Annotated in this window: 195 protein-coding genes, 3 tRNA genes, 3 rRNA genes, 5 other RNA genes and 3 pseudogenes (1 of these 209 running past the window's edge); 115 read left to right on the top strand and 94 right to left on the bottom strand. The window is 65.6% G+C overall.

Annotation, left to right across the window (positions count from 1 at the left end; all coding sequences use genetic code 11):
- The first annotated feature begins 105 nt into the window (after positions 1–105).
- Positions 106–480, top strand: a complete 375-nt coding sequence (locus XCC_RS20050; protein ID WP_029217016.1) for a P-II family nitrogen regulator — start codon at positions 106–108, stop codon at positions 478–480.
- 274 nt (positions 481–754) lie between these two features.
- On the opposite strand, the gene XCC_RS20045 is transcribed toward XCC_RS20050, so the two are convergent.
- Complete coding sequence (locus XCC_RS20045) at positions 755–1,414, bottom strand: RIO1 family regulatory kinase/ATPase (RefSeq protein ID WP_019238054.1); 660 nt, start codon at positions 1,412–1,414, stop codon at positions 755–757.
- Positions 1,415–1,942: 528 nt separating this feature from the next.
- Here XCC_RS20045 and XCC_RS20040 point away from each other — a divergent pair.
- Positions 1,943–2,725 (top strand): hypothetical protein, encoded by a 783-nt coding sequence (locus XCC_RS20040; RefSeq protein WP_011038945.1) that lies wholly within the window; start codon positions 1,943–1,945, stop codon positions 2,723–2,725.
- A 114-nt stretch (positions 2,726–2,839) separates the two neighbouring features.
- On the opposite strand, the gene speE is transcribed toward XCC_RS20040, so the two are convergent.
- Positions 2,840–3,697: a polyamine aminopropyltransferase gene (speE, locus tag XCC_RS20035; RefSeq protein ID WP_011038944.1), complete on the bottom strand. Its 858-nt coding sequence runs from the start codon at positions 3,695–3,697 to the stop codon at positions 2,840–2,842.
- A 241-nt stretch (positions 3,698–3,938) separates the two neighbouring features.
- Here speE and speA point away from each other — a divergent pair, with 241 nt between their 5' ends.
- From speA to XCC_RS20020, 3 genes are all read left to right on the top strand, one after another.
- Positions 3,939–5,825 (top strand): arginine decarboxylase, encoded by a 1,887-nt coding sequence (gene speA, locus XCC_RS20030; RefSeq protein ID WP_011038943.1) that lies wholly within the window; start codon positions 3,939–3,941, stop codon positions 5,823–5,825.
- A 944-nt stretch (positions 5,826–6,769) separates the two neighbouring features.
- Positions 6,770–10,693, top strand: a complete 3,924-nt coding sequence (locus tag XCC_RS20025; protein WP_230309654.1) for a non-ribosomal peptide synthetase — start codon at positions 6,770–6,772, stop codon at positions 10,691–10,693.
- Positions 10,686–12,020 (top strand): glycosyltransferase, encoded by a 1,335-nt coding sequence (locus XCC_RS20020; protein WP_011038941.1) that lies wholly within the window; start codon positions 10,686–10,688, stop codon positions 12,018–12,020. Before XCC_RS20025 ends, XCC_RS20020 begins: the two co-directional genes overlap by 8 nt.
- Before the next feature lie 269 nt (positions 12,021–12,289).
- Here the strand turns inward: XCC_RS20020 and XCC_RS22510 are convergent, their stop codons facing one another.
- Positions 12,290–12,508: a hypothetical protein gene (locus XCC_RS22510; RefSeq protein WP_016944942.1), complete on the bottom strand. Its 219-nt coding sequence runs from the start codon at positions 12,506–12,508 to the stop codon at positions 12,290–12,292.
- 189 nt (positions 12,509–12,697) lie between these two features.
- Here XCC_RS22510 and XCC_RS20010 point away from each other — a divergent pair, with 189 nt between their 5' ends.
- A complete protein-coding gene (locus XCC_RS20010) occupies positions 12,698–13,822 on the top strand; it encodes an acyltransferase family protein (protein ID WP_011038940.1) in 1,125 nt (374 codons plus the stop codon).
- Positions 13,823–14,182: 360 nt separating this feature from the next.
- On the opposite strand, the gene XCC_RS20005 is transcribed toward XCC_RS20010, so the two are convergent.
- From XCC_RS20005 to radC, 5 genes are all read right to left on the bottom strand, one after another.
- Positions 14,183–14,938: an SDR family NAD(P)-dependent oxidoreductase gene (locus XCC_RS20005; RefSeq protein ID WP_011038939.1), complete on the bottom strand. Its 756-nt coding sequence runs from the start codon at positions 14,936–14,938 to the stop codon at positions 14,183–14,185.
- Between the two features lie 24 nt (positions 14,939–14,962).
- On the bottom strand, positions 14,963–15,520 hold the full coding sequence (locus XCC_RS20000) for a hypothetical protein (RefSeq protein ID WP_011038938.1): 558 nt from the start codon (positions 15,518–15,520) through the stop codon (positions 14,963–14,965).
- A 6-nt stretch (positions 15,521–15,526) separates the two neighbouring features.
- On the bottom strand, positions 15,527–16,387 hold the full coding sequence (locus XCC_RS19995; RefSeq protein WP_011038937.1) for an SPOR domain-containing protein: 861 nt from the start codon (positions 16,385–16,387) through the stop codon (positions 15,527–15,529).
- Between the two features lie 46 nt (positions 16,388–16,433).
- Positions 16,434–18,122, bottom strand: coding sequence for an arginine--tRNA ligase (gene argS / locus XCC_RS19990; RefSeq protein ID WP_011038936.1), 1,689 nt, complete (start codon positions 18,120–18,122; stop codon positions 16,434–16,436).
- Between the two features lie 87 nt (positions 18,123–18,209).
- Positions 18,210–18,887: a RadC family protein gene (gene radC / locus XCC_RS19985; RefSeq protein WP_011038935.1), complete on the bottom strand. Its 678-nt coding sequence runs from the start codon at positions 18,885–18,887 to the stop codon at positions 18,210–18,212.
- A 96-nt stretch (positions 18,888–18,983) separates the two neighbouring features.
- Between radC and coaBC the strand changes: the two genes are divergently transcribed.
- Genes coaBC through XCC_RS19970 form a run of 3 tightly spaced genes read left to right on the top strand, consistent with a single transcriptional unit; the run spans position 18,984 to position 23,056 of the window.
- Positions 18,984–20,243 carry a bifunctional phosphopantothenoylcysteine decarboxylase/phosphopantothenate--cysteine ligase CoaBC gene (gene coaBC, locus XCC_RS19980; protein WP_011038934.1) on the top strand — a complete coding sequence of 420 codons (1,260 nt, stop codon included), beginning with the start codon at positions 18,984–18,986 and terminating at the stop codon, positions 20,241–20,243.
- On the top strand, positions 20,231–20,698 hold the full coding sequence (dut, locus tag XCC_RS19975) for a dUTP diphosphatase (RefSeq protein WP_029217103.1): 468 nt from the start codon (positions 20,231–20,233) through the stop codon (positions 20,696–20,698). Before coaBC ends, dut begins: the two co-directional genes overlap by 13 nt.
- 15 nt (positions 20,699–20,713) lie before the next feature.
- Positions 20,714–23,056, top strand: a complete 2,343-nt coding sequence (locus tag XCC_RS19970) for a phosphomannomutase/phosphoglucomutase (RefSeq protein ID WP_029629066.1) — start codon at positions 20,714–20,716, stop codon at positions 23,054–23,056.
- Positions 23,057–23,369: 313 nt separating this feature from the next.
- Here the strand turns inward: XCC_RS19970 and XCC_RS19965 are convergent, their stop codons facing one another.
- The 10 genes and pseudogenes from XCC_RS19965 to pyrE all read right to left on the bottom strand — a co-directional run bounded on the left by XCC_RS19965 (position 23,370) and on the right by pyrE (position 30,512).
- Entirely contained in the window at positions 23,370–23,885 is a 516-nt protein-coding gene (locus XCC_RS19965) for a hypothetical protein (RefSeq protein WP_225443842.1), read from the bottom strand.
- Between the two features lie 149 nt (positions 23,886–24,034).
- The gene (locus XCC_RS19960) at positions 24,035–24,376 is read right to left on the bottom strand and encodes a lipid-A-disaccharide synthase N-terminal domain-containing protein (protein WP_011038930.1); all 342 of its coding nucleotides are present in this window, start codon (positions 24,374–24,376) and stop codon (positions 24,035–24,037) included.
- Positions 24,376–25,098 (bottom strand): glycosyltransferase family 2 protein, encoded by a 723-nt coding sequence (locus XCC_RS19955; RefSeq protein WP_011038929.1) that lies wholly within the window; start codon positions 25,096–25,098, stop codon positions 24,376–24,378. Before XCC_RS19955 ends, XCC_RS19960 begins: the two co-directional genes overlap by 1 nt.
- A 79-nt stretch (positions 25,099–25,177) precedes the next feature.
- On the bottom strand, positions 25,178–26,143 hold the full coding sequence (locus XCC_RS19950) for an SDR family NAD(P)-dependent oxidoreductase (protein WP_011038928.1): 966 nt from the start codon (positions 26,141–26,143) through the stop codon (positions 25,178–25,180).
- Between the two features lie 43 nt (positions 26,144–26,186).
- Positions 26,187–26,915 (bottom strand): suppressor of fused domain protein, encoded by a 729-nt coding sequence (locus tag XCC_RS19945; RefSeq protein ID WP_011038927.1) that lies wholly within the window; start codon positions 26,913–26,915, stop codon positions 26,187–26,189.
- A gap of 95 nt (positions 26,916–27,010) precedes the next feature.
- Positions 27,011–27,298 (bottom strand): annotated as a pseudogene (locus XCC_RS19940) (helix-hairpin-helix domain-containing protein); the annotation flags it as partial.
- Positions 27,299–27,323: 25 nt separating this feature from the next.
- Positions 27,324–28,253 carry a ParB/RepB/Spo0J family partition protein gene (locus tag XCC_RS19935; protein ID WP_011038925.1) on the bottom strand — a complete coding sequence of 310 codons (930 nt, stop codon included), beginning with the start codon at positions 28,251–28,253 and terminating at the stop codon, positions 27,324–27,326.
- Positions 28,253–29,050 carry a ParA family protein gene (locus XCC_RS19930; RefSeq protein WP_011038924.1) on the bottom strand — a complete coding sequence of 266 codons (798 nt, stop codon included), beginning with the start codon at positions 29,048–29,050 and terminating at the stop codon, positions 28,253–28,255. Before XCC_RS19930 ends, XCC_RS19935 begins: the two co-directional genes overlap by 1 nt.
- Before the next feature lie 114 nt (positions 29,051–29,164).
- A complete protein-coding gene (locus XCC_RS19925; protein WP_043877837.1) occupies positions 29,165–29,827 on the bottom strand; it encodes a hypothetical protein in 663 nt (220 codons plus the stop codon).
- 25 nt (positions 29,828–29,852) lie between these two features.
- Complete coding sequence (pyrE, locus tag XCC_RS19920; protein WP_011038922.1) at positions 29,853–30,512, bottom strand: orotate phosphoribosyltransferase; 660 nt, start codon at positions 30,510–30,512, stop codon at positions 29,853–29,855.
- A gap of 120 nt (positions 30,513–30,632) precedes the next feature.
- Here pyrE and XCC_RS19915 point away from each other — a divergent pair, with 120 nt between their 5' ends.
- The 3 genes from XCC_RS19915 (at position 30,633) to XCC_RS19905 (ending at position 33,282) form a co-directional block, all read left to right on the top strand.
- Positions 30,633–31,433, top strand: a complete 801-nt coding sequence (locus XCC_RS19915) for an exodeoxyribonuclease III (protein WP_011038921.1) — start codon at positions 30,633–30,635, stop codon at positions 31,431–31,433.
- A gap of 267 nt (positions 31,434–31,700) precedes the next feature.
- Positions 31,701–32,996, top strand: a complete 1,296-nt coding sequence (locus XCC_RS19910) for an AmpG family muropeptide MFS transporter (protein ID WP_019238047.1) — start codon at positions 31,701–31,703, stop codon at positions 32,994–32,996.
- A gap of 58 nt (positions 32,997–33,054) precedes the next feature.
- Positions 33,055–33,282 (top strand): hypothetical protein, encoded by a 228-nt coding sequence (locus tag XCC_RS19905; protein ID WP_011038919.1) that lies wholly within the window; start codon positions 33,055–33,057, stop codon positions 33,280–33,282.
- 232 nt (positions 33,283–33,514) lie between these two features.
- Here the strand turns inward: XCC_RS19905 and XCC_RS19900 are convergent, their stop codons facing one another.
- Together XCC_RS19900 and XCC_RS19895 are read right to left on the bottom strand one after the other, a co-directional pair.
- Positions 33,515–34,648, bottom strand: a complete 1,134-nt coding sequence (locus tag XCC_RS19900) for an anhydro-N-acetylmuramic acid kinase (protein WP_011038918.1) — start codon at positions 34,646–34,648, stop codon at positions 33,515–33,517.
- 203 nt (positions 34,649–34,851) lie between these two features.
- Positions 34,852–36,270: a M23 family metallopeptidase gene (locus XCC_RS19895; RefSeq protein WP_011038917.1), complete on the bottom strand. Its 1,419-nt coding sequence runs from the start codon at positions 36,268–36,270 to the stop codon at positions 34,852–34,854.
- Between the two features lie 172 nt (positions 36,271–36,442).
- Here XCC_RS19895 and tyrS point away from each other — a divergent pair, with 172 nt between their 5' ends.
- From tyrS to rrf, 6 genes are all read left to right on the top strand, one after another.
- Complete coding sequence (tyrS, locus tag XCC_RS19890) at positions 36,443–37,654, top strand: tyrosine--tRNA ligase (RefSeq protein ID WP_011038916.1); 1,212 nt, start codon at positions 36,443–36,445, stop codon at positions 37,652–37,654.
- A gap of 779 nt (positions 37,655–38,433) precedes the next feature.
- Positions 38,434–39,980, top strand: a 16S ribosomal RNA gene (locus XCC_RS19885).
- 94 nt (positions 39,981–40,074) lie between these two features.
- Positions 40,075–40,150 (top strand) — tRNA-Ala (locus XCC_RS19880).
- 19 nt (positions 40,151–40,169) lie between these two features.
- Positions 40,170–40,246: transfer RNA gene (locus XCC_RS19875), tRNA-Ile, on the top strand.
- A 227-nt stretch (positions 40,247–40,473) separates the two neighbouring features.
- Positions 40,474–43,356 (top strand): 23S ribosomal RNA (locus XCC_RS19870).
- Positions 43,357–43,483: 127 nt separating this feature from the next.
- Positions 43,484–43,598, top strand: a 5S ribosomal RNA gene (rrf, locus tag XCC_RS19865).
- Together the 16S, 23S and 5S rRNA genes with 2 tRNA genes alongside form the textbook arrangement of a ribosomal RNA operon.
- Positions 43,599–44,842: 1,244 nt before the next feature.
- On the opposite strand, the gene putA is transcribed toward rrf, so the two are convergent.
- Positions 44,843–48,043 (bottom strand): bifunctional proline dehydrogenase/L-glutamate gamma-semialdehyde dehydrogenase PutA, encoded by a 3,201-nt coding sequence (putA, locus tag XCC_RS19860; protein ID WP_011038915.1) that lies wholly within the window; start codon positions 48,041–48,043, stop codon positions 44,843–44,845.
- A 278-nt stretch (positions 48,044–48,321) separates the two neighbouring features.
- Between putA and XCC_RS19855 the strand changes: the two genes are divergently transcribed.
- The 6 genes from XCC_RS19855 to XCC_RS19835 are packed head-to-tail and all read left to right on the top strand — an operon-like array spanning position 48,322 to position 53,101.
- Positions 48,322–48,798, top strand: coding sequence for a DUF2244 domain-containing protein (locus XCC_RS19855; RefSeq protein WP_016944221.1), 477 nt, complete (start codon positions 48,322–48,324; stop codon positions 48,796–48,798).
- Between the two features lie 16 nt (positions 48,799–48,814).
- Entirely contained in the window at positions 48,815–49,798 is a 984-nt protein-coding gene (coxB, locus tag XCC_RS19850) for a cytochrome c oxidase subunit II (RefSeq protein ID WP_011038913.1), read from the top strand.
- A 39-nt stretch (positions 49,799–49,837) separates the two neighbouring features.
- A complete protein-coding gene (gene ctaD, locus XCC_RS19845) occupies positions 49,838–51,442 on the top strand; it encodes a cytochrome c oxidase subunit I (RefSeq protein ID WP_011038912.1) in 1,605 nt (534 codons plus the stop codon).
- Positions 51,423–51,596, top strand: a complete 174-nt coding sequence (locus tag XCC_RS22160; protein ID WP_011038911.1) for a hypothetical protein — start codon at positions 51,423–51,425, stop codon at positions 51,594–51,596. Before ctaD ends, XCC_RS22160 begins: the two co-directional genes overlap by 20 nt.
- Complete coding sequence (locus XCC_RS19840) at positions 51,593–52,189, top strand: cytochrome c oxidase assembly protein (RefSeq protein WP_011038910.1); 597 nt, start codon at positions 51,593–51,595, stop codon at positions 52,187–52,189. Before XCC_RS22160 ends, XCC_RS19840 begins: the two co-directional genes overlap by 4 nt.
- Positions 52,190–52,225: 36 nt before the next feature.
- On the top strand, positions 52,226–53,101 hold the full coding sequence (locus XCC_RS19835; protein WP_011038909.1) for a cytochrome c oxidase subunit 3: 876 nt from the start codon (positions 52,226–52,228) through the stop codon (positions 53,099–53,101).
- Between the two features lie 96 nt (positions 53,102–53,197).
- Here XCC_RS19835 and XCC_RS19830 read toward each other — a convergent pair whose 3' ends face one another.
- A complete protein-coding gene (locus tag XCC_RS19830; RefSeq protein ID WP_011038908.1) occupies positions 53,198–53,416 on the bottom strand; it encodes a twin transmembrane helix small protein in 219 nt (72 codons plus the stop codon).
- Positions 53,417–53,476: 60 nt separating this feature from the next.
- Between XCC_RS19830 and XCC_RS19825 the strand changes: the two genes are divergently transcribed.
- Genes XCC_RS19825 through cyoE form a run of 4 tightly spaced genes read left to right on the top strand, consistent with a single transcriptional unit; the run spans position 53,477 to position 56,878 of the window.
- The gene (locus XCC_RS19825) at positions 53,477–54,202 is read left to right on the top strand and encodes an SURF1 family protein (protein WP_011038907.1); all 726 of its coding nucleotides are present in this window, start codon (positions 53,477–53,479) and stop codon (positions 54,200–54,202) included.
- A 27-nt stretch (positions 54,203–54,229) separates the two neighbouring features.
- Positions 54,230–54,805, top strand: a complete 576-nt coding sequence (locus tag XCC_RS19820; protein WP_011038906.1) for a hypothetical protein — start codon at positions 54,230–54,232, stop codon at positions 54,803–54,805.
- A 10-nt stretch (positions 54,806–54,815) separates the two neighbouring features.
- Positions 54,816–55,979 (top strand): COX15/CtaA family protein, encoded by a 1,164-nt coding sequence (locus XCC_RS19815; protein ID WP_011038905.1) that lies wholly within the window; start codon positions 54,816–54,818, stop codon positions 55,977–55,979.
- A gap of 2 nt (positions 55,980–55,981) precedes the next feature.
- Complete coding sequence (gene cyoE, locus XCC_RS19810; RefSeq protein ID WP_014506322.1) at positions 55,982–56,878, top strand: heme o synthase; 897 nt, start codon at positions 55,982–55,984, stop codon at positions 56,876–56,878.
- A 19-nt stretch (positions 56,879–56,897) separates the two neighbouring features.
- On the opposite strand, the gene XCC_RS19805 is transcribed toward cyoE, so the two are convergent.
- From XCC_RS19805 to rpsU, 7 genes are all read right to left on the bottom strand, one after another.
- Positions 56,898–58,475, bottom strand: a complete 1,578-nt coding sequence (locus XCC_RS19805; RefSeq protein WP_011038903.1) for a thioredoxin family protein — start codon at positions 58,473–58,475, stop codon at positions 56,898–56,900.
- A gap of 229 nt (positions 58,476–58,704) precedes the next feature.
- Positions 58,705–59,739 carry a bile acid:sodium symporter family protein gene (locus XCC_RS19800; RefSeq protein WP_070698071.1) on the bottom strand — a complete coding sequence of 345 codons (1,035 nt, stop codon included), beginning with the start codon at positions 59,737–59,739 and terminating at the stop codon, positions 58,705–58,707.
- Positions 59,740–59,785: 46 nt separating this feature from the next.
- Positions 59,786–60,283 carry a fused DSP-PTPase phosphatase/NAD kinase-like protein gene (locus XCC_RS19795; RefSeq protein ID WP_029216874.1) on the bottom strand — a complete coding sequence of 166 codons (498 nt, stop codon included), beginning with the start codon at positions 60,281–60,283 and terminating at the stop codon, positions 59,786–59,788.
- Entirely contained in the window at positions 60,283–62,031 is a 1,749-nt protein-coding gene (gene dnaG, locus XCC_RS19790) for a DNA primase (protein ID WP_011038900.1), read from the bottom strand. The genes XCC_RS19795 and dnaG overlap by 1 nt, the downstream gene beginning before the upstream one ends.
- An 80-nt stretch (positions 62,032–62,111) precedes the next feature.
- Positions 62,112–63,059, bottom strand: a complete 948-nt coding sequence (locus tag XCC_RS19785; RefSeq protein ID WP_019238042.1) for a YihY/virulence factor BrkB family protein — start codon at positions 63,057–63,059, stop codon at positions 62,112–62,114.
- Positions 63,060–63,897: 838 nt separating this feature from the next.
- Entirely contained in the window at positions 63,898–64,344 is a 447-nt protein-coding gene (locus XCC_RS19780; RefSeq protein ID WP_011038898.1) for a GatB/YqeY domain-containing protein, read from the bottom strand.
- 226 nt (positions 64,345–64,570) lie between these two features.
- Positions 64,571–64,786, bottom strand: coding sequence for a 30S ribosomal protein S21 (gene rpsU, locus XCC_RS19775; RefSeq protein ID WP_002808376.1), 216 nt, complete (start codon positions 64,784–64,786; stop codon positions 64,571–64,573).
- Positions 64,787–65,066: 280 nt separating this feature from the next.
- On the opposite strand from rpsU, the gene tsaD reads away from it, so the two are divergent.
- The 3 genes from tsaD to XCC_RS19760 all read left to right on the top strand — a co-directional run bounded on the left by tsaD (position 65,067) and on the right by XCC_RS19760 (position 69,006).
- Positions 65,067–66,131, top strand: coding sequence for a tRNA (adenosine(37)-N6)-threonylcarbamoyltransferase complex transferase subunit TsaD (tsaD, locus tag XCC_RS19770; RefSeq protein WP_011038897.1), 1,065 nt, complete (start codon positions 65,067–65,069; stop codon positions 66,129–66,131).
- A 94-nt stretch (positions 66,132–66,225) separates the two neighbouring features.
- Positions 66,226–66,579 carry a dihydroneopterin aldolase gene (folB, locus tag XCC_RS19765; protein ID WP_011038896.1) on the top strand — a complete coding sequence of 118 codons (354 nt, stop codon included), beginning with the start codon at positions 66,226–66,228 and terminating at the stop codon, positions 66,577–66,579.
- Between the two features lie 255 nt (positions 66,580–66,834).
- Positions 66,835–69,006: a glycoside hydrolase family 3 N-terminal domain-containing protein gene (locus tag XCC_RS19760; RefSeq protein ID WP_011038895.1), complete on the top strand. Its 2,172-nt coding sequence runs from the start codon at positions 66,835–66,837 to the stop codon at positions 69,004–69,006.
- Between the two features lie 324 nt (positions 69,007–69,330).
- On the opposite strand, the gene XCC_RS19755 is transcribed toward XCC_RS19760, so the two are convergent.
- Positions 69,331–70,509, bottom strand: coding sequence for a PQQ-dependent sugar dehydrogenase (locus tag XCC_RS19755; protein WP_011038894.1), 1,179 nt, complete (start codon positions 70,507–70,509; stop codon positions 69,331–69,333).
- Positions 70,510–70,679: 170 nt separating this feature from the next.
- On the opposite strand from XCC_RS19755, the gene yiaA reads away from it, so the two are divergent.
- Entirely contained in the window at positions 70,680–71,114 is a 435-nt protein-coding gene (gene yiaA, locus XCC_RS19750; protein ID WP_011038893.1) for an inner membrane protein YiaA, read from the top strand.
- A gap of 39 nt (positions 71,115–71,153) precedes the next feature.
- On the opposite strand, the gene XCC_RS19745 is transcribed toward yiaA, so the two are convergent.
- From XCC_RS19745 to XCC_RS19720, 6 genes are all read right to left on the bottom strand, one after another.
- Entirely contained in the window at positions 71,154–71,501 is a 348-nt protein-coding gene (locus tag XCC_RS19745; RefSeq protein WP_019238041.1) for a hypothetical protein, read from the bottom strand.
- A 170-nt stretch (positions 71,502–71,671) separates the two neighbouring features.
- The gene (locus XCC_RS19740; protein ID WP_011038891.1) at positions 71,672–72,169 is read right to left on the bottom strand and encodes a hypothetical protein; all 498 of its coding nucleotides are present in this window, start codon (positions 72,167–72,169) and stop codon (positions 71,672–71,674) included.
- An 87-nt stretch (positions 72,170–72,256) separates the two neighbouring features.
- A complete protein-coding gene (locus XCC_RS19735; protein WP_011038890.1) occupies positions 72,257–73,558 on the bottom strand; it encodes an APC family permease in 1,302 nt (433 codons plus the stop codon).
- Positions 73,555–74,331, bottom strand: coding sequence for a L,D-transpeptidase family protein (locus XCC_RS19730; protein WP_011038889.1), 777 nt, complete (start codon positions 74,329–74,331; stop codon positions 73,555–73,557). The genes XCC_RS19735 and XCC_RS19730 overlap by 4 nt, the downstream gene beginning before the upstream one ends.
- A 163-nt stretch (positions 74,332–74,494) precedes the next feature.
- The gene (locus tag XCC_RS19725) at positions 74,495–75,589 is read right to left on the bottom strand and encodes a dipeptide epimerase (protein WP_011038888.1); all 1,095 of its coding nucleotides are present in this window, start codon (positions 75,587–75,589) and stop codon (positions 74,495–74,497) included.
- Positions 75,586–76,995, bottom strand: a complete 1,410-nt coding sequence (locus tag XCC_RS19720; RefSeq protein WP_019238040.1) for an SH3 domain-containing protein — start codon at positions 76,993–76,995, stop codon at positions 75,586–75,588. The genes XCC_RS19725 and XCC_RS19720 overlap by 4 nt, the downstream gene beginning before the upstream one ends.
- A 153-nt stretch (positions 76,996–77,148) precedes the next feature.
- Here XCC_RS19720 and XCC_RS19715 point away from each other — a divergent pair, with 153 nt between their 5' ends.
- From XCC_RS19715 to hglS, 13 genes are all read left to right on the top strand, one after another.
- On the top strand, positions 77,149–77,949 hold the full coding sequence (locus XCC_RS19715; protein WP_011038886.1) for an N-acetylmuramoyl-L-alanine amidase: 801 nt from the start codon (positions 77,149–77,151) through the stop codon (positions 77,947–77,949).
- 222 nt (positions 77,950–78,171) lie between these two features.
- Positions 78,172–79,089, top strand: coding sequence for a hypothetical protein (locus XCC_RS19710; RefSeq protein WP_043877836.1), 918 nt, complete (start codon positions 78,172–78,174; stop codon positions 79,087–79,089).
- 387 nt (positions 79,090–79,476) lie between these two features.
- Complete coding sequence (locus XCC_RS22155) at positions 79,477–79,782, top strand: lysozyme inhibitor LprI family protein (protein WP_029216875.1); 306 nt, start codon at positions 79,477–79,479, stop codon at positions 79,780–79,782.
- Positions 79,783–79,836: 54 nt separating this feature from the next.
- Complete coding sequence (locus tag XCC_RS19700; protein ID WP_011038883.1) at positions 79,837–81,198, top strand: peptidoglycan-binding domain-containing protein; 1,362 nt, start codon at positions 79,837–79,839, stop codon at positions 81,196–81,198.
- Positions 81,199–81,513: 315 nt separating this feature from the next.
- On the top strand, positions 81,514–82,218 hold the full coding sequence (locus XCC_RS19695; RefSeq protein WP_011038882.1) for a M15 family metallopeptidase: 705 nt from the start codon (positions 81,514–81,516) through the stop codon (positions 82,216–82,218).
- A gap of 10 nt (positions 82,219–82,228) precedes the next feature.
- Positions 82,229–82,426 carry a CPXCG motif-containing cysteine-rich protein gene (locus XCC_RS19690; RefSeq protein WP_011038881.1) on the top strand — a complete coding sequence of 66 codons (198 nt, stop codon included), beginning with the start codon at positions 82,229–82,231 and terminating at the stop codon, positions 82,424–82,426.
- A 237-nt stretch (positions 82,427–82,663) separates the two neighbouring features.
- Positions 82,664–83,041, top strand: coding sequence for a hypothetical protein (locus XCC_RS19685; RefSeq protein WP_011038880.1), 378 nt, complete (start codon positions 82,664–82,666; stop codon positions 83,039–83,041).
- A 223-nt stretch (positions 83,042–83,264) separates the two neighbouring features.
- Positions 83,265–83,612, top strand: coding sequence for a hypothetical protein (locus XCC_RS19680; RefSeq protein ID WP_011038879.1), 348 nt, complete (start codon positions 83,265–83,267; stop codon positions 83,610–83,612).
- Positions 83,613–83,852: 240 nt separating this feature from the next.
- Positions 83,853–84,287 carry an EF-hand domain-containing protein gene (locus XCC_RS19675; RefSeq protein ID WP_011038878.1) on the top strand — a complete coding sequence of 145 codons (435 nt, stop codon included), beginning with the start codon at positions 83,853–83,855 and terminating at the stop codon, positions 84,285–84,287.
- A gap of 166 nt (positions 84,288–84,453) precedes the next feature.
- Positions 84,454–85,206 carry an HAD family hydrolase gene (locus XCC_RS19670; RefSeq protein WP_011038877.1) on the top strand — a complete coding sequence of 251 codons (753 nt, stop codon included), beginning with the start codon at positions 84,454–84,456 and terminating at the stop codon, positions 85,204–85,206.
- Positions 85,207–85,315: 109 nt separating this feature from the next.
- Complete coding sequence (locus tag XCC_RS19665; RefSeq protein WP_011038876.1) at positions 85,316–85,882, top strand: hypothetical protein; 567 nt, start codon at positions 85,316–85,318, stop codon at positions 85,880–85,882.
- Complete coding sequence (locus tag XCC_RS19660; protein ID WP_011038875.1) at positions 85,882–86,553, top strand: hypothetical protein; 672 nt, start codon at positions 85,882–85,884, stop codon at positions 86,551–86,553. The genes XCC_RS19665 and XCC_RS19660 overlap by 1 nt, the downstream gene beginning before the upstream one ends.
- Positions 86,554–86,809: 256 nt before the next feature.
- On the top strand, positions 86,810–88,177 hold the full coding sequence (gene hglS / locus XCC_RS19655) for a 2-oxoadipate dioxygenase/decarboxylase HglS (RefSeq protein ID WP_011038874.1): 1,368 nt from the start codon (positions 86,810–86,812) through the stop codon (positions 88,175–88,177).
- Positions 88,178–88,287: 110 nt separating this feature from the next.
- On the opposite strand, the gene XCC_RS19650 is transcribed toward hglS, so the two are convergent.
- From XCC_RS19650 to XCC_RS19635, 3 genes are all read right to left on the bottom strand, one after another.
- Positions 88,288–89,559 (bottom strand): RNA polymerase sigma factor, encoded by a 1,272-nt coding sequence (locus XCC_RS19650; RefSeq protein WP_011038873.1) that lies wholly within the window; start codon positions 89,557–89,559, stop codon positions 88,288–88,290.
- Positions 89,560–89,622: 63 nt separating this feature from the next.
- Positions 89,623–90,447, bottom strand: coding sequence for a VOC family protein (locus tag XCC_RS22505; protein ID WP_011038872.1), 825 nt, complete (start codon positions 90,445–90,447; stop codon positions 89,623–89,625).
- A 23-nt stretch (positions 90,448–90,470) separates the two neighbouring features.
- The gene (locus XCC_RS19635; RefSeq protein WP_040942399.1) at positions 90,471–90,890 is read right to left on the bottom strand and encodes a YciI family protein; all 420 of its coding nucleotides are present in this window, start codon (positions 90,888–90,890) and stop codon (positions 90,471–90,473) included.
- 252 nt (positions 90,891–91,142) lie between these two features.
- On the opposite strand from XCC_RS19635, the gene XCC_RS19630 reads away from it, so the two are divergent.
- Positions 91,143–91,217: non-coding RNA, sX9 sRNA (locus XCC_RS19630), on the top strand.
- 4 nt (positions 91,218–91,221) lie between these two features.
- On the opposite strand, the gene XCC_RS19625 is transcribed toward XCC_RS19630, so the two are convergent.
- From XCC_RS19625 to XCC_RS19615, 3 genes are all read right to left on the bottom strand, one after another.
- Entirely contained in the window at positions 91,222–94,362 is a 3,141-nt protein-coding gene (locus tag XCC_RS19625; RefSeq protein WP_011038870.1) for an efflux RND transporter permease subunit, read from the bottom strand.
- A gap of 127 nt (positions 94,363–94,489) precedes the next feature.
- The gene (locus tag XCC_RS19620; RefSeq protein ID WP_019238036.1) at positions 94,490–97,738 is read right to left on the bottom strand and encodes an efflux RND transporter permease subunit; all 3,249 of its coding nucleotides are present in this window, start codon (positions 97,736–97,738) and stop codon (positions 94,490–94,492) included.
- A gap of 93 nt (positions 97,739–97,831) precedes the next feature.
- Complete coding sequence (locus XCC_RS19615; protein ID WP_011038868.1) at positions 97,832–99,070, bottom strand: efflux RND transporter periplasmic adaptor subunit; 1,239 nt, start codon at positions 99,068–99,070, stop codon at positions 97,832–97,834.
- A 259-nt stretch (positions 99,071–99,329) separates the two neighbouring features.
- On the opposite strand from XCC_RS19615, the gene XCC_RS19610 reads away from it, so the two are divergent.
- The 5 genes from XCC_RS19610 (at position 99,330) to XCC_RS19590 (ending at position 105,265) form a co-directional block, all read left to right on the top strand.
- Positions 99,330–100,634: a M20 family metallopeptidase gene (locus XCC_RS19610; RefSeq protein ID WP_011038867.1), complete on the top strand. Its 1,305-nt coding sequence runs from the start codon at positions 99,330–99,332 to the stop codon at positions 100,632–100,634.
- A 174-nt stretch (positions 100,635–100,808) separates the two neighbouring features.
- Complete coding sequence (queF, locus tag XCC_RS19605) at positions 100,809–101,624, top strand: NADPH-dependent 7-cyano-7-deazaguanine reductase QueF (RefSeq protein ID WP_011038866.1); 816 nt, start codon at positions 100,809–100,811, stop codon at positions 101,622–101,624.
- A 104-nt stretch (positions 101,625–101,728) separates the two neighbouring features.
- Entirely contained in the window at positions 101,729–102,025 is a 297-nt protein-coding gene (locus XCC_RS19600; RefSeq protein ID WP_011038865.1) for a LysM peptidoglycan-binding domain-containing protein, read from the top strand.
- Positions 102,026–102,096: 71 nt separating this feature from the next.
- Positions 102,097–102,657 carry a hypothetical protein gene (locus XCC_RS19595; RefSeq protein WP_011038864.1) on the top strand — a complete coding sequence of 187 codons (561 nt, stop codon included), beginning with the start codon at positions 102,097–102,099 and terminating at the stop codon, positions 102,655–102,657.
- Positions 102,658–103,033: 376 nt separating this feature from the next.
- Positions 103,034–105,265, top strand: coding sequence for an NADP-dependent isocitrate dehydrogenase (locus tag XCC_RS19590; protein ID WP_011038863.1), 2,232 nt, complete (start codon positions 103,034–103,036; stop codon positions 105,263–105,265).
- A gap of 77 nt (positions 105,266–105,342) precedes the next feature.
- Here the strand turns inward: XCC_RS19590 and XCC_RS19585 are convergent, their stop codons facing one another.
- Positions 105,343–105,567, bottom strand: coding sequence for a hypothetical protein (locus tag XCC_RS19585; RefSeq protein ID WP_016944235.1), 225 nt, complete (start codon positions 105,565–105,567; stop codon positions 105,343–105,345).
- 102 nt (positions 105,568–105,669) lie between these two features.
- Here XCC_RS19585 and XCC_RS19580 point away from each other — a divergent pair, with 102 nt between their 5' ends.
- The 3 genes from XCC_RS19580 to XCC_RS19570 are packed head-to-tail and all read left to right on the top strand — an operon-like array spanning position 105,670 to position 109,280.
- On the top strand, positions 105,670–106,599 hold the full coding sequence (locus tag XCC_RS19580) for a LysR substrate-binding domain-containing protein (protein WP_011038862.1): 930 nt from the start codon (positions 105,670–105,672) through the stop codon (positions 106,597–106,599).
- Positions 106,600–106,607: 8 nt separating this feature from the next.
- Complete coding sequence (aceK, locus tag XCC_RS19575) at positions 106,608–108,347, top strand: bifunctional isocitrate dehydrogenase kinase/phosphatase (RefSeq protein WP_011038861.1); 1,740 nt, start codon at positions 106,608–106,610, stop codon at positions 108,345–108,347.
- Between the two features lie 60 nt (positions 108,348–108,407).
- Entirely contained in the window at positions 108,408–109,280 is an 873-nt protein-coding gene (locus XCC_RS19570) for a hypothetical protein (protein WP_019238035.1), read from the top strand.
- A gap of 225 nt (positions 109,281–109,505) precedes the next feature.
- On the opposite strand, the gene rho is transcribed toward XCC_RS19570, so the two are convergent.
- Together rho and trxA are read right to left on the bottom strand one after the other, a co-directional pair.
- The gene (gene rho, locus XCC_RS19565) at positions 109,506–111,371 is read right to left on the bottom strand and encodes a transcription termination factor Rho (RefSeq protein ID WP_162274438.1); all 1,866 of its coding nucleotides are present in this window, start codon (positions 111,369–111,371) and stop codon (positions 109,506–109,508) included.
- Positions 111,372–111,587: 216 nt separating this feature from the next.
- Positions 111,588–111,929 (bottom strand): thioredoxin TrxA, encoded by a 342-nt coding sequence (gene trxA / locus XCC_RS19560; RefSeq protein ID WP_011038858.1) that lies wholly within the window; start codon positions 111,927–111,929, stop codon positions 111,588–111,590.
- 198 nt (positions 111,930–112,127) lie between these two features.
- Here trxA and rhlB point away from each other — a divergent pair, with 198 nt between their 5' ends.
- From rhlB to rpoH, 6 genes are all read left to right on the top strand, one after another.
- Positions 112,128–113,849: an ATP-dependent RNA helicase RhlB gene (rhlB, locus tag XCC_RS19555; protein ID WP_011038857.1), complete on the top strand. Its 1,722-nt coding sequence runs from the start codon at positions 112,128–112,130 to the stop codon at positions 113,847–113,849.
- A 75-nt stretch (positions 113,850–113,924) separates the two neighbouring features.
- Complete coding sequence (gene ftsE / locus XCC_RS19550; protein ID WP_003484499.1) at positions 113,925–114,611, top strand: cell division ATP-binding protein FtsE; 687 nt, start codon at positions 113,925–113,927, stop codon at positions 114,609–114,611.
- On the top strand, positions 114,608–115,558 hold the full coding sequence (ftsX, locus tag XCC_RS19545) for a permease-like cell division protein FtsX (RefSeq protein ID WP_011038856.1): 951 nt from the start codon (positions 114,608–114,610) through the stop codon (positions 115,556–115,558). The genes ftsE and ftsX overlap by 4 nt, the downstream gene beginning before the upstream one ends.
- An 8-nt stretch (positions 115,559–115,566) precedes the next feature.
- Entirely contained in the window at positions 115,567–116,409 is an 843-nt protein-coding gene (locus XCC_RS19540) for a response regulator (RefSeq protein ID WP_014506371.1), read from the top strand.
- The gene (ung, locus tag XCC_RS19535; RefSeq protein ID WP_011038854.1) at positions 116,406–117,131 is read left to right on the top strand and encodes a uracil-DNA glycosylase; all 726 of its coding nucleotides are present in this window, start codon (positions 116,406–116,408) and stop codon (positions 117,129–117,131) included. Before XCC_RS19540 ends, ung begins: the two co-directional genes overlap by 4 nt.
- 200 nt (positions 117,132–117,331) lie before the next feature.
- Complete coding sequence (gene rpoH / locus XCC_RS19530; protein WP_011038853.1) at positions 117,332–118,207, top strand: RNA polymerase sigma factor RpoH; 876 nt, start codon at positions 117,332–117,334, stop codon at positions 118,205–118,207.
- A gap of 196 nt (positions 118,208–118,403) precedes the next feature.
- Here the strand turns inward: rpoH and XCC_RS19525 are convergent, their stop codons facing one another.
- Positions 118,404–119,018: a trimeric intracellular cation channel family protein gene (locus XCC_RS19525; protein ID WP_011038852.1), complete on the bottom strand. Its 615-nt coding sequence runs from the start codon at positions 119,016–119,018 to the stop codon at positions 118,404–118,406.
- Between the two features lie 52 nt (positions 119,019–119,070).
- Positions 119,071–120,357: an NAD(P)/FAD-dependent oxidoreductase gene (locus XCC_RS19520; protein ID WP_011038851.1), complete on the bottom strand. Its 1,287-nt coding sequence runs from the start codon at positions 120,355–120,357 to the stop codon at positions 119,071–119,073.
- Positions 120,358–120,476: 119 nt separating this feature from the next.
- Here XCC_RS19520 and XCC_RS19515 point away from each other — a divergent pair, with 119 nt between their 5' ends.
- From XCC_RS19515 to XCC_RS19505, 3 genes are read left to right on the top strand one after another with little or no spacing between them, the layout of a single operon-like run.
- Entirely contained in the window at positions 120,477–121,016 is a 540-nt protein-coding gene (locus XCC_RS19515) for a hypothetical protein (protein WP_011038850.1), read from the top strand.
- The gene (locus XCC_RS19510; protein ID WP_011038849.1) at positions 120,980–121,813 is read left to right on the top strand and encodes an NYN domain-containing protein; all 834 of its coding nucleotides are present in this window, start codon (positions 120,980–120,982) and stop codon (positions 121,811–121,813) included. The genes XCC_RS19515 and XCC_RS19510 overlap by 37 nt, the downstream gene beginning before the upstream one ends.
- Complete coding sequence (locus tag XCC_RS19505) at positions 121,810–122,472, top strand: glutathione S-transferase family protein (protein WP_012439411.1); 663 nt, start codon at positions 121,810–121,812, stop codon at positions 122,470–122,472. Before XCC_RS19510 ends, XCC_RS19505 begins: the two co-directional genes overlap by 4 nt.
- A 615-nt stretch (positions 122,473–123,087) precedes the next feature.
- Here the strand turns inward: XCC_RS19505 and XCC_RS19500 are convergent.
- Positions 123,088–125,310: a primosomal protein N' gene (locus XCC_RS19500; protein ID WP_011038847.1), complete on the bottom strand. Its 2,223-nt coding sequence runs from the start codon at positions 125,308–125,310 to the stop codon at positions 123,088–123,090.
- Between the two features lie 459 nt (positions 125,311–125,769).
- Between XCC_RS19500 and XCC_RS19495 the strand changes: the two genes are divergently transcribed.
- The 4 genes from XCC_RS19495 (at position 125,770) to sppA (ending at position 131,155) form a co-directional block, all read left to right on the top strand.
- Positions 125,770–126,828: a hypothetical protein gene (locus XCC_RS19495; RefSeq protein ID WP_011038846.1), complete on the top strand. Its 1,059-nt coding sequence runs from the start codon at positions 125,770–125,772 to the stop codon at positions 126,826–126,828.
- Positions 126,815–127,417: a DUF3106 domain-containing protein gene (locus tag XCC_RS19490; protein ID WP_016944240.1), complete on the top strand. Its 603-nt coding sequence runs from the start codon at positions 126,815–126,817 to the stop codon at positions 127,415–127,417. The genes XCC_RS19495 and XCC_RS19490 overlap by 14 nt, the downstream gene beginning before the upstream one ends.
- A 375-nt stretch (positions 127,418–127,792) precedes the next feature.
- Positions 127,793–129,169 (top strand): MATE family efflux transporter, encoded by a 1,377-nt coding sequence (locus XCC_RS19485; RefSeq protein WP_011038844.1) that lies wholly within the window; start codon positions 127,793–127,795, stop codon positions 129,167–129,169.
- Positions 129,170–129,253: 84 nt separating this feature from the next.
- Positions 129,254–131,155 (top strand): signal peptide peptidase SppA, encoded by a 1,902-nt coding sequence (gene sppA, locus XCC_RS19480; protein ID WP_011038843.1) that lies wholly within the window; start codon positions 129,254–129,256, stop codon positions 131,153–131,155.
- 69 nt (positions 131,156–131,224) lie between these two features.
- Here sppA and XCC_RS19475 read toward each other — a convergent pair whose 3' ends face one another.
- On the bottom strand, positions 131,225–131,440 hold the full coding sequence (locus XCC_RS19475) for a hypothetical protein (RefSeq protein ID WP_011270037.1): 216 nt from the start codon (positions 131,438–131,440) through the stop codon (positions 131,225–131,227).
- A gap of 104 nt (positions 131,441–131,544) precedes the next feature.
- Here XCC_RS19475 and XCC_RS19470 point away from each other — a divergent pair, with 104 nt between their 5' ends.
- Complete coding sequence (locus XCC_RS19470; RefSeq protein ID WP_011038842.1) at positions 131,545–132,321, top strand: SDR family oxidoreductase; 777 nt, start codon at positions 131,545–131,547, stop codon at positions 132,319–132,321.
- A 50-nt stretch (positions 132,322–132,371) separates the two neighbouring features.
- Complete coding sequence (locus XCC_RS19465; RefSeq protein WP_228442231.1) at positions 132,372–133,730, top strand: sensor domain-containing diguanylate cyclase; 1,359 nt, start codon at positions 132,372–132,374, stop codon at positions 133,728–133,730.
- 29 nt (positions 133,731–133,759) lie between these two features.
- Here XCC_RS19465 and XCC_RS19460 read toward each other — a convergent pair whose 3' ends face one another.
- From XCC_RS19460 to XCC_RS19420, 9 genes are all read right to left on the bottom strand, one after another.
- Positions 133,760–134,404 carry a DUF4124 domain-containing protein gene (locus XCC_RS19460; RefSeq protein WP_011038840.1) on the bottom strand — a complete coding sequence of 215 codons (645 nt, stop codon included), beginning with the start codon at positions 134,402–134,404 and terminating at the stop codon, positions 133,760–133,762.
- Entirely contained in the window at positions 134,401–135,141 is a 741-nt protein-coding gene (locus XCC_RS19455) for a hypothetical protein (RefSeq protein WP_011038839.1), read from the bottom strand. The genes XCC_RS19460 and XCC_RS19455 overlap by 4 nt, the downstream gene beginning before the upstream one ends.
- Positions 135,142–135,263: 122 nt before the next feature.
- The gene (locus tag XCC_RS19450; RefSeq protein ID WP_011038838.1) at positions 135,264–135,827 is read right to left on the bottom strand and encodes a Sua5/YciO/YrdC/YwlC family protein; all 564 of its coding nucleotides are present in this window, start codon (positions 135,825–135,827) and stop codon (positions 135,264–135,266) included.
- Between the two features lie 8 nt (positions 135,828–135,835).
- Complete coding sequence (locus XCC_RS19445; protein ID WP_011038837.1) at positions 135,836–138,331, bottom strand: DNA topoisomerase I; 2,496 nt, start codon at positions 138,329–138,331, stop codon at positions 135,836–135,838.
- Between the two features lie 180 nt (positions 138,332–138,511).
- Positions 138,512–139,657, bottom strand: a complete 1,146-nt coding sequence (locus XCC_RS19440) for an RDD family protein (protein ID WP_011038836.1) — start codon at positions 139,655–139,657, stop codon at positions 138,512–138,514.
- 26 nt (positions 139,658–139,683) lie between these two features.
- A complete protein-coding gene (locus XCC_RS19435; protein ID WP_012439408.1) occupies positions 139,684–140,424 on the bottom strand; it encodes a pilin in 741 nt (246 codons plus the stop codon).
- A 40-nt stretch (positions 140,425–140,464) separates the two neighbouring features.
- Positions 140,465–140,938: a DUF494 family protein gene (locus XCC_RS19430; RefSeq protein ID WP_011038834.1), complete on the bottom strand. Its 474-nt coding sequence runs from the start codon at positions 140,936–140,938 to the stop codon at positions 140,465–140,467.
- A gap of 43 nt (positions 140,939–140,981) precedes the next feature.
- Positions 140,982–142,118 (bottom strand): DNA-processing protein DprA, encoded by a 1,137-nt coding sequence (gene dprA / locus XCC_RS19425; RefSeq protein ID WP_011038833.1) that lies wholly within the window; start codon positions 142,116–142,118, stop codon positions 140,982–140,984.
- A gap of 72 nt (positions 142,119–142,190) precedes the next feature.
- On the bottom strand, positions 142,191–143,327 hold the full coding sequence (locus XCC_RS19420) for a LysM peptidoglycan-binding domain-containing protein (protein ID WP_011038832.1): 1,137 nt from the start codon (positions 143,325–143,327) through the stop codon (positions 142,191–142,193).
- Between the two features lie 131 nt (positions 143,328–143,458).
- Between XCC_RS19420 and def the strand changes: the two genes are divergently transcribed.
- From def to XCC_RS19395, 5 genes are all read left to right on the top strand, one after another.
- The gene (def, locus tag XCC_RS19415; protein ID WP_011038831.1) at positions 143,459–143,971 is read left to right on the top strand and encodes a peptide deformylase; all 513 of its coding nucleotides are present in this window, start codon (positions 143,459–143,461) and stop codon (positions 143,969–143,971) included.
- A gap of 395 nt (positions 143,972–144,366) precedes the next feature.
- Entirely contained in the window at positions 144,367–145,290 is a 924-nt protein-coding gene (gene fmt, locus XCC_RS19410; protein WP_011038830.1) for a methionyl-tRNA formyltransferase, read from the top strand.
- Positions 145,290–146,600: a 16S rRNA (cytosine(967)-C(5))-methyltransferase RsmB gene (gene rsmB / locus XCC_RS19405; protein WP_164923350.1), complete on the top strand. Its 1,311-nt coding sequence runs from the start codon at positions 145,290–145,292 to the stop codon at positions 146,598–146,600. The genes fmt and rsmB overlap by 1 nt, the downstream gene beginning before the upstream one ends.
- 21 nt (positions 146,601–146,621) lie before the next feature.
- The gene (locus XCC_RS19400) at positions 146,622–148,343 is read left to right on the top strand and encodes an ArnT family glycosyltransferase (RefSeq protein WP_011038828.1); all 1,722 of its coding nucleotides are present in this window, start codon (positions 146,622–146,624) and stop codon (positions 148,341–148,343) included.
- Between the two features lie 139 nt (positions 148,344–148,482).
- Positions 148,483–149,772: an O-antigen ligase family protein gene (locus XCC_RS19395; RefSeq protein WP_011038827.1), complete on the top strand. Its 1,290-nt coding sequence runs from the start codon at positions 148,483–148,485 to the stop codon at positions 149,770–149,772.
- Here XCC_RS19395 and XCC_RS19390 read toward each other — a convergent pair.
- Positions 149,757–150,581, bottom strand: coding sequence for a glycosyltransferase family 2 protein (locus tag XCC_RS19390; protein WP_011038826.1), 825 nt, complete (start codon positions 150,579–150,581; stop codon positions 149,757–149,759). The two genes, XCC_RS19395 and XCC_RS19390, sit on opposite strands and share 16 nt — an antisense overlap.
- Here XCC_RS19390 and XCC_RS19385 point away from each other — a divergent pair, their 5' ends adjacent.
- Positions 150,582–151,640, top strand: a complete 1,059-nt coding sequence (locus XCC_RS19385) for a CDP-glycerol glycerophosphotransferase family protein (protein ID WP_011038825.1) — start codon at positions 150,582–150,584, stop codon at positions 151,638–151,640. It begins immediately after the preceding gene.
- Between the two features lie 28 nt (positions 151,641–151,668).
- Here XCC_RS19385 and XCC_RS19380 read toward each other — a convergent pair whose 3' ends face one another.
- Genes XCC_RS19380 through ribA form a run of 3 tightly spaced genes read right to left on the bottom strand, consistent with a single transcriptional unit; the run spans position 151,669 to position 154,917 of the window.
- Positions 151,669–153,171 (bottom strand): PH domain-containing protein, encoded by a 1,503-nt coding sequence (locus XCC_RS19380; RefSeq protein ID WP_011038824.1) that lies wholly within the window; start codon positions 153,169–153,171, stop codon positions 151,669–151,671.
- Positions 153,168–153,746, bottom strand: a complete 579-nt coding sequence (locus XCC_RS19375; RefSeq protein ID WP_012439403.1) for a PH domain-containing protein — start codon at positions 153,744–153,746, stop codon at positions 153,168–153,170. Before XCC_RS19375 ends, XCC_RS19380 begins: the two co-directional genes overlap by 4 nt.
- 37 nt (positions 153,747–153,783) lie before the next feature.
- On the bottom strand, positions 153,784–154,917 hold the full coding sequence (ribA, locus tag XCC_RS19370) for a GTP cyclohydrolase II RibA (RefSeq protein WP_011038822.1): 1,134 nt from the start codon (positions 154,915–154,917) through the stop codon (positions 153,784–153,786).
- Between the two features lie 245 nt (positions 154,918–155,162).
- On the opposite strand from ribA, the gene XCC_RS19365 reads away from it, so the two are divergent.
- Positions 155,163–155,684, top strand: a complete 522-nt coding sequence (locus tag XCC_RS19365) for a GNAT family N-acetyltransferase (protein ID WP_011038821.1) — start codon at positions 155,163–155,165, stop codon at positions 155,682–155,684.
- Between the two features lie 139 nt (positions 155,685–155,823).
- Here XCC_RS19365 and XCC_RS19360 read toward each other — a convergent pair whose 3' ends face one another.
- Complete coding sequence (locus XCC_RS19360) at positions 155,824–156,738, bottom strand: lauroyl acyltransferase (protein WP_011038820.1); 915 nt, start codon at positions 156,736–156,738, stop codon at positions 155,824–155,826.
- Between the two features lie 99 nt (positions 156,739–156,837).
- Here XCC_RS19360 and dtd point away from each other — a divergent pair, with 99 nt between their 5' ends.
- The 4 genes from dtd to XCC_RS19340 all read left to right on the top strand — a co-directional run bounded on the left by dtd (position 156,838) and on the right by XCC_RS19340 (position 160,120).
- Positions 156,838–157,278 (top strand): D-aminoacyl-tRNA deacylase, encoded by a 441-nt coding sequence (gene dtd, locus XCC_RS19355; RefSeq protein WP_011038819.1) that lies wholly within the window; start codon positions 156,838–156,840, stop codon positions 157,276–157,278.
- A gap of 107 nt (positions 157,279–157,385) precedes the next feature.
- Entirely contained in the window at positions 157,386–159,260 is a 1,875-nt protein-coding gene (rpoD, locus tag XCC_RS19350; RefSeq protein ID WP_011038818.1) for an RNA polymerase sigma factor RpoD, read from the top strand.
- Between the two features lie 254 nt (positions 159,261–159,514).
- Positions 159,515–159,760 (top strand): hypothetical protein, encoded by a 246-nt coding sequence (locus tag XCC_RS19345; protein WP_012439399.1) that lies wholly within the window; start codon positions 159,515–159,517, stop codon positions 159,758–159,760.
- Between the two features lie 284 nt (positions 159,761–160,044).
- Positions 160,045–160,120, top strand: a tRNA-Ile gene (locus XCC_RS19340).
- Between the two features lie 119 nt (positions 160,121–160,239).
- On the opposite strand, the gene XCC_RS19335 is transcribed toward XCC_RS19340, so the two are convergent.
- Positions 160,240–161,384 (bottom strand): IS3 family transposase gene (locus XCC_RS19335; RefSeq protein WP_087942926.1). Its coding sequence is split into 2 segments (ribosomal slippage): positions 160,240–161,147 and positions 161,147–161,384, totalling 1,146 coding nucleotides; the frame shifts between segments, so codons are not numbered across the junction.
- Positions 161,385–161,874: 490 nt separating this feature from the next.
- Between XCC_RS19335 and XCC_RS19330 the strand changes: the two genes are divergently transcribed.
- From XCC_RS19330 to XCC_RS19315, 4 genes and pseudogenes are all read left to right on the top strand, one after another.
- Positions 161,875–162,672, top strand: coding sequence for a YopJ family acetyltransferase (locus XCC_RS19330; protein WP_019238030.1), 798 nt, complete (start codon positions 161,875–161,877; stop codon positions 162,670–162,672).
- A gap of 716 nt (positions 162,673–163,388) precedes the next feature.
- A complete protein-coding gene (locus XCC_RS19325) occupies positions 163,389–164,249 on the top strand; it encodes a GAF domain-containing protein (RefSeq protein WP_011038813.1) in 861 nt (286 codons plus the stop codon).
- Positions 164,250–164,348: 99 nt separating this feature from the next.
- Positions 164,349–165,854, top strand: a complete 1,506-nt coding sequence (locus XCC_RS19320) for a sensor domain-containing diguanylate cyclase (protein ID WP_011038812.1) — start codon at positions 164,349–164,351, stop codon at positions 165,852–165,854.
- A 3-nt stretch (positions 165,855–165,857) separates the two neighbouring features.
- Positions 165,858–166,019, top strand: a pseudogene (locus XCC_RS19315) (LysR family transcriptional regulator); the annotation flags it as partial.
- A gap of 40 nt (positions 166,020–166,059) precedes the next feature.
- On the opposite strand, the gene XCC_RS19310 reads toward XCC_RS19315, so the two are convergent.
- Positions 166,060–166,536 carry a hotdog fold domain-containing protein gene (locus tag XCC_RS19310; RefSeq protein ID WP_011038810.1) on the bottom strand — a complete coding sequence of 159 codons (477 nt, stop codon included), beginning with the start codon at positions 166,534–166,536 and terminating at the stop codon, positions 166,060–166,062.
- 224 nt (positions 166,537–166,760) lie between these two features.
- Between XCC_RS19310 and XCC_RS19305 the strand changes: the two genes are divergently transcribed.
- Positions 166,761–167,279 carry a hypothetical protein gene (locus tag XCC_RS19305; RefSeq protein WP_019238027.1) on the top strand — a complete coding sequence of 173 codons (519 nt, stop codon included), beginning with the start codon at positions 166,761–166,763 and terminating at the stop codon, positions 167,277–167,279.
- A gap of 5 nt (positions 167,280–167,284) precedes the next feature.
- Here XCC_RS19305 and XCC_RS19300 read toward each other — a convergent pair whose 3' ends face one another.
- Entirely contained in the window at positions 167,285–168,211 is a 927-nt protein-coding gene (locus XCC_RS19300; protein ID WP_011038808.1) for a LysR family transcriptional regulator, read from the bottom strand.
- Between the two features lie 423 nt (positions 168,212–168,634).
- Between XCC_RS19300 and XCC_RS19295 the strand changes: the two genes are divergently transcribed.
- The 4 genes from XCC_RS19295 (at position 168,635) to XCC_RS19280 (ending at position 171,725) form a co-directional block, all read left to right on the top strand.
- Positions 168,635–169,705 (top strand): aldo/keto reductase, encoded by a 1,071-nt coding sequence (locus tag XCC_RS19295; protein ID WP_011038807.1) that lies wholly within the window; start codon positions 168,635–168,637, stop codon positions 169,703–169,705.
- A 17-nt stretch (positions 169,706–169,722) separates the two neighbouring features.
- Positions 169,723–170,268: a nuclear transport factor 2 family protein gene (locus XCC_RS19290; protein ID WP_228442259.1), complete on the top strand. Its 546-nt coding sequence runs from the start codon at positions 169,723–169,725 to the stop codon at positions 170,266–170,268.
- Positions 170,265–170,654 (top strand): Atu4866 domain-containing protein, encoded by a 390-nt coding sequence (locus tag XCC_RS19285; RefSeq protein WP_011038805.1) that lies wholly within the window; start codon positions 170,265–170,267, stop codon positions 170,652–170,654. The genes XCC_RS19290 and XCC_RS19285 overlap by 4 nt, the downstream gene beginning before the upstream one ends.
- A gap of 204 nt (positions 170,655–170,858) precedes the next feature.
- Entirely contained in the window at positions 170,859–171,725 is an 867-nt protein-coding gene (locus XCC_RS19280; RefSeq protein WP_019238024.1) for an SDR family oxidoreductase, read from the top strand.
- Positions 171,726–171,773: 48 nt separating this feature from the next.
- Here the strand turns inward: XCC_RS19280 and XCC_RS19275 are convergent, their stop codons facing one another.
- On the bottom strand, positions 171,774–172,178 hold the full coding sequence (locus XCC_RS19275; protein ID WP_011038803.1) for a Rid family hydrolase: 405 nt from the start codon (positions 172,176–172,178) through the stop codon (positions 171,774–171,776).
- Positions 172,179–172,307: 129 nt separating this feature from the next.
- Here XCC_RS19275 and XCC_RS19270 point away from each other — a divergent pair, with 129 nt between their 5' ends.
- Positions 172,308–173,240 carry a LysR family transcriptional regulator gene (locus XCC_RS19270; RefSeq protein WP_011038802.1) on the top strand — a complete coding sequence of 311 codons (933 nt, stop codon included), beginning with the start codon at positions 172,308–172,310 and terminating at the stop codon, positions 173,238–173,240.
- 193 nt (positions 173,241–173,433) lie between these two features.
- Here the strand turns inward: XCC_RS19270 and XCC_RS19265 are convergent, their stop codons facing one another.
- Positions 173,434–175,428: a M14 family metallopeptidase gene (locus XCC_RS19265; protein ID WP_019238023.1), complete on the bottom strand. Its 1,995-nt coding sequence runs from the start codon at positions 175,426–175,428 to the stop codon at positions 173,434–173,436.
- Between the two features lie 162 nt (positions 175,429–175,590).
- On the opposite strand from XCC_RS19265, the gene XCC_RS19260 reads away from it, so the two are divergent.
- The 4 genes from XCC_RS19260 (at position 175,591) to XCC_RS19245 (ending at position 181,264) form a co-directional block, all read left to right on the top strand.
- On the top strand, positions 175,591–176,331 hold the full coding sequence (locus tag XCC_RS19260) for an ABC transporter ATP-binding protein (protein ID WP_011038800.1): 741 nt from the start codon (positions 175,591–175,593) through the stop codon (positions 176,329–176,331).
- The gene (locus XCC_RS19255; protein WP_011038799.1) at positions 176,328–177,764 is read left to right on the top strand and encodes an ABC transporter permease; all 1,437 of its coding nucleotides are present in this window, start codon (positions 176,328–176,330) and stop codon (positions 177,762–177,764) included. The genes XCC_RS19260 and XCC_RS19255 overlap by 4 nt, the downstream gene beginning before the upstream one ends.
- Positions 177,764–179,032, top strand: a complete 1,269-nt coding sequence (locus XCC_RS19250) for a DUF3526 domain-containing protein (protein WP_011038798.1) — start codon at positions 177,764–177,766, stop codon at positions 179,030–179,032. Before XCC_RS19255 ends, XCC_RS19250 begins: the two co-directional genes overlap by 1 nt.
- A gap of 93 nt (positions 179,033–179,125) precedes the next feature.
- Positions 179,126–181,264, top strand: a complete 2,139-nt coding sequence (locus XCC_RS19245) for a TonB-dependent siderophore receptor (RefSeq protein WP_011038797.1) — start codon at positions 179,126–179,128, stop codon at positions 181,262–181,264.
- Between the two features lie 168 nt (positions 181,265–181,432).
- On the opposite strand, the gene XCC_RS19240 is transcribed toward XCC_RS19245, so the two are convergent.
- The 5 genes from XCC_RS19240 to XCC_RS19220 all read right to left on the bottom strand — a co-directional run bounded on the left by XCC_RS19240 (position 181,433) and on the right by XCC_RS19220 (position 186,324).
- A non-coding RNA gene (locus XCC_RS19240) (sX9 sRNA) lies at positions 181,433–181,507 on the bottom strand.
- Between the two features lie 60 nt (positions 181,508–181,567).
- Positions 181,568–182,281, bottom strand: coding sequence for a DUF2894 domain-containing protein (locus XCC_RS19235; RefSeq protein ID WP_011038796.1), 714 nt, complete (start codon positions 182,279–182,281; stop codon positions 181,568–181,570).
- On the bottom strand, positions 182,278–182,925 hold the full coding sequence (locus XCC_RS19230; protein WP_011038795.1) for an OmpA family protein: 648 nt from the start codon (positions 182,923–182,925) through the stop codon (positions 182,278–182,280). The genes XCC_RS19235 and XCC_RS19230 overlap by 4 nt, the downstream gene beginning before the upstream one ends.
- Positions 182,922–185,579, bottom strand: a complete 2,658-nt coding sequence (locus XCC_RS19225) for a DUF802 domain-containing protein (RefSeq protein WP_011270033.1) — start codon at positions 185,577–185,579, stop codon at positions 182,922–182,924. The genes XCC_RS19230 and XCC_RS19225 overlap by 4 nt, the downstream gene beginning before the upstream one ends.
- 10 nt (positions 185,580–185,589) lie before the next feature.
- A complete protein-coding gene (locus XCC_RS19220) occupies positions 185,590–186,324 on the bottom strand; it encodes a DUF3348 domain-containing protein (RefSeq protein WP_011270032.1) in 735 nt (244 codons plus the stop codon).
- A 512-nt stretch (positions 186,325–186,836) separates the two neighbouring features.
- Between XCC_RS19220 and paoC the strand changes: the two genes are divergently transcribed.
- The 4 genes from paoC to XCC_RS19200 all read left to right on the top strand — a co-directional run bounded on the left by paoC (position 186,837) and on the right by XCC_RS19200 (position 190,536).
- Complete coding sequence (gene paoC / locus XCC_RS19215; RefSeq protein ID WP_011038792.1) at positions 186,837–189,050, top strand: aldehyde oxidoreductase molybdenum-binding subunit PaoC; 2,214 nt, start codon at positions 186,837–186,839, stop codon at positions 189,048–189,050.
- Between the two features lie 597 nt (positions 189,051–189,647).
- Positions 189,648–189,860, top strand: a complete 213-nt coding sequence (locus tag XCC_RS19210; RefSeq protein ID WP_011038791.1) for a hypothetical protein — start codon at positions 189,648–189,650, stop codon at positions 189,858–189,860.
- A gap of 276 nt (positions 189,861–190,136) precedes the next feature.
- Complete coding sequence (locus XCC_RS22500) at positions 190,137–190,400, top strand: hypothetical protein (RefSeq protein ID WP_014506433.1); 264 nt, start codon at positions 190,137–190,139, stop codon at positions 190,398–190,400.
- Positions 190,401–190,461: 61 nt separating this feature from the next.
- Positions 190,462–190,536: non-coding RNA, sX9 sRNA (locus XCC_RS19200), on the top strand.
- Between the two features lie 372 nt (positions 190,537–190,908).
- On the opposite strand, the gene XCC_RS19195 is transcribed toward XCC_RS19200, so the two are convergent.
- Together XCC_RS19195 and XCC_RS19190 are read right to left on the bottom strand one after the other, a co-directional pair.
- The gene (locus tag XCC_RS19195) at positions 190,909–191,136 is read right to left on the bottom strand and encodes a hypothetical protein (protein WP_011038789.1); all 228 of its coding nucleotides are present in this window, start codon (positions 191,134–191,136) and stop codon (positions 190,909–190,911) included.
- Positions 191,137–191,145: 9 nt separating this feature from the next.
- The gene (locus tag XCC_RS19190; RefSeq protein WP_029217180.1) at positions 191,146–191,397 is read right to left on the bottom strand and encodes a YkgJ family cysteine cluster protein; all 252 of its coding nucleotides are present in this window, start codon (positions 191,395–191,397) and stop codon (positions 191,146–191,148) included.
- 502 nt (positions 191,398–191,899) lie between these two features.
- On the opposite strand from XCC_RS19190, the gene XCC_RS22150 reads away from it, so the two are divergent.
- On the top strand, positions 191,900–192,067 hold the full coding sequence (locus tag XCC_RS22150; RefSeq protein WP_011270031.1) for a hypothetical protein: 168 nt from the start codon (positions 191,900–191,902) through the stop codon (positions 192,065–192,067).
- A gap of 61 nt (positions 192,068–192,128) precedes the next feature.
- Positions 192,129–192,202, top strand: a non-coding RNA gene (locus tag XCC_RS19185) — sX9 sRNA.
- Between the two features lie 115 nt (positions 192,203–192,317).
- Here the strand turns inward: XCC_RS19185 and XCC_RS19180 are convergent.
- Complete coding sequence (locus XCC_RS19180) at positions 192,318–193,481, bottom strand: zinc-dependent alcohol dehydrogenase (RefSeq protein ID WP_011038786.1); 1,164 nt, start codon at positions 193,479–193,481, stop codon at positions 192,318–192,320.
- Between the two features lie 241 nt (positions 193,482–193,722).
- Between XCC_RS19180 and XCC_RS19175 the strand changes: the two are divergent.
- Positions 193,723–194,344 (top strand): annotated as a pseudogene (locus tag XCC_RS19175) (DUF4142 domain-containing protein).
- A gap of 47 nt (positions 194,345–194,391) precedes the next feature.
- Positions 194,392–194,571, top strand: coding sequence for a DUF3606 domain-containing protein (locus tag XCC_RS19170; RefSeq protein WP_012439379.1), 180 nt, complete (start codon positions 194,392–194,394; stop codon positions 194,569–194,571).
- Positions 194,572–195,336: 765 nt separating this feature from the next.
- Here XCC_RS19170 and XCC_RS19165 read toward each other — a convergent pair.
- From XCC_RS19165 to XCC_RS19140, 6 genes are all read right to left on the bottom strand, one after another.
- Positions 195,337–197,121 carry an ABC transporter ATP-binding protein gene (locus tag XCC_RS19165; protein WP_011038783.1) on the bottom strand — a complete coding sequence of 595 codons (1,785 nt, stop codon included), beginning with the start codon at positions 197,119–197,121 and terminating at the stop codon, positions 195,337–195,339.
- Positions 197,118–198,269 (bottom strand): beta-glucosidase, encoded by a 1,152-nt coding sequence (locus XCC_RS19160; protein WP_011038782.1) that lies wholly within the window; start codon positions 198,267–198,269, stop codon positions 197,118–197,120. Before XCC_RS19160 ends, XCC_RS19165 begins: the two co-directional genes overlap by 4 nt.
- A 93-nt stretch (positions 198,270–198,362) precedes the next feature.
- Positions 198,363–199,559: a UDP-galactopyranose mutase gene (gene glf, locus XCC_RS19155; protein ID WP_011038781.1), complete on the bottom strand. Its 1,197-nt coding sequence runs from the start codon at positions 199,557–199,559 to the stop codon at positions 198,363–198,365.
- Positions 199,547–200,731, bottom strand: coding sequence for a glycosyltransferase family 1 protein (locus tag XCC_RS19150; RefSeq protein WP_011038780.1), 1,185 nt, complete (start codon positions 200,729–200,731; stop codon positions 199,547–199,549). The genes glf and XCC_RS19150 overlap by 13 nt, the downstream gene beginning before the upstream one ends.
- A 35-nt stretch (positions 200,732–200,766) precedes the next feature.
- On the bottom strand, positions 200,767–201,918 hold the full coding sequence (galE, locus tag XCC_RS19145; RefSeq protein ID WP_011038779.1) for a UDP-glucose 4-epimerase GalE: 1,152 nt from the start codon (positions 201,916–201,918) through the stop codon (positions 200,767–200,769).
- A 378-nt stretch (positions 201,919–202,296) separates the two neighbouring features.
- Positions 202,297–203,163: a glucose 1-dehydrogenase gene (locus XCC_RS19140; RefSeq protein ID WP_011038778.1), complete on the bottom strand. Its 867-nt coding sequence runs from the start codon at positions 203,161–203,163 to the stop codon at positions 202,297–202,299.
- Between the two features lie 210 nt (positions 203,164–203,373).
- On the opposite strand from XCC_RS19140, the gene XCC_RS19135 reads away from it, so the two are divergent.
- Together XCC_RS19135 and XCC_RS19130 are read left to right on the top strand one after the other, a co-directional pair.
- A complete protein-coding gene (locus tag XCC_RS19135; protein ID WP_019238021.1) occupies positions 203,374–204,015 on the top strand; it encodes a DUF6766 family protein in 642 nt (213 codons plus the stop codon).
- Between the two features lie 101 nt (positions 204,016–204,116).
- Positions 204,117–204,302 (top strand): hypothetical protein, encoded by a 186-nt coding sequence (locus XCC_RS19130; RefSeq protein WP_012439371.1) that lies wholly within the window; start codon positions 204,117–204,119, stop codon positions 204,300–204,302.
- A gap of 82 nt (positions 204,303–204,384) precedes the next feature.
- Here the strand turns inward: XCC_RS19130 and cydB are convergent, their stop codons facing one another.
- From cydB to XCC_RS19115, 3 genes are all read right to left on the bottom strand, one after another.
- Positions 204,385–205,404 carry a cytochrome d ubiquinol oxidase subunit II gene (cydB, locus tag XCC_RS19125; protein ID WP_011038775.1) on the bottom strand — a complete coding sequence of 340 codons (1,020 nt, stop codon included), beginning with the start codon at positions 205,402–205,404 and terminating at the stop codon, positions 204,385–204,387.
- On the bottom strand, positions 205,395–206,804 hold the full coding sequence (locus XCC_RS19120) for a cytochrome ubiquinol oxidase subunit I (protein ID WP_011038774.1): 1,410 nt from the start codon (positions 206,802–206,804) through the stop codon (positions 205,395–205,397). The genes cydB and XCC_RS19120 overlap by 10 nt, the downstream gene beginning before the upstream one ends.
- A gap of 272 nt (positions 206,805–207,076) precedes the next feature.
- Entirely contained in the window at positions 207,077–207,373 is a 297-nt protein-coding gene (locus tag XCC_RS19115; RefSeq protein ID WP_019238019.1) for a hypothetical protein, read from the bottom strand.
- A gap of 527 nt (positions 207,374–207,900) precedes the next feature.
- Between XCC_RS19115 and XCC_RS19110 the strand changes: the two genes are divergently transcribed.
- Complete coding sequence (locus XCC_RS19110; protein WP_019238018.1) at positions 207,901–209,184, top strand: sigma-54-dependent transcriptional regulator; 1,284 nt, start codon at positions 207,901–207,903, stop codon at positions 209,182–209,184.
- A gap of 32 nt (positions 209,185–209,216) precedes the next feature.
- Positions 209,217–209,411: a hypothetical protein gene (locus XCC_RS19105; protein WP_011038771.1), complete on the top strand. Its 195-nt coding sequence runs from the start codon at positions 209,217–209,219 to the stop codon at positions 209,409–209,411.
- On the opposite strand, the gene XCC_RS19100 is transcribed toward XCC_RS19105, so the two are convergent.
- A complete protein-coding gene (locus tag XCC_RS19100; protein ID WP_011038770.1) occupies positions 209,405–209,788 on the bottom strand; it encodes a response regulator in 384 nt (127 codons plus the stop codon). The two genes, XCC_RS19105 and XCC_RS19100, sit on opposite strands and share 7 nt — an antisense overlap.
- A 201-nt stretch (positions 209,789–209,989) precedes the next feature.
- On the opposite strand from XCC_RS19100, the gene XCC_RS19095 reads away from it, so the two are divergent.
- Positions 209,990–213,523 carry a CheR family methyltransferase gene (locus tag XCC_RS19095; protein ID WP_011038769.1) on the top strand — a complete coding sequence of 1,178 codons (3,534 nt, stop codon included), beginning with the start codon at positions 209,990–209,992 and terminating at the stop codon, positions 213,521–213,523.
- Between the two features lie 793 nt (positions 213,524–214,316).
- The gene (locus XCC_RS19090) at positions 214,317–214,889 is read left to right on the top strand and encodes a hypothetical protein (protein ID WP_011038768.1); all 573 of its coding nucleotides are present in this window, start codon (positions 214,317–214,319) and stop codon (positions 214,887–214,889) included.
- 124 nt (positions 214,890–215,013) lie between these two features.
- Here the strand turns inward: XCC_RS19090 and XCC_RS19085 are convergent, their stop codons facing one another.
- The 5 genes from XCC_RS19085 to XCC_RS19065 all read right to left on the bottom strand — a co-directional run bounded on the left by XCC_RS19085 (position 215,014) and on the right by XCC_RS19065 (position 218,228).
- A complete protein-coding gene (locus tag XCC_RS19085) occupies positions 215,014–215,358 on the bottom strand; it encodes a hypothetical protein (RefSeq protein WP_011038767.1) in 345 nt (114 codons plus the stop codon).
- Between the two features lie 81 nt (positions 215,359–215,439).
- Entirely contained in the window at positions 215,440–216,339 is a 900-nt protein-coding gene (locus XCC_RS19080) for a manganese catalase family protein (protein WP_011038766.1), read from the bottom strand.
- Positions 216,340–216,476: 137 nt separating this feature from the next.
- Positions 216,477–216,983, bottom strand: a complete 507-nt coding sequence (locus XCC_RS19075; protein WP_011038765.1) for a ferritin-like domain-containing protein — start codon at positions 216,981–216,983, stop codon at positions 216,477–216,479.
- Between the two features lie 40 nt (positions 216,984–217,023).
- Positions 217,024–217,539, bottom strand: a complete 516-nt coding sequence (locus tag XCC_RS19070; RefSeq protein WP_011038764.1) for a ferritin-like domain-containing protein — start codon at positions 217,537–217,539, stop codon at positions 217,024–217,026.
- Positions 217,540–217,676: 137 nt separating this feature from the next.
- Positions 217,677–218,228 (bottom strand): isochorismatase family cysteine hydrolase, encoded by a 552-nt coding sequence (locus tag XCC_RS19065; RefSeq protein ID WP_011038763.1) that lies wholly within the window; start codon positions 218,226–218,228, stop codon positions 217,677–217,679.
- 280 nt (positions 218,229–218,508) lie between these two features.
- Between XCC_RS19065 and XCC_RS19060 the strand changes: the two genes are divergently transcribed.
- Together XCC_RS19060 and XCC_RS19055 are read left to right on the top strand one after the other, a co-directional pair.
- A complete protein-coding gene (locus XCC_RS19060; protein ID WP_014506459.1) occupies positions 218,509–218,700 on the top strand; it encodes a hypothetical protein in 192 nt (63 codons plus the stop codon).
- Positions 218,701–218,761: 61 nt separating this feature from the next.
- Positions 218,762–218,836: non-coding RNA, sX9 sRNA (locus XCC_RS19055), on the top strand.
- A gap of 4 nt (positions 218,837–218,840) precedes the next feature.
- On the opposite strand, the gene XCC_RS19050 is transcribed toward XCC_RS19055, so the two are convergent.
- Complete coding sequence (locus XCC_RS19050; RefSeq protein WP_011038761.1) at positions 218,841–220,058, bottom strand: FAD-dependent oxidoreductase; 1,218 nt, start codon at positions 220,056–220,058, stop codon at positions 218,841–218,843.
- A gap of 191 nt (positions 220,059–220,249) precedes the next feature.
- Between XCC_RS19050 and XCC_RS19045 the strand changes: the two genes are divergently transcribed.
- The 4 genes from XCC_RS19045 (at position 220,250) to XCC_RS19030 (ending at position 224,538) form a co-directional block, all read left to right on the top strand.
- Positions 220,250–221,560, top strand: a complete 1,311-nt coding sequence (locus tag XCC_RS19045) for a sensor histidine kinase (protein ID WP_012439357.1) — start codon at positions 220,250–220,252, stop codon at positions 221,558–221,560.
- A complete protein-coding gene (locus XCC_RS19040) occupies positions 221,557–222,333 on the top strand; it encodes a LytR/AlgR family response regulator transcription factor (protein WP_011038759.1) in 777 nt (258 codons plus the stop codon). Before XCC_RS19045 ends, XCC_RS19040 begins: the two co-directional genes overlap by 4 nt.
- A 51-nt stretch (positions 222,334–222,384) precedes the next feature.
- Complete coding sequence (locus XCC_RS19035) at positions 222,385–222,753, top strand: hypothetical protein (RefSeq protein ID WP_016945149.1); 369 nt, start codon at positions 222,385–222,387, stop codon at positions 222,751–222,753.
- Between the two features lie 189 nt (positions 222,754–222,942).
- Positions 222,943–224,538 (top strand): APC family permease, encoded by a 1,596-nt coding sequence (locus tag XCC_RS19030; protein ID WP_011038757.1) that lies wholly within the window; start codon positions 222,943–222,945, stop codon positions 224,536–224,538.
- A 178-nt stretch (positions 224,539–224,716) separates the two neighbouring features.
- Here XCC_RS19030 and XCC_RS19025 read toward each other — a convergent pair whose 3' ends face one another.
- A complete protein-coding gene (locus XCC_RS19025; protein ID WP_011038756.1) occupies positions 224,717–225,388 on the bottom strand; it encodes a hypothetical protein in 672 nt (223 codons plus the stop codon).
- A gap of 245 nt (positions 225,389–225,633) precedes the next feature.
- Here XCC_RS19025 and XCC_RS19020 point away from each other — a divergent pair, with 245 nt between their 5' ends.
- Positions 225,634–226,572: an oxygenase MpaB family protein gene (locus tag XCC_RS19020; RefSeq protein ID WP_011038755.1), complete on the top strand. Its 939-nt coding sequence runs from the start codon at positions 225,634–225,636 to the stop codon at positions 226,570–226,572.
- A 753-nt stretch (positions 226,573–227,325) separates the two neighbouring features.
- Here the strand turns inward: XCC_RS19020 and XCC_RS19015 are convergent.
- A protein-coding gene (locus XCC_RS19015; RefSeq protein ID WP_019238014.1) for a M13 family metallopeptidase crosses the window boundary here: on the bottom strand, positions 227,326–228,679 show its 3' portion. 752 nt of this gene lie beyond the right edge of the window; only the last 1,354 of its 2,106 coding nucleotides appear in the window; its start codon lies off the right edge, out of view; the stop codon is at positions 227,326–227,328.

Raw genomic sequence — 228,679 nt, 5'->3', positions numbered from 1 at the left:
GGACATCGGCGGGGCAGTCGGCAGGTGGTAAGGATAGTCCCATTCGGCTGTCGGCCGTGGCGGCCCCTGCCATCGGATGGGATGAGTGTTGCGGCGGTCCACGGTATGCTGCGCGCCCGTCATTCCTGGGACTTGCCCCCGATGAAAATGATCATGGCCATCGTCAAACCGTTCAAGCTGGACGATGTGCGCGAAGCACTCGCCGGCTGCGGCGTCGCGGGCATCACGGTGACCGAGGTCAAGGGATTCGGGCGCCAGAAGGGCCACACCGAGCTGTATCGCGGCGCCGAATACGTGGTCGACTTCCTGCCCAAGGTGAAACTCGAAGTGGCGGTGACCGACGACCAGGCCGAGCAGGTGGTGGAAGCCATCGTCAAGGCGGCCGGCACCGGCAAGATCGGCGACGGCAAGGTGTTCGTCTACGACCTGGGCAGCGTGGTGCGCATCCGCACCGGCGAACTGGACGGCGACGCGCTGTAAGGCACGTTCGTCCGTGGGATGCATGACACGCTCCCAGGTAGTGCTTGGTGCTGGGCAGTGGGTGGAGACGCTGGTGGACCTCGCCACGACGTGATCGACGGCGCTGCCATGCGCGCATGCACGTGCATCTGGATGTGATCGTCTGCGGACGACCGCAGTAGCCCGACTTACTACGGGCACAGACTTATCGCAGTCCGCAGTCCGCAGTCCGCAGTCCAGTTGATCCCACCAGCCTGCGATCAACAACGCACCGCAAGCCCACCCCTGCCGGGTCTCAGGCAGCGCCACCCTTCAGCCACCGATACAGCCGCTTCCAGCCGTTACGCACGCCGCGCACCCAGCCTGGTTCGGCGGTGAGCGCGGCTTCGGCGTCGCTGGGCGCGATGCCGACCAGGCGCCGACGCATCTTCTGGAAGTTCGCCACATCGCTGCGCTGCAGCTGCCGCGACAGCGTGCTGCGGCGTAACCAGCGCGGGAACCGCCACGCCGAGGTGAAATCGATCAGCACCGGCACTCCGGCGCTGACCACCACGTTGGTGCCATGCAGGTCGTTATGGGTGATGCCCACCGCATGCAGGCGGCGCAAGGCGTGCTGCAGCTGCTGGAAGACTTCCTGCCCCACCACCGCGCTGGCGCTGAGCGTGTCGCCGGGAATGAACTCCATGCCCAGCGCCAGGCCGCCCAAGGTGCCGAGCAAGGCCGGTGCATGCTTCCAGCCCTGCAGGCGCCGCAGCATGTTGGCCTCGTGGCGCACCATCAGCCGCGCGATCGGCGCCAGCAGGGTGCGCCGGTAGCGGCTGTAGTCCTTGACCACCGCCAGCTGCCCATCCAGATGGATGCGGTAGACGGTGGGCTCGAGCAGGCGGGTGCCTTGCTTGAGCAGCACGGGGGTGGCGAGGGTCAGGCTGGCGGTATCCAGCGCTTGGTAGTGCATGACGGCTCTCCGGACTCTGGGGGCGCGGGAGTGGTCACGCGTCTGCAGGTCCACGGTGATCGCAAGGATCGGGACCGACTAATTTTAGAACTTTCAAATTCTGAAATTAGATTTGTTAAAAAAATGAAATGTTCCGGAGGTGGAACGTTTTGCCAGATCAGTCACTTGGGCGATCGTGCCGGGGCAGGCGGTTGCTGGAGGTAAATGCCGAGGTGGCGCAGCACAACGGCTATGTTGAGACGAGGCACGGCTGACAGCCCGGAAGGACCAGGCATCGCGCCTCAACCGTCCATCGGAAACCGGTCACTTAACGTCTTGACCGCGCATGAGACTCCAGGCACTGTGCCGCTGCGGTCAGGGGGCTGCATCACTCGCGCGCGTGCCAAGGCGTGCGCGCCGCGTGCCATACGGTGATGTGGGGAACGCCTCCAGCTACTGACGGCAACTGCGCCACTTCCGGACGCCGTTGGGCCATGCCTGCGCGCGCAAGGATGCGGAAGACGATGGAGTTCCACACATGGGGATGCGATGAAAAGGACCGCAACACTGCTGTTGGCCTGCACGGCGCTTGGCGTCACGGCACAGGCCTCGGCGCAATCGTTATCGCGCGGCTGGGACAGCTACCGCCAGCAGCAAAAGCAGCAGGCCGGTACGCAGGGGGCGGAGGCGCCTGCCTCAAGTACGCAGCAAACACGCGTCACGTCGCCGCAGTCTACAGATGCGAGCGGGACCGCCAGCGATGGAATGACTACCGCCACTGCGCCGTACCCGGTCGTGGACACGACACCAGCACCAGCGTATGCACCACCGCCACCACGCCAGGAAGAACAACGCCTGAAGAGTGGCGCGTTTATCGGTGTGCAGGGCGGCCAGGGCAAGGTGTACGAAAGCATCGACCAGGACATGCTTGGCCTCAACGCCGGTTATCGGTGGCGGGCAGGTCCGGTGACGTTGATCGGCCTCGAGGCCGCAGTTGGAAAGCTGGCCCGTATCAGTGATCACGACGGCTACTACGTTCCTAGCGTGGAATTCGGCAGTCTGGGCGGCATGGCGCGCTTCAACTTCGGCGACAGCCCACTGTTTGCCGTCGTGCGGCTGGGATACTGGTCGGCTAATTCACAAGGCGACTCGAACGAGCGCGTTTCCGGCGGCTATGCCGGTGCGGGCGTTGGCGTCGACCTCGGCCGGCACGCGAGCTTGAGCGTGCTCTATACGAACTATGTGTACGCCAACGATTACTACTACTCGGATGAAGACATCACCATCAATCGCGCAGAAGTGCTGAACGTTGGTGCCGAAGTGCGCTTCTGATCAGACGCGCGTCGGAACTGCAGATGTGGCAACGGGGCGGATGACAACATCCGCCCCGTTCTCGTTTCACACGACGCCGGCAAGCGCGTACTCCACTGCCGGCGTTTCTCACGCTTACTCGCCCAGCGCCTTGGCCACAAACGGCGGTGCCACCAGCACGCCGGTGTGCAGGTGCGCGGTGTAGTACAGCGTGTCGAAGCCCTTGGCCTGCGCGTCGGCCTGGCGGAAGGCGAAATCCGCGTTGGCCTGCTTGCTGGCCATGGTCACGCTCCACCAGCCGGTGGGGTAGCACGGCTGCGGGAACGGCAGGGTCTTGAACGACTGGAAGCCGGCCTTGCCCATTTCCGTGCGCATTTCCTTGATCAGGTCCAGCAGCGCCAGCGGCGATTCGGATTGCTGCACCAGGATGCCGTCGTCCTTGAGTGCCTTGAAGCAGCTCTCGTAGAAGGACTTGTTGAACAGGCCTTCGGCCGGGCCCACCGGGTCGGTGGAATCCACGATCACGATATCCACGCTGCCGGCCGGGCAATTGGCCATGTAGGCCACGCCGTCGTCGAACAGCAGCTCGGCGCGCGCATCGTCATTGGAATCGCACAGTTCGGGGAAGTACTTCTCCGACATGCGGGTGACCTGCTCGTCGATGTCGCACTGGGTGGCGCTTTCCACGCCGGGGTGCTTGAGCACCTCGCGCAGCGTGCCGCAGTCGCCGCCACCGATGATCACCACGCGCTTGGGTGCGGCATGGGTGAACAGCGCCGGGTGGCTGATCATCTCGTGATAGAAGAAGTTGTCGCGGCTGGTGAGCATCACCGCGCCGTCGATGATCATCAGCTTGCCCCAATCGGTGGTCTGGTAGATCTCGATCTTCTGGAACGGAGACTGCACCTCGTCCAGCTTGCCGCTGATGCGGTAGCCGATGGCCGAGCCGGTGGGCTGGAAGTGTTCGATGTACCAGTTGTCGTTGGTGCTCATGCGGACGTCCTAATCGAAAAGAAACGGGCTGTTCCTGCTCCCGGCGGGAGAAGGTGGCGCACGGCGCCAGGTGAGGGTCGGGGCGCAGCCTGGTGCAGCCATGCGGCTGACGGCCAGGTCCGAGCCCTCGTCAGCCCCGTTTCCATCGGGAACAGGGCGTCAGATCGGCGCGGATTGTAACGGACCCTCGGCATGCCAGGCGTTACAATTCACGCCCTTTTGCCCCAGCCGAGACAACGAAATGAGCGATTGGTCCCTCGACCAAGCCCGCAAGACCTACTCGATCCCGCATTGGGCCGATGGGTATTTCGATGTGAACGACGCCGGCCATGTGGTGGTCAGACCGACCGCCGACGGCCCTGCGGTGTCGCTGCCCGAAGTGGTGGATGCCGCGCGTGCGGCCGGCGCCAAGCTGCCGCTGCTGGTGCGCTTCCCGGACATCCTGGGCCAGCGCCTGGGCAAGCTGCAGGCGGCGTTCGCCCAGGCCCAGGCCGATTGGGACTACGCCGGTGGTTACACCGCGGTGTACCCGATCAAGGTCAACCAGCACCGTGGCGTGGCCGGCACGCTGGCCAGCCACCACGGCGAGGGCTTCGGCCTGGAAGCGGGCAGCAAGCCCGAGCTGATGGCGGTGCTGGCACTGTCGCGTCCGGGTGGGCTGATCGTCTGCAACGGCTACAAGGATCGCGAGTACATCCGCCTGGCGCTGATCGGGCGCAAGCTCGGCCTGCAGACCTTCATCGTCATCGAAAAGCCCTCCGAGCTGAACCTGGTGCTGGAAGAGGCGCGCGCGCTGGACGTCAAGCCGGGCCTGGGCGTGCGCATGCGGCTGGCGTCGCTGGGCGCGGGCAAGTGGCAGAACAGCGGTGGCGACAAGGCCAAGTTCGGGCTGTCGCCGCGCCAGGTGCTGGACCTGTGGAAGTCGCTGCGCGACACCGAATACGCCGATAGCCTGAACCTGCTGCATTTCCATATGGGCTCGCAGATTTCCAACGTGCGCGACATCGCCAACGGCATGCGCGAGGCCACCCGGTATTTCGTGGAACTCTCGCGCCTGGGCGCGAAGATCAGCCATGTGGATGTCGGCGGCGGCTTGGGCATCGACTACGAAGGCACGCGTTCGCGCAGCTATTGCTCGATCAATTACGGCCTGCATTCGTACGCCAGCAACATCGTGCAGCCGCTGGCCAGTGCCTGCGAAGAGCACGGCCTGCCACCGCCGCGCATCGTCACCGAATGCGGCCGCGCGATGACCGCGCACCACGCAGTGTTGATCGCCAACGTCTCGGAAGTGGAGCAGGCGCCGGAAGGCCGCGTGCCGGATGCGCACGACGACGAGCCGGCGGCGATCCGTCACCTGCGCGAGATCCACGACGAGCTCGATGTGCGCCCGGCGGTGGAACTGTTCCAGGAAGCGCAGCACTTCCATGCCGAAGGGCTGAGTGCCTACGCGCTGGGCCAGATCGACCTGACCCACCGTGCGCGCATCGATGACCTGTTCTACGCCATCGCCCACGGCGTGCGTGCGCGCCTGAGTTTCGACGAAAAGAGCCATCGCCCGGTGCTGGACGAGCTCAACGAGCGGCTGGTGGACAAGTACTTCGTCAACTTCAGCGTGTTCGAATCGATTCCGGATGTGTGGGCAATCGATCAGGTGTTCCCGATCGTGCCGATCGAGCGCCTGAACGAGGCGCCGCAGCGGCGCGGCATCATCGCCGACATGACCTGCGATTCCGACGGCATGGTCAAGACCTACGTCGAGAACGAAAGCCTGGACAGCTCGCTGCCATTGCATGGCTTGAACCCCGGCGAGAGCTATCGCATTGGCTTCTTCCTGGTGGGTGCCTACCAGGAAATCCTGGGCGACATCCATAACCTGTTCGGCGATACCGATGCGGTGGAAGTGGCGGTGGACGGCACCGGCTACCGCATCGCGCAGCAGCGTCGCGGCGACACCACCGATGTGATGCTCGACTACGTGGGCTATCAGCTGGACACCCTGCGTGCTACCTATGCCGAACGTATCGCCGCGGCGCAGTTGCCGCCCGAGCGCGCGCAGGAATTGCACGACGCCCTGGAAGCCGGCCTGACCGGCTACACCTATCTGTCCGACGAGCCGTTGGGCTGATGGGCAGCTGCGCTGCGGCAAGTGCCGCAGCGCAGTGGGGGTGGTGTGTGCGCATGCCTGCCACGGAGCAGGGTGCACTTGTCAGCCTTCTCCAAGCCGGGTAATGCATTCACACGCCCGCGCCACGCGCGATGCGCATCGACCGATTAGAGTGACCAACGCCGCACTTTCTTGTGCGTAAGGCCTGCCATTGGCCGCATGCGTGTGCCGAGAAGGCGTAGGCAATCGCTGCGCGTTGTTCCCGAAGGTTGCTACCCGCCGATGACAGTTCGGCGACTGTCAGATGATCGTGCGAGGACACGCCATGCTTGCTAAAACGTTCGCCGCTCTCTGGAGCCCGTCCGATTTCGGTAAGTGATTCGCTCTGCGGCGCAGTTATACCAATAGCGTTACGCAAAGTGGTCTTACTCGAGCCTCCATCCGATGCGTTGCGATGGATGAAGACTCCGAGTATGCGTGGAGGCTTGAGTGCACGAATGCAGCCTTTATCAGGCGCTTCTGCGGCAGCTGCGATCGCGAAGTGCGCGCGCGCGACCTATGCATCAATAACACTAGTTCAAATCACGCTTCGGTAAAAATATTTGCGCACGACGCGAAAACCGTGATTTTTGCACGGTTTATTGCGTGCACAGATTGTTAGTGTTTATTAACTTGTATCGACGCAAGGGGCTTTTAACAGTCAACTGCAATTCAGTCGACTGTGCGTCGCGTTCGTGTGCGTCTCCATTGTGCGTTTCCATCGCGTATTGCCGGAAGATGTCGGTGATCGATGGTGTTGCTCACCCCCATGATCTTACAAGGCAGCAAGGTCTCGCCTGCATCCTGATGCTGCAATGCGGTGGGAACGCGCTGGATCACTGCACGCCAACAACAAGGAACGCACATCAATGCACGCTGACTCTTCCCCGACACATCCCCTGACCAGAGCGCAGCGCGGGCTGTGGGTGGCCAGTAAGTTGCATACCGACAACACCTTGATGTTGTCCGAAGCATTGGAGTTGTTCGGCCCGCTCGATCCTGAAGTGTTGCTCCGTGCCAGCCTGCAGCTCACGCGCGAGTTCGACACGCTGCGGCTATGCATCGTCGAGCACGACGGCGTGCCCAGCCAGGTGGTGATGCCCGAATACACCGCGCCGATCCATTATTTCAACTTCAGCGACGATCCTGCGCCACGGAATGCGGCCGAGCATTGGGTGGAAGAGGAGATCCGCAAGCCGGAGGATCTGCAGAACGGGCCGTTGTGGCGATGTGCAGTCTTCCGTCTGGGTGAAGACCATCACATGTGGGTGCAATGTGTGAGCCATCTGGTGATGGACGGCTATTGCGCTTCGATCATGATGCAGCGCATGGCGGTGTTGTATACCGCCTACGCCACCGGGTGCGAGCCGGCACCTGCCGAGTACGGCAGCGCGCTGTCGTTGATCGAGCTGGAGCAGCAGTACCGCGACTCTGATCGCTTTCAGCGTGATCGCAATTACTGGATGGAGCAGCTGGCCGACCTGCCACCGCCGACGACCCTGGCGCGCCCGGGCAACCAGCTGTCCACCGGGTTGTTGCGTGGCACCGGGGAATTCTCCCCGCAGCAGGTGGTGCAGCTGCGGGCGCTGGGCAAGCACTACGGTGCCAGCCTGCCGCAGATGTTGATTGCGCTGATTGCCACGTATTACTACCGCTGCACCGGCGCAGAAGACCTGGTGCTGGCCATGCCGGTGACTGGCCGGATCAATGCACGCTACCGGCAGGCCGCCGGGTTGGTGGCCAATGTCATTTCGCTGCGTCTGAAGATGGACCCGCAGCAGCCGGTGCATGCACTGTTCGCGCAGGTGGCCTCCGTGGTCAGGAGTGCACTGCGGCACCAGCAATATCGCTTCGAGGATGTGCGCCGCGATCTGGGCCTGTTCGGCATCGAGCAGAAGTTCGCACGCCTGGCCGTGAATATCGAAGCCTTCGACTATGTACTGCGGTTTGGCGAGGCCTACGCGGTGCCGCATAACCTGTGCAATGGCCCGGCCGATGATCTGACCATCTTCTGCTACGAGCGTGGCGACGGTGCAGCGTTACGCTTTGATCTGGATGCCAACCCGGCGTTGTATGACAGCGAGGAGCTGGCCGAGCATTGCCGCCGTCTGACCCATCTGGCCGATGCCGTGCTCGCCGATCCGGAGTGCGCGCTTGGTCAGGTCGATGTGCTGGGCGATGCCGAGCGCCAGCGTCTGCTGCACACCTGGAACGCCACCGCCGCGCCATTGCCGGAGCCGAGCACCTTGCTGCACGGCATGCTGCAGCGTGCCGAGCTGATGCCCGCTGCGGTGGTGGTGCAGTACGACAACCGCACGCTGGATTACGCCACGCTGTGCGAGCTGGCCGCGCGCATCGCCGCGCAATGGGTGGACGATGGTGTGCGCCCGGGCGATGTGGTCGCCATCGCGTTGCCGCGCAGCGAGCAGTTGCTGGTGGCATTGCTGGCGGTGATGTGGAGCGGGGCGGCGTATCTGCCACTGGACCCGGAAAGCCCGGCCGCGCGTAACCGCCAGATGCTCAACGATTCCGGTGCCATCGCGCTGGTCTGCGAGCCTGCGCTGTGCGAGCGCTATCTGCTCGGCGGCATGGTCTGGCTTGACCCGCGCCCGGCCGTCTTGCCCGCCGCGATCGCCCCGCTGGCGCAGCCGGATGGCACCGCCTACGTGCTGTACACCTCCGGCTCGACCGGTGTGCCCAAGGGTGTAGAAGTCAGCCATCGCAACCTGGCCAATTTCCTGCATGCGATGGAGCAGGAACTGGCATTGCGCCCGCGCGATCGCGTGCTGGCGGTCACCACCATCACCTTCGATATCGCCGGGCTGGAACTGTATTTGCCGCTGCTGACCGGCGCGCGCGTGGTCATTGCACCTGCGGGGATTACGCACGATCCACGTAGCCTCTCGCGCCTGATCGCCAACGAACAGATCAGCGTGGTGCAGGCCACGCCGTCGTTGTGGCGCATCCTGCTGGCCAACCAGGAGCTGGCGCTGGACCGCGTGCATGCGCTGGTCGGCGGCGAGGCCCTAGTGCCCGAACTGGCCGCGCAACTGCTGAGCCGCGTGGGCCGTTTGACCCAGTTGTACGGGCCCACCGAAACCACCATCTGGTCGACCATCATGCCGCTGCAGCTGAGCGACGCGGCGGCGCCGCCGATCGGCCGGCCGTTGCTCAATACACGCGTGTACGTGCTCGATGCGCAGCGGCAGCCGTTGCCGACCGGCGCGGTCGGCGAGCTGTACATCGGGGGCGCGGGCGTGGCCAAGGGCTATCGCGGCAAGCGGCAGCTCACCAGCGAACGGTTTGTGCACGACCCGTTTGCCGATGACGGCAGCACCATGTACCGCACCGGCGATCGCGTGCGTCAGCGCCGCGACGGCCTGCTGGAATTCATCGGCCGTGCGGACGGGCAATTGAAGATCCGTGGCCACCGCGTGGAGCCGGCGGAAATCGAAAACGCACTGCTGCTGCATACGCAGGTGGCACAGGCGGTGGTGGTGGGGCATCACGATGGTGCCAACGCGTTGCAGCTGCTCGCCTACGTGGTTGGCAAGCACGGCACCGCGCCGTCCACCGAGCTGCTGCGCGCGCATCTGCAGCAGCGCCTGCCGGCATCGATGATTCCCACGCTGTGGATGCCGTTGCAGGCGCTGCCACTCACGGCCAATGGCAAACTCGATCGCCGCGCGTTACCGGCGCCGGGCGCTGTGCCGCAGCGTGCGCATCTGGCTCCGCGCGATGCACTCGAACAGCAGCTGGCAGCGATGCTGCAGGACGTGCTGGGCATTGCCGTGGTGGGCGTGGACGACAACTTCTTCGAGCTTGGCGGCGACTCGCTGCGCGCTGCGGAAATGGCGGCACGCTTTCCGCAGCTGTTTGGGGTGGAACTGCCGCTGGGGACGCTGTTCCATGCGCCGACCATTGCCGGGCTGGCCGAGGTGGTCCGGCGCAGTACCCATACGCCGAACGATCCACTGGGCGTGCTGCTGCCGCTGCGTGCCGGCACCGCAGGCGTTACGCCGTTGTTCTGCATCCACCCGGTGGTGGGGCTTGGCTGGTCGTATCTCACCTTGCTGGGGCAGCTCGACCCGCAGTGGCCGGTGTATGCGCTGCAGTCGCCTGGCCTGAGCGACCCGCTGCACCGCCCGGACAGCATCGAGGCGATTGCGCGCGATTACCTGGCGCGGCTACGCGCAGTGCAGCCGCACGGGCCCTATCGCCTGATGGGCTGGTCGCTGGGCGGGCTGATCGCCCATGCGATCACCGCCGAGCTGCATGCGCTTGGCGAGGAAGTCGAGGTGCTGGCCATGCTCGACAGTTACCCGCATCGCCAGCAGGCCGCGGCGTTGCCGGAATCCGAAGGCGTGCGTGCCTCGGTGCATGCGCTCAATCTGAACCTGGCGCACGGACAACCCATGCCGACCACGGTGGCCGAACTCGCCAGCCTGTTGTGCGATCACTACGGGCTGATGTCGTTGCCGGCGGTGCGTCAGCTGCTCGATCAACGCCCCACGCTGCTGGATGATCTGGGCGCGGTGACCCAGCATCACCTGCACCTGGCACGGCGCTACCAGCCGCGTGCATTGGCGCAGGATGTGCTGTTCGTCGAAGCCAGCGTGCGCATGACCTCCGGTGGCGACGATGCGCTGTGGGTGGACTACCGGCCGCAGGCATGGCGCCCGTATGTCCGCACCCTGCAGCTGCACACCCTGGATAGCGACCACCACTCGATGCTGTCGCCTGCGCACTCGGCCACGCTCAGCACGCTGCTGCATGCGGCGACCTCGAAAACCGCGCGCACCGACGGCTGCATCACCACCGCCAGCGACGGGGTGGCCGAATATGCCTGAGTCCTCCACAGCGTCATCCCAGCGCCCGGTGGTGATCGCCACGCTGGGCACGCATGGCGATGTTCGCCCGATCATCGCGCTGGGCCGTGGCCTGCAGCAGCGTGGTTATCGGGTACGTGTGCTGACCAGCGCCAACTTTGCCGCGTTGATTCTTGCCAACGGGCTGGAGTTCTACCCGCTGAGCGGCGATCACCAGAAGCTGTTGCAGGGGCATCCGGACATCGCCGAGATGCGTGGCGGCTGGCGTGGCATCTGGGGCAAATTGCGTGCTCAGCTGATGGAGTGGGCGCGCGATTGGGCCGACCAGGGCCGCGCCGCCTGCGCCGATGCCGGCCTGATTCTTGGCGTGGGCAGCGCCAGTTTCCTGGCTCATAGCCTGGGCCAGCGGTATGGCCTGCCGGTGGTGTTCGCGCAGTTGCAGCCGCTGACCGCCTCGCGCCATCTGCCGTTGATGGTGATGCCCACCGTGCGCCTGCCCGGGCTGGTGAGCGTGGCGCTGCATCATGTGATGCGCTTTGCCGGCTGGCAGTTGATGCGCCCGGCGCTCAACGAGGTGGTGCGCCCGGCATTGGGGTTGCCGGCGTACCCGTGGAGCGGGCCCGATCGCAGTGCATTGCGGGTGCTATATGGCTACAGCGCGCATCTGTGTCCGCGTCCGCCCGACTGGCCGGAGAGTGCGCAGGTCTGCGGCTTCTGGCAGTTGCCGCAGCCGCAGTGGCAACCGCCGGCGGCGCTGCAGGCGTTTCTGCAAGCCGGGCCGCCGCCGCTGTACATCGGCTTCGGCAGCATGACCAGTAACGATGCCGCGCAACTCACTGCCACCGTCAAGGCGGCGGTGCGCCTGACCGGCCAGCGTGCGCTGCTGGCCAGCGGCTGGGGCGGGCTGGCGGCCGGGGAAGACGCCGACGACGATGCCACGCGCTTTTTCCATCTGGAGCAGGCGCCACACGACTGGTTGTTCCCACGCGTGGCGGTGGCCGTGCATCACGGTGGCGCCGGCACCACCGGTGCGGCGCTGACCGCAGGGATCCCGTCGGTGGTGCTGCCGTTCGGCTACGACCAACCGTTCTGGGCGCATTGCCTGGCCCAGCGCGGTGTGGCGCCGCCGGCGTTGTCACGTAACGGGTTGCTGCCGCAGGCCCTGGCCGATGCCATCGACCAGGCCAGCACGCCGACCATGCGTGCGGCCGCAGCTGCGCTGGGCCAACGCATTCGCGACGAAGACGGCATCCGCCGGGCCGTGGACCAGCTGGAGGCCTGGGCGTTACTGGAGGCCGGCGCGCCCGTCAGCGTGGATGCGCGGAGCACGCAGCCGGCGATGGCCTGAGGCGCGATGGCGTTTGGCATGTGGCGGCGCTGAGGTGAGCAGCGCCGCGATGCATTGCCGCAGCAGGCACGTTTGTCTGGTCGCTGAAGCGCCGGTGCTGGGCGCAAGGCTATAGCGCACGCATCAACTGGCCACCGTGTGACGCGGTCTGTTCCTTGTTGCATGTGGGAGGTATGCCTGCGCTGCGTGCTGGATCTACGCGCAGGCAAGGCCATCTAACGTGAGAGCACTGCGAGCCACCAGGGTTCATCGGGCCACTGGCTGCGTCTTCATGATTGGCCGCGTGATGCGGCGGTGGAGTACGTTTCTGTATCCGCCGTCTGCTCCATGCATGCGCTCGCGACAGTGTTCAAGCAAACGTGCGCCGCTGACATCGGCACTGCGTTGCTTTGCATCATTCGCCCGTCATGCGGGGCGGCCAGTTGGCGCGCGATCGCCAGAATCGCATGCACGCTGGCAGCGTGGTTGCGCAGTGGCATGTCTTTCATGCGTGCACAGGCTTCCTCTGATCCAGGCATGCGTGCACTTGCGGCGCATTGCCACATGCACGTGCGCTGCTGACGCCGGCATTGTTTACTCGCAGCGCCTGCGACACCTGCACGTAATGCACGCGCACCCATCCGTAACGCCGCGATGGTTAGGGCACAATCGGAGTTCTCCCGACTGCCTCTACCCGCATGCGCTATCCGGCTCTCGATCTGTTGCGTGGTATCGCCATCGTGTGGGTGATGCTGTTCCACGCGTTCGTGGTCGGTGGTCTGGGACCGGAATGGGCATGGCTGTCGCGCTACGGCTGGATGGGCGTGGATCTGTTCTTCGTGCTGAGCGGGTTTCTGATCGGCACGCAGGTGCTGATGCCGCTGGCCAGTGGGCAGCGTCTGGATTTCACCGACTTCTACCTGCGCCGCGCTTTCCGCATCTTGCCGGCCTTCCTGGTGGTGCTGGCGGTGTACCTGGCCTGGCCGGGATTCCGCGAGTCGCCGGGCCTGGCGCCGTGGTGGATGTTTGTGACCTTTACGCTGAATCTGCTGGTCGATTACGGCCGTGACGCCGCGTTTTCGCATGCGTGGTCGTTGTGCGTGGAAGAGCATTTCTATCTGTTGTTTCCGCTGCTGGCCACGGTACTGCTGCGGCGTCCGTCGGCGTTGCGCTTTGGCGTGCTGTGCGTCGCGGTGGTCGTGGCAGGCATCGCGCTGCGTGCGGGGGTGTGGCTGCATGACAGCGCGCTGGATGCGGCCGGCGCCGGGCTGCAACGCAACTGGTTTATCGAAGACATCTATTACCCCACCTGGAACCGTCTGGACTGCCTGCTGGCCGGCGTGGTGCTGGCGGTGGTGAAGGTGTTCCGCCCGCACACCTGGCAGCGCCTGCAGCAGCGCGGCAACGCCTTCGCGCTGGCCGGCGTGGCGGTCATGGCGCTGGCGCTGTGGCTGTTCCGCGACCGAACCGGCCTGCTCGGCAATGCAGTGGGCTGGCCGGTGTTGTCGCTGGGCCTGGCATGCCTGGTGCTGGCCGGTACCGCCACCAACAGCGCGCTCGGCAGGCTGCGTGTACCGGGCGCGGCCTGGCTGGCATGCATTTCGTACAGCCTGTACCTGACCCACAAGGCGGTGTTCCACGTTACCCAGACCTGGCTGGGAGCGGCGCTGGACGGGCGCGGCATCCTCGCGTTCGCCGTCTACGGCGTCTGCGCACTGCTGGCCGGGGCGTTGTTGCACTACGCAGTGGAGCGGCCGTTCCTGCGCCTGCGCGGCAGGGTGCTTCGCCGGCGCAGTTCGGCCGTGGTGGCCGAGCCGGCGTAGCGCGCTCGGCGTTGGCTCCTGCGTTGGGTATGCGCTACACCCTTGTTGGCCGAACAGGCGCGCAGCCGTGCGCTGTGTCTGTCCACATCGCGCCAACAAGCAGCGGCTACCGATCGACCAACCCACCGATCTCTCGACGTATCGACGCGAATGAAGAAAGCCGCGCAATGCGCGGCCTTCTGACTTCAGCAGTCGCGTTCATGGACGAGAGCATGTGCAGCCACGGCCATGCACCGGCACGGCTTCAACACGCCCGCAAACGCGGCGTTCGTTCTGCCCACGCAGCGCAGTGCGGCAGCGTGATCACCGGCAATGCGCTTGGCATGCAACCACGCTCGCCTGCCCGCACGCATCACCGCCTCACTGCGCGTCGCGTGCCACCTGGAAGCCTGCAAACGACTGCGTCACCGGCATGATCTCCAGCCGGTTGATGTTCAAGTGCGGCGGCAGGCTGGCCACGTAGAAGATCTGCTCGGCGATATCCTCGGCCGTCATCGGTGTGGCACCGCGGTACAGCGTGTCCGAGGCGGCCTGGTTGCCGCCGGTGCGCACCAGGGTGAATTCGGTTTCGGCCATGCCCGGTTCGATCGAAGTCACACGCACGCCGGTACCGTGCAGATCCGAGCGCAGGCCCAGCGAAAATTGCTGCACGAACGCCTTGGTGCCGCCGTACACATTGCCGCCGGTGTAGGGGTAGGTCGCCGCGACCGAGGCGATGTTGATGATGGCGCCGCGGCGCGCGATCAGCGCCGGCAGCAGGCGATGGGTGAGCGTCACCAGCGCGGTGACATTGGTGTCGATCATCTGCTGCCACTGGCTCAGGTCGGCCTGCTGCGCCGGTGCGGTGCCCAGCGCCAGGCCGGCGTTGTTGACCAGCACGTCGATGTCGGCGAAGTCCGCCGGCAGCGCGTCGATGGCAGCGCCCAGGGCCTGTGCATCGCGCATGTCGAAGGCGGCGGTGTGCACCTGGCCGGCGGGGAGTTCAGCGGCCAGCGCTTGCAGGCGGTCGGCACGCCGGCCGGTGGCGATGACGTTCCAGCCGGCTGCGGCAAAACGGCGGACGGCGGCACTGCCGAATCCGGAGGTGGCGCCGGTGATCAGGACGGTCTTGGACATGGGGGAACTCCTGGGGGACGTGGATCAGGGATGGGGAGCGGCACGTTGCGCATCGGCGGCGGCGCGCCGCGCCTCCAACATCGCCGCGCTGAGCGGTTCGCGTGCGGTGACCTGGCCGTGCTGGACGTGCAACAGCAGATACGGCAACGACTTCGCACTGGCCTGTGCAGGAGCCGCCGCTGCGTCGTGTGCGTGCTCATCAGGCAGGGCGATCAGCAGTTCGCCGTCGCCCCAGTCTGGCAACAGCGGCGCCTGGCGCTGCGGAAACAGCACCTGCAGCGGCAAGTTCGGCGGCGTGTCGGCACAGGCGCCGATCACCATGCGATCCAGCAGCAGGCGCACGCCATCCAGTCGCCAATAGGCCTGGTAACCACGCCAGTTGGCGCTGCAACCGCCCAGCGCCTGGCGCACATGGGCGACGAATCGCTGCCAGGTGGCCTGGTCGTCGAGCACCGCAGATAACGGTTCGGCCAGCAGCGCTGCATCGCGGCCATCGATCTGGATGCGGTCGGGAATCTGCTCGGTGGCCTGCGCCGTGCCGATCAGCCCCCACAGCAGCAGCGCAGCGACCCGGCGCATCACCGGTGTTTACTGCGCCTTGATGGCGATGGCCGGCAGCCCACTGCCGGTGAGCTTCTGCTTGGCCTCGGCCAATTCGCCGGCACTGCCATACGGCCCCATGCGCACACGGTAGACCGTCTTGCCAGCGATGTCGGCCGACTCCACGCGTGCGGCCAGGCCCATCATCGCCAGCTTGGCCTTGGTCGACTCCGCATCGCCCGAGGCGCCGAACGAGCCGGCCTGCAGGATGTAACGGGTGGTGTCGGCCACGGCCGGTGCAGCGGCCGCGCTGGCCGCCGGTTTGGCGGCGCTTGCGGCTGCCGGCGTGGTGACCGCAGCGGTGCTGGCCGGTGCCGGCGTTGCGGCCGGCCGCGCGGGCGCGGTTTCCGGCAACGGTTTTGGCGCGCTTGCGGCGGTTTCGTTCAAGGGCATCGGCACGCTGGTCGTGGGTGTGGCGGCCGCGACGCTGGCCGCTGGCGCCACCGGCTTGCCTTCCAGCGCGGCGCGCGCACGCGCGGCCTCTTCGGCACGCGCGCTGGCAGCCAGTTCGGCATCGGACATCTGCACTTCCTTGCCCGGTAGCAGGGTGTAGAAGTCATACTGCGTCTGCGCATCGCCGGGCTTGACCGCCGGCTTGGCCGGCGGCGCGCTGGGCTTGGGCAACTCGGCCGGTGTGTCGACATCGGTGTCGGCCACCGGAGCGGGCTGCGCATCCGGATTGGGTCGCGGGCCCACGCGCAGGAACCCGTCGCCGTCCTTCTTGAACAGGTTGGGGGCCGCCAGGAAGATCACGGCCGCAATCGCTGCGCCGGCGACCAACCAGACCCATCCCGGTGTGCCATTGCTGGTATTGCGTCGCGCCTGACTCTTACCGCGTCGTGCTGCCATTCACCACTTCTCCGAATCACGTCATTGCGGGCCATGCGGCCGCTGATTACATCTTTTCTGGGGCGCTGACGCCGAGCAGTTCCAGGCCGTTGGCGAGAACTTGCTGGGTGGCCACCGCGAGGGTGAGCTTGGCGTCGCGCTCGGCGGCATCGTCCACCAGCACCTTGCTGTTGTGATACCACGTGTGGAAGGCGTGCGCCAATTCACGCAGGTACTGCGCAATCTGGTACGGCTCCAGCGTCTGGCCCGCCAATTCCACCACTTCGGCGTAGCGCGACAACTCCAGCATCAGCGCCAGCGAATGTTCGTCGTCCAGGCGTGCAAGCTCGGCCATGCCGTGGGTCTGGTCGTACTTCAGGCCCTTTTCCTGCGCCTGGCGCAGCACGCTGCAGACGCGGGCATGCGCGTACTGCACATAGAACACCGGGTTGTCGTTGCTCTGCGCACGCGCCAGGTCGATATCGAAGGTGAGCTGCGAATCGGGCTTGCGCGCAATCAGGAACCAACGCACCGCATCGGCGCTGGTTTCTTCGATCAGGTCGCGCAAGGTGACGTAGCTGCCGGCGCGCTTGGAAAGCTTCACTTCCTCGCCGCCGCGCATCACCGTGACCATCTGGTGCAGCACGTATTCCGGCCAGCCCTGCGGAATGCCCAGCTCCATCGCCTGCAGGCCGGCGCGCACGCGCGTCAGCGAGCCGTGGTGGTCGGCGCCCAGCTCGGTAATGGCGCGCTCATAGCCGCGCTGCCACTTGGTGAGGTGATAGGCCACGTCCGGCACGAAGTAGGTGTAGGTGCCGTCGGACTTGCGCATCACGCGGTCCTTGTCGTCGCCGAAGTCGGTGGACTTCAACCACAGCGCACCGCCTTCCTCGTAGGTGTGGCCGGAGGCGATCAGCTTCTGCACGGCTTCGTCGACCTTGCCGTCCTTGTACAGCGAGCTTTCCAGGAAATAGATATCGAAATCGACGCGGAACGCGGCCAGGTCGTGGTTCTGCTCGTTGCGCAGGTAGGCCACGGCGAAGCGACGGATCGATTCGAGATCGGCCGGATCCTTGGTGCCGGTGACCAGGTGGCCTTCCAGGTCGACGGTGTCGCCCGCCAGGTAGGCCTTTGCGACATCGGCGATGTAATCGCCGCGGTAGCCGTTTTCCGGCCAGCCGGCGCTGTCCGGGGTGAGGCCCTGCGCGCGCGCCTGCACCGACAACGCCAGGTTCTCGATCTGCACGCCGGCATCGTTGTAATAGAACTCGCGCTTGACGTTCCAACCATTGGCATCGAGCACGCGCGCCAGGCTGTCGCCGATCGCCGCCGCGCGGCCGTGGCCGACATGCAGCGGGCCGGTCGGGTTGGCCGAGACGTATTCCACGCCCACCGAGCGGCCGTTGCCGGCCAGCCCGCGGCCGTAGTCGTGCCCCTGCTTGATCACATGAATCACTTCGCGCTGGTAGGCGGCCGGGGTGAGATGGAAATTGATGAAGCCCGGGCCGGCAATCTCCACGCGCGCTACATCGTCACTGGCCGGCAATGCGGCCAGCAGCGCCTGGGCCAGCGCACGCGGGTTGCTGCGCGCAGCCTTGGCCAGCAGCATCGCCGCATTGGTGGCGAAATCGCCGTGCTCGCGGGTCTTGGGCCGCTCGACCACAAAATCCGGCGGCAGGGTGTCGGCGGGCAGGGTGCCATTGGCGCGCAAGGCTTCGATGCCTTGGCCGATCAGTGCGCGGAGTTGGGCTTTCACGTGGGATCTGCTTGGAACGAAACCAGCGATTTTACCCGACCGCGCGGCCGCAGGTCCGAGTGACGATTCAGGTCCCGGCGCGCAGGCTCACGGCACCCAGCCGCGCTCGGCCAGCGAGACCGGCCGGCCATCCCCGATCACGAAGTGGTCGAGCAGCCGGATATCCACCAGCCCCAGGGCCTGCAGCAGGCGCTGGGTGACCGCGCGGTCGGCCTCAGACGGCTCCGGATTGCCGGAGGGATGGTTGTGGCCCACGACCACCGCCGCCGCGTTGTGCAGTAGCGCTCGCCGCACCACTTCGCGCGGATGGATCTCGGCCGCATCGATGGTGCCGGTGAACAACTCCTCGAAGGCGATCGCGCGATGGCGGCTGTCCAGGAACAGTGCCGCGAACACTTCGTAGTTGCGCGCCCGCAGCCGCTGCGAGAAGTAGCGCCCCACGCTGCTGGGATCGCTCAAGGCCTCGCCGCGCTCCAGGTCGCTGAGCAGGTGCCGGTTGGCCAGCTCCAGCGCAGCGCTCAGCTTGCAGGCCGACGCCGGCCCCAGCCCGGGCAGGCGGGCCAGCGCCTTGGCCGGGCGATCCAGCAGGCAGCGCAGCGGGCCGTGCCGGTGCAGCAGGTCGCGCGCGGTGCGCACCGCGTCCTGGCCGCGCAACCCCGAGCCGACAAAGATCGCCAGCAGCTCGGCGTCGGAGAGAACAGCGGCGCCGCGGGCCAGAAGTTTCTCGCGCGGGCGTTCGTCGGTGGGCCAGTCGTTGATGTGCATATGGCCAGATTGCCGGTGCTCATCGCCGACGCCTATCAGGCCGAACGGGGGCATCGGCTAATCTAGTTGTCCTTGTAACGGTAGGACGACCCCGACGTGACCGGCTCCACTCAGGCCCGCCCCCTGGACGGACAGCGCTTGCTGCTGTGCGTCGGCGGAGGCATTGCCGCCTACAAATCGCTCGAACTGGTCCGTCGCCTGCGCGACGCCGGTGCGCAGGTGCAGGTCGCCATGACCAGCGGCGCGCAGCAATTCGTCACCCCGCTCAGCTTCCAGGCGCTGTCTGGCCAGCCCACCCGCACCACCTTGTGGGACAGCGCTGCCGAGCAGGCCATGGGCCATATCGAACTGGCACGTTGGGCCGACCGCGTGATCGTCGCGCCGGCCACCGCCGATCTGCTGGCGCGCCTGGCGCACGGCTTGGCCGATGACCTGGTCACCACCCTGTGCCTGGCCACCACTGCGCCACTGACCGTGGCGCCGGCGATGAATCACCGCATGTGGCTGCACCCGGCCACCCAGGCCAATATCGCCACCTTGCGCGCGCGCGGCGTGGCGGTGGTCGGCCCGGATGACGGCCCGTTGGCCGAGGGCGAATCCGGTCCCGGCCGCTTGGCCGAGCCGGCCGCGATCATCGCGGCGCTGGCCGGTGACGGTCTGCGTCAAGACGCCGCCGCCGCGTCGCCCCCGGTGTTCGTTCCCAGCAGTGCTCAACTCGAAGGCCTGCGCATCGTGATCAGCGCCGGCCCTACCTTCGAGGACCTGGACCCGGTGCGCTACGTCGGCAACCGCAGCAGCGGCAAGATGGGCTACGCGCTGGCAGCGGCGGCCGCACGCCAGGGCGCCGATGTGGTGCTGATCAGCGGGCCGGTGCACCAGACCACGCCCGAGGGCGTGCAGCGCCTGGATGTGCGCTCGGCCGCGCAGATGCGCGATGCGGTGCTGGGCGCGTTTCCGGCCGACATCTACATTGGCGCAGCCGCGGTGGCCGACTACACGCCCAAGCGGGTGGTGTCGCAGAAGATCAAGAAGACCGGCGAGACGCTCACGCTGGAACTGGTGCGCACGCCGGACATCTTGTCCGAGGTCGCCGCGCAGACCGGCGCGCTGAAACTGGTGGTCGGTTTTGCTGCCGAAACGCACGACGTGGAGCATTACGCCCGTGGCAAGCTGGCGGCCAAGCGGCTGGACCTGATCATCGCCAATCAGGTGGGGATCGCCGGCGGTGGCTTTGAAAGCGACAACAATGCCGCCACCGCCTATTGGCAGGGCGGCGAGCGTGCGTTTCCCAGCAGCAGCAAGACGGACCTGGCCGAGCAATTGCTGGCCCTGATCGCGGAGAGATTGCAGGCATGACCCAGTCCTTGCAGGTGAAGTTGCTCGACCCGCGTTTCGGCGATCTGTGGCCGCTGCCGGCCTATGCCACCGAGGCCAGTGCGGGCATGGACCTGCGTGCGGCACTGGAGGCGCCGATGACGCTGGAGCCCGGCGATGCGGCGCTGATTCCCAGCGGCATCGCCATCCATCTGGACGACCCGCAGGTCTGCGCGGTGATCCTGCCGCGCTCCGGCCTGGGCCACCGGCACGGCATCGTGCTGGGCAATGGCACCGGTCTGATCGATGCCGACTACCAGGGCCCGCTGTTGATCAGCACCTGGAACCGCGGCCGCGAGGCCTTCACCATCGAGCCGGGCGATCGCATCGCGCAGTTGGTGATCCTGCCGATCGTGCGCGTGAGCTTGCAAGTGGTGGATACTTTCGTGGACAGCGCGCGGGGAGCGGGTGGATTCGGCCACACCGGCGTGCGCTGACAGGGGAGCTTGACGATGAGCAAGGCGAACGAGCGCAGGCAGGGGATGTCGGGCGTGCGGACGAGTGGACCGGTGTTGGGCGGCATGCTGCTGCTGTTGGCCGCCTGGTTCGGCTGGAACAGCTACGCGCAATGGCGCGAGGACGCGATCGCGCAGACGCTTGAGCAGGCGCGCGACCGCGCCGTGCAGGACGTGCGTCAGGCCATGACCTCGCAGGCCGGCCAGCTGGACGCCGTGCTCAAGCAACCTCAGGTGGTGGCCGCGTTGGCCGGCGGCGATGCACTCGCCGCCGCCTCGGCGATCCGCGAGCGCTTCAAGGGCGCCGAGGATGTGCAGGTGCTGCGCGGCGACCTCAGCGCGGCGTACGACAACCCCAAAGACTTCGGCTATGCGCGGCTGAGCTTGCTTGAGTCGGCGCTGCTCGGCGAACGGGCCCAGGTGCGCGTGGTGCGCGACGCCAAGCAGGTGCGGCTGGGCGTGGCCGCCGCGGTCGCCCTGGGCGGCCAGCCGGCGGTGGCCTACGCACGGCTGCCGTTGCTTCGCCTGACCGGCCCGCTCGATGCCATTGCCGTGCCCGGGCAGGCCTATCTGGCATTGCGCCAGGGCAGCTTCAACGTGGTGGAGCAGGGCGATACCGCGCTGGCGGACGCCGCCGAAACCCTGGCCCGCCCGTTGGGCGACAGCGGCCTGCGCATCGCTGCGGCAGTGCCGCAAAGCGACAGCGGCCCGCTGGGGCTGGGCGCGCTCGGCTGCGCGATCGTGGCGGCATTGCTGCTGGTGATCGCGGTGCTGTTGGTGCTGGCCAGCCGGGGCCAGGTGGCCTTGCCGCGCCGCCGGGTGGCCGGTGATGCGGCCGCAGACGAGCCGACCTTCCGTCAGAGCCTGCAGCAGGACGCCAGCGTGGCCGGCGAGCCCCGCGCGCTGGACGCTGCCACGCCGGCGCCTGCGGCGCTGGTCCCGGCTGTGCAGGTCGCCGCAGAAATGTTCCGCGCGTACGACATCCGTGGCGTGGTGGGCAAGGATCTCAACCCCGGCATCGCCGCGCTGATCGGCCAGGCCATCGGCAGCGTGATGCAGGCGCAAGGCCTGCGCGACATCGTGGTTGGCCGCGATGGCCGTTTGTCTGGCCCGGAATTGACCAACGGCCTGATCGAAGGCCTGCGCCGCGCCGGTTGCAACGTCACCGACATCGGCCTGGCGCCGACGCCGGTGGTGTACTTCGGCGCCTACGAATTGCGCGCCGGCAGCTGCGTGGCGGTGACCGGCAGCCACAATCCGCCCGACTACAACGGCTTCAAGATCGTGATCGGCGGCGAGACGCTCTCCGGTGCAGCGATCACCGAGCTGCACCAGCGCATCACCGAAGGCCGCCTGCATACCGCAGCCAGCCCCGGCGAACTGGAGCAGCGCGACATCAGCGATGCCTACATCCAGCGCATTGCCGACGACGTGCAGCTGGACCGCCCGATCAAGGTGGTGGTGGACGCCGGTAATGGCGCGGCCGGCGAGATCGCGCCGCGCTTGTTGGAGGCCATCGGTGCGGAAGTGGTGCCGCTGTATTGCGAAATCGACGGCACTTTTCCCAATCACCATCCAGACCCGAGCGAGCCGCACAATCTCGGCGATCTGGTGCAGATGGTGCAGCGCTTCGATGCGGATATCGGCGTGGCCTTCGATGGCGATGCCGACCGCCTGGGCGTGGTCACCAAGGAAGGCGCCATCGTCTTCCCCGACCGCCTGCTGATGCTGTTTGCCGCCGATGTGCTGCAACGCAATCCCGGCGCGCTGGTGATCTACGACGTGAAGTGCACCGGCAAGCTGTCCGACTACGTGTTGCGCAATGGCGGCAGCCCGTTGATGTGGAAGACCGGGCATTCGCTGATCAAGGCGAAGATGCGCGAAACCGATGCCGAGCTGGCCGGTGAAATGAGCGGGCACTTCTTCTTCAAGGAGCGCTGGTACGGCTTCGACGATGGCATCTATGCCGCCGCGCGCCTGCTGGAAATCCTCGCCCAGCGCGAAGAGACCCCGTCCGACGTGCTCGGCGAGCTGCCCGAAAGCGTGTCCACGCCGGAGATCAAGGTACCGTTGGACGGCGATGCGCATGCGCTGGTGGCCCGGTTCGTGGAGCGTGCCCAGGCCGGCGAGGAGTCGCCGTTCGAGGCCGCGCGGTTGTCCACCATCGATGGGCTGCGCGCGGATTTCGGCGACGGCTGGGGCCTGGTACGTGCGTCCAACACCACCCCGATCCTGGTGCTGCGCTTCGAAGCCGACACCGCTGTGGCGCTGGAACGCATCCGCGCGCTGTTCCGCAGCGAACTGCAGGCGCTGCTGCCGGATCACCCGCTCGCATTCTGAGCACGGCAGCCGCCGAGCCACTGCGCTGGCCGCATCGGCCGCGGCCAGCGCGCTGGCGTCCTGGCCAAGCCGCGTTCTGCTCCGCAGTCTCCGCGCGCGAGGCTGCGCGTGCGTTGCTCGGCGGTAAGGAGTAGCCACCCCGCCGCGACGCAGCACTGACGTGTTTGCGCGCGGCTTTCCCAGCGCACTCGCGCTGATTCCGCAGCTCAAGACGCATGGGGAAGAGCACCCGCCCGGTCTGCCGGGCACCCTGGCCGCGAGCGCAGGCCTCTTGCATTCGCTGATCCACGTCGCGCTGATCTGCACCGCACAGTCACCCGGCCCGCCGCGTCATCGCCGTGATGCCTGGCACCGCTGTGCCACCTGCCTCGTGCGGCAGCCAGACCGCATCCCAGTACGGATAGGCGCCCACGTGCGCGGCCAGCCCGGCGCGCACCGGCGCGGCCACCAGCGCACGCGCGAAGTGCCGATGGTCGTTAGGCGCAGCCAACGGCGTCAGGGTGGGGTGCGGTTGCCAGACCGTACCGCCGCGCCCGCGTGCGCGATTGACCGCCTCTGCCGCGGCCTGGCACGCGCTGCCGGCGCGGTGCAGCAGCAGCGCCGGCTGATCCGCCTGCAACAGCGCGCTCCAGTGATCGGGCAGCAACACCCAGCACAGCAGTCGCGTGCCATGCCAATGGCCACTACGCGACAGGCACGCCGCTGCGGCGCGTGCGCAGCGCCAGTCAGCGAACAACGCTACCTGCTGATGGGTGTGCACCTGTAGATGCCAATGCCGCGCAGCGTTGGACGGCGGAGGTAGAGCGGGCAGGGGCTGGGCGCTGGACATGTCCACAGCCTGCGTGGCAGCAACGTCGCCGCGCATCAGTGCGGCACCCACGCGCGATTAGGCAAACCCGGCAGTGCAGTGTCCGAAGAGGCGCCGTTTCAGGTGCGCGCTGGCGGTGCGCCAGCAGGCGCAGCAAGCCTGTGCAGTACTCAGTGCGAGGCGCGCTCGCGCTTCCAGCCGCGATGCTTGATGTCCAGGTACAGGCTGTAGAACGCGGTAAAGGCCGGGAACATGTTCTGCAGCACGCCCACCGAGTCCTGCTTGGCCGAAAACACGAAGTAGCTCAGCGTCATCAGGCTGCCGACCACGCTCATGTACCAGAACATGCGCGGGATCACCGGCTTGCCGGCGCGCTTGGAGGCCACGAACTGCACTAGCCAGCGGCCGCCAAACATCAGCGCGCCCACATAGCCGATCAGCTTCCAGCCGGTGACGTGCAGCCCGGTCCAGTACAGCCAGGTAAGCGGTTGATCCAGCCAGTGCAGCTCCATCAGCGCTCCTCCACCGCGGTGCGCTTGCTACGGGTGATCAGCCACGCCACGCCGCGCAGGTCGCGGATGCCCACCAGCGCCCGGTTGAGATTGTTGTACTTGGACACGCCGGCGGTGCGATGGCGGTGATGCACCGGCACGCTCACCGTGCGCCAACCGGCGCGCTGCATCAGCGCCGGCAGGTAGCGGTGCATGTGGTCGAAGTAGGGCAGGTCCAGGAACGCCTCGCGCTCGAACAGCTTGATCCCGCAGCCGGTATCGGGGGTGTTGTCCTGCAGCATGCGCGAGCGGATCGCATTGGCCCACTTGCTGGCCCAGCGCTTGGAGCCCGAATCCTGGCGGTTGACCCGCCAGCCGGCGAACAGCTTGACCTGCGGCTCGGCCTCGGCACGCGCGATGAGCAGCTTGGGGATGTCGGCCGGGTCGTTCTGGCCATCGCCATCGAGCGTGGCGATCCAGCTGGCGCGCGCGGCCTTGACCCCACTGCGCACCGCCGTGCTCTGCCCGCTCTGGGTGACGTGGTGCAGCACGCGCAGTTCGGGAGTGCGGGTTTTCAGCTCCTGCAGCACCGCCAGCGTGTCATCGCGCGAATGGTCGTCGACATAGACGATCTCGAAGGCGACCACGCCGCGCAACGCCGCCACGATCTCGCCGACCAGGGGCGCCACGTTGTCGCGCTCATTGAACACGGGGACGATGACGGAAAGCTGAGGTTGGCTCATGGGATCGTGATGGCCCGGATGCAGGCGGAGCAAAAAAGATCGCGCATTGTGCCCTGACCATCTGAGCCGGGCATGAAGCTCAGGCGCGCGAGGCGAAATAACGTTGGCACCACTCCACCACCTGTGGCAGACCGAGCTCGACCGGCGTGGCCGGATCGAAGCCGAATGCCGCCTGCGCCCGCGAGGTGTCGGCCATGGTGCGGATCATGTCGCCCGGCTGCATCGGCCGGTAGACCTTTTCGGCCGGCCTGCCGGCTGCCTGTGCGATCACGTCGATGAAGTATTCCAGTTCCACCGGGGTGTGGTTGCCCAGGTTGAACACGCGGTGCGGCACCGGCTCGGTGCTGGGGGTGTCCAGCGCGCCGAGCACGCCGGCCACGATGTCGGCCACGAAGGTGAAGTCGCGCTGCATCTTGCCGTGGTTGAACACCTCGATCGGGCGCCCGGCCAACACCGCGCGGCTGAAGATCAGTGGCGCCATGTCCGGCCGGCCCCATGGCCCGTACACGGTGAAAAAGCGCAGCCCGGTGGCGCGCAGGCCGTACAGCTGCGCATAGGTGTAGCCCATCAACTCGTTGGCCGCCTTGGTCGCGGCATACAGCGAGCGTGGCTGGTCCACGCGCTGGTCTTCGGAGAACGGCGGGGTGGCCGAATCGCCGTACACCGAGCTGCTCGAGGCATACACCAGGTGCTGCACGCCGCGGTGGCGGCACAGCTCGAGCACGTTGACGAAGCCGACCAGGTTGCTGTCGACATAGGCATGCGGGTTTTCCAGCGAATAGCGCACGCCGGCCTGGGCGGCCAGGTGCACCACGCGGGTGGGCTGGATCTCGTCGAACAGCGCGGCCAGGCCCTCGCGGTCGGTGAGATCCAGCGTGCGGATGTCGATTTGCGGGCACAGCGCGGCCACGCGGTCGTGCTTGAGCTGCGGGTCGTAGTAGCTGTTGTAGTTGTCCAGGCCCACCACGTTCTCGCCGCGCGCAGCCAGTGCGCGGCAGGTGTAGGCACCGATGAAACCGGCGGCGCCGGTGACGAGAATGGTCATGGCAATGGTCCTGAAAACGTCAAAGGGAAGGAGACAACAGCGCTCAGAACAGCCCGAAAAAGCGCTTCTTCGCCACGTTGCGGCGGCGCAGGTCGATGTCGTCCCGAATGTTGCCGGCATCGAGGCGATCCAGCAGTGCATCGCTGCCGTGGCTCAGCTTCAGCGCCATTTCTTCCGGATACAACGGCACCACCGTCATGAAGGCGATGGTCTTGTCGGCATCGATGCGCAGCTGGGCAAATGCTTGCGGCGTGCTCACCGGCGGCAGCACGATCGCGCCGTCGAAGGCGACACCCGGCGCATACGGCTCGGCCGGGTTGCCATTGGGAACGGTATGGCCGAAACCGAGCCAGGTGTCGAACTTGTGCGGCAGCCGCGCCAGGTTCTTGAGCAGGCGGATGGGCCAGTAGTGGCGCTCGTCGTCGAAGTCGCGCTGGTCGACCGGCCAATCGCCCTGCAGGCTCAGCATCAGCTCCATGTAACGCGGCGCCTCCATCCCGTCGGGCAGCGTCATCGGCAGATCGCTCATGCCCGAGGTCACCAGACGCAGATGCGGCGAGTGCGCATTGGGCGGCACGATATGCACATCCAGATGCACGGTATCGGAGAGGATTTCGTGGAACACACTCGCAATCGGACCCAGGTGCTGCTCGATATGCGCGCTGATCTGCGCGAGGCATTCTTCGCCGCGTGCCGGCTCGAAGCCCTTGGCCTGCGCGTGATGCAGGATCGGGCTGCCGGACGGGCTGATCGTCTCGTCGGCGTGGCTCATGGGCGGTGTTTGCCGTCGCTGCTGGCGCCGGTGCTGGTGCTGGTGTTGGCGACACGGCGCCCCGGCGGCGGCGCGGTTGCCCGCGTACCCGTGCGCTCAGCCGCCAGGGTTGCCTTGCGCTCAGCGCTGAAATCCCACCAATTGCGTGCCGGCTCGCCCTGCATGAAGCGCACCAGTGACAGGAACACATCGATCACGCACGGGTCATGGGTGACGCCGGTGCGCAGGCAGAGCTGGGCGTACATATCGTAGGCATCGCGGCCGTGCAGCTGCGCCGGCATGCGGCAGCCGATCTGCTGCAGGTCCTTTTCGCAGGCCGGCCCCACATTCGGCAGGTCGGTCAGGCGCAGCAGATGCGCGCGGTCCACTTTGGCGGGATGCATCGCTGATCCTCCTGCGCTGGCCGCATCACCCCGTGCGGGCGCGCAAGCGTTCCAGCACGCCGTCCAGGGTGTCCAGGTCGGTGTAGTGAATCACCAGCTTGCCCTTGCCGCCGCGGCCGTGGTTGAACACCACCTTGGTGCCCAGCGACTCGGACAGTTCGGTTTCCAGCGAGGCGATATCGGCCTGCGGCGCAACCGCGGCCGGTTTGCCCTTGCGCAGCGATCCGGGCACCTTGCCAGCGGCGAACTGCTGCGCGCGGTGTTCCACCTCGCGCACCGACCAGCCCTGGTCGGCCGCTTCCTGCGCCAGCTTGCTGGCCAGTTCCGGCGCCAGGGTGAGCAACGCACGCGCGTGGCCCATTTCCAGGCGACGGGTTTCCAGCAGCACGCGGATGGCCACCGGCAATTCCAGCAGGCGCAGCAGGTTGGATACCGACGCACGCGAACGGCCCACCGCTTCGGCGGCTTCGGCGTGGGTCAACGAGAACTCGTCGATCAAGCGCTGCAGCGCCTGGGCTTCTTCCAGCGGGTTCAGGTCTTCGCGCTGGATGTTCTCGATCAGCGCCATCGCGATGACGGTGCGGTCGTCGAGCTCGCGCACCACCACCGGCACTTCGCTCAGCCCGGCCAGCTGCGAGGCGCGCCAACGGCGTTCGCCGGCGACGATCTCGAACTGCCCCGGCGCCAGTTCGCGCGCCACGATCGGCTGGATCACGCCCTGTGCCTTGATCGACTCCGCCAGCTCGGCCAGCTTGACCTCGTCCATCTCCCGGCGCGGCTGGTACTTGCCCGGCTGCAGCTGGGTGACCGGCAACTGGCGCAAGGTATCGCCGGGCTGCAGAGTGCTTTCATCGGCGCCGGTCGGTGCCGCTGCGGCTGCCGCGCCCTTGGGTCCCAGCAGCGCTTCCAGGCCGCGGCCCAGTCCACGCTTCTTGGCAGGGGTCGGCTTGCTCATCAGACGCTCTCCATGGGCCGGACGGCCTTGTTGCGGTCGTTCTGGCGGCGCACGATCTCGCCGGCCAGGCCCAGGTAGGCCACCCCGCCGCGCGAGGTGCGGTCATAGCCCACGATGCTCTGCCCGTGACTGGGCGCCTCGGCCAGGCGCACGTTGCGCGGCACGATGGTGCGGAACACCTTGTCGCCAAAATGCTCGGTCAGCTCCGCCGACACCGCATTGGCCAGGTTGTTGCGGATGTCGAACATCGTGCGCAGCACGCCTTCGATCTCCAGTGCCGGATTGAGGTTGGCGCGCAGCGCTTCGATGGTTTCCAGCAGCGCGGTCAGCCCTTCCAGCGCGTAGTACTCGCACTGCATCGGCACGATGATCGAATCGGCCGCGGTCAGCGCGTTGAGCGTCAGCAGCGACAACGCCGGGGGGCAGTCGATCAGGATGAAGTCGTATTCGTCGCGGATCGGCGCCAACGCGCGCTTGAGCCGCTGTTCGCGCTCGCCCTGGTCCATCAGCTGGATCTCGGCGGCAGTCAGGTCGATGTTGCCCGGCAGCAGGTCGAAGCCTTCCGGCGCGGTGACCCGGATCTCGGCGGCGGTGTTTTCGCCCAGCAGCAGGTCGCAGGTAGAGGCGGCGACCTCGCGCTTGTCGATGCCGCTGCCCATCGTGGCGTTGCCCTGCGAGTCCAGATCCACCAGCAACACACGCTTGGGCGCGCGCGCCAGGCCGGCCGCCAGATTGACCGCGGTCGTGGTCTTGCCGACGCCGCCTTTCTGGTTGGCAATGGCGATGATCCGGGCCATGCGGGAGAGCCTCGTGGGCAAGGAGTAAGACCGGCCATTATGCGGGCTGGGCGCCGGATCGGGAAATGCGCCCCGACGGCGCTGCGCCACCCCTGCGGGCGGCGTCCGGCTGGCTCAGCCTGCCGGCGTGGCGGTGCCCTGCGCGCCCTTCATGGCCCGGTAGCGCTGCAGGATGTCGGTAATTTCGCCGTCCAGCGCGGTGCGCTGCTGCTCGAAACTGCCCTGCAGGCGCAACTGCGCCATCAGCTCGCGATGGCGCTGCTGGATATCGCCGGCCAGCTTGTCGGCCACCGCCTGGCCGGCCAGCTCGCGGTCACCGGCGGCACGCAGCATGCTGGCCAGGCCCTCGCGCAGGCTGGTCACGTTGAAGCGCGCGGTGTGGATGTTGTTGTCGACAATGGCGATGCGCTCATTGAACACCCGGCGCAGGTCGTCCTCGCTCTGGTACGACATCAGCATTGCCTGGTCGGTGCGCTTGCGCATCTGTTCGGCGGCCAGGTCGGCCTGGCGTTGCTGCTCGCTGGCCGCAGCGGCGGCGCGCTCGTCGCTGCTCATCGCGCGCTGCACCTCGGCGCTGCGCATGCCGCTCTTGACGTTGAATTCGTCGCGCGCCTGGTTCACCGCCTCCGGCGGCAGCGTATCGCTGCAGACCCGGGCGCCGTTCTGGTTCCAGCAATAGAGTTTCTTCGCGGCCGGCTTGTCCTGCGCAACGCCGGGTGCGGCCACCACGGCGACCGCAACGGCGGCCAGTAACGCCAAACGTGTGTGTATCGGCATCAGCGCAGCCCCCTGTCGCCTGCTATCAGCCTGTGGTGTCGGTTCCGTAGCGGCCACGATAGGCCAGCAGCGGTTCCCGGAAGCCCACAAGGTCGGCGTTTCCTGCCGCGAATGCAAGCAGGTCGGCGAGGTTGGCCACCGCGATCACCGGAATGCCGGCCTCGGCCGCCACCGCCTGCGCAGCCGAACGGCGGTCCTGCTCGGAGGCGATTTCCTGCCGGTCCAACGCCACCACGATGCCCGACGGCGTGCCGCCAGCGGCGCGGATGATGCCCAACGCCTCGCGGATCGCGGTGCCGGCGGTGATCACGTCATCGACGATCAACACCTTGCGGCCCTGCAGCGGCGCCCCGATCAGCGTGCCGCCTTCGCCATGGTCCTTGGCTTCCTTGCGGTTGAACGCCAGCGGCAGGTCGCGGCCCCGCCCGGCATAGGCGCAGGCCAACGCCGTCGCCAGCGGAATACCCTTGTAGGCCGGCCCGAACAGCAGGTCGAACTCCACCCCCGCCGCATCGATCGCATCGGCGTAGCACTGCGCCAGCTGCGCGGTCTTTGCGCCCGAATCGAAGCGCCCCGCATTGAAGAAATACGGGCTGAGCCGGCCGGACTTGAGCGTGAATTCGCCAAAGCGCAAGGCATCGGCATCCAGGGCCAGCTGCAGGAAACGGGTGCGGTGGTCGGTCATTGGGCGGGAATGGGGAATAGGGAATCGGGAATGGTAAACGCATCGCAGCGCGGCAGCCTTCCTGGCGGCGCTGGAGTAGGCTTTACGATTCCCCATTCCCGACTCCCCATTCCAGCTCTTATGCGCATCATCAGTTTCAACGCCAATGGCCTGCGGTCGGCCGCCAGTAAGGGGTTCTTCGAGTGGTTCGCCACCCAGGACGCGGATGTGCTGTGCATCCAGGAGACCAAGGCGCAGGAACATCAGCTGGCCGGGCCGGAATTCCTGCCCGCCGGCTACAAGGCCTGGTTTCGCGATGCCAGCACCAAGAAGGGCTACAGCGGCGTGGCGATCTACGCCAAGCGTGAACCCGACGAGGTGCGCACCGCGCTCGGTTGGCCGGAGTTCGACGAAGAAGGCCGCTACATCGAGGCCCGCTTCGGCAACCTCAGCGTGGTCTCTTTCTATATCCCGTCCGGCTCCTCGGGCGAGTTGCGCCAGGGCTACAAATTCCAGGTCATGGAATGGCTGCGCCCGATCCTGAGCGAATGGCTGGCCAGCGGCCGGCAGTACGTGCTGTGCGGCGACTGGAACATCGTGCGCTCGGCGCTGGACATCAAGAACTGGAAGTCCAACCAGAAGAACTCCGGCTGCCTGCCGCCCGAGCGCGACTGGCTCAACGGCCTGTGCGCCGACCTGCTGGACGAGGCCGATGCCAGCAACGGGCGCGGCTGGGTGGACAGCTACCGCGTGCTGCATCCGCAGGGCGAGGACTACACCTGGTGGAGCAACCGCGGCGCTGCCCGCGCCAATAACGTGGGTTGGCGCATCGACTACCAACTGGTCACCCCCGGGCTGCGCGATAAGGTGCAGGCTTGTTCGATCTACCGCGAGCAGCGTTTCTCCGACCACGCCCCTTACATCGTGGATTACGCGGAGTGAGCCAGTGGCAGCCATGGCGTGGTGCCGCCTCGCGCGGCGGTTATCGCAGCGGCGGCGGCATCGCCGGGCTGCGGTGGATCGCCCGGACGACGACTGCTAGAAGCTGGGTCGGATAAGCCGCATGCCGTCCCAGTTGCAGCAGCGCGGTGAAGGTGGCCGCTGCGCGTTCCATTTGAGGCGAAGGTTCGTCTTCGGCAGTTCGGTCCGAGCGGTGAGCGGCGACAATGGCGGCCGTCGCGCTTCCCATCACTTTCACCGGACGCCGTTATGACCCCGCCCGCATCCACGTACAAAGGCCTGAGCGGCATCCAGCGCGCCTTCGCAACCCCATCGGCCGCCACCATGGCGCTGCTTGGCTTCGGCAGCGGGCTGCCGTTTCTGCTGATCGCCTCGCAGACGCTATCCACGCGCCTGCGTGATGTGGGCCTGGATCTGGGCAGCATTGGCCTGATCAGCCTGGCCAGCTTCTTCTACCTGTTGAAGTTTCTGTGGGCGCCGCTGCTCGACCGCTACGCGTTTCCGATCACGGCGTTCCTGGGCCGCCGCCGCTCGTGGCTGCTGGTCTCGCAAGTGGGCGTCAGCATCGGCTTGTTCGCGCTGGCGTTCTCGCGCCCGGACATGAGCGTCACCGGCCTGGTCGCGTGGGTCCTGTTTGCCTCGTTCTGGGGCGCCACCCAGGACTCGGTGGTGGATGCCTACCGCATTGAAATCGCACCCGATACCGCGCAGGCCGCGCTGGCGGCAACCTACACGCTGGGCTACCGCATCGGGCTGATCCTTGGCGGCGCCGGCGCGCTGTACATGGCCGAATACCTCAACTGGACCTGGGCGTATCTGGCCATGGCGGGGCTGATGCTGTTGCCGATCATCACCACCTTGGTGTGCCGCGAACCGGAGCGGCCAGAGCTCACGGTGGTGCGCCGCATCGATGTGGTGGGCACATTCTGGCAGCCCATCTCCAGCTTTTTCTCGGGCAATGGGCTGGCGCTGGGCCTGATGTTGCTGGCGTTTGTGGGCCTGTTCAAATTTCCCGACCAGGTGATCGGCGTGATGGCAGGGCCGTTCTATCTGGATTCGGGCTATACCAAGGCCGACATCGCCACCGTGTCCAAGTTGTTCGGTGTCTGGATGGGCATTGTTGGCGCGTTTGCCGGCGGTGCGGCGGTGGCGGCATTCGGCTTCCGGCGCATGCTGCTGGTTGCCGCGCTGGGTGTGGCGCTGTCCAACCTGGCCTTTCTGCTGATGGCGCAGAACCCCGGCAAGCTGTGGGCGTTCTACGCCGCGCTCAGTGCCGATAACCTGTTCCAGGGATTTGCCGGCACCGTGCTGGTGGCCTTCATGTCGTCGCTGACCAATCGCAATTTCACGGCCACCCAATACGCATTGCTGGTCTCGCTGGCCAACCTGCCGGGCAAGTTCGCCGGCGGTGTCTCCGGCTTTCTGGTGGAGGCCACCTCCTACAGCACCTTCTTCATCCTGAGCGCGCTGACCGTCGTGCCCACCCTGGCGCTGCTCGCCTGGCTATGGCCGCGCTTGCAGACCCATGACCGGCGGCCGGATTGAAACCGCTGCCAAGGTTGCCGATGATGCCAGCGGGGCAGGGCATTGCACGAGGAAGGGCATGACCGATCTGGTGTTGCGTGATATCGATCCGGTGCTGGTGGACCGGATCCGCCGCATTTCCGTCGCACGGGGCTGGACCCAGCACCAGACGGTCATGCATCTGCTCGAACAAGGCCTGTTCGCCAGCGAGTACGAAGTCACCGGCGGCCTGCAACACCCGGAAGTCGATGCGCTGGCCGAAGCCATTGCCGCGCTCAAGGCACTGCCGGCGGGCAACACCCCCTGATAGCAGTTTAACTACGCTTTTTTCTGCGAGCGCTGAGTGCGGGGACACCGTCCAGGCGCGCCGGCCAGATGCTGTTTGCTCGGATCTGCATCAGCAGCAAGCGGTGCGACTGCATATCTTCCATCTGTGGCTAGTGCTGTCGCGCCATAGCTATCCAGCTAGAGGTTCGACGAGTAGACCGGTATCGCGCCCAGCTGCTTCCGCTCACGACGCCAATTCCGGCTGCACGGCCTCAGGCCGGATAAATCGCCCCCAGCAGCCGCGGCCCCGCCGCACCAGTCACCGATGGCAGATTGGCCGGCCGTCCGGCCAGGAGCTCGGCGGCCAGCCAGGCAAAGCCCATCGCCTCCAGGTAATCCGGATCCAGCCCATGGCGCGCGCTGGACTCCACCACCACGCCAGGCAGGCGCGCGGCCAACCGCGCCAGCAGCACCGGGTTGCGCACGCCGCCGCCGCAGACCAGTACGCGGCGCGTTGTCGGCTGGTGGCGCAGCAACGCATCGGCCACCGTGGCCGCCGTCAATTCCAGCAAGGTGGCCTGCACATCGGCCGGGCGCAGCGTCGCGGTGCCCATGGCCTGCAGTGCCCACGCCAGGTGAAATTGCTCACGGCCGGTGCTCTTGGGCGGCGGCAGTGCGAACCACGGGTCGGCCAACAGCGCGTGTAGCAACGCTGCATCTACCTTGCCGCTGGCTGCAAACGCGCCGTCGGCGTCGAACGGCGTGCCTCGGTGCTGCTGGCACCAGCTATCGAGCAAGGCATTGGCCGGGCCGGTGTCAAAGCCCAGCACCGCGCCGTCGCGCGGGATCAGCGTCAGGTTGCCGATGCCGCCCAGGTTGAGCACCGCACGGTCTTCGTCGCTGGCACCCAGCATCGCCAGGTGGAAGGCCGGCATCAGCGGCGCGCCCTGGCCGCCGGCCGCCACATCGCGCCGGCGGAAATCGGCCGCCGTGGTAATGCCGGTGTGTTCGGCGATCCGGCTGGCGTCGCCGATCTGCCAGGTAAAGGCCGGGTCGGCCTGTGGCCGGTGGCGGATGGTCTGCCCGTGCGAGCCAATCGCACGGATCTGCTCGCGCGCCACGCCGGCCTCGGCAATCAGCTGATTGGCCGCGTCTGCAAAGGCCAGCCCGACCTGCGCGTCCAGACGGCCCAAGCGGTCGATCGCCATCTGCTCGGCGCCCTGGCCGAGCGCGACCAACGCTTCGCGCAACTGTGGTTCCCAGCCCACCGTGATCCCAGCGACCAGTTCGCAGCGGCGGTGGCTGGCGTCGTCGAAGCGCACCAACGCCGCATCGATGCCGTCGGCACTGGTGCCTGACATCAAGCCGAGATAGAGCGGGGAGTGCGTGTGTGTCGGAGCAGACATGCCGGAGCCAGATACGGAGCGGTCAGGCAGCTTGTGCAGCGAGGGCAGGGCCGTCAACCGGGTGTTGGTCGAAGCGCGGTGGTTCGGGTCTGGAGGCCAGGTGTCGGCCGCAGTGCACCACCGTCTGCGCCTGGGCAGCCGCGCTCGCGGGAGCTAAAGCGCGCCGCAAGCGCTGATCAATCGGTCACCAGGGCAGGCCGCCCTCAGCTGCGCGGCTTGCCCTTGGCAGGCTTGCCGGCGTCGGCGTAGATCAGTTTTTCCATGCCTTCGATACGTGCCATCGCCGGCGCGGTCTGCGCGCGGAAGGCTGCGAGCTCCGCGCCCTGCAGCGGCTCCGGTGGCGGCATCGTCACCGACATCGGGTTGCGCTGCTGCCCGCCAACGCGGAATTCATAATGCAGATGCGGCCCGGTCGCCAAGCCGGTCATGCCGACATACCCGATCACCGTACCCTGGTTGATGCGCTGGCCGGCCTTGACCTTGCCAAACCGCGACATATGGCCGTACAGCGTGCTGTAGTTCTTGCCGTGGTCCAGGATCACCACGTTGCCGTAGCCGCGCTGGGTGCCCACGAACACCACCCGTGCATCGCCCGCCGCCATGATCGGCGTACCGGAAGCGGCCGCGTAGTCCACGCCCTTGTGCATGCGCATCGTGCCCAGTACCGGGTGCTTGCGTGCGCCAAAGGTCGAGCTGATCCGGCTATAGGCCACCGGCATGCGGATGAAGCTCTTCTTCAGCGGGCGCCCGGTGATGTCGAAATATTCCGCCGGCTTGCCCGCGCGCTCGAAGCGGAAGCCGGTATAGGTCTTGCCGCCGGTGGTGAAGGTGGCCGCCAGGATGTCGCCGGTGCTGATCCGCTCGCCTTCGCGCCAGGTCTCGTCCATCACCACGCTGAAGCGGTCGCCAGGCTGCAGATCCTTATCGAAGTCGATGTCGTACTTGAAGATATCGTCGGTCATCACCGCGACCGCCGCCGGGGAGAGCCCGGATTTGCTGGCCGAGGCATACAGCGAGCTGGTGATCTCGCCGCTGGCCACCACCGTGCGGGTGCTGGTCGCCCGCTCGGTGACGTTCTCGCGCACGCTGTCGCCCAGCAGGCGCAGCTCCACCCGGTGACTGTCGTCGCGATCGAAGCGCAGCGCCCGCAACTCACCGGGGGTGGGCATGTCGAAGGCGATTTCCGTGCCGGGGCGCAGCTTGGTCAGCGCCTCCTTGGTCCCCGGATGCGCCAGCACCTGGTACATCACCGTTGTCGGAATGCCCAACTCCCCGAACAGGGTGCTCAGCGTCTGCCCGGACTTAACCTTGAGGATCTCCCAATCGGTGCCCGGCCCCAGTGCCTTGCGGCTGGGTACCAGCGGCGGCAGCGGCAGTGCCAAGGTGGCATGGCTGGAAAGCGGCGCATCGATGGCATTGGAAAAGCCCGGCACGATCGTCGCCACCATCGCGCCGATCGTCGCGAACAGGCTGGCATGGATCCAGTGGCGGCGCGTCCAGCGGTCATTGAACGCCGCCGGCAGGTGTTCCTTGAGCTTGCGATGCAGTGCAGTGTCGTGGAGGACGTGGAGGCGTTCTTGGAAGCGCCGCTTGCGTGCACGGCCCTGCTCTGAGTTCTGCATCGTTGGAAGTCTCCGGGACGGCTCGAAGTGCGAGCCCAAACGCCGGTACCATAGACAGCGATCAACAGCGCGTCAAACCATTGAGCCTGTTCATTATTTTCACTTGGCGCGGTATTAACCTGCGTTTAACTTAATTCATGTTGTTGACGGCGAACGCCGCTGGAGTCTGTGGTTGGCCACTATCGATGAATCCCTTGCGCTCATTGGCCGCGGTGCCGAGGAGATCCTCAAGCTTGAGCAGCTCGAAGCGCGCCTGACCTCCGGTGTGCCGTTGCGGGTGAAGGCTGGCTTTGATCCCACCGCGCCGGATCTGCACCTCGGCCACACCGTGTTGCTCAACAAGATGCGCCAGTTCCAGGAGCTGGGGCACCAGGTGATTTTCCTGATCGGCGACTTCACCGGAATGATCGGCGACCCGAGCGGCAAGAACGTCACCCGCAAGCCGCTCAGCCGTGAGGACGTGCTCGCCAATGCACGGACCTATGAAGAGCAGGTCTTCAAGATCCTGGATCGCACGCGGACCGAGGTGCGCTTCAATTCCGAATGGTTCGGCCAGATGAGTGCGGCGGACATGATCAAGCTGTCCGCCCAGCACACCGTGGCGCGCATGCTCGAACGTGACGACTTCGCCAAGCGCTTTGCCGGCCAGCAGCCGATCGCCATCCACGAATTTCTGTATCCGCTGGTGCAGGGCTATGACTCGGTGGCCCTCAAGGCGGACGTCGAGCTCGGCGGCACCGACCAGACATTCAACCTGCTGATGGGGCGCGGTCTGCAGGAGCACTACGGTCAGGCGCCGCAGGTCGTGCTGACCATGCCACTGCTGGAAGGCCTGGACGGCGTCGCCAAGATGTCCAAATCCCTGGGCAACTACATCGGCATCAACGAACCGGCCATCGACATCGTCACCAAGACCATGAAGATCGGCGATACGCTGACCTGGCGCTGGATCGACTTGCTCTCCTTCGACATCAGCGTTGCCGAGGCTGCCCGTTTTAAAGAAGATGTCGCCGCCGGCAACCTGCATCCGCGCGACGTCAAACTGCGCCTGGCGCGCGAGCTGGCGACCCGGTTCCACGATGCAGCCACTGCCGAGCAGGCCATCGCCGGCTGGCATGCCGTAGTGACCGGGCAGGGCGACACCAGCGTGTTGCCGCTCCAGCAGGTCAGCGTTCCCGCAGAAGGCCTGCGGATCGCTAGTTTGCTCACTGCGGCCGGGCTGACACCCAGCAACTCCGAAGCCACCCGCAAGCTCAAGGAGCGGGCAGTCAAGATCGACGGCGAAGTGGTCGACGACCTCGCTCGCCAGTTCGGCCCCGGCTTTGAGGGCGTCATCCAGGTGGGCAAGCGCAACTTTGCCCGCGTTGCGTTGGTAACCAGCTGAGTTGCCTGGGTCGAACAGGGATGATGCAGGCAACTGATCTGTGCCGCTCGCGGCTATCTATATAGAGCGTCGTCAGCGCCTCAGCGTTTGATGAGCTAATTGATCAAATCGGCAGTCTCTATAGATAGGAAACGTGCGTCAGGCGGCTAGCAACGTGCGCCCGCGCACGCTTCCGAACTCGCGGCAAGGATCAGTGAAATTTTTTTTTACAAACCCCTTCCCAAATGCGTTTGACCGGCCCATAATTCGCCTCCCCCGACGCAACGGCCCCGCAGACGCGGAACCAGCGCAAAGGGCTCGAAAACAGCCTGAAATTAGGGTGTTGACGAAACGGAAAAGCCGGCTATGATGTGCGGCTCGCTACACGGAAAGCCGCTACGGCGGATTGAGGTGTAGCGGCGGCAACGTCCTCTTCACGAGGGGTTGACGAGGATGAAAAGCCTGCTAATATGGCCGGCTCGCTTCGCAGAAAACCCTCGGGTCGAAACGAAGCAGCGTCAACCACCTCGGAAACAAGGTGTTGACGGCAAGAAAAAGCCCGCTATAATGGGCGGCTCGCTTCGACGGAAACGACGAAGCTGACGGGAACGGCGCTGAGGCCACTTCCCAATGTTCTTTGACAGTGTGCGCAGGTAATTTGTGCGGACGCCTGCAGGAAGGATGATTGTCCATCTTGCAGACGTTTAATCAAAAAGCAACATATTAATTGCTTTGCAAGCGATAAGTTGTCAGTGGTTGAACTTCTGCAGCTAAAGTATTTGTCTTCGGACATGTAATTTTAAGTGAAGAGTTTGATCCTGGCTCAGAGTGAACGCTGGCGGCAGGCCTAACACATGCAAGTCGAACGGCAGCACAGTAAGAGCTTGCTCTTATGGGTGGCGAGTGGCGGACGGGTGAGGAATACATCGGAATCTACTCTTTCGTGGGGGATAACGTAGGGAAACTTACGCTAATACCGCATACGACCTACGGGTGAAAGCGGAGGACCTTCGGGCTTCGCGCGATTGAATGAGCCGATGTCGGATTAGCTAGTTGGCGGGGTAAAGGCCCACCAAGGCGACGATCCGTAGCTGGTCTGAGAGGATGATCAGCCACACTGGAACTGAGACACGGTCCAGACTCCTACGGGAGGCAGCAGTGGGGAATATTGGACAATGGGCGCAAGCCTGATCCAGCCATGCCGCGTGGGTGAAGAAGGCCTTCGGGTTGTAAAGCCCTTTTGTTGGGAAAGAAAAGCAGTCGGTTAATACCCGATTGTTCTGACGGTACCCAAAGAATAAGCACCGGCTAACTTCGTGCCAGCAGCCGCGGTAATACGAAGGGTGCAAGCGTTACTCGGAATTACTGGGCGTAAAGCGTGCGTAGGTGGTGGTTTAAGTCTGTTGTGAAAGCCCTGGGCTCAACCTGGGAATTGCAGTGGATACTGGGTCACTAGAGTGTGGTAGAGGGTAGCGGAATTCCCGGTGTAGCAGTGAAATGCGTAGAGATCGGGAGGAACATCCGTGGCGAAGGCGGCTACCTGGACCAACACTGACACTGAGGCACGAAAGCGTGGGGAGCAAACAGGATTAGATACCCTGGTAGTCCACGCCCTAAACGATGCGAACTGGATGTTGGGTGCAATTTGGCACGCAGTATCGAAGCTAACGCGTTAAGTTCGCCGCCTGGGGAGTACGGTCGCAAGACTGAAACTCAAAGGAATTGACGGGGGCCCGCACAAGCGGTGGAGTATGTGGTTTAATTCGATGCAACGCGAAGAACCTTACCTGGTCTTGACATCCACGGAACTTTCCAGAGATGGATTGGTGCCTTCGGGAACCGTGAGACAGGTGCTGCATGGCTGTCGTCAGCTCGTGTCGTGAGATGTTGGGTTAAGTCCCGCAACGAGCGCAACCCTTGTCCTTAGTTGCCAGCACGTAATGGTGGGAACTCTAAGGAGACCGCCGGTGACAAACCGGAGGAAGGTGGGGATGACGTCAAGTCATCATGGCCCTTACGACCAGGGCTACACACGTACTACAATGGTAGGGACAGAGGGCTGCAAACCCGCGAGGGTAAGCCAATCCCAGAAACCCTATCTCAGTCCGGATTGGAGTCTGCAACTCGACTCCATGAAGTCGGAATCGCTAGTAATCGCAGATCAGCATTGCTGCGGTGAATACGTTCCCGGGCCTTGTACACACCGCCCGTCACACCATGGGAGTTTGTTGCACCAGAAGCAGGTAGCTTAACCTTCGGGAGGGCGCTTGCCACGGTGTGGCCGATGACTGGGGTGAAGTCGTAACAAGGTAGCCGTATCGGAAGGTGCGGCTGGATCACCTCCTTTTGAGCATGACGTTATTCGTCCTGTCGGGCGTCCTCACAAATTACCTGCATTCAGAGATTCATACCGGCACAGGTCGGTATGCGAAGTCCCTTTTGGGGCCTTAGCTCAGCTGGGAGAGCACCTGCTTTGCAAGCAGGGGGTCGTCGGTTCGATCCCGACAGGCTCCACCATATTGAGTGAAAAGACTTCGGGTCTGTAGCTCAGGTGGTTAGAGCGCACCCCTGATAAGGGTGAGGTCGGTAGTTCGAGTCTACCCAGACCCACCACTCTGAATGTAGTGCACACTTAAGAATTTATATGGATCAGCGTTGAGGCTGAGACATGTTCTTTTATAACTTGTGACGTAGCGAGCGTTTGAGATATCTATCTAAACGTGTCGTTGAGGCTAAGGCGGGGACTTCGAGTCCCTAAATAATTGAGTCGTATGTTCGCGTTGGTGGCTTTGTACCCCACACAACACGGCATGTAACTCCGAGGCAACTTGGGGTTATATGGTCAAGCGAATAAGCGCACACGGTGGATGCCTAGGCGGTCAGAGGCGATGAAGGACGTGGTAGCCTGCGAAAAGTGTCGGGGAGCTGGCAACAAGCTTTGATCCGGCAATATCCGAATGGGGAAACCCACTGCTTCGGCAGTATCTTGCAGTGAATTCATAGCTGCTTGAAGCGAACCCGGTGAACTGAAATATCTAAGTAACCGGAGGAAAAGAAATCAACCGAGATTCCCTGAGTAGTGACGAGCGAACGGGGAACAGCCCTTAAGCTGGAATGGCTTTAGAAAAACAATCTGGAAAGATTGGCCATAGAAGGTGATAGCCCTGTATTTAAAAGGGCCACTCCAGTGAAGACGAGTAGGGCGGGGCACGTGAAACCCTGTCTGAATATGGGGGGACCATCCTCCAAGGCTAAATACTCCTGACCGACCGATAGTGAACCAGTACCGTGAGGGAAAGGCGAAAAGAACCCCGGAGAGGGGAGTGAAATAGATCCTGAAACCGTGTGCGTACAAGCAGTAGGAGCTCGCAAGAGTGACTGCGTACCTTTTGTATAATGGGTCAGCGACTTACTGTTCGTGGCAAGCTTAACCGTATAGGGGAGGCGAAGGGAAACCGAGTCTGATAAGGGCGCATAGTCGCGGGCAGTAGACCCGAAACCGGGTGATCTAGTCATGGCCAGGGTGAAGGTGCCGTAACAGGTACTGGAGGCCCGAACCCACGTCTGTTGCAAAAGACGGGGATGAGCTGTGATTAGGAGTGAAAAGCTAATCGAACCCGGAGATAGCTGGTTCTCCTCGAAAGCTATTTAGGTAGCGCCTCGGACGAATACTACTGGGGGTAGAGCACTGTTATGGCTAGGGGGTCATCGCGACTTACCAAACCATTGCAAACTCCGAATACCAGTACGTACTATCCGGGAGACACACGGCGGGTGCTAACGTCCGTCGTGAAAAGGGAAACAACCCAGACCCACAGCTAAGGTCCCAAATTCACTGCTAAGTGGAAAACGATGTGGAAAGGCATAGACAGCCAGGAGGTTGGCTTAGAAGCAGCCACCCTTTAAAGAAAGCGTAATAGCTCACTGGTCGAGTCGGTCTGCGCGGAAGATTTAACGGGGCTAAGCAGTGAACCGAAGCTTGGGGTGCGTAAAACTTCGGTTTTATGCGCGGTAGAGGAGCGTTCCGTAAGCCTGCGAAGGTGGATTGAGAAGTCTGCTGGAGGTATCGGAAGTGCGAATGCTGACATGAGTAACGATAATGCGGGTGAAAAGCCCGCACGCCGAAAGCCCAAGGTTTCCTTGCGCAACGTTAATCGACGCAGGGTTAGTCGGTCCCTAAGGCGAGGGCGAAAGCCGTAGTCGATGGGAAGCAGGTTAATATTCCTGCACCTCGCGTGAGTGCGATGGAGGGACGGAGAAGGTTAGGTGTACCGGGCGTTGGTTGTCCCGGGGAAAGGCGGTAGGTTTGGATCTTTGGCAAATCCGGGATCCTTTAAGACCGAGCACCGAGACGAGCCTTTATGGCGAAGTCACTGATACCACGCTTCCAGGAAAAGCTCCTAAGCTTCAGCTCACGAAGACCGTACCGTAAACCGACACAGGTGGGTAGGATGAGAATTCTCAGGCGCTTGAGAGAACTCGGGTGAAGGAACTAGGCAACATGGCACCGTAACTTCGGGAGAAGGTGCACCCTTTTTGGTGGCTCATGCGAGCTATAGCTGAAGAGGGTCGCAGAAACCAGGCCGCTGCGACTGTTTATCAAAAACACAGCACTCTGCAAACACGAAAGTGGACGTATAGGGTGTGACGCCTGCCCGGTGCTGGAAGGTTAATTGATGGGGTCAGCCGCAAGGCGAAGCTCTTGATCGAAGCCCCAGTAAACGGCGGCCGTAACTATAACGGTCCTAAGGTAGCGAAATTCCTTGTCGGGTAAGTTCCGACCTGCACGAATGGCGTAACGACAGCGGCGCTGTCTCCACCCGAGACTCAGTGAAATTGAAATCGCTGTGAAGATGCAGCGTTCCCGTGGCAAGACGGAAAGACCCCGTGAACCTTTACTATAGCTTTACACTGAACGTTGAGTTCGTCTGTGTAGGATAGGTGGGAGGCTATGAAACTGTGGCGCTAGCTGCAGTGGAGCCAACCTTGAAATACCACCCTGTCGTGCTTGACGTTCTAACCTAGATCCGTTATCCGGATCAGGGACCGTGTATGGTGGGTAGTTTGACTGGGGCGGTCTCCTCCTAAAGAGTAACGGAGGAGCACGAAGGTACGCTCAGCGCGGTCGGACATCGCGCACTGTGTGCAAAGGCATAAGCGTGCTTGACTGCAAGATCGACGGATCAAGCAGGTACGAAAGTAGGTCTTAGTGATCCGGTGGTTCTGTATGGAAGGGCCATCGCTCAACGGATAAAAGGTACTCCGGGGATAACAGGCTGATACCGCCCAAGAGTTCATATCGACGGCGGTGTTTGGCACCTCGATGTCGGCTCATCACATCCTGGGGCTGTAGTCGGTCCCAAGGGTATGGCTGTTCGCCATTTAAAGTGGTACGCGAGCTGGGTTCAGAACGTCGTGAGACAGTTCGGTCCCTATCTGCCATGGGCGTTGGAAGTTTGAGAGGGGCTGCTCCTAGTACGAGAGGACCGGAGTGGACGAACCTCTGGTGTTCCGGTTGTCACGCCAGTGGCATTGCCGGGTAGCTATGTTCGGAAGCGATAACCGCTGAAAGCATCTAAGCGGGAAGCGCGCCTCAAGATGAGACTTCCCGGGGCACAAGCCCCCTAAAGGAACCATATAGACTATGTGGTTGATAGGTCAGGTGTGTAAGTACAGCAATGTATTGAGCTAACTGATACTAATGATCCGTGCGGCTTGACCATATAACCTCAAGTTGCCTTGGTCCCAACGAACGTTGGTAGATCCCCAAACGCAAGCTACGTCACAAGTTAACTATGCGAGACTGGGCGCCTTAATCCGTTTCTTGGATGGCGACGCTCCAACCGTCTCCCTGGTGAAATTAGCGCTGTGGAACCACCCGATCCCATCCCGAACTCGGAAGTGAAACGCAGCTGCGCCGATGGTAGTGTGGCTCAAGCCATGCGAGAGTAGGTCATCGCCAGGGGCTTTACCCGAAACCCTCAGTCCAACAGGACTGAGGGTTTCTTTTTGCCTGCAATTTGACCAAAGACATATCCATGGGCGAGAAGATGACCGCAGCTGGACGCGCTCGGTCCTAGCGCTTTAATGCTGACTCGGCTTGGACACGTTTGCTTTAGGTGTTGGTCTTGGTATTGGTGCGCAGCGTCCAGCGACAGAATGCATGTGGTGAGGCCGCGTGGATCGACCGTTTCTTAGTCCGCTTAGCTGATCAGCCCGGCGTTATGCGTAGGCACTATGCGTAAAACATTGGCCTCTTCGGCACGGGGTAATAGGCATTTACTGACATGCCGCTAGTCACATGCGATGTCTGAGCACATTCCTGATATGACTCTCTTCTGTTGCGTTGCCTCAAGGAAGAGCCGTGGAACGTATAGCTATGAGGTAGCCTCTAGCCTTTCTTAAAGAGCGATGTCGTAAGCGGTGGAGCAAAGGCTCAGGCCAGCGCGAGGCGATACACCCGTAGTAGGTTGGGGCTCATGTAAGTGTTCAAAGACGACACCGTTTGTAAGTTTAGTCGGCGCGTCCACTTGCTGGTCAGTCGTCCAGCACCACTGCCGACAAGCCTACAAGCCTACAAGCCTACAAGCCCTATTGAAGTGTTGTCGTATTACTAGCCACCAATGAAGTCGTTATCCAGCATCAGTACTGGCGATCAGCGAGGCGCTGGCCTAGGTGGATGTAGTCACCCGAATGCGCGCTCGGCCTATGCGATAGCCAGTGGTCTAGATGGTTGAGTTAGCAAAAAGTGACGCTACTTGGCTACTTGGTACGGCGCAGATTCGCTAGATGCAGTGCTGTCCCGGAAGCTGCTTAGATCCCGCGGGTAGGTAGCCAATTGCGTTGCATCGCGGTGTCTGGTGCACTGCTGAGCCACATTAAATTTTGAATCATGTGCTCAGGCATCGGTTGCGCATAGGTCCACGGCCGTTTCGCGCTCGGCGGAGCCTATCCGTTGCGCCAAAAGAAAACCCCGCTTCTGCGGGGTTTTCTTGTTTCAAGCGCTCAATTCAACGAGCGTAAATCTGCAGTCGAACTTTCTGCGCTCTAGTGATGCGATAACAATTGGGGCTTTCCCAGTAGTTACGGATGTCATGGAACTCGTACTTCTTTACATCTAGGTTCCTGCAAGGATCGTTCGGGAGCGTTGCCTTGCCACGCCCACGGACTAATCGCAGAGCTAGCTACCAAGATGCGGCACTACCGGCCTCAGTCACCCAAGGTCAGCAGCGAAGCATTGCCGCCGGCTGCGGTGGTGTTCACGGTGACGACCTTTTCGGTGGCAAAGCGCAGCAGGTAGTGAGGACCGCCGGCCTTCGGGCCGGTGCCTGACAATCCCTGGCCACCGAACGGCTGCACGCCGACCACAGCGCCGATCTGGTTGCGATTGACGTAGACATTGCCTACGGCCACGCGCGAGGTGATGCGATCGATGGTCTCATCGATCCGCGAATGCACGCCCAGGGTGAGGCCATAGCCGGTGGCGTTGATCTGATCGATGACCGAATCCAGCTGGTCGGCTTTCCAGCGAATGATGTGCAGCACGGGGCCGAAAATCTCACGCTGCAGCTGCGCCAGGGACTTCAATTCGTAGGCACGTGGAGCAAAGAAGCTGCCATGTGCCGTGGCGCTGTCCAGCGTGGTCGTGCCGATCAGGCGTGCTTCGCTGTCCATGCGGCTCGCGTGTTCTTCCAGGATCTTCAGGGCATCGGCGTCGATTACGGGACCAACGTCGGTGGAGAGCAGGGCCGGGTCGCCGATTTTCAGCTCGCCCATCGCGCCGGCGAGCATGGTCATGACCTTGTCGGCGATGTCGTCCTGTACGAACAGCACGCGGGCGGCCGAGCAGCGCTGACCAGCAGAGATGAAGGCGCTGGAGATGGCGTCCTTGACTACGGCTTCCGGGAGCGAGGACGAATCGGCGATGAAGGCATTCTGGCCGCCGGTCTCGGCGATCAGTACGCCAATCGCGGCGTCACGCGCGGCGAGCGTGCGATTGATGATGCGGGCGGTATCGGTGGAGCCGGTGAAGGCGACGCCGGCAACGCGGGGGTCGTTGGTCAACGCGGCGCCGACCGTGGCGCCATCGCCGGGCAGGAACTGCACAGCGGCTTCCGGCACGCCGGCTTCATGCAACAGTTTGACCGCCGCAAAGCCCACCAGGTTGGTCTGCTCGGCCGGCTTGGCGATGACGGTATTGCCTGCCGCCAGCGCCGCAGCCACTTGGCCCAGGAAGATCGCCAGCGGGAAGTTCCAGGGGCTGATGCAGACGAACACGCCGCGGCCATGCAGTTGCAGCTCGTTGGATTCGCCGGTGGGGCCCGGCAGGCGCTCAGGCGCACCAAACTGCGCACGCGCCTGGGCAGCGTAATAGCGCAGGAAGTCCACGGCTTCGCGTACCTCGGCCACGGCGTCCGGCAGGGTCTTGCCTGCTTCCTTGACGCAGATCGCCATGAACTCCGGCATGCGGGCCTCGAGCAGGTCTGCGGCGTGTTCGAGGATGGTGGCGCGGCTGGCGGCGGGCGTGCGATTCCAGGCTGGCTGAGCGGCGGCGGCAGACGCCAATGCCTTCTGCACGGTGGCTGGGTCCGCGGGCTGCCAGTGACCGACTGTCTCGCGGCGGTCGGCCGGGTTGAACACGGCCTCGCTTGGCGTGGTGATCACGGCACCCGGCACCAGCGGCGCGGCCTTCCACGGCTTGATTGCGGCGGTGAGTTGGTCGGCCAGCTGCCGCAGATCGTTATCGTTGGCGAGGTTGGCGCCCATGGAATTCTTCCTGTTCTGGTTCTGGCTGCGCAGCAGGTCGGCCGGCAGCGGGATCTTGGGGTGCGGGATGGACGCAAACGAGGACACCGCCTCGACCGGATCGCGGATCAGGTCTTCGATGGCGACGTCTTCGTCGGTGATGCGATTGACGAAGCTGGAGTTGGCGCCGTTTTCCAGTAAGCGACGGACCAGGTACGGCAACAGGTCTTCGTGCGAGCCGACCGGCGCATACACCCGGCACGGCAATCCCAGCCGATCGGCCGGAATCACCTCGGCATACAGGTCATCGCCCATGCCGTGCAGTTTCTGGTGCTCGTAGGTCTTTCCTGCCGAGATCGCGCGCACCGCAGCGATGGTCTGTGCGTTGTGGGTGGCGAACATCGGGTACAGCGCGTCGCTGTGCGCGAACATGCGGCGTGCGCAGGCCAGATAGGACACGTCGGTGTTCTGCTTGCGGGTAAACACCGGATACCCGGGGTGGCCGTCGATCTGCGCACGCTTGATCTCAGCGTCCCAATACGCGCCCTTGACCAGACGCACCGGAATGCGGCGGCCAACGCGACGCGCCAGATCGGCAAGGAAATCGATCGTGTAGGGCGTGCGCTTCTGATACGCCTGCACTGCGAGCCCGTAGCCCTCCCAACCATCCAGCGATGGATCGGAGAACGTGGCTTCGATGATGTCCAGCGACAGCTCCAGGCGGTCGGCCTCTTCGGCATCGACGGTGTAGCCGATGCCGTAGGACTTGGCCAGTTGTGCCAGCTCCAGCACGCCGGGAACCAGCTCGGCCATCACGCGTGCGCGCTTGGCGTGTTCGTAGCGCGGATACAGCGCGGACAACTTGATCGAAATGCTGGGCGCGGCGAACACGTCTGTGCCCACGAAACTACCACTGCGGCCAATCGCGTGGATGGCATCGCGATACGCCTGCAGATAGCGCTGCGCATCCTTCATGGTGAGCGCGCCTTCGCCGAGCATGTCGAACGAATAGCGGTAATTGGCGTTGTCACCCTTGCGCGAACGCGCCAGCGCCTCGCCGATGGTGCGGCCCATGACGAACTGGTGGCCCATGATCTTCATCGCCTGGCGCACGGCCAAACGGATCACCGGCTCGCCGACGCGGCCGATCAGCCGTTTGAAGGCGCCCGGCACATCGGCGCGGGTAAGGTCGTTGAGCTGCACCAGCTTGCCGGTGAGCATCAAGCCCCAGGTGGATGCGTTGACCAGCACCGAATCACTGCCACCCACGTGCTTTTTCCAGTCCGCCTCGCCCAGCTTGTCGCGGATCAGCTTGTCGGCGGTGTCCTGGTCGGGAATGCGCAGCAAGGCTTCGGCCACGCACATCAGCAGCACGCCTTCTTCGCTGCCCAGATCGTATTGGCGCATGAAGGCTTCGATCGCGCCCTGATCCTGGGCACGTGCGCGCACCCGGGTGACCAGGTCGGCGGCCAGCGCCTGCACCTTGGCCTGCTCTGCGGCCGGCAGGCGCGCCTGCTCCAGCAATTCACGGACGTGCTCGGTTTCGTCCTTGAGCCAGGCAGCGGTGATGGCGGCACGCAAGGCGCCGGGCGCGGCGGGCAGTTCGGGCGCCAACAGCGGGCGCGCGAGGTGGGAAGAAGCAAACGTGTCTGGCTGGGCGTTCATACGTAGGGTGCCTGGGAATCCGCGCTCATTCTAGAGAGCCCGCCCGGCTGTGCACTTGTGTGGAAGCGGCAGCTTTTCTGCCGTTTTGTGCATGCCGTCGCGCAACGCCGTGATGACCCACGCGCGCGCCGCGATAAAACCCCAGCCGGCGGGAAGTGATTGATTTTTCGCACAGTTTTTAGCTGCAGTGCAGCATTGCTGATTCGCGCGAAACGCTTGCCGCATGCGTTCGCCCGGGACTACCATCGGGACATTCCCGCAGTCCGCTGCGTGTTGCCATGATCGAAGTACTGCCGTTGATGTCCGAAGGGGTTGGGACGCAGGTGCGGTTACGGCCTCCGCGGGCAATGAGTGCCAGGCAATTCATGCAGTTGTTTGCGGTGTTGGCGGGAACGATGTGGTTGTTTGCAGGCCTGGGGTGGTGGACCGGCAATGCGTTCGCGCCGGTGTTCGCCCTGTTGCACAGTGGTGTGGTGGCGCTGGCGCTGCGGCAGTTGTGGCGAAGCGGCGAGCGTGTAGAAGCGATCCGGGTGGGGGAAGCAGTAGTTGAAGTGTTTCCTTCCGGGCATGCGCCACCAGCGTTTCAGGCACATCCGCACTGGGTGCGGTTGCGCACGGAACGCGACGACAGGGTGTTGCTGGTGAGCAGCGGCAGGCAGATCGAGATCGGGAGCTTTCTCGGGCCGGCCGAACGTGTGGAACTGGCAGATACGCTGAAACGCTTGCTCGCGGCCGCCAATGGCCGTCACCGATGACGTAAGGGTCTAGGCAATGACGCAACGCAGCAGCTGGAACGCGACTTACATGAAATGTGGCTCGGCCGTGTTGGCGCTTGCAGGTGCGCCGTCTGCCTGGGCGCAATCAGCCGATCCCAAGGAATGGCAGCTCAACATGGGCCGTGGGGTCACCCAGACCGCGCGCATGGCCTATGAAGCCCACATGGTGGCGTTGTGGGTGTGCGTGGTCATCGGCGCGTTGGTGTTCGGCGCGATGGGCTATGCGATCTTCAAGTTCCGCAAATCCAAGGGCGCGGTGGCCGCGCAATTCAGTCACAACACCAAGGCAGAGGTGCTGTGGACGGTGATTCCGGTGCTGGTGCTGATCGCCATGGCATGGCCGGCGACCGCCAAACTGATTGCGATGTACGACACCCGCGAGTCGGAAATGACCGTCAAGGTCACCGGTTATCAGTGGATGTGGAAGTACGAATACCTGGGGCAGGGCGTCGAGTTCACCAGCCGTCTTGCGCGTGAATCCGATCGGATCCGCCAAAGTGGCGAGCGCCCTACCGCCGCGTCGCAGCCGCACTATCTGCTGGATGTAGACAACAGGCTGGTGTTGCCGGTCGATACCAAGATCCGCTTCGTGATCACCGCCGATGACGTGATTCACGCCTGGTGGGTGCCGGCGCTGGGCTGGAAGCAGGACGCCATTCCGGGAATCGTCAACGAAGCCTGGACCAATATCGAAAAGCCCGGCGTCTATCGCGGGCAATGCGCCGAGTTGTGCGGCAAGGACCATGGCTTCATGCCGATCGTGGTCGAAGCGCTGCCCAAGGCGGAATTCCAACGTTGGCTCGCATCGCGTCGTAGCGCGGCAGGCGTGCCGGCCGCAGCACCCGCTGCAACGCCGACAGCGCCTGCAGCACCTACAGCACCGGCGATGCCAGCGGACGCACCGGGGGCCGCCGCACCGTCAGCAGAGGCCACACAGGCGGCCGGCACAGCATCTGCCGCACCGTCCGCCGCTCTCTAATCGCACGCAACCGCATCGCTTCGCAGAGGTCGTTCCGTCATGGCGCACACCGCAGTCGATCACCACGGACACCACCAGCCCGGTTTCGTCGAGCGCTGGTTCTTCTCGACCAATCACAAGGATATCGGCACGCTGTATCTGCTGTTTTCCTTCGTCATGTTCATCATCGGTGCGGCGATGAGCGTGGTGATTCGCGCTGAATTGATGCAGCCCGGGTTGCAGTTCGTCAAACCCGAATTTTTTAACCAAATGACCACCGTGCACGCGCTGGTGATGATCTTCGGCGGGGTGATGCCGGCGTTCGTCGGTCTGGCCAACTGGATGATTCCGCTGCAGATCGGCGCGCCGGACATGGCGCTGCCGCGCATGAATAACTGGTCGTTCTGGTTGCTGCCGGCGGCGTTCACTTTGCTGCTGCTGACGCTGTTCCTGCCCGGCGGCGCGCCGGCCGCTGGTTGGACGCTGTATCCGCCGCTTTCGCTGCAAGGTGGTTACAACGTGGCTTTCAGCGTGTTTGCGATCCACGTGGCCGGGGTCAGTTCGATCATGGGCGCAATCAACATCATCGCTACCGTGCTCAATATGCGCGCACCCGGCATCGATCTGCTGAAGATGCCGATCTTCTGCTGGGCCTGGCTGATCACCGCCTTCTTGCTGATCGCGGTGATGCCGGTATTGGCCGGTGCGGTGACCATGCTGCTCACCGACAAGTTTTTCGGCACCAGTTTCTTCAATGCGGCCGGCGGCGGCGACCCGGTGATGTACCAGCACATCTTCTGGTTCTTCGGGCATCCCGAGGTCTACATCATGATCCTGCCGGCGTTCGGCGTGGTCAGCGAAATCATCCCCACCTTCAGCCGCAAGCCGTTGTTCGGTTACCAGGCGATGGTCTACGCAATCGCGGCGATCGCCTTCCTGAGTTTCATCGTGTGGGCGCACCACATGTTCACCGTGGGCATGCCGCTCGGTGGCGAAATCTACTTCATGTTCGCCACGATGCTGATCTCCATTCCGACCGGGGTGAAGGTGTTCAATTGGGTCAGCACGATGTGGAAGGGGTCGCTCACCTTCGAATCGCCGATGCTGTGGGCGGTGGCGTTCGTGATCCTCTTCAGCATCGGTGGTTTCTCGGGCCTGATGCTGGCGATCGTGCCGGCCGACTTCCAGTACCACGACACTTACTTTGTGGTGGCGCATTTCCATTACGTGCTGGTGACTGGCGCGGTGTTCGCACTGATTGCGGCGGTGTATTACTGGTGGCCCAAGTGGACCGGGCGCATGTACAACGAGGCCTGGGCCAAGTTCCATTTCTGGTGGACGATGATCTTCGTCAACCTGCTGTTCTTCCCGCAGCACTTCCTGGGCCTGGCCGGCATGCCGCGGCGTATTCCTGACTACAACGTGGTGTTTGCGGACTGGAATCTGATCAGTTCGATTGGCGCATTCGGCATGTTCGCCACCCCGTTCCTGATGGCCGGCATCTTGTTCGCCTCGTTGCGTAGTGGTGCCAAGGCTGACGCGCGTGCGTGGGAAGGGGCCAAGGGACTGGAGTGGACGGTCCCGTCGCCCGCTCCGGCGCATACCTTCACCGTGCCGCCTGTCATCAAGCCTGGAGATCTTGCGCATGAAGACATCGGTCACTGAGTCGACGCCGGCACCCGCGGTGGCACGCATGCTCTCCGCTGCCGAACGGCAAGCGCAACAGCGGCGCGCGGTGCGCCGTACCGCCATCACGGTGGGCATCATTGCGCTGCTGATCTATGCCGGCTTCATCGCCTCGGGAGTCATTGGCCGGTGAGTACGCGTCTGCCTACGCACACGCCTACTGCCGGCTTGTTCAAGTTGCTGGGCGTGGTGCTGGGTGTGTTTGTGCTGACGTTCTCGCTGGTGCCGCTGTATCGCATCGCCTGCGAAAAAGTATTCGGCATCCGCATGGAGCGTGCACCGGGTAGTGCCCGTGAAGGCGCGTCCAGCGCGGTGGCGGCCGGCAAGCGCACGGTGCGGGTGGAGTTCGATGCCGGCGTCAATTCGAAACTGCCGTGGACCTTCCATCCCGAGCAGATGACCATGGACGTGGTGCCCGGTGAACTCAACGAAGCGCAGTATTTCGCGCGCAATGACAGCGCACGGGCAGTAGTAGGCAGTGCAGTGCCTTCGGTGGCACCGTCGCGGGCGTCGGGCTACTTCAACAAGACCGAATGTTTTTGTTTTACCGCGCAGACGCTGCAGGCCGGCGAAACACGCGACATGCCGCTGCGCTTCATCGTGGACCCGGCGCTGCCGCCGGAAGTGACCACCATTACCTTGTCCTACACGTTCTATCGCAATGACACGCTGACCTCGGAACTGCAAAGCGGCGGCGCAGCCAGCGCCCCGCGTGCAGCGCCGTAATCGATCGCCCACTCATACCGACACGGAAGCAACGCCATGGCCGACCACAGTCCCAACGCCGACGCGTATTTCGTCCCGACCCAAAGCAAGTGGCCCTTTGTCGGCTCCATTGCGATGTTCGTGATGATGATCGGCGTGGCCAGCTGGCTCAACGACGCCGGATGGGGGCGCTGGACGTTCTTCGCCGGTGTGGCCATGTTGCTGGCGACGTTGTTCATGTGGTTTGGCGACGTGATTCGCGAGTCGAACGCCGGCCACTACAACCGCCAGGTGGACGGCTCGTTCCGCATGGGCATGGTGTGGTTTATTTTTTCCGAGGTGATGTTCTTCGGCGCCTTCTTCGGTGCGCTGTTCTACACGCGCGTGCTGACACTGCCCTGGCTGGGCGGCGAGGGCGATGGCGTGATGACCAACGAACTGCTGTGGAATGGGTATTCCGCAGCCTGGCCGACCAATGGCCCGGGCACCATCGGCGGGCAGTTCCAGACCATTCCGGCCTGGGGCTTGCCGCTGATCAACACGCTGATCCTGCTCAGCTCCGGCGTGACCTTGACCATTGCCCATCACGCATTGAAAGGCGGCCGACGCCGCGCGCTGTTGCTGTGGTTGGGGCTGACCGTGCTGTTGGGCTGCGTGTTCCTGTTCCTGCAGGCGGAGGAATACATCCACGCCTACACAGAACTCAATCTCACATTGGGCTCGGGCATCTACGGCTCGACCTTCTTCATGCTCACCGGCTTCCACGGCATGCATGTGCTGCTGGGCACGATCATGCTGGCGGTGATGTGGCTGCGCGCCGCAAAGGGCCACTTCAGCCGCGACAATCATTTCGCCTTCGAAGCCGCCGCCTGGTACTGGCACTTCGTCGACGTGGTGTGGCTGGCGCTGTTCCTGTTTGTGTATGTGCTTTGAGGGCGGGGAATAGAGAGTGGGGAATGGGGAATCGCACGAGCGGTCGCGCACTTGCTTTGCACGATTCCCAACTCCCGATTCTCGATTCCCGGCTCTTCAGCGCCCCACGCCATGCGGTTTGATCCAGCCGGTGTAAATGCCCAGGATCACCAGCGCGATCAATGCCACCGACAAGCCGATGCGCCAGGTCAATGCGTTGACCGTGCGCTTGGTCTGGCCGCGGTCGGTGAGCAGGTAGTAGAGCCCGGCGCCCAGGTTCCATAGGATGACGATCAGGAAGGCGACAATCAGCAGCGTCTTGAGCGAATCGTTCACAACAGCCCCGGTGGTCGTCGACGTGGTGCCGGCATTGCACGCCTTTTTGCGCCGATTGTCATGATGCGCAAGCACACGGGCGTGCTCGGCTGGTGTCTGGCATTGGCGGTGAGTGCCGGATTTGCCGCATTGGGGCAGTGGCAGCTGCAGCGCATGCATGCCAAGGAGCAGCTGCTGGAGCGTGCCGCCCATGTGCGGCAGACGCCAACAACCCTGGCACAGGCGCTGGCTGCGCCGCGGGAGCTGGCATGGGTCAGCGGGCGCGTGCGCTTTCTACCGCAGCAGGTGTTGTTGGACAACCAGTTGCAGGAAGGGCGCGCCGGTGTGCGCGTCTACCAGCTGGCCGCGCCGGAAGGCAGCGCTGCAACGGTGCTGGTGGATCTGGGCTGGTTACCCGTGCCTGCCACGCGGCAATTGCCGACCGTGACCGCCTTGCACGGCAGCCAGGCAGTGCAGGGGTTGTTGACTGCGCCACCGTCGGCCGGGCTTGCGGTTGGCGCGGCACTGGCCAGCACTGCCCAGCCACAGACCTGGCTGGCGGTTCGCCTGGAGCCGCAGGCGTTGCAGCAGGCCTTGCACAGGCGCGACATTTCGTCGCAGGTATTGCGCCTGGATCCTGCCGTTCCGGTTGGTTATGTGCGCGATCTGCAGTTACTGGTCAACACGCTTCCACCCGCGCGGCACTTGGGTTACGCGGTGCAATGGTTCGGCCTGGCGCTGGCCGTGCTGATCACCGCGGCGCTGTTGTCGTGGCGTGCGCGTCGCCGTCATCGACGCGGGCACTGACGCCCCCGGCATGAGAAAATCGCGGGCATGACCCCATCCACATCGGCCACGCCGCAGTCGGTCAATCGCGGCCGCAGGATGCTGATCGCCCTGGCGGTGCTGTTCTTCGGCTCGATGTTGCTGGCCGGCGTGCTGCGCTTCTCTGGCTGGCAACCGGCGGCGATGCGTAACCATGGCGAACTGCTTGCTCCGCCCGCGGACCTGCGCGCGTTGACGCCGCTGCGCGCGGACGGCAGCGCGTACGCATGGGCACCGGGCGAGCGCATGTGGCGGATCGCCCTGGCGCCGCCTGCCGGCTGCACGCAGCCGTGCGTGGCGCTGGCGGCCGAACTGGACAAGGTGTGGCAATTGCTCGGGCACCGCGCGGACAAGGTGGAAGTGCTGTGGATCGGCACGCCACCGGTCGGGCTACCGGCGATGCCGGCGTTACGCGTGCTGCGCGACGATGCGCGCCTGCGCCAGGCGTTGCCCCGTGCCAACGATGCCGCCGGCGTGCCGGTGTATGTGATCGACCCCAACGGCTTCGTGATCCTGCGCTACGCCCCGGGTTTCGACCCGGCCGGTCTGCGTGCGGATCTGGTCAAGCTGCTGAAACTGATGTGAGCCCGTTTCGATGAATCTGTTTGCGCCACCGGCGTTGTTCCGGCACTTCCACCGCATGGCCTGGCTGGCTGCCCTGTTCACGGCCAGCACGATCCTGTTCGGGTCGTTCGTGCGGCTGTCCGATGCCGGCATGAGCTGCCCGGACTGGCCCACCTGTTATGGCCGCGTCACCTGGCCGCAGACCAGCGACGAAGCCAATACGCACGTAGCCAGCAAGATCCGCCCGCTCGAGTCGAACAAGGCCTGGCGTGAGCAGGTGCACCGCTTCCTGGCTGGCGCGCTGGGCGTTGAAGTGCTGGTGCTGACGCTACTGGCGGCGCGTCGCCGGCGTGCCGGCATTGCGCAGGTGGTGTCCGCCGCGGCGCTGGTCGCGCTGTCGATCCCGCTGTACATGTCCGGCTGGCACGGGCTGGCGATGGGCGTGGCGGCCGCTGGCGAAGCCATCCTGCTGCTGGCGGCGCTGCGCTGGAGCAATATCGATCTGGCCCGCGCTGCCGTGCTGACGCTGGCGGTGGTGATCTTCCAGGCGCTGCTGGGCATGTGGACGGTGACCTTGCTGCTCAAACCCATCGTGGTGATGGGGCATCTGCTCGGCGGCATGCTGATGTTCTCGCTGCTGGTGTGGATGGCCTGGCGCGCGACACATCTACCGATCACGCTGGCCGACGCTTCGCGCCTGAAATGGCTGCTGCGTCTGGGCGTGGCGGTGCTGGGCCTGCAGATCGCGCTCGGCGGCTGGGTCAGTGCCAACTACGCGGCGCTGGCGTGTGGCGGTGGCAGCTGGTCTGCCGACAATTTTCCCAAGTGCGTGAGCCAGTGGTGGCCACCGCATGACTTCCGCGCAGGCTTCACGCTCTGGCGCGGGATCGGCGTGGACTACGAGGGCGGCGTGCTGGACGGCGCGGCGCGCATCGCCATCCAGATGGCACACCGCTTGTGGGCGATCGCCACCGCGCTGTATCTGTGGTGGCTGGCATGGCGTCTGTCGCGTTCGCCCGGCATGCGTGTGTGGGCCGGCGCGCTGGCGTTGCTGGTGGTGGTGCAGGTGACGCTGGGCATGCTCAACGTGAAGCTGGCGCTGCCGCTGGAAGTGTCGGTGCTGCACAACGGTGGCGCGGTCGCGTTGCTGTTCGTGCTGGTCTCGCTGTTGGCGCGGCTGCGCGCGCCGGAGTGATGATGGCTGTCAGCGCACGCGACTATTGGGACCTGACCAAGCCGAAGGTGGTGGCACTGATCGTGTTCACCGCGCTGGTCGGCATGTTCCTGGCCATTCCCGGCATGCCGACCTGGCTACAGGTACGCACCGGCGCGCTCGGCTTTTTGGGTATCTGGCTGGCGGCATCGGCGGCGGCGGCCATCAATCAGTTACTCGACGCCAAGATCGACGCGCAGATGGCCCGCACCTCCTGGCGCCCGTTGGTGGTGGGCAAGGTACGGCCCGCGCAGGTGCTGGCCTTCGCCAGCGTGTTGATCGTGATCTCGATGACCATCCTGGTGGTCTGGGTGAACGTCATCACCGCCGTGCTCACCTTTGCCTCGCTGATCGGCTATGCGGTGATCTACACCGTGTATCTCAAGCGCGCGACCTCGCAGAACATCGTGATCGGTGGGCTGGCCGGTGCCACGCCGCCGATGCTGGGCTGGGCGGCAGTGACCGGTTTGCCCACCAGCGCCGACTGGATCAATGCCTCGCTGCTGGTGTTGATCATCTTCATCTGGACCCCGCCGCATTTCTGGGCCCTGGCCATCTTTCGGCGTGCCGATTACGCCAAGGCGGCGATCCCGATGTTGCCGGTGACCCATGGCGTGCCGCATACGCGCAAGCAGATCCTGGTGTACACCGTGCTGCTGGCCATCGTGACGCTGCTGCCGGTGGCCGTGGGCATGAGCGGGGTGTTCTACCTCGGCGGTGCGGTGGTGCTCAACGCGGTGTTTCTCTGGTACGCGTGGCGCATGCTCGACCCGCCGGACGAACTGTTTTCGATGAAGATGTTCGGCTACTCCGTGGTCTATCTGATGGCGTTGTTCGCGTTCTTGATGGTGGATCATCTGCTGCTGCCGTGGGTGCGCTAGCCGCGACCGTTGCGACGGCTCAACTCAGCCAGCTGGTGCACTCGCTGGTGTTCTTGCCGCCGCAGCTGGCCTGCATTTTCTGCCGCAATCGCGCCAGCACTGCAGTGCCTTCCTGCTGATGCTGCTTGCTCCAGGTCTTCAGCGCGCTCCCAAGCCGGGCAAAGCGCTTACGGCTGCGCTGGCGGTCGGCATCCGATTGTGCTGCCAGCGCGCCGATCGCCTGGGTGGCTACCGCTTCGATGGCGGCACTGTCCTCGGGGCTGAGCCGGATCAGCCCATCTGCATACCGCGCGCCCGACTGCGCGCGCGCGACGGGGCTGCTGGCAGTGGTGTAGTTCTTCTTGAGCCAGGACAACGCGGTCTTGCGATCGCCGCGTTCTTCGGCGAGCTGGGAGAGGCGTGGCATGTAGTAATACGGGGTCTTGCTGCGTCCGACTTCGGCCAGCAGCAATTGCTCGGCGCCGCTGCTGTCGCCCACCTCGCTCAGCAACGCGGCTGCGCTGTCGGTGATGGATTGATGCTCCTCGGCGGTCCTGGCTGCAGCCACTATCGTCTGCACACGCTGATGCACCGTCTCCACGACCGCCGCCGGTAGCGGTGGTTGCGGTTCCTTCGGCGCGGTCTCGGTCGGCTGTCCCTGGGCGAGGCGCGCGAGCTCGATTTTCGCAAAGGCGGTTTCCAGCCGGTCGTTGATCGGCACGCCGGGATCTGCATAGACCGCGTCCAATGCTTGATCCAGCTTGGCCGACAAGCTGGCACGTTGGCCGGCATCGGTGCTGCCCGCCTTGACCAGCCATGCGGGCACGTAATTCAGCGTGCTCAGATTGGCTCGCACTTCGGCCGGATCGGCCAGAATCGCTTCCAGCACGGCGCGATTGGCAGGACTGGGAGTGGGCGGGTCCTCCGGTGCGACGATCGCCGCCAGCGCAAAACGGCGCCGCAAGCTCGGTTGCGGCGCTCTTTCGGACAAGCGTGCCAACAGGGCAGGCAGCTCGCCGGACTTGACCAGACTGTCGTCCATGCCCCAGCCATAGTTGCCGAGGACGGCCCAGTCGTCCGCACTCAGTTCCTGCGGGGCATGCTGCGCCTTGTCCAGCAGTTGTTTGACGGTGGTGGTACTGGTGGCGACCACCCGCAGGACATCGGCCAGGCGCGCGGTGTCGCTGTTGCCAGCCAGGCGGGTGACTTCGCTGCGGTCCGAACGCAGCACGATGATGGTCGGGTAGCCCTTGATGCCGAAGCGTTCACCCCAGTCCAGCGTGCCTTCCGCATCGCCATCCAGATGCACTGCCACGAAGTGCCGCGTCTGCGCGATGAACGCCGGATCCTGGAACAAGGTGGCCTTCAGGCGGTTGCACGGCGCGCACCATGCCGCGCCCCAGTACAGCAGGATCGGCTTGCCGCTGTCCCTGGCTTCGGCAAACGCCGCTTCGAGCCCGCCTTCGCGCCAGGCAATGCCGGCGTGCGCTGCGGGCGCGGCGGTGGGACTGGCCTGCGCGTGCGCCGACGGCGTGGGCTTGTCGCAGGCGGTCAGGGTTGCCAGTACCGCCAGCAGTGCGATCGACAGCGGGCGCGGGCGTCGGCAGGACAGTTTCATGGGAACTCACCAGTGGGCAAAAGGATCGACCACTCCGGCGAACGGCCAGGCGTCCGCGCCGAGAGGCGTCCTGAGCGTTGTAGCGCTGCCGAGGACACGGCAAGGGTGCCCATGCGAACTTGTGTTACCCGCAGCGCAGTGGCCCGGATGGGTCGGACTGACGGCGCACGGCCGAACATGCGTGCGCACGCGATCGGTCAGTGCCGCCTCGTCGCCATGGGAGACGGGCTCAGTGGTGGCCGGCATCCTGTTGTTGGTCGCGCACCGCATAACGCGCAGCCACGAACGCGCAGACGATCAGCTGCAGCTGGTGATACAGCATGATCGGCAACACGATCGCGCCCAGGCCGCCGCCGGCGAACATGACCTTGGCCATCGGTACGCCGGTGGCCAGGCTTTTCTTGGAGCCGCAAAAGACGATGGCGATCTCGTCGGCGCGGCTGAAATGCAGGCGCCGCGCGACGAAGGTGATCGAGAGCATCGCAACGGTCAGCAGCAATGCGGCCGCACCGAGTACGGCGAGCAGTGCGGGCAGCGGCGTCTTCTGCCACAGCCCTTCGTTCACCGATGCGCTGAAGGCGGTGTAGACCACCAACAGGATGGTGCCCTGGTCGGTGTAGCGCAGCACCGCGCGATGGCGTTCGACCCAGCCGCCGATCCACGGACGCAGGAAATGCCCGGCCAGAAACGGCACCAGCAACTGCAGCATGATCTTGCCGATCGCCTCGGCCGGGTGCGCCATCGCGCCCTGGCTACCGACCAACAGGCCCATCAGCAATGGCGTGAGGAACACGCCCAACAGGCTGGAAAGCGAGGCTGCGCATACTGCAGCCGGCACGTTGCCGCGCGCCATCGAGGTGAACGCGATCGAGGACTGCACGGTGGAGGGCAGGGCGCACAGGAACAGCACGCCGATGTACAACTCCGGCGTCAGTGCCAGATGCGCGAGCGGCTTGAACAACAGGCCCAGCAGCGGGAACAGCACGAAGGTGCAGGCCAGAATCACCAAGTGCAGCCGCCAATGCAGCGCGCCGGCCTTGACCGCTTCGCGCGAGAGCCGCGCGCCGTGCAGGAAGAACAGCGCGGCGATCGCCACGTCGGTGACGTCGTCCATGATCGCGGCCGCGGTGCCGGTGACCGGCAGCAGCGATGCCAGCGTAACCGTGCACAGCAGCGCCAGGGTGAATGGATCAATGCGCAACCGCGCCAGCAGCTTCTTCATCGAGGTCCCAGGGGCGGCGCGCAGGCGCCTGTCGCGGACCATTCTACGATGCACTGCTGCACCGGCCGATGCCGGCGCAACAGATGCGTCACTGCGGCGGCGGTGGCGGCAGGCGTTCGCGCACCGCCGGTTCCAGTGACGGTTGCAGGCCGGCATCGCGCCCGATTTGCAGGGCCTGTTCGGCACTGGCGCCCTCGCGTGCGGCGAGCAGCGCCAGCAACGCGCCGGCGCGATTGCCGCTTGCACAATGCAGCAACACCTTGCCCTGGGCTTGTTGGTCGAGCACGCGCTGCAACGCGCGCACGTTGTCGGGCGTGAGCCCGGCTGCAGTGCGGATCGGCAGGCGCACATAGCGCAGGCCCAGGGCGTGCGCGCTTGCGGTTTCGTCGTAGCCGCGCGCTTCGTCCGGGCCACGCAAGTCGATCACGGTCGTGACGCCGTTGGCGGCTGCCTCGCGCAATTGCGCCTGCGATGGCTGGCCGGCGCTCAGCACCGCGCGCGGGCGGTAGGGCGGTGCTGATTGCGCCAGCGCGCCGCCAGCGAGCAGCAGGAGCATCCAGACCGCGTGGCGCAGGCGTAGCGGCATCACAACGCTGCGAGCGCCTTGAGCAGTTCGCGCATTTCGTACTTGTCGGTGTTGTCCAGGCCCTGCGCGCGCTGTTTGGCCTGCAGTTCTTCCACGCGCTGACGCAGCAATTGCTTGTCGAGCTGGGCGACGACGTCGTGCAACTCGATCGCCCAGCTGTGCTCGTCGCCGGGAAGCTCCTGCGCGGCCAGCTTCTGCAGCGCGACCAGTTCCTCGCGCTCGGCGAAGTGTTCCAGCAGCGCGCCGGTGCTGATTTCCGGCCGTTGCCGTACCAGCGCGAGCAGCTCCATCAACAACTCGATGCCGGGCAGGCGCAGACCGGAGAAATCGTGGTCGCCTTCCAGGCTCATCGCCAATGACGGCTGTTGCAACAGGATGGCGATCGACGCACGCACCAGGCTGCGTTTCTGCGTGGGCGCACCCATGCGCGCGGGCGGCCGCGCTTTTGGCGGGGACTGTTGCGCGGACATGCTCGCCCCAACGCCGGTCATGCGCGCCAGTTCCTGCTTCATCAGATCGCCGAACGCGCCTTCGGGAATCTGCGCCAGCATCGGCTTGGCACGCTCGGCCAGGCGTGCCTTGCCATCCAGCGTGTGCAGGTTGATGTCGCGCGCCATTTCGTCGAAGAAGAACTGCGACAGCGGCGTGGCCTGTTTCAGGCGCGCATCGAAGGCCTGCGCGCCTTCCTTGCGCACGATGGTGTCCGGGTCTTCGCCGTCGGGCAGGAACAGGAAGAACGCCTGTCGGCCGTCCTTCATGCGCGGCAGCACCGACTCGAGCGCGCGCCAGCCGGCCTTGCGCCCGGCGTTGTCGCCATCGAAACAGAAGTACACGTCTGGCGCATTGCGGAACAACAGCTCGGCGTGTTCCGGCGTGGTCGCCGTGCCCAGCGTGGCCACCGCCTGGGTCACGCCGAACTGGAACAGAGAGACCACGTCCATGTAGCCCTCCACCACGATCAGCCGTTCGATCTTCTGGTTGGCCTGGCGCACCTGCCAAAGGCCATACAACTCCCGGCCCTTGTGGAACAACGCGGTTTCCGGCGAATTGAGGTACTTGGGGCCCGGGTCGCGGCCATCGGCCGGCGCGCCCATGATGCGCCCGCCGAAGGCAATGACGCGGCCGCGGCGGTCGAAGATGGGGAACATCACCCGGTCGCGGAACTTGTCGTAGACATGCCCGCGGTCGTTCTTGGAAAACAGCCCGGCACGTTCGAGCACGCTCATGCGGCGCGCATCGGTGCCGAGCGTGTCCTTCAGGGCGCTGTAGCCATCCGGTGCGTAGCCGATCTGGAAACGCGCGCGGTTTTCCGCATCCACGCCGCGCCCATCCAGATAGTCGCGGGCACGGTCGCTGCCTTCGAGCTGACGCTGGAAGAACTTGGTCGCCGCCTCCAGTGCCGAGTACAACTCGCGGCTGTCATCCTGCTGTTGCGGGGTGCGCTGCTGGGTCTCGCGCGGAATCTCCATGCCCGCGCGCTTGGCCAGCTCATCCACCGCGTCGAGAAATTCAAGGCGGTCGTAATTCATCAGGAAGCTGATCGCGGTGCCGTGCGCGCCGCAGCCGAAGCAGTGATAGAACTGCTTGGTCGGCGACACGGTGAACGAGGCCGAGCGCTCGTCATGGAACGGGCAACGCGCCGAATACTCCTTGCCCTGGCGCTTGAGCGGCACGCGACCGCCCACCACCTCGACGATGTCGGTGCGTGCGAGCAGTTCGTCGATGAACGCGTCTGGGATGCGGGCCATCCCGCTAGGATAATCCCTCGCGCCCGGCTCGGGCCTGTCTCAGTGCGTCTTCATCCGCAGCCGAGCGCCCACGGTTGGGCTCAGCTGCGCAACGGCGTCTCGGTGGAAGCCGGTGTGGCCGGCACAGCAACGATCTCGGGCGGATGCTCCGGGTCCACGCCGGCGTCGCGCAGTTTGCGGTGCGAGCGTACGCGCTCATCGATCACTGCGGTGAGCAGCGCGCCGATGAAGAACACCACCGAGGCGTAGTACATCCACACCAGCAGGATCACCAGCGTGCCCATCGAGCCGTACGCACTGCCGGGCGCAGCCTTGGCGATGTACACGCCGATCGCGTAGCGGCCCAGGGCAAACAACAGCGAAGTGATCACGCCGCCCACGAAGGCCTGGCGCCAATTGACGGTGCGATCGGGCAGGTAGCGATACAGGAACGCAAACGCCAGCGAATACAACGCCAGCGTGGTCACATAGCCCACAGCAGGTAGTACAGAGGGCAGCCTGGCAAAGACCACCTGCAAGGCGGTGGTGGCGATCATCGAGACGATCAGCAGGAAGCCCAGCGCCAGGATCACGCCGAAGGAAAACACCCGCTTCTTCAGCCACGCCATGATGCCGTCCAGGCGCTGCTTGTCGGTACGGAAGATCAGGTTGAGTGCGTTCTGCAGCTGCGCAAAGACCGCAGTGGCACCGATGAACAGCAGCAGCGTGCTCCACAGCCCGGCCAGCGAGCCCACACCGGGCTGGTCGGTGGCATTGCGGATCACCGTATCGGCCACCTCCGCCGCGCTGCCACCGGCCAGTTGCGCGATCTGCTGCACCAGCGCTTCCTGCGCGGGTGGATACAGCGAGGCCGTCAGCCACAGCAGCAAGACCAGCAAGGGCGCCAGCGACAGCAGCGCATAGAACGACAACGACGCGGCCTGGGTCATCACGTCGATTTCGAGAAAGCGGTTGAACAGCGCCATGGGCAGGCTGCGCTGCACGCGGGTCAGGTGCTTTTGCAGGTGTTCGGTGGAGAATGTCGTCACCGGCGGAGAATCCTTGGCGCATACCGTGGCGTGTGCAGGATTCAAGGGCCAGGCCGGTATGCGGGGTGCCTGGCCTGCGCCTGCGCTGGCATCACCGTTCTAGCAGGGCGGGATCGAAGGCATGGTGAAAAAATCGATGCTGGAGGATGTCGTGCAGCGATGGCTGCGAGATCAGGTGCGGACATGTGCCGGTGGCGCGCTGCCGGCTGGGCCAATATCTGCGCATCGTTGAGTGCTGCACATCACTTGCGGCGCCTGCCGCGCGATGCCTGGTTGACCTCAGCGCGCAGCGTTGATTCCTGTCTGCGATAGCGCGCAGGCGTATGACAGAAAAAGAATCGATGCGAGCCTTGCCACACTGCAGCGCAGTGTCGGACTTACGGCGAACCAACGGTATGAGGCGCGCAGATGCAGTGTGCATTGGCCATTTGCTTGAGCCGGAGCCACATCGTCGCTTGCGCGCCGTTGTTCTCGGAACGGAAAAGGCAGTGGCAACAGCAGTACGGATCAGTGATCAACGATGTGCCAGCAGCACTGCGGCGTCGATGATGCCGTGCGGCTTAGAAGACGTGCGGCGCCGTACCGATGTGCGCGGACTCGGCAGCGCGCAGCTTGCGTTCGCAGCAACGAGGCAATGGTTTCGCCGCTGCGACCGACGTACCTGTGCGACACATCGGGCCACACATACCGCCAAGCTGCGATCCACCTCGGAAGGCGAAGGCCCATCACCGGCGCGCGTCGTCATCGCACCACGCGGGCTCGACGCGCGCGGCAGCAGCAGCGCACCCGCCGCCTGCATGCCCCGGCCATCGGCGCAGGGCAGGTCGGCTGATCGGCCTCAGCCGGCCAGTTGCTTCTTCACCAGCGTGGACACCAGGCCCATGTCGGCCTGACCGGCCAGCTTGGGCTTGAGTGCGCCCATCAGCTTGCCGATATCGGCAGGGCTGCTGGCGCCCGTCTCGGCGACGGCCGCCTGGATCGCGGCCACGATCTCGGCTTCGCCCATCTTTGCCGGCAGGTAGCGCTCGATCACTACGATTTCCTCGCGCTCGATCTGTGCCAGATCCTCGCGGGCGGCGCCTTCGTACTGGGTCACCGAGTCCTTGCGCTGCTTGACCATCTTGTCGAGCACGGCAATGACGGCGGCATCGTCCATTTCGACGCGCTCGTCCACTTCCTTCTGCTTGATCGCGGCATTGATCAGCCGGATCACGCCCAGGCTGTGCTTGTCGCCGGACTTCATCGCAGCCTTCATGTCTTCGGTGAGCTGTTGCTTGAGGGACATGCTGTACTCCTGGGTAACGTAAGGGGGATCGCCGACAGGCGCCGCCAAGATGGCGGGTGACCGGCGTGCGTACAGCGACGCGGTACGCCGGGCCAACTGCCTCGGCACGCACGGCCGCGTCAGGCCAATACAAAAAGCCGGCGACGCTTGCGCGTGCCGGCTCTTAGGTTCGACTCCGAGGGGCCGCGCCTACAGCGCCTGCCCACCGGCGAAGAACCGCGATCGATCAGTACAAGCGCTGGCGCTTGGTGACGTCGCGCGAGGAGCGACGCAGCTGACGCTTCACAGCAGCGGCAGCCTTACGCTTACGCTCCTGGGTCGGCTTTTCATAGAACTCGCGCTTGCGGGTCTCGGCCAGCACGCCGGCCTTTTCGCAGGTGCGCTTGAAGCGGCGGAGCGCAAATTCGAAGGGCTCGTTCTCGCGGACTTTAACGCTGGGCATGGGTTCTCCAGATAATGGGATTTCCGTCCGGGAGCCCCGGGCGGGTGCGAGCGGACTCGCGTGACGGAATTTCCGGGTTGCCCCGGCGAGCCGCGCATTATAACGACTTGGGAACGGCCTGCAAGCCCCTGGCGCAATCGAATGGATCGAGGGCGCCGGAACGTGCGTGCTGCCGCAGTTGGCGGGCCATTCTGCGGTTGCGCAGCATACCTGCGGAGACCGGTTTGCGCGCGGCAAAAGCTGCGAAAATACAGCCCATGAACCTGCCTGCCGAACTGTCATGAAAGTGCTTGGGATCGAATCATCCTGCGATGAGACCGGGGTGGCGGTGTACGACACCGCGCTGTCCGGCGTGCCGGCGCTGCGCGCCCATGCGGTCTATAGCCAGATCGCGCTGCATGCCGAATACGGCGGCGTGGTGCCGGAGCTGGCCAGCCGCGACCATGTGCGCAAGCTGCTGCCGCTGATCCGTCAGACCCTGGACGAGGCCGGGTTGCGCATCGATGAGCTGGACGGGGTGGCCTATACCGCCGGTCCGGGCCTGGTCGGTGCCTTGCTAGTAGGTGCGGGGGTAGCGCGCGCGCTGGCCTGGGCACTGGAGGTGCCGGCGATCGGCGTGCACCACATGGAAGGCCACCTGCTGGCCCCGTTGATGGAAGACGACCCGCCGCAGCCGCCGTTCGTGGCACTGCTGGTGTCTGGCGGCCACACCCAGCTGGTCTCGGTGAAGGCGCTGGGCGCGTATGAAGTGTTGGGCGAAACGCTGGACGACGCCGCCGGCGAAGCCTTCGACAAGACTGCCAAGATGATGGGGCTGCCGTATCCGGGCGGCCCGCAGCTGGCGGCGTTGGCCGAAACCGGCACGCCGGGGCGCTACAAGTTCGCGCGGCCGATGACCGACCGCCCCGGGCTGGACTTCAGTTTCAGCGGGCTCAAGACCCAGGTGCTGCTGGCCTGGCGCGGCAGCGACCAATCCGACACCACCCGCGCCGACATCGCGCGCGGGTTCGAGGACGCAGTGGTGGAGACGCTGGCGATCAAGTGCTTGCGCGCGCTGGACACCGCCGACTGCAACACCCTGGTGGTGGCCGGCGGCGTGGGCGCCAACAAGCGCCTGCGGGCCCGCCTGCAGGAGGCCGCGCAACGCCGCGGCGGCCGGGTCTGCTTCCCGCGCCCGGCCCTGTGCACCGACAACGGCGCCATGATTGCCTTCGCCGGCGCGCTGCGCCTGGAAGCCGGCGAGCACGCCGATGCCGCGGTGCAGGTGACGCCGCGTTGGGATATGGCGAGCTTGCCGCCGCTGGCGGCGGCGCGGGAGTCGGGAATCGGGAATCGGGAATCGTAAACGCCGTTCTCCGGTCCATTCTGTGCCGCGCTGTTGCTGGTCTTGCTTTTCACCATTCCCTATTCCCTATTCCCAACTCCCGATTCCCTATTCAATGGACAAAGTCTTTATCGAAGGTCTCGACATCGATGCGCTGATCGGCATCTATGACTGGGAGCGGCGGATCCGGCAGACGTTGCGGTTCGACCTGGAGATGGGGTTCGACAACCGCATTCCGGCCGCCAGCGACGACATCGCCGACACGCTCAACTACAAGGCGGTGAGCAAGCGGCTGATCGAGTTCGTACAGCAGTCGGAATTCGGGTTGGTGGAGACCCTGGCCGAGCGGTGTGCGGCGATCGTGCTGGACGAATTTCAGGTGCAGTGGCTGCGGCTGAAGTTGAGCAAGCCGGGCGCGGTGCGCGGCGCGCAGGCGGTGGGCGTCATCATCGAGCGCAGCCGTAGCTGATCTGGCGCTCCCACTGGCGCAATAGACGTTGGTGTATCGAGTTGGAGCGGTGGCCGATCCGCCGGCAACCGGGCTCATCCAACTGCCGGGATCGCTGGCGCTGCTGGGGACGCCGTCCGCCGCCGGCTGCGCGAACTGCGTCGCACTGCCGCCCCGAACAGCTGAATCCGAGGCTGAACCGGGGTGGGGACTTTCACCATCATGGTCGCATCAGGCTAGAATTGCCGGCCATGTAAACGTTTTCTCAAGGATCTCATGGCTGCTGATCGCATCGACTCCCTGATTGCCCGCATGACCGTCGAAGAGAAGGTCGGCCAGCTCGGGGTATTCGCCGACATGGTGCGGCCGTTCGCGCCGGACGTGAATCCCGAGGCCAATGTCCTCAACGCCGACGAAGTGCTGCAACAGGTGCGCCAGGGCCGGGTGGGCTCGCTGTTCAATGGTGTGGGCGCTGCGTTGGGCGTGCAGATCCAGAAAGTGGCGGTCGAAGAAAGCCGCCTGGGCATTCCGGTGATCCTGGCCGCCGATGTCATCCACGGCATGCGCACGGTGTTCCCGATCCCGTTGGGCGAAGCGGCAAGCTTCGAGCCGGAGCTGGCCGAGCGCACCGCGCGGGCCACGGCGATCGAGGCCACCGCTGCCGGCCTGCACTGGACCTATGCACCTGCGGTGGACATTGCGCGCGACCAGCGCTGGGGCCGTGGCGCGGAAGGCGCCGGCGAAGACGTGGTGCTGGGTATGGCGTTTGCCGCCGCGCGCGTGCGCGGCTTCCAGGGCAGCGATCTCAAAGCCGACGATTGCCTGCTGGCTACGCCCAAGCATTTCGCCGCCTACGGCGCGGTGGCGGCCGGCATGGAATACAACACGGTGGATATCGCCCCGCAGACGCTGCGCGATGTGCATCTGCCGCCGTTCAAGGCGGCGTTCGATGCGGGCGCGCTGACGGTGATGTCGTCCTTCAACGACATCAACGGCGTGCCGGCCAGCGCCAACCACGAACTGCTCACCGAGATCCTGCGCGGTGAGTGGCAGTTCCCGGGCGTGGTGATTTCCGATTACACCGCCGACATGGAATTGATTGCGCACGGCTACGCGGCCGATGAGCGCGACGCCACCAAGAAGGCGTTCCTGGCCGGTCTGGATCTGAGCATGCAGAGCGGGTTCTATGCCGCGCATCTGCCGTCGCTGGTGGAAAGCGGCGAGGTGCCGATGGCCACGCTGGACGCCAGCGTGCGCCGCATCCTGCAGCTGAAAGAGGCGATCGGCCTGTTCGACAATCCGTATCGCTCGCTGGATCCCGCACGCGAAGCCGATACCGCGCATCTGCCTGCGCACGATGCGTTGTCGCGCGATGCGGCGCGGCGTTCGATCGTGCTGCTCAAGAACGAAGGCGACCTGCTGCCGCTGAAGAAGAGCGGGCAGAACATCGCGCTGATCGGCCCGTTCGTGCAGGACCGCGAAAACATCGAAGGCTGCTGGACCCTGTTCGGCGACAAGGAACGGTACGTCACGCTCGAGCAGGGCGTGCGCGCGGTGGTGGCGGCCGACAACCTGAGCGTGGTGGCCGGCTGCGGGCTGGAAGAGCCGTTGCCGGGCGGCATTTCCGCAGCAATCGATGCCGCACAAGCTGCCGATGTGGTGGTGCTGGCGCTGGGCGAGCCGCAGCGTTTCAGCGGCGAGGCGCAGTCGCGGACCGAGATCACGCTGCCGCCGGCACAGCAGGCGCTGGCCGAAGCGGTGGCCGCCACCGGCACGCCGATGGTGATCCTGTTGCGCAACGGCCGCGCGCTGGCGCTGAGCGGTGCGGTGCGCGATGCCGATGCGATTGCGGTGACCTGGTACCTGGGCACCCAGACCGGCACCGGCGTGGCCGACGTCCTGTTTGGCGACTACAACCCATCGGCACGCCTGCCGATCAGCTTCCCGCAGGTGACCGGCCAGCAGCCGTATTTCTACAACCATCTGCGCACCGGCCGCCCGGAATTGCCCACACTGTCCGAGTACAAGGCGCGCTGGCGCGAGATGCCCAACGAGCCGCTGTACCCGTTCGGCCACGGCTTGAGCTACACCACTTTTGCGTATGCGGCGCCGCAACTGAGCACCACGCAGCTGGGATGGGAGCAGACGCTGACCATCACCACGCGTGTGACCAATACCGGCACGGTAGCCGGCGAAGAAGTGGTGCAGCTGTATGTGCACGACCGGGTTGCCAGCCGCGTGCGCCCGGTGCGCGAGCTCAAGGGATTCCGCAAGGTGCTGCTGCAGCCGGGCGAGAGTGCGGAGGTGGTGTTCACCCTGCAGCGCGATGCGCTGGCGTTTACCAACCACAAGGGCGTGTTCGGCGCCGAGCCGGGGCTGTTCGATGTGTGGGTGTGCGCGTCGGCCAAGAGTGGCGAGCCGGTGTCGTTCGAGTTGCTGGATCGCTGAGGTACCGCCGTGGGCGTGGCCTGCCGCAGTGCAGGTCACTCGGTTGTGTGGATGAAACGCGGGTCTGAGGATGGGCGACCTGTGACTCAGGTCAGGTGACGATCACACGCGTCGTTTGCATGCGAACCCGTGGCGGCCCATCAGCGCTAGCGTCAATGTGCTTGCCGCTGCGCCCAACTTTTTGTTGAAAGACATGCATGCTGCTGAAGTGCGGGTCGCAGAAAAAAGCGCCGATCGCTCGGCGCTTCGCCTCGCATCATGACCATCGCCAGCACGCGATGCGTGCGTGGCGATGGCATGACTCCCCTACTCAAACTCGCTGGTTCACGCATCTTCCTCGACAGCGCCGGTGCGCTTGGGTGTCAGCTTGAGCAGACGGCCGGTGCTGCCGCTGGCCTCGTCTTCCAGCAGCCACAGCGCGCCATCTGGACCTTGCTCCACCTCGCGGATGCGCGCGCCCATGTCGTAACGGGCCAGTTCGCGCGGCTGTTCGTCCAGCGACACCTGCACCAACGCCATCGACGACAGCCCGCCGATGAAGCCATTGCCGCGCCATGCCGGGAACTGCTTGCCGCTGTAGATCACAAACCCCGCCGGCGAAATCACTGGCGTCCAGCTGATCTTGGGCGCAGCGAACTCCGGGCGCGTGTTGTGATCCGGGATGGGCGTGCCGTCGTAGTTGTCGCCGTTGGACACCACCGGGTAGCCGTAGTTGGCGCCACGCTGGATCAGGTTGAGCTCATCACCACCGAGCGGGCCCATTTCGTGTTCCCACAGTTTGCCCTTGCTGTCGAACGCGATGCCCAGGATGTTGCGGTGGCCCAGCGACCACACCTGCGCGGCAACTCCACCTTGCGCAGCGAAGGGGTTGTCGGCAGGCACACTGCCGTCGTCGTTGAGACGAATCAATTTGCCCAGGTTGGCCTGCATGTCCTGCGCGGGCGTGAACTTCTGGCGTTCGCTGGAGCTGATCCACAGCTTGCCGTCCGGGCCGAAGGCAAGGCGATGACCGAAGTGGCCGTTGCCGGTCACCTTCGGGTCCTGCCGCCAGATCACCTTCAGGTCCGACAGGCTGCCGCCGCCGTTTGCGTCCAATGTCAGCTTGGCACGCGCCACGGCCGCGCCGCGCACGTCGCCCTCGCCAGGTTCGGCGTAGCTCACGTACACCAGCCCATTGCGGGCGAACCGCGGATGCGCCAGCACATCGCCGAAACCGCCCTGGCCGCCGTAAGCGACGGTGGGGATGCCGGTAATGGCGCGTTTGCGCTTTGTTTTCAGGTCCAGGCGCATCAACGCGCCACGCTTTTCGCTGACCAGCAGGCTGCCGTCGGGCAGGAACGTCATGGCCCATGGCTCATCGAAATCGGCCACGGTGGTGGCCTGGAACGGCCATTGCGCCTTGGGAATGGACGCTGCCGGCGCGGTGGCAGGTGCGCCAAGTGCGGCGCCGGTGGCAAACAAGCTGGCCGTGCAGGCCAGGGCAAGCAGACGTCGAACTGACATGAGGTCCTCCAGGGGATGAGGCACGGTCACGTCGCAGCCCTCCCACAACGTGTCCCGCGTCGGGTTTTCAAGTACCTTACACGACGCCGTCCAGGCCGCCCTTGTCGTAGATCACCATCTGCGAGACCGCCGGGTCCCCTCTCGATGCTTCACCATGAAAAGGAGTTTCCATGGCTGTCACGCAGAAAACCTCGTTTGCCTTTGTCGCCGCATCGTGGGCCGCCTTGCTGCTCGGTGGCGGCGCCTATCTGGTCGGCCTGTGGAATGCCGAAATGCTGCTCAACGAAAAGGGCTATTACTTCACCCTGCTGTTGTTCGGCCTGTTTGCATCGGTGTCGCTGCAAAAAAGTGTGCGCGACCGTGTCGATGGTATTCCGGTCACCGGGTTGTATTACGCCATCTGCTGGTTCTCGCTGATTGCCGCGCTGTTGTTGCTGACCATCGGCTTGTTCAACGCAACACTGTTGCTCAGCGAAAAGGGCTTCTATGCGATGGCGTACGCACTGAGCCTGTTTGGCGCGGTCGCGGTGCAGAAGAACACGCGTGATGCGATGGATGGCCCGGCGGGGTCAACGAGCCGCGCCGTCCCGCCTGCGCTGGACTGACACTGCACCAGCTGGTAAGCGTTAAAGCGAAACGCCACCTCAACGGTGGCGTTCTGCGTTCTTGGCGTGGTCATCGCCGCTGACAAACTCTGCAGCGCTTTCCCATGCGCGCCGCACTGCATGGCGGGCCTTGCTCCAGCTCAACGATGAAGACCCACGATTGGCATCCCAGTCACGATGCAGCTCGGCTTCCACCTGATCGTAGGCGCGCGCCATATCGCGCACGCGTGCATCGTGGCCGGCAAGATATGCGGCTTCATAATCTTCGTAGCGATCACCTTCGGCGTAATACGGCTCCTCGGTGAAACGCTCGCGCCAGTATTGCGAAACGTTCTGGTTGCGGCCTTCGTCCGGGGCACGGCCGGGAATCTGGTAGGGCACGTTCATGCGCGTCTCCGTCATTCGAATGTGCGAAATACCCTAGGGTGGCGGTTGTTAACTGCATGGCACGCCGGGTGATGGGTAGATCAAACTGTGGTGCTCGTGGGTCGTTGTCTAAGCTGAAATGGTTTGCTCGGAAAGATGCGATTGCGGCCACATCGCATTCGCGCCGTGCTTCAGGTCGCCGCTGACGCGGCTTCATACGGTAGTGGCGTTGCCCCTGCGCTCACCAGCGCAGATTCCGCATTGCGGAGTTCCTGTTCTTCGGCATCGATCACCACCAGCACACGGCCGGCTTCGATCTCGTCTTCGAACTGGCGCCGCACCGGATCCGGCACGGTGGCGCCCACCAGCGCGGACGACCACGTACCGACCAAGGCGCCCGCGAGGGCCATGACCCCGGCGCCGGCGACAGTCAGCCCAATCGGCGGCACCGCGATGGCGACCAATCCTGCGACCAGGCCCGCGGCACCGCCGGTGGCAGCGCCGCGGGCGGCGGCGGGCAGGAAGTCGGTCTTGGCGTCCTTGCGTTCGTCGGGAACGCCTTCCACTTCGATATCCGAACGTGCAATCAGTGAAAGCGCATCGTTGTCGAGCCCCGCGCCGCGCGCGGCCTGCAGGACGCGTTGGGCACTGTCGACATTCGGTGTGCTGTAGACACGGCGCAGCTTCATCGCAACCTCCCGCAGGACTGTGCGTGGCAGCGTCATGCGCACGCAGTTAGTCGTGCGTGAGCGCTACGCGAGCGCGGCGCGAAGTGCTCAGGCCGGCTTACGCGGGAACAGGTAGAACACGCAGCCCACCAGCAAGGCCAGCCCGGCGGCGGCGAGGTTCTGCCAGCTGGCGCTCGCCAACAGGCCAAGCGACAACAGCAGGGCGGCGATGGGAATGAGCGGGCCACCGGGCAGGCGCAAGGCATCGGTGCGCGCGCGATAACGGCGTGCCAGCACGATCACCGCCGCCGCCGTGCCGATATAGGCAAATAGCCGCGTGACCATCGACAGCAGTGCCAGCTGCGTAAACGAGCCCGACAAAGCCAGCGCCAGCGACAGCACGCCTTGCGTGAGCACGGCTGCCGCCGGGGTGTGGAAGCGCGGGTGGACGCGTGCAAGGAGGGCCGGGCCGTAGCCGTCCTGGGCCAGTGCAAACAAAAACCGCGGGCCCAACATCACCGTGTTGCTGGTGGTGCCCAGGATGGAGATGGTGGCGCCCACGGTGAGGATCAGCGCCAGGGCTTCGCCACCGAAGCGGCTGGCGGCATCGGCCAGCGGCGTGGGCGATGCCGCGAGATTGGGCAGGGTGCCCTGCGCCACCACCTGCACGGCGGCATAGATCAGGGTCACGGTGACGATCATGGTGATCAAGGCGAACGGCACGTCGCGGCGCGGGTTGCGGTACTCGCCTGCAGCGGCAGGGATGTTCTCGAAGCCGGCATACGCAAACAGCAACAGCAACGCGGCTTCGCCAAGGTTACCCAGGTCGCGCAGGTCCGGCGTGCTGCCGGCAAAGGCCCACGACCAATCCACGTAAAACAGGCCGATGGCCACGAACAACAGCAACGGCACCAGCTTGCCGATCACCAGCGCCACGCCAGTGCGTGCGGCTGACTTCACCCCGATCACGTTGATGGCGGTGAGCAAGCCCAGCGAGCCCACCACCACCAGCAGACGTTCCCAGCCGTCGCTGCCGGCGGCCGGCCAGAAGCGCGCCACCGCATCGGCCAGCCCGTTGCTCAGTGCCGCAGCCGAACTGATGCGTGTCAGCCAGATCATCCAGCCGATCTGGAAGCCGGTGAACGGGCCGAAGGCTTCGCGCGTATACAGATAGCTCCCGCCGGGCGTATCGAAATAACTGGCCGCCTGGGCGTAGCACAGCACCAGCAACGCCACTGCCAGGCCGGCCAGCATCACCGCCCACAGGCTCATCGGCCCCAGCAGCGCGGCCGTGGCCGCGGGCAGCAGGTAAATGCCGCTGCCGATCACATCGTTGATCGACAAGCCCACGATCTGCCAGCGGCTGACCGCGCGCACCAGCGCGGGAGATTCATTGCCCTGGCTGCTCATGGCGTGGCCTGCGCCAGTGCCGGCAACTGCCAGCTGCGTTGCAGGCGCGCGTACTCGGCACGCGGCAATAGCACGAACAGCGGAGCGTCCTCGGGCTTCAACCAGGCGAGCAAGCGTTGCATGTCGGCGGGGGCCATCGCGGTGCAGCCGGCGGTGGCATGGCCTGGGCTGCGCCACAGATGCGCGAAGATGCAGCTGCCGCGGCCGGGAATCGCCTGTGGGTTGTGCGCAATCACAAACCCTTCCTGGTAGCGCGCATCACCAGGGTGGCGCAGATCCAGGCGCATCGGTTCGGTCGAGCCGGCCACCGCGGCCTTGCCCACCTGGTCGGCATCGACGATGCGGTTGTACAGCGGCGAGCTGGGCACATCCATGCAGTAGTGGCTGGCCTGCATCGGCTGGTACGGCAGGGCGCTGTCGATCTGCGGCGCATAGCCGAACGCAGGGCCAATGGCGAAGATGCCGGCCGGGCTGCGGCCGTCGCCTTCCCGTTTTTGCGGGCCTTGGGTCTGGGCCGGGTGCAGGCCCTCGCCCCAGGCGCTGCCATGCTGGCCCAGCGCAACGGCAAACGCCGGTGCGGCCGGTTGCCAGTGGCCATCCACGCGGTGGAAGGCCTGCAGGCGTGCCTGGGTGCTGTCCCAGTCCGCAGTGGTCACCACGATCAGGGCGCGTGCCGCCTCCAGTGCCGGCACCGGGGCGGCGCTGCTTGGCGAACTGCTGCTCAGCAGGACCGCCAGCACCACGAAGGATCGAAACAACACAGCGATGCGCATGCAGACTCCAGTGATCACTGACCAGCGGCAGACACCGCTGCAAAGGGGGCGGCGCGCAACGTATTGCCGTTCGGCACTGCACGCCTGATCGCTACTGTACCCAGCAACGCGCGCGCCTGCGCATCGGTGGATGCAACGCAGCGCTGCACGGCATGTGCGCCGATCAGGGCAACAGCTCCAGCCCGCGGATGCGCCGGATGCCCAGGCCGGGCGCGTCGTCGATATGAATCTGCGCCTCATTGAAATGCACGCCGCCCTCGGTGGGGTCGAACTGCCCCAGCGCCGGCGCGTCCAGGTCGGCCAGGGTGATGCTGTCGGCCTTGGCCACCGCCAGATGCACTGCGGCGGCCACGCTGATGCTGGATTCGATCATGCAGCCGATCATGCACGGCATGCCGTACAGCGCAGCGATATCGGCAATGCGGATGGCCTGCGACAGCCCACCGGTCTTCATCAACTTGATGTTGACGATGTCGGCTGCGCGGTGCTGGATGAGGTCGATCACCTGCGCCGGCGCGAACACGCTTTCGTCGGCCATTACCGGGGTGTCGATATGGGCGGTGACGAACGCCAGGCCATCGAGGTCGGCAGCCTTGACCGGCTGCTCCAGCAACTCTGGAGCGATGCCTGCATGCTCCAGCGTGCGCATGGTGCGCACCGCCTGTTTGGGCGTCCACCCCTGGTTGGCATCCAGCCGCAGCGACGCGCGGCCCTGCACGGCAGCGTGAATCGCCTGCACGCGGGCCAGGTCCGAGTCGATGTCCTTGCCGACCTTGATCTTCAACGCGCGGTAGCCACGCGCAAGCGCGTCGTGCACATCGGCCACCATCACCTCGATGGGATTGGCGCTGATGGTGATATCGGTGGTGATGCGCGGAGTGCCGCCGCCCAGCAGCTGATACAGTGGCGCATCGAACGCTTGCGCCCACAGATCGTACAGTGCGATTTCCACCGCGGCCTTGGCACTGCTGTTGCGCTCCAGCGCCTGCTGCACCAGCCCGCATAAGCGGTTGAGATCGGCCACGTCCTGGCCGACCAGGCGCGGGCCGATGCAGTGCGTGATGGCGGCGATGATGCTGGCATGCGTCTCGCCGGTGATCAGCGCGGTGGCGGGCGCGGCGCCATAGCCGATGTGGCCGCCGTCGGTCTGGAGCAGTACCACCACGTCCTCGATGGCCTGCACCGTGCGCACCGCGGTCTTGAACGGGGTTTTCAACGGCACGCGCAGCATGCCCAGGCGGAAACCGGTGATTTTCATGGCAAGGCCGTGGCTGCGACGCGTTGGATGCGGGTGATGTGGTCGATGAAGGGGGTGCCGTCGCCGGCGAGCAGCGGCAGCAGCGGCGTGACCGAGACACCGTTCAAGCGCGCGCGCTGCAGGGCGCCGGCGGCATCGCGGTAGCCCGCACCGGCCACGTCGTGGATCACCCACGGCGCGCCCTGCACATGCCCGATCACCAGCATTACGTGGCCGGGGATGTAGATCAGGTCGCCCACCTGTAGCCGCGCCAGCTGTTGCTGCCGTTGTGGCAAGGGAGCGCGTTGATCGAAGGGCACGCTGTGCAGCACCGGGCTGCGCGCCTGGTCGCCGGTATTGCGTGGCAGCGCGATGCCGAGGCTGCGATAGACATCCAGCACGAAGCCGCTGCAATCGCGTGCTGCATAATCGTTGCCCCAGCCGTAGCGCTCACCCAGGAACTTGAACGCCTGGCGCAGCAGTGCTGCCTCGCTGAGCGGCAACGCACCGATGTGCACATCGGCACCACGCGGCACCAGCGCCGGCACCAGCTGCAGAGCACCGCGCGCATCGCGCTGTGGCAGTTCCACCACGTACGCGGCGAGCGGCAATTGCCCGTTGACCGGCGTCTGTGGCGGCCAGCGCGGCAGCAGCGGCAGGTTGGTGCCCATGTCCAGGGTCAGTGCGGAGACCGACGGCAATTCCGGCGTGTAGGCGCTCTGCACGCGTGCGCCAGTCACCACCAGGCGCGGGCCGCGTTGTGCGTAGTCGAGCACCTGCGCGCGCGGGCCCACCGCCAGCTGATCATTGGCGACCCAGGCGGCGTAGTTTTCGGCCAGCACAAAGCGCCACACACCATCGGCACTGGTGTGCAGCACGGCGACCGGCGTGCCGGGGTAGAGCGCCGACTCCTGAAACCGGTCGATATCGCGGTCGTCTGGAGTGGTGAATACCCGCTGCGTGGTCGGGAAGGTGCGCAAGGCGGCGCGCTGCACCACCAGGGCATAGGCCGGCGTGATTCGTGCGGGTAACGCACCCAGCGCCAGCGATTGCCGCAATGCATCCAGCTGCGCTGCAGTCAGCGTCTGGCCATCGGTACTGTAGAGCGTGCGCCTTGGCGTTGACGACAGCGTCTGGATCCATGCGCGCACCTGCGCGGCCGTCAGCGTGGCGGGCAGGCGCGCCAGGCCGTGCATGGAGGCATCGTCACGCAACAGGCGTGCATTGAACGCGGCGATCTGCGTGCCCGGCATGCGCGGCGCGTTGGCCGTGTCGCTGCGTGCGATCCAGTAATCGGCCTGCAGCTGCGCGTCGTCCACGGCGAACGGTGCCTGCAGGGAAGGCGAGCTGTCCGCGCACGCCACACCGCTGGCGAGCATCACGACCAGACAGAGCAACCACAAGCACAGAGGGCGCGACACGGGCATGGCAGGAGTTCTCGACGATGGCCGCGGCCGGCATGCTGCGAAGCGTTTAGTCTAGTCGCGTTGCGCTGTGCCCGCGCGGCGCTCACCCGCACGTGTGCCCAGGCCGGCGCGCGTCGCACCTGCCTGCGTTTGCTGTCATTGAAGGAGAACCGGATGCCCCCTCGTCCTCGTGCGTTGCACCTGTGGTCACGTGCCGCGCTGTGCGCGGCGGTGCTGCTGCTGGGCGCGTGCGCGCATGCGCCGCAGCGCAACCCGCTGGCCCAGTGGGTGCCGTCGCCAAACCAGGATGCGCGGCGCCCGATCCTGATCGTGCTGCATTTCACCGACCAGCACTCCGTGCAGCAGAGCCTGACCACCTTGCGCGGCCGCAACAGCGGCGGCCGGGTCAGTGCGCACTACCTGATTGGCGAGGATGGCCGGCGCTATCAACTGGTCGCCGACAGCGCACGCGCCTGGCATGGCGGGGCCGGGCGCTGGGGCACCATTACCGATATCAACTCGGCCTCGATCGGCATCGAGTTGGACAATGACGGCCACGAGTCCTTTGCCCCGGCGCAGATCGACAGCCTGCTGGTGTTGCTGGAGGACCTGTGCACGCGCCTGCGCATCCCGCGCACCCAGATCGTCGGGCATGAAGATGTCGCGCCCACACGCAAGAACGACCCCGGTCCCCTGTTCCCGTGGAAGCGCCTGGCCGATGCCGGCTTCGGCCGCTGGCCGGCCGCCGACAGCCCCGCCGCGCCCGCCGGCTTCGACCCCTGGCAGGCACTGGCCCTGCTCGGCTACAGCCTGGACGACCCCGCCGCTACCCTGCAGGCCTTCCATCACCACTTCCGCGGCAATGACGCCAAGGTGCTGGATGCGGAAGATCTGCACATCCTGTTTGCGTTGACGCGGCCGTTGACGGTACCGGCGACGGCGCTCGTTCCGGCAGCTGCGCCCGAGGCGAACTAGCGCCCACGGGTTCGCTCCGAGTCGCTGGATCGGCCGGCGATCGAAGGCAGAATGCCCGCGCGGGCCACATGGCAAAGGATGGCCCGCGGACTTCCTGCAGGCCCGGGTTGAAGCCAAGCACTTAATCCGCCCACATCCGGTGGGCTGGCTTCCGAAATCTACTGGGTCTACCGCGCATTCTTGCTAGGATCGGCCCGCCAAAACCTGGAAGGATGTCGCGTGATGAGGCTCAGGAAGACACTGCTGTGGGCGGCGGCCATGCTGATGCTGGGCGGTTGCTCGGAGAAGGCCAGCGACGCGGCGCCTGCGGGCACGCCGGCAGCGACAGCCACCGCCGCGCAGGCCGCACCGGCGATGTCACCCGCAGCGCAGCCGCAACACGTTGCCGTGGAGGTGCCCACGCCCGGCAAGGTGCTGAACGATGTTTACGGGATGAAGGGCGATGGCTCGGAGTCCTACACCATCGATAACGGCGCGACCGCCACCTTTTGGTACGGCTACCGCTTCGACCTCGGCGGCAAGCACTACTACACCGGGTTTGCCAATGCAGGGCCGGGCAAATACGGCAAATCCGAAGAGGAAGACATCCCTGATCCCAACGTCGGGGTGAGTATCAGCCAGACCACTTATGTGCTGGACGAGACAGGCGGCAAGCCGACCTGGACGCTCTTCCACGCGCAGCAATGGGCGGGCGATTTTGGCGCAAACGAAAGAGCCGACCCGCTCGATGAGAAGCGCAAACCCCAGAGCACGCAGACAAAGGACGGCCATCTGCTGCTCGCAGTGCCGACCACCCGGTTCGCCACCGGCGTCACCCTCTCAGGCTTTGCCATCTTTACGTTCGACCCGAATAAAAACGACCTGGGCGATTACAAGGGCTGGGTCTATCTGGGCACCGTGGTGACCGGCGACGACAATAGCGCAGCCTGTGACGACGAAGGCACGATGAAATGCGTCACCAGCACCGGCACGCTGAGCTTCGAGCCGGCCAAATCCGGCCGGATGCCGTCGCTGCGGGTGGTCATGCAGGGCACCACCGTTTCCGGCCCAGGCAAGATCCGCACCCTCGGCGCAAATGACGCGGTCACCTACACCTATGACGCGGCGAAGCAGGCATATACGCCGCTGCTGGATCGCTAAAAATGTTGTTTAAGGTCTCCTTCTTATTGAACGTGTCCTTGAAGGACTACCACCGCAGCTGGAAATATAATGGGCACTGATTCACTGATCGTCTAGAACTCCCACCCCGATCCGTGCAAGCCAAAAGGATGAATTCCATCAATGGTCACCGTCAAAGTCCTTCGTCTTTCATGTCTGCTTGCGCTATGCGTGCTGGCTGCATGTAGTGGCGAATCTTCCACGCCAGCTCAATCAACCGCGTCTGCTTCACCGAACGGATCCAGTGCGCCAGCGTCCGCCTCACCTACCGACGATGTGGCATTTGCCGCTGATGCACAGCCTTCCAGTCCGCAAGCTACCCAGGCGCAGGCTGCGCCTGGGTCATCAAAACCAAAAGGAGATTCACCCTTGCTGCGACCTTCCTATGACGAATGCATTACTAACGCCGCAGGTGCAACCCCGGCAATGCTGGATTGCATCTCTGCTGAGCACGAGTACCAGGATTCCCGCCTGAATAACGTCTACAAGGCGCTGATTGCGAAGCTGGATGGCACAGAGCAGAGCAAGCTGCGCGATCAGCAGCGGCAATGGATCGCTGATCGCGATGAAAAGTGTTACTACGATCCCGATAGCGGGCAGGCGGGGCGCGTAGATGCTGCCGAATGCCGTCTCGACATGACGGCGAGTCGAGCAGCCGAGCTTGAATCGCTTTGAATTCCGCGTTTCTCGTGACAACTGTAATTTGGTTCTTAGATAAGGAGATGTGCGATGAGCAACAAGGACTGGGAGTTGGGTCAAACCTCTAAGCATTACGAAACCGGCGGGCGAGGCGCAAGTACAGTGTCGTCCGGTATCGATGATCCGGGCGGTGTTTCTTACGGCTCTTATCAGATGACGTCCCAGGTCAAGACAAAGGAAGGCAATGTCATCGTTGGAGGTACCGTTGCGGCCTTCGTGAAGAAGAGTAAATACACCGACGATTTTGCGGGTTTGACGCCTGGCTCTGCCGATTTCAGTGCCAAGTGGAAGGAGTTGGCTAGGACCGATGCTTCTTTTCCGCAGGAGCAGCACGACTACATCAAGCGGACGCATTACGACAAACTGGTGGACCGACTGAGCGACAAAGGCGTGGATCTGTCCGACCGTGGTCCGGCTGTGCAGGATGCGCTGTGGAGCACTGCTGTGCAGTACGGTCCGGGAAGCGATAAAAAGCCCGGCGGATCTGGCGTTTTTTTGAAGGGGCTGGAAGAGAAGTTTGGTAAAGATTACGAGCTCTCCAAGCTTTCCGACAAGGACATCGTTAGTGCAGTGCAGGATTACAAAGCCGAGCACGTCAAGGGGCTTTTTCCTCGTGTTGAGAAGCAAAAAACGCTGGATTCCCTGAAGGATCGCGCTGAGAACGAGAAAGCGGATCTGATCAAACTGGCAGACCCGGATAAGACGGTTGCCAAGGCGAGCCAAGAGCCTGCAGCACATGACCGTTCTCAGCTGGAAAAGCACGGCGCCCATAGTGTAGATAAGGGCGATGGGGTCCTGAAGCGCAATGAGCAGGGCGCTCCAGTGAAGGAGTTGCAGGAAAAGCTCTCCAAGCTGGGATATCTGGATGCGAAGGATGCCATCGGCACATATGGTCCCAAAACCGAGGCTGCGGTAGAGAAGTTCCAGCAGGAAAATCGGTTGAAAGGCGTGGATGGCAAGGCTGGCCCGGAAACACTTGCATCTATCGACAAGAATGTGCAACGGCAAGAGGGAGTTGAGCAGCTGCGCCGCGATAACCCGCTATTCGATCAGGCCGTCAAGCAGCTGGAAAAACAAGGGCCGAACGGCGGTTTCCAGAATCGCGATGAGATGCAACGCGCCGCCGGCCAAGTGGCATTTGAAGCCAAGGTGAGTGGTATGTCGCGTATCGATGAGTTGGTGCCGAGTACCAATGGCAAGGGCTTGATTGCAGTGGAGCGAAACCCCAATAACTCGCTCGATGTGAATCGTGCCTACGTGGACAAGCAACAGGCCGCAGCGGTGCCGCTGGAGCAGAGCCAGCAACAGCTCACAGCGGAGACGCAGCGGCAAAGTCAGGACGCGCAGCAGCGCACGCAGACCGCGCAGACACAGACGGGCCCGGCGCGCTGAGCAAGCTTATGCGGATGATGTTGTGACCTGTTGAGACAGCAGTCGCCACCCGGTGATCCACCGGGCTGGTGCTGCCCAAGTGTCGGCGTTGCTTGGATATGTATCGTTCCGTGATCTCTGTTTTCTGATTCGTAAGTCCAAAGTCAGCAACAACTGATCCAACTTGGTCGGATCCGCATGGCAGCATGCGATCCGGCAAGCGTGTCTTTCTGACCATCTCCGCGTATCCCGCCCAACGGGCCGATGTCCTATGCTTGGCGCATGCCATACCCATGCTTCAGCGCAGATAACACCTCGCAGACCGTCTGCACCTCGATGCGTGTTTGGCGGTGGTCGCTCGCACTAGCTGTTCTATGCGCAGAATTCAATGTAGCGGCCACTCCCACGATCTCGCCAGCCACCACGGCTGCAGAAGCGGGGTTGATCGATGTGCGCACCCTTGCGCCCAACATCGATGTCGACATGCGGTACGCCGGGCGCGACAACTTCACTGGCCGCGTGGTGCCGGGCTATGCGGCACCGACCTGCTACCTGCTGCGGCCGGCCGCCGAGGCGTTGGCAAGGGTGGCACGGGCGGTGGAGGCTGATGGCGAGCGCCTGCAGGTCTTCGATTGCTATCGCCCGGTGCGTGCGGTGCAGGCGTTCGTCGCATGGGCGCGTGATCTGCAGGCGCAGTCGACCAAGGCGCAGTACTACCCGCGCGTGGACAAGCGCGCGTTGCTGGGCGATTACATCGCCGAGACCTCCGGGCACAGCCGCGGGGCCACGCTCGATCTGGGGTTACTGACCTGCAAGCGCGGAACCTGCGCGCCGGTGGACATGGGCACGCCGTTCGATTTCTTCGACGCCCGGGCACATACCGACGCGCCGGACATCAGCGCAACCCAACGCGCACACCGCCAGCGCCTGCTGCGCGCAATGGCGGCGCAGGGCTTCGTCAACTACCCGATGGAATGGTGGCACTTCACCTTTCGTCCGGAACCCACGCCCGACACCGCCTACGACGTGCCGGTCAACTGAGGAACCTGCCATGTCCGATCCGGAACGCTTCGTCGATATCGCCTGCCCGTATTGCGGGGAATGGATCACCCTGGTGCTGGATCTGTCCGGCGGCGACCAGCATTACATCGAAGACTGCCAGGTCTGTTGCAAGCCCATTTCGGTGAGCGTGCAGTGGGATGAGGAAGGCGAAGCGCAGGTCAGCGCACGTGGGCAGGACGACGCCTGAGCGCTAGGCGGCTTTGCGCAGGTCTGGCGAGCGAACAGTCCACCGCGTAACGATGTTGCGCCGCCGAACGAATGAGTGGAATGAGGCGTTAGCCCACTTCGCTTCGCTTGCCGCACCGGTGCTGCGGCAGCGGCCGCTGGCTGCACGATCCAGTGGCGCGCCAACCACAGTGCCGCGCGTGGTTGCCCCGCGCACTGCGGCTAGACTGGGGCGTCTCTCGCGCTGGAACGCCTTTTAATGAATTTGCCTCTGCACTTTGGCCTGCTCGGATCGCTGGAAGCCGGCCTGATCGCCCTGGTGATCGGGGTATTGCTGTTTGCCGGGGTCGAGCACCTGGGCCGGCGTCTGCAGTTCACCCATGGGCACACCCTGGGCATCGCCTGCCTGTTGGCGGTGGCCATCGGCGCCGGCTACGACATGTGGCATCTGGTTTACACCAGCGTGGTGCGGCTCGAATCACCGCTGTATGCGCGCGTGGCATTGGCCAAGATCCACGACCCGAATGAACTGGGCTCGCGCGTGGTGCTCGAAGTAGCCGGTGCGATCGCCGGTGTAGTGCTGGGTTGGCGATTGTTCAGTTCCGCGACGTGGGACGATGACGCGCCTGCTGCGTAAAAGCGGCCATCAAAACGAGCCTCAAGTCTCAAATTCGCGGTGATTGAATGGGGCGCTTCTGTTTGGCTCACGCATGCCTAACAGCCGCCTAAACGCAAAGAATTGTTGGGTGGTTAAGAGGACGTTTTGCGGCAAATCAGGGCGGGTTGAACGTTCATTTGCGATAGGTAGGGTGGTGTCATGTGCGGCGACACCGTGCATTCCCAAGACAAGGAGACCACCCATGAAGACCCGTAACCGCACCTCGCTGATCGCTGCCACCGCCGCCCTTGCTGCCGCTCTGGCGCTGCCGGCCATGGCGCAGAGCGCCTCCCAGGATGCTGCGCAGCCGGCGCAGACCGGTAGCTCGGCCACCAGCGCACAGCCGCAGTCTGGCGGTGGTCAGACCTGGGCCAGTGTAGACACCGATAGTGATGGCGCCATCAGCAAGCAGGAAGCGCAGGTCAATGCGGGTCTTGCGCAGATTTTCGATAGCGCGGACGGCAACACCGACGGCAAGCTGACCCCGGATGAGTACAAGGCCTTCGTCGCCAAGCAGAGCGGCGGCGCGACCGGTTCGCAGGGGCAGTAAGCTGCAACCCTCATAGCTGTAGCGTTCTTTCCAACCGGCAGAAACATGTAGAACTCAACGCGATGTTTACCCACTGACATGACGATGGAGGTGCGAAATCAGCCAACCACTGCATGAGCGCCGCGCGCGCTGAGAACATTGTTAGGATCAACACACGGGAGCGGCCTGCCAGGGTCGCTCCCGTTCTGTTTACGTCTACCGGGTTAACGTGCACTGCTTTCCTGTGCTTGGCGGTCATCTATGTCTGTGCGTCTCACGCTACTGATCGGCTTGTCGGCAACGGGCATGGTGTGGGCCGCCCCACCGGAACTGCCGCCTGTCACGCCTGCGCCGGCCCCGGCCGCGCCTGGATCGAGCACGCAGACCATGGCGCCGCTGCCGATTGACCCGCCGGCACCGGCCAGCACGCCGTTGTTGCCCAAGGCGCCCGCGGCGACATCCGGTGCAAAAGGCGGTGCAGAAGCGGCGCTGCCCAGTCAGGCCGGGACCCTGGGCCCGCGCAGTTTCCGCAGCCTGGATAGCGATGCCGATGGCTCGCTGACCGCTGCGGAAGCCGGCGCGGACCCGGTGCTGCGCGAGAATTTCGCCCGGTTCGACAGCAATGGCGACGGCCGCCTGTCGCGGGACGAATTCGCCAGTTACCAACCCGGGCCGGGCGACGCGGCGGGGGACTGAAGGCGCGGATGATAGGCCGGTGCCGCCGCCAACAGGCGCGCTGCCGTGGCCAGCAATCAGCATCTTCCAACCGCGCGCGACGGTTGATGCAGCCTGCGTTGGCGACGGCCCGCCACACGCCGCTAGCCACGCTGAACACGGCAATGCGCGCTGCTAGACTTGCCCGATGACTCCCATTGCACAGCGCGACGGCCAGGCGATCCAACTGGTCGGCTTCGACGGCGACGACACCCTCTGGAAGAGCGAGGATTACTACCGCACGGCCGAAGCGGACTTCGAGGCCATCCTGTCCGGCTATCTGGACCTGGGCGACAGCCGCATGCAGCAGCATCTGCTGGCAGTAGAGCGGCGCAATCTCAAGATCTTCGGCTACGGTGCCAAGGGCATGACCTTGTCGATGATCGAAACCGCGATCGAGCTAACCGAGGCGCGCATCGAGGCACGCGACATCCAGCGCATCGTCGAGATTGGCCGCGCCACGCTGCAACACCCGGTGGAGGTCATTGCCGGCGTGCGCGAGGCGGTGGCTGCAATCGCCGCCGACTACGCGGTGGTGTTGATCACCAAGGGCGACCTGTTCCATCAGGAGCAGAAGATCGAACAGTCGGGCTTGAGCGATCTGTTTCCGCGCATCGAGGTGGTGTCCGAGAAGGATCCGCAGACCTATGCGCGCGTGCTTAGCGAATTCGATCTGCCTGCGGAGCGCTTTGTGATGATCGGCAATTCGCTGCGTTCGGATGTCGAGCCGGTGCTGGCGATCGGTGGCTGGGGCATCTACACACCGTATGCGGTGACCTGGGCACACGAGCAGGACCATGGCGTGGCAGCGGATGAGCCGCGCCTGCGCGAAGTGCCGGACCCATCCGGTTGGCCGGCCGCCGTGCGCGCGCTGGATGCGCAGGCGGGGCGCCAGCAGTAAGCTGAGCCTGCACTGCCGGGTAGGACGGCACGGCGCGTTCCACCGCACTGCAGTGGACAGGACGTTTTTTGGAGCGGCGCGGCGCGCCACCGAGCGAGGAGGGAATCTGATGAAGGTGTTTTGGTTGCTGCAAGCGTCCACTGCGCGTGCCTTGGTGTTGGCGGTGCTGTGCTGTTCCTCGCCGTTGCTGGCAGCGGAGCTCGAGGAAGAGCGCGTCAACCCCAGTGAGGTGGTGTTCCGGCAAGGCCAGCCTTACTACGACGATGGCGGCACCTTTGTGCAGCTGCAGACGCGCCGCATCGATGGCGAACTGGTGTATGTGCGCAAGGTGCGGTTCGATCCTGAAAACGGCTATGTGGACGCGCAAGGCGACAGCGTGGCGCGTTTACAGCCACTGTCAGGTGCGCGCCACGCTGCTGGCGATGACGGCGCGAGCACCTGGACACGTGGCGGCTACGGCGATGGCTACGGCTACGGCGCGATCCGGCTCGGTGCCAGCCGCAACCGCCCCTACGGGCAGATGTACTACGGCAACGGGCTGTACGGCCCGGACCCGTACAGCAGCCCGCACAACCGCGATGCGCGCCAGCGGTATGTCGGCCCGGGTTACATCGGGTCCTGCGATCTCAGCGGCTGCCGTGAAGTGCACTACTACGGCGTGTACGACCTGCGCTGATGCGCCACCGGCCTGACAGCCGCACATGCTTGCGGCATCATCTGCGCATGCCTGTGTTGCGCGCCCTGTCGCTTCGAACCGTGCCGCTGCTGCTGGCGCTGCTGCTGTTGCTGTTGCCTGCATGGGCCGCGGCGCAGAGTGCGGCAGCGCCAGCAGCGCCTGCGTCGGCCGCTGCCGCGACGGGACAGGAAACCGCGCCGGCAGTGATGCCGGGCACCGGCGACGCCTGGGTGGACCAGCATCTGGCCGATATGGGCAGCTACGCGCAGCGCTATCCGGACAGTTTCATGGACGAGGTGGCGCGCTACGCCGGTGTACGCCGCGGCTATGTGCAGGCGCTGCTGCAGGTGCACGGCTGGCATGCGGGGGACATCTATTTCGCGTGTTTCTGGGCGCAGACGCTGCAGCTGTCCTGCCGCGACACCGTGCGCGCTTTCAGCCGCGACCATCACGACGGCTGGCAGGGTGTGATCACGCGGCTATCGGTGGCGCCAGACACGGCGCACCTGCGTGCGTTGCGCCACGCGATCGTGGCCAGCTACGACCGCTGGGAGCGGCCGATCACGCTGGACGCGCTGCTGCGCCGCCAACTGGGTGACCATACCCAGCGCCTGGAAGCGGCGCGCGAGGCCAGCGAGGCAGCCGAAGCAGCGGTGCAAGCCGGGTTGTAGCGCGGTAGCTGTCGCGCGGCAGCGCGATGGTGCAGGCGCAACGGGCGCTGCGATGGAGTTGCCGATGACGGCGGCACGGCGCAATGACGCGACACTGCGCAGCATGGCGCGCGAGTACCGCCGAACGGCGCCTGGCAGCACTGCTGTCTGCCAGCCAACACGCGATGCCGATGCTGCCGTGCAGCTGGCCGCCAGCCGGCAGGGTCGGCGAGAATGGGGCAACGTCGGCAGTGGCCGGCACTGCCAAGACTGTCCCATGCGCGAGACCGTGTTTGTTTCCCCTGACCAGATCCGCAGCCTGTTTGCGCAGGCCATGTCAGACATGTATCGCGCCGAGGTGCCGCTGTATGGCGACCTGATGACCCTGGTGGCCGACGTCAACGCGCAGACCCTGCAGGCCGATCCGGCACTGGCGGCGCGGCTGCAACGCAACGACGAGCGCGCGCGGCTGGATCTGGAGCGGCATGGTGCGATCCGGGTCGGCACGGCACAGGAGCTGGCCACGTTGCGGCGGCTGTTTGCGGTAATGGGCATGCATCCGGTGGGCTATTACGACCTCTCTGTTGCGGGCGTGCCGGTGCACTCCACCGCCTTCCGCCCGATCGACGATGCAGCGTTGTCGGCCAATCCGTTCCGCGTGTTCACCTCGCTGCTGCGCCTGGAATTGATCGAAGATCCGGCGCTGCGCGCGCAGGCGGCGGAGATCCTGGCGCAACGCCAGATCTTCACTGCCGAGGCGCTATCACTGATCGAGCAGCACGAGCGTGCCGGCGGCCTGGATGCGACACAGGCGCAGCAGTTCGTGGCGCAGGCGTTGGAAACCTTTCGTTGGCATGGCGATGCAACAGTGGCGTTGCCCACCTACCGCGCGTTGAGCCAGGCGCACAAACTGATTGCCGACGTGGTGAGTTTCCACGGCCCGCATATCAATCACCTCACGCCGCGCACGCTGGATATCGATGCGGCGCAGGCACAGATGCAGCGCGCCGGCATCGAGGCCAAGGCAGTCATCGAAGGCCCGCCACGCCGGCGCGTGCCGATCCTGTTGCGGCAGACCAGCTTCAAGGCGCTGGAAGAGCCGGTGCGCTTCCTGGGCGAAACGGGCCAGGCCGAGCAGGGCACGCATACCGCGCGCTTCGGCGAGATCGAGCAGCGCGGGCTTGCACTCACGCCCAAGGGCCGCGCGCTGTACGACGCGTTGCTGGCGCAGGCGCGCGAGACCGAGGGCGCCGGCAGTACCGGCAGCGATTACGCCACCGTGCTGCAGACCGCGTTCGTTGCGTTCCCCGATGATGAAGCGGTGCTGCGCCAGGAAGGCCTGGGGTATTTCCGTTACGCGCTCACCGAGGCCGGCCGCGCCGACCCGGCGCAGGTTGCCGCGATGCCGGCCGAAACCGCGATCGCGCTGGGATTGGTGCGCGCCGATCCGATCATCTACGAAGACTTCCTGCCGGTGAGCGCGGCGGGCATCTTTCAATCCAATCTGGGCGGCGCCGAGCAGCGCGCCTATGCCGCGCACGCCAGCAAGAGCACCTTCGAACGCGAACTGGGCGCGCCGGTGCATGACGAGTTTGCGCTGTATGCGCAGCTGGAGCGCGACTCGTTGCGGGCGTTGCTGGTGTAGCCAGGCGGTGGCGTTGGTATCGCGTGCCGCGCCACATTGGGGCTGCGGTACGCGCACCGAGCCCATCTAATCGTTTGGCGCAGCCAGCACGTAAAACGACAACGCGCGCGTTACGCAGGCAACCCGGAGCAGGCATCGGCGCGGGTTAGCAGGAATGTCTTGTCGCGTGCGTTGCCGGCCAGCGTGGCGGCATGCAGGAAGTCAGCGCGTGCTTCGTCAAACCGGCCGAGCTTGTAGAGCAGGTCGCCGCGAACGCTGGGCAGCAGATGGTAGTGACGCAGTGCGCTGTCCTGCTGCAAGGCCTCTACCAGCACCAACCCTGCGGCTGGGCCTTCGGCCATTGCGATGGCCACGGCGCGATTGAGTGCAATCACCGGTGAGGGAACGCGCTGCGCCAGCCGTGTGTACAGCGCGGCGATGCGCGGCCAGTCGGTGTCCTGCGCCTGCGCGGCGGTGACGTGGCAGGCGGCGATGGCAGCCTGCAAGGCGTAACTGCTCTCGCCACCTCCCAACTGCTGCGCGCGGGCCAGCGCGGCCAGGCCGAGCTGGATCAGCGGTTGATGCCAGCGGCTGCGGTCCTGCTCCAGCAATAACACCGGTGCGCCGCTGGCATCGCTGCGCGCCGCGCTACGTGAGGCCTGCAACGCCATCAGGGCGCGCAATGCATGCACCTCGGCGGCAGTGGGCATCTGCTCGGCAAGCACGCCGATCAAGCTCAGCGCTTCGTGGCAGAGCGCAGGCCGCTGTGCATCGTCGCCGTCGCTGGCCGCGTAGCCTTCGTTGAAGATCAGGTACAGCACCTCCAGCACCGAGGCCAGCCGTGCATGCCGCTCGCTCCCGCGCGGCACTTCGAACGGCACCTGCTTGTCGCTGAGCGTGCGTTTGGCCCGCACGATGCGCTGGGCGATGGTGGCTTCCGGCACCAAAAACGCGCGTGCGATCGCATCGGTGCTCAAGCCGCCGAGCAGGCGCAGGGTCAGTGCGACACGCGCATCGGTTCCCAGCGCCGGGTGGCAGGCCACGAACATCAAACGCAGTTGGTCATCGCCCAGGTCATCATCGGGATCGACGAGCTGCGCGGCACTGGCGGCTTGTTGTTCGCGCTCGATCTCGAAGCTCAGCGCATCTTGCTTGCGCCGCTGCAATTGATAGTGGCGCAGGCGGTCGATGGCGCGGTGCTTGGCGGTGGTCATCAGCCACGCGGCCGGGTTGTCGGGAATGCCGTTGCGCGGCCAATGCTCCAGTGCGGCGACCAGCGCATCCTGCGCCAGTTCTTCGGCCAGACCGACGTCGCGGAGCTGGCGTGCCAACGCACCGATGATGCGTGAGGCCTCGCGGCGCCACAGGGTGTCCAGCAGTGCGGAAATGTCGGTCGCAGCCATGGGCACCGATCAGAGCATTCCCGCGTGTTGCCAGCAAGACGCGCCGCAGCGCGCCTGCATGGCTCAGCCCGGTTCGCAGAGGTTGTGCAAGACATCTGCATCGCCGCAGCGTGCGAGCGTGCGCTGTGTCTGCCAGCGATGCTGCAGCAGCGTTTCTGCAGGCGGCGTGGTGTGCGCGGCGACACGCGACGGTGTGCGCTGCGCGCTCCAGCTCGCCCTGCTGCACGCGGTGCACGGCTGCTGCGTCATCCGTGCCATCGGCGCAAGACACTGCACCGTGGCGACTGCGCACATACCCCGCAACATCAAACAGTCCTCGCACACGTTACAGGGCAGCAGGCGCAGCCCCATCGCGCGGAAGAACGCGATGGCGAGCGGCAGTGACACGATATGTGCATCCATCGCGCGCTGTGGGTGCATGGGCAGCTCCTGTGAGCGAGCGCAACGGCTGGGGTCAACTCTGCTGGTAGCGTCCGTTGACCAGCCACTGGATCCCGAACCGGTCAACGCACATGCCAAAGCGCTCGGCCCAGAAGGTTTCCTCCATAGGCATACCGATCTGGCCGCCTCGGCCAGCGCCGCGAACACGCGCTCTGCCTCGGCGTTGTCATCGAAGTTCAGAGCGACCGCGATGTTGGAGCCGCCCGGCGCGTGCTGGCCGGGCGGCATGTCCGAGCCCATCAGCAGTGGCGCTTCGCCTGCGGCGAGCGTGACGTGCATGACCTGGTCCGGTGCCGCGGCGCTCACGTCGGCGCAGCCGTCATCGCGGGTGTCTGGCGGCATCTGTGCGTAGGTCATCAGCATCAACTCGCCACCGAGGACGCGTTGGTAATGGGCGAAGGCTTCACGGCAATGGCCGTTGAAATAGAGATAGGGCGTGACGTGCATGGGCGGTCTCCAGGGTGCGGGGATCAGTGGGCGAGTTGTTGGCGTAGCGCGTCTTCCAGAGCGCGTGCCTCGGCAGTAAATGCAGTGCCGAAGTCCTCGGCCTCGAAGACCGGGCGCAATTCGATCTCGATCGGTGCGTTGTCGGGATTGGGCATGCGTTTCAACCACGCCACGGCGTCGTCCAGTGTGTTGACCTGCAGCAGCCAGAAGCCGGCGATCAATTCACCGGTGGCTGCAAACGGGCCGGAGGTGACACGGCTGCCGTGCGCATCCAGCTGCAGGCGCAGCCCGCGCGCGCTGGGATGCAGCCCCTCACCGCCGAGCAGGACGCCGGCGTTGAGCAGTTCCTGGTTGAACGCACCCATCGCAGTGAGCTGGCGCTCGCTGGGCAGAATGCCGGCTTCGGATTCGGGGCTTGCCTTGATGATGGCCATGCAGCGCATGCGGATCTCCTTCGTGATGTCGGGCGGATGACCGCTCACTGCGGCCATTGCAGACACGACGAACCAGCACGCGGCAGATCGACACGCGTGCGGAGATTTTTCAGTTGCATCCGATCAAGCGGACGCGAGCGGTCCGCACGCCCCACCACGCCGGCCCGCGTGGGCCAACGTGGTCACAGCGCCGCAGCTTAGAGCAGCTATCAAAACTACTGCGCAGCCGCCGGGCGGGCGCGGCCGGTGCTCGGAATCCTCATGTACCCACGTACATTCCGGTTCCTCCGCGCCGTCCGCACCCACCTGACGGCTGCTCGCTACGTTTTGTTAGCCGCTCTTAGTGTGCGGAGGCTGCCGGGCGGCGTGCGGCGGCGCGCTCGGCCCGCTGTGCACGCTTGCGCGCGCGGCGCGCCTTCCAGCGCTCGCTCAGGCAGGAAAAGATCACGTACAGCGCCGGGGTGCTGAGCAGGGTCAGGCCCTGCGAGAACACCAACCCGCCAATCATCGCGATACCCAGCGGCCGGCGCAGTTCCGAGCCTTCGCCCAGCCCCACCGCCAGCGGCACCGCGGCCAGGATCGCCACCATCGTGGTCATCATGATCGGGCGGAAGCGCACGATCGATGCCTCGCGTGCAGCCGCACGTGCATCCTTGCCATGCTCGCGCTGCGCCACCAGTGCGAAGTCGATCATCATGATGGCGTTCTTTTTGACAATGCCGATCAGCAGCACCAGCGCGATCATCGAAATCACCGACAGCTCGGTGTTGGTGATGAACAACGCCAGCAGCGCGCCCACGCCGGCGGCCGGCAGCGTGGACAGGATGGTCACCGGGTGGATCAGGCTCTCGTAGAGCATGCCCAGCACGATGTACACGGTGAGCACTGCGGCCAGCAGCAACACGCCCATCGAATTGGGATTGAGTTGCACGTTGAAACCGCCACCATCGCTGATGCGGATGTCGCCGGGCATGCGCAGCCCTTCCACGGTGTTCTTGATGATCAGATCCGCCTCGCCGGTGCTCACGCCCGGTGCGAGGTTGTAGCTCAGATCCATCGTCGAATACTGGTTGTCGTGGGTGATCTGCGGCGGCGCCAGGCCCGGCACCTGCGTGGCCACCGCGGTGATCGGCACCATCTGGCCGGCGCGATTGGGCACGAACACTTCATCCAGTGCCTTGGGCGTGGCGGTCTGCGATGGCAGTGCATTGACCACCACGCTGTACTGGTTGAGATCCGAATAGATGGTGGAGATGGAGCGCTGGCCGAACGCGCCATACAGTGCGCCGTCGATGGCACCCACTGAAATTCCCAGGCGCGCGGCCTTGGCGCGGTCGATCACGATGTTCTGGCGCAGGCCCGAGGTATCCACGTCGGTACCGACATCGCGCAGGCGCGGGTTCTTTTTCAGTGCGGCCTGCACCTTGGGCAGCCATTCCTGCAGTTGCGCGAGATCGTTGCCCTGCAGCGACACGCGGTATTGCGCTCCTTGACTGGTACCGCCACCGCCATCGCTGGGCAGGTCCTGGATTGCGCGCAGGCGCAAATCTAGATCCGGGTAACGGTCGGCCTTGGCGCTCAGGCGCGCAACCACCTGCGCGGTGGTCTCGCGCCGGCCTTCGTCGCGTTTTTTCAGTTCGATGTTGAATGAGGCGCTGGACCCCTGGCGGCCGGAGCCCAGCCGCGCGCCCACGGTTTTCACCGCCGGGTCGGCCATCAACATGTCGGTGATGCGGCGCTGGCGGCTGACCATGTCGGCAAACGACACCATGGCGCTGGAATTGGCGCGGCCCCAGATCAGGCCGGTGTCCTGTGGCGGGAACGAGCCTTTCTTGACCGCACCACCCAGGAAGATGGTGGCGGCGATCAGCACCAGCGGCGTCAGCGACAACAGCAAGGCATGCCGCAACGAAAAATCCAGTGCCACCGTGTACACCGCGAGCATGCGGTCGTGCATGCGATCCAGCCAGGCGCCGAAACGGCTGGGTTTTTCCGGCGCGGTATGGGCGGAGAGGAAGCGGCTGCACAACGCCGGCGTCAGCGTCAGCGACACCAGCATCGAAACCACGATGGCGGCCACCAAGGTCACGGTGAACTCGCGGAAGAACGCGCCGACCATGCCGCTGGCAAACAACATCGGAATGAACACCGCCACCAGTGAGGCAGTGATCGACACGATGGTGAAGCCGATCTCGCGCGCGCCGGTGAGTGCGGCCTGCAGGCGCGGCATGCCCTCGTCGAGGTGGCGCATGATGTTTTCGATCACCACGATCGCATCGTCGACCACGAAGCCAATCGCGATCACCAGCGCCAGCAGGCTGAGGTTGTTCAAGGTGAAGCCGAGCACGTACATCACCAACGCCGAGCCGGCCAGCGACAGCGGCACGGTGACCGCGGCGATGAGCGTGGGCGCCAGGCGGCGCAGGAACAGCGCCATGGTCAGCACCACCATCGCCAGGCTGATCATCAGCGTGGCCTGCACTTCATGCAGCGAGGCGCGGATGGTGGGCGTGCGGTCGAAATACGGTGTAAGGGTCGTGCCGGGTTGCAGGTAGGCGCGCAGCTCGGGAATCTGCGCCTTCACCTGGTCCACGGTTTCGACAATGTTGGCACCGGCGCGGGTGAAGGCATACATCACCACCGCGGGTTTGCCGTTGAACCAGGCGGCCTGGTAGGCATCCTGCTGACCGTCGTAGACGGTGGCCACATCGCCCAGGCGCACGATGCGCCCGTTGGATTGGGTGGAGATCGCCAGCTGCGCGAAGTCGGCGGCCTTGGCCACCGAATCGTTGGCGATGATCGCCATGGTGGTGTTGCCGTCGGACAAAAAGCCGGTCGGCGAGGTGACGTTGGCCGCGCGCACAGCGTTGCGCAGGTCGTCCGGGGTCAAGCCCAATGCGTTGAGCGCGCGCAGGTCCACATCCACGCGCACGGCTGGCGTGGAGGCACCGGCGATATCCACCGAACTGATGCCGGTGATCTGCCGCAGCCGTTGCGCCAGCAGCGAATCGGCCACGTTGTAGAGCTCATCGGCCGATTGGGTGTCGGAGGTCAGCGCAATGGCGATGACCGGGTCGTCGTTCGGGTTGGCCTTCTGGTACATCGGCGTGCCGAGCCCGGAGGGCAGATCGGACTGTGCCGAGTTGATCGCGGTCTGCACATCCTGCGCGGCCGAATCAATGTCGCGATTACTCTGGAAAATCATGAACACCATGCTGCTGCTCTCCGAACTGGAGGAGCGCATGCGGTCGATGCCGGGTAGCTGGCCCAGGTGGCGTTCCAGTGGCGCGGTGACCGTGGAGGCCATGGTGCTGGCGTCGGCGCCGGACTGCGTGGCGTGCACGAAGATCACCGGGATTTGGATATTCGGCAACGCCGCCACGCCCAGCCGCAGGTAGCACATCAATCCGATCACGAACAAACCGATCGCCAGCAACGAGGTGCCGATCGGGCGCTTGATGAAGGGCGCGGAGATGTTCATGGCTGTGGCGCCGGGAATTGGGAATCGGGAATCGGGAGTGGGCAAACGCCCACGCGGCTGCCATGCCTGCGTGCGCGCAGGCGTGGCAGCAAGCCGGAAGACCGAACAGCGATGACGCCAACGGCCGTCATGCCGGGCGCTCCGTCGTGGATGCCGGAGGCACGCCATCGCGGCGTGCGGCACGCCGTGCACGCCAATCGCGCACGCGCTCGCCGGCGCGTTCCATGTACAGATAGATCACCGGGGTGGTGTACAGCGTGACCAGCTGCGAGAGCAGCAGGCCGCCAACGATGGCGATGCCCAGCGGGCGGCGCAATTCCGAACCGATGCCGGTGCCCAGCGCCAGCGGCAGCGCGCCCAGCATCGCGGCGGCGGTGGTCATCATGATTGGGCGGAACCGCAGCAGGCAGGCGCGCCGAATCGCTTCGTGCGCGTTGACGCCGGTACGGCGGGCTTCGATCGCGAAGTCGATCATCATGATCGCGTTTTTCTTGACGATGCCGATCAGCAGCACGATGCCGACGATGCCGTCCACCGACAGGCTCAGCCCGCACACCATCAACGCCAGCAACGCACCGACACCGGCCGGCGGCAGCGTGGAGATGATCGTCAGCGGGTGGATGTAGCTCTCGTAGAGCACGCCCAGCACGATGTAGATCACCACGATGGAGGCCAGCAGCAACCACACGATGTCGGTCTGGCTGCCGGTGAATTCGGCGGCCTTGCCGACGAATTCGGCATGCACCTGGGTGGGAATCTTGAGGTCTGCGCGCGCCTGTTCGATCGCCGCCACGGCCTGCGAGAGCGAATGCCCGGGCGCCAGGTTGAAGGAGATGGTCACCGCCGGCAGCTGCTGCTGATGGCTGACCACCAACGGCGTGTTGGTGACCTTGGCCTCGGCCAGCGCGGCCAGCGGAATGATGCTGCCGGCGCCGACCACGATGCCGGTGTTCTGGTTGCCCACGCCGGTGGCGGTGGACGAGTTGGACGAGGTCACCTGGCCGAAGCTGGTGGCATTGGTGCCGGTCAGCGCGCCGCTGCCGTTGCTGGCCACGGCCAGCTGGTTCATCAACGCAGTGCTGCTGCGGAATTCCGGCGCCACTTCCAGCACCACGCGGTACTGATTGAGCTCGGTGAAGATGGTGGAGATCTGGCGCTGGCCGAAGGCGTCGTAGAGCGTGTCGTCGATGGTCTGCATCGGCACGCCCAGCATGCTGGCCTTGTCGCGGTCGATGCTGAGCTCCAGCGCGCGGCCCTGGTTGGCCAGGTTGTTGTCCACGTCGGCCAGCTCTGGCAGCTTGCGCATCGCCTCGGTCATGCGCGTGGCCCAGGATGCCAGCTCGGTGCTGTCCACGTCCGCCATCGAATACTGGTATTCGGTGGCGGCCACGCGCGTGTCCAGGGTGACGTCCTGCACCGGCTTGAGGAACAGCGCCACGCCGGGAATACCGGACACCGCTTTTTGCAGGCGCGCCACCACGGTTTCCAGATCGTCGCGGTCGCCGCGCGTCTTCAGCACGATCGACAGCTGGCCCTGGTTGAGCGTGGGGTTCATCGAACCTGCGCCGATAAAGGCGGCCACGCCGGTCACCGCCGGGTCCTTGCGCAGCGCGGCGGCAACCGCCTGGGTGCGCTGCTCCATCTGCGGGAAGGCCACGTTCTGATCGACCTGCACCACGCCGGTGATCAGGCCGGTGTCCTGTTCGGGCAGCAGGCCCTTGGGGATGGCCACGTACAGCACCACGGTCAAGGCCACCGCGCCAATCGCCACGGCCAGGGTCAGCGGCTGGTGGTCGAGCACCCAGTCCAGCGAGCGCTCGTACACACCCACGGTGCGCGTCCATAGGTTGGTCTTGCCTTCAGCGGCCGCGCGCTCGTGCGCGTCTTCGCCTTCGGGCAACGCGTCGGGCTTGAGCAGGTAGGCGCACATCATCGGCGTCAGCGTCAGCGACACCAGCATCGAGATCACCACCGCGATCGACAGCACCCACGCAAACTCGTGGAACAGCCGCCCGGTGACCCCGGGCATCAGCAGCAGCGGCAGGAACACCGCCACCAGCGAGACGGTCAGCGACAACACGGTGAAGCCGATCTGGCGCGCACCGATCTCTGCTGCCTCCGGCCCGCTCTTGCCCTGTTCGATGTAGCGCACGATGTTTTCGATCATCACGATCGCATCGTCGACCACGAATCCGGTCGCCACCACCAGCGCCATCAGCGACAGGTTGTCCAGCGACATGCCCGCAAACGCCATCACCCCGAAGGTGCCGGCCAGCGACAGCGGCACCGCCACCGAGGGAATGATGGTGGCCCACAGCCGGCGCAGGAACACGAAGATCACCGCCACCACCAGGAAGATGGTCAGCACCAGGGTGAACTTCACTTCATGCACCGAGGCGCGGATGGTTTCGGTGCGGTCGGAGAACACGTCCAGGTGCACGTCGGCCGGCAGCACGCCCTGCAGCTGCGGCAGGATGCTGCGGATCTGCTCCACCGTCTGCACGATGTTGGCACCGGGCTGGCGGCGGATTTCCAGCAGCACCGCCGGCTTGCCGTCGGCCCAGGCGGCAAGTTGGTCGTTCTCTACGCCATCGACCACCTTGGCCACATCGGCCAGCCGCACCGGCGCGCCGTTGTTGTAGCTGATGATGGTTTCGCGGTACTGCGCCGCGTCGGTGAGCTGGTCGTTGGTGCCGATGCTGTAGGACTGGGTCTTGCCGTTGAGCGAGCCCTTCGGCGCGCTGACATTGGTCTGGGTCAGTGCGCTGCGCAGCGACTCCATGGTCAGGCCCATGTTCGACAACTGCGCCGGATTGACCTGGATGCGCACCGCAGGCCGCACGTTGCCGGCGATCGACACCAGGCCCACGCCCGGCACCTGCGACAGGCGCTGGGCCAGGATCGCATCGGCGTAGCGGTTGACCTCGCGCAGCGGCAGCGTGTCGGAGGTGAGCTTGAGCGTGAGGATCGCCGCGTCTGCGGGATTCACCCGGTTGTAGACCGGCTGGTAGGGCAACGACGAGGGCAGGGTGGCCTGGCGGATCGCCGCCTGCACGTCCTGCGCGGCAATGTCGATGTCGCGGTCCATCGAGAATTGCAGAATGATCGTGGACAGGCCTGCCGACGAATCGGAGGTCATCATCTGTAGCCCGGAGATTTGCCCGAGCTGGCGTTCCAACGGCGTAGTCACCAGCGAGGCCATGGTGGTCGCGTTGGCGCCGGGATACTGGGTGGAGACGACCAGACTGGGCGCGTCGATTTCCGGCAGTGCCGAGACCGGCAGTTGCCGGTAGCCCAGGATGCCCAGCAGCAGGATGCCCGCCATCAACAGCGAGGTGGCGATCGGACGGCGGATGAAGATGGTCGAAAAGCCCACGGGGGGTGTCCTTGCTGAAGACGTCAATCGATGCCGGCGCGGATGGCGCCGACGCACACAGGCAACGGGAATACCGTTGCCTGTGGTCGCGAGTTAGCGCGGGCCGCCGCCACGCCGGCCGCCGGCACTGCCGCGGCTCTTGTCCTGCGCCGCCTTGAGCTCGGCTTCGGTGGGCTCGGGCGGGGTTTCGCCCGGCTTGAGCGCGCTGACCTTGCTGCCCGGCTTGAGCCGGAACTGGCCTTCGGTCACCACGCGTTCGCCGGGCTTGAGGCCCTTGGTGATCTGCACGTGGCTGTCGTCCACCTCCACGCCCTGTACCACGGTGCGCATCTGCGCGGTGCTGTCGCTGCCCACCACGTACACGTAATCGCCATCCGGGCCGCGCTGCACGGCCTGGGTCGGCACCACGGTGCCGCCGGAGATGGTGCGCAGCTGCAGCCGCACGTTGACGAACTGGCCCGGCCACAGCGCGTTGTCGGCATTGCCGAAGATCGCGCGCGCACCAAAGGTACCGCTATCGGCGGCGATGCGATTGTCGATCACATCGAGCTTGCCGTCGGCACTGATCACATGCGCATCGCCACGGTCCAGCGCGGCCACCGGCAACGGGGTGGCGGCCTGGCCGCTGCGCACTGCCGGCAGCTCGCGCTCGGGCAGGCTGAAGGACACGTAGATCGGGCGGATCTGGGTCAGGGTGACGATGGTGGAGGTGGTGCTGACGATATTGCCCACGTCCACGCCGCGGATACCGGCAATGCCGTCGATCGGCGCGGTGACCCGGGTGAACTGCAACTGCACCTGCGCCGAGCGCATCTGTGCATCGTTGGCGGCCACGGCGGCCTCGTACTGCGCCACCTGGTTGCGCTGGGTGTCCAGGTCGGTGCGCGACACGTACTGCTTGTAGGCCGGGTCATTGGAGCGCTGGTAGTTCACCCGCGCGGTGGCCAGCAGCGCCTGGTTCTGGCGCTTGGCGGCCAGCGCCTGGTCGTAGCTGGCTTGCAGCGTGCGCGGGTCGATCTGCGCCAGCAAAGCGCCCTTCTTCACTTCCTGGCCTTCCTGGAAATTCAGGCTCATCAGCTGGCCGGACACCTGCGGGTTCACCGTCACCGTGTTGAGCGCGGTCACCGTGCCCAGCGCGGTGGCGTACACCGGCACGTCCTGGGTGGCGGCGGGCACCACAGTCACCGGCACCGGGCCGCTGTTTTCGGTGCCATTGCCATCCGGCGCCCCTGGCCGCTTGCCCTGCTGGCCCCCGCCCATCATGCGCATTGCAACGAACACAACGACGAGCACCGCCACGACCAGCAGTGAGATCTTCCAGAAACGCGACATTCGACAACTCCTGATGGCGGGCCGGGCGCGTAGGTGCGTCCGTGGGGGCGGCTGAGCAAAGCATATCGTCGCGCTCGCAGGTTGGAACGTTACTGAAGTAACGGGCCACCCCCCTGCGCGACAGGCCGATTCACTGGCGTGGTGCTGCGGCAACGCGCCACGGTCGTTGCGGTTGACCGCGGGGCTGAATCGCACCCCACTGTGGCCCGGGCGCGGCGCCGGTGCACTACAGTGAGGCATCCCGATTGGAGAATGTTCAATGCGCCATCGCCTGCTCAGCAGCGCCCTGCTGCTTGCCCTGCCCACGCTTGCCGCCGCCCAGGCCGCGCCCCGGCCCGAAGTCCAGGCGGCTGCGGCGCCCTTGCAGGCCAAGGTGGTGCAGTGGCGCCGCGACTTCCACCAGCACCCGGAGTTGTCCAACCGCGAGGAGCGCACCGCCGCCACCGTGGCCGCGCAGTTGCGCAAGCTGGGCCTGAAGCCGCGCACCGGCATCGCCCATCACGGCGTGGTGGCCATCATCAAGGGCGGCAAGCCCGGCCCGAAGATCGCCCTGCGCGCGGACATGGACGCGCTGCCGGTGACCGAACAGACCGGTCTGCCGTTCGCCTCCAAGGCCACCTCTCAATACCGCGGCGAGACCGTGGGGGTGATGCACGCCTGCGGCCACGACGCCCACACCGCCATCCTGCTCGGCGTGGCCGAGGCCCTGGTCGGCATGCGCGAACAGTTGCCGGGCGAGGTGATGCTGATCTTCCAACCCTCCGAGGAAGGCGCGCCGGGCAATGAAGAAGGCGGCGCCTCGTTGATGCTCAAAGAAGGCCTGTTTGCCGACTTCAAGCCGCAGGCGGTGTTTGGCCTGCACGTGTTCTCCAGCGTGCAGGCCGGCAAGATCGCGGTGCGCGGCGGCCCGCTGATGGCGGCCTCGGACCGGTTTGCGATCAAGATGATCGGCCGCCAGACCCACGGCTCGGCACCGTGGAACGGCATCGACCCGATCGTGGCCAGCGCCGACATGATCGGCACCGCGCAGACCGTGGTCAGCCGCCGCGCCAATCTGTCCAAGCAGCCGGCGGTGGTCAGCTTCGGCGCGATCAAGGGCGGTATCCGCTACAACATCATCCCCGACGACGTGGAGATGGTGGGCACCATCCGCACCTTCGACGAAGGCATGCGCCAGCAGATCTTTGCCGACCTCAAGACCGTGGCCGAACACACCGCCGCCGCGCATGGCGCCAAGGTCGAGGCGCAGGTGCCCGACCAGGACGGCAACCCGGCCACCGTCAACGACCCGGCCCTGACGGCCAAGATGCTACCCAGCCTGCAGGCCGTGGTGGGCGCAGACAACGTCTACGAGCCGCCGTTGCAGATGGGCGCGGAAGATTTCTCGTTCTACGCCCAGCAGGTACCGTCGATGTTCTTCTTCGTCGGCTCCACCGCCAAGGGCATCGACCCGGCCACCGCGCCCAGCAACCACTCGCCGCAGTTCCTGCTGGACGAATCGGCGCTGGATGTCGGCCTGCGTGCGCTGTTGCAGGTGTCGCTGGATTATCTGCAGCAGGGCTGAGGCTGGAGAAGCGGGAAGCGGGAATCGGCTGCGGTTGGGCGATTCCCGGTTTTCAGGGGACGTGCCGCTAGGCGACGGGCCGCGTGACGCGGCCCGATCGCCGCGGCGATCCAGGTGATTGCGCCCGCGTCGCCATACACCTCACGGCCAGCCCGGCCGCCCTAAAATGGCGGCATGAATACCCCAGAAGACTCTTCCCTCGGTCGCGAAGTCGCCTACCCGAGCGGCTACGACCCGTCACTGCTGTTTCCGATCCCGCGTGCAGCCGGGCGCGCGGCCATCGGCCTGCGCGGAGCGCTGCCATTTGTCGGCCGCGATCGCTGGCATGCCTACGAACTGAGCTGGCTGGATGCGCACGGCAAACCATGCGTGGCCACCGCCACCTTGCACGTGCCGTGCGAGTCGCCGGCGTTGATCGAATCCAAGTCGCTCAAGCTGTATCTGAACTCGCTCAACGCCACCCGCTTCAACAGCGCCGAAGCCGTACGTGCACGCATCGCCACCGATCTGTCCACACGTGCCGGTGCCGATGTGTCGGTGGAATTCGGATTGCCGCCGATCGATGCGGTGGGCGAGGGCGAATCGATCGACGCACTGGACATCGCCATCGACGATTACGGCCCGCCCAAGGCCGACTATCTGGCCACCCATGCAGGCACGGTGGTGGAGGAAGTGCTGGCCTCTGCATTGCTCAAGTCCAACTGCCCGGTCACCGGGCAACCGGATTGGGCCAGCGTCACGCTGCGCTACCGCGGCGCGCCGATCGATCGCGAAGGATTGCTGCGTTATCTGGTCAGCTTCCGCGACCACGCCGATTTCCACGAACAATGCGTGGAGCGCATTTTTCAGGACCTGCTGGTGCGTTGCGCGCCGCAATGGTTGGTGGTGGAAGCACGCTATACCCGCCGTGGCGGACTCGACATCAATCCGGTGCGCACCTCGCCGCAGATGCCCACGCCGCTATCGATCTTCCGCGATCTGCGCCAGTAAGGCGCACATTGTGGGTACTCGCGCCGGCTTCACGGCGGCGCGATCAGCACTTAACGGCGCTCCGCGCACCCTGCGCATCATCGTGATGGACAGGGAGCGCGGCAATGAATGTCGACAAGAAAGCAGATTTTTCCAATGTCACGTCCACGGTCGACAGCACCGCGGAGGTCGTGCCATCGCCGGATTTTTCCAATGTACGTTCCAGCGTGGAAAGCACCGCGCAAATCATCGGCGACGAGTCGGTGACCGTGCAGGCAGGCGACAGCCTGTCGGTGATCGCCAAGCGCCATTACGGCGACGGCAACTCGTGGCCACGCATCTTCGAAGCCAACCGCGACACGCTGAAAGATCCCGACACGATTTTTCCGGGCCAGGTGTTGCGTTTACCGCCGAAAGCGTAGCCACCACGCTACCTGCGCATTGCCGCGGCCTGTTGCACACACCCTTACCGTGACTCTTGGAGATCGATCCCATGCGTAGCAAATCTGCATCCAGCACCTTGGTCCTCGCACTTGCCGGCGTTCTGGCACTGTCCGGCTGTCGCAAGGAAGCCCATGACGATTCCAGCGTGTCGCAGGATCCAACCTCCGGCGCCGCAACCTCCGACATTCCAGGCCCCGCGAGCACACCGCCGGCCGGTGACCAGGCCGCGCAGGGCACTGCCACCGGCGCCGCCAGCACTGATACGGCCGCAGCCAGTGGCGCGGCGGTCACGGTGTCCAGCGTGGCAGTGGGGAACAAGGCGGGCGCCGACAAGAGCGTGACGCCGGCCACCACACTGGGCAACAAGGACACCATCATCGTTTCGGTGAAGACCGATGGCAGCGCCAGCAATGTGCCGGTCTCGGCCAAGCTGACCTTCGAGGACGGGCAGGTGGCGGGCGAGCAGAACGCGACACTGACCACCACCGGCGCCGAAACCACCAACCTGAGCTTCAGCAAGCCCGATGGCTGGCCGGCCGGTAGCTACACCGCGCAGGTCATGGTCGACGGCAAGCCGGCCGGCAGCCCGCAGACCTTCACCGTGAAATAAGCCGCAGCGTGCTGCGCGGCCAGTACGCGCGCAGGTGTCAATCAAGCTCACCCATGCTGCGACTCTCTCCCGCAGCGTGGGACCTGAGGCGCGATCGCAAGGTCGCGCCTTTTTTTGTGGCTGTGTGCGTCTGCGCGGCAGCGTTTGCATTTCGTTACACCTGCATCGATAGCGATTGGACGCGTGGCGGGATGAAGCATCCGCCTGTGGTCGCTTTACCCGGGCAAGGCCCAGACGCGACAATGCCGTGCTGATCCATCGCCGCGTCCACGCGCGTCGGCCGCTCGGCGTGCCACCAGCGACCACCGTCGCGCACGCCCACGGCCACCGCCGTGCGGACCGGTGCTCCTCCCGACCACAAGAGCTATCGCACCTCATGTCGAAGACACCGAAGATCATCTACACGCTCACCGACGAAGCACCCTTCCTGGCCACGCAGTCGCTGCTGCCGATCATCGATGCCTACACCGATACCGCCGGGATCGTGGTCGAGACCCGCGACATTTCGCTGGCCGGACGCATCCTGGCCCTGTTCCCGGAGCAACTGACCGACGCGCAGAAAATTGCCGACGATCTGGCCGAACTGGGCGCGCTGGCCACCACGCCCGAAGCCAACATCATCAAGTTGCCCAACATCAGCGCCTCGGTGCCGCAGCTCAAGGCCGCGATCAAGGAACTGCAGAGCCAGGGCTACGCGTTGCCGGCGTATCCGGATGAACCCAAGGATGCCGCCGAGCAGGACATCAAGACGCGCTACGACAAGGTCAAGGGCAGTGCGGTGAATCCGGTGCTGCGCGAAGGCAATTCCGATCGCCGCGCACCGCTGTCGGTGAAGAACTATGCACGCAAGCATCCGCACCGCATGGGCAAGTGGAGCAGCGAGTCCAAGTCGCATGTGGCGCACATGGACAACGGCGACTTCTTCGGCAGCGAACAGTCCACCACGCTGGCGCAGGCCGGCACGCTGAAGATTGAATTCGTCGGTGCCGACGGCAGCAGCAAGGTGCTCAAGGACGCCGTTGCAGTGAAGGCCGGCGAGATCGTCGATGCCGCCGTGCTGAGCAAGCGCGCACTGGCCAGTTTCATTGATGCGCAGATCGCCGACGCGAAGGCCAAAGACGTGCTGTTCTCGGTGCATCTGAAAGCCACCATGATGAAAGTTTCCGACCCGGTGCTGTTCGGCGTGGTCGTGGGTGAGTTTTACAAGAGTGCGTTGAGCAAGCACGCCGATGTGCTGAAGTCGGTTGGCTTCGACCCCAACAACGGTATCGGTGATCTGTACGCACGCATCGGCACGCTGCCGGATGACGTGCAGGCGCAGATCAAGGCCGACGTGCAGGCCGAGTACGCCCAGCGCCCGGGGTTGGCAATGGTCAACTCGGACAAGGGCATCACCAATCTGCACGTGCCCAGCGACGTGATCGTCGACGCATCGATGCCGGCGATGATTCGCGATTCCGGCCAGATGTGGAATGCGCAAGGCAAGCTGCAGGACACCAAGGCCGTGATCCCGGACCGCTGCTATGCCGGCGTGTACCAGGCGGTGATCGACGACTGCAAGGCGCATGGCGCGTTCGATCCCTCCACGATGGGCTCGGTGCCCAACGTCGGCCTGATGGCGCAGAAGGCCGAAGAATACGGCTCGCACGACAAGACCTTCCAGATGGCCGCCGCTGGCACCGTCAAGGTCACCGATGGCAACGGCAGCACCGTGTTCGAGCACGCTGTGGAAGCCGGTGATTTGTGGCGCATGTGCCAGGTCAAGGACGCGCCGATCCAGGATTGGGTGAAGCTGGCGGTCGAGCGCGCCCGTCTGAGCGACACCCCGGCCGTGTTCTGGCTGGACAAGGCACGCGCGCACGACGCGCAGGTCATCGCCAAGGTCGAAACTTACTTGAAGGATCACGACACCAACGGCCTGGACATCCGCATCCTGCCGCCGGTGGAGGCCACCACCTTCTCGCTGGAGCGCATCCGCAAGGGCCAGGACACCATCTCGGTCACCGGCAACGTGCTGCGCGACTACCTCACCGACCTGTTCCCGATCATGGAGCTGGGCACCAGCGCCAAGATGCTCTCGATCGTGCCGCTGATGGCCGGTGGCGGGCTGTTCGAGACCGGCGCCGGTGGTTCGGCGCCCAAGCACGTACAGCAGTTCGTCGAAGAGAACTGCCTGCGCTGGGATTCGCTGGGTGAGTTCCTGGCCCTGGCTGCCTCGCTCGAGCACCTGGGCAACCGTTACGACAACCCGTCCGCCACCGTGCTGGCGAAAGCGCTGGACGTGGCCAACGGGCAGTTCCTGGACAACAACAAGTCGCCGGCGCGCAAGGTTGGCGAGCTCGACAACCGCGGCAGCCATTTCTATCTGGCGATGTACTGGGCACAGGCCCTGGCCGCACAGACCGAAGACACCGCGTTGCAGGCCAAGTTCGCGCCGCTCGCCAAGGCCTTGACCGAGAACGAAGCCACCATCGTGGCCGAGCTCAACGGCGCACAGGGCAAGCCGGTGGAGATCGGTGGCTACTACCATCCGGATCTGGCCAAGGTCAGCGAGGCGATGCGTCCGAGCAAGACCTTCAACGACGTGTTGGCCACGCTCAAGGCCTGATCCCGCGCACCGCCTGTCGGTACGTTGGTCAGTGCTACCTCCAAGGCCCGCCTCGCCAAGAGGCGGGCCTTGTCGTTTCAGCGAAATGGCGACAACGCCGTCATCGCCCGCACCAAGCGGCGCGCACGTCGCGCCATGCGGTGTTCGGCACGCTGCTGGCGCGCAGCGTCCGGCGCGACCAAAGCAGGTTGCGTTGTCTGCGCAGCTGCATCCAGCGCCGTGTCCGGCTCTGCCAATTGCTGTGCAAGCGTCAGGTCGGCAATGTGCCCGTGCTGGAACAGCAAGTCGGTAAAGATGCGCATGATCCTGCTCCCACTTGAGTGAAAGCCACAGTAGGTGCAGGCTGGCCGAGGCAAAAGCGAGGCTTTTGCAAGTCGGCGTTGAATTTCATTCAAGGGTGAGCCATGTCGCGTCCGCCGCTTCACGCATTGCAGGGATTCGTCAGTGCCGTGCGTCTGGGCAATCTGTCGCGCGCGGCGGCGGCGATGCACCTCACCGTCAGCGCGCTCAGTCACCAGGTGCGTTCGCTCGAACAACGCTTGGGGTATCCATTGCTGCAACGGCACGCACGCGGCGTCAGTGCCACGCTGCAGGGGCAGCAGTTGCTCGATCGCATTGCACCGCATCTGGATGCCATCGCCGAAGCGTTCCAGCCATTCGCTGCGCGCCGCGAAGACACGTTGACCCTGAGCATCACGCCGTCGATGGCCTCGGCCTGGCTGGTGCCGCGTCTGGGTGGATTTCTGGCGCTGCATCCCACCATCGAGATCAACCTGTTCTCGAGCGAGCGACTGGTGGACTTCGAACGCCAGCAGCAGGTGGATGCCGGCATGCGCATCGGTGCCGGGCACTGGCCGGGCTTGATCGCCGAGCCCTTGTTCGACGAGTGGCTGGTGCCCATGGCGAGCCCCGCGCTGATCGCGCGCATGGGCGGGGTCGATGCGCAGCCACTGCATCATTGGCCGCTGCTGGGCGACCCGGATGGCGACTGGCTGCGTTGGTTTGCAACCTTCGGTGGCGAAGCGCCGCGCCGCTATGCGGCGGTGCTGGACGAATCCGAAGCGCACCATCGTGCCGCGCTGGACGGTGTGGGTGTTGCACTGGGGCGGGTAACGCGCGCGCGGTTGTTGCTGGCGTCCGGCCAGCTGGTGGCGTTGTCTGCGCAACGGCTCAAAACCAGCTGGTCGCATTACCTGGTGTATCCAACGCGTTCGGCCTCGCATCGCGGTTTTCTCGCCTTCCGCGCGTGGCTGCAGGAGCAGGCGCGCGAGCATGCGGCGCACGCGCAGCAGGCAGCATCCGCCGTTTCCACGACACGCCGCCGCAAGCGCTGAGGACAGCCATGAACCAACAACCGTTACCACCGCAATCCGAGCGCCGCGCGCTGGCGATCGGTCGTGCTGTCTATGAGGCGTTTCAGGACTACCACGCGCAGTTTTCGCAGATCACCGCGCGTGCCAGGCAGCGCTTCGAAACGCGCGACTGGAGTGGCGCACGCGAAGATGCGGTGGCGCGGATTGCGCTCTACGATCACTACATCAGCGAATGCATGTTGCGCCTGCGCGCCGTGTTGCTGGGCCAGGCGCACGATCGCGCGCTCTGGATGCGCGCCCGCACCCATTACGCGGAGCTGCTTACCGGCCTGATCGACCAGGAGTTGTACAAGACCTTCTACAACACGCTGACGCGGCGTTACTTCCGCACCCAGGGCGTGGATGCGCAGATCGAATTCATTGCGTTGGATATCGAGCCCACCGATGCCATCACCGTGCCGGTGGCGCGGCATACCTACGCGGTCTCGCCTGGCCGGTTGACCGAGATGCTGGTGCGTGTGCTCGGCGATTATCCATTTGAGGTGCCGTATGCGCACCGGACCCGCTGCGCGGCGGCAATCGCAGTACGGCTGCTGGACGACCTTGCCCATTGGGGCGAGCACCCGGTGCGCAGCGTCGAATTGCTGGAAACGGTGTTCTATCGCGAACGTCGTGCGTATCTGGTCGGGCGCTTGTTCGGCGAACATCGGTTTTCGCCGTGTGTGATTGCGCTGGTCAACGACGATGCCGGTCTACGCGCCGAAGCGGTGCTGACGCGCCGCAGCGATGTCGCGCAATTGTTCAGTAATTCCCGCAGCTATTTCCAGGCGGATCTGACCACCGTCGGCGATGCGGTCGTGTTTCTGCGCAGCCTGCTCACGCATAAGCCTATCGACGAGCTGTACACGATGCTGGGGCGTGCCAAGCAGGGCAAGACCGAGCGGTATCGCACGTTTTTCCGCCACTTCCAGGCCCACCCGGCCGAACAGCTGGTGCATGCCGACGGCACACCGGGGATGGTCATGGTGGTGTTCACGCTGCCCAGCTATCCGTTGGTGTTCAAGTTGATCCGCGACCGCTTTGCATACCCCAAGACCATGAGCCGCGCGCAGGTTGAAGGCAAATACGAGCTGGTGTTTCAGCTCGACCGCATTGGTCGCCTGCTGGATGCGCAGCCATACCGGTTTCTGCGGTTTCCCAAGGCGCGGTTCTCGCCTGCACTGCTGCAGGATCTGCAGAGCAGCTGTGCGATGAGCCTGAGCGAAGACGGCGACGATGTGCTGATCGCACTGTGCTACGTGCAGCGCCGCCTGCGCCCGCTCAATCTGTATCTGCGCGAGCAACTGCCCGCCGCCGCGCATGCCGCCGCGCTGGACTACGGGCAGGCGATCAAGGATATGGCGCGCAACAACATCTTCCCCGGCGACATGCTGCTGAAGAACTTCGGCATCACCCGGCACCAGCGCGCGGTGTTCTACGACTACGACGAGCTGTGCCTGATCACCGAATGCACCTTCCGCGATTGGCCCACGCCCACCAGTTATGAAGAGCAGATGGCAGCCGAGCCCTGGTTTCACGTCGGTCCGCGCGACGTGTTTCCCGAGCGTTTTGCGTTGTTCATGGGCCTGCCGTCCTCGCAGCTGGAAGCGGTCAAGCACATGCACCCCGAGCTGTTCGACCCGCAGTGGTGGCGCGACCTGCAGGCACGCCTGCGCGAAGACGATTACCCGGACACGCCGCCGTATGCGGACGCCCAGAAGCTGGCGTGACGATTCCGTTTGCCGCCTGCTGCTGGTAAAAGGACGTTCCAAGACGAATGGAGTGTGGTCATGCAGTGGATGCAACGGTTGGGGCTGGTAGCGATGTTGGGGATGCTGTCGATTGGCCAGGTAGCGGCGCGCACGAGCGAGGCGACAGAACAGGTCGAGGCCAGCATGAATGTTGCGGGCGAATTGACGCTGACGCCGGATGGCACGGTCACTGCGGTGACGTTGACCAATGAAGACAGCTTGCCGCCGGCCGTGCGCAGCCGGATCAGGCAGTCGATTGCGGGGTGGCGCTTCGATCCGATCACCGACAGTGGCACCGCCTTGCCAACCACGCTGCCGATGCGTCTGCTGCTGGTCGCCAAGCCTGGCGAGAAGAATCAGTATCTGGTTTCGATCCGCAGCGCTCACTTCGGTGGAGAGGCCAGCGACGGCAGCAGCGTGCGTGCCAAGGACATGACACCACCCAGCTATCCCAAGGCGGCGTTTCAGGATGGCGCGACCGGGATCGTGTATCTGCTGCTGAAGATCGGCCGCGACGGCAAGGTGGCGGATCTTGTCGCAGAGCAGGTCAACCTCACCGTGTCGATTCCCGCGGCCAAGCGCGAGCGCGTGCGCAAGACGCTTGCCGACGCGTCAATCGCCAAGGCACGCACGTGGACTTTCGATCCGCCTAGCGATGGGCCCGAGCACACGGCGCCCTACTGGACCATGCGCGTGCCGGTGAGCTTCGATATCACCGACTCGATACGCGATCTGAGAAAACGGCAGGCCAGCTGGCGGTCCTATCTGCCGGGCCCACGCCAAAGCGCGCCATGGAGCGATCAAGGCGTGCTGGCGTCGGCCACTGACAGTCCGGATGCATTGCCCGACAGCGGGCTGTTCTCGGTACGTGGTGAAGGCGTGCGGCTGCTGACGCCGCTGCAAGGCGGCTGAGCAATCCAAGGCCGTGTCGCTGCGGCGTGGCGGCATGCGGGTCGACTGGTCGATAGGCACGCCAGGCGCCCAGGGCTCAAGAGATGGTGCCACGCAGTGCTGCCGGTCAAGCCCCGCTGAGGGCGAGTTGAAAGTCGCGGTGGCCTCACGCCTGATCCAATTAATTCGGCCCATAAAAAAAGCCCCGCAATGCGGGGCTTTTTCGTAACACACCACCAACTGAACTCAGCGCTTCATTGAGCTGAAGAACTCGTCGTTGGACTTGGTGGTCTTCATCTTGTCCAGCAGGAACTCCATCGCGGCGATTTCGTCCATCGGATGCAGCAGCTTGCGCAGAATCCAAATCTTCTGCAGCAGCTCCGGCTCGATCAACAGATCTTCGCGACGCGTGCCCGAGCGGTTGATGTCGATCGCCGGGTACACGCGCTTTTCGGTGATGCGACGGTTCAAATGCACTTCGCTGTTGCCGGTGCCCTTGAACTCTTCGTAGATCACCTCGTCCATCTTGCTGCCGGTTTCCACCAGCGCCGTGGCAATGATGGTCAGCGAACCGCCTTCTTCCACGTTACGTGCCGCACCGAAGAAGCGCTTCGGGCGATGCAGCGCGTTGGCATCCACACCACCGGTGAGCACCTTGCCGGAGCTCGGCACCACGTTGTTGTAGGCGCGTGCCAGACGGGTGATGGAGTCCAGCAGGATCACCACGTCCTTCTTGTGCTCGACCAGGCGCTTGGCCCGTTCGATCACCATCTCGGCAACCTGCACGTGGCGCGCGGCCGGCTCGTCGAACGTGGAGGAGATGACCTCGCCGCGCACGGTGCGCTGCATTTCGGTCACTTCTTCCGGGCGCTCGTCGATGAGCAGCACGATCATGTGCACTTCGGGATGATTGGTGGTGATGGCCGTGGCCACCTGCTGCATCATCATCGTCTTACCGGCCTTGGGCGGGGAGACGATCAGCGCACGCTGACCTTTACCCTGCGGTGCCATCAGATCGAGGATGCGGCCGGTGATGTCCTCGGTGGACCCATCGCCGCGTTCCAGACGGAAACGCCGACGCGGGAACAGCGGGGTCAGGTTCTCGAACAGCACCTTGTTCTTGCTCGCTTCCAGCGGCTCACCATTAATGGTGTCCACGATCGACAGCGCGAAATAGCGTTCGCCGTCCTTGGGGAAGCGGATGCGGCCGGACAGATGGTCGCCGGTGCGCAGGTTGAAGCGGCGGATCTGGCTCGGCGAGATATACGTATCGTCCGGGCCGGCCAGATAGCTGGCCTCGGCGGCACGCAGGAAGCCGAAACCGTCGGGCAGGATCTCCAGCACGCCGTCGGCGGCAACGCCTTCGCCATGGCGGGTGAGCACCTTGAGCAGCGCAAAGATCACATCCTGCTTGCGTGCGCGGGCCACGCCTTCCTGGATGTTGAGCTGATCGGCGATATCCAGCAGCTTCTGCGCCGGCATCCGCTTGAGGTCGCTCAGCGAGTACGCCGGGAAGCCTTCCGGCACGGCCGGATGCGGACGCGCAATGAACGGCTCGTTGCTGCCATCGGACGAGGGCATGCCGCCTTCGCTCTCATTGCCGAAGCGGTCGCGGCCACGGTCGCGACGGTTGCGGAACCGGTCACGGCGGTTGCCCTGCTGGTTCTGGCCCTGGCCCTGATTCTGGCCTTGACCCTGCTGGCCTTGGCCTTGGCCCTGGTTCTGACCCTGGCCTTGCTGCTGGCGCTGCTGACCCTGACCCTGACCCTGGCTTTGCGCCTGGTTCTGGTTTTGCTGCTGCTGCGCCTGGTTGAAGCGCTGCTGCTGCGACTGGCCGCCCTCGCGGGACTCGCCGTGCTGCTCGCCAGCATGCCCAGCCTGGGCTGCGCCGCCATCGCCAGACGACTGCGCCGGCGCCGATTCGGCTGCCGGCGACGGGGTCTGCGCGGGGCGCGGAGCCTCGGGAGCGGGGCTGCTGGGCAAGGGAAGATTGGGTTGTTGCGACCCGGCGTCGTCATGGGCGACGGCGGTCTTGCTGACACGTGGCTTGCGCACACGCTTCTCGACGGGGGCGTCAACGCTCCCGGTATCGGAGGAAGGATTCTCGGACAAGTGCTTGATTCCTCGCTAAGAGTGCGAGCGCCCGGCTGGGGGGCGAACTGTGGTGATGGGAGTCTAGAAGAGGTTTCTAGAGGGGTACGGCGGCGCACGAACGTGTGCCGGATCAACTGACACTACCACCGCCGCGCAGAGCGGCGCAAGCGTCTGCCAAAGCAGGAGTTAACTGCCGGCAAAACGCAGGGCGCCCATGGCTGGACGCCCTGTCACTCAGGCGGCCGCGCCGCCCAGGGTCTTGTCGATCATCTGGGTCAGCTGGCCCTTGCCAACTGCCCCGATCTGGCTTGCCTGGACCTCACCGTCCTTGAACAGCAACAGCATCGGGATCGAGCGCACGTGGTACTTGATGGCCAAAGCGCGGTTCTGGTCCACGTTGACCTTGGCAACCTTGAGCTTGCCCTGGTATGTATCGGCCAGATCGTCCAGCACCGGGGCGATCATCTTGCACGGGCCGCACCATTCGGCCCAAAAATCCACCAGGACCGGTTCGCCGGATTGCAGTACAGCTGTATCGAAGTCGGCATCGCCGACATGTTGAACCTTGTCGCTCACGTTGGGTCTCCTGGAAACCAAAACGGCCTACCCGACCGGGCAGGCCGCCACATTGCGGTAAACTGGGGCATTGCGCGACTGAATCAAGTGTCAGTCCTGAAGCCGCGCTGTCCGCCACAAGAGCCGCAGTTTGCGACGCTGTCGGCATCGATGCAAGCCGCGCCCGGGCTGCCCAGGGCGCCTCACGAAGACGGAATAATGAGCGACAAACCGCTGACCGATTTGACTTTTTCCTCGTTCGACCTGCATCCGGCGCTGGTCGCCGGGCTGGAGAGCGCCGGGTTTACGCGCTGCACGCCGATCCAGGCGCTGACCCTGCCGGTCGCCCTGCCGGGCGGCGACGTCGCCGGCCAGGCCCAGACCGGCACCGGCAAAACGCTGGCGTTCCTGGTCGCGGTGATGAACCGCCTGCTGATCCGCCCGGCGCTGGCCGACCGCAAGCCGGAAGATCCGCGCGCCCTGATCCTGGCGCCCACCCGCGAGCTGGCCATCCAGATCCACAAGGACGCGGTCAAGTTCGGCGCCGACCTGGGGCTGCGCTTTGCGCTGGTCTACGGTGGCGTGGACTACGACAAGCAGCGCGAGCTGCTGCAGCAGGGCGTGGACGTGATCATCGCCACCCCGGGCCGGCTGATCGACTACGTCAAACAGCACAAGGTGGTCTCGCTGCACGCCTGCGAAATCTGCGTACTGGACGAAGCCGACCGCATGTTCGACCTGGGCTTCATCAAGGACATCCGCTTCCTGCTGCGGCGCATGCCCGAGCGCGGCACCCGCCAGACGCTGCTGTTCTCGGCCACGCTCAGCCACCGCGTGCTGGAGCTGGCCTACGAGCACATGAACGAGCCGGAAAAGCTCGTCGTGGAAACCGAGACCATCACCGCCGCGCGGGTGCGTCAGCGCATCTATTTCCCCTCCGACGAAGAGAAGCAGACGCTGCTGCTGGGCCTGCTGTCGCGCAGCGAAGGCGCGCGCACCATGGTGTTCGTCAACACCAAGGCGTTCGTGGAGCGGGTGGCGCGCACCCTGGAGCGGCACGGCTACCGCGTGGGCGTGTTGTCCGGCGACGTGCCGCAGAAGAAGCGCGAGTCGTTGCTGAACCGCTTCCAGAAGGGCCAGCTGGAAATCCTGGTGGCCACCGACGTGGCCGCGCGCGGCCTGCACATCGATGGCGTCAAGTACGTCTACAACTACGACCTGCCGTTCGACGCCGAAGACTACGTGCATCGCATCGGGCGCACCGCGCGCCTGGGCGAGGAGGGCGATGCGATCAGCTTCGCCTGCGAGCGTTATGCGATGAGCCTGCCGGACATCGAGGCCTACATCGAGCAGAAGATCCCGGTCGAGCCGGTGACTACCGAGCTGCTGACCCCGTTGCCGCGCACACCGCGCGCAACAGTGGAAGGTGAAGAGGTCGACGACGACGCTGGCGACAGCGTGGGCACGATCTTCCGCGAAGCACGCGAGCAGCGTGCGGCCGACGAAGCGCGTCGTGGCGGTGGCCGTAGCGGTCCCGGCGGCGCATCGCGTAGCGGCAGTGGCGGCGGTCGTCGCGACGGCGCCGGTGCCGATGGCAAGCCGCGCCCGCCGCGTCGCAAGCCGCGCGTGGAAGGCGAGGCCGATCCGGCCGCAGCGCCCAGCGAGACGCCAGTGGTTGTCGCTGCTGCCGCAGAAACTCCTGCCGTCACGGCGGCCGAAGGCGAGCGCGCACCGCGCAAGCGCCGTCGGCGTCGCAACGGCCGCCCGGTCGAAGGTGCCGAGCCGGTGGTGGCATCCACGCCCGTGCCGGCCCCCGCCGCGCCGCGCAAACCCACCCAGGTCGTGGCCAAGCCGGTACGTGCCGCAGCCAAGCCGTCGGGCAGCCCGTCGTTGCTGAGCCGCATCGGACGCAGGCTGCGTTCGTTGGTCTCCGGCAGCTGAGGTATTGCCGCATGGATCGCATCGCCGCACACCGGCGATGCGACGCAAGCGCTGGCGCTCCGGCATAATCGCTGGATGACCGTTCTGCGTTTCGACAACGTCAGCAAGCATTACGCCGGTGGCCACCAGGCGCTGACCGATGTCAGCTTCGAAGTGGCCGATGGCGAGATGCTGTTCGTGACCGGCCACTCTGGCGCCGGCAAAAGCACCTTGCTCAAATTGATCCACCTCAGCGAGCGGCCCAGCCAGGGCGCGGTGCTGCTGGGCGAACGCAACCTGCTCAAGGTGCGTGGCCGGCAGATTCCACTGCATCGCCGCCAGGTGGGCGCGGTGTATCAGGATCACCGCTTGCTCAACGATCGCAGCATTGCCGAAAACGTCGCCTTGCCGTTGATCCTGCGCGGCACCCGCCGTGCGGAAATCGGCAAGCGCGTGCGCTCGGCGCTGGAACGGATCGGCCTGGCCCATCGCGAGAAGGCGCTGCCTTCGCAGTTGTCGGCCGGCGAACAGCAGCGCGTGGGCATTGCCCGTGCCATCGTCGGCGAACCGCGCCTGCTGGTGGCCGACGAACCCACCGGCAACCTGGACCCGGCACTGGCCGCGGAAATCATGCAGCTGTTTGCCGAGCTGCCGGCGCGCGGCACCAGCGTGCTGGTGGTCAGCCACGACCTGGCGCTGCTCAAGCAGATGCGCAAGCGCGTGCTGATCCTGGACCACGGCCGCCTGGTCGATGACATCTCGCCGCAGGACCTGGCCGAATGAGCAAGCTCGCCAATACCGAATCGGTGGCCCCCTCGCGGTTCGGCGTGTGGATCGACCACCATCTGCACAGCATCGCCTTCAGCCTGGGCCGCGCCATGCGCAAGCCCTGGGCCACCTTGCTCACCATCGTGGTGATGGCGCTGGCGCTGGCATTGCCGCTGGGGCTGTCGATCGCGCTGGACAACGTCAAGCTGCTGGCTGGTAGCGTGCAGCAGTCGCGCGAAATCAATCTGTTCCTCAAGGTGGACGTGGCCGCCGATGCGGCCGAGCGCCTGGCCGGCGAGCTGCGCGCGCGTGCGGACATTGCCCAGGTGGCCGTGCGCACGCCGGCGCAGGGCCTGGCCGACCTGCGCGAAAACGCCAAGCTGGACGAAGCGATCGATGCACTCGGCGACAACCCGCTGCCTACGCTGCTGATCGTCACCCCGGCCGATGCCACCGACGATGCGCAGCTGGCCGCCGCCTTGCAGGCTTTGCCGCAGACCGACCAGGTGCAACACGACGCGCTGTGGCGCAAGCGGCTAGATGGCTGGCTGCATTTCGGCGAACGGCTGGTGCAGGTGCTCTCGGCCTTGCTCGGCATTGGCGCGGTGCTGGTGGTCGGCAATACCGTGCGGCTGGATATCCAGTCGCGGCGCGAAGAGATCGGCGTGCTGCAGCTGCTGGGTGCCAGCGATGGCTTCATCCGCCGCCCGTTCCTGTATCTGGGCGCGTGGTACGGGCTGGGTGCCGGCGCGGTCGCGCTTGCTCTGATCGCCGCTTCCGGGTTTGCATTGCGTACGCCGCTGGCCACGCTGGCCGACAGCTACGGCAGTTCCTTTACCCTGCACGGACTGGATCTGCTGCATTCTGCGATGGTGTTGGTGGGTACCCTGGTGCTGGGTTGGCTGGGTGCCTGGCTGGTCACCGGCCACTTCCTCCGTCAGACCCGCCCCACCGAGACCTGAGACCTGCCATGCATCCACCAGATCTCAAACACCTGATCAGCGACGCACCGCGTGTGATGGTGGTCGATGGGTCCAAGCTGGTACGCAAGCTGATTGCCGACGTGCTCAAGCGCGACTTGCCCAATGTGCAGGTGATCGGCTGCGCCAGCATCGCCGAAGCACGCGATGCGCTGGAGGCCGGTGCGGTGGATCTGGTCACCACCTCGTTGTCGTTACCCGATGGCGACGGCCTGACGCTGGCGCGCAGCGTGCGCGAAGCGGCCGGCCAGGCCTATGTGCCGGTGATCGTGGTCTCCGGCGATGCGCAGCAGCATCTGGTGGAGCGCCGCTTCACCGAATACGTCACCGATTATTTCGACAAGGCGCTGGGCCACGAGGCGCTGGCGACCTTCATCCGCGGCTACGTGCAGCCCGAGCCGGTGGTGGGCGCCACCGTGCTGTACATCGAGGACAGCCGCGTGGTGGCCGAAGCGACCAAGCGCATGCTCGAGCGCCAGAGCCTCAAGGTGGTGCATGTGCTCACTGCCGAAGACGCGTTCGCGCTGCTCACCGCCGAATCGTTGGGCCGCACCGAGCGGCGCATCGACGTGGTGCTGACCGACGTCACCCTCAAGGGCGAGCTCAACGGGCGCGATGTGGTCGAGCGCATCCGCATCGATTTCGCCTACGGCAAGCGCCGCCTGCCGGTGCTGGTGATGACCGGCGACACCAACCCGCGCAACCAGTCCGAGCTGCTGCGGGCCGGCGCCAACGACCTGGTGCAAAAGCCCATCGAAGAACGCCTGCTGGTGACCAAGGTGCTGTTCCAGCTGCGGCTGGCGCGCCTGGAGGATCAGGCCGTCACGCTATGACCGAAGGCGAGGGGCGTATCCAGTTGGAACCGTCATGGAAGGCGCGGGTGGGGGAGTGGTTGTTGCAGCCGCAGATGCAGGAGCTGTCCGCGTTCCTGCGCCAGCGCAAGGCCGCCAATGCGCGGGTGTTCCCGCCCGGCCCGCAGATCTTTGCCGCCTTCGATGCCACCCCGTTCGAGCAGGTCAAGGTGGTGGTGCTTGGCCAGGACCCGTACCACGGCGAAGGCCAGGCGCATGGGCTGTGCTTTTCGGTACTGCCCGGGGTGCCGGTGCCGCCGTCGCTGCTGAACATCTACAAGGAAATCCAGGACGACCTGGGCATTCCGCGCCCCGACCATGGCTACCTGATGCCATGGGCGCGCCAGGGCGTGCTGCTGCTCAATGCGGTGCTGACGGTGGAGCAGGGCCGCGCCGGTGCGCACCAGAACAAGGGCTGGGAAGGCTTCACCGACCATGTGGTGGAAACCCTCAACCGCGAGCGCGAGGGCCTGGTGTTCCTGCTCTGGGGCAGCTACGCGCAGTCCAAGGGCAAAGTGATCGATCAGGCGCGCCACCGCGTGTTCAAGGCCCCGCATCCGTCGCCGTTGTCGGCCCACCGCGGCTTTCTGGGCTGCAAGCATTTCTCCAAGACCAACGAACATTTGCAGCGGCGCGGACTGAGCCCGATCGACTGGTCGTTGCCGTCGCGCGCGGCGCTGGATCTCAGCCTCGCCGGCGGCTGAACGGGCTGGGCCATCGCGCCTGGCAAGTAGGCGATTTGTCACGATCCGCGAGCGGTGACGGTGGTAGCGTAGGCACCTGAATCGAGGCGGCACGGATTGGAACAGCACCGGTGCCGGAAACCCGAACGTCCTATAAATGGAACGCTGGAACTTTTTCTGTACCCAGCAGTCCAATAGTTCGACTGCTAAGATGGTGCCCTATGAACCAGATCACCTCGACTGCCCTTGTGGCAAACAATCTCCCGATTCCCAGTGCGCTCGGTTCGCTGGACGCCTACATCGGTGCCGTGCACCAGATCCCGGTGCTGTCGGTCGATGAGGAACAGAATCTGGCCCGCCGCTTCCGCGACGAGCTGGATCTGGACGCAGCGCGCGAATTGGTCCACTCCCACCTGCGCTTCGTGGTGCACGTGGCCCGCGGTTACAACGGCTACGGCCTGCCGCTGGGCGACCTGATCCAGGAAGGCAATATCGGCTTGATGAAGGCGGTCAAGCGCTTCGACCCGGAAATGGGCGTGCGCCTGGTCAGCTTCGCCGTGCATTGGATCCGTGCCGAGATGCACGAGTTCATCCTGAAGAACTGGCGCATCGTCAAGGTCGCCACGACCAAGGCGCAGCGCAAGCTGTTCTTCAACCTGCGCAAGTCCAAGACGCGCCTGGGCTGGCTCAATGCCTCCGAAGTGACTGCGGTTGCCAAGGACTTGAACGTCTCCGAGCGTGAAGTGATGGAGATGGAGTCGCGCTTGTCCGGTCGCGATATCGGCTTCGACGCTTCGTCGGACGAAGACGATGACCACGGCCCGCCGTCGCCGGTGAGCTACCTCGTGGCCAACGAGGAAGACCCGTCGCAGGCTTATGAGCGGCACGACAGCGAAGACAATCAGCTGCAGTTGCTGCGCGAAGGCATGGCCGGTCTGGATACGCGCTCGCGCGACATCGTCAAGCGTCGCTGGCTGGATTCCGAATCCAAGGTGACATTGCAGGAGCTGGCCGACGAGTACGGCGTATCCGCCGAGCGTATTCGCCAGATCGAAGCGAACGCGCTGAAGAAGATGAAGGCGCTGTTCGTCGCCTGATCCGGTGTGACATTGCCAGTGATACAAAACGGCCCGGTCTTCCGGGCCGTTTTGCGTTGCGGGCGTGGCACGGCAGGCGATACGGTTGGGTGTTGACGTCTCGTTGGCCCAGCAACGCCATGCACGCAGCACGGCCGCAACGACAGCCGTTACGAATCGTCAGGTCACGTTGGAACAACGCCGGTTGCGCGCAGCGCTACTCTGGCAGCCGTGCCACCGGCAGATGCCAGCCGTAGCGGATCGCCATGAAACGCAGGCCAAAGCACACGCCGGCACCGGCGGTCAGCGACCAGGATTGCGGCAGGCCGAGAACATGGCCGATCGCCACCAGGCCGCCGCCGGCCAGCGCCGCCACCGCATACAGTTCGGCCTGCAGTACCACCGGGGTGCGCGCGACCAGCAGGTCGCGGGCGATGCCGCCGCCGATGCCGCTGAGCATGCCGAGCAGCGTCGCACTGAGTGGGCTGAGCTGGTAATCCAGCGCCTTGCTGGTGCCGTAGACCGCAAACAGCGCCAGCCCTGCCGCGTCGAACAGCTGCACCGGATTGCGCAGGCGCTCCACGGCGGTGTGCCAGTAGAAGCCGGCGATACCGGCCAGGCAGGCGGTGATCAGATAGTGCGGGTGCACCAGCGCTGCCGGCGGCGTGGCACCGATCAGCACATCGCGCACGATGCCGCCGGAAACCGCCGCTGCGCAGGACAGCACCAGCACGCCAAACAGGTCCAGGCGGTTGCGCACCGCCACGGTGGCGCCACTGAGCGCAAACACGAAGGTGCCGAGCAGATCCAGCAGGAACAAGACAGTGGCCACGGCACAACGGTCGACAGCGGGCGGCACAGCATCGCGCACCGCCCGCCGGCTGTCATCCGTCCTTGCTGGGCGGTGGCTGGTCAGTGCCGCCAAAGATGATGCGTGCGGCGCGCTGGTAGCTCCAGTACGCCATGGCCCAGTTCACCAGCACCACGAAACGGTTGCGGAAGCCGATCAGGAAGTAGACGTGGGCGGCCAGCCAGAACCACCAGGCCACGATGCCGGAGAGCTTGAGCTTGCCGACATGCACGATGGCGGCCATGCGCCCGATCGTGGCCAGGTTGCCGAAGTCCTGGTAATGGAAGGCCGGCGCGGCCTGGCCGCGCTGGCGTGCGCGGATCGCCTTGGCGATGTGCTTGCCCATCTGTTTGGCCGCCGGGGCCACGCCGGGTACGGGCCGCCCGTCCTGTTGTACCGAGGCCAGATCACCACCGACGAAGATCTCCGGGTGGCCGGGCACGCTGAGGTCCGGTTCCACCAGCACGCGGCCGGCGCGGTCCAGCGGCACGCCCAGGGTGCGCGCCAACGGCGAGGCGGCCACGCCAGCGGCCCAGACCACGGTGCGCGCCGGCACGAAAGTGTCGCCCAACTGATAGCCGAACGCATCGATGTTGGTCACCGGCGTGCCGGTGTGCACCTCCACGCCCAGGCGTTCGAGCTGCTTGCGCGCCTTATCGGTGAGGTCGTCCGGGAAGGAAGGCAGCACGCGCGGCCCGGCCTCGACCAGGCGCACGCGGGCCTGCTGCGGGTCGATATGGCGGAACTCGTTCTTCAGCGTGTGGCGGGCGATTTCGGCCAACGTGCCGGCCAACTCGACCCCGGTCGGGCCGCCGCCAACCACCGCAAAACTCAACCAGGCCGCGCGCGCGGCCGGGTCGGATTCGGCTTCTGCGCGCTCGAAGGCGAGCAGCAATTTGCGGCGTAGCACCAGCGCGTCATACAGGGTCTTCAAACCGGGGGCGTGCTCGGCCCAGTGATCGTTGCCGAAATACGCGTGGGTGGCGCCGGTGGCCAACAGCAGCATGTCGTAGTTGACGGTGTTGCCGTCGGCGAGCACCACGGCGCGGCGGTCGGTGGCAATTTCGGCCACATCGCCAAGCAGCACTTCGACATTGCGCTGCTCGCGCAGGATGTGGCGCAGCGGCGCGGCGATGTCAGGCGCCGAGAGGCCGGCGGTGGCCACCTGGTACAGCAGCGGCTGGAACAGGTGGTGATTCTGGCGGTCGATCAGGGTGATGCGGATGTCCGGATCGGCGAGCGCGCGGGTTGCCCATAAACCGGCAAAACCGCCACCGACCACGACCAGATGCAGCGGCGCTCGGGAGGGGGATGAGGTCATCGTCAGGTCCGATGGATCGCAACGTGGGCACGCAAGGATGCAACAGCGGCAATGAATGTGGCGCGTCGGGCAGGGCCCGCCTGCGGCATCATGTCGCATCTCGCTCACCTGGTCACCGTATGTCCACCTTGCCGCCGCCGTTGCCGCCGCTCGCATCACCACCTGCCGCCGTTGCGCCTGCGCGCGTTTCTCAGCGCAGCCCCGCGACCGTTGCGTTGCTGATCGTGCTGGGCGGTGTGATGACGTTCGGTGTGGTGGTGCTGGGCGTGATCGCCTGGATCGCGGTCGCCGGGTGGTCGATCTTTTCCGAGCAGGCCCAGGCCGCGCTGCAGGCCGACGCGGTGGTGCAGCAGCACATCGGGAAAATCGACACGATGAAGGTCGATGTGCTTGCTACTGGTGCGGCACCGGGTGGCGACGAATTCGTGTTCTCCGTCACCGGCGACCGCGGGCGTGGCAAGGTCAGTGCTACCTGGGTCAGTGACGGTGCCGAGCGCGAGATCCTGACCGAGGGCGTGCTGACCATGCACGATGGTCGCGAGTACACGCTGCCGGCGGAGCAGGCGTCCGACAGCGACAGCGAGACCGAAATCGAATCCGCCGAGTCTTTCGAGGAGCAGACATGGTCGACAACCCCGATAAACGCATCGCACTGCTGATCGATGCCGACAACGCGCCGGCCGGCAAGATCGATGTGGTGCTGGCGGAAGTGGCGCGCTACGGCGTGGCCAATGTGCGCCGCGCATATGGCAACTGGAAAAGCCCGCACTTGAAAAGCTGGGAGGCGGCATTGCACGAATACGCGATCCGCCCGATCCAGCAATTTGCCTACAGCTCCGGCAAGAATGCCTCGGACATGGCGATGGTGATCGATGCCATGGACCTGCTGTACGCGCGCAACCTGGACGGGTTTGCGATTGTTTCCAGCGATGCGGATTTCACCCCGCTGGTGATGCGCCTGCTCACCGACGGCATGAAAGTGTATGGCTTTGGCGAGAAGAAAACGCCGGCGCCGTTCGTCAATGCGTGTTCCAAATTCACCTATGTCGAAGCACTCGGCGAGCAGGCTGCCGCGGCCAGCGACACCGCCGCAGGCCGCAAGGATGCCACCGCGCTGCGCGGCGATACACGGCTGGTGCAGATGCTGCGCAACGCGATCGACAGTGCCTGCGAAGACGACGGTTGGGCGCATCTGGGGGCCGTCGGCAAGCAGGTGGCCAATCAGGCCTCTTTCGATCCGCGCAACTACGGCTACCGCAAGCTCAGCGATCTGGTGTGCGCCATCGGTCTGTTCGAGATCAAGCAGGACGAACAGGCGTTGTGGGTGCGCGATGTGCCCAAGGGCAATCGCCCCAAACAACCCCCTGCTGCTGCGGCCCCGGCCCCGGCGCCGGCCGCGGCCACACGCGGGACGCGTGGTGCACGCAGCGCGCCGAAGCCGGCGGTGGAAAAATGACCGACGAGCGCATGGCGATTGCACACACGCCAGCGGGCGATGGCATCACGTTGTGGGGGCGGCGCAACTCCAGCAACGTCCGCAAGGTGCTGTGGTGCCTTGAAGAGGCGGGTGTGGCGTATACCTCGATCGAGGTGGGCGGCGCGTTCGGCGGAAACGACACACCTGCGTACCGCGCATTGAATCCGAACGGGCTGGTGCCGGCGCTGCAGGATGGTGCGCTGGTGCTGTGGGAATCCAACGCGATCGTGCGCTATCTGGCGGCGCGTCATGCACCGGCGTTGTACCCGCACTCACCGGCCACCCGCGCGCTGGGCGACCGCTGGATGGACTGGACCACGTCGACCTTTGCCGGCGTGTTTCGTGACCTGTTCTGGGGCGTGGTGCGTACCCCGCAGGCCGAACGGGATGCCACACGGATTGCCACAGCGCTTCAACGCTCCGGCGAGCTGCTCGCAGTTGCCGACGCTGCGCTGGCACAGCAGCCGTATCTCTCCGGCGACGACTTCGCGATGGGTGACATTCCGTTGGGCAGCTTTATCTACGCGTGGTTCGAGATGCCAATCGAACGCCCCGAGTTGCCGCATCTGCACGCCTGGTACCAGCGATTGCGTGCGCGGCCGGCTTACCAGCGTGGCGTGATGACGCCGCTGACTTGAGAGCTAGCAAGCGTGCCGATCCCGGGCCGTTGAAGGTGCGGGGTGCCGACATCGGTAGATGCGTCGTTACGAGCCGAATGTTGCGGCACATTGGGATACGTCTAGCGCCCGCGTTGGTAGGAGCGTGCTGGCGCGCGATGGGGCATGACTGGGAACGCTTCATCGCGCGCCAGCTCGCTCCTACCGAGCATGTGTCTGTCTCGGGTTAGCCGCATCGACCCTTGCCTCAGTACGAATCGATCGGGTCCACATCCAGCGACCACCGCACCTGTAACGCGCGGATGCTGCGACACACGGGAAACGGCGTGGCAGAAGCTTTGGTAGGAGCGCGCTTGCGCGCGATGTGGCATGACCGGGAACGCTCCATCGCGCGCGAGCGCGCTCCTACCGGGCGTGTTTCTTTTTGAGGGCAGGCGTCTCGACAACGGACGTAATAAACGACCAATGCCCTTGCAACGCACTGGATGCTGCGACACATGGGGTACACGGTGTAGCAGCAGCTTTGGTAGGAGCGTGCTGGCGCGCGATCGGGCATTACTAGGAACGCTTCATCGCGCGCCAGCGCGCTCCTACCAAGCGCGCGTTCGTTTGCAGTCAGGCGCCTCGACACCTGCCTCAATACAGATCGATCGGGTCCACATCCAGCGACCAGCGCACCCGGCGCGCTTGCGGCAAGGTATGGATGGCCGGCATCTGCGCGTCCAGCACTCGATGCAGCGCAGAGCGTTGCGCTGCCGACAGCAGGAGTTGGGTGCGCTGGAAACCGGCGCGGCGTGGCATCGGCGCCGGCATCGGCCCGTAGCATTCCACCGGCGTGATGGCCGGCGAGGGGGCTGGTGTCTGCGCGCCGACCAGCGCGCGCACGGCGATCAGGAACTGATTGGCCGCGGCCACATCCTTGGCCTCGGCACGGAACAAGGCCAGATGCGCGAAGGGCGGGAAGCCGGCCGCTTCGCGCTGCTGCAGTTCGGCATCGGCAAACGCGTGATAACCGCCGTTGACCAGGGTCTGCAGCAACGGATGCTCGGGGTGATGGGTCTGTAACCACACCTCGCCGGGGCGGTCGGCGCGGCCGGCGCGGCCGGCGACCTGGATCAGTTGCTGGGCCAGCTTCTCGGCGGCGCGGAAGTCGGCGGAGAACAGGCCTTCGTCGATGCCGACCACCACCACCATGGTCAGGCGGGGCAAGTCGTGGCCCTTGGCCAGGATCTGGGTGCCGACCAGGATGCCGGCGTCGGTGCCGAGGCGGGCGAGCTGGGTTTCCAGCGCGTCGCGGCGCTGGGTGGTGCTGCGGTCGATGCGCACCACCGGCGCTTCCGGGAAGGCCTCGACCAGGCGCTCCTCCAGCCGCTCGGTGCCGATGCCCTGCGGCTGCAACGCCAGGCTGGCGCAGGCCGGGCAGGCCAGCGGCGCCGGTTGGCGCGCACCGCAGTGATGGCATTGCAGGCGGCGGCCGCCGGCGTGCACGGTCATCGGGGTCTGGTGCAGCGGCGTGCTGCAGCGTTGGCAGGCGGCGGTCCAGCCACAGTCATGGCACAGCAGCACCGGCGCATAGCCGCGCCGGTTCTTGAACACCAGCACCTGTTCCCCGCGCGCCAGGGTGGCGCCGATGCCGGCCAGCACCTCCGGCGACAGGCCGTCCTTGAGCGGGCGCTTGCGCACGTCGAGCACGCGCACACGTGGCGGCCGCGCATCGCCGGCGCGGCGCGACAGCCGTAGATGCCGATAGCGGCCGCTGTAGGCGTTGTGCAGGCTTTCCAGCGACGGCGTTGCGCTGCCCAGGATCACCGGCACATCCAGCGCCTTGCCACGCACCAGGGCGAAGTCGCGTGCGTGGTAGCGGATGCCGTCCTGTTGCTTGTAGCTGCCGTCGTGTTCCTCGTCGATCACGATCAGGCCGGCGTTGGGCAGCGGCGTGAACACCGCCGAGCGCGTGCCGACGATCAGCTTGGCTTCGCCACGCCAGGCCGCGGCCCACACCCGCGCGCGCTCGCCATCGGAGAGCCCGGAATGCAGCGCATGCACCGGCACGCCCAGGCGCTCGCGGAAGCGGCCCAGCGTCTGCGGGGTCAGGCCGATTTCCGGCACCAGCACCAGCGCCTGCTTGCCGGCGGCCAGGCAATCGGCGATCGCCTGCAGGTAGACCTCGGTCTTGCCGCTGCCGGTGACGCCGTCGAGCAGATAGGTGGCAAAGCCGCTGCCGGCGCGGATGGCGTCGGTGGCCGCCTGCTGTTCGTCGTTGAGCTGCGGCCCGGTGCCCGGGCGCGCCGGCAGCGTGTCGGCGGCCACCGCCACGCGCTCGGCGTAGCCACGCTTGGCCAGGTTGCGGGCAGCCTCGCGCCACTGCGGCAGCTGCTGCTCCAGCGGCTCTTCGGCGAGCGGGCCGGCCAGCAGCAGCGCGGCCAGCAGGGCCGGGCGGCTACCGGCGCGCAGGCTGCCGGCACCGGTGTGGCCGGCCTCGGTGAGTTGCCAGGCCCAGGCATGGGTGTCGGCCAATGGTTCGCCCCGGCGCAGCGGGCCGGGCAGCGCGCTGGCCTGGGCCTCGCCCAGCGGGGCATGGGTGTACCGGGCAAGCCACTGCAGCGAACGGGCCAGCTCATCGATCAGCAGCGGTGTGTCGTCGCACCAGTCCAGCGCCGCGCGCAGCCCTTCGGCCGACGGCTGCTGGCCGCGCTCGACGACCACCCCGATCAGCTCGCGCGGCCCAAACGGCACGCGCACCCGGCAGCCGACCCGGTCCGGACCGTCCACGTCGGTGTCTTGGAGGGGCAGGTAATCGAACAATTGCGGCAGCGGCACTGGCAGGGCGACGCGCAAGGTGGTGACTGGAGCGGACATCCAACCAGTCTAACGACCCTGTCCAGTGCCGGCAGCGGAGCACACCGCGCAGCCCGGAGCGGCCTGTTCAGTTGCGGCAGCTTTCTGTGACCGAAGTGATAAATCCGACGTAAACCCATGTGAGGGTTGGAGAAACCGGTTTATCCACACTGCCTGTGGATAAGCCTGTGAATTAGTCTCGTGCTCCACGCCGTGAAGGCGGATTCACTAGCCTTGGCAACCCGTTGGACATTTTTTCGCCATCTACCATAATTCGATAATTATCAAAGACTTAGGCGTGAAACAAGAATGCAGCACGGAAAAACCAACAGTTGACAGACGGCGGCGTATCGGCATGTCTGCCGCTGTGCACAACGTGCGTGGGCGGCGGCCACGGCAGGAGTAACGGTGTGTGGATCTGTCAAGCCATCGGCGGGGATCATTTGCGTCGGTATCATGCCGGCCGATGCTGGAGTTCTCATGACCGTAGTCCCCGACGCCCCCGTCACCCCCGCCGCGCTGTCAGCCTTTTTGCGCGGTGTCGAACGCCGGGGTCTGGTGCTGGCGCAGTTGCAATGCGGCGATGACGCCGCCGCCGAGCGGGCCCTGGCCGCCGCGCTGCGTGCCTTCAGTGGGCAAGCCGCCGGGCGGCCAATGGCAGGTTGGCCAATGCGCTTCTGGAGCCTGCTGGCGGCCGCGCCGCCGCTGCGGCGCGAGCCGATGCCCGGCACCTGGTTGCCACCCTTCAACGCCCTGGGCCGGATGCAGTCGGCTGACCGCCTGGCGCTGCTGCTGCGCATCGTCGGCGGGCTGCAGGAAGCCGACGCCAGCGAAGTGCAGGGCATGGAGACCCCCGCGTACCAGGCTGCGCTGGCGCGTGCCTGCCCCCGCGATGCGGCCGGTAACCCGGATGCGCAGGCCTGGCGGGCATTGGCCGAGGCCGCCCAGGCGGAATTGCGTGAGTTGAGCCCCGGCCAATTGAGCCGGCTCACCCAGCTGCGGGAGTCGGCCCTGGCCGGCATGCCGTTGCAGCCGGCCCAGGACGGCGCCTCCAGCCCGGCGGCATCGGCTCCCGCGCGCAGCGAACGGCCCGCTGATCGCCGCCCGCGCGCCCGTGCCGCACGCCGGCAATGGACGTGGCCACGCATCAACCGCCGCCATGCCGGCATCGCGCTGGCGCTTGTGGCGCTGGTGCTGTTGGTGGGAGCGCTCGGGTGGTGGTGGACGCATCGCCGCCCCGCCTTGCCGCCGGAGCCGGTGTCGCAGGCGCCCGCGGGCGTCCTGCACGTCACCGACGCAGCCCCGGTGCTGGTGGAGGAATTACCGGCCGCCAACCTTCCCGATGCCGTCGCTGCGCCCGGCCTGGATGCGCGCGACCAGGCAATGCTCGCCGACCCGGATCTGGAGCTGGCGCGCTCGGCCGACCTGTACGCCTGGTACGCCGCCGGGCACCCGGTGCCACCGGACGAATCCGGCGCCCACGCCACTGCGGCCGAACGTCCGTCGAGCGAACTGGAGACGGTCGATGACCAAAACTAAGTGGTGCGGCCTGTGGCTGGCTGTCATGGCCGGTGCCGCAGGGGCGCAGGTGCTGCCCGCGGCGCTGGACGAAACGCCGGCCAGCCCGGTGGCGACCCCGGCAGCGCCCGCCGCGCCGGCCCGGAGCATTCCCAGCGCTGCGCAGCAGCGTGCGCGATGGGATGCGCTGACGCCCGCCCAGCGCACCGAGCTGCGCGCCCGCTACGCGGCCTGGAAGGCACTGACCGCCACCGACAAGGTGGTCTTGCGGCAAGCGCGTGAGCGCCTGCAGGCGCTGCCGGACGATCAGCAGCGCGCGCTGCGCACGCAGTTCGGCGCCATGGACCGGCTGCATCGCGATGGCTGGCGCCTGGGCTCGCAGTTGGGCAACTTCTATCCGCAACTGCAGCCGCTGATCGGTTACGTGCCGGTCGCCCAGCGCGATGCGCTGCTCGGCGTCCTGCGCAGCCTGGATGCCGGTCAGCTGGAGCAACTGGCGGTGCTGGCGCAGCGCACCCCGCCGCAGGAACGCGATGCCTTGCGCGATGCCCTGCTTGCCGAGTCGGCGGCAACCCGGTCGACATGGCTGAAGCGCCAGCTGGCGCGCTGATTAGAGCGGGCCGCTCGTGGCGGCCGTAATCGCACTCGCGCGGTGAGCGCGTGGGCGTCAGGCAGCCCGCGTGCGGGGTCATCGGGCGTCGACCGACGCCGCCGGTACGGCTCCGCTGCCAGTGGCCTCCGAGGCGCGCGGTCCAGGCGCCTTCCCCGATTGATCAAACGCGCGTCTCACGCACTCCGCAGAAGTTGCAGCACCGCACCGTCACCCGCAGCGCCAAGCACTGACGACAGACGTCACCGCTTCGGTCAGCGACACGCTGACCACGCATGGCCCGCACCGCAACTGCAGGTAAGATAGGCGCCCCCACGCGACCCGGTGCCAGCGCCGCCAGGCACGGCCGTAGTCCGCGTGGCGATCGGTTCTGCAATGTCTGTCCCTCACTCCTCCCCGTCGGCAACGCCACGCTTTGCAGCGGAAGTGCGTACCACCGGCCTGCTCGCGCTGCCGCTGGTGCTCGGTCATGTCTCCACCGGCCTGATCGGCTTTGTCGACAACGTGATCGCCGGCCACCACGGCACCGCCACGCTGGCCGCGGTCACCATCGGCACCTCGTTGTTGTGGCTGCCGATGCTGGTGCCGATCGGCACATTGATCTCGCTCACCGCCTCGGTGTCGCAGTTGGTCGGTGCCGGGCGCGAACGCGAGATCGGCCCCTTGTTCCGCCAGGCGCTGTGGCTGTCGCTGGGCCTGGGCGCACTGATGTTCGGCTTTCTCACCGCGGTGCCGCCGTTGCTGCCTACCTTCGGGATCGCGCCGGACATCGTGCCCGGCGCCACCGACTTCCTGCACGCGGTGCGCTGGGGCGGGCCGGCGCTGACGTTCTACTTCTGCATGCGCTACCTCAGCGAAGGCATGCACTGGACGCTGCCGACCATGCTGCTGGGCTTTGGCGGGCTGCTGGTGCTGGCGCCGCTGGGCTACGTGCTGACCTACGGCAAGTTCGGCTTCGCCGAGCATGGTGCACAGGGGCTGGGAATGGCCTCGGCCATCACCATGTGGGTGCAGGCGATTGCCTTCGCGCTGTATCTGTGGCGCTCGCGGCGCTTTGCGCACCTGGAGTTGTTCACCCATCTTGAAGGCCCGCGCTGGCGGGCGATTGGCGAGCTGTTGCGCACCGGGTTGCCGATCGGCATCACCGTGTTGATGGAAGGTGGGCTGTTCATCGTCACCGCGTTGCTGATCGGGCGGCTGGGCTCCACCGAAGCGGCCGCGCACCAGATCGCGATCAACGTCTCGCAGCTGTGTTTCATGATCCCCATGGGCGTGGCCGAAGCCACCACCGTGCGCGTCGGCCATGCGGTGGGCCGTGGCGATCCGCTGGGCATGCGCCGCGCGGCCTGGGCCGGCTACGCCATCGTGCTGGGCACGCAGGCGGTGTCTGCCAGCATCCTGTTGCTCGGTCACGACGCCATCGTGGGCGTGTATACCAACGATGCCGCAGTAGCTGCGCTGGCATCGGTGCTGTTGTTGTTCGCGGCCACGTTCCAGTTTCCCGACGGCATCCAGGTGTTGTCGGCCGGCGCCTTGCGCGGGCTCAAGGACACGCGCGTGCCGATGTTCCTGGCGATGTTTTCGTACTGGGGCTTAGGCATGCCGCTCGGTGCCGGGCTCGGCCTGGGGCTGGGCTGGGGGCCGCAAGGGATGTGGATCGGGCTGATTCTGGGCCTGACCGCCGCCGCGATCCTGATGGGCTTGCGCTTCCGCCAGACCAGCCGGCGGCTGACTGCCGGTGCGGCACCCTGACTTCCTGCGCATGCCCTGCACCGTGCGCAGCCGGTATGCTGGGCGCAACGATCGATCCATCGCGTCTTTCCGACGGAGTTTTCCATGAACCACCCCGTGCGTCGCAATCCCATCGCCACGTTTTTTGTCGGCCTGTGGGATGTGATGAATTTCACCCGACGCCTGATTTTCAACCTGGTGTTCTTCGGCTTCCTGTTCCTGTTGCTGCTGCTGTTCGTGGTGGCGATCGCCCGTGGCGATGGCACCAAACCGCTGGCTGCGCGCACCACCTTGGTGATCGCACCGGAAGGCACCCTGGTGGAGCAGTTCAGTGCGGATCCGGTGAGCCGTTCGCTGGCCAAGGCGGTCGGTGACAAGAGCGCCGAAGAAGTGCAGCTGCGTGACCTGGTGCGGGTGATCGAGGCCGCCGGGAAGGACAGCAAGATCGAGCGGGTGCTGTTGAACCTGGACAAGCTGCAGCCGTCCGGTTTCGCCTCCCAGCGCGAGGTGGCCAAGGCGTTGCAGGGGCTGCGCGCGTCCGGCAAGCAGATCGTCGCCTTCAGCGAAAGCATGAGCCAGGGCCAGTACCTGCTGGCCGCGCAGGCCAACGAGGTCTATCTCGACCCGATGGGCAGCGTGTTGCTCGAAGGCCTGGGGCGCTACCGGCAGTATTTCCGCGAGGGCCTGCAGGACAAGCTGGGCGTGGACGTGCATCTGTTCCGCGTGGGTGAATACAAGTCCGCCGCCGAGCCATACATCCTGGATGCGGCCTCCGCCGACGCCAAGGAAGCGGACCTGTTCTGGATGAACGATGTGTGGCAGCGCTACCTGGCCGACGTGGCCACCGCACGCAAGCTGTCGCCGGCGCAGCTGGCGGCCGGCATCGACACGCTGCCGGAAGGCGTCACCGCCGCCGGTGGCGATCTGGCCAAGTTCGCCCTGCAGCAGAAGCTGGTGGACGGGCTGAAGACGCGCGAGCAGGTCGACTCGCTGCTGACCGAACGCGGCGTGGCCGACAACGATGCCGATGGCGGCTTCCGCAGCATCGATTTCGGCAGCTATCTCACCCAGTTGCAGGCCCAGCATTCGCCGATGGACAGCCGCCCGCAGGTGGCCGTGGTGGTGGCTGCGGGCGAGATCAGTGGCGGCGAGCAGCCGGCCGGGCGCATCGGTGGCGAATCCACTGCCGCGTTGCTGCGCCAGGCGCGGGACGACGAGGAAATCAAGGCGGTGGTGCTGCGCGTGGATTCGCCCGGTGGCGAGGTGTTTGCCTCCGAGCAGATCCGCCGCGAAGTGGTCGCGCTGAAGCAGGCCGGCAAGCCGGTGGTGGTGTCGATGGGCGACCTGGCTGCGTCGGGCGGGTACTGGATCAGCATGAATGCCGATCGCATCTATGCAGATCCGTCGACCATCAGCGGCTCGATCGGCATCTTCGGCATGGTGCCCAACCTCACCCGCGCGCTGGACAAGATCGGCGTGCATACCGATGGCGTGGGCACCACGCGTTTTGCCGGCGCCTTCGACATCACCCGCCCGCTGGACCCGGCCGCCGGCCAGGTCATCCAGGCGGTGATCAACAAGGGCTATGCCGACTTCACCGGCAAGGTGGCGCAGGCGCGGCACCAGTCGGTGGAGGCCATCGACAAGGTTGCCCGTGGCCGCGTCTGGAGCGGTGCGCAGGCCAAGGACCATGGTCTGGTGGACGCGTTCGGCGGCATGCAGGAAGCGGTGGCCGATGCGGCATCGCGCGCCAAGCTGAGCAAGGGCAAGTTCCGCGTGCGCTACGTGGAAAAGGCCGCCACGCCGTTCTCGCAGTTCATGAGCGGGTTTGCGGGCAGCCGCCTGGGCGCGTGGATGCTGAGCGACTCGGGCATGGCGCGTGCGCTGCTGGCACGCTCGCTGCCGGAAGTGGACACCCAGCTGCGCTTCGTCGAAGACGCCGTGCACGACAGCAAGGCGGGCGGCACGCCGGTCAAGGCGCTGGCGTATTGCTTCTGCGGGTTCTGATGCCGCCTCCCCTCGAGGGAGGCAGTCATGACAACGCCGGCTTCGCGCCGGCGTTGTCGTTTTCAGCGGTTACTGCGTCGCCGCGTCGATCGTTGCACGCTGCTGTGCGGCGGCCTGATCGGTGGCGGCCCGCACGCCGCGCGCCTTGTCCAGCGGCTGCTGGATGTGGTCACGCAGGGCGGTGGCTTGCGGTTCGGGTTTCTGCTCGGTCGGCGCGGGTTGCGGCCGCTGGCAGGCGGCCAACGCCAACGTGGCACAGGCCAGTACGGCCCAGTGGATCTTCATCGTCGTGACCTCGCTCGGGGTGGCGGTATCCTACGCCCCGGCCGTACGCGTGCGCCAACCGCACCGCACAGCCCGTTTCCCGCGTATTCAAAGGACACCCCCACGTGACAGCGCACCGCTGGCGGCTGGATGGACAGACCGCCCTGATCACCGGCGCCAGTGCCGGCATTGGCCTGGCCATCGCACGCGAATTGCTCGGCTTCGGCGCCGACCTGTTGATGGTGGCGCGCGATGCCGATGCGCTGGCGCAGGCCCGCGACGAGCTGGCCGAAGAGTTTCCCGAGCGCGAACTGCACGGCCTGGCCGCGGATGTTTCCGACGACGAGGAGCGCCGCGCGATTCTGGATTGGGTCGAAGATCACGCCGATGGCTTGCATCTGCTGATCAACAATGCCGGTGGCAACATCACCCGCGCGGCCATCGACTACACCGAAGACGAATGGCGCGGCATCTTCGAAACCAACGTGTTTTCCGCGTTCGAACTCTCGCGCTATGCGCACCCATTGCTGACCCGGCACGCCGCCTCGGCGATCGTCAACGTGGGCAGCGTGTCGGGGATCACGCATGTGCGCAGCGGCGCGCCGTATGGCATGACCAAGGCGGCGCTGCAGCAGATGACGCGCAACCTGGCGGTGGAATGGGCCGAGGACGGCATCCGCGTCAACGCGGTGGCGCCGTGGTACATCCGCACCCGGCGCACCTCCGGCCCGTTGTCCGATCCCGATTACTACGAGCAGGTGATCGAACGCACGCCGATGCGCCGCATCGGCGAGCCGGAAGAAGTCGCCGCCGCGGTCGGTTTCCTGTGCCTGCCGGCGGGCAGCTACATCACCGGTGAATGCATCGCGGTGGATGGCGGCTTCCTGCGTCATGGGTTCTAGCGCAACGCCGCTGGCTCGCCGCTCCTGTTCGGTGCACGCCGGAGCCGGCCGTGGCTGACGCGCCCATGCCGCAGCATCCGCTCGCGCACCTGCACGACATCGTGCACGACAACAGCGACTGGATCTGGGAAGTGGATGCGCAGGCGCGCTACACCTTCTGCTCGCGCGCCTGCGAGCGGTTGCTGGGCTATACGCCTGAACAGATTCTGGGGCGCACGCCGTTCGATCTGATGGAGCCGGCCGAAGCGGCGCGCGTGGGCGTGGCGTTTGCCGAAATCGTGGCAGCGCGTCGCCCGTTCCAGGGCCTGCTCAACCGCAACGTGCGTGCCGATGGCCGCACCGTCATGCTGGAAACCAGCGGAATTCCGCTGTTCGATGCCCAGGGCGCGCTGCGCGGTTATCGCGGCATCGACCGCGACGTCACGCCGATTGCCGGCGGCCCCGACGACAGCGCCACCAATCAGCGTCTGTTCCAGCTGGAAGCGTTGTATGCCGCCGCGCCGGTGGCGTTGTGCCTGATCAACCATGCCGCGCGCTATCTGGCGGTGAACGAGGCGATGGCGGGCATCGCCGGGCGCAGCGTGCAGGAGATGATCGGCATGCGCGTGGCCGAGGTGTTTCCACAAGCCGCGGCCGATCAGGCTGACGCATTCGCCACGCTCGCTGCCGGGCACGACGTGCCCGACCAGGTGTTCGACTGGCAGGACCGCAGCTACCACGTGCGGGTGCGCGGCGTGCGCGATCTGGAGGGCCGGCTGATTGCGCTGACCACCGCGTTGACCGACATCAGCGAGCACCTGCGCGTGCAGTGGCGGCTGACCAAAACCACCGAGGCGCTGGCCGAGGCCAACCGTCAGCTGGAGCAGGCCAATGCGCAATTGCTCGGTGCTGCGCGCAACGATCACCTGACCGGGCTGGCCAACCGGCGCGGCTTTGATCGCGCCTTCGAGCGTCTGCTGCCGGCGGTGCGCGACGGCACGCGCGGCGCGTCGGTGCTGATGCTGGATGTCGATTACTTCAAGCAATACAACGACCGCTACGGCCACCCGCAGGGCGACCAGTGCCTGCGGGACATCGCCGCCGCGCTACGCAGCGTGGTCACGCGCGGCGAGGACGTGGTGGCCCGCTATGGCGGTGAGGAATTCGCACTGCTGCTGCCCGATACCGATTTGCCCGGCGCGGCGGAGGTTGCGCGGCGGCTGCAGGAGCGACTTGCTGCCATGCCGATCAGCCATGCGGGTAGCCCGTGCGCGCGCATCACCGTGAGCATCGGGGTCACGGCGCTGCAGCCGCAGGAGTGCCAGGTGCAGGATGCTCGGGTGCGTGAGGCGGTGATGGCGCGCGCCGATCGCGCGCTGTACCAGGCCAAGAACCAGGGCCGGAATCGGGTGGCGCTGGCACCGGTTTAAAGCCTGCCGATACGCCGTGTCCGCGTGGCTCAGGGCGTCGCGGGCGTGCCGGCGCAGCGGCTCTCGTCCATCACCCGCCGCGCCTGGTCGTAACGTTGCTTGCGCGCGGCCGATTGGGCTTCGTCGGAGAAGCGCCACGCGGCCTCGGCTTGCTCGGCGCGTTGCCGCCACGCCGCGCACAGGCTCTGGTCCGGCACCGGCGCGCAGCGGTCGGTGACCACCTCGCAAGCGCTGCCGCCGCCCTGCGCGGGGCCGCCGGCCAGGTTGGTGACCTGCATCGGCAAGCAGCGCGTGGCCGGCTCGCTCTCTTCGGTGAAGTAGCGGCCATTGTCGTGCGCGGTGCATTCGAACAGCGGCGGCGGTGGTAGTGACGAGGTGGCGGTGGTGGCCGTCGGCACAGCGGCCGGTGCTTGCGGTGCGGGCGCCGCTACAGGCGGCGCTTGCGTGGCCGCGCGGGCAGGCGCAGGACGGGCCGACACCGGCGCCGCTGCACTCGACGGCAACGGCATGGCGGCGGGGGCGGTCATCAGTTTCTTCTGCTGCTGCACGCCCTTCGGGCAGGGCATGTTCTGCACCGTCAGCGCGCCTTGGGCATCGGTGCAGCGGTAGATCGCCACTTCCTGCGCGCTGGCGGTGGACGCGAGCACCAGCATCACCCAGCCCCAGCGGCTCATACGCCGCCGCAGTCGCGCTGCAGGCGCGCATCGATGCCGCGCTGCTCACGGGTCAGGTCCACGCGTTCGCTCTGCAGGGCGCTGTTGTAGCGACGGATCAGCTCCCATCTGCGGTCGGCCAACCGTGCACAGACTTCCTGCTCGGGCAGGGCGTGGCATTCGTCGCGGATCTGCACATTGCCGTAGGGCACGATCACCGTGCCGCCGTAGCCATTGCCGTAGCCGCCGCCACCATAGCCGCCGCGCCCACCCCGGTACCCGCCATCACCGCCGGCCTGGATCGCACCGCCGGCACCGGCTGGCCGCGGCCCCGGCGGGCGGATGCCCGGCGGCCGGCGGTACGGATCACCCGACACGTAGGCCGGGCCCCAGGTCGGCACCCAGCGCGGATTGCCCTCCGGGCTGTCGCTGGTATAGCGGGTGCCTTCCTCGGTCACGCATTCGTACATCGGCTGCGGCGGCTGCACGGTGACAATGCGCACTTCACGCGGCGGCGGCGTGACCGTTGCGGCAACCGGCGCCGCCCGTGGCGGCTGCGGTGGCGGGTCTTGCGGGCGTTGCAGATCCAGCACCTGCTGGCGGCCGCTGCTGCACGGCGCATCCTGCAGCGCCACGGTGCCGGCGCTACTGACGCAACGGTAGATCCGCACGTTCGGATCGGGCTTGGTGGCGGTGGCAGGCGCGGCCTGCGCGGTGAGCGTGGCGGCCAGCAGCAGGAAGGTCGGGATCAGGCGCATGCACGCAGTGTGCGCGCGTTATGGGCTCTGGCAAAGAGGCGGCAATGCCCGCGCTGAACGCGTAACCACGCGCCCAGGCGGCGGTTGCGTGCAGCAACCGCCGCAGTGTTTCGACGCCAGCGTCAGTCGCGCAGGATCTGTCCGGTGCGGGCGTCGCGGATCGGGGTGGGCTGCGCCAGACCGCCGACCTCGCCGTCGAGCACGCCGTCGATGCGGGCCAGCAGGGCCGGGTCCAGCGCTGCGCGACTGCGCGCGGGCGGCTCACCGGCCAGGTTGGCGCTGGTGGACACCAGCGGCGCGCCCCAGGCCTTGCACAGGGCCGCAACCACCGGATGGGCACTGATGCGCACGGCCAGTCCGTCGTGATCGCCAGTGACCCAGCGCGGCGCCTGCGCGGTCACCGGCAAGATCCAGGTATGCGGGCCGGGCCATTGCGCCAGCACCGCGGTCAGCTGTTCGCTGCCGAGTGCAGCAATATCGATCCAGTCCTGCAACACGTCCAGCCCGGACGCAACCACGATCACGCCCTTGTCCACCGGGCGGCGCTTGATCTCCAGCAGGCGCAGCACGGCGTCCTCCTGTCGCGGGTCGCAGCCCAGCCCCCACACCGCTTCGGTGGGGTAGGCGATCACTCCCCCGCGGGCGAGAGTGGCAACGGCAGCGTCCAGATCAGGGGTGTGCGGCATGCGCTGACTCAGCCAGCCGCCTTGCTGACGGCTTTCTTGACCACGCGCTTGGTCGCCTTCTTGGCGGCCTTCTTCGCAGGCGCCTTCTTGGCTGCGGTCTTGGTGGCGACTTTCTTGACCGCCGCCGTCTTCTTGGCCGCGTCCTTGGCTTCCTTGGCGGAATCCTTCACCGCATTCTTCTTGAGCGTGGCCTTCTTGGCGCCAAAGCCCTTGCGCACCGGCTTGCCGGTGTCGGCTAGCAGCTGCTGCACTTCCTCGAAGGTCAACGAGGCAGGCTCGCGGTCCTTGGGAATCTTGCCGTTGAGCTTGCCGTCGCTGATGTACGGGCCAAAGCGCCCGTTCAACACCTGGATGTCGCTGCCGTCGAATTCCTTGATCACCCGGTTACGCGCGATCTCTTCCTTCTCTTCGATCAGGAACACCGCCCGCGCCAGATCGATGGTGTACGGGTCGTCCTCTTTCTTCAGCGACGCATACACGCTGCCACGGCGGGCAAACGGCCCGAAGCGGCCGATACCGACGCTGACGTCCTGGTCCTTGTCCTGGCCCAGGGCGCGCGGCATCTTGAACAGTTCCAGCGCATCTTCAATGGAGATCGAATAGATGCTCTGGCCCGGCCGCAACGAGGCAAAGGTGGGCTTGTCTTCGTCTTCGACCGTGCCGATCTGCACCATCGGCCCGAAGCGGCCGATACGCGCACTGACTTCCTTGCCGCTGACCGGGTCGGCGCCAAGCACGCGCACGCTGCCGGCGTCGGTCTTGTCCAGCGAATCCTTCTTGTCCTCGACCAGTTCCTTGAACGGGCCCCAGAACTTCTCCATCAACGGGATCCACTCGGCTTCGCCGCGCGAGACCGCATCCAGATCGTCTTCCAGATTGGCGGTGAAGTCGTAGTCCACGTAGCGGGTGAAGTGCCCGGACAGGAACTTGGACACCGCACGGCCCACGTCGGTCGGGCGGAAGCTGCGGCCTTCCATTTCCACGTACTTGCGGAACTGCAGGGTCTGGATGATCGAAGCGTAGGTGGACGGCCGACCGATGCCGTATTCCTCCAGCGCTTTGACCAGCGCCGCTTCGGTGAAGCGCGGCGGCGGCTGGGTGAAATGCTGATCGGTGACGATGCGGTCCAGCGGGATGTTGTCGCCGGCCTTCATCAGCGGCAGCTTGCGGCCTTCGTCCTCGTCTTCGCTGCTCTTGGTGTCCTTGCCTTCTTCGTACACGGCCAGAAAGCCCGCCACCACCACGGTGGTGCCGCTGGCGCGGAACACGTGCTCGCTGCCGGCCGACAGATCCACGCTGACGGTATTGAGCGTGGCCGGAATCATCTGGCACGCCACTGCGCGGCGCCAGATCAATTCATACAAACGGCGCTCGTCATCAGACAGGAAGCGCGCCACCTGTGCCGGCGTGCGCAATGCCGAGGTCGGGCGCACCGCTTCGTGCGCTTCCTGCGCGTTCTTGGATTTGGTGGTGTAGGCGTTGGGCTGATCCGGCAGCGAGGCGGTGCCGAAATCGCGCGCGATCACGTCGCGGATTTCCGCCAGTGCGTCCTGCGACAGGTTCACCGAGTCGGTACGCATATAGCTGATCAGACCGACCGAGCCTTCGTCGCCGAGCGCTACGCCTTCATAGAGTTTCTGCGCCACCTGCATGGTCTTGCGGGTGGTGAAGCCGAGCTTGCGCGAGGCTTCCTGCTGCAGCGTGGAGGTGGTGAATGGCGGGGCAGGGCGACGCTTGCGCTCCTTGCTGGCCACATCGGTGACGTGCAGCACGCCTTGCGCGGCCTGCTGGATGCGCAGGCGCGCCGCCTCGGCGGTATCGCCGTCGGTGACGGTGAATTGTTCGAACTTCTGCCCGTCCAGCTTGATCAGGCGCGCATTGAACGGCTGCGAGGGATGCCGGCAGTGCGCATCGATGGACCAGTATTCGCGCGCGATGAAGGCTTCGATTTCTTCTTCACGTTCGACAATCATGCGCAGCGCCGGCGACTGCACGCGGCCGGCCGACAGCCCGCGCTGCACCTTGCGCCACAGCACCGGCGAGAGGTTGAAACCGACCAGGTAATCCAGCGCACGGCGTGCCTGCTGCGCGTCCACCAGGTCGGCGGCGATCGCGCGCGGCTTGAGCATGGCTTCCTTGATCGCGCGGGGCGTGATCTCGGTGAAGACCACCCGCTGCATCGTCTTGTCCTTCAGCAGCCCGCGCTCTTTCAGGATCTCGGCGATATGCCAGCTGATCGCCTCACCCTCGCGGTCCGGGTCGGTCGCCAGATAGATGTCGTCGGCGCTCTTGGCAGCCCGGGCAATCGCCTCCACGTGCTTTTCGTTCTTTTCGATCAAGTCGTAGCGCATCGCAAACCCGTTGTCCGGATCCACGGCGCCCTCCTTGGGAACCAGGTCACGCACGTGCCCATACGAGGCCAGGACGGTGAAGTCCTTGCCGAGGTATTTATTGATCGTCTTGGCCTTGGCGGGCGATTCGACGATGAGCAGGTGCTTGGGCATGGTGGCAAATTCTTGGGGCGGAGCCCGGGGGGCAGGTAGCGTGGCCTAATTGGCCGGTCGAGGGAAGCAGATCGGCTGTTTCGCACACGTCGACGCCCGGGGAGGTGCCCGGGCGTTCAGTTCTCTTATTAGAAAGATCACGGCGAGCGCCGCCGTGTCAAGCGGCCTGCGCCGCGATTGTCAACTCTGGTTGATGGCGATCACCGCAAACAGGACGCCGAACACAATGGAGATCAGCAGCATCACTGCGTAGATCGCCAGCACCACGATGGTGACCGTGTCCAGGCCCACCTGCTGGCGTTCCGGCGTGTCGGTGTAGGCCCAGCGGTCCACCACCAGGGTGTCGCAGACCTTGTCGTGGATTGCCTGCTTGCGTGCGCTCATGCCGGCCATGAAGGCCGAGACGATCGCCCCGATGCCCAGCGTCAGCACCGTGATCAGCATGTAAGCCAGGTAGCGCAGCACGTTGCGCCAGAAGCTGACCCGGCCACCGTTGGCGTGCACCAGCTTGATGCCGCAGGCGAGCTTGCCCAGGCTGGCCTGGTGGCGGCTGGACTGCATCCACGCGAAGTAAATCGTTGGGATCAGCAGGCCGATGCCATAGGCCAGGATCATGATCGCCACGGTGCCGCCCGCGCCCTCCAGGCTCGACGACGAGCTGGAGGCGCCCAGGCCGATCGACAGCACCAGGACCACCGGGATGACGATCAGGTACACCGCAAACGTGGTGATGAAGCTGTCCAGCACGCTGGCGGCCACCCGGCGCCACAGGCCCGCGTAGACGATCGGTGCGTCCGCGACCGGCGCAACCCCGAGCGAGGTCGCCGGCATGTCCCAGGCGGCCGGCAACGGTGTCGCCTGGGCCGGTGTGGCTGGGGACGCGGTGGTGGCTGGCTGGTGTTCGGAGGGCTCGGCTGCAGTACGCGCCGACCAGGCGCCAGGAGACGGCGCGGAGCTGGCGACGCTACCGGCGTCCACGGGAGTGGAAATGTGCGCGGCCGACACGCTGTCTGGCTGCGTGGTCTGGGGCGTGACCGGCGTGAACCCGGCCTCTGGCACCTGTTCGGCACTGGTCGCGGCGCCAGGCGAGGGATCTGCAGTGATCGGCGCAGGCGTGAACACCGATGCCGTCTCGGGCGTTGCGGCGGGCGTCTCCAGCCCCAGTTCGGCAGCCACCTCCGCCAGCGTCACCCATTGCGCCAGGCCTTCGCGCCAGACCAGGCTGGAACGATCGATGACGCCCTGTTCCAGGCGCGCACGGAGCGTGTCCGTGTCCACCGGTCCCTGGCGTTGCCGCTGCGCGTCGGCGTAATACCACTGCGTCATACTGTCCCCTTGGTCAAAACCGTTGCCTAGCCGCGGCAATCCTGCGGCAGAAATTTGTCGTCGATCTCGGAACTGCAGTCCCAGCTGCTGGCGTCCTGATCCAGGTCCAGCCACAACGGTTTGCCGTCGAGCTTGGCGTTGTCCGGCATGTGCAGCAAGGCCTCCACGCCGCACTGGGCCGTGTCGAAGTGGCCGATGCGCACGATGCCCAACGTCCCCGTCGCATAGTGTTCCGGCGGATGGAAGCCAGCGTCGTCATTGGTCGGGCAGCGGCCTTCGCGTTCTAGAAATTCGGCGATCTGCGGCTTTAATGGTGCCAACGCGCCGATGGCTTGGCTGACCTTTGCGCGCGCGGTGTAGTCCTGATAGGCCGGCAGTGCGATCGCAGCGACGATGCCGAACACAAATGCCAGTCCAACCACGCCAATCACTGACCCGACCGCAATCCCGATCGCCCAGCCGGCACCGTTGCGCGAGGTAGCGACGGGTGTCGAACGAGTGGATGATGAGATGGTGGGGCGTGCCGAGGTCGTGCCGACAGCGGTGAGCGGCAACGGCGGTGGCAGCGGCGATGACGCCACGTCGGTGGCGATCGGTGGACCCAATTCTGCGGCGCATGCAGCCAACGGCGCCCAGTGAGGCATACCTTCGCGCCAGACCAGCGAATCCAGCGCAATCACGCCGTCGCGGTACAAGCCCCGCAGCGCCTCCACGTCCACCGGGCCACCCCGCTGGCGGCTGCCATCGGCGTAATACCAACTGCTCATCCCCGTCCCCTCGCTCGCGCGTCCGTCGCGGCTTCTGCCTTCAGTGTACGGGTTCAGGCTCGTCGAGGAACATCTGCGTTTCCATCCAGGCGTAAGCCGCTTCGGCGCCCGGTTGGTTGAACAGCACCATCAACACGACCCATTTGAGGTCGTCCAGATCCAGTTCGTCCTGGTCCAGCGCCATGGCGCGGTCCAGCACCAGCTCGCGCTGGTCGGCGTCGAGGATGCGGTGCTGCTCCAGGAACAGCAGAAAGCCACGGCAATCGACGTCGAGCTTGTCCAGCTCCGGGCCGTGGTAGATCCGCACCGGGCCGTCGACATGCGGACGCGCGACACTTGGCCGCTGCTCGGCGAGCGCGTCCAACCAATCGAAAGCTTTACTGATTTCGGCAGGGCTGAAGCCGGCCTGGATCAGGCCGTTCTGAAGCGAATCACGGTCGCGGACCAGGTCCGCATCTTCGCTGAAGTAATGTTCGAACAGGTACAGCAGTACATCGAGAATGCTCTCTTTCATTGCCCCTCGGCCTGCGTCGCGCGACGCTGTGGAGGTGAAGAAACTAGGGATTGCGGGTATAGCGACCGTGCTCGGTGACCACGTCTCCCTCCAGTTCCATGATCAGCAGCATGGAGGACAGCGCGGCGGCCGTCAATCCGGTGCGTTCGAGCAATGAATCCATAGGGGTTGGGTCGTGGCCCAGGGCGTGCCACAAGCGCTGGTAGTCGGGATCGGAGCGCCGCGGGGTGGGCTGCGGGACCGTCCTGGCCTGTTCAGTGGGGGCGGTGAGGCGCTGGCGCAAGGCATCGGCCAACTCGCCGGACAGCAGGCGTAGCCCTTCGACGAGTTGCGCCGGTTCCTGCACCAGCGTGGCGCCTTGCCGGATCAGGTGGTGGCAGCCGCGGGCAAGCGGGTTATGCAGCGAGCCGGGCACGGCGAAGACCTCACGGCCAGCCTCGGCCGCCAGCCGGGCGGTGATCAGGGCGCCGGAGCGCATTGCCGCCTCCACCACAAGTGTGCCCAGCGCCAGCCCGGCAATGATGCGATTGCGTGCCGGAAAGTGCGCAGCCACCGCGCACGTGCCTGGCAGGTATTCGCTGACCACCGCGCTGCGCGCGGCAATCCGGTCGCGCAAGGAATGATGCTGCACCGGATATGCCACGTCCGGGCCGGTGCCGACCACCGCCACGGTGATGCCGTCGGCATGGGCGAGTGCGGCCTCGTGCGCGATCGCATCCACCCCGGCCGCCATGCCGCTGACGATGCCGAGCCCGGCATTGGCCAGGCTGGCGGCGAAGTGACGCGTGTGGTCGCGGCCACCGGCACTCGCTGCCCGGCTACCGACCACCGCCACGCAGGGGTGCCACAACGCGGCGGGGTCGCCGTCCACGAACAGCATCAAGGGCGGATTGGCGATATGCCGCAACAGTGCGGGGTAGTCCGCGTCCCGCCAGCCGATCAGGTGATGGCCTGGTTGCGCGCACCAGCGCAAGGCGGCGTCCAATATCGGGGTGTCAGGCGTTTGCAGCTTGGCGATCTGGAGCGCATCGCAGCCGGCAGCCCGCCAAGCGGCCGGGCCGGCAGCCAGGATCTGGGAGGGGGCGTCGAAGGCGTCCAGCAGGGCGCGGCGTGGCGGGCTGCGTCCGCCGGCCAGCAGTAAGGTGAGCAGGGCGCGGCGGTCGGGTTCGGTCAGGTCCATGCCGGCAGCGTAGGCCGCAAACGACGACGGCGCCCTCGGGCGCCGTCGCGTTGGTGCGTCGGATTTTTCCCGTTACTTTGCGTCGGGATGCTTCACGAAATACCCCAGGCCGGTCGGCTTGACGCTTTCCATCACCAGCGCGTAGCTGACCCGGTCGTAAGTGCGGAACACCATCGCGTGCGCGGCATATTCGTCCGGCAGGCCGACCGTGGAACTGGACGGGCCGCTGAACCCATCATCTGCACGCGAGAAGCGCGAATGCTTCACGCGGTCGCTGACCGTGCGGCCCTTGCGCCAGATCGAGAACACCGTGCCGTTGTCGATGCCCTCGCGGGCGCCGCCGGAAATGGCGATCACGTCGCGGGTGCCGCCTGCGGTGAACGCATCGGCGATGGCCAGCACGCGCAGTTCGGTCTGCACGGCCTGTTCGGACGGCGGATGTGGAATGAACTGCAGGTCGTAGGGCTGCGCTTCGACCGCGATGATGCGATCGCCCGCCCGGACTTCGCGGCCACTGTCCTGCAACAACAGGGTGGCGGCCTTGGAATTGCCGGCGGCGGCGCTGCGGGTGATCGTGCCGATGTTGACCTGGGTCAACTCATAGCCGAGGAACTCGCGGCGGGTGCTGGGTGCGATGTAGCTCTTCCAGATGTTGCCCGCGCCCTGCGTGATGTTGCCAGCCGCATCCAACTCTTCGTTGTGCTTGGGCAGGCTGAACTTCACGGTGGGGCGCACCACTGCGTAGCGCTGACCGGGCTGAGCCTCGTCCAGGCCGACCACGTAGGCCAGCTGGCCCTTGGTGGCACGCGAGCGGCTGTCCTCCAGACCCACCACATACGGCAGCTCGTCGAAGTCTTCGACCACGCGCAGGTTCTTCAGGAACGGCTCGACGTCGGCCAGCGGAATGGCGTTGATCGGTGCTTCCTGGCGCGGGCCGGGCTGTACGGTGCCCTTGGCGACGCGGTCCAGGTAGGCCAGGCTGATCACGTCACCCGGGTAGATCAGATGCGGATTCTGGATTTGCGGATTGGCCTGCCAGATTTCCGGCCACAGCCACGGTTTTTCCAGAAAGCGGCCAGCGATATCCCAAAGGGTATCCCCCTTGCGGACCACATAGGTATCTGGATGTTCGCCCACCGCTTGCGCGGCAGCGTAGGTCGCGACGGTCAGCATCGCCGCGGCGACGACCGTACGAAGTCGGTTCAACATGAGTGCCTTCTTGCCTGATTCCCCAACAGGTCCGCGCACTATAGTCCAGAAACCGGGGCGCCACGCAAGCATTGCGCTAGAATGACGCCGTCTTGCCGGCGCAGCGCCGGTGTTCCCTGACGGGTAATCCCATGGCTTTGCTCCCCATTCTCGAATTTCCCGATCCGCGGCTGCGCACCAAGGCCGTGCCGGTCGATGCGGCCGAGGTCGTCAGCCCGGCGTTCCAGACCTTGCTCGATGACATGTTCCAGACCATGTACGAGGCGCCCGGCATCGGCCTGGCCGCCAGTCAGGTGGACGTGCACAAGCGTTTCATGGTGATCGACGTCAGCGAGGAGAAGGATGCCCCGCAGGTGTTCATCAACCCCGAGATCGTCACCAGGCAGGGCGAGCAGGTGTACCAGGAAGGCTGCCTGTCGGTGCCCGGCATCTTTGCCGATGTCAGCCGCGCCGATGCGATCACCGTGCGCTATCTGGACCGCCAGGGGCAGCCGCAGGAACTGAGCACCGATGGCCTGCTGGCGGTGTGCATCCAGCACGAAATGGACCATCTGGACGGCAAGCTGTTCGTGGACTATCTGTCGCCGCTCAAGCGCGAGATGGTCCGCAAGAAACTGGCCAAACTGCGCAAGCATGTGGCGTGAGGGCCGGGATTGGGGATTTGTGATCCGGGATTGGCAAAAGCGGGTTCTTGCTGGTCTTTGAGTCCGCTGTTTCAAATCTTCGGGCGCGGATCCTGGTGTGATCTGTTTCTTGGCGTGAGTCGTCGAATCGCCATTGCCCCAGTCCGCGTGTGCAGAGCCTTGAGACTCGGGATTCGGGATTGGATAAGCCGCTGCCCGTCGCGGTTATCGAATTGCTGTTCGCAATTCCCGCTTCTCACCGCGCCTATCGATGCCGGGCAATGCCGCTTTCGGCGCCAGTCGCCAAACCTGCCCGCGCAACTGTCCACCCCATCTATCAGTTCCATGCCGCCACCGTCCCGGCTAGCACATCTGCCGTTGCGAATCCCCAATCCCGACTCCCAAATCCCAGCCCTATGAGAATTGTCTTCGCCGGTACGCCGGACTTCGCTGTCGCCTCCTTGCGCGCAGCCGCGCAGCGGCATGAAGTGGTCGCGGTGTATACCCAGCCGGATCGCCCTGCAGGCCGCGGCCGCGGGCTGACGCCATCGCCGGTCAAACTGGACGCTATTGCACGCGGTATCCCGGTCTTTCAGCCGCAGACGCTGCGCTCGCCCGAGGCCCTGGCCACCTTGCGCGCGCTGCAGCCGGACTTGATGGTGGTGGTGGCGTATGGCCTGATCCTGCCCAAGGCCGTGCTGGCCGCGCCCACGCATGGCTGCTGGAACGTGCATGCCTCGTTGCTGCCGCGCTGGCGTGGCGCCGCACCGATCCAGCGTGCGATCGAGGCTGGCGACACCGAAACCGGTGTCTGTCTGATGCAGATGGAAGCCGGCCTGGATACCGGCCCGGTGCTGTTGTCGCAGCGCGTCGAAATTGGCGAGCAGGAAACCGGCGGGCAATTGCATGATCGCCTGGCCGCGTTGGGCGCGCAGGTGCTGTCCGATGGCCTGGGTCTGTTGCGTGCCGGCATCCGCCCGGTCGCACAGCCGCAGCCGGCCGAGGGCGTGACTTACGCGCACAAGCTGGACAAGGCGCAGGCGCGCCTGGACTGGGCGCAGCCGGCCGAGGAATTGGCTCGGCGTGTGCGGGCATTTAATCCATGGCCGGTAGCCGAAGCGATCCTGGCTGGCGAACGCGTGCGTCTGCATGGCGCGGTGGCGCTGGACCTGGCGCATCAGCAGGCCCCGGGCACGCTGCTGGCGGCCAGCAAGCAAGGCATCGACATCGCCTGCGGCCAGGGCGCGCTGCGGGTGCGGGTGCTGCAGCGCGAAGGCGGCAAGGCGATCACCGCCGCCGATTACCTCAACGCGCGGCGCGACCTGCCGGCGCTGCGTTGATGGCCGCCGAAACCGCGGCAGCCGGTGTCGCCTCGCGCCTGGCCGCTGCCCGCATCCTGGCGGCGGTGTTCGACCAGGGGCGTTCGCTGAAAGCCGAGCTGACCGCCGCGCTGCCGGGCGTCAGTGATCCGCGCGACCGTGCTTTGGTTGAAGCGATCTGTTTTGCGGTACTGCGCCGCCGCCCGGCCTATGACGTGGCATTGCGGCAATGGCTGGAGCGCCCGCTGCCGCCGCGCGATGCCGAGCTCAAGGCGCTGCTGATGGCCGGTTTCGCGCAATTGGATGTCTTGCAGTTGCCCGCACACGCCGCCTTGTCGGCCACTGTGGAGGCCTGCCGCGCGCTGGGCCGCCCGCGTCAGGCCGGCATGGTCAACGCGGTGCTGCGGCGCGCGCAACGCGAGGGCTTCCCCGCTGTTGCCGACGATGCCGGCTGGCCGTCGTGGCTGCGCAAGCAATTGCGCGCGGACTGGGGCGACCAGGCCGAAGCGATCTTTGTGGAAAGTGCCCGCATGGCACCGATGTGGCTGCGTGTACCGCGCGCCCGTGTGAGCCCTGCCGAGTATGTTGCACGGCTGGCCGAGCAGGGCATCACCGCGCACACCGACCCGGTGCTGGCCGATGCCGTGCGCCTGGACACCGCGGTGCCGGTGAGCCAACTGCCCGGCTTTGCGCAAGGCGATGTGTCGGTGCAGGACGGCTCGGCCCAGCAGGTGGCCGATGCGCTGGCCCTGGCACCCGCAGCGCGGGTGCTCGATGCCTGCGCAGCGCCCGGTGGCAAGGCAGCGCACTTGCTCGAGCGTCACCCGCAGCTGCAGCTCACTGCGCTGGATGTGGATGCGCGCCGTCTGGAGCGTGTTCGGCAGACCGTGCAGCGGACCGCGCCCGATCGCACGGTGCGCCTGCACCCCGCCGATGCGGCCGACACCGCCGCCTGGTGGGACGGGCAGCCGTTCGATGCGGTGCTGCTGGATGCGCCGTGTTCGGCCACCGGCGTGGTGCGCCGCCAGCCCGATGTGCTGTTGCATCGGCGGGCAGACGACATCGATGCGCTGTGCGCCCTGCAGGCCCGTCTGCTGGAAGCCTGCTGGCGCACCTTGCGGCCGGGCGGGCAGTTGCTTTACACCACCTGCTCGCTGCTCAAGCGCGAAAACCAGACGCAGATTGAGGCCTTCCTCCAGCGCACCGCCGATGCGCAGGCGCAGCCGCTGGGTGCGCAATTCGGCCATGCCGCCGGTGCGGGACGGCAGCGCTTTCCTGGCGAACAGCAGTGCGACGGTTTTTTCTACGCGCTTTTGCTAAAAGCTTCCTGATCCGCATTCGTAGACATCGCCATGCTCAAGACCCGCGCTTCCAAGGATGTCTGGCTGCTCGCCATCACCGCGGTGCTGGTGATCGGCGCCGGCCTGGGCCTGCGTGACCCCTGGCCATCGGACGAGCCACGCTTTGCGCTGGTCGCCAAACAGATGGTGCTGAGCGGCGACTGGTTGTTCCCGCATCGCGGCAACGAGCTGTATTCGGACAAGCCGCCGATGCTGATGTGGCTGCAGGCCGCGTTCTACACGCTGCTGGGCAATTGGCGGGTGGCGTTCCTGCTGCCGTCGTTGCTGGCGGCGCTGGGCACGCTGGCTTGTGTCTACGACCTGGGCCGGCGGCTGTGGACGCGGCGCGTCGGCGCCTATGCGGCGTGGATGCTGTTGTTCACGCTGCACTTCACGTTTCAGGCCAAGAAGGCGCAGATCGATCCGCTGGTGGTGTTCTGGATCACCCTGGCCAATTACGGGCTACTGCGGCACCTGCTGCTGGGGCCTGCGTGGCGCTGGTGGACATTGGGCTGGTTCGCTGCAGGACTAGGCGTCATCACCAAGGGCGTGGGCGTGATTGCGCTACTGATGCTGATTCCGGCCGGTATCGCCGCGTTGCGTGGCTGGCCCGGCGTGCAGGTGCGGGTGCGCGACAAGCGGTTCTGGCTTGGCCCGGTGTTTTTCTTCGTCGCGATCCTGCTGTGGTTCGTGCCGATGGTGGTCACCGCGTTGACCGCCGGCGAGCCCGAATACCGCGTCTACCTCAACGACATCCTGCTGCGGCAAACCGCCAAGCGCTACGCCAACTCGTGGGATCACGCGCAACCGGTGTGGTACCACCTCAAGGGCATGGCCACGATGTGGATGCCGGTGATCCTGCTACTGCCCTGGGCGGTGCCGGCCTGGCGGCGTCGGCTGCGGCGACGCGATCCGCGCTACCTGTTGCCGCTGGCCTGGTGGCTGCTGGTGCTGGTGTTCTTCACCATTCCCAATGGCAAGCGCGACGTGTACATCCTGCCGGCACTGCCGATGTTCTGTCTGGCGCTGGCGCCATTGGCGCCGGGGCTGTTGCGCCGCGTTGGCGTGCAGCGGGTGCTGTTCGGATTTGCGCTGCTGTTGACCGTGGCCTTTGGCGCGGGCGGATTGGCGATGCTGATCGGCCACCCGGGCTTCGAACAGAAAATCATGGACAGCCGCGGCGTGGGCAGCGAAGCCACCGACCCGCTGGGCTGGGTGCTGCTGGCAGTGTCGCTGTGGGGCGCTGCCAGCCTGCTGTTGCTGCGCGTGCGGCGCTCCGCGCTGGCGGTGGCGTCCTTGCTCGGCGCGTGGTGGGTGGCGTTCGGGCTGATCTGCTACCCGATCTTCAACGACTCCAGCTCGGCCGGCGCGGTGATGCGCGAGGCCGGGCGCCGGATCGGGCCGCAGGCGCAGCTCGGTCTGGTGGCATGGAAGGAGCAGAACCTGCTGATGGCCGACCGGCCGGCACAGACCTTCGGCTTCAAGGTGCCCTGGGAGACGCAGCTGCAGCAGGGCGTGGCCTGGCAGGCGCAGCAGCCGGCCCAGCGCTGGTTGCTGGTGCAGGAGACCGCGCTGCTGGGCTGCGTCGATCGCACTGCCAGCCAAGTGGTGGGCGTGGCCAACCGGCGCAAATGGTGGCTGGTTCCGGGCAGTGCCGTGCATGGGCCGTGCGTGGCCAATGCGACCGAGAAGGTGGTCGAAGCGAAGGAGCAGGGCAACCTGGACACCGAGTGAGGGTGTCCACACCGCAACTGCGCAGTCGTGATGCGGTCAATATGGTCGTCTAGCCTCGATTCATGCGCCGCATCGTTAGCTTGGCCTGCCTTTTTGCCGCCGCCGTGCGGCTGCACCCCTCCTTCGCCACCCACACCTGATGAATTCCTTGCCCTCACCGCACCCGCCCCTGTCGCCCGCCGTTCCTGTCGCATCGCGTGCCGCGCTGAGATTGGCCGAGCTGGGCGTGTTCGTGCTCACGGCGCTGGTGGTGAACATGCCCAGCGGCTTGCTGCCGTTCGGCGTGTGCCTGCTGGGCGGCACGCTGCTGGGGTGGCGCAGCCTGCGCGCGGGCCTGGCCACGCAGGGCTGGTCGTTGCGGGTGCTGACTGGCCTGACCGCGGTGGTGATCGCGATGTCGGTGCTGTCGATCGTGTTGTTCGAGCCTTCCGTACGCGATGTGGAAAACCGTTCGCGCTTTCTGGTGCTGCCGTGGGCAGCGCTGTGGGCGTATGCACTGCAGCCGCGGCAGGTCTGGCTGTGGCGCGGCGCGCTGGCCGGCGTGTTCGCGGCGATGCTGGTGGCGATATTGCAGGTGATGAACGGTGCCGAGCGCGCAGAGGGCTGGACCAACGCGATTGTCTTTGCCGACATTGCGCTGATGTTGCTGGTGGTGGCCATCTTCTGCCGCCCGAATGGCCAGGTGCGCTGGTTGCTGGGCGCGGCGGTGGCTGCGGTGGCGGTGATCGTGCTGAGCGGTAGCCGTGGCGTGTGGTTGTCGTTGCTGGTGACCCTGGGTGTGTTGGTCTGGGGCGCGCCCTGGCAGAGCGCACGCATGCGATTGCTGGCGTTCGTCGGCGGCGCGGTGGTGTGCGTTGGCCTGGTGCTCAGCGTGCCGGGGCTCACCGAACAGCTGCGCATCGGCGAGCTGCAAAGTGATTTTCAGCGCTACGAAGTCGGCGACGCCGATTCGTCTGCCGGTGCGCGCATCGAGCGCTTGCACGTGGCCTGGGACACCTTGCAGGCGCATCCGTTGACGGGTGTGGGCGTGGGGCGCTTCGATGATGCAATGCGCGAGCTGCCACTGTGCGCGGGCGACACCTGGTTGCTGCGCTGCCATCTGGGCCACGCGCACAACGATCTGGCCGAGTGGGGCGCCACCCAGGGTATTCCCGGGTTGCTGCTGCTGATCGCGGTGTACGGCGTGCCGCTGTGGATGTTCGTGCGCCTGCACCGTCGCAGCGGGCAGCGTCAATTTCGTGGGCCGGCCGCGGCAGGGGTGATGATCGTGATCAGCTATGCGCTGTGCGGGCTGACCCAATCGATGTTCGCCCATCAGGTCTCGGCCAGCTTTTATGCGGCGATGGTGGGCATCCTGGCGGGGCTGGCCGCGCGTCAGGCGCAGCAGCATGCCACTGCCGCATCGCCATTGGCTCAGTCCGCGCGCTGATCAGGTGCGCGCGGCGGGTCTTGCACCGGTTGGCCCTGCTGCAACAGCCACAACATGATGGTCTTCTGGCGCACATAGTTGGCACGTACGTAGGCGTAAATCAGCCCGTGCCAGCCATCGCGAAAACCACCGCGCAGCAGATAGCCGCGCCAGAAGCGCCACGCTGGCGCGAGCACCAGCTTGCTCCAGGTCGCCCGTTTGCCACGGGCGTAGTCGTACTCGGCCATCATCTGCGCATAGCGCTGGGTCTTGCCGAGCTGCTGCATCAGCGAGCGGTAGGGGTGATGGATCAGGTCACCGCGCAAGGTGGCCACGGTGCCATCCACGCTGGCGGCTTCGTGGATCTCGCGCTTGCCGCGCCAGCCGCCGCGGCGCCGGTCGAACAACCGCAGCACGCGGTCCGGATACGCATTGCCGTGGCGCAGGAACCGCCCGAAATACTCGGAAAGGCGTGCGAAGCGATAGCCGGCCGCCGCGTTGAATCCGGCATCGCGCGCGGCGAGGATCGAGGCGCGCAATGCATCGCTCACGCGCTCGTCCGCGTCCAGGCACAGCACCCAGTCGTGACTGGCCTGCGCCACGCAAAATGCCTTCTGGCTACGGTAGCCGTCGAACGCACGGTGCAGCACGCGCGCGCCGTGCGCGCTGGCAATGGCGGCAGTGGCATCGGTGGAGCCGGAGTCGACCACCACGATCTCATCGCAGAACGCCAGCGAGGTCAGGCAGTCGCGTAGGCGATCGGCTTCGTTGAACGCGATAATGCAGGCGGAAATGCGAGGCCGTTCGTCTGGGGCGGTCGATGAGGACATGTGATGGCCGAATACCTGCTGTTCGCAACGGAGCGTTACGCGTTGCCTATTCTGGCGCCATTGGCGCAGGCATTACAGGCCTCCGGCCAGTCGGTGTCGGCCTGGTTCGAAGATGGCGCGCGCGGGCTGCAGGTGCCTGGCGTGCGCGAGATTGGCCTGCGGCAAGCGCTGGCGTTGCGCCCACGTGCGGTGTTCAGTGCCGCCAACTGGGTGCCGCCGTTCGTGTCCGGCGCCAAGGTGCAGCTGTTTCACGGCTTCAACGTGCAAAAACGGGAAGACAACCGCGGGCATTTCCGGGTGCGCGGGCTGTTCGATCTGTATTGCACGCAGGGCCCGGCCACCACCGCCCCGTTTCGTGCATTGGCCCAGCGCGAAGGCCATTTCGCGGTGGCCGAGACCGGCTGGCCCAAACTGGACCCGGTGTTTCGCGATGACGGTGGACGCAGCGCCGCGTTGCGCGCGCCGGCTGACGGGCGCCCGGTCATCCTGTTCGGCTCCACTTTTACCGAGCGGCTGAGCGCGGCGCCGGTGTTGTACGAACAGATTGCCGCGGACATCGCACGCGGCACGCATTACTGGCTGCTCACCTTGCATCCCAAATGTGCGCCGGCGCTGTTCGAGCGTTATCGCGCGCTGGCCGGGCCCAATGCGCGTTTTGTCGAGCCTGAAGAGGTCATGGCCGCGCAGCGCGCTGCCGATGTGCTGGTCTCGGACACCTCTTCGATCGTGTCCGAGTTCGTGGTGCAGCACAAACCGGTGGTGACCTTCCGCAACCGTGTGCCGCAGCCGCACATGCTGGATTTCCAGCAGCCCGAGGAATTGCCGCAGTGGCTGGCGCGCGCGCTGCAGCCAGAGGCGGGCGTGCGTGCGGCGCTGGCCGCGTACGCGGATGCGATCCATCCGTTTCGCGATGGGCTGTCGTCCGAGCGCGTGATCGCCGCCACCGAAGACTTCATCGCCGGCGAGATGGGCCGCTTGCGCCGTAAACCGCTGGGGGCGCAATGGCGGGCCCTGCAGATCCGTCGCGCGCTTGGCTATTGGGGCCCGTCGCGGCGCTAATCACCAACGCGTCCATCGCAAGCCGCCATCACCAGCGGAGTTTGCGACGCGCCAACGCAGCGCCGAGCTGGGTCTGCAAGGCCTGCGCGTGGGCCAGCGGCACGAAGCGCAGCCGCAAGGCCGGGCCGGTGGCACTGGCACCGGCGGTATCCAGCAACAAGGTGGCAGTGCCGGAGAGCCGGTCCAGCGGCGAGCGCTGCAGTTGCAGCGCTTGCAACTTGTCCAGTTCGGCCAGCCGCCACCAGCGCTTCCACCAGCCGCCACGCACCGCTACGTAGCGCGCATCCAGCGCGTAACCCATGCGCTGCACCTGGCGGTAGGCCTTGAAGGCGCTCCAGGGCAGCCACAGCAGCAGCCAGCTCGCCTGCGCACCGAAACGCCAGGCCAGCACGGCGGTCAGTGGCAGCACCAGCAGCACGGTGGGCAGGCTCAGCCGCCACCAGCAATGCGTGGCCACCGGCTGCCACGCCGCAGGCGGCCAGGCCACGTCGGGCAACAGCTGCTGCAGCAGGGCGTCGCAGCGCTGCGGCTCGGCGATCGGCGCCAGTTCCTTCAGCGCGGCGCCGTCGTTGTCACCGGTGGTCACGGCGGTATCCACGCGCAGCTGGCGGCGTCCGAACAGGGCATGCAGGCGGCTTTCGTACAGCGTCCAGGACTGGATGCGGCGCAGCGCCACGCTGCTACGGATGCGGGTCAGCAGACCGCGTTCCACGGTCAGGCGGCGCTCGGATTCGCTCAGGTGAAAGCCGTGGTACTGCGCCACTGCCAGTGCCACCGACAGGGCCCGCATCGCGACCAGCACCACCAGCATGCCGAGCACCACCAGCGTCGCAGTCACGGCGGTGCCGGGATGGATCTGCGCCACATAGCGATAAGCCAGTTCGCCGTTGTGTTCGACGAAGTTGGACACCGTGCGACGCGGAATCATCTGGTACAGCACCCCGAAGCCGGCGGCGACCACCACCATGCCGCGGTTGGAGATCAGCCCCAGGCGGATCACCTCGCTGGTGGGCAGGCGCAGCAAGGTGCCGACGTCGGGCGCCTGGTGTGCAGTGGCCGGCTCGGCGGTGTGCGCGCGGCGGCGGATCAGGTCTTCCAGCGCCAGCGCCTGATCCAGCCGTAACACGCGCATTTCCGCTTCCGGCTTGTGCCCGCCGGCCGATTCAAGGCGCACCTCGGCCACGCCGGCCAGCCGGTGCAGCAGCGATTGGTGCACCACCACGTTGTGGATGCGGGCGAACGGGATGTCGCGCCGGCTGCGTTCCAGCAGGCCGCTGCGGATCGCCACGCCGTCACTGCCGATGCGGTAACGATAGGTGAAGTAGCGCAGCACCGAGATGGCCACCAGGACGGCGATCACGATGCCGGTCGCCAGGTGATCGGCCGAGTCGCGGCTGCCATCGCGGCTGCCGAACAAAATCAACGCCGCCAGCGGGATCAGGAACTGGCGGATCTGCTGCAGCAACACGAACAGCCACGACAACGGGTGCAGCCGCTGTTCGTCATCGGTTGACGCATCAATCGCGCTCACAGGGCGTCGTCGTCGTGGTCGAGCTGGTGGGCGAGGCGGTCGCGCAGCCGTTCGGCATCGCGCTGGTCCAGGCCGGAGAGTCCCACGGCGTTGAGCCGGCTACCCGCGGTATGCACCACCAGCGTGGTGAGGCCGGTGGCGCGCTCGATCGGGCCGCGGCGCAGGTCCAGATGCTGCACGCGGGTGATCGGGATTCGCGTTTCGCTCTGCCACAGGTGGCCGCGCTGCAGGGCCAGGCCGTGGTTGTCGAGCTTCCAGCGCGTCAGCCGGTGGCGTTTGAGTGCCAGCCACGCACCCAGCCCGGCCGCCAGGAGTACCGCCACCACCATTGCCGGCCAGTATTGCCAGGCCTGCAGCGCGACGCCGAACACGCCCAGTGCGAACAGGCAGGCCACGCTCATGCCGAGCGCACCCTTGACCCCGGCTACATAGGCGCCGCGGCGTGGCAGCGGCTGCCATTGGGCGTGGTCCACTGTGTCGGGCTCGGCCGGCGCGGGCGTGGCGTGGAGGTCGTCGGGAAGCGGGGGTGGGACGTCGTGCACGCGGCGGGCCTGCGGGAAGCGGTCCGCCAGCATAGCCGGGCGCCGCGCGGGCGCGCACCCGGCAGCCGGCTTACTGGGCCGCCAGGATCAGCGCGTCGACATCCAGCGCATGGCCGGCGCGGGCCGCCTTGGTGCGCAGGTACTGCTCGTTCTCCGGCGTGATGTCGCCGGTGACCGGGATGCGGTCTTCCACCACGATGCCGGCGGCGCGCAGCCGCTCGGCCTTGGTCGGGTTGTTGGTCAGCAGGCGGATCCGGCTGATGCCCAGGCCGCGCAACATCGCCACCGCACTGCCGTAGCGGCGCTCATCCGGGCCAAAGCCCAGCTGCGCATCGGCATCGATGGTGTCCAGCCCGGCGTGCTGATAGCCGTACGCACGCATCTTCGAGGCGATGCCCGTCCCGCGGCCTTCCTGATCCAGATACAGCAACACGCCGCCGCCGAGCTCCTTGAGCTTGGCCAGCCCGTGCCGCAGCTGGTCGCCGCAGTCGCACTTGAGCGAGCCGAACAGGTCGCCGGTGAGGCAGGACGAATGCACGCGCACCGGCACCGCACTGCCCAGATCCGGCTGACCCACCACAATCGCCACCTGATCGCGCTGCGCCACGCCACCGCGGAACACCACGAACTCGCTCATGCCCAAGCCGCGCAACGGCACCGGGCTGCGGGTGACCAATTCGTAGCCAGCCGCCGCCGAGGTGGCGCAGCCGCTGTCCAGGTCGTCCAGCGCCAGTGACTGGCAGCCGGCGAAGGCGGCGCGGTCTTGCTCGCCGGGCAGCTCCACCGCCAGCATCGCCGGCAGCAGCAGCCCAAGCCGTGCGATCTCCACCGCGCCGGCGTCCAGCGCATCGCCCGGGGTCCACTGCGAGGGCACTGGGGTATCGCGCAGATAGGCGAGTGCGGCGAGCTGGTCGTAATCGTGGCTGGCCAGCGCCACACGCGCACCCTGCGGGGCCACCAGGCCCAGCACCTGTGCGCGGGTGGGGGTCACGAACAGGTAATGCCGGCCCTGCGCGGCGCGCGCGAAGGCCGTGTACGACTGCGCCGTGCTGCTGTCCAGCCCGAGCACGGCGCGGGTGTGCCCCTGCGCATCGGTGATGAGGACCGGGCGGCCGGCACGCAGTTCGGAGGCGGCGCGCTCGCAGCGGATCGCGGCCGGGTCACCGAAGGGTTGCGCGCTGGGGAAGGGAGAGGGACTGCTCATGCACGACTCCAAATGGGGACTGCCACGACCGCTTCAAGGCGGGCACCAGCGCAACCACACGCTGCGTGCCTGGGCCATTGTCGCGTGCCCGGCGAGCGCCGGGAGCCACGGGCGTATGGAACGCTGCGTCTGTGGCGGACCTGGACTGTGTGGCAGGCGGGGCCACCATTGGTTGCACCGCTGCCGCGTTGTTCATCGCCCGGCAATGCTTTTTAATCCGTCCACCCTGTCTTTGCCTGGATGCCATGCACATCGTCGACTGCAGCCATGCGCGCCACGCCGGCGCGATCCTGGACATCTTCAACGATGCCATCGCCCATTCCACGGCGCTGTACGACTACCGGCCGCGCCCGGCGGAGAGCATGGCGGGCTGGTTCGCCACCAAGCAGGCCGGCGGCTTTCCGGTGATTGGCGTGGAAGATGCCGATGGCACCTTGATGGGCTTTGCCAGCTACGGCACGTTTCGCGCCTGGCCGGCGTTCAAGTACAGCGTGGAGCATTCGATCTACGTGCACCGCGACCATCGCGGCAAAGGTCTGGGGCGCACCTTGCTGCAATTGCTGATCGACGCGGCGCAGGCGCGTGGCGTGCATGTGCTGGTCGGCGGCATCGACGCCAGCAATGCGGCCAGCATCGCGCTGCACGAACAGTTTGGCTTCACCCATGCCGGCACCGTGCGCGAAGCCGGATTCAAGTTCGGCCGCTGGCTCGACCTGGCGTTCTATCAGCGCATCCTCAGCACGCCGAGTGACCCGCACGACGATTGAGCTGGTAGCGATGACTTAGGCCGGGAGCACTTGGAAGGCGCTGCTGCGGCGCCTGATCTGTCTTTGAAATGCGACGCTCGCGGCCAAGCGCTGGCTCAGCACGCGCTTGGCAGAGCGTTTCTCGCAAGCCCGCCGCACTTCAATGCGGATGCCGCTCGGTCGCATACGGATTGGGCTCGCCGCTGCCCGGCGGGCGCAGCGTGTAGCGCTTGTAGGTCCACTGGTACTGGGCGGGGTCACGGCGGGCGATCCGTTCGATGCCGGCGTTGAGCGCGGTGGCCGCACGCACCGGGTCGGGGTCGGCCACCGCCGGCTCGGCCGGCTGCACATGCAGGGCGAATTGCAGATCGTCGCCGGCGCGCTCGCACCAGCCGTACAGCACGGTGGCACCGGTGCGCTCGGCCAGCCGGTTGACCAGGGTCATGGTCAGCGCCGGGATACCGAAGAACGGCGCGAATACGCCATCGCCCATCTTCGGCTGCTGGTCGGGCAGGATGCCGACCGCGCCACCGTCCTTGAGCACCTTGAACAGCTGGCGCACCGCCGGGCCTTCCGCGCGCACCTGGCGCACGTTGTCGCCGCCACGGGCCAACTGCAGGAAGCCATCCACGGCATCGGAATCCGGCGGGCGGTACACGATGGCGATCGGGCCGCGTTCGGACAGCCACTGGTTGAGCAATTCCCAATTGCCGAAGTGCGGCGCCGCCACGATCACCCCGCGGCCCGATGCCAGCGCCGCGTCGTACAGCTCCTGCCCATTGCGCTGCAACCGCGCCAGGTTCTCGGCCGGCGGGCGGGTCCAGGTACGCAGCACTTCCAGAGTCTGCCGGGCGGTGGAGCGCAGGATCTGCGCATGCAGCTGCGCGCGCTGTGCCGGTGCCAGTTCCGGGTAGGCCAGCTCCAGGTTGCGCCGCGCCACGCGGCTTTCGCGGGCATTGAGCTTGCGCCAGCTCCAGGCCAGCGTGTCGGCCACGCGCTTGAGCAACGGCCAGGGCAGCCGGCCCACGGTGGCGGCGGTGACATACAACAGACGGGCGCGGACATCAGGTTTCATCCGGGCAATTCTAAACAGCGCGGCCGGCGATGACCCGTACGTGACAGCACTGGCCGCACTCGGCATGCTCGTGCCGCCCGACTGACTGAGGTGTTGCCCATGCTTGCACTGATCCAACGCGTCACCCGGGCCTCGGTCGCGGTCGATGCGCAGGTGGTCGGGCAGATCGGCCCCGGGTTGCTGGCCCTGATCGGTATCGAGCCCGGCGACACCGCGCCACAGCTGCGCCGCCTGGCCGAACGCCTGCTGGGCTACCGGGTGTTTTCCGATGAGGCCGGCAAGATGAATCGCTCACTCGCCGACACCGGCGGTGGGCTGCTGCTGGTGAGCCAGTTCACCCTGGCTGCCGACACCAAGGCCGGTATGCGGCCGAGCTTCAGCACCGCCGCGCCGCCAGAAGAGGCTGAACGGGCGTTCAATCAATTGGTGGCGATCTGCCGCGAAAAACATTCCGGCGGGGTGGAAACCGGCCGCTTCGGTGCCCATATGGTTGTCGACCTGGTCAACGACGGCCCGGTGACCTTCCTTCTCAGGCCCTAGCGCGCCTCACTCAACCAGCTGCCTGTCTTGATTCCGGCAGACCGGGCTTCACGCTGGTATAATGCTAGGTTCTCTTTCCAATCTCAAAGCCGGTGGCGCGAGCACTCATGGCCAACGAACGTCCTGCCCAGCAATCCGACATCAAGCTACTGATCAGCAAGGGCCTGGAACAGGGCTATCTGACCTACGCCGAAGTCAATGACCACCTGCCCGACGACCTGGTCGACCCGGAGCAGATCGAAGACATCATCAGCATGATCAACGGCATGGGCATCGATGTCCATGAAGTTGCCCCCGATGCTGAAACCCTGCTGCTCAACGATGGCAACACCGGCAACCGCGAGGTTGACGACACCGCTGCCGAAGAAGCCGCCGCCGCGCTGACCGCGCTGGACACCGAAGGTGGTCGCACCACCGACCCGGTGCGCATGTATATGCGCGAAATGGGCACGGTCGAGCTGCTGACCCGCGAAGGCGAAATCGCCATCGCCAAGCGTATCGAAGAGGGCCTGAGCCAGGTCCAGGCCGCACTGGGTACGTTCCCGCTGTCGACCGAGCTGCTGCTGTCCGATTACGAAGCGCACAAGGAAGGCAAGAAGCGCCTGGCCGAGATCGTGGTCGGCTTCAACGACCTGATCGAAGAAGCCGACGCTGCCGCTGCAGCGCTGGCCGCTGCCGGCCCGGTCGCCGTTGACGAAGATGCGGTGGACGAAGACGCAGACGAAGACGGCGATGACGACGCTGCCGAGGAAGAAGCCGGCCCGACCGGTCCGGACCCGGTGGAAGTTGCCACGCGCATGGAGAACCTGGCCAACGAGTACGCCAAGTTCAAGAAGGCCTACGTCAAGTATGGCGCCGAGCACAAGAATGTGGCCAAGGCGCGCGAAGACATGGCCGCCATCTTCACCACACTCAAGCTGCCGCTGCCGCTGACCGATGCGCTGGTCACCCAGTTGCGTGGCGTGGTCAACGGCATCAAGGACCACGAGCGCAAGGTGCTGCACCTGGCGACCACCGTGGCGCGCATGCCGCGCAAGGACTTCATCCGTTCGTGGGAAGGCAACCAGACCAACCTGGAATGGGTGGAAGACGCACTCAAGCGCAAGCAGAAGTGGTCGTCGGCGCTGCGCGACGTCAAGGACCAGATCGTCTCCGAGCAGCAGGGTTCGATCGAGATGGAAAAGGCGAACTACCTCACCCTGGCCGAGATCAAGGACATCAGCCGTGCGATGGCCTACGGCGAAGCCAAGGCGCGCAAGGCCAAGAAGGAAATGGTCGAGGCCAACCTGCGTCTGGTCATCTCCATCGCCAAGAAGTACACCAACCGTGGCCTGCAGTTCCTCGACCTCATCCAGGAAGGCAACATCGGCCTGATGAAGGCCGTGGACAAGTTCGAATACCGTCGCGGTTACAAGTTCTCCACGTATGCCACGTGGTGGATCCGTCAGGCCATCACCCGTTCGATCGCCGATCAGGCGCGCACCATCCGTATTCCGGTGCACATGATCGAAACGATCAACAAGTTGAACCGCATTTCCCGCCAGATGCTCCAGCAGTTCGGCCGTGAGGCCACGCCGGAGGAGCTGGCCAAGGAAATGGACATGCCCGAGGACAAGATCCGCAAGGTGATGAAAATCGCCAAGGAACCGATCTCGATGGAAACCCCGATCGGCGACGACGAGGATTCGCATCTGGGCGATTTCATCGAGGACACCAACGTGGAGTCCCCGATCGACAACACCACCAACATCAATCTCTCCGAGACGGTGCGGGACGTGTTGGCCGGCCTGACCCCGCGGGAAGCCAAGGTGCTGCGCATGCGCTTCGGTATCGACATGAACACCGATCACACGCTGGAAGAGGTCGGCAAGCAGTTCGATGTCACGCGTGAGCGGATTCGCCAGATAGAGGCCAAGGCGTTGCGCAAGCTGCGTCACCCGAGCCGTTCGGAACAGCTGCGGTCGTTCCTGGACATCGACTGATCGCACAGCGGTCAGCGCACCTCGGTTCCACAACAGCCCCGCTCATGCGGGGCTGTTGCGTTATGGGTGGTGGCACGCTCTGCGGTTCGCAGGAACAACGCAGGCAGTACACCAATCACGCTGCCTAGCGGGTTCACGGCGCGCGCACGAAGCTACACAGGCCCGCAACATTAAGGACGCGTTTCCCGATTACTCACGTATTTTTCTAGCGCCACGCCCTACCGTGCTAGTCGAATGGAAACGGGAGCGCCACCATGAGCAGGCAAAGCCGATTCGAAACCACCACCTACCGCGACAGCGAGATCCGCGTGCGTGTGGAACAGGCGTCTGTCGGTGCGAAGTGGACGCTATGGGTGGATGTGTACGTTGCCCGCGGCAAACGGTTGCCACGGATCAGCGAGCAGAACGTGGAGTACGACAATTACCAGGACGCCATCGCGCACGGTTTTCGTACCGGCCGCGCGCTGGTGGATGCGCAGCAAGAAGTGGCCGATGCGTGAGTGGTTGGTTGTTGTCGAGGACCACCAGTGCAGCGGAACAACCAGTGCAGCAATATGCGAGTGCGGCAATGAGCGCGTTGTAGTGCTGGCCTGAAGCGGCCAGTGACGAAGGTCCGATGCGCAGCAGAGGAGCCCAGCCAACCCTGGGCTTTTTTGTGGGCGTGGCACAGCCAGGCGGTTGTGGTTTTTGCAGGTAAGCGCAGACAGCGAAGCGGCCGGGCAGGTAAACTCTGCCGACTCTGGGGGCAGCTGATGCATGCAGCACCGACGAGCTGCGCGACGCAGGGCCTATAGCTCAACGGTTAGAGCAGAGGACTCATAATCCTTTGGTTCCAGGTTCGAATCCTGGTGGGCCCACCAGTAAAATCAATGATTTGCTGACGCGTCTCATCTTAAGAGAGAGGCCAAAGGTACATTTTCGGTACAGTCCGGGAAGTAGAGACCTATGGCAACTGATACGCTCAGGGTTCCGTAGACACTCAAGACCCTCGTTGCGCGTAGCGCCGTTCAAACTCTACAGGGGACAAGTCGCCAGTGGAACCGTGGCGGCGGTTGGGGTTGTAGAACATCTCGATGTAGTCGAATACCTCGGCGCGAGCGGCGTCCTTGGTGGGATAGGTCCGCCGCCTGATCCGCTCGCGTTTGAGCAGGCCGAAGAAGCTCTCCACGGGTGCGTTGTCGTGGCAGTTGCCACGCCGACTCATGCTGCACACCAAGCCATGGGACGCCAGGAAACTGCGCCAGTCATCGCTGGTGTAGACAGACCCTTGGTCCGAGTGAACCAAGCAACCAGTGTTGGGTTTGCGCCGCCACACCGCAGACAACACCGCCTGCACGACCAACTCGGTGTCGGCCCGATCGCGCATCGCCCAGCCGACGACCTGCCTGGAAAACAGATCGATCACAACAGCCAAATACATCCAGCCTTCATGCGTGCGGATGAAGGTGAAATCGCTCGCCCAGGCCGTGTCCGGCTCCGTCACGTCGAACTGTCGGTCAAGCAGGTTGGCCGCCGCCTTGCACTGCATTCCTCCATGGAAGCGCGGTTTGCGACCATAGCCCACCTGGGCACGCAGTCCCTCGGTGCGCATCAGCCGATGCACCCGATGACGACTACAACGCTCACCCAGATCGCGCAGATCCGTGGTGATCTTGCGATGCCCATAGACACTGCCGCTGGCCAGCCAGTGGTGCTTGATTAGTCCAAGCAAGCGATCATCTTCCTTGGCGCGCTCACTGTTGGGCGAGCACAACCAGGCGTAATAACCCGACCGGTTGACCCGCAATACCCGGCACATTGCACACACCCTGAATTCCTCGCAGTGGGCTTGCATGAAGGCGTACTTTGCCTTTACCCCTTGGCAAAGTACGCGGCGGCCTTTTTTAGGATGTCGCGCTCCTCGGTCACTCGACGCAACTCTGCCTTCAGCCGCCGAACCTCGGCGCTCTGGTCCACCTCGGCGCGATGCACCACGCCAGACTTGCCGAACGTGCGCAGCCAGGCGTACAGGCTGTGCGTCGTGACACCCAGCCGCTCGGCGACTTCTGCCACCTTGAACCCACGATCAGTCACTTGCCGGACCGCCTCGATCTTGAACTCATCCGTATATCGCTTGCTGCTCATAGGCACCTCCGAATCGACCATTTTCCATGGCCTTGAGATGTCTAGGAAACCCTGGGCGTATCACTGATGCTCAGCCTGTTGGGAAAGGCATGGGTCATCTTCCGCGTCAATGCCTTCGTCGTCCCGGCCAATTCTTCGGTGAGGCGAAGCGAATCGGAGAACTACTCACCAAACTTGCATTCTAAAGTCACTGCAGGAGATCAACATGGGACTATGCAATTCAAAGAGCGTGGCAGGCTCAGTGGTAGGCTCACCTATAGCAACTTCACCTGAGCATTATCCAACCAGCGCCACAGAGCAGACCACGCCTTTTAGGCCTTCATCTCCCGAGGCGTCCATGTCACCCAGCTTGCATGACTTGGCGGCACTCGGCTCTCCCCGAGCAAGGCGGGCCCGCTCGGGGAGAGCCGCCAGTCCCTCCGGCACCGGCATCATGGCAGGGCGAGTGTCCTTTCCTTCTTCGTCGTCCGGACCTACGCTCGCGGCTCAATTGCAGGACTTCATTGAAGCGCTGGAGCACGCCGAGCGTCAAGGAAAACAATATCCGGCGGCCGAACTCGATCAGAAGTTCCAGCCACAGGTGGTGGCGGCCCAGAATCACATCCACCCCAATCTCGATGTAAAGGTCTTCGATGCGTCGGCATCCGAGCCGCATGCGTTGCGGCAAGCTATTGTCAATACCGGGCGGGGTCAGCGGTGGCGCGCCGTCGTTAACGTGGAGCGGATCCATGGAAAGGGAGCGCCAAGCCATGGCATCGCGGTGGACGTGTCGGGAGGCCGTGGCAAGGTGTCCGTCTTGGCGGTCGACAGCGTATGGGGATGCGCCGACACGCTGTCCGTCATGACCGCCGCGTTGAAGGGCGTGAAGAACGCGACGCTGACCATCCTCAACACGGGCACGCAGAAGGATGTCATCAACTGCAAGACCTTCGCCCTGGCGAATGCGAAGGCGATGGCGGATAACGATGACTTGATGGTGGATCTCCACAAGAAGAATTTTAGAGGGAAGATCGTCGGGACGGGCGATACCGTCAATGACGTGGACGTCACGATCGCGCGCGGCTCTGACGTGCTCTATGTGAGCTTCTTCCAGCACACGACGTCGAAGGACGTTTTCGACGATCTTCCCGAGCATATCCGGGAACCGCTGGAGGAGAGCTTCGACCAGAACTTCCGGGAGATCGAGGCAGGAGGCAAGCGCAGGGCGTACAACACCTCCATCCAGCAGGAGAGGCTCAAGTACCTACGGGATGCGCTGCTTTTCGCCGACGCCGAGTACTGGAGCTAAGCGCTCAAGGAACCCACGGGGTGCCCCTGAGATAATTGAGGGTCGGCAGGGATTCGTGAAAAACCTTTGCTGACAGCGAGTTAGCTCACTTTTTGCTGTTTTTTACACGAATCCTTGCCGAACCTTGTGTACCAATCCTTATGCGCTGAAGATGCTAGTGCAGGGCACGGCAGTGGTCACCCGCAACGCGGCCAATTTCAGCCGACAGGAGTGACTATCGTCAACCCGTGGGAGCAGTCGCCATGAACGCCTACGAGTTCAAGATTGTCTCCAATAGCGGTACTCAAGCGATACAGGGCTGAGTTTTGCCCGTCATCGCCAAGCTGCGCTAAACTGCTGTCGCAGCTTACTTTTTTGTTCTGCTGCTTACGTTGTCTTATGCGTGGTTTTCCTAGGCATGGCGCGTTGACGTCAAACTCATAATCCTTTGGTTCCAGGTTCGAATCCTGGTGGGCCCACCACACGATGCGAGGTTGTGTTTTTTGATCGCGTCCCGCACTGCTGACGCCGACTCCGATACGTGTGGTGATGTCGCCTAGATTCAAAGCTGATAGAGCACAGCCCTAGCCGGAGACGGATCTGCAGAAGCGCTTCGTGGTCGGCATGCCACTAGCCTGCATGCGTCTTGGGTTCGCGGTCTTTGCTGTCAAACGAGCACGACCGTATGGGTAGCATGCAGGGCGCTATGATCGGGGCTGCTTCCCTGGTCCTCGACTATGCTCATTGCACCGTATCCGAAAAATGAGCAGGCGCGCCTTCGCCTCCTGCGTCAGCTCGATATCCTGGACACAGCGGCAGAAGAGGTCTTTGACGAGATCACGCGCGAACTGGCCGAGAAATTGCAGGTGTCCACCGCATTGATTTCGCTGGTGGACGCAGACCGGCAATGGTTCAAATCCAGAGTCGGTCTCGATGCCTGCGAAACATCGCGGGACGTGTCTTTTTGCGCGCATGCAGTGGGTGCGGGGGAGGCGCTGTTTGTGCATGATGCCTTGACCGATGTTCGATTCAAGGACAACCCGCTCGTCCAAGGGCCGCCCTACATTCGCTTCTATGCAGGGATACCGCTACGCAGCGAAAACGGTCTGGTCGTGGGAACCCTCTGCGCCCTCGACGCCCAGCCAAAAGAGCTGAATGAGGACGAGCTGCGGTTGATGAATCAGCTGGCGGAAAAGGCCAGCCATTATGTCTTTAGCCGTTTGAAGAGCGACCTGTCATCGAACCTGGAAGCGGATGCGAAGCAGATAGGCTTCGACTTCTCGCCAATCGCCATGGCGGTGTTCGGTGCCGATGAGGCGCTGGTCGCTGTCAACACAGCGTGTTGCGACTTATTGGGAATGACCAAGGCAGCGTTGGTTGCTTCTTCCGCCAACGCACTCTGGAAAGGCGATTCGAACGAACGCTTAAGCTTGAAAACGCGCGCCCACGATAGCGGTGTCCTTCCCGTCACCTTGAACGCGGGCAGCTTCTCGGGCAAGCGGATCTTGCTGCAGGTGGTGACGAATGCGCAAACCTCACCGTCTTTTGTTGCACTTCTCTTTCCAGAAAACGTGGGTGCGTCGTGGTCGAAGCTCTAGACTCTGCGCGCGACGGGCTGGGCCGCCTCTTCGGATTCAGATTCCTTTCCTGTCGACAAGTAGATGCATGAGCGACACACCTCATAGGGCGGGAAACGCATGGTAGTTCCCTTCAATTGGCAACGCGTCATTCTAAGATCTGTTCCCTATTTTGCGGCGGCAATGATCCTGTTGATGGTCGGCACCAACGCCTACCAGACATGGACGGGATACCGTTCCGCATTGGACGCGGCCCGTAGCACAACTGAGAATCTTGCCCACTCCGTGGGGCAACATGCGGATGATGCAATCAAGGACGCCGACATACTCTCCATGAGCGTGGTGGAGCGAATTGAAGGCGACGGATTCGAGAACATCGACAGGAATCGGCTCCATCTTCTCTTCCAGCGTCAGGTACGCAGCCTTCCGCAATTGCACGGAATCTTCGTTTACGACGAAAAGGGTAACTGGATAGTCACCGACAAGGACAAGGTTCCTGCGTCAGCCAACAATGCTGACAGGGAATATTTCCACTATCACAAGGCGCATGCGGGTGAGCGTGTGCACGTCGGACCTGTGATTACAAGTCGTTCGACCGGCGAGCTGGTTATTCCGGTGTCCAGGCGAATCAATAACAAGGATGGAAACTTCGGAGGGGTTTTTCTAGTGACTCTTCGCGTGCAGTACTTCAGTAGGTTCTATGCCGATTTCAGAATGGACGAGCAAGGTGTGATCGTTCTCGCAGATCAAAACGGAACCATCATGGTGCGTCATCCATTCGACACGAACATGATTGGTAGAAATATCGCCAAGGGGGATATCTTTTCGAAGTACCTGCCGCATGCATCGCGGGGCGTGCACATGGTGGTTGCGATCACTGACAAGGTGGAGCGTATGTATGGCTACGAACGCCTCAATCGCTATCCGCTTGTCGTACTGGCCGGCAAGTCAAAGCGTGCAATTCTCGGGTCGTGGTACGAGAGTTTGTATGGCTCATTGATCATGCTCTGTCTGATCCTTCCGATTCCAGTCCTCTTTGCGACGCTTATTTCGCGCCAGATAAAGACAACGCTGAAAGTCGAAGATGAGCTGCGACTGGCCTATGCCGCAGTGGAAGCCATTGCCATGCAGGACAGCCTGACCGGTCTGGCGAACCGCAGGCAGCTTGATGTGGTGTTGCCCGCCGAGATCAAGCGCGCAAAGCGAACATCGCAGCCGCTCGGCGTGATCATGGTCGATATCGATTATTTCAAGCGGTACAACGACTATTATGGCCACCCTGCAGGCGACCTCTGCATCAAGGCAATCGCCAATGTGCTGAAGAACCACACGCGGCGCGCTGGCAATCTCGCTGCCAGGTACGGTGGAGAAGAGCTCACTGTGTTACTTCCCTCATGCGACCAGGCTGCGGTGCTGGCAGCAGCCGAGCGCATTGTGGAGAGTATTCGTGGGCTGCAGATTGCGCACGACGACAGTCCGGAGGGCTACCTCACTGTCAGCGTCGGGGCATATAGCTATAGCGCGTTCAACAAGGAGGTCGATGCAAGCGGACTATTGAAATGCGCCGACGATGCGCTTTACGCGGCAAAGCAGGCTGGACGCAATCGCGCGCGCTTGAGCGCGTAGCCGCTGGCGCGCGGGGAACTGGTGCAGTGGGGAATGGTGTCCGGCGTGACGCCGGCGCTGTGGGTGCTGCACACCTCGCGGCGGCTGGCCGCGCCCAAGGTACGCGCGTTCGTGGATTTTCTGTGTGCGCGCTACCCGGACGGGTCACTGGTGTTGCAGGGCTGACGATTGCGGGTGGCGCGTGCAGCGGCGTGGGGGCGTGTGGCTACGCTTTCTTTGGCGACACCCACATCGCAATCACTGCGCGGAAGACGGTGTCTCCGGCGGTGTCCTTGATCAGCACTTCCACCGGGTACTCCCTGGCCACATCGAAGGTGGGTGACGGGTCGAGCGGGCGGGCTTCGGCCACCACCGCGGTCGTGGCTTTCTTGAGGTACTGCACGTCCATGCCGCGCGGGATCCAGCGATGCGTGGCGGGCACGGTCACCTCGGTCATGGTGCCGCCGGCCAGTTCGGCCGCGTTGCACATGGCAATCGCATGCACGGTGCCGATGTGGTTCAGCACCTTGCGCCGCTTGCGCACGGCCACCACGCACTGGTCGGGGCGCAGCACCTCGAAGCGCGGGGAGATCGAGCCGAAGTAGGGCGCCTTCAGGCACAGCAGCCGGGAAAACAGCCATTTGCCGCCCGGCAGCGGGCTTAGCCGTGTCCAGATGTTGAGGGTCTGCGATTGCGTGTCCATGTGCTGCGTTCGCTGTGTGTGAGGGCGGGATGGTCGAAACATACCATGCAGTATGGTGACCGCTGCAAGCGCTACGCAGCACCGCCCGATCTGGCTGTGCAGGTGTACGCCAGCCGGTGCAGCGGTTAGCGTTGCGCTGCCATCGCCTGGCGCAGCCGCACGGGCGTCCAGTGCTCAGGCATGCTCAGGACACGGTCCGCCCGGACCACACACAGGACGGACCCATGCTGTACGTGCTGATCGCGCTGCTGTTGATCGAAGCGGTGCTGATGCTGTGCTGGAACCGCTGGTACTGCCGCTGGGGCGTGCCCCTGTATGTGCGGCGCATCCCGGCCACCGCAACGGCGCTGGCGCACTTCCCGTTGGGCCGCATCGAGATGACGCTGGATGACTCCGCGTGGGCGCCGCTGGTGTTCCACCCGCTGTCGGAAACAAGCAGTGCGTTTCGTGAAAGCGTGTGGATGCGCGTCAAGCCGAACTACGCGCCGGTGATGCGTGGCGTGGTGGTCGTGGACAAGCGCGATCGTGAAATCCGCATCGTGGGCCTGTGCAACTGGAGCATGCTGTGGGTGGCGCTGATGCTCGTCCAGGCGCTGCCGGTGGTGCCGCTGCCAGTGCTGGCATTTACGGTCTTGCTGGGCGTGATCTATGCCATCCAGCGGCATCGCTTCAACCACGTGAGCGATGTGGCGGCGCGCTTGCTTGCCGAGCCCGCGCCGTGGCGGCCTGAGGTGCGTGTGTAGCGCCGTCAGGCCGGTGCATATTGCTCGGACATGACCTGAGGCGGTACTGCCAGATAGCGTTCGAACGCGGTGACCAGGTGATTGAAGGTGGCGCGGATGCGTGGCACATCGCGCAGGTCTTCGTGGGTCACGATCCAGGTGGTAAGTGCGGGCAGTGCGACCTCGGGCAGCACCTGCACCAGGCATGGGTCTGCCTGGGCGATCGGGCATTGCGCAATGGCGATGCCCAGGCCGGCGCGTGCGAGCGCAAGTTGCGCAGGGTGGCTGTCCGTGCGGGTGGCCAGGCGGTCACGCAGCAGGTGCGGATGCAGCGCGCGGGCCAGGCTCAGGTCGGCGCGGTTGCGAGCGGGGCCGATGAGCTCGTGTTCGAGCAGTGCCTCTACCGTGGCCGGCGCGCCACGGCGCGCGATGTAATCGCGGTGCGCAAACAAGCCCAGGGCGATCGCACCGACCTTGCGTGCCACCAACGCGCCTTGCGTGGGCGGCTGCATGCGCACGGCAATATCGACTTCCTGCTCCAGCAGATCCGCCGGCGTGTTGCTGAGCACCAGCTCGGTGACGATATGCGGATGCACCTGGCGCAAGCGCGCCAGCATCGCCGGCAAAACTTCGACGCCAACAAAGTCCGACACGCTGATCCGCACGGTGCCGGCCACCAGCCCGGGCGGTGCAGACGCCAACCGCACGAACATCGCCGAGGCACGCGCCATGGTGCGGGCCGCCGCTTCCAGCCCGCGCGCTTCGCTGGTGGGGATCAGGCCGGTGATCGCACGGGTGAACAAGGTGGTGCCCAGCGCGGCTTCAAGCGAAGCGATGCGTGCACGCACGGTGGGCTGGGTAACGCCCAGCTGGCGCGCGGCAGCCGAGAGACTGCCGGTGTCGAGAACCGCCAGGAAGGTGCGTTGATCTTCCCAGGCGATGTCGTGACTCATAAAAAGTTTTCCGGCGGCTGGGCATGTTTTGTCAGTTCCATGCTAGCCGCTGCAACGGCACTCTTGCGCTGCTCTGCAGTGATGCCACATGCAGGCGAACAGCACCTACCGCTGAGATCGCTTGGTGCCGTTGTGCGCATCACGTGTGGGCGAAGACAGCGCTGGAATGCAGCCTCTGCGGCGGTGCGCAGCGCCACCGGTTGTGCTGGGTGTCCACAACGCGGCGATGCACAGGTTGGTCGCGCTGATGTGGTTGCGCGCTTGCGATGCGGTCGCGTCTGCCACGGTGTAGCGGCCGGTTGTGCGCTCGGCGGATCAGGCAAGGATTGCGGAGGATGCGGCTACCGGCTCCGCACACGCCTGCAGCACAGTGTTCCCCAGCGCAGTGCAGTACCGCGCGTTACTTCAACAGGAGGAATTCCCATGCAGCACGCAACGTCTCTGGATCAGTATCGCTTGCTCGGCCGCTCCGGTCTGCGCGTCTCGCCGCTGGCGTTGGGCACGATGACCTTCGGCAAGGAATGGGGCTGGGGTGCCGATGAAGCCGACGCCACGCGCATCTTCGATGCATATGTCGAGCGTGGCGGCAACTTCATCGACACCGCGGTGAACTACACCAACGGTGCGTCCGAACGCATGCTGGGCCGGCTGATCGCCGACAAGCGCGAGCGTGTGGTGGTGGCGACCAAGTTCACCATGGCGCGCGACCCGGGCAACATCAATTCCGGCGGCAATCACCGGCTCAACCTGATGCGCTCGGTGGAAACCAGCCTGCGCCAGCTCGCCACCGACCGCATCGACCTGTTGTACCTGCACGCCTGGGACTTCACCACCGCGCCGGACGAAGTGATGCGCGCGCTGGATGATCTGGTGCGTGCCGGCAAGGTGCTGTACCTGGGCATCTGCAACACGCCGGCCTGGCGCGTGGCGCAGCTGCAGACGCTGGCGGACCTGCGTGGCTGGTCGCCGTTGGTGGCCCTGCAGATCGAGTACAGCCTGGTCGAACGCACGGTCGAGCATGAGCTGATGCCGATGGCGCGTGAGTTGGGCTTGGGTGTCATGCCCTGGTCGCCGCAGGGCGGCGGCATTCTCACCGGCAAGTACACGCGCGCAGATCTCTCCGACGAGAACGGCGCGGAGGTGGCTGCCAGCCGCAAGGGCGTGATTGCCTCCACCGGGCATCTCAACGCGCGCTCGCTGGACATCGCCGATGTGGTGGGCGAGGTCGCCGACGAACTGGGTGCCTCACGCTCGCAGGTCGCATTGGCGTGGACCTTGCGCAACCCGGCGGTGGTTGCGCCAGTGATGGGCGCGCGCACGCTGGAGCAGGCGCTGGACAACTTCGGCGCATTCGACCTGACGCTCAGCGATGCGCAACTGCAGCGGTTGGATGCCGCCAGTGCGCCGGCGCCGATCTTTCCCGAGCGATTCATCGGCCGGCCGATGGCGCAGCAACTCATCTACGGCACCGGCAGCGTGCAGCTGCGCCGTTGAGCACAGGAGTACCGCACATGAGCACACACACCGCATTGCCTGCCGTCCTGCTGGCGGCCGTGCTGTGGCTGCCCGGCGCACAGGCGGCCAGCGTGGCCGCCCCCGCCGCAGCCGCACAGCACGACACCCCGCACATGGCTGCGCACAACAAGCAGCTGGTCGATATCGCGTTCAAGCAGTGGGCGGCCGGCGGCAGCGGGTTGTTCGACACGCTGCTGGCCAGCGACGTCACCTGGACCATCGAAGGCTCCGGCCCGTTCGCCGGCACCGTGCATGGGCGCGACGCGCTGGTCGACAAGGCGGTGCGCCCGTTGGCCAGCCGCCTGTCCACGCCGCTGCGGCCGCTGCACTGGCAGCTGTGGGCCGATGGCGCGCATGTGATCGTGCAATGGGAAGGCGCGGCCACTGCGCGCGATGGTGCCCCGTACCGCAATCGGTATGCGTGGATCATGCGGATGCGCGACGACAAGGTGGTGGAGGTCAACGCCTTCCTGGATTTGCCGCACTACACCGATGTGTTGCAACGCATCCCGGACACGGCTGCACGCGCGGGCAGCCCATGAACGATACCCGAATGCAGCTCGCTGTTGCGGTGGCCATCGGCGCCGGCGCTGCCGTGCTGTGCGGGCCCACCAGCGCATGGCGCGGCGATGCATCCGGCGTCAGCAGCGCAGCCTCTTCTTCTCCCTCGGAGCATCTCATGCAACACCATCCGTACTTGGGCATGTGGGTCACTGGCGACGGCCGCATCCGTCAGGAGCTACTGCCCACCGGCCGCTACGACGAAGCCCGCGGCACACGCAAGAGTGCCTATCAAGGCCGCTATGAAGTGGAAGGCAATCGGATCCAGTATTGGGACGACACCGGCTTCACCGCCGATGGCACGTTCGTCACCGCCGATGAACTGCATCACGGTGGCATGGTCTTCTATCGCGAAACTGGCGAGTAACGAAGCCACACAGCGCTGCAGTGTGGAATGCCACTGCAGCGTGCGTGACCAGACACACCGCTTCAACCCGCAGCGCAACGCACCGTTGAATCTCTGCTCCGGCCTTCGCCTCCGCGCCGGTGGCAAAGCCTGCGCGCAATCCGGAGGCGTCATTGCATCGGAGACAACATGAAGACAGTGCTGATTTCAGGATCCGGATCGGGCATGGGCCTGCTCACGGCGCAAACGCTCATGCGCGCGGGCTATGTGGTGTATGCCGGCGTGCGCGACCCCGACGGGCGCAGCAAGGAACGCCGGCATGCGCTGGAAGACTACGCACGTGCGCACGCCGCGCAGGTGCGGGTAGTGGACATGGACATCCACAGCGAGGCGTCCTGCCAGCGCGCGGTGGAACAGGTGGTGGCCGAGCACGGTCATCTGGATGTGGTGATCCATAACGCGGCGCATCTGTATATCGGCATGGCAGAAGGGTTCACTGCCGAGCAGTTGGCCGACAGTTTCAACACCAACGCGGTGGGCGCCCACCGGCTCAATCGCGCGGCATTGCCGCAGCTGCGCAAGCAGGGCCACGGCACCTTGCTGTATGTGGGCAGCACCATCACCCGCATCGTTGCGCCATTCATGATGCCGTACGTTGCCGGCAAATATGCACTCGATGCAGTGGCCGAAACGACCGCCTACGAAGTGCAGCCGCTGGGCATCGAAACCGTCATCGTCATGCCCGGCACCTTTATGGACGGCACCTCGCACTTCCAGACCGCGGTGCATCCGCAGGACACCCAGGCCGTGGACGGCTATGCCGCCGTGCAGCCGGAATTCGACAACTATTCGCCTGGCCTGCGCCGGTTGTTCCGCGATGCGCAGCCGGCGCCGGTGCAGGCGGTGGCCGATGCGATTGCCCGCGTACTGGCCTTGCCGGTAGGTGCCAAACCACTGCGAATCACCGTGGATTTTGCCGATTACGGTGCGGAGGCAATCAACGCCGTGGTGGAGGCGCAGACCGAGCGCGTGTTCCGCATCATGGGCATGGAGCGCCTGCGCAGTGTGGCAACGCAGTCGTCAACATCCTGAGGGGTGAGACGATGCAGGGGCCGCCATACGCGGCCCCTGCATTTGCGATCACGCCGCCGCCTGCTCCGGCAGCTTGGCAATCACCTTGATCTCGAACTGGAAGCCGTACAGCCAGGTCACGCCCACAGCGGTGACGGTCGGGTAGGGCGGCGGGCCCCAGTGCGTGGCCCACTGCTTGAACACGACGTCGAAGATGGTGTCCGGGTCGACCATGAACCAGGTGACGTCGATGACGTCGTCCCGCGTGCAGCCCGCCGCGGCGAGTACCGCGTCGAGGTTGGAAAACGCCAGTGCGATCTGGGCGTCCAGGTCGGGTTCGGGCGAGCCATCGTCGCGGCTGCCGACCTGGCCGGAGACAAACAGCAGGCCCTCCGCACGGAGGGCGGGCGAGTAGCGGTTGCGCTCATACAGCGCCTGACGGCCTGCGGGGAAAACAGCGTCACGTGTTGCCATGGGGTATCTCCTATGTGGGCAACGTGCCCATCGAACGTGCAGCCACAGTAAGCAGCGCGCGGCAGCGGATAAATCCCTGCCAGCGCACATGACTATTTGTAGAATCCAAACAATTGAGCAGACCGCAGGATGGCGATGGATCGGTTCGATGCAATGCAGGCATTCGCACGTGTGGTCGAGTCCGGCAGCTTCACCAAGGCCGCCGACACCCTGCAGATCAGCAGGGCAACGGTGACCCAGCTGGTGCAACAGCTGGAGGCGCGCCTGCGGGTGACCTTGCTCAATCGCACCACGCGCCGTGTGGCGGTCACCGCCGATGGCGCGGCCTATTACGAGCGTGTGGTGCGCTTGCTGGCCGACATGGACGATGCGGAAACCAGTTTGTCGGTGGCATCCAGCGTGCCGCGTGGGCGCTTGCGCGTGGATGTGCCCAGCCCGCTGGCGCGCCTGATCCTGATGCCCGCGCTGCCGGACTTTCATGCGCGGTATCCGGATATCCAGTTGCACATGGGCGCCAGCGATCGCCGCGTGGATCTGATCGGCGAGCAGATCGACTGCGTGGTGCGCGGCGGCACCATCACTGATCAATCGCTGGTGGCGCGGCACGTGGGTGACCTGCAGGCGGGCGTGTATGCAGCGCCCGGCTATCTCGCACGCCTGGGCATGCCTGCGCATCCACGCGAGCTAGAAGACACCGCCCACCGCACCGTAGGCTTCATGCGCTGGGGCGATGGCGTGCCGTGGCCACTGGTGATGCAGCGCGATGGCGAACACGTGCAGGTGCACGGTCGCTACGTGGTGGCCAGCGACGACGGCAATGCCTACCTGGCCGCGGGGCTGGCCGGCATGGGCGTGTTGTGGTTGCCGCAGTACATGGCGCGTGCACCGCTGAGCCGCGGCGAGCTGCTGCCGGTGTTCGCGGACTGGCAGCTGGACCCGATGCCGCTCTCGATCGCCTTCCCGCCCAACCGGCACGTGAGCGCGAAGCTCCGCGTGTTCATCGATTGGGTGATTGCGTTGATGGCCGAGCATGCGCCGGTAGTGCAGCGACCGATGGCGTAACGGTCTACGGGCGATGTGGTGATCATGGTGATCACTGCGCATCCGTGGGAAGCGACGTGTCGGGCGACGTCATCGCCGGTGAGGTGCGCCTTCCTGCGCGCTTGCGTGGTGCACGCTGCGCTGTATGCAGTGACTCAGCCTCGCCAGGCGCTGCCGCACGCCAGCGGCCGCAGTGCGGCCGCAGTGCGGCCGCTCACTCGCGCAGCTCACGTCGCACCGGATATTGCCAGCCGCTCAGAGCGGCGTACGGCGAACGTGCGTAGATCCATTGCAGGCGCGCGTCGCCATCGGCACGAAACGCGGGGTCAGCGGCGAGCTTGCGTTCGAAGTCGCTGCGCAAGGCTGCGTCGTGTTGCAACATGCGTTCGGTGAAACGCACCAGCTCGGCGCCGTAGAGGCCGCTGTCCGGGTTGCCGGCGTGGCGGAACAGGCCGCTGGCCAGCAGCGAGTCGCTGCTTTGCGGCTCCAGCAAGGCGGCGGCCAGCATGCGCATCGGCTGGTCGGAAGGAATGCGGATGCTGCCGGGCGCAAAGGTTTCTTCCACCTGCGCGCTGTGCGGGGTGTTGCTGCCGGACTGCTTGACCATGCGGGTGCGCTCCACGCGCAACTGGCGTGGCTGCTGCAGGCGCTCGTACTGAATGCCGTGGGCATCCAATCGCGCGACCACATCGGCGTTGCCGGGCGGAATCCACCAGGCCTGCGGATAGGTCACCGCCTGGGTCTGGCGATAGCCGACCACCGGCATGGTCCAGGTGGCATCGCGGCCTTCCCAGCGCAGCTCCTGCCGGCCCGATGCCGGCGACAGCGCACGCGTGTAGGTCACGCCCTTGAAGGGCAGCTGCGCGATCGGCTGCTCCAGGCGCTCCCAGGCCACCATCAGTTCGGCGGGCCGCGCGGCGCGGTCGGTGCGTTTGGCGGCGGCAATGCGCGTGGCATCGCGGGCCACCACGCGCAGCGCCACTTCCAGCAGCACGTAGTCGCCGAGCACGCGCTGGCGATAGGACTTGAGCCGGTGGTTCTCCACCAGCACGGTGGGGATGCCGGCAAAGTCGCCGTAGCCGGTGGAATAGCGCGGGCCTTCCGGCGAGTAGCGCAGGCCCGAGCGCGGGTCGTTTTCGTCGATCAGGCTGGGGTAGATGGTGGGGGTGTGGCCCTGCGTGCGCAACGCGGCATCGACCGCCGGGGTGAAGCGCTGCTGCAGCCAGCCGGCAGTGGCGCGCGAGCGTGCATACGTGCCCCAGCCAGCGAAGGTGTAGGTGATGTCGTATTGATGATCCAGCCCTTCGCTGACATGCAGGTCGATGTACAGCGCGGGGTCCAGCCGGTGCAGCAGCGCCACCACCGCGCGGGCTTCCGGCGTCTCGAGGTTGAGATAGTCGCGATTGAGGTTGATGCCGCGCGGGGTGCTGTTCCAGCCCGCCCCCTGCGGGCCACGCAGGGCCGCGCCCACCAGCGGGCCGCGCTGCTCGTGGCCATCCACATTGAGGATCGGCACGAACACGAAATCCACCTGGTCCAGCAGCGCGCCCTTGCCGCCCTGCGCGATGTCGCGCAACAGCATCAGGCCGGCGTCCTTGCCATCGATCTCGCCGGCGTGGATGCCGGCCTGCGCCAGCACCACGGGTTTGCCGGCTGCTCCCTTGCGGGCGCGCACCAGCAACAGGTCGCGGCCTTCGCTGCTGGTGCCGAACACCTCCAGCGACAACAGTGGCGAGGCGGCGACCAGGCGCTTCAGCCACGCGCGGGTGTCCGCATAACTGGGCGTGCTGACGAAGTCGCTGCGTTCGGCCGGAGTTGCCCACTCGGCGTTCGCCTTCATCACCAGCGACTCGCTGGCGCCATGCCAGGCGCGCACCGGCGGCAGCGGCGCGCGGGTATCCAGGGCTGGCTGCGCGGACGCGTGCAGGCTGGCCAGCAAGGTCAGCGCGAGCAGGTTGGCACGGGCGTGTGCGCAGCGCGGCGCGGTGGCGGCGTCACCGCCGATGGGGTTGCGGGTGGAGGTGCGGGGCAGGCGGCTGTGCTGGGGAGAAGGCATGCGGTGATCAGTGGTCTCGTTGACGAATACGGTGTCGATGCAGCGATATTTCGTAACAGAATAACATTGCAATTCTTGGTGCTTCAGTAGTGCCGGCGAGCCGGTGGGCGTCGCTCCAAAGCCAGCCGCGTACGCTTTGCAGGTCGAATGCATGCAGATGGCGCGCGCCGAGCTTTAAAAAGCGGTGTGCCTGGAGCAACGCAAGCCGCTGCATCACTGCGCCACCGATGACACAGCAGGCGGCCATCGCCCCGACGCCGCGAGCGCGGGGCGCAATGTGATAACGTATCAATTCATTTGTAATGACCGCTTGCCATGTCCTCTGCCGCGCCGCCTGTTTCCGCCATTTCCCTTGTCGACGTCCACGTGTCCTACCGCGGCCGCGCGGTATTGCAGGGGCTGCACCTGCAGGTGGCGCCTGGCAGTGTGTATGCGCTGCTGGGTGGTAACGGCGCGGGTAAGTCGTCCACGCTGTCGGCGTTGCTGGGCTTTGTGCTGCCGGTGTCCGGGCAACTGCAGGTGGATGGTGTGGACCCGGTGGCCAACCCTGGGCTGGCGCGGGCGCGCCTGGCGTATCTGCCGGAAAACGTGGCGCTCTACGAGCACCTCAGCGCGCTGGAAAATGCCGATTACCTGCTGGCGCTGGCCGGGCAGCGGCGTAGCCCGGAGGCGATTGGCACTGCGCTGGCCGCGGCCGGGCTGCAGCGCGAGGCATGGACGCAGCGCCTGGGTGGTTTTTCCAAGGGCATGCGGCAAAAGGTGGCGATCGCCGTGGCCACCTTGCGCGAGGTGCCGGTGCTGTTGCTCGACGAACCCACCTCCGGATTGGACCCGCGCGCCATCGGCGACTTCAACCAGCTGGTGAGCAGCGTGCGTGCGCGCGGCGGCGCGGTGCTGATGGTCACGCACGATCTGCTCGGTGCAGTGGACGTGGCCGACCGCATCGGCTTTCTGGAAAACGGGCGCATCGTCGATGAAGTCGGCGCCGGTGACAGCGGCTTCGACGTGCGCACCCTGCATGCGCGCTTTGCGCGGCCGCAGGACCGCGCCGCATGAGTGCTGTGCTGTGGGTGGCACGCGAAGAACTGCGCTACATGGCACGCAACCGGTCCGCGGCCATCGGCCTGGTGCTGCTGATGGCGTTGACGCTGGTGGCCGCGCTGACCGCCGCGCAGCACCAGCGCGAGGTCTCCGAGTTCCGCACCCGGCAACAACAGGCCGCGCAGCAGGCGTTCGAAGCACAGCCAGACCGGCACCCGCACCGCGTGGTGCATTACGGGCACTTCATCTATCGCCCGTTGCCGGCACTGGCGGCCTTCGATGCCGGCGTGGATGCCTTCACCGGCAACAGCATGTTTCTGGAAGGCCACCGCCAGAACACCGCCAATTTCGGCGACGTGCGGCAAAGCTCGTTGCTGGTGCGCTTCGGGCAACTCACGCCTGCGTTCGTGCTGCAGGTGCTGGCGCCGCTGCTGCTGGTGTTCCTGGGCTACGGCGCAGTGGCGCGCGAACAGGAAACCGGCACCTTGCGCGTGGTGTTGCTGCAGGGCGCCACGCGGATGCAAATACTGAGCGGAAAATATCTGGCCCTGACCGCAGTAGCGGCGGCCTGCCTGTTGCCGGCGCTGGTCGGTTTGGTGCCGGTGGCGGTGCTGCCGGGGCAGGGCGTGCGGGTGGCGGTACTGGTGCTGTCGTATGCGGCGTATCTGCTGGCATGGTGCGCGCTGGTGCTGACGGTGTCGGTGCTGTGCCGGCGTGGCCGCGACGCCTTGCTGGTGGCGCTGGCACTGTGGGTTTGGCTGGCCCTGCTGGTACCGCGGGTGGCGCCGGATGTCGCCAATGCCGCGTATCGCCTGCCCACGCGGCTGGAAACGGACGTGGCGATCCAGCGCGATCTGCGCACACTCGGCGACAGCCATAACCCCGATGACCCGCACTTTGCGCAGTTCAAGCAACAAGTGCTGGCGCAGTACGGCGTGCAGTGGGTGGAAGACCTGCCGGTGAACTACAAGGGCCTGCTGGCACTGGAAGGCGAACGCCTGACCGCCAGCCTGTTCGCACGCTACGCGGCGCGCGATTCGGCGATCCAGCAGCAACAGAATCTGTTGGTGCGCGTGTTTGCGCTGCTCAGCCCCACGGTGGCCTTGCGCGAGGTCTCGATGACGGTGGCCCAGACCGATCTGCGCGCGCACGAACGTTTTCTCAGTCAGGCCGAGCGGTATCGCTATGGCCTGGTGCAGCAGCTCAATCAATTGCAGGCCGATGCGGTGAGCCTGGCCGACGACACCGCCAAGGATGCCGGTGCCGACCAGCGCAAGCGCATCGATGCAGCGCATTGGCACCGCATTCCTGTGTTTGCATTCGAGCCATCGGCCACGGCGCAGTTGCTGCACGCAGGGCGTGCCAGCCTTGCCTTGCTCGCCGGCTGGTTGCTGCTGTCGCTGTGCCTGGTCACGGTCGCCGCGCGGCGCATGGGAGTGGCACGCTGATGGCCGTGTGGCGCTACGAATGGCTATTGCTGCTGCGTGCACGCGCGGCGGTGGCAGGGCTGGCCTTGCTGGTGCTGCTGGGCGTGTGCAGCCTGGTTTCCGGGCACCACCTCATGCAGACACAGCGCCACAACATCGCACGCATCGCGGCCTTGCAGCAGGAAGACATCGCTGCGGTGCAGGCGTATGTGGCGCGCAGCAACGATGCCGGCAGCGCGGCCTATTACAGTTTCCATCCCACCTGGGATCCGCCTGCGCCACTGGCGTTTGCTGCGGTGGGCATGCGCGATGTGTCGCCGTACATCCTGCGCGTGCGTGCGCTGGGCCTGGAGGCGCAGATCCATGACGGTGACAGCTACAACCCCGAACTCGCGCTGGCTGGCCGCTTCGACTACGCATTCGTGGTGGTGTTTCTGTTGCCGCTGTTTGTCATTGCGTTGTTGTTCGACCTGCGCTCGGGTGAACACGCGGCCGGGCGCGCGCGCATGTTGGCAGCGTTGCCCGGATCCGGCACGGCGCTGCTGGCGCGGCGGGTGACGGTGCGTGCGCTGGCGGTGCTGCTGTGCCTGGCGTTGCCGTTTGCGGTGGCCGCCACGCTCAATGGCGTGCCGCTGGGCCAGCAACTGGCGGTGCAGGCGTTGACTTGCGCCTACCTGTTGTTCTGGGTGGTGGTGGCGGTGCTGGTGGGGCGGCTGCCATGGCGGCCGGCCGCGCATGCCACTGCGCTGGCCACGTGCTGGGTGGTGCTGGCGCTGGTGGCACCGGCGCTGGCGCATGTGGCGATCAACCAGGCGGTGCCGGTCAATCAAGGCGCCGAGATTGCGCGGCTGCAGCGCGAAGCGGTCAACCACGCCTGGGACATTCCGCGCCAGCACACCATGCAGGCGTTCTACGCGCGCCATCCGCAGTGGGCGGATTCGCCTCCGCTGACCGATGCATTCCACTACAAGTGGTATTTCGCCTTCCACGCCAACGGCGATGCGCAGGTGGCACCGCAGGTGAGCGCGTACCGGCAAGGCCTGCTCCGCCGCGAAGCGCTGGCGCAACGCGTAGCCGCGGTGTTGCCACCGGTGGCGCTGCAGGCCGCATTGACGCGTCTGGCCGGCACCGATCTGCAGGCGCAGCTGGCCTACCAGGACCGCATCCGCGACTACCACCGCGCACTGCGCACCTACTACTACGGGTTCCTGTTCCGCGATCGCGCGTTTACCGGAAACGACTTCGCACGCGCACCGCGCTTTGAAGCAATGGCAGACCCGGCGTCCTAGCGGCGCATTCCCGTATCACCGTTGCATCGATGTTTCGTGTGCCTTCATCGCGACAGCCGCCAACAGGCGGCTGTCTTTCAGGAGTCCTGCCCCGTGTCCAGTCTTCTTCCACGCCGCCACGTTGTCTCGGCGCTGCCGCTGCTTGGCGTGCTCGCCTGCGCCGCCGCGCCGGCCACTGCGGCCGAGCCACAGGCGCGCAGCCTGGACGCGGTGCAAGTACGCAGCGACTACGCACCGTACCGCGCACTGACGGTGACCGGCGCCACCAAGACCGAAGCACCGCTGCGCGATCTGCCGATCAGTGCACGCGTGCTCGACCACAGCTTGCTGGAGGATGCCGGCGTCACCGATCTGGCCGGCGCGCTGGACATGGCCAGCGGCATCACCAAGGCCAATAACCTGGGCGGGCTGTGGGACAGCTATTCGATCCGCGGGTTCACCGGCGACCCCAACTTCAGTTCCGACTACATGGTCAACGGCTTCAACGCCAGCCGCGGTTACAACGGCCTGCGCGATGGCGCCAACACGCAGAGCGTGGAAGTGATCAAGGGGCCAGCGTCTGCGTTGTACGGGCGCGGCGAGCCAGGTGGTGCGGTGAATATCGTCACCAAGAAACCCTTGTTCGATGCGCAGCACAGCGTGGACCTGTCTGCGGGGCGCTTTGACAGCTACCGCGCGGCGCTGGACAGCACCGGCCCGCTCAGCGAAACCGTGGCCTACCGCGTGAATCTCATGCACAAGGACCAGCACAGCTTTCGCGACACGGTCGATAGCGACGCCACGCTGCTGGCGCCGTCGCTGCTGTGGATGCCCACGCCCGACACTACGGTGTCCTACGAGCTGGAACTGCTGCGCATCCACACCCCGTTCGATCGCGGTGTGACCGCGATCGATGGCGATGCCAATCGCTTGCCGGCGTCGCGCTTTCTGGGCGAGCCGGGTGATGGCGACATCGATCTGCATTCCACCGGCCACCAGGTGTTCGCGGTGCATGGTTTGAATCAGACTTGGTCGTTGCAGGGCGGTGCCACGTATCGCGACAGTGGCATGCGCGGCTTTTCCACCGAGCCGTGGACGCTGCAGGCCGACGATCGCACGCTGCGGCGCGAGCGCCGCTACCGCGACTACCAGGGCCGCGACATCGCCGCGCGCGCCGAACTGCTGGGCACGCTCGGCAGCGGCAAGGTCGCCCATCACGTGTTGTTCGGCATCGATGGCAACCGCTTCAACGACAGTCGCTACCAGCTGCGCGCGCGCTCGGCGGCCACGCCCTACAGCATCGACGTGCTGGCACCGCGCTATGGCGTGGCGCAACCCGGGCGGTTGGCGCCGATCACCGATACCGACGAGCGACAACAGGTGTGGGGCGTCTATGCGCAGGACCAGATCGATCTGGGCGCGCGCTGGAAGGCCTTGCTCGGCGTGCGCTACGACCACTATCAGCAGGACATTGCCAACCGTCTGCGCGCAACCACGCAGCAAGCCTCCGACGGTGTCATCAGCCCGCGTGCCGGGCTCACCGTGCATCTGGACGACACGCTGTCGCTATACGCCAGTGCGGCGGCCGGGTTTCGGCCCAATAGCGGCGTGGGTGCCAACGGGCAAAGCTTCGCGCCCGAGAAGAGCCGCTCGCTGGAAACCGGCCTGAAATACGTGCAGCCCGGTGAGGGCCTGGAAGCGACGCTGGCGGTGTTTCGTATCGACAAGGAAAACGTGTTGAGCCTGGATCCGGCCGACACCAGTTTTTCGTTGCCGGTGGGGCAGATGCGTAGCGAAGGCGCAGAACTGGATCTGCTGGGCAGGCTCACTCCGCACCTGGCCGCCTCGGTGGGCCTGGCCTATACCGATTCGCAGGTGACCCGCAGCAGCGCCGCTGCAATGGGCACCGGGCTGGCGGAAGGGCGCCGCTTTCCGAACGTGCCACGCTTCAGCGGCAATGCCTTCGTCAACTACGCGCAACCGTTGAGCGGCACGCGCAGCGCCGCGGTGGGGGTGGGCGTGTCGCGCACCGGTGAGCGGCTGGGGTCGGTCGACAGCAACACCGGCTTCGTGTTGCCGGCCTACACGGTGTGGCGCCTGGTAGGCCATTACGACCTCAGCGAGCGTCTGCGGCTGTATGCAAAGGTGGAAAACCTCACCGACCGCCGCTACGCCGCGTTTTCATACAGCGAACAATGGGTGTATCCGGGCGCGCCGCGCACCTGGACGGTGGGCGCACGGCTGAGGTTCTGAGGTGCGCGCCCGTTCGTCTGCTGCGCGGTCGCCGTGCAGGACGCTGCGCCGTTGCAGCGGGCGCTGCATAGCACGCGAGACCGGATCGAAAGAGTCCCCAGAAGGCGATAGTGCGCGCGCCGCGATGGCGACGTGCGTTACGCACATCGCATTCGTGCGGCTAAGCGCGGCTAACAAACCGTAGCGAGCAGTCGTCAGGTGGGTGCGGACGGCGCGGAGGAAACGGAATGTACGTGGGTACGTGCCGATTCCGAGCACCGGCCGCGCCCGCCTGGCGGCTGCGCAGTCGGTTTGATCGCTGCTCTAAGCGCGTCGCTTCGGCGCCGCGCTGCGGCTGCGTTTCTTGCCCGGCAATGCCGGTGCCGGCGCTTCAGTGGCCAGTGCGCCGCCGTGCTGCAGCTGCTCCATCCACGACAAGGCATCGACGTAGGCGAGGAAGTGCTGCAGATAGCCGGGCGCTTGCGCGCGCATCAGGCTGATGCATCGATGCACCAGCACGCTGGAATTGAGCGGGCCGGCATCGGCGGGTGCGTCCTGCAGCGATTGCCGCACCTGGCTGGCGGTGCGCACGGTGGCCCAGGTGCGGCGGAAGTCGTCCAGCGCCGGCAACTCGGGGAATTGCGGAGCATGCGCGGCATTGCCGGTGCTGCTGTCGCTGAGCAGTGCGGTGTGGCCGGCCATCTGCGTGAGCAGCTCGCTCAGTGCCTGGCGTGCGGAGACCGGTGCAGGCGCAGGTGCGGCGCTGCGCTTGTTGCGCGCGCGCGATTTGGGCGCGGCCGGTGGTTGTGCCGGCGCAGGTACGGGCACGGAGACCGGCGCCGGCTGCCGCGCCTGTGCATAGGCCGTCACCAACGCGGCGAGCTTGTCTTCCAGCACCTGACGCACGGCCGGCGGCTGCGTGGCGGCACGTGCCTGCAAGGTCTGCATCAGATGGAAGCGCACCGGGTCGCGCTGGTCGGCGCCTTGCGCGCGCCACTGTTCCAGCTGAGCCTGGGTGGATGACGCGGTGCGGCTCATCGTGGTGCGGCAGTAGCGGTGGCCGACGGGCGCGGAATCGGCGCGATTTCCACACGGCGGTTCTTGGCGCGGCGCGTTTCGTCGGCGTTGGAATCCACCGGCTGCTGCGAGCCGAAAGCGGCCGCGAACACCGAAGAGGCGGGCACGCCTTCGGCGATTAGCGCACGGGTGACGGTGAGCGCGCGTTGCGCGGACAGTTCCCAGTTGTCGGCATAGCGACGGTTGCTGTCCAGCACCGGGCGGTCGTCGGTGAAGCCGCTGATCATCAGGATCTCTTCGCGCGACACCAGGTACTCGGAGAGTGGCGCGGCCAGGCTCTTCAACACCTCGCGGCCTTCCGGCTGCAGCTGGTCGGAATTGAGCGCAAACAGCACGCTGCCGCGGATGCCGATGCGGCCGTTGACCAGGGTGACGCGGCCGGCGGCCAGCGGTGCGGCCAACGCCTGTTCCAGGGTCTTGCGGCGCTGCGCTTCGGCCTGGCGTTGCTTGACCTCGTCGTCCAGGCGGCTGGACAGCTGCAACTGCACGCCGATCACGCCGACCAGGATCAGCACGAACGCGCCCAGCAGCACCGACATCAGGTCGCCGAACGCGGCCCAGATCGGTGCGGCGGATTCGCCATCGAGGTCGATCTCATCGCTCATGCCGGCTGCGCTCCGTTGGCGTCCACGCGGCGGTCATCGAGCAGGCGCAGTTCTTCGATGATCTGCTTCTGCGAGAGCATGCTCAGGTCCACCACTTCGCGCGCCTGCGCCACGTAATACGCCAGCTGATCGTCGCTGCGCGCCTGCGCGGCATCCAGTGCGCCGGCAATGTGCTGCAGGCGGTCGTTGAGCTCGCCGGTGGAGGTGCTGAACAACTGCACCGCGTGTCCGAACGCATCGCCCAGGCTGGCCACTTCCACCGCGCTGCCGGTGACCTGCGCGGCCACCGCTTCGAGCTTGCTGGTCTCGGTGCCGATCTGTTCGGTGAGTTGGCTGCCCACACGCTGCAGCAGATCGGCCGAGGTGCTGACCAGTGCATCGACGGCGACGCGTTGTTCGGTGGAGGCGTGATTGACCGCGTTGAGCAAGGTGTCCAGCGTGGCGAGCAAGCGGCTGCGCTCTTCCAGCATCGCGGTGTCGCGCACCATGCTTTCGGAGAGGTTCTGGCGCAGCTCGGCCACCACGTCGGCAGCGGCCTTGGGGGCTTCGGCGGCGATCTGCATCAGGCGCGACACTTCGGCAATGGTGGCGCTGGCCTGTGCCTGCGCCTGCGTGGAGAGCTCGCTGGCGGTGGCGGCCAGGGTGTCGCAGATGGCCTGTTGCTGCTGCGCCACTTGCTGGCCGGTGTGTTCCCATTGCGCGCTCAGGCGCGTGCTCATCGCGGTGAAGCGCTCGCTCCACAGCGCCAGGCGGGTGTCGTCGCGTGCTTCCAGTGCGGCCTGCAACTCAATATGCGCCTGCTGCAGCGTGCCGATCAACGCGGCGGCGTGCGCCTCGCTGCTGGCGGTGGCTGCGCTCAGTGCGCCCTGGTGCTGTGCGGCCAGCTCCGCGCTGGCCTGCTGCTGTTGCGCCAGCGCGGCATTCCAGGCATCGGCGGTCTGGCTGCTGGACTGTTCCAGGCGCGCGGACACCGCATCCACCAAGGCTTCGGAGCGTGCTTCAAACGTGCTGGCGAAGTGCGTCAGCGTGGTGTGCAGTGCATCGGTCAGGCTCTGGTTGGCGCGTTGCTGTTCGCTCGCTGCCGCCGTCCAGGTCTGCGCGGCAGTGGCGGTGCTGGCGGCGAAGCCGGTGCTGAGCCCGTCGAGCTGTTGCTGCACCGCCTGGCCCACGCCATCCTGCAGCGTGGTGCTGTGCTCGGCAATCTGCTCCACCGTGCGCTGCAACTGCGCGCTGAGCGCCTGGGTGGACTGCTGGTGTTCGGCCAGCACCGCGGCCCAGCCTGCGGCCGCCGCGGCGGTGCTGTGCGCAACGCCATCGTTGAGCGCAGCCAGTTGCTGCTGCACCGCCTGGCCAAGGTTGTCCTGCAGTGCGGTGGTTTGCGCGGCGAGTTGTGCGAGGGTGCTCTGCAGTTGTTGTGTGAGCGCCTGCTGGGCCTGTTCCTGCGCGGTGAGCGCGGCCTGCCAGTTGGCGGCGGCAGCGCTGGTGCTGCGTTCGAATCCGTCTGTCAGCACGCCCAGCTGCTGCTGCACGGCCTGGCCCACGCTGTCCTGCAGCGCGGTGGTCTGCTGCGCCATCTGTGCGAGCGCGTGCTGCAGCTGTTCGGTCTGCGCCTGCTGCGCACGTTCCTGCGCGGTCATCGCCGTGCTCCAGTGCGCGCTGGCGGCGCTGGCACTGTGCGCAAAGCCGGTGCTGATGCCTTCCAGCTGCTGCTGCACCGCGTCGCTGATGCGCGCATGCAGGGCGGTGGTTTCCTGCGCGATGCCGGCCATGGTGGCGGCCATCGCCGGCTGCAATGCATCGCCCACCGCGCGGGCGCTGTCGGCCACACCGGCCTGCAATGACTGCTGCAGGGAGTCGGCCAGGCGCAGGTAGGCGGTTTCAGTGCGCGCATGGAATTCGGCCTGCTGCGCGGTGAGCCGTGCATCGGCGGCGGCGCTGTGCTGCTCGATGCTGGCCATCAATGCCTGCAGGCGGTCGATCAGGGCCGGCATCAGCGCGCTTTGTTGCTGCTGCAGCTTGAAGGTCTCGCCGCGCTGGTGCGCGTCCGAATACGTGTGCAACGCGGTGGCAATCTTCAGGTCGAGCTGTTGCACGGCCTGCAGGCGCTCACGCCGGCACAGCGCCGACAGCAGCCCGAGCATGGCCGAGGTGGCAACGCCGGCGATGGAGGTGCCGAACGCGAACGCAAGGCCTTCCACCGGTGCCGCCAGCGAGCCGCGGATGGCCTGCAGGTCGGTGGCGCTCTGCAGTGCAAAACCGGTGCCCTTGAGCGTGGCCATCATGCCAAGCAGGGTGCCGAGCATGCCCAGCAGCACCAGCATGCCAACCAGATACGGCGTGAGCACCGGCGCCGGCAGCGCCACGCGTTCACCCTGGATGCGCAGGCGCACGGCGTTGCGCAGCCCGGCGGGCACGGTCTGCAGCCAGTCGGCCAACGCAGCGGGTGCGCTGCTCACACCTTCGAGCGCCTGCTCCAGCGCGATGGTGGCCTGGCGGTAGTGGTACAGCTCCCGCGCACCGGCGATGTAGCACGCCCCGATGACCGCGGCGACCAATGCGCCGAGCGGGTTGGAGCCGAGGTAACCGATGCCGACCCAGCACACCGCCAGCAGGCCAACAAGAAACACGAAAACGGACACGAGAGTTCTGAACATGACGTCCCAATTAGCGGGTGCGAAGCGCTGCAAGCAGGCCTTCGATAGGGTGAAAACGAACTTCCAGTTCGGCGAGCAACACGCTCTGCAAATCGTTGCGGAACACGTCCAGCCAGGCATCCGAGCCGGGGCGTGCTGGCGCGGTGTCGGTGTCCTGCGCGGGGTGGTGGGCCGCGCGCAGGCGTTCGAAATGGGTGCCGAGCAGGGTGGGCACGGTGGCCAGCAGGCTCTGCTCGCGCGGGCTGAGGGTGAGTTCCATCACCGCGTCCACTTCGGCCAGGCGCGCCATCTCGCCGTTGCCCGATTGCGCCAGCATGTCGCGCAGCCGGCCGCGCAAATCGCCGGTGGTGCTGCGCATGCCGCGCTGCATGGCCAGGTAGTGCTGCCGGAACGGTGCGTAGTCGGCCAGTGGTGCGGGGGCGCCTGCGGCCGCGGCGGCGCGGGCCTCGCTGCGCAGCCGGGTGAGCAGCGTGTCCAGCTCGGTCACGCAACTGGTGGCCAGGGTGGCGCGCAGGCGCGCGCAGTCGTCGGCACCGATGGCGTTCACCTCGGGCAGCGTTTCGGCGTCGGGCAGCTTGCCGTCCAGTGCCTTGGACACGGCAACGGCGCGCGTCCAGTCGATCCACTGGCTCAGCCGATCGGCCAGCGCGTGGTTGGACTGCGCGACGTGGACGTCGGTGAGGCGAGCGAGCAGGCGAATGAACGCCGGGCCCGAGAGGGGCGCCCGTGGAGGAGCTTTCGCCATTCTTCCGGTCAAAGACCGCGCATTTTACACGGGAATGACAGCCGCTCCCTTTGCCTGGGCGGGCGGGCGCTGCGGCGGGCGGTGGCGTTCATGGAGGGGGAATGGGGAGTCGGGAATGGGAAATGGGGAATCGGGAATGGGGAATCGGGATTCGTCGGGGCGCGGGGAGATCGCGGGGAGATGGGAGGGGGATGGGAGGGGATGGGCTTTCCTCCAGGCGGCTGCTTGACCATGCAAGCTTTGCCGGTCGCAGCGCGGGCAATGGCTGCAGGGAGAGGCAGCCTTGCCCGCAGCGCCTGCATCCGGCCGATTCATGAGGCCTGTTCATGACCCCATGCCGGGAAACGAGCTCCGGGCGGCGCCTGCGTTTGCTACAAACGGGTAGGCATTGGCGGCTGTCCGAGCCGCCGCGTGCGCCGGCTGATTCAGGCCGATCTGGCAGTGCCAGGCCCTTGCCAGCGCCCAGGCGCGCGGTGGCGCGCCGCCCGCCCGTCCCCCTCAGGAGCACCCACATGAAGTTCGACACCCCCGCAGGCGCCACGCCCGCCGACCAGCTCAAAGTGCTGGGCCAGCCGGTCGATCGCGTGGACGGGCCGCTCAAGGTGACCGGGCAGGCCCACTACGCCTATGAATGGCATGACCAGCCCGGGCAGATGGCCTACGGCTACATTCTCGGCGCGGCGATCGGCAAGGGGCGCATCACCGCACTGGACACTGCCGCCGCACTCGCCGCGCCCGGGGTGATCGCGGTGCTCACCCACCAGAACGTGCCCGCGCTGGGCACCGGCGACTTCTATGTGCAGCGGTTTCTGGCCGCGCCGCAGGTGGACCACTACCATCAGCCGGTGGCGGTGGTGGTGGCCGAGAGCTTTGAACAGGCCCGCGCCGGTGCGGCGCTGGTGCGGGTGCGCTACGCGCGTGAGCGCGGCCACTACGACCTCGCCGCCCAGCAGGCCAGTGCCCCGGTGGCGCCACAGGCGCCGTTCGGCGGGCCGCCACAGACCGCCCAGGGCGACTTCGCCGCCGCCTATGCCGCCGCGCCGTTCACCGTGGATGCCACCTTTCGCACGCCCGACCAGGCGCACGCGATGCTGGAGCCGCACGCCACCATCGCGCGCTGGGAAGGCGAGCAGCTGATCTGCCACACCGCGATCCAGCAGATGAACTGGGGCACGCGCGACCTGGGCAAGGCGCTGGGCATGCCCAAGGAGCGCATCCGGCTGCTGTCGCCGTTCATCGGCGGCGGCTTCGGTGGCAAGGGCACCGCACAGGCGGATCTGGTGCTGGCGGCGCTGGCCGCGCGCATCACCCGGCGGCCGGTCAAGCTGGCCCTGCAGCGCCCGCTGATGTTCAACAGCACCATCCACCGGCCGGCGACCATCCAGCGCCTGCGGCTGGGCGCCGGCGCCGACGGGCGGCTCACCGCGATCGGCCATGAAAGCTGGTCCGGCAATCTGCGCGGCGGCCGCAGCGAGCCCACCCCCTTGTCCACGCGCGCGCTCTACGCCGGCGCCAACCGCATGACCGCGGTGCGGCTGGCGGTGCTGGACCTGGCCGAAGGCAATGCCATGCGCGCGCCCGGCGAGGCGCCGGGGATGATGGCGCTGGAGGTGGCCATGGACGAACTGGCCGAACGCGTGGGCATGGACCCGGTGCAGCTGCGCATCGTCAACGACACCCAGGTGGACCCGGAACAGCCGCAGCGGCCGTTCTCCACGCGGCCCTTCATCGCGTGCCTGCGCAGCGGCGCGCAGCGCTTCGGCTGGTCGCGACGCAACCCCACGCCGGCCAGCGTGCGCGACGGCCGTTGGTTGATCGGCATGGGCATGGCTGCGGCCATTCGCGGCGCGCCGATCTCCAAGGCCGCTGCGCGTGCGCGGCTGGACCGCAGCGGCACGTTGACCATCGAAACCGACATGACCGACATCGGCACCGGCAGCTACACCATCGTGGCGCAAACCGCGGCCGAGCTGCTCGGCCTGCCGTTGCACCAGGTGGTGGTGCGGCTGGGCGACTCCAGCTTTCCGGAAACGCCCGGTTCCGGCGGGCAGCAAGGTGCCGCCTCGGTGACTGCCGGCGTGTATGCCGCCTGCATGCAGTTGCGCGCGACGGTGGCGCAGCGCCTGGGCATGCCGGTGGACCAGGCCCGCTTTGCCGACGGCCAGGTGCACGCCGGCCCGCGTTCCATTGCGCTGGCGCAGGCGGCCGCCGGCGGCGAGCTGGTGGCCGAAGACGCGATGGAGTTCGGCACGCTCAAACAGCAGTACGCGCAGCAAACCTTCGGCGCGCATTTCGCCGAGGTTGCGGTGGATGCCGACACCGGCGAAATCCGCGTGCGCCGGTTGCTGGCGGTGTGCGCGGCCGGGCGCATCCTCAATCCCAAGACCGCACGCAGCCAGGTGATCGGCGGCATGGTGATGGGCGTGGGTGCGGCGTTGATGGAAGACATGGTGGTGGACACCCGGCTGGGATTTTTCGTCAATCACGACCTGGCCGGTTACGAGGTGCCGGTGCATGCGGATATCCCGCATCTGGAGGCGCATTTCATCGACGAGGTGGACCCGACCATGTCGCCGTTGAAAGCCAAAGGCGTGGGCGAACTGGGGCTCACCGGCGTGGCGCCGGCGCTGGCGAATGCGGTCTACAACGCCACCGGCATCCGCGTGCGCGACTACCCGATTACGCTGGACAAGTTGTTGGCGCAACTGCCCCGGCGTGCGGGATGAGTGGTGGTTGCGCGTGGTGTGCTGCGGCAGTGCGCAGTGAGCTGATTGCGTCGTGATCTGGGTCGGTCACAGGTGTTGCCGGAGCTGTCTTGCAACGAAGACGCCGCAAGAAGCAGTCCTGGCACACCCGCCTGACCGGGGTTTAGACGTGCTGCATTTGAGTGGGCAAGTAGGGTGCTCGCCAACGCACTTGAAGCGGGAAATTCGTTCATTCCAAACGCAGATGCGTGGCCAGGCGGTTCGAGAGTAGAGCCGTAGCTTGGGAAGCTGCAGCGCGTATCGCGAGTGCTCGCACTACGAGCAGATGCGAGCGTGCCTGCTGGCCATGCAACTGGTTCCACAGTTGAGTGCGCCTGCAGCGTCAACAATGCATTTGGATAATGCGGATGGACATGCTCTGCTGCGGATGTGTCCTCCGTGTCAAAAAGCGCTGCAGAATCGCGGTGTTGGCGGCCGCAGACACACTGTTTCAGGCCACGCGACGCCAGCAATTTAACCGATTCAGGTTCGCCGCCGCTGTCGCCTGGTGGACCCGGTTTTGTAAGGTGAACGGGTATAAGCTGCGGGCCGGGGACATTCCCCAACGAGGTAAACACAATGGACCGCTCTGACATGCAAGTGTCCGATCTGCTGGTCTTGGAGCTGCAAGGGTTCCACGACGCCTATGGCAGTGGACCGGACTTCTGGGACGCTTATCAACGCATCATGACCACCGCCGCACAGGCCGGTGGCGACGTCATCGCGCTGGCCAACGAAATGGCTGCGCTGGCACAAGGTCTCGGCGCGGTCGGCCGCGCGCAGCTGTTGTAATCCGCTGAGCGCGCATGGCGCTATGGCGTAGCGCCATGCGCGCTGCCGCTACACGGCTCACTCCACGCTGCCGCAGTGTTCACGCTCTGCCTGCGGCGCCTGCTTCTAGACTCCATGCAATCGATGGCACGCGCTGGTGGAAACACGAGCACTGCCAGTCGGGGCGTCGTCTGGCAACCGTGCAGTGCACCGTTGCCATTGCATGCTTCCGTTTGCGCAGCGCGCCGCCCCAACCCGCTGGATGCGACCAGTCCCGCCATGTTGAGGAGTACGGTCGTGAATGAAGAAGAAGGGTGCGTGCGTCTGCATCTGGTGGGCGGCCCGCAGGATGGGCAGACGCTGCAGGCCGATTCGGCGCCGGAATTGTTGATCCCCGAGGGGTATCAGATTTCACCGTGGCCCGGCGGCGAGTTCGGCATCCACTGGCGGCACGAACTCAATCTGGCCTGCCCACATGATTCGATGCCCGAAGGCGACGTGCATGACGCGCTGGGCGTGCACTGGCGGCGGTATCTGGTGCTGCGGCGGCAGGAGGACTAAGAGCAGCTATCAACACGACTGCGCAGCCGCCAGGCGGGCGCGGCCGGTGCTCGGAATCGGCATGTACCCCCGTACACTCCGGTTCCTCCGCGCCGTCCGCACCCACCTGACGACTGCTCGCTACGTTTTGTTAGCCGCTCCAAGCGGGCAGGGCGCTGTTCGACCCGGCATTCCGCAGCGCAAGCGTTCGATTGCTGCAGCCGTTGTCGTTGAGGTTTCGCTTGGTCATTGCGCGACTGTTTGCCCGCAATGCGCTTGATGACGTTGAGCTGCTCTACCTGCCCTGGCCGTGCCAAGTGCAGCGGATTTCCCGCTGGCCGGCTCGTCTAGCAGAAACGGCACAGCCTGCAGCGATGATCAACGTTTGATGTTGGTGACAGGCGCCGTGCGCGGCAGTGGTGCGGCGCAGGCAGCAGATGCATCGGTAGGCACAGCGACTGCTCGCCTCAACCGCAAAGCGCATACGGCACGACAGCGGCGCCTGGCCGGCTGTCGTCTTGCGGCGTGCTTATTCCGTGTCCGCGTCCGCGGCGGCCTTGGCGGGCGCAGCTGCTGCAGCCGGGGTCTCCGGCGCGCCACGCTTCTTTTCACGGCGCAGCGGCGTGTCGCCCAGGCGCTCGATCGCACCGCCGGACTTGTGGAATTCTTCCAGATCGGCGGCCAGGCGCTGTTCGGACAAACGCGGCTTGCCCGGCTGGTTGCTGACGGTCATCGACTGGCGGCGGGAATTATTCATCGCAAATCCTCATGCGTTGTAGAGCGTCAAGGGAATGCCCCGCCGGCGTTGATCGTCGTAGGTGGCACGCACGTCGCGGCAATACGGCCCGGACATGACGAAGCGACGGCAGATCGCCGGGCGCGTTTCGTAGATGGAGCAACACATGCGCGCGGCATCAATGGCCACGCACCAGCCTTCCTCGTCGCGCGCCATCACGTGCCAACCTTCCGGTGTCACGCTGGTCAGATGGTGTGGGATGCGGTCGGTTGGATCGACCAGGACGGTGAGCCGGCAACAGACGGCGTCGCAGCGTTCGCAGAGATTCTTGATGGAAAAGGCCAGAAAGATGAGGAGGCGACACCGGACTCCGGCCGCCCTTGCACCATACACCCTGGGCGTATCCGGGTGTGAACCGTACCCGGGCGGCAGCTGTATCAGACACGTTAGGCCGCGCATTGGCGTGGATGTAGATGGCACTACCGCTGATCGCTTTGGGTGCCGATCGAAAGATGCAGCACTCAACAGCGTCCTGTGTCTGCATGCTCCGCATGCAGTGCGCCGGCCAGGGTCCCGATGTCGATCTGCATCGTGCGAGCAAGGCCAGCTGCGTCCATCGCCTCGTACCGAGAGTGCGGCGATGCCAAGCGCCACGCTCCAGCCAATCGGCAACGCGTTGTGTTTGTGCAGCACATGCGAAGGCGGTTTTCACTGCCATCGGCGATGCACGGCCGTAGCGTGTGCGAGTACGCGGGTCTGTCTACCCGCCCTGCAGGAGAACCCCATGAGTACATCCCATTCGACCCCGTCCACGCACGCCGCCAACACGCAGCACGAGCAGGCGCACGAGGAGGAAAAAAAGCAGGACGAACGCCAGGACGAAGCGGTGGAAGAAACTTTCCCGGCCAGCGATCCGGTCTCGCCGTTCGTACCGGCCAAGGCGCCGGACTAAGCGCCGCTATCCAAACGACCGCGCAGCAGCCAGGCGGGCGCGGCCGGTGCTCGGAATCGGCAGGTACCCCCGTACACGCCGGTTCCTCCGCGCCCTCGCACCCACCTGAAGACTGCGCGCTACGTTTTGTTGGTAGCTCTAAAGCAGTCCACGCGCGCTGTACGCGTCACTCAGCATCAAGTGCAGGAACGACAACGGCGCGGCCCTCGGGGACCGCGCCGTTGTCGTTCCTGCAGGATGCGTGTGCCGATCAGGGCGTCAACACCACCTTGCGGCAATCGTCCTGCTTCTTGTCGAACACCTCGTAGCCACGCGCGGCCTCGGCCAGCGGCAACCGGTGCGAGATGATGGCGCTGGGCTTGAGCTCGCCATTGCCGATGCGCTCCAGCAGGTAGGGCATGTGCTTCTGCACGTGGGTCTGGCCCATCTTGAAGGTGAGCCCCTTGTCGAACGCATCGCCAAACATGAAGGCATGGATGAAACCGGCATACACGCCGGGCACGCTCACCGTGCCGCAGCGGCGGGTGGCGGCGATGCACTGGCGCAACGCCACGCCGCTGCTGCCTTCCAGCTTCAAGGTGGTCAACGCGGTTTCCAGCGCACTGCCTTCGGCTTCGAACCCCACTGCCTCGATGCTGGCATCCACGCCGCGGCCATCGGTCTGCGAGACGATGATGTCGGCCGGGTCGTCGATCTCGTCGAAGTTGATCGGGATGACACCGTAGGTGCGTGATGCGAAGTCCAGCCGGTAGGCGTGGCGGTCGACCATGAACACCCGTTCGGCGCCCAGCATGCGGCAGCACGCCGCGGCCATCAGGCCGACCGGGCCAGCGCCGAAGATGGCCACGGTGGACCTCTGCTTGACGCCTGCGTCCACCACCGCCTGGTAGCCGGTGGGCAGGATGTCGGAGAGGAACAACACCTGCTCATCGTGCAGGGCATCGGGCACCACCAGCGGGCCGACGTTGGCCTTGGGTACGCGCACGTATTCCGCCTGCCCACCAGACAAACCGCCATAAAGATGGCTGAAGCCAAACAATGCCGCAGGCGGGCGCATGTCTTTGTGGTTGAGCGCCGCACCCTTGCCGGTGTTGGTAGTTTCGCAGGCCGAAAATTCCTGCAGCAGGCAGTGGAAGCACTGGCCGCACGCCACCACGAACGGAATCACCACACGGTCGCCCGGACGCACTGCGGTGACATCCGGGCCCACCTCTTCCACGATACCCATGAATTCGTGGCCGAGAATGTCGCCAGGGCGCAGGTCGGGAATCTTGCCGTGATACAGATGCAGGTCCGAACCGCAGATCGCGGTGGCGGTCACCCGCAGGATCAGGTCGTCGCGTTCCACCAGCAACGGGTCGGGTACCGTTTCAACCCGCACATCGCGCGAGCCGTGATAGTTGAGGGCGAGCATGCAGTTCTCCGTGAGGGCCGGCGGTCAGCGGCAACGCACGCAGTGTTGATGGGGCGGCGTTAAAAACCTCAGCACGGCGCGTGCGTGTGATGTGGACGCGCACGCGCAGCGACGCGGTGTTGATGCGCAGGTCACGCGTGGCTAACCCCGCCGCTCGCAGGCTGGATCGACTCGCACGGTGGCTGTAAGCAGCTCGCGCCGCTGGCCATCTTCAACAATCCACACTCTGCAGGAGACCGCAATGGGAAGCATCTTGAAGCTCGTGACCGCCGGCGCCGTGGGCGTCATCGCCTACAAGGCCTGGCAGCGCCGCCAGGGGTTGGCGACTGATACGCAGCAGGGCGATACGCAGCAGGACGGCAGCACGCCGCCGCACGGCGACCCGCTGCGCGGTGCCCTGCAGAATGACGCCCAGCGCGATACGCAGCACGCTGCAGGCGCTCGGTGCGTTGTCGGTGTTCCACGAGCAAGAGCGCACCCTGGCGCAGCTGGCCGTCACCAAGGGCGCGGTTGGCGAGGTGCTGGAGTTCGCCCGCAAGATGGACCAGGCGCACAGCGCCGCACTCACCGACCTCAGCCGCTTCGGGCCGGATCGCAGCAGTGCGCAGGCCAAGTCCACGCTTGCCCAGTTCGAAACCGGTCGCAAGCGTCTGGACGGATTGCATGCACAGGAGTTCGAGCGCGAATACCTGCAGGCATCGGTGATCAGTCATGAAAAGGCGCTCGCCGTGCTGGACGCGCAGGTCAGCAGCGAGCCGGGCTCCAGCGACCTGGGCAAGGAGCTCAAGCGCGAGCGCGACATGATTGCCGAACACCTGGAGCATGCGCGCGGGCTCAAGGCCAAGCGCACGCAGACGCATTGATCTGACCACCAGCGCACCTGGCAGACATACGCCAACGGAATACGCCAATGAGCACAGCAGACGCAAACCGCAAACCCACCGACATGGAACACGTGAGCATCAGCGAGGAATGGGAGCTGCAGTATTGGGCCCGCGAACTGGGGATGTCTGAAGACGATCTGCGGGCTGCGGTTGAGGAGGTCGGCAACGTCACCACCAAGCTGCGGGATTATCGGCCGCCGCATTGAGGTAGCCTGATACCTGACCGCAGGCTGCGCCTAGCCGAACTGTAGGTGTGTGTGACCGGGTGCCTGCTGAGTTGATCAGTAGTGGAAGTGATGGGAAGCAAGGGCGGCCACGGTCGCCCTTGTTCTTTTCGCGTAGGCAGATCGCATTCGAGGGCATCGATTGCATCCAGATCACTGCACGTGCGTAGGTACCACAAGCTACGAAGGTGCTTGTTTCCCCTTTTACATCCTCGTGTTCGTTCGACCACCAAAGTCATGAGAGATTGCCGCATACCGGCACTCGCCCTGTGCTTGGCTGCGTGACGATTTGCTGCGCTGTTGTGATTCTGATGGTGGCTTAGCGTGGTGTCGTCAGATACCTGGACCGACCCAAAGAGCAGGCAGCGCGCCCCGTAGCTGGCAGCTGCGCGCATTAAATCGCGGAAGCTCTGTCCGGGCCGACGCGGCATCAATTCTTCATGGCCCCCTCGTCGCTCAGTCCCCTGGTGGGCTACGAGCAGCACTCGCTGATGTTTGAGTAGCTGCCCGAAGGCGGAGATGGCAGGGCAACGTTTCGCATTCGCATTCGCATTCGCATCCTGCCTGTGCCGCCTCGTCTTAACTGAGGCCGCTTCGTCTCGCTGAGTGATCCAACTGTGTCTGCGTGTACCGAGCGCCACGCCCCGGAAGTAGGCTTGCGCTGCTGCCACGTTTCTCAAAAACGCAGGTCTACTTCAAGCCCCGCAAAGCTCAGCAACGCAAGCCTGCGCGCAGCCATACCGCCCCTCACGCATCTTCCGCCACCGGCTGTTCGAAGCCCGCCGCCTGGCGTTGCCATAGGCTGTCGAACACGCCGCCGCGTCCACGCAGTTCGGCCGGGCTGCCGTCTTCGACGATGCGCCCGTCCTGCAGCACCACGATGCGATCGAAGCCGATCACCGTGGACAAGCGGTGGGCCACCGCCAGTACCGTGCGGCCGCGCATCAGGTGGTCCAGTGCGGACTGGATCTCTGCCTCGGATTCGGTGTCCAGCGCGGAGGTGGCTTCGTCGAGGATCAGGATCGGGGCGTCCTTGAGGAACGCACGCGCAATGCCCAGGCGTTGCCGCTGGCCGCCCGACAGCATCACGCCGCGCTCGCCAACCAGCGTGTTGTAGCCCTGCGGCAGTTCGCGGATGAAGCCATCGCAGAAGGCGTGCCGTGCCGCAGTGTGGACCTCGGCATCGCTGGCTTCCGGGCGGCCGTAGCGGATGTTGTCGGCGATGCTGCGGTTGAATAGCGCCGTTTCCTGCGGCACCACGGCAATGCGGTCGCGCAGGCTGTCCTGGCTCACGCTGCGGATGTCCTGGCCGTCGATCAACACACGGCCCGATTCCACATCATCCAGCCGCTGGATCAAGGCGATCAGCGTGGACTTGCCGGCGCCGGATGGGCCAACGATGCCCACCTTCTGCCCGGCGGGAATGTGCAGATCCAGTGCCTCGATCACCGCAGGGCGGTCCGGGTAGGCAAAGCGCACGCCTTCAAAACGCACGTCGCCTTCGGCCAGCGCCAGCGGTGCATCGGCATCGGGCAGGGCGTGCGGCTGCAGGATGATCTGCAAGGTATCGGCGATGGCGCCCAGCTGCTGCGTGGTGTCGACCAGGGTCAATGCCAGGTCGCGTGAGCCGTGCAGGATGCGGAAGGTCAAGGCACTGACCAGCACCACATCGCCGGCACTCACCGCGCCGCCGCGCCAGGCGCTGATCGCCCAGATCAGCATGCCGCCCGCCATGATCGACAGGCAGATGTCGTGGATGACGCGGGCTTTTTCCACATACATCCAGCTTCGGCGGTGCGCGACCGCCTCGTGGCCGATCTCCTGCGCCAGGCGCGCGCTCTCGCGGTCGCGTGCGGCAAAGGCCTTGATCGTCCACACGTTGGACACCGCATCCACCAGCTCGCCGCCCACGCGTGCGGCCTGCGCGGCAAAGCTCTGATGCTTGGCACGGCCGCGGATGCCGAAGCCGGTAATGATCGCGGCCACCACCGCCACAAAACCGATCAAGGTGGCGGCCATGCGCCAGTCCACGGTGAACAACACCACGATGGCGCCGATGAAGTCGACGATGGGCGGCAGGATCTTCCACGCCAGGCCGCCATAGATCTGCCCGGCCGCGGTGCCCAAGGCGGTGATGCGGTTGCCCAGCGCACCGGCAAAATGCTCGGTGAAATAGCGCATCGGGTGGCCGGTGAGATGGCGGAATAGGTCCACCCGGATATCCACTACGCTGGCCACCACGGTGCGGCAACCCAACCAGCCGCCCAGCCGCCAGAACAGGTTTTCCACCGCAATCAACCCGATGAACAGGCCCAGCGGTGTCCACACATCGGCCTGGGTGCGCTGATCGGTGGACATGGCATCCACCAGCAGCTTCATGCCGTACTGCACCGCGACCGCGCAGCCGGCCGCGCCGATGATCAACACCAGCAGCCCACCGAAGTGCCACGGACGTTGGCAGATGTAGTGCCACAGAAAACGTGCCGGCCTGGCCGGCAGCAACTCCGATTGCGCGGCGGCGGCGGTACTCATGTGGCGATGTCGTCCAGGGCAAACTGTGGTGCGGAGAACCCGAAGCGCACCTGTTCGTGGCGCAGCTGCGCGGCCAGTTCGGCATGCACCTCGCGCTCGCCGGCCGCATCGGCGTAGCCGAGCAGCCCGGTGGGGCAGTGACGGTTGTTCTCCCAGCCGGGGTAGTCGAGCACTGGATACAGGCACAGGCCTTCCATCGCCACACCACGCTGCAGCGCCAGCGCCACTTCGCCGCCCACATGATCGAGCCAGCGGGCGCGGTGGTCGCCTTCGGCGCCGGTTTCTGCCACTACGATCGGGCGTTGATAGCGCTGCCAGATCTCGCCAAGCATCTCCGAGAACGGGCGGTAGTCGGGCGAATCTGCCGCGATGGTGGCCCCGCCCAGATACCACTGATTGTTGGAGTAGTAGTTCACGCCAATCATGTCCAGGTACTGTGGCGCGCCGCCCAGTCCCGGCCATTGCGTGCCGCACAGCATGTCCCAGGCTTCGAACTGCGCCTGCCGCAGACGTTCGGCTTCGCGCCGTGGCCCGGGGCGGTCGTTGGACGCGGCCACATGGATCGCCGGGTCCACCTGCACGAAGCGCGCGCACGGCTCCACGCTGCGCACCGCCTCGATCGCGGCGATGCTCGCGCGCACCAGTTGGTGCTTGAGCTCGAAGCCACGCCCGCGCGCCAGTGGATGCATGCGGCCCTGATCGCCACCCGCCCAGGCCCAGTACGAAATCTCGTTGAGCGGTGCATACACCGGCACCGCGTCGGTTTCGTTCTTGACGCACTGCGCCACCGCAGCGCTGAAACGTGCAAAGCGCTCCACGAACTGCGGGCGCCAGATATCCACATCATCCGGCCACCCGTAATGGCACAGGTCCCAGATCACCTGGGTGCCGGTGGCCTGCGCCGCATGCAGCATCGGCAGGAAGCTGGACCAGTCGTAGTGGCCGGGCCGCTGCTCGATCAGATGCCAGCGCAGCCCATCGCGTACGGTGCGCAAGCCATGCGCGGCCACCGCGCGGTAGTCGTTGGCCGCCCAGCGGTCGTGCCGGGTGCCGGCAATCAGATCGAGCCGGCGGCCATCGCGGCGGCGATGGGTCGAGCACTCGAAACCGGCCATGAAGAAACTGTCGAACACTGTGGGGGTATGCATCTCACATCCTGCTGCACGACGCGCGCCGGAGCCACGTCGCATCGTCAAACCACTGGCCGGCAGCAAGTGGCTGCCGGTTGGTGCGGTCATGCCTCATGCGGCGAGTTCGGCGCGGCGCTTGTGCTCGGCATCTTCGATGCGCTTGTACAAGGCCAGTGCCTGCCCCACCACCTGGTCCATGTTGTAGTACTTGTAGGTGCCCAGCCGGCCAAGGAAGGTGACGTTAGGCGTTTCCGCGGCAAGCCGCTCGTAACGCCGGTACAGCTCGGCGTTTTCCGCGCGCGGAATAGGGTAGTACGGGTCGCCCTCGGCAGACGGGTATTCGTGGGTGATGCTGGTCTTGGGGTGCTGCTGGCCGGTGAGATGCTTGTACTCGGTGATGCGGGTGTAGGCGACCTCCTCGGCAGGGTAGTTGACCGTGGCCACTGCCTGAAACTGCTCCTGGTCCACGGTGCTGTGTTCGAACTTCAACGAGCGGTACGGCAGCTTGCCGTAGCAATAGTCGAAGTACTCGTCGATGGGCCCGCAGTACACCAGCTGGTCGTAGTCGAGCTCGTCGCGGATCTCGCGGTAGTCGGTGTTGAGCATGACCTTGATGTTGGGGTGGTCGAGCATGCGTTCGAACATGCGCGTGTAGCCGTGCAGCGGCATCTGCTGGAAGGTGTCGGTGAAGTAGCGGTCGTCGTCGTTGGTGCGGGTGGGCACGCGCGAGGTCACCGACTTGTCCAGCTGCGAGGGATCCAGCCCCCACTGCTTGCGCGTATAGCCACGGAAGAAGGTCTCGTACAGCTCGCGGCCCACCTGGTTGATCACCACGTCTTCGCTGGTGCGGATCTCGGCCACCGGTTCGGCGCGGCTGGCCAGGAAGGCGGCGGCTTCTTCTTCGCTGCGCAGCTGCAGGCCGTAGAGTGCATTCAAGGTGGTCATGTTGATCGGGATCGGTACCTGCTGCTCGCCCACCTGCGCCAGCACGCGGTGTTCGTACGGCCGCCACTGGGTGAAGTTGGACAGGTAGTCCACGATGCGCTGCGCATTGGTGTGGAAGATGTGCGGCCCATAGCGATGGATCAGCACGCCCGCATCGTCGTGAAAGTCGTAGGCGTTGCCGCCGATGTGCGGACGGCGGTCGACCACCAGCACGCGCTTGCCCAGGCCGGCGGCCAGGCGTTCGGCCAGCACGCTGCCGGCAAAGCCGGCGCCGACAATCAGGTAATCGAAACCACGCCGGCGGCTGCTGCCGCTGCGCTCGGTGGCCAGTGGTGCGCCGCCGGAAGCCTTCAGGGTGTCCATGTGATCTTCTCCTTCATCAAATCGTAGGTGTGATCCCAGGACATATCGCCCAGCACCGCGTCGGCGCGTTCCAGCAGCTGGTCGCGGTTGGCGCTGTCCTGCAACGCGGCCTCGCAGGCGGCGATGAATGCAGCCGGGGTCTCGGCGATGTGCACCACATCGGTATCGCCGTAGGTGCGCACCACATCGTGGATGGGCGTGGACACCACCGGGCAGCCGCCCGCCAGATATTCGGGCGTCTTGGTCGGGCTGATGTAGCGCGTGGAGGCGTTCAACGCGAACGGCATCAACGCCACGTCCCACCCGGAGAGATAGCCGGGGAGTTCGTCGTAGGTCTTGCCGCCCAGGTAATGGATGTTGCTGGCACGCGGCAGCTCGGCCGGGTCGATCTTCACCACCGGGCCGATCATCACGAACTGCCACTGCGGGCGCTGCGCGGCAATCTCACCCAGCAAGGCCACGTCGAAACGCTCATCGATCACGCCGTAGAAGCCCAGGCGCGGGTGCGGGATGTCGGCCTGATCCGGTGGGTCGTCCTGCGCAGTGCGCGCAGCGGCGAAATGCGCCACGTCCACGCTGCTCGGGAACGGGTGTGCGTTGGCGTGCAGGGCGCGCTTGGCTTCCCAGATGCTATAGCCACCGGTGAACACCACATCGGCGCGCTGCAACAGCTCGCGTTCGCGCTGCACCAGCTCCGGCGGCGCGCCACGGAAGGCGGATAACTCGTCCATGCAGTCGTAGACCACCGTGTGCGCCTGCAGGTGATCGCTGAAGCGCAGGCTCATTGGCGTGTAGTACCACAACACCAGATCGCGCACGCCCAACTCGGCCAGGTAGCCGTCCAGCAACTGGCGCTGCACCTGCGTGGCGGCGTCGCCGTCGCAGCCGGCCGGCAGCCGCGGCGCCAGCACCTGCACGCCGCCTTCTTCGCCACGCACCTGCAGCCAGGGCTCGGGCTCGTCGCAGGCGATGGGTTCTTCCCAGAACAGCAGGTTGGCGTCTTGCGCAAAGCGCGACATCAGATGTTGCGGGCGCTGGTAGACAAAACTCCAGCGCAGGTGCGACAGGCACAGCAGGGTCGGGCGTGTGGCATCGAACTGCGGTGTGGTCGCCGATGGCACGGCACGGCGACTCTTGCCGATGTCGTATTGAAAGTGTCCAGCCCAACTCATGCAAGGTCCTCGATCGGGGGAAGGGGAGTGGCGCGTCAGGCGCCGGAATGCCCGTGTGCGGGCAGCAAGGCACGTGCGGGCTCGTGACGGCGGCGCCCATCGCTGCCGGGCAGCAGCTTGCGCAGCGGCGCCACGCGTTCGCCCATCGGCGCGGTGGCGCGCGGGCGCACCAGGCGCGATTGCGCATAGCCTTCCGGATGCAGCGACTGCCAGCGCCAGGTATCGGCGCACATGCGCTCCAGGTCGTATTGCGCCTTCCAGCCGAGCAGTCGGTTGGCCAGCGCGGTGCTGGCGTAATACACCGCCACGTCGCCATCGCGCCGCGGTGCAAACTGCAGCGGAATACGCCGCCCGCTGGCCCGCTCGAATGCGGCGGCAACTTCCAGCACGCTGTGGCCCCGGCCGGTGCCCAGGTTGACCACCAGCCCCTGGCGCTCGTGGTGCAGATACTCGATGGCATCCACATGCGCGCGCGCCAGATCCATCACGTGCAGATAGTCGCGCACGCCGGTGCCGTCAGGGGTGGGGTAGTCGTCGCCGAACACCTGCAGCGCATCGCGGCGGCCCACTGCCACCTGGGCGATGTACGGCATCAGATTGTTCGGCACGCCACGCGGGTCTTCGCCGAGATATCCGCTGGGATGCGCACCCACCGGGTTGAAGTAGCGCAGCAGTGCGGCGTTGAATTGCGGCCAGGCCGCGCTCAGGTCGCCGATCATTTCTTCCATCATCAGCTTGGTGCGCCCATACGGGTTGATCGCCTTCAACGGCGCGTGTTCCTCGATCGGGCTGCTGTTCTCGTCGCCGTACACGGTGGCGGACGAACTGAACACCAGGTTGGCCACCCCCGCGCTGCGCATCGCACGCAGCAGCGCCAGCGTGCCGGTGACATTGTTGTTGAAGTAGCGCAGCGGCTCGCGCACCGATTCACCCACCGCCTTGAGCGCGGCGAAGTGGATCACCGCCTCGATCCGCTCGCGCTGCATCAGCTCGGCAAGCTCGGGCGCACGCACGTCCATGCAATGAAATGCCGGGCGCGCGCCAATCAGGTGGGCCAGGTGATCGAGCACGCGCTCGGATGAATTACTCAGATTGTCGACGATGCAGATTTCATGCCCGCGCCGCGCCAATTCAACGCAGGTGTGGGAGCCGATGTAGCCGGTACCGCCGGTGACCAGGATTCTCATTGCTGTGGGCCTTGTGGGGGCGCGGGCGCGCGAGCTAGCCAGTGGCGCGTGCTGCGCCGGATCGCACGTCCGGGTGCGCATGTGTGATGGCCCTGATTCCCAAGGCGCACTGCTTCACCGCCGCGTGGTGCCTGCGGCAAGAAGTGGCAACGCGGAAGAGGTCATGCATCACGATCCAGTGGTGTCTACGGTATGGATCGCGCCGTTAGAAGAAACGCAACAGCAAGTATGCGCAGCGCGAGTGCGGCCTTGACCGGAAAATCACGCACGGACGTGGCTGCCAGATGCAGTGTCTGATGTGCGCGCATCTGCAGTGATGCTCAAACAAAAACGCCACTCGAGTGAGTGGCGTTGTAGAACGCGGATACGCTGTGTTGGTCAGAGCGTGACCGCGCCACCGGAGATGGTGAGCAAGGTGCCGGAGGTGTAGCTGGCGGTATCGGAGGCCAGCATCACGTAGGCCGATGCAAGCTCCACTGGTTGGCCGGGGCGGCCCATCGGCGTTTGCGAGCCGAAGCTTTCCACCGATTCTTCGTCCATGCCGGCGGGAATGAACGGTGTCCAGATCGGGCCCGGCAGCACCGCATTGACGCGGATCTGCTTTTCGGCCAGCACGCCGGCCAGGCCGATGGTGAGATTGGCCAGCGCACCCTTGGTTGCGCCATAGGGAAGGATGTTTGGCGTGGGCTTCTTGGATTGCACCGAAGCGGTATTGATGATGGAACCGCCGTCCTTCATCAACGGCACCGACAAGCGCACCAGGTTGAACACTGCATGCACGTTTGTATCGAAGGTCTTGCGCCACTCGTCCAGGGTGATTTCTTCGAAGCTTTGGAAGTACTTCTGGTAGCCGGCGTTGTTGACCAAGATGTCCAACCCGCCGAATTCGCTGTTGACCTTGTCGATCAAGGACGCAGCCTGGTTGGGGTCGCTGATGTCGCAACCCACCAGCAGTGCGCGCACGCCGGCTTTTTCGATCAACGCACCGATGCGTGATGCGTCTTCCTGCTCATCCGGCAGGAAGGCGATGGCCACATCCGCGCCTTCGCGTGCGTAAGCGATGGCCACGGCGGCGCCAATGCCGCTGTCGCCACCGGTGATCAACGCGCGTTTACCTTTCAGCTGCCCGTGGCCCACATAGCTGTCTTCGCCGTGATCCGGGCGCGGGTCCATCTTGTCGGTCTTGCCGGGGAAGCCTTGCTGCTGCGGCTTGAATGGCGGGCGCGGGTAGTTGGGCACGGGCATGGTGATCTCCTGACGGGGAAGGAAGCTGGACGGTCAGTGTGGCCACGCAGAAGTAAATATCGGGCATAGGCGATGTCGCCGCGATGTGTGTTGGCTACGCACACCGCCGCGCGGCACTCACTCGCTGCTGATTGCGGCGGTTCACCACGCAGTATTCATGCGTTTTTGCTGTGCTTGCTCGAATACTTTCGGTATCAGAGGAGCGTACAGATGATCTTTCGTCGTCATGGTTTGTCGTTGTGTCTGCTTGGGCTGACGCTGCTGTTTATCGCCGCCCAGGTGTATGCGGGGTTGCATGCCTATAACGAGGAACTGGCACAGTTGGGCCAGGCAACCCTGACGCTGGGCCAGTACCTGCGCAGCGGGCACTTCGTCTCTGCGTTGTTTGAAAACTGGGAAAGCGAATTCCTGCAGATGGGCATGTATGTGCTGCTCACCGTCAAGCTGCGCCAGGTGGGCTCGGCCGAATCGCGGCCGCTCGATCCTGATGAAGAAACGAGCGAGATTGCGCCGGGCCGCACCCCGTGGCCGGTGCGCAAGGGCGGCCTGTGGTTGCGTCTGTACGAGCACTCGCTGGCCATCGCCTTCGGTGTGCTGTTCCTGCTGAGCTTTGTGCTGCATCTGCTGGGAAGCTGGCGGCTGGAACTGGCCGAGCGCGCGCAGCAGGGGCTGCCGCCGATCAGTTTGCTGCAGCACTTCACCGATGCCGCGTTCTGGTTCGAGTCGATGCAGAACTGGCAGAGCGAATTTTTGGCGGTGTTTTCGCTGGTGGTGCTGACCATCTGGTTGCGTCAGAAGGACTCGCCGCAATCCAAGCCGGTGGCCGCACCGAATTCCCAGACCGGTGGATGAGGGGCGCTGCCTTCACGTAACGCTGCTGCACCTTCACCCTTCGGCAATGCGCGCGTGCCTAGCGTTGAGCACAACGACACTGTGTCCAGAGCGGAGTGCATATGGGGACCGAACCAAAAAAACCGTGGGGTCCGGAAGACGACCAGAAGAAGCCGTTCACGCCGCAAGAGCGGCGCAACGAGGACGTCAAATGGAAGGAGCACGACATGCCCGATGAAGACCGTGACGTCAACAAGGCCGACCCAGAGCACGACTACGAACGTCCGGACGGGTCCGAGCGGCGTTGACCGCCGCGCATCGGTGCAAATAACAACGCCCGCATCGCGCGGGCGTTTTTCATGTCGCGGGAATGCAACGCGCACTTCAGCATCAATGATGGTGGTAGCCCACATCCGCAGCGATCTTGCCGCGGAACACCCGGTACGACCACGCGGTATAGCCCAGCACCAGCGGCAGCAGCACGATCAAGCCCACCATCGGGAAGATCTGCGATGACGGTGGCGCCGCCGCCTGCCAGATGGTGTAACTCGGCGGCACCAGGTACGGCCACATGCCCAGCACCAGGCCGATGAAGCCCAGCACGAAGATCGCCAGGGTCAACAGGAATGGCGAGGCGTGGTTGCGCGAGGTATTGCCGGCGCGCCACAGCAGCATCGCCACCACCGCGGTGATCACCGGGATCGGCGACAGCCACCAGAAGTTGCCGTGCTCGAACCAGCGCGCCATCACGTGCGAACTCAAGAACGGCAGCCACGCGCTCACCAGCACCATGAAGGCCACCACCACGCCCACCAGCGGGCGGGTGAGCTGGCGCGCCAGTTCGTGGGTGCGGCCATCGGTCTTGAGGATCAACCAGGTGCTGCCGAGCAACGCATAACCGAACACCAGCGCCACCCCGGTGAGGATGGTGAACGGGCTGAACCAACCGAACACGCCGCCGACGTAGCGGCCGTTGTCCAACGCCATGCCTTCCACCAATGCGCCCAGGATGATGCCTTGCGCAAAGGCGGTGAGCATCGAGCCGCCAATGAACGACAGCGTCCACAGCCGCCGCGAGCGATGCGCCTTGAAGCGAAATTCAAACGCCACGCCGCGAAACACCAGCGCCATCACCATCAACAGCACCGGTAGATACAGCCCGGAGAGGATCACTGCATACGCGGTAGGGAACGCCGCAAACAGCCCGGCCCCGCCAAGCACCAGCCAGGTCTCGTTGCCGTCCCAGATGGGCGCGGCGGTGTTCATCATCAGGTCCACTTCCTGCTCGTCGCGCGCAAACGGTGCCAGCATGCCCAGCCCCAGTACGAAGCCGTCCAGCACCACGTACATCAGCACGCCGAAGCCGATCACGCCGAACCACACCACCGGCAGCCAGTAATTCAGGTCCATGGCGCGTGCTCCTGTTCCAGGGATTCATCGGCCGCCGACAACGGCCGCGCAGGCGTGTGTTCGCCGCTGGCCACGTCCGGGCCATCGCCTCGCGGTTGCGGGCCGGTGCGGATCAGCTTGGCCAAGTACCAGATACCCCAGCCGAACACGAAGGCATAGCCGGCCAGGTAGACCGCCAGCGACACCGCCACCATCGCGGTCGATTGCGGGCCCATCGCATCGGCCGTGCGGAGCAGCCCGTACACCACATACGGTTGGCGGCCGATCTCGGTGACGAACCACCCGGCCACCAGCGCAATGAAGCCGGCCGGTAACATGAGGTTCCAGGCAATGATCAGCGGGCGCGCGTGCAGCCGTCCGCGCCACCACGCAATGGCCGAGATCCAGGCCAGCACCAGCATGGCCATGCCCAGGCCCACCATGATGCGGAATGCGAAGAACACCGGCGCCACCGGCGGGCGCTCCTCGCGCGGCACCGAGGTGAGCGGGGCGATTTCGCCATCCAGCGAATGGGTCAGGATCAGGCTGCCTAGGCGTGGGATCGCCACTTCGTAATCGTTGCGCTCGGCCTCGGCATTGGGCACGCCGAACACCACCAGCGGCACGCCATTGCCGTCGCCATCGCTGTGCCAGTGCGCTTCCATCGCCGCCACTTTCATCGGCTGGTGTTCCAGCGTGTTGAGCCCGTGCTGGTCGCCCACCAACACCTGGATCGGCAACACGATGGCGGCAAACGCCACCGCCAGCCGCAGCATCAGCGCCGCCGCGTCCACATGCTTGCGCTTGCGCAGGTAGTACGCGCCCACGCCGCCCACCACAAAGCAGGTGGTGATGAACGAGCCCAGCGCCATATGGGTGAGCCGGTACGGGAACGACGGGTTGAAGATGATCTGCAGCCAGTCCACCGGATGCACCACGCCATTGACCATGTTGAAGCCGCGCGGGGTGTGCAGCCAGCTGTTGGACGAGAGGATCCAGAACGTGGACACCAACGTGCCCAGGGCCACCATGCAGGTGGCGAAAAAATGCAGCCGCTCGGACACGCGCCCCCAGCCAAACAACATCACGCCGAGGAAGCTCGCCTCCAGAAAGAACGCAGTGAGCACTTCATAGCTGAGCAGCGGGCCGATCACCCCGCCAGCGATGCGGCTCAGCTCCGGCCAGTTGGCGCCGAACTGGAACGCCATCACGATGCCGCTGACCACGCCCATGCCAAACGACACCGCGAAGATCCGCAGCCAGAAGAAATACAGGCGCTTCCATACGTCGTCGTGGCTGCGCAACCAGCGCCATTCCAGAAACCCCAACAGGCTGGCCAGCCCGATCGTGAAGGCGGGGAACAGCACATGGAACGAAATCACGAACGCAAACTGGATGCGGGAAAGCAGCAACGCGTCCACAGACATCTCCCTAGAGGGCGGGCTGGGCAGGCGCGGGCAGGCCAGCCGCACCGGCCCCGCTGCGTGCGACGCCGGCACAGGCCGCACGCAGCAAGCAACCACGCTGGCTGAGTGCAGCTGGCACCGCAGCCGGCATCACGCCCGCCTGGCGCGCAGGTACGCCGCGCTGACGCAACACTGCGCGAACAGGGTCCGCGCCCAGGCCAGGCGCGACCGTGATCGGCTGCACAGATCGGCGTTCGCGCGCTACCGGGCGCTGTCGCGTCGCGTGTTCAAGCACGACGCAGATGGCGCAGGCAGCGCGGGGCCAGCCAGTCCGCCAGAACCGCGTTCATCGAGCCCGGCGTCAGGCACAACGCGTCGCGCACGGCGGCAATCGCCTGCTGGTCGGTCAGCTGGGGATGCGCATTCCAGGCATCGCAGACCGCGCGGATGGTTGCCTCCGGGATGCCGTCGAACGGGTAATAGCCAAGCTCGCCACGGCGGTGCTCGGCACGCCAGTGGGCCAGTTCCGCCTGCACATCTGCACGCGGATGCGCAGTGCGTGGCTGCGCCGAGAGTGCATTCATGGGACACCTCATCACCTGTGTCGCCTCAGTGTTGGCAGCCTGCGCGCAGGTGCACGTGAGCGGTTTCTACACATGGTGCTGACACGCGGTGCGTAATTTGTGGGTAAGTCAGTCGCCCGGGCGGGAGCCCATGAAGGGTTCAGTCCGATGCGTCACGATGCATTGGCTGCCGCTGACTCCGCTGGCATCCTTGCCGCTTCGTTCTGAATCAACCGAGCTGATCCATGGCTCCGTGCCACCGGCCGCAGATTCTCGCGGTCGCTCAGGCCCAACCCTTTGCAGTACTTGGCGCGTGTGCGGGATTGGCACGCCGACCGGGCCGGACCATGACGCTTGGCACTGGTAGAACCCGCTGTGGCCGGCGAACGTCCGAAGGCGGTGTGGCGAGCTCTAGCCGCAACCGGGGCAAGCGTGGGATGGTTCCGCTGTCAGCGGGTGAAGGATCGGGGGATGACAGGCTGCGATCTTCGCGCCGTCGTCACAATTTTCAACCGAACATGTACTAGTCATTGCGGACAGAAGCGCCTATGGACCGTCTTTCCTGCGCCATCATCGACGACGACGTGGAGTTCTGCGATCAGGTGGTGGAGTTGGCCACCGATAGCGGCTTCCGCGCCAAGGGGATGCATTCGCTTGGCGAAGCCAGCCATTGGCTGGACAGCAACTTCCCCGATCTGCTGGTGGTCGACGTCGGCCTGCCCGACGGCAGCGGCTTCGACCTGATCGAGCGGCTCGACCCGGACCACACTCCGCAGATCGTGGTGGTGTCCGGCGACTACGCGCGCGAGACCCAAGGCCGTGCGCATCAGTTCGGTGTCAGCGAGTTCCTCACCAAGCCGTTCGCCCCCGAGCGTCTGGAGCGGGTGCTGGGCGGGCTGCGTGAGGCGCAGCAGGGCAACCTGGGCATCGTCGGCAACAGCGACAGCATCGTAGCGTTGCGCAAGGACATCGTGCGTGTGGCGCCGACCGATTTGAACGTGTTGGTGACCGGCGAAACCGGCACCGGCAAGGACCTGGTGGCGCGCGCCATCCACCGCGTGTCCGGGCGCCGCGGGCGCTTTGTGCCGGTCAACTGCGGCGCGATTCCGGAAGAACTGCTGGCCAGCGAGCTGTTCGGCCACGAGCGCGGCAGCTTCACCGGTGCCGACCGCCGCCATGCGGGCTTTTTGGAACAGGCGGCCGACGGCACGCTGTTCCTGGACGAAATCGGCGAGATGCCGATGCGCCTGCAGGTGTACCTGCTGCGGGCGATCGAGTCGCGCACCTTCATGCGCGTGGGCGGCAGCGAGGAGATTTCCTTGAATGCACGCGTGGTGGCCGCCACCCACCAGCGCGTGCAGCGCGACCAGGCGGTGCTGCGCGAGGACCTGTTCTATCGACTCAACGAATACCCGATCCAGGTGCCGCCCCTGCGCGAGCGCCGCGGCGATGCGCGCCTGCTCGGCCTGCGCGTGATCGACGAGCTCAACGCCACCTACGGCAAGCGCAAGTTGCCCACCAAATCGCTGTTGCGCTATTTGGCCCACCACACCTGGCCGGGCAACGTGCGCGAGCTGCGCTCGTTCATCCGTTACCTGTACCTGCGCACCGATGGCGACCTGCTCGTCGCACCCGAGGTGGAGCAGACCGTGCCGCAGGCCGACGAAGACGGGCTGCTGATTCCGGCCGGCTGGACCATGCGCCAGGCCGAAGACGCCATGATCGAAGCGGCGCTGGCACGCACCCGCTACAACAAGAAGGCGGCCGCGCGCGAACTCGGCATCAGCGTGCGCACCCTGCACAACCGCCTGAGCGACAAGGACAACGCGTGAGCGATGCGGCCCACCTGCGTCGCCGCGAGCTCATGCATCAGTTGCGTAACCGGCTCAATGTGATGGGCTTCGCGCTGTATTCGCTGCGCGCGGAAGCCCCTTCCAAACCGCTGGACACCCTGCGCACCGCGCACCAGTCCGCGGTGGAGCTGCTCAATCAGCTGGGCGAAGAAGAACGCGCGCTGCAGCCGCCCGTAGAAACCGCGCCGGATACGGCCGATCAGTGATGTTCGACGGGCGCCTGCTGGCGGCTGAGTAGCGTGGTGATGGTGCGCGGGTTGTAGGGCTTCATGCAGTACGACAGATGCGCATACCGTTGCGGCAGCGTGTAGCGGTCGTAGCCGGAGCAGAACGAAAACGGCACGCCACGCGCCAGCAACGCATCGGCCACCGGGAACACCGCCTGGCCGCGCACGTTGACATCCAGCAGATCGCCATCGATGCCGATCCCCGATGTCACCAATGACAGTGCTTCGGGCACGTTGCCCACCGGCCCCACCACCTTGGCACCGGCCTCGGCCAATAGATCGTTGAGCGATTCGGCCAGCAAATAATCGTCTTCGACCACCAGGATGCGGCGGCCGCGCAGGGGGCTGTCGTGCATGGGATGACTCCGGTAAGACGCTAAGGTGTAGAGAGTCGCGCACCACATCATGTACGCAACGTCGGTTAACGGCATGCGTAAGCGGGCACGTCAGACCTGCACATTGAGCGGCCAGAAGCGGGGTGTCATGGCAGGCAATGCCGGTTTGCGCGATCATCTACGTTCTATGGCGGCCAGTTGTCGCTGGCTGATGCGACTCTCATGACCGATACCCCAATTCGCAGCGACGTCCACAGCGACGTCGCTGTACATTCCGCCCTTTTCATTCTGGGCGTGGGCGCCACCGGGCTGGATGCCACGCGGCTGGCCGAACTGCTGGAGACCATCGGCAACGGGGCCAACCTGGCGGTGATGCTGCTGCTGCGCGACCGCGCGCTGCTCGACGAAGCGCGGCTGCGCGACCTGCTTGGCCCTCAATCCCAGCAGTTGGTGGCGCCGTGTGACGGCGACCGCTTGCAGCCAGGCCGTTTTTATCTACCGCCGGCAGATACCCTGGTCACGCTGGAAGAAGGCCGCCTGCGTCTGCGGCCGCTGGATGGCGAAAGCGACCATGGCCTGATCGACAGCTTCTTCGTCTCGATGGCGCACGACCAGGACGGCAACGTCATCGGCCTGATCATGGGCCGCGTGGATGGTGACGGTACGTTGGGCACGGCGGCGATCAAGGAATGCGGTGGGCTGGCGCTGGTGGTGGACGATGCGTCCCTGCACGGGCTGGATCTACATAGCGCCAGCAGCCCGGCCGCGGTGTCCGACGATATCCTGCCGCTGCCGCGCGTGGCCGCACGCATCTCCGCGCACATGCAACGGCATCACGGTGTTGCGCATGCCGTGCCGGAAGGCGTGCGCAGCGGCGCGGAGAGCAATCAGCTCAGTCAGGTCGCCGGTATCCTGCGCAACACCACCGGGCACGATTTCCACGGCTACAAGCGCGCCACCTTCCTGCGCCGCGTGCAGCGACGCATGCAGGTGGTGCAGGTCGATACCCTGGACCACTACCTGGATGTGCTGCGCAGCCGCCAGGACGAGCCGCTGCTGCTGTTCAACGATTTGCTGATCGGGGTGACCCAGTTCTTCCGCGACCGCCGCGAGTTCGAGTTCCTGGAGCAGCAGGTGATTCCGCGGCTATTCCAGGGCAAGCAGAATGGCGACAACCTGCGCGTCTGGGTGCTGGGGTGTTCCACCGGGGAAGAGGCGTATTCGCTGGCGATGCTGCTGCGCGAACATGCAGAAACGCTGGAGTCGGTGCCGCAGATCCAGATCTTCGCCAGCGATATCGATGGCCGCGCGCTGGCCACCGCACGCGTGGGGCGCTATTCGTCCAGCATCGTGGGCGAGGTGGCGCCGGAGCGCCTCAAGCGCTGGTTCACCAAGGAAGGCGACACCTACGCTGTGAGCAAGGAGCTACGCGAGCTGTGCGTGTTTTCCCAGCACAGCATCGTCAAGGACCCGCCGTTCTCGCGGCTGGATCTGGTGTCGTGCCGCAACTTGCTGATCTATCTGGATGCCGAACTGCAGAACCGGGTGATCCCGCTGTTCCATTTTGCGTTGAAGCCGGGCGGCTACCTGTTCCTGGGCAATGCGGAAAACGTCTCGCGCCACGCCAAGTTGTTTGCGCCGGTGGAGCGCAGCTTCCGCGTGTTCCAGAAGATCGACGCCGAGACGCGGCTGCATTCCACCTTTCCGTCATTGCCGCCGGCGCGCCCGGGCAAGGTGCCGGCGCCGGTGCAGCGCTTGCGCTCGTCCAGCCAGGCGCTGGTGCGTGCGGGCGAGCGCATCGCCGACCGCTACGCGCCTGCGTACGCGGTGTTGGACGAGCACTTCGATGTGATGCATTTCTCCTCGCAGGCCGGGCGCTTTGTGCGCCCCGGCAGCGGCCCGCCCAGCCTCAACCTGCTCAACCTGGTGCACCGCGACCTGCGCCTGGAACTGCGCGGGGCGTTGAGCCGGGCAGAGTCGGAGAATGCGCCGGTGCAGGTCAAGGGCATCCAGATGCGTGGTGACGGGGTCACCTGGGCGGTGGACATCTTCGTGGAACCCACCTCCGATTCGGAGGTGCCGCGTGGCTATGTGGTGCTGTTCCAGGAAGTGGAATCGCGCGAGCTGGCCGAACCGGCCGCACGCGCGCCTGCCTCCGACAACGAGCACGTGCAGGTGCTGGAGAACGAGCTGCGCATCACCCGCGAACGCTTGCAGGCGATGATCGAGGAGCTGGAGAGCACCAACGAGGAGCTCAAGTCCTCCAACGAGGAGTACCAGTCGCTCAACGAAGAGCTGCAAAGCGCCAACGAAGAGCTGGAAACCTCCAAGGAAGAGCTGCAGTCGGTCAACGAGGAAGTCACTACCGTCAACGGCGAGCTGGCGCATCGCGTGCAGGAGCTGGCGCATGCCAACAGCGATCTGAAGAACCTGCTGGAAAGCACCCAGATCGCCACGGTGTTTCTGGACAACGAACTGCGCGTGACCAACTTCACCCCGGCCGTCACCGACATCGTGCCGTTGGTGGAAAGCGATATCCATCGCCCGATCAGCCACATCAAGATGCGCGTGGCCTACGTGGAATTGCAGGACGATGTGCGCCGGGTGATCCGCACGCTGGCGGTGCTCGACCGCGAGGTGGAAAACCCCACCACGCGCGCACGCTACATGGTGCGTGTGCTGCCGTACCGCACGGTGGACAACTTCATCGGCGGGGCGGTGATCACCTTCATGGATGTCACCCCGCTGACCCGTGCCGAAGATGCGCTGCGCGGTAGCGAGCAGCGCCTGCGCACCTTGATGGAGGGTATTCCGCAGCTGGTGTGGCGCTCGCTCGATGGCGGCCGCTGGACCTGGTCCAGCCCGCAATGGTCGGCCTACACCGGCCAGACCGATCAGGAAAGCCGCGAGCTGGGTTGGCTGGAAGCGGTGCACCCGGACGATCGCGAACTCACCATGGATGCCTGGCGCGACTGCCCGGCCAGTGGCGGGCTGGATGTGGAGCACCGGCTCTACAACGCGGCCGAGCGCGGCTACCGCTGGTTCCATACCCGCAGCGCGCCGGTGCGCAACGACGATGGGCATGTGCTGGAATGGCTGGGCACCTCCACCGAGTCGGACAACCTGCGCCGCCTGCAGGAAGAGCAGCGCGTGCTGGTGACCGAGCTGCAGCACCGCACCCGTAACCTCATCACCGTGGTGCAGTCGGTGGCGACGCAGACCATGCAGAGCAGCGGCACCATGGACGAGTTCGCCGGCAAGTTCGAAGACCGGCTGGCCGCGCTCTCGCGCGTGCAGGGGCTGCTCTCGCAGGCAGAGAATGCGCCGGCCACCATCGGCGCGTTGTTGCGCATGGAGCTGGATGCGCTCGGTGCCGAGCCGGATCAGCGCCGCATCATCCTCGACGGGCCGGACGTGGCGTTGCGCAAATCCACCGTGCAGACCCTGGCGCTGGCATTGCACGAATTGGCCACCAACGCACGCAAGTACGGTGCGCTGGCGGTGGACACCGGCACCCTGACCATCCGTTGGCGGGTGGAGACCAGCGAGAACGCGCCGGCACGGCTGGTGTTGTCGTGGGTGGAAGAGGGCGCCAGCCTGCAGCTGCGCTCGGACCGCGCCGACGCGGGCGGTTTCGGCAGGCGCCTGATCGAAAAGGCGTTGCCGTACAGCCACGGCGCGCAGACCCGCTACGAGCTCAGCGACACGCGATTGGAATGCGAGATCCAGCTGCCGCTGACGTCGGTAGACGACTGAGGGCGGTGCCCCACGTTGTTGGGGCGGAGGGACGCGGGTTTGGTGTCGCGTCCCTGCAGGGCGGCGGCGCTGCGTGTAAGTCCCATCGCGCGCAAGCGCGCTCCTACGCTGTGCGTTGCATTGGCGTCGCTGGCGGCAATGCAGCAGGCGTGGCGTCGGCACGGCGCCGCGCCTTGGTTCCGCGTTGCCGGCGCTCAAAGGGGCACGCACAGCTGTGCTGCGCGGTCGCCAATACTGCGCCCAGACGTGCCGCCGTGCGCCGCTATCGCAGTCTTGCCCTTCAAGGGCGCCTGGCCGCCGGTGGCAGCAAGAACTAGTGCGATGACACTGGCGCGGCGCAGTGCGTGTCATTGCGCTGCGCCACGTGCCCGTTGTTCGGCACGCATGCAGCGCGTCGGTCTACCAATCAGCGTGATTGTCGGCGCGGGTGGCGACAGCCAGTGCCGGTGAATGTGCGATGCATCGCCTGAGTCTGCTCGATCGTTTACTACGGACCCGTCGCACTGGCGTGCATGCGCTGCGCATCTCTTGCACACGTAGAAATGCGTTCGCAACACAGCTTCAAACGTTGATGCAGATGCGCTCGCTGGCTACACCACAGGCGTTTCCATACGCCTGCGTTATGGAAAATCTTGCGCGCCGATGCAGTTCTTGCGGCGTGATGTGAGAAATTTTTGAAGACGGCGTCGTGGCGGCCTTGGCATGACTACATTGCGCAGGCATGCCGTCGTCAAATAGTTGGCGCGCTATTTGCGTAGCTGTGTATCACCGCGATTCGCACAGTGGAGCAGTCATGATTACGCGCATTCTTCAGTTGTCCGCCAGGGTGGCGAGCAACGCATGGGTCGAGGTCGGCGTGGGTGCAGATGCCGACATTCTGGTCGCCGACCGCGGCGGTAAGCGCGAGGAGCGTGCCACCTTCGGCCGCCGCGCGCCCGGTCAGCAACGTTCGCTGCACATGCAGGAGCCAAGCTGGCTGGGCGGTGTGGATCTGGCCATCTGGGAAACCCAGCGCTGCGCAATTCCGTTATGCGGATTCGTGTGCACCGCCTCGGTGGATGGCAACACGGCGGCCACCTGGTTGAGCCCGGACAATCGCGCGCTGTACGCGGCCGGGCTGCGCAATGTGATGGATATCGGCGGCCGCCTGCAGATGGGGTTCTCGTTGCTGGTGGCCTCGTCGTCCAGCATGCCCACGCACCGGCCGTTGTGTATCGATGGCGATGTTGCGCAGTGGTTGCAGCTCAGCGGCCATGAGGCAATGCGTCGTCTCAGCCCATGGCGCCTGGAGCGTTGCGCTGCAGCGGCCGGCGTGCGCCCCGAATGGGCAGCGGAAGGACGCCCGGCGCCGCTGTTACGCGCTTGATCGCCTGCGCACTGGCGTGCGGCAGACCACATGAAGAAGGGGCGCGCTGCGCCCCTTGGTGTTTCAGCGAAACCGATGGCAACGATGCCGAGTGGGCAGCGATGTCGTCCCGAAAGGATCGAAGTCAGGTGTCGTCGCCTTCGCTATCGCTATCGCTGTCTGCGCGAGCACGTTGCTGGGCCTGCTGATGATCCTGCTTGCCATACGTGCCGCTCTGGCCAAAGTTGGGCTGGGTCTGGCCGTCGCGCTCGGCGTGGCCGTCCGGCTCGCCTTCGCCGAGCCCACCGCCATGGCCGTGCCCGCGCGGGTAATAGGCTTGCGGCTGGCCCTCCTGCGGTGGCGCGGCATCGGCGGTGTCAGCGGCAGAAGGATCCTGCCGGCCACGGCCATCGACGGACGCATCGCCGCCGTCGCCGCGGTACGCCGACTGGCGTTCGTCGTGAGTATCCAGTTTGGGCTTGTCGTTCATGGCAACTCCTGTGTCGTGCGGTGAGCAAAAACGCCCGGGCCGCGAACGGCCCGGGCAGTCATGCGCGGTTGCGCGGTGGGATCAGCGATGGATATCGCCGGTCGTGGAACCGGCGCCCGGGCCGGCGCCAAGGTCTGCGCCAGTGACGCGGTCCAGCTCCGGGTTGGAGAGCAGGCGCAGCGACATCGCATCCAGCGCCTTGGTCTGGGTGGCATCCAGCGCCACCGTGGCCAGGCCGTCGCCGCCGTCCACCGCGGCCTGCTGCTCGCGGTCGGCGATGACTTCCCACTGCTCGCCGGCATTCCACGGGCCGACCATGTCGCCTTCGCCCTGCGACATGTTGTAGTACTTGTCGGTGAAGCGCGGGTCGCCCGGCAGCTTGCCCGGCGGGAAGTTGGGTTCGATCGAATACAGTGCCTTCTCGAACGACTTCTGATGCGCCACTTCACGCGTCATCAAAAAGCGCAGTGCATCCACAATGCCCGGATCGTTGGTCACATTGATCAGGCGCTCGTAGACCAGCTTGGCGCGTGCCTCGGCTGCGATGTTCGAGCGCATGTCGGCGGTGGGGCAGCCGATGGAATCCACATACGCTGCCGTCCACGGCACGCCGGCCGAATTCACCAACGCCGGGCCACCACCGTAAAGAATCTGCTGCGTGTGGCTGGTGCTGTTCTGGGTCATGTTGCGCATCTCCATGGCTTCTTCCATGCCTTCGGAGAGCACCGCCTTCGGGCCCTTGTTGAGCATCGCAATGATCGAGCCGATGATCTCCAGGTGGCTCAATTCTTCGGTTGCGATATCGAACAACAGATCCTTGCGGCCCGGATCGTCCTCGCCCAGCGCCTGGGTGAAGTAGCGCATGGCCGCAGCAAGCTCACCTTGCGGTCCGCCAAACTGCTCGAGCATCAGCGTGGCCAGATCCGGATTCGGCTCGGCAACGCGGACGGTGTACATCAAACGCTTGTTATGCATGAACATGGGTTTCGCTCCATGACTGGCGCCAGGCAACAACTGCCACTGCAAGAGCGGACAGGACGCGGGGCTGGCTTGCGGAGGGAGACCTGCTGAGGATCAGCAGGAAACGCGGGGCGGGTAGGGCCGCCCCGCGCGGAACATCAGGCCGCCTTGCTGGCCTGGGATGCTTTCTGGTTGCCGCCCTGTTCGGCGAGCAGGGTGAGCTTTTCGTCGGTGGCTTTTTCTTCTTCCAGCGTTTCCAGCAGCAGCTTCAACGCATCGGCATAACCCAGCTGCTTGGCGAGCGCGGCAATGGTGCCGTACGAGGCAATCTCGTAATGCTCCACCTTCTGCGCGCCACCGATCAGGGCCGCATCGCGCACCGGGCCGGCTTCGATCGAGTCGATAACCTCACGGCTCTCTTCGACGAGGCCTTCCATCGCCGCGCACTTGATGCGCTTGAGCTTGATGCTGAGCAGTTCAACCACCTGGTCGATACGTTCGACCTGGCCCTGGGTTTCTTCCAGATGCGTTTCGAAGGCCTGCTTGAGCTTGGGCTCGGTCGCGGCGCGGGCCAGGCGCGGCAATGCCTTGGTCAGCTGCTTCTCGGCGCTGTAGATGTCGGACAGTTCGTGGACAAACAATTCTTCAACGGTTTTGATCGCCATGAGTGGCTCCTTTCTGGGTGGACGAAGGGGATGGGGCGGACTAACGCTTGGCGGTGACGCCTTCCAGTTGTTCGCGTTCAAGAAACGCGACGACGATGGCTTCCTGGTGTTCGATCAACCACTCGGCCATCTCGATTTCCTGCTGCAGGATGTCTTCGCAGATCTGCGCGACCTCTTGCTCTCCCGCGCTGCGCGCAGCAACCACCAGCGCGCGGTAGGACGCAATTTCCAGATGCTCGAAGGCGTAGCTGATACCCACGCCCTTGGTGACCTCATCGGTCATCATCGAGTTACCCGCTGCGTGCATGCTGGCGAGCACACTGCTCAACATGCCCTTGGCGGTGGGGATGCTGCCGTTGAGCAATTCCAGGCAACGCTGCACGCCTGCCGACTGCTGCTGGGTTTCCTCCACGTGCTGCTCGATGCGGCGTTTGAGTTCGGGGTAGTGCTCAATGCGCGATGCCATGGCGGCCATCATGGTTTCGGCCTCTTTTTCCATGGCGTATGCATCCTGCAGCCACTTCACCAAACGTTCCCTGGATTGCATCGTTGTCATCGTTGGATCTCTGCGGTCATGTCGTTGCGTGGTGCCTACGCTAATCAGCCGAGTGTTAGGACGATTGGTGCATGCGGTGAACCCGGTGCGATGGCGGCCTGTTCAGTCCGCGCAATGCGATGGAGCGCATCGATGCATCACGCCGGTTCGATCGACGCAGAGCGCGCCAACGCCGCGTGGAAACCGTCTTGCAGAATCGTGCGCGCGCAGGTTTCGCGCACGTCGGTTTCGGCGGTGGCGCAATCGCGCGGCACGCTCACAGCGAACCCATGCGCAGCGGCATCGATGGCGGTGGCCAGCACGCAGACATCCAGCGCCACGCCGGTGATGACCAGGTGCTCCACCTGCAGGTCCTTCAGCAGCGGCGACAGTGGCGTGTTCAAGAACGCTGAGTGCTTGGGCTTGAGCAACTGGTAGTCCTGCGGATACGGCGTGAGCAGGCGCGCGATCTCGCAGCCACGCGCATCCACTTGCGAGGCCAATGCGATCAGCGCCGGAAGGTCCGCATGCCAGTCGGCGAAATTGTCATTGGCGTAGAGCACCGGCCGTTGTGCCTGCCGGTAACGCTGGGCCAGCGCATCGATGCTGCGCGCGGCGCCCTGCGCGCGATGGGCGAGTTGCTCGCCCCCATCGAAATCGAAGCGGTTGAACATGTCCACGATCAACAGGGCAGAGCGCTGCGTGCTCATGGGCGTGCTCCCATGGCAAGCGGCGCCACGCCGAGCGCGCGAATGCGCACACTGCAGATGCGCGCGGGTTGCAAGGCTGGAAATGGCCATAGGGCACGGCGACTGCGGGTCAGTGCGCTGGCAGAGAAGAATGTCGGCATGCAAGCCTCCTCGTCAGTGGTCACGACCGAGGCTAAGCACGCTGCGTACAGTGGCAATGAACGCAGCGTCGACGCGGTGTCTGCACCGGCCTGCTCGCCGGTGCGTTACAACAGGGTTCCCTGCACAACGGACCACCGCAATGACGCCACTGGATAAACCTCTGCGCCGTGAATTGCGCATCGGCGAGCAGACCTACACGCTGACCATCGACCCAGACACGCTCAAGCTGGTGGAGAAGGGCAAGCGCAAGGGCGTGGTGCTGCGCTGGGAAGACCTGGTCAGCGGCGATGCGGCCTTGGCCAGTGCCCTGCAGGCGTCGCTGCAGGGCTAAGAGCAGCGATCAAAACGACTACACAGCCGCCAAGCGGACGCGGCCGCTGCGCGGGATCGGCATGTACCCCCGGACACTCCAGTTACGCCACGCTGTCCGCACCCACCTGACGACTGCTCGCTATGTTTTGTTAGCAGCTCTTAGGCATACAGACGCGCCAGTTCGCGTACCGCCGCTTCCGATGCAGCGCGGTCCGGCGCGCCATCGGCGTTGTTGTAGTCGTTGGGACCTTGCGACTGCACCAGGATGCCATCGCGACGCGGCACCACGTTGAGATTGTGGCCGCGCCACACCAGCCCATAGGTGACCTCCGGTTGCGGGATCAGCCGCGCGGTCTGCCCACGAATTGGAATGACGCTTTCATCGCCCAGCAACGCACGCGCGCCGTAGCCGGTGGCATTGATCACGCACTTCTCGCGCAGGTCGGCGAACTGGCGCGGGCTGTCGAAGCTGCGGATGTGCAGCTCGCCGCCGGCAAGCATGAAATCATCCATCAGTAGCCGTGCGTAGGTGCTCAGGTTGAAAGTGAGCTGGCTGTAACGGCGCACGAACGGTACCGGGAACGGATGCGCACCGGCGGCCACCGGCTCGGAGTGCGGCCCCAGGTCGCCGAGCAGGTCGCGTTCCAGCGGCGGATAGTCCGGCTCGTGTGCTTCGGGCGAGGCGATGCGTTGGTCGAACGGCACGTCCGACAAGGCGTAGCCATCGCGCCATTCGATTGGCTCGCCCGGCAGGCCCAGCAGGGTCTGGTAGCGCCGGAACGAGATGCGCGCCATCTCCTCCCAGCGGGTGCGAAACGCCGCGGTGGCCTCGGCGCTGGTGCACACACGCGAGTCCGGCGACCACACGCCGGTGGCATAGAACGAGCGCACATCCGGCAGCTGCTCGCGTGCGTAGATGCGCACGCGCAGGCCGGCGCGTTGTGCCACCAGCGCGGTGGTCAGGCCGATCGCACCGCAGCCGATCACTGCCAGTTCGCGCACATCGGCATCGGCGCTGCGCACCAACCGCAAGGCGTGCTCGGCCGCACCCCACGACAACGACCAGCCGCTGCCACCATGGCCGTAGTTGTGCACCACGGTCTTGCGGCCGATGCGCTCGGCTTCGATCCGTGGCCCCTGCGCGCGGAACGGGCGGGTGCAGCCGTTCACCGCAATGATGCGATCGACCGATGCGCGGATCGGCGCCAGCGGCGGCGTGGCAGCGAACCCGACCGGCTGCGCGGCAGGCGCTGGCGCCACGCCAGGGGCCGATGGCATCACCAAGGCGTTGCGGCTGGTACGCGTTGCCGCCCAACCGCCGCTGGATGCGAGCGCGAGCACGGCGGCGCTGCCTTGCAGGAAATGACGACGATGCATGTGGCTCCCGGTGCAGTGGACGGCAGGCGGCGAGCATACCGCGCAGGCTGCCGCTGTCCGCGCGCAGTGCCAGCGGGTTTGCTCCGCCGAACCGGCAATTGAGGGCGCGTTTGCGCCCATTCGTCGCCTGGGCCATTGCGCGCGCCGCGTGCCGGCTATGCTCGCCGCGTCCACCCACCGAGCCATCTGTCGTGTCCGCCAGCGTGTTCCTGATTGTCCGCATCGTGTTTGCCTGGGCCGCCGCGCTGATCGTGGCCGGCATCATGTGGGCGCAGCTGTTCGGCTCGGCAGGCTCGTTCTTCGGGTTGGTCAGCATCGTACTGATGGTGATGGCCTTGATGAGTTCGATCACGCATGTGCGGCGGGTGCGCTTGATTGCCGGGCGGCTGGACCACGATGCCTTGTCGAGCCGGCAACGCCGCCAGATCGAGATTCCGCTGGATGCGCAGGCCGCCTTTGCGGTGGTCGAAGATGCGGTGCGCGCCCTACCGCGCGTGGAGGAGGTGGAGCCTGCACCGGGCAGCTTGCTGATCCGCGCCAAGGTGCGCCGCATCGACCCGTACGAAGGGCGCCAGCCCTCGCGCTGGAATCTGTTTGCGCGCTTTGCGATCAAGCGCAACCAGGTACTGGTGACGGTGACCCCAGGGCAGGGCACCAGCAGCGTCACGCTGTTGTGCGAGCCCGATGCCGGCGCCTGGGTGGACCTGTTCGCGGTGGATGAGGGCAGCAACTATGAAAACGCCGAGGCGATCAATCGCGCGGTGGTGCGCCGGGTCGGCGAGCAGCGCCGCGACGAACAGGCTGCAGCCGAACAATCGGTGATCGAAAAGGAGCTGGCGGTGGCGCGCCTGAATCTGCTGCATGCGCAGGTGGAGCCGCATTTTCTCTACAACACGCTGGCCAGCGCGCAGGTGTTGGCGCGCACCGACCCGCCGCGCGCCGACATCATGATCGGCCATCTGATCCAGTACCTGCGCAGCTCGCTGCCCAGCGCCGACGGTGCCATCGCCACCCTGGGCGAAGAACTCGAACGCACCCAGGCCTATCTGGAAATCCTGCGCATCCGCATGGGCACGCGGTTGGCGCTGCAGGTGGAAGTGCCCTACGAACTGCGCACGTTGCAGCTGCCGTCGATGATGCTGCAGACCCTGGTGGAAAACGCGATCAAGCACGGGCTGGAAGCCAAGCCCGGCGGTGGCACGGTATGGATCCTGGCGCGTCGCCAGGACGACCAGGTCACCCTCACCGTGGCCGACGACGGCCAGGGCTTCAACAACCACAGCCACGGCACCGGCATCGGCCTGAAGAACCTGCGCGAGCGGCTGCAGCTGATCTACGGCGGCAAGGCGAGCTTTGCCATCGTGTCCAACTTCCCCAGTGGCGTGGCTGCCACCATCAGCTTGCCGCTGCCGGCGGTGTCCTCGCCGGTTGCAGCACCTGCCGCTGCAGCGCCACCGCCGCTGCCCAGCACTGCCGCCGCACACACGCAGGTGCAGGCATGAGCGCGCTGCGTGCGGTGATCGCCGAAGACGAAGCGCTGCTGCGGCAGTCCCTGCTCGCGCTGCTGGCCGAGGTGTGCCCGCAGCTGCAGGTGGTGGCCGAATGCGAAGACGGCGCCAGCGCGCTGGACACCATCGCCACCCAGCAACCGGATGTGGTGTTCCTGGACATCCGCATGCCCGGGCTCACCGGAATCGAGGTGGCACGCGCGATGCGTGAGGTCAGCCCGCGCACCCAGGTGGTGTTTGTCACCGCCTACGACCAGTACGCCATCGATGCGTTCGAGCAGGGCGCGGTGGACTACCTGCTCAAACCGATCAACCGCGAGCGGCTGCAGGCCACCTGGCAGCGCGTGCAGCAACGCGCCGCCGCCGGCCAGCCCGATGGCGCCATGCTGGAATCGCTGCTGCAGCGCCTGGCCGCACGCCCGGCCGCGGCCAGTGCGCCACCGCCACTGGCCTGGCTCACTGCCAGCAGCGGCCGCGAAACGCGGCTGATCGCCCTGGATGAGGTGGCCTATTTCCAGGCCGACCAGAAATACACCACGGTGATGACCGCCGCCGGCGAGGCGATCTTGCGCACGCCGCTGCGCGAGTTGCTCGACGTGCTTGACCCGCACGTGTTCAAGCAGATCCACCGCTCCACCATCGTCAACATGAAAGCCGTGGCCTCGGTGGTGCGCGACGACAGCGGCAAGGGCCGCCTGGCGCTCCGCGGCCGCAGCGAAACGCTCACCGTGAGCCAGCCCTTCATGAGCCTGTTTCGCGGCATGTGAGCCCCGCATCCCGTCTTCCCCCATACCGCATCGACTGAAAGGATTGCCGCCATGCGCTTGCTCGCTTCCCTGGTGTATTGCCTGCTGGCCCTGGCCGGCTGCCACGAACGTAACGGCACCACGTCCATTACCCGCGCCACCAGCGAAGGCCGCGATGTGCTCTTCAGCAAGACGTTGGCCACCGCCAGCGAATTGAGCATGCATTGCCTGGCCAGCAGCAGCGGGCAGTGCCATTACCTGGTGTACGTGGAGCAGTGCGCCGGCCCAGCGGCGGGCGCCGGCAAGGCTGCGGCCTGCGCCCGGCAGACGCTGGACCGCTTCACCCTGGCACCGGGCCGGGAGCGCGCCGTGCGCGGCGTGAGCGGGCAGGCGCACACCTGTGTGGGCATCAGCGCCCCCGGGGCGGATTGCCACGGCTGATGGTGCTGTCGATGTGCCAAGCATGCGCTGCAGCGCTTGCCCTGAGCAGCCCTGCCACTGCGAAACCATCGGCAGCAATGCGGCAGCGCGTTACGCACGCCTGCTGAATACGCACTGACGGCAAGCGGCCGCATCTGCGAGAATTGCCGGCTTGTTGCCGTTGCACGGCGTCTTGCTGCCAGGCCTGTCATGTCCGAACACTCGTTGCGCCGCGATGTCGGCCCCTTCGCCCTCATGCTCACCGGGCTCGGCTCGATCATCGGCTCCGGCTGGTTGTTCGGCGCCTGGCGCGCTGCCGGCCTGGCCGGCCCCGGCGCGATCTGGGCCTGGATCCTGGGCGCGGCCATCATCACCACCATCGCGCTGTCGTATGCCGAACTCGGTGCCATGTTCCCCGAGTCCGGCGGCATGGTGCGCTACAGCCACTACTCGCACGGCTCGCTGGTGGGCTTCATCGCCGGCTGGGCGAATTGGATCGCCATCGTGTCGGTGATCCCGGTCGAGGCCGAGGCCTCGGTGCAGTACATGGCCTCCTGGCCGTGGCCCTGGGCACAAAGCCTGTACGTGCAGGCGCCCGGCGGGGCGGGCGAGTTGTCGGTGCCGGGGTTGCTGATTTCGGCGGTGCTGGTGCTGGTGTATTTCCTGCTCAACTTCTGGAGCGTGAAGCTGTTCGCGCGCTCCAACACCTTGATCACCGTGTTCAAGCTGGTGGTGCCGGCAGCGACCGGCGTGGCGCTGATCGCCAGCGGGTTCCACAGCGAAAACTTCAGCGTGGGCATCCACGGCGATGCGCATGTGATCGACCTGGCCGCCGTGCTCACCGCCGTGGCCACCGCCGGCATCGTGTTCAGCTTCAACGGCTTCCAGAGCCCGGTGAATCTGGCCGGCGAAGCGCGCAACCCGGGGCGCAGCATTCCGTTCGCGGTGCTGGGCTCGATCGCGCTGGCCACGGTGGTGTACCTGATCCTGCAGGTGGCCTACATCGGCGCGGTGCCGCCGGAGTTGCTGGCCAAGGCCGGCTGGCACGGCATCGATTTCCGTTCGCCGTTCGCCGAGCTGGCCATCATCGTCAACCTGCACTGGCTGGCCATGCTGCTGTACATCGATGCGTTCGTGAGCCCCAGCGGCACCGGCATCACCTACACCGCCACCACCGCGCGCATGGTCTACGGCATGGAAAAGAACGGCACCTTGCCGGCCGCGCTGGGCAAGCTGCACCCGGTGTGGGGCGTGCCGCGCATGGCGATGTTCTTCAACCTGGCGGTGTCCTACCTGTTCCTGTTCTTCTTCCGGGGTTGGGGCACGCTGGCGGCGGTGATTTCGGTGGCGACGATCATTTCCTACCTCACCGGGCCGATCAGCGCGATGGCGCTGCGCCGCCATGCACCGGACATGCACCGCCCGCTGCGCATCGCCTTCCTGCCGATCCTGGCCGGTGTGGCGTTCGTGATGGCCACCGAGCTGCTGTACTGGGCGCGCTGGCCGCTGACCGGTGAGATCATCCTGCTGATGGTGGTGGCGCTGCCGGTGTACTGCTACTACCAGGCCAAGCAGGGCTGGCCGGACCTGCGCCGCAACCTCAAGGGCGCGGCGTGGATGGTGTGCTATCTGCCGATCGTGGCGCTGCTGTCCTGGGCCGGCAGCACCGATTTCGGCGGCCATGGCTACCTGAGCTACGGCACCGACCTGGCGGTGGTCGCCGCAGTGGGGCTGGTGTTCTACATCTGGGGCGTGCGCAGCGGCTGGCGCACCCCGTCGGTGGAGCAGGCGGTGGCGCGCGCCTGAGGGTCAGTGCCGCGGTGCACCCGTGCGGTGATGCGCATGCGGTTGCACGCTGAGTGATGAAACGCAAAAGGCCAGTGCACAAGCACTGGCCTTTTGTTTTGAAGCGGGGTGTTGCGTGAGCGTGTGGCGCGGTGTCTTTCGTGCAACGTAGGTGGGTAATGCACTCACGCTGCGCGCGTCAGGCGTTGACCACCAGCCGCGGCGCGCCATCGAACCGGTCCAGGTCGCGTAGCAGTTCGGTATAGCGGCGCAGGCGGCCCATTTCGCGCATGTTGACGATGTCCTCGTGGCGCAGCTCGCGCTTGGAGGTCACTTCCTGCTTGTAGCGCAGCACTTCCGGGTAGCGGCGCGCCATGTCCAGCGCATCGGCCACGCATTCCACGGTGTCGGCATCGGGGGTGACGCGCGCGCGGGAGTTGAAGGCGCGCAGCCAGCGCTCGAAACCGGCGCTGTGGTCGAACAGGTCGGCGATGTACCACATCACGAACAGGATCGACGCCCACGAGGTGAAGATGATCACGATGCGGCTGAAGGTGAGGTGGTAATCGTTCTGCCAGAGCTGGTGGGTGATCACGCCCAGCAGGATCAGCGAAACCGTCTGCCAGCCGATGATCGAGGCGATCACCCATTGTTTCTTTGCCACGCTGAGCAGGTCGACCTCTTCGTCGAGCTGCGCGTCGGTCTTGTCACGCCAATGCGCAACCTGCTCGTCGAACGGGAGTCGGTGGAGTGCGTTGTCCTGCAGCAGCAGGCCCAAACCTTTGAACAATGCGATCATGACGAGCTCCTGACGGATGGCTGGTACGAGCGACTTGCGACTGGCAGGTGCCAGATGCCCTAGTTCTAGCACTTTCACGCGGCTTGGCAATGGCTGAGCCCTGCACCGGCCGGGCCGTCCTGCCTCATCGCGCACAAAACGACTGATTTACGGCGGTTTAGTGCGGCGCGGCACCGGTGGCGCCTGCAGTCGTGCTGCACTGCACACTGCGCAGGAATGCCTGGCCGGTTCCGACTCTGCCGTGGCAGAAGTACAGGATGCGTGAGCGGCAGCCATCGCGACATGGTCTTGCAGGGAAGCCGCGTATCATTGCGCGCATGTCTGCCGTCCTGCGTACGCTCACCGCCCCCGCCGCTGCACAGATCCGTCGCTGGGTGCTGGATGCCTTCCCGCGTGGCCAGAGCAGCATCGAATACGATCAGCCACTGGGCGACGCCGGGCTGTTCGGCCCCGACAGCGTCACCTGGCGCATCCATGCGGAATTCCCCGGCATGCTCGCCGGCGGCCTATGCGCGCTGATGCTGCAACTGCTGCACCCACGCGCGCTGGCCGGGGTCTACGACCATTCCAACTTCCGTGCGGATCTGGTCGGCCGGCTGCGCCGCACCACCAACTTCGTTGCCGGCACCACCTACGCCCCGCAGGCCGAGGCCGAGCGATTGATCGCACGGGTGCGCGCCATCCACAGCCACATCGTGGGCCACACCGCCGACGGCGTGGCGTACCGCGCCGATGATCCGGCGCTGCTGACCTGGGTGCACGTGACCGAAGCCTACGGCTTCCTGCAGGGCTGCCGCCGCTATTGCCGCGACGTGCCGGCGCACATCGCCGACCGCTACTACGACGAAGCGCGCCGTGTGGCCGAAGGCCTGGGCGCCACCGATGTACCCGCCAGCGAAGCGCAGGTGGCGGCGTACTTCGCCCAGGTGCGCGGCGAGCTACGCATGGACGCGCGCTCGCGCGAGGTGCTGGAGGTGCTGACCAGCATCCAGCTGCCGGTGCCGGCAGCGCGTTTGTCGCGCGGGGTATTCCTGGGCGCCGGCAACGCCCTGCTGCCGGACTGGGCCAGCGACATGCTGCAGCTGAGCAGCATACAGCGCCGCCAGGCCGGCGCCTCGGCGCGTCTATTGCGCCGGCTGTCGCCGCTGTTCCGGACCGCGCTGCGCGACGGCCTGTCTGCGCGCGCCTGCCGCCGCATGCAGCTGCCGTCTGCGGTGTTGTTGCAGTGGCCCGATGACGCTGTGGCGGTCGCATAGACGCAGGCGCGTCGTATCACGTTTCATCGTCACGGACTTTCGCGCCGGCGCGCATCCATACGAACGCGCCTCCCGTAGGAGCGCGCTCGCGCGCGATGGGCCTTACCGATCACACGCCGGCCGTTCACTTCTGTGCAGGCACCGGGCGAGCACTGCGCAGGCCTGCAAGGCTGCTTGCCGCGATGGGGTACGCACGCCTTGTTACGTCAGCTTTAAAGCCCTGGACTTCGCTGTGCGTCGCAATCGCAGCGGCATTGCGAACAATCTGCTATTGCACGGCATCACGGTACGCAGGCTTTGCAGTTGCAGCGGAGTGGCTGCGCGGGTGTTCTCAACGGTTTAGGCGTTCTCGGTAACGCCCATCGCGCGCGAGCGCGCTCCTACGGGTGAGGCGCGCTGGTGAAGTCCGGCGGTGAAAGCGTGAGGTGGCGCTGCGTAAGCAGGCTTTGCAGTTGCAGCGTAGTAGCTGCGCGGGTGTTCTCAACGGTTTAGGCGTTCTCGATAACGCCCCATCGCGCGCGAGCGCGCTCCTACATGTAAGGCGCGCTGGCGACGTCTGGCGGTGAAAGCGTGCGGTAGGGCGGCGTGAATGACGGTAAGCAGGCTTTGCAGTTGCGGCGCAGTTTGTTCTCAACTGCTTACGCGTTGTCGGTAACGCCCATCGCGCGCGAGCGCGCTCCTACGGGTGGGGCGCGCTGGTGAAGTCTGGCGGTGAGAGCCTACGATGGGTTGGCGCGCACGGGCGCAACGCGCTTACCAGATTTTGACGCGCTGCTCCGGCGCCAGATACAGCTGCTGGCCCTGGGTCACTTCGAAGGCCGGGTACCAGGCGTCGAGGTTGCGCACCGTCTGCGCGCGGAAGCGCCCGGGTGCATGCACATCGGTGAGGACTGCGTTGCGCAGTGCCTCGTCGCGGTACTTGCCGCGCCAGGCCTGTGCAAAGCCCAGGAAGAAGCGCTGGTCTGGTGTAAACCCGTCCAGTGTCTGGAGCTGCTTGCCCTGCAACGACAACTGATACGCGTCGTAGGCAGTGGCCAGGCCGGCCACGTCGGCGATGTTCTCGCCCAGGGTGAGCTTGCCGTTGACCGACAGATCCTCGAATGGTTTGTAGCTGCCGAACTGTGCGGCCAGCGCGTCGCTGGCGGTCTCGAACTTCTTCAGGTCCTGCGGCGTCCACCAGTTGTGCAGCTCGCCATGTTCATCGAACAGCGCGCCCATGTTGTCGAAGCTGTGGCTGATTTCATGGCCGATCACCGCGCCGATCGCGCCGTAATTCACCGCATCGTCGGCGGCCGGGTCGAAGAACGGCGGCTGCAGGATCGCGGCCGGGAAGATCAGGCGGTTTTCCAGCGGCACATTCAGCGCGTTGACCTCCTGCGGCAGCATGTACCACTCGCCGTGATCCACCGGCTTGCCCAGCTTGGCCAGGTTGCGGCGGTACTCGAACAGCTCGGCACGTTCGACATTGCCCACCGCATCATCGCGCCGTACCTCGAGCGCGCTGTAGTCGCGCCAGGTGTCCGGGTAGCCCACGGCCACGGTGAGCCCGGCGATCTTGGCCTTGGCGTGCTGCTTGGTCTGCGGGCTCATCCACGCCAGCGCGTCGATGCGCTTGCCGAAGGCGGCAATGATGTTCTTGGCCATCGCTTCGGCGCGCGTCTTGGTCTGCGCACTGACGTATTTCTGCACGTAGCGCTTGCCCACCGCTTCGCCCAACGCGGCGTTGGTGGCGTCGATGCCACGCTTCCAGCGCTGGCGCTGCTGTGGGGTGCCTTCCAGGGTGGTGCCATAGAAGCCGAAGCGCGCGTCGGCAAACGGCTTGGACAGGTACGGCGCAGCGCGGTCGAGCGCGCGGAAGCCCAGGTAGTCCTTCCAGGTCTGCAGCGGCTGCGACTGCACCAGGGCCGACAGTCCGGTCACCGCCTGCGGCTGCCAGACGATGAAGTCGCGCTGTGCCTTCAACCCGGCGGCTTCGAAAAATGCGCCCCAGTCCAGGCCGGGTGCCTTGCGCGCGAAGTCGGCCTGGGCCCAGGCATTGGCGCCGTCCTGCACGTTGTTGGTTTGCTCGGCACTGGCATGCACGCGTGCGATGGCGGTTTCCAGCGCC

This window comes from Xanthomonas campestris pv. campestris str. ATCC 33913 (assembly GCF_000007145.1).
Taxonomy (GTDB): Bacteria; Pseudomonadota; Gammaproteobacteria; order Xanthomonadales; family Xanthomonadaceae; genus Xanthomonas; species Xanthomonas campestris.
Note: the sequence above shows the minus strand (reverse complement) of the source record. Positions and strands in the feature narration are given on the sequence as shown.

Excerpts from the sequence above, each read along its gene's own strand:
- XCC_RS19095 (WP_011038769.1), top strand. The coding sequence starts at position 209,990 with ATGACCGATACCCCAATTCGCAGCGACGTCCACAGCGACGTCGCTGTA.
- XCC_RS19450 (WP_011038838.1), bottom strand. The coding sequence starts at position 135,827 with ATGCCGCACACCCCTGATCTGGACGCTGCCGTTGCCACTCTCGCCCGC.
- XCC_RS19035 (WP_016945149.1), top strand. The coding sequence starts at position 222,385 with ATGCGCTTGCTCGCTTCCCTGGTGTATTGCCTGCTGGCCCTGGCCGGC.
- XCC_RS19815 (WP_011038905.1), top strand. The coding sequence starts at position 54,816 with ATGAATCTGTTTGCGCCACCGGCGTTGTTCCGGCACTTCCACCGCATG.
- XCC_RS19635 (WP_040942399.1), bottom strand. The coding sequence starts at position 90,890 with ATGCGCTGCATGGCCATCATCAAGGCAAGCCCCGAATCCGAAGCCGGC.
- XCC_RS19835 (WP_011038909.1), top strand. The coding sequence starts at position 52,226 with ATGGCCGACCACAGTCCCAACGCCGACGCGTATTTCGTCCCGACCCAA.
- XCC_RS19345 (WP_012439399.1), top strand. The coding sequence starts at position 159,515 with ATGAGCAGGCAAAGCCGATTCGAAACCACCACCTACCGCGACAGCGAG.
- XCC_RS22510 (WP_016944942.1), bottom strand. The coding sequence starts at position 12,508 with ATGAAAGACATGCCACTGCGCAACCACGCTGCCAGCGTGCATGCGATT.
- tsaD (WP_011038897.1), top strand. The coding sequence starts at position 65,067 with ATGAAAGTGCTTGGGATCGAATCATCCTGCGATGAGACCGGGGTGGCG.
- queF (WP_011038866.1), top strand. The coding sequence starts at position 100,809 with ATGAATACCCCAGAAGACTCTTCCCTCGGTCGCGAAGTCGCCTACCCG.
- XCC_RS19270 (WP_011038802.1), top strand. The coding sequence starts at position 172,308 with ATGGCGATGGATCGGTTCGATGCAATGCAGGCATTCGCACGTGTGGTC.
- XCC_RS19495 (WP_011038846.1), top strand. The coding sequence starts at position 125,770 with ATGACCGTAGTCCCCGACGCCCCCGTCACCCCCGCCGCGCTGTCAGCC.
- XCC_RS19895 (WP_011038917.1), bottom strand. The coding sequence starts at position 36,270 with ATGCAGAACTCAGAGCAGGGCCGTGCACGCAAGCGGCGCTTCCAAGAA.
- XCC_RS19805 (WP_011038903.1), bottom strand. The coding sequence starts at position 58,475 with ATGAAACTGTCCTGCCGACGCCCGCGCCCGCTGTCGATCGCACTGCTG.
- XCC_RS20045 (WP_019238054.1), bottom strand. The coding sequence starts at position 1,414 with ATGCACTACCAAGCGCTGGATACCGCCAGCCTGACCCTCGCCACCCCC.
- XCC_RS19040 (WP_011038759.1), top strand. The coding sequence starts at position 221,557 with ATGAGCGCGCTGCGTGCGGTGATCGCCGAAGACGAAGCGCTGCTGCGG.
- XCC_RS19595 (WP_011038864.1), top strand. The coding sequence starts at position 102,097 with ATGCGTAGCAAATCTGCATCCAGCACCTTGGTCCTCGCACTTGCCGGC.
- XCC_RS19680 (WP_011038879.1), top strand. The coding sequence starts at position 83,265 with ATGAAGACCCGTAACCGCACCTCGCTGATCGCTGCCACCGCCGCCCTT.
- XCC_RS19660 (WP_011038875.1), top strand. The coding sequence starts at position 85,882 with ATGCGCCACCGGCCTGACAGCCGCACATGCTTGCGGCATCATCTGCGC.
- XCC_RS19085 (WP_011038767.1), bottom strand. The coding sequence starts at position 215,358 with ATGAACGACAAGCCCAAACTGGATACTCACGACGAACGCCAGTCGGCG.
- ribA (WP_011038822.1), bottom strand. The coding sequence starts at position 154,917 with ATGAGCAGTCCCTCTCCCTTCCCCAGCGCGCAACCCTTCGGTGACCCG.
- XCC_RS19115 (WP_019238019.1), bottom strand. The coding sequence starts at position 207,373 with ATGAATGCACTCTCGGCGCAGCCACGCACTGCGCATCCGCGTGCAGAT.
- XCC_RS19855 (WP_016944221.1), top strand. The coding sequence starts at position 48,322 with ATGATCGAAGTACTGCCGTTGATGTCCGAAGGGGTTGGGACGCAGGTG.
- XCC_RS19735 (WP_011038890.1), bottom strand. The coding sequence starts at position 73,558 with ATGAGCAGCCAGGGCAATGAATCTCCCGCGCTGGTGCGCGCGGTCAGC.
- XCC_RS19910 (WP_019238047.1), top strand. The coding sequence starts at position 31,701 with ATGACCCCGCCCGCATCCACGTACAAAGGCCTGAGCGGCATCCAGCGC.
- XCC_RS19900 (WP_011038918.1), bottom strand. The coding sequence starts at position 34,648 with ATGTCTGCTCCGACACACACGCACTCCCCGCTCTATCTCGGCTTGATG.
- ftsE (WP_003484499.1), top strand. The coding sequence starts at position 113,925 with ATGACCGTTCTGCGTTTCGACAACGTCAGCAAGCATTACGCCGGTGGC.
- XCC_RS19250 (WP_011038798.1), top strand. The coding sequence starts at position 177,764 with ATGGCCGTGTGGCGCTACGAATGGCTATTGCTGCTGCGTGCACGCGCG.
- speA (WP_011038943.1), top strand. The coding sequence starts at position 3,939 with ATGAGCGATTGGTCCCTCGACCAAGCCCGCAAGACCTACTCGATCCCG.
- XCC_RS19935 (WP_011038925.1), bottom strand. The coding sequence starts at position 28,253 with ATGAGCAAGCCGACCCCTGCCAAGAAGCGTGGACTGGGCCGCGGCCTG.
- XCC_RS19210 (WP_011038791.1), top strand. The coding sequence starts at position 189,648 with ATGGACCGCTCTGACATGCAAGTGTCCGATCTGCTGGTCTTGGAGCTG.
- coxB (WP_011038913.1), top strand. The coding sequence starts at position 48,815 with ATGACGCAACGCAGCAGCTGGAACGCGACTTACATGAAATGTGGCTCG.
- XCC_RS19395 (WP_011038827.1), top strand. The coding sequence starts at position 148,483 with ATGAATTCCTTGCCCTCACCGCACCCGCCCCTGTCGCCCGCCGTTCCT.
- XCC_RS19020 (WP_011038755.1), top strand. The coding sequence starts at position 225,634 with ATGTCTGCCGTCCTGCGTACGCTCACCGCCCCCGCCGCTGCACAGATC.
- XCC_RS19585 (WP_016944235.1), bottom strand. The coding sequence starts at position 105,567 with ATGCGCATCTTTACCGACTTGCTGTTCCAGCACGGGCACATTGCCGAC.
- speE (WP_011038944.1), bottom strand. The coding sequence starts at position 3,697 with ATGAGCACCAACGACAACTGGTACATCGAACACTTCCAGCCCACCGGC.
- XCC_RS19995 (WP_011038937.1), bottom strand. The coding sequence starts at position 16,387 with ATGGCAGCACGACGCGGTAAGAGTCAGGCGCGACGCAATACCAGCAAT.
- XCC_RS19915 (WP_011038921.1), top strand. The coding sequence starts at position 30,633 with ATGCGCATCATCAGTTTCAACGCCAATGGCCTGCGGTCGGCCGCCAGT.
- XCC_RS20040 (WP_011038945.1), top strand. The coding sequence starts at position 1,943 with ATGAAAAGGACCGCAACACTGCTGTTGGCCTGCACGGCGCTTGGCGTC.
- rsmB (WP_164923350.1), top strand. The coding sequence starts at position 145,290 with ATGGCCGCCGAAACCGCGGCAGCCGGTGTCGCCTCGCGCCTGGCCGCT.
- XCC_RS19080 (WP_011038766.1), bottom strand. The coding sequence starts at position 216,339 with ATGTTCATGCATAACAAGCGTTTGATGTACACCGTCCGCGTTGCCGAG.
- XCC_RS19490 (WP_016944240.1), top strand. The coding sequence starts at position 126,815 with ATGACCAAAACTAAGTGGTGCGGCCTGTGGCTGGCTGTCATGGCCGGT.
- paoC (WP_011038792.1), top strand. The coding sequence starts at position 186,837 with ATGAAGTTCGACACCCCCGCAGGCGCCACGCCCGCCGACCAGCTCAAA.
- XCC_RS19305 (WP_019238027.1), top strand. The coding sequence starts at position 166,761 with ATGCTGTACGTGCTGATCGCGCTGCTGTTGATCGAAGCGGTGCTGATG.
- ctaD (WP_011038912.1), top strand. The coding sequence starts at position 49,838 with ATGGCGCACACCGCAGTCGATCACCACGGACACCACCAGCCCGGTTTC.
- XCC_RS19510 (WP_011038849.1), top strand. The coding sequence starts at position 120,980 with ATGGTCGACAACCCCGATAAACGCATCGCACTGCTGATCGATGCCGAC.
- XCC_RS19965 (WP_225443842.1), bottom strand. The coding sequence starts at position 23,885 with ATGTCCAGCGCCCAGCCCCTGCCCGCTCTACCTCCGCCGTCCAACGCT.
- XCC_RS19665 (WP_011038876.1), top strand. The coding sequence starts at position 85,316 with ATGAAGGTGTTTTGGTTGCTGCAAGCGTCCACTGCGCGTGCCTTGGTG.
- XCC_RS19100 (WP_011038770.1), bottom strand. The coding sequence starts at position 209,788 with ATGCACGACAGCCCCCTGCGCGGCCGCCGCATCCTGGTGGTCGAAGAC.
- XCC_RS19820 (WP_011038906.1), top strand. The coding sequence starts at position 54,230 with ATGACCCCATCCACATCGGCCACGCCGCAGTCGGTCAATCGCGGCCGC.
- XCC_RS19225 (WP_011270033.1), bottom strand. The coding sequence starts at position 185,579 with ATGTTCAGAACTCTCGTGTCCGTTTTCGTGTTTCTTGTTGGCCTGCTG.
- XCC_RS19375 (WP_012439403.1), bottom strand. The coding sequence starts at position 153,746 with ATGCTGGCGGACCGCTTCCCGCAGGCCCGCCGCGTGCACGACGTCCCA.
- XCC_RS19600 (WP_011038865.1), top strand. The coding sequence starts at position 101,729 with ATGAATGTCGACAAGAAAGCAGATTTTTCCAATGTCACGTCCACGGTC.
- XCC_RS19135 (WP_019238021.1), top strand. The coding sequence starts at position 203,374 with ATGATCTTTCGTCGTCATGGTTTGTCGTTGTGTCTGCTTGGGCTGACG.
- XCC_RS19460 (WP_011038840.1), bottom strand. The coding sequence starts at position 134,404 with ATGAGCCGCTGGGGCTGGGTGATGCTGGTGCTCGCGTCCACCGCCAGC.
- XCC_RS19165 (WP_011038783.1), bottom strand. The coding sequence starts at position 197,121 with ATGAGTACCGCCGCCGCCGCGCAATCGGAGTTGCTGCCGGCCAGGCCG.
- ftsX (WP_011038856.1), top strand. The coding sequence starts at position 114,608 with ATGAGCAAGCTCGCCAATACCGAATCGGTGGCCCCCTCGCGGTTCGGC.
- XCC_RS19950 (WP_011038928.1), bottom strand. The coding sequence starts at position 26,143 with ATGACCATTCTCGTCACCGGCGCCGCCGGTTTCATCGGTGCCTACACC.
- def (WP_011038831.1), top strand. The coding sequence starts at position 143,459 with ATGGCTTTGCTCCCCATTCTCGAATTTCCCGATCCGCGGCTGCGCACC.
- XCC_RS19150 (WP_011038780.1), bottom strand. The coding sequence starts at position 200,731 with ATGAGTTGGGCTGGACACTTTCAATACGACATCGGCAAGAGTCGCCGT.
- XCC_RS19140 (WP_011038778.1), bottom strand. The coding sequence starts at position 203,163 with ATGCCCGTGCCCAACTACCCGCGCCCGCCATTCAAGCCGCAGCAGCAA.
- XCC_RS20005 (WP_011038939.1), bottom strand. The coding sequence starts at position 14,938 with ATGTCCAAGACCGTCCTGATCACCGGCGCCACCTCCGGATTCGGCAGT.
- rpsU (WP_002808376.1), bottom strand. The coding sequence starts at position 64,786 with ATGCCCAGCGTTAAAGTCCGCGAGAACGAGCCCTTCGAATTTGCGCTC.
- XCC_RS22505 (WP_011038872.1), bottom strand. The coding sequence starts at position 90,447 with ATGCACGTCACGCCCTATCTCTATTTCAACGGCCATTGCCGTGAAGCC.
- XCC_RS19610 (WP_011038867.1), top strand. The coding sequence starts at position 99,330 with ATGCGCCATCGCCTGCTCAGCAGCGCCCTGCTGCTTGCCCTGCCCACG.
- glf (WP_011038781.1), bottom strand. The coding sequence starts at position 199,559 with ATGGACACCCTGAAGGCTTCCGGCGGCGCACCACTGGCCACCGAGCGC.
- XCC_RS19420 (WP_011038832.1), bottom strand. The coding sequence starts at position 143,327 with ATGTTGAACCGACTTCGTACGGTCGTCGCCGCGGCGATGCTGACCGTC.
- XCC_RS19310 (WP_011038810.1), bottom strand. The coding sequence starts at position 166,536 with ATGGACACGCAATCGCAGACCCTCAACATCTGGACACGGCTAAGCCCG.
- XCC_RS19685 (WP_011038880.1), top strand. The coding sequence starts at position 82,664 with ATGAATTTGCCTCTGCACTTTGGCCTGCTCGGATCGCTGGAAGCCGGC.
- XCC_RS19090 (WP_011038768.1), top strand. The coding sequence starts at position 214,317 with ATGATTACGCGCATTCTTCAGTTGTCCGCCAGGGTGGCGAGCAACGCA.
- XCC_RS19065 (WP_011038763.1), bottom strand. The coding sequence starts at position 218,228 with ATGAGCACGCAGCGCTCTGCCCTGTTGATCGTGGACATGTTCAACCGC.
- hglS (WP_011038874.1), top strand. The coding sequence starts at position 86,810 with ATGCGCGAGACCGTGTTTGTTTCCCCTGACCAGATCCGCAGCCTGTTT.
- ung (WP_011038854.1), top strand. The coding sequence starts at position 116,406 with ATGACCGAAGGCGAGGGGCGTATCCAGTTGGAACCGTCATGGAAGGCG.
- XCC_RS19700 (WP_011038883.1), top strand. The coding sequence starts at position 79,837 with ATGAGCAACAAGGACTGGGAGTTGGGTCAAACCTCTAAGCATTACGAA.
- dnaG (WP_011038900.1), bottom strand. The coding sequence starts at position 62,031 with ATGGCCCGCATCCCAGACGCGTTCATCGACGAACTGCTCGCACGCACC.
- XCC_RS19755 (WP_011038894.1), bottom strand. The coding sequence starts at position 70,509 with ATGTCAGTTCGACGTCTGCTTGCCCTGGCCTGCACGGCCAGCTTGTTT.
- rpoH (WP_011038853.1), top strand. The coding sequence starts at position 117,332 with ATGAACCAGATCACCTCGACTGCCCTTGTGGCAAACAATCTCCCGATT.
- XCC_RS19780 (WP_011038898.1), bottom strand. The coding sequence starts at position 64,344 with ATGTCCCTCAAGCAACAGCTCACCGAAGACATGAAGGCTGCGATGAAG.
- XCC_RS19725 (WP_011038888.1), bottom strand. The coding sequence starts at position 75,589 with ATGAAAATCACCGGTTTCCGCCTGGGCATGCTGCGCGTGCCGTTGAAA.
- XCC_RS19300 (WP_011038808.1), bottom strand. The coding sequence starts at position 168,211 with ATGAGTCACGACATCGCCTGGGAAGATCAACGCACCTTCCTGGCGGTT.
- dprA (WP_011038833.1), bottom strand. The coding sequence starts at position 142,118 with ATGGACCTGACCGAACCCGACCGCCGCGCCCTGCTCACCTTACTGCTG.
- XCC_RS19440 (WP_011038836.1), bottom strand. The coding sequence starts at position 139,657 with ATGACGCAGTGGTATTACGCCGACGCGCAGCGGCAACGCCAGGGACCG.
- XCC_RS19110 (WP_019238018.1), top strand. The coding sequence starts at position 207,901 with ATGGACCGTCTTTCCTGCGCCATCATCGACGACGACGTGGAGTTCTGC.
- XCC_RS19130 (WP_012439371.1), top strand. The coding sequence starts at position 204,117 with ATGGGGACCGAACCAAAAAAACCGTGGGGTCCGGAAGACGACCAGAAG.
- XCC_RS19275 (WP_011038803.1), bottom strand. The coding sequence starts at position 172,178 with ATGGCAACACGTGACGCTGTTTTCCCCGCAGGCCGTCAGGCGCTGTAT.
- XCC_RS19710 (WP_043877836.1), top strand. The coding sequence starts at position 78,172 with ATGAGGCTCAGGAAGACACTGCTGTGGGCGGCGGCCATGCTGATGCTG.
- XCC_RS19390 (WP_011038826.1), bottom strand. The coding sequence starts at position 150,581 with ATGTCCTCATCGACCGCCCCAGACGAACGGCCTCGCATTTCCGCCTGC.
- XCC_RS19615 (WP_011038868.1), bottom strand. The coding sequence starts at position 99,070 with ATGTCGCGTTTCTGGAAGATCTCACTGCTGGTCGTGGCGGTGCTCGTC.
- XCC_RS19290 (WP_228442259.1), top strand. The coding sequence starts at position 169,723 with ATGAGCACACACACCGCATTGCCTGCCGTCCTGCTGGCGGCCGTGCTG.
- XCC_RS19945 (WP_011038927.1), bottom strand. The coding sequence starts at position 26,915 with ATGAGCCACGCCGACGAGACGATCAGCCCGTCCGGCAGCCCGATCCTG.
- sppA (WP_011038843.1), top strand. The coding sequence starts at position 129,254 with ATGAACCACCCCGTGCGTCGCAATCCCATCGCCACGTTTTTTGTCGGC.
- XCC_RS19070 (WP_011038764.1), bottom strand. The coding sequence starts at position 217,539 with ATGACAACGATGCAATCCAGGGAACGTTTGGTGAAGTGGCTGCAGGAT.
- XCC_RS19690 (WP_011038881.1), top strand. The coding sequence starts at position 82,229 with ATGTCCGATCCGGAACGCTTCGTCGATATCGCCTGCCCGTATTGCGGG.
- XCC_RS19670 (WP_011038877.1), top strand. The coding sequence starts at position 84,454 with ATGACTCCCATTGCACAGCGCGACGGCCAGGCGATCCAACTGGTCGGC.
- XCC_RS19800 (WP_070698071.1), bottom strand. The coding sequence starts at position 59,739 with ATGGTCCGCGACAGGCGCCTGCGCGCCGCCCCTGGGACCTCGATGAAG.
- XCC_RS19715 (WP_011038886.1), top strand. The coding sequence starts at position 77,149 with ATGCCCCCTCGTCCTCGTGCGTTGCACCTGTGGTCACGTGCCGCGCTG.
- XCC_RS19105 (WP_011038771.1), top strand. The coding sequence starts at position 209,217 with ATGCATCAGTTGCGTAACCGGCTCAATGTGATGGGCTTCGCGCTGTAT.
- putA (WP_011038915.1), bottom strand. The coding sequence starts at position 48,043 with ATGAACGCCCAGCCAGACACGTTTGCTTCTTCCCACCTCGCGCGCCCG.
- folB (WP_011038896.1), top strand. The coding sequence starts at position 66,226 with ATGGACAAAGTCTTTATCGAAGGTCTCGACATCGATGCGCTGATCGGC.
- yiaA (WP_011038893.1), top strand. The coding sequence starts at position 70,680 with ATGGCTGTCACGCAGAAAACCTCGTTTGCCTTTGTCGCCGCATCGTGG.
- XCC_RS19230 (WP_011038795.1), bottom strand. The coding sequence starts at position 182,925 with ATGAGCGATGAGATCGACCTCGATGGCGAATCCGCCGCACCGATCTGG.
- dtd (WP_011038819.1), top strand. The coding sequence starts at position 156,838 with ATGCTTGCACTGATCCAACGCGTCACCCGGGCCTCGGTCGCGGTCGAT.
- XCC_RS19540 (WP_014506371.1), top strand. The coding sequence starts at position 115,567 with ATGCATCCACCAGATCTCAAACACCTGATCAGCGACGCACCGCGTGTG.
- rhlB (WP_011038857.1), top strand. The coding sequence starts at position 112,128 with ATGAGCGACAAACCGCTGACCGATTTGACTTTTTCCTCGTTCGACCTG.
- XCC_RS19650 (WP_011038873.1), bottom strand. The coding sequence starts at position 89,559 with ATGGCTGCGACCGACATTTCCGCACTGCTGGACACCCTGTGGCGCCGC.
- XCC_RS20050 (WP_029217016.1), top strand. The coding sequence starts at position 106 with ATGCTGCGCGCCCGTCATTCCTGGGACTTGCCCCCGATGAAAATGATC.
- XCC_RS20020 (WP_011038941.1), top strand. The coding sequence starts at position 10,686 with ATGCCTGAGTCCTCCACAGCGTCATCCCAGCGCCCGGTGGTGATCGCC.
- XCC_RS19050 (WP_011038761.1), bottom strand. The coding sequence starts at position 220,058 with ATGCATCGTCGTCATTTCCTGCAAGGCAGCGCCGCCGTGCTCGCGCTC.
- aceK (WP_011038861.1), top strand. The coding sequence starts at position 106,608 with ATGAACCAACAACCGTTACCACCGCAATCCGAGCGCCGCGCGCTGGCG.
- XCC_RS22160 (WP_011038911.1), top strand. The coding sequence starts at position 51,423 with ATGAAGACATCGGTCACTGAGTCGACGCCGGCACCCGCGGTGGCACGC.
- XCC_RS19520 (WP_011038851.1), bottom strand. The coding sequence starts at position 120,357 with ATGACCTCATCCCCCTCCCGAGCGCCGCTGCATCTGGTCGTGGTCGGT.
- rpoD (WP_011038818.1), top strand. The coding sequence starts at position 157,386 with ATGGCCAACGAACGTCCTGCCCAGCAATCCGACATCAAGCTACTGATC.
- XCC_RS19030 (WP_011038757.1), top strand. The coding sequence starts at position 222,943 with ATGTCCGAACACTCGTTGCGCCGCGATGTCGGCCCCTTCGCCCTCATG.
- XCC_RS19795 (WP_029216874.1), bottom strand. The coding sequence starts at position 60,283 with ATGCCGCTACGCCTGCGCCACGCGGTCTGGATGCTCCTGCTGCTCGCT.
- XCC_RS19320 (WP_011038812.1), top strand. The coding sequence starts at position 164,349 with ATGGTAGTTCCCTTCAATTGGCAACGCGTCATTCTAAGATCTGTTCCC.
- XCC_RS19580 (WP_011038862.1), top strand. The coding sequence starts at position 105,670 with ATGTCGCGTCCGCCGCTTCACGCATTGCAGGGATTCGTCAGTGCCGTG.
- XCC_RS19825 (WP_011038907.1), top strand. The coding sequence starts at position 53,477 with ATGATGCGCAAGCACACGGGCGTGCTCGGCTGGTGTCTGGCATTGGCG.
- XCC_RS19925 (WP_043877837.1), bottom strand. The coding sequence starts at position 29,827 with ATGCCGATACACACACGTTTGGCGTTACTGGCCGCCGTTGCGGTCGCC.
- XCC_RS19720 (WP_019238040.1), bottom strand. The coding sequence starts at position 76,995 with ATGCCCGTGTCGCGCCCTCTGTGCTTGTGGTTGCTCTGTCTGGTCGTG.
- XCC_RS19265 (WP_019238023.1), bottom strand. The coding sequence starts at position 175,428 with ATGCATTCGACCTGCAAAGCGTACGCGGCTGGCTTTGGAGCGACGCCC.
- XCC_RS19400 (WP_011038828.1), top strand. The coding sequence starts at position 146,622 with ATGCTCAAGACCCGCGCTTCCAAGGATGTCTGGCTGCTCGCCATCACC.
- XCC_RS19960 (WP_011038930.1), bottom strand. The coding sequence starts at position 24,376 with ATGGAGCTGCACTGGCTGGATCAACCGCTTACCTGGCTGTACTGGACC.
- XCC_RS19930 (WP_011038924.1), bottom strand. The coding sequence starts at position 29,050 with ATGGCCCGGATCATCGCCATTGCCAACCAGAAAGGCGGCGTCGGCAAG.
- XCC_RS19280 (WP_019238024.1), top strand. The coding sequence starts at position 170,859 with ATGGGCCTGCTCACGGCGCAAACGCTCATGCGCGCGGGCTATGTGGTG.
- XCC_RS19590 (WP_011038863.1), top strand. The coding sequence starts at position 103,034 with ATGTCGAAGACACCGAAGATCATCTACACGCTCACCGACGAAGCACCC.
- XCC_RS19515 (WP_011038850.1), top strand. The coding sequence starts at position 120,477 with ATGTCCACCTTGCCGCCGCCGTTGCCGCCGCTCGCATCACCACCTGCC.
- XCC_RS19745 (WP_019238041.1), bottom strand. The coding sequence starts at position 71,501 with ATGAACGTGCCCTACCAGATTCCCGGCCGTGCCCCGGACGAAGGCCGC.
- XCC_RS19485 (WP_011038844.1), top strand. The coding sequence starts at position 127,793 with ATGTCTGTCCCTCACTCCTCCCCGTCGGCAACGCCACGCTTTGCAGCG.
- XCC_RS19730 (WP_011038889.1), bottom strand. The coding sequence starts at position 74,331 with ATGCGCATCGCTGTGTTGTTTCGATCCTTCGTGGTGCTGGCGGTCCTG.
- XCC_RS19060 (WP_014506459.1), top strand. The coding sequence starts at position 218,509 with ATGACGCCACTGGATAAACCTCTGCGCCGTGAATTGCGCATCGGCGAG.
- XCC_RS22150 (WP_011270031.1), top strand. The coding sequence starts at position 191,900 with ATGAGTACATCCCATTCGACCCCGTCCACGCACGCCGCCAACACGCAG.
- cyoE (WP_014506322.1), top strand. The coding sequence starts at position 55,982 with ATGGCTGTCAGCGCACGCGACTATTGGGACCTGACCAAGCCGAAGGTG.
- XCC_RS19255 (WP_011038799.1), top strand. The coding sequence starts at position 176,328 with ATGAGTGCTGTGCTGTGGGTGGCACGCGAAGAACTGCGCTACATGGCA.
- XCC_RS19075 (WP_011038765.1), bottom strand. The coding sequence starts at position 216,983 with ATGGCGATCAAAACCGTTGAAGAATTGTTTGTCCACGAACTGTCCGAC.
- XCC_RS19365 (WP_011038821.1), top strand. The coding sequence starts at position 155,163 with ATGCACATCGTCGACTGCAGCCATGCGCGCCACGCCGGCGCGATCCTG.
- XCC_RS19435 (WP_012439408.1), bottom strand. The coding sequence starts at position 140,424 with ATGAGCAGTTGGTATTACGCCGATGGCAGCCGCCAGCGGGGTGGCCCG.
- XCC_RS19905 (WP_011038919.1), top strand. The coding sequence starts at position 33,055 with ATGACCGATCTGGTGTTGCGTGATATCGATCCGGTGCTGGTGGACCGG.
- XCC_RS19625 (WP_011038870.1), bottom strand. The coding sequence starts at position 94,362 with ATGAACATCTCCGCGCCCTTCATCAAGCGCCCGATCGGCACCTCGTTG.
- XCC_RS19195 (WP_011038789.1), bottom strand. The coding sequence starts at position 191,136 with ATGAATAATTCCCGCCGCCAGTCGATGACCGTCAGCAACCAGCCGGGC.
- XCC_RS19180 (WP_011038786.1), bottom strand. The coding sequence starts at position 193,481 with ATGCTCGCCCTCAACTATCACGGCTCGCGCGATGTGCGGGTTGAAACG.
- XCC_RS19170 (WP_012439379.1), top strand. The coding sequence starts at position 194,392 with ATGAGCACAGCAGACGCAAACCGCAAACCCACCGACATGGAACACGTG.
- XCC_RS19500 (WP_011038847.1), bottom strand. The coding sequence starts at position 125,310 with ATGTCCGCTCCAGTCACCACCTTGCGCGTCGCCCTGCCAGTGCCGCTG.
- XCC_RS19235 (WP_011038796.1), bottom strand. The coding sequence starts at position 182,281 with ATGAGCCGCACCGCGTCATCCACCCAGGCTCAGCTGGAACAGTGGCGC.
- XCC_RS19455 (WP_011038839.1), bottom strand. The coding sequence starts at position 135,141 with ATGCGCCTGATCCCGACCTTCCTGCTGCTGGCCGCCACGCTCACCGCG.
- XCC_RS19570 (WP_019238035.1), top strand. The coding sequence starts at position 108,408 with ATGCAGTGGATGCAACGGTTGGGGCTGGTAGCGATGTTGGGGATGCTG.
- XCC_RS19285 (WP_011038805.1), top strand. The coding sequence starts at position 170,265 with ATGAACGATACCCGAATGCAGCTCGCTGTTGCGGTGGCCATCGGCGCC.
- XCC_RS19160 (WP_011038782.1), bottom strand. The coding sequence starts at position 198,269 with ATGCATACCCCCACAGTGTTCGACAGTTTCTTCATGGCCGGTTTCGAG.
- XCC_RS19430 (WP_011038834.1), bottom strand. The coding sequence starts at position 140,938 with ATGAAAGAGAGCATTCTCGATGTACTGCTGTACCTGTTCGAACATTAC.
- XCC_RS19760 (WP_011038895.1), top strand. The coding sequence starts at position 66,835 with ATGGCTGCTGATCGCATCGACTCCCTGATTGCCCGCATGACCGTCGAA.
- cydB (WP_011038775.1), bottom strand. The coding sequence starts at position 205,404 with ATGGACCTGAATTACTGGCTGCCGGTGGTGTGGTTCGGCGTGATCGGC.
- XCC_RS19970 (WP_029629066.1), top strand. The coding sequence starts at position 20,714 with ATGAGCAAGGCGAACGAGCGCAGGCAGGGGATGTCGGGCGTGCGGACG.
- XCC_RS19325 (WP_011038813.1), top strand. The coding sequence starts at position 163,389 with ATGCTCATTGCACCGTATCCGAAAAATGAGCAGGCGCGCCTTCGCCTC.
- XCC_RS19260 (WP_011038800.1), top strand. The coding sequence starts at position 175,591 with ATGTCCTCTGCCGCGCCGCCTGTTTCCGCCATTTCCCTTGTCGACGTC.
- fmt (WP_011038830.1), top strand. The coding sequence starts at position 144,367 with ATGAGAATTGTCTTCGCCGGTACGCCGGACTTCGCTGTCGCCTCCTTG.
- XCC_RS19220 (WP_011270032.1), bottom strand. The coding sequence starts at position 186,324 with ATGGCGAAAGCTCCTCCACGGGCGCCCCTCTCGGGCCCGGCGTTCATT.
- XCC_RS19360 (WP_011038820.1), bottom strand. The coding sequence starts at position 156,738 with ATGAAACCTGATGTCCGCGCCCGTCTGTTGTATGTCACCGCCGCCACC.
- pyrE (WP_011038922.1), bottom strand. The coding sequence starts at position 30,512 with ATGACCGACCACCGCACCCGTTTCCTGCAGCTGGCCCTGGATGCCGAT.
- radC (WP_011038935.1), bottom strand. The coding sequence starts at position 18,887 with ATGCACATCAACGACTGGCCCACCGACGAACGCCCGCGCGAGAAACTT.
- XCC_RS19505 (WP_012439411.1), top strand. The coding sequence starts at position 121,810 with ATGACCGACGAGCGCATGGCGATTGCACACACGCCAGCGGGCGATGGC.
- XCC_RS19675 (WP_011038878.1), top strand. The coding sequence starts at position 83,853 with ATGTCTGTGCGTCTCACGCTACTGATCGGCTTGTCGGCAACGGGCATG.
- XCC_RS19295 (WP_011038807.1), top strand. The coding sequence starts at position 168,635 with ATGCAGCACGCAACGTCTCTGGATCAGTATCGCTTGCTCGGCCGCTCC.
- galE (WP_011038779.1), bottom strand. The coding sequence starts at position 201,918 with ATGAGAATCCTGGTCACCGGCGGTACCGGCTACATCGGCTCCCACACC.
- XCC_RS19740 (WP_011038891.1), bottom strand. The coding sequence starts at position 72,169 with ATGAAGCTGCGCCGTGTCTACAGCACACCGAATGTCGACAGTGCCCAA.
- XCC_RS19695 (WP_011038882.1), top strand. The coding sequence starts at position 81,514 with ATGCGTGTTTGGCGGTGGTCGCTCGCACTAGCTGTTCTATGCGCAGAA.
- XCC_RS20010 (WP_011038940.1), top strand. The coding sequence starts at position 12,698 with ATGCGCTATCCGGCTCTCGATCTGTTGCGTGGTATCGCCATCGTGTGG.
- XCC_RS19475 (WP_011270037.1), bottom strand. The coding sequence starts at position 131,440 with ATGAAGATCCACTGGGCCGTACTGGCCTGTGCCACGTTGGCGTTGGCC.
- XCC_RS19445 (WP_011038837.1), bottom strand. The coding sequence starts at position 138,331 with ATGCCCAAGCACCTGCTCATCGTCGAATCGCCCGCCAAGGCCAAGACG.
- XCC_RS19955 (WP_011038929.1), bottom strand. The coding sequence starts at position 25,098 with ATGAGCCAACCTCAGCTTTCCGTCATCGTCCCCGTGTTCAATGAGCGC.